The organism is Actinospineispora spinosispora DSM 44797, from assembly GCF_000429025.1.
GTDB classification, from domain to species: Bacteria; Actinomycetota; Actinomycetes; order Mycobacteriales; family Pseudonocardiaceae; genus Pseudonocardia; species Pseudonocardia spinosispora.
On the sequence record NZ_KE386833.1, the window covers coordinates 762,147 to 988,142 of the forward strand.

Genomic DNA, 225,996 nt, shown 5'->3' on the forward strand with positions numbered 1-225,996 from the left:
CCGTCGCGGTATCCGCGTCTCGTGGTGCTCGCCGCGCATCCCGATGACGAGACGCTGGGCGCGGGCGGGGCCGTGCGCGTCGCTCACCGGGCCGGCGCGCGGATCACCGTCGTCGTGGCAACCGACGGTGAAGCCGCCTACCCGGGGCTCGGCTCGGCTGACCGGCGTGATCTCGCACGAACCCGGAGACGAGAGCTGCACGACGCGATGGCCACCGGGGGTCTGGGGGAAGTGAGCGTGCGGTGGCTCGGGCTACCGGATTCGGGTCTGGCGGACCGTGACGAGGAGCTGGTCGGCGAGCTCACCCCGCTGCTCGCCGATGCCGATGCCTACCTCGCACCGTGGACGGGTGATCCGCATCCCGACCACCGGGCAGTGGGTCACGCCGCTGCCGCCGCCGCGCCGGCCACCACCTACGGTTGGGGCTACCCGGTGTGGATGTGGCCGTGGATGCAGCCGGAGGATTCGGCGATCCACTGGGACCGTGCCTATCTGCTCCGGCTGAGCGACGCGGACCTGGCCGCCAAGCGGCGGGCCCGCGACTGCTTCGTCTCACAGATCGTGGACGCGCCCTCCGGTGCCGCCCCGGTACTGAGCGCGGACATGTTGGCGCACAGCGATCGTGCGGCCGAGCTGATGTTCCGTGAGCCCCGGACCACGAGCGCGCCGCTGGGCCGGTTCGCGTCGCTGTACGCGGAGCGGGGTGATCCCTGGCGAACGGACTCCTGGTACGAGCGGCGCAAACGGGCGGTCGTACTCGCCTGCCTGCCGCGTGAGCGGTATCGAAGGGCGGTGGAACCCGGCTGTGGCAACGGCGAGCTGACCGTCGAACTGGCCCCGAGGTGTGACCGGTTGACCGCCACCGAGCCGGTGCATCTGGCGGCTGAGCGTGCGCGGCGGACCACCTCGAACCTCACCGGGGTGCAGGTCACCGAGGAGGCGCTGCCCTCGGGTATCCCCGAGGAGGTCGATCTTGCGGTGTTCAGTGAGGTGCTCTACTACCTCGACGACACGACGGTGAACCGCACACTCGACGAGACGCTGCGGGCGCTCCTGCCCGGCGGTGACCTCGTGCTGGTGAGCTGGCGCGGCTGGCCCTCGGAGGCACCCCGTGACGAGGCCGCGACGGCCGCGCTCGTGACGGCGCGGCCGGAGCTCGAGCAGATCGTGGAGCACACCGACCGTGAGTTCGTGGTCCGCGTACTGAGGCGCCGATGATCGACACGATCGGCGTGGTGATCCCCGCGCACAACGAGGAGGACCGGATCGGCGCATGCCTGACCAGCGTCCGCCGGTCGCTGGTAGGTCTCCCGAGCCGGATCGACACCGTGGTCGCGGTGGTGCTGGACCGGTGCACCGACCGCACACCGGAGGTCGTGCGGGAACTCATCCGAGGGTGGCCGGGCGCCCGCACATATCCGATGTCCCACCGTGCCGAGGACCACGGCGTCGGATTCGTCAGGAACGCCGGCGTGCGGTCGCTGCTGTGCGGGCTGCCGGGCACCGACCCGAGGCGGGTCTGGCTGCTCAACACCGACGCCGACACCACGGTCCCGGCGGCCTGGGCACGAGATCACCTGCGCTACGCCGAGGCGGGAATGCACGGCGTGGCGGGGCTGGCGGACCTCGCCGACGATGCCGAGATCGACGCGGGCGCGCTCGCCAGATACCGCGGTCTCGTCTCGGACGGCATGCGCGGACGGACGCACACGCACGTCTATGCGGCCAACCTCGGCGTGCGTGCGGACGCCTATCTGGGCAGCGGCGGATTCCCGGTGAGCGGGCACGGTGAGGATCACCGGCTCTGGCGCGCGATGACCGATGCCGGTCTGCGGCTCTGCCAACCGATCGAGCCGTGCGTGGTGACCAGCGCCAGGAGCTCCGGTCGCGCGCCGGACGGCCTGGCCGATCTGTTGCGCTCGCTGGGGCAGGACAGCGTCCAGAGGCAGGACTCCGAGTTCGCCGTGTGAGCCGGGTCGGGATGCGGATTCACCGCACTCTGCACACACTGATGACCGACCGGCTCGCACCACGAGCACGCCCTCGGACAAGGACGTACCGCGCATGACCGACGTTGACGTCGACAGGATCACCGAGCTGGAGAACGCCCGTTTCGACGCGATGGTCGCGGGCGACTTCGACGCGTTCGCGGCGGTGTGTCATCCCGACCTGATGTACACCCACTCGACGGCCGTCACCGACACCCTGGAGTCCTATCTGCGGGCGTGCCGCGAGGGTTTCTACGTGTACCACCGGGTCGAGCACCCGATCACGCGGATCTCGATCGTGGGCGACACCGCTCTGGTGCTCGGCGAGATGCACGGCGAGCTCACCGTCGGTGGAGCCGCCAAGGAGCTGCACAACGTGACGTTGGCGGTCTGGGCGCGCCAGGACGCGGACTGGAAGCTGGTCGGATTCCAGCCGACGATCAAGCCCTGACGCCGCCCGGCCCTCAGTGGCTGTCGAGGTAGGTCCGCAGCGCTGACCTGATGTGTTCCTCGGCGGCCCGGCGGGCGGCGGTCTCGTCGCCCTCGACGATGGCGCGGCAGATGTCGCGGTGCTGTTCGATGACCGTCTTGGCCCACGCGTCGTCGGTCAGGTTGGACACGGTCGCCACCGCGATCCGGTCCCACACGCGGTGCAGCGCGTCCTCGAGGAACGGGTTGGCGGACGCCCGGCCGAAGGCTCGGTGGAGCTCCAGGTTCGCGCGCGCGGACCGCTTGGAACCCCCGTCGGCGATGGCGTGCTCGACGTCCACCGCCGCGCTCTCGATGCAGCGGATCTCCACGGGTGCGATCAGGCCGGCCCGCTGGCGGCGGGCCGCCTGCGCGGCTGCCTGCCCTTCGAGAACTGCTCTCAGCTCGTAGATGTTCTCGATCTCGTCGCTGCGCAGAGTCGCCACCGCGACGCCTCGTGCCGCGGGCACGACCAGCCCGTCGGCGAGTAACCGGCCGAGAGCTTCGCGCACCGGGGTGCGGCTGACCCCGAGTTCCTGCGCCAGCGCCGTTTCGGTCAGTCGCTCCGCCGGGGCGAGATCGCCGTCGGCAAAGCGCCTGCGCAGCGCGATGTACACCGCCTGAGCGCCACTGGACGCCGCTCCCGATTGCTCCACGACACTCAGCATACGGTGCATGCACAGCGCACGAACGTCCCCTTGACGCACTTTGCATGCAGTGCATACAGTCGTTCTCGTTCCATTCCGGAGGAGGTTCTGGTGAAGGGCGACACACAGCGCGAACGGCGGACGCCGGTGCACACCGCGACGTGGTGGCACCGGTGAGCGGAGGGTGGGCGCTCGTCGTGCTCGCCGTGGTCGGTCTGCTGGCCGGGGCGGTCAACGCCGTCGCGGGCGGCGGCTCGATGATCTCCTTCCCCGCTCTTCTGGCGATGGGGATCACCCCGGTCACGGCGAACGTCACGAACTCGGTCGCCGCACTGCCCGGCTACGCCGGAGGGTCGTTCGGGTACCGGTCCGAGCTCTCCGACCAGGGCCGGCGGATCGGCAGGCTCGCGGCGGTGAGTGTGCTCGGCGCGGTCGGTGGCGCGGTGACGTTGCTGACCGTGAGCCCGGAGGTCTTCCGGGCGATCGTGTCCTGGCTGGTGCTGGCCTCGGCGCTCATGCTCGCCGTCCAACCGCGGCTGGCGGGCTGGCTGTCTCGCCGGCGCGGCGAGGGCGGCGGCCGGTACGCGCTGCTGTCGACACAGTTCGCGGTGTCCTTCTACGGCGGATTCTTCGTCGCCGGACTCGGCATCATCATGCTCGCCACCCTCGGGCTGTTCCTCGACGACACGACCCAACGGCTCAATGCGCTCAAGGGCGTCCTGTCACTGATCGTCGGAGTCGTGTCCTCGATCGCGTTCATCGCACTGACCCCCGTGGCCTGGGGACCCGCCGCGCTACTGGCCGCGACCGGCCTTGTCGGTGGCCGTCTCGGGGTACTGGCCGCCCGGCGCATCTCGGCCGTCGCGCTGCGCCGGTCCGTCGCCGTGTGGGGAATCGCCGTCGCCGTCGCCCTGGAGGTGAGCAGGCATGTTCGCTGACCCCGACCTGCCGGTACGTGAAGACCTGACCATCACCGACGTCACGGTCGTGACGATGGACCCGGAGCTGGGAGACCTGACCGGGGCCACGGTGGTCGTGGAATCCGGGGTGATCACCGAGGTCACGTCGGAGCCGCGGCGGCGCTCCGGTGCGCGGGTGATCGACGGACGTCACCTCGTCGTCGTGCCCGGCTTCGTCGACACCCACTGGCACCTGTGGAACAGCCTGCTCCGGGGCACGGTGAGCGATGCGGCGGGCCGTGACTACTTCGCGGTCAAACGCGGGCTCGGCCCGTACCACGAGCTGGACGACTTCTACTGGGCGGCGCGGTTCGCGCTGGCCGAGGCCGTGAGCGCGGGCATCACGACCGTGCACAACTGGGACCACAACGTGCGGTCCGCCCAGGACGCCGACGTCAACGTGACCGCCCAGCTCGACGCCGGCATACGGGGCCGGTTCTCCTACGGCCCGAGGGACTCGACCGCCGAGGCCGAGGCGATGGACCTCGTGGACCTCCGCGCATTCGTCGAGCGCTGGCCGGCTGAACGTCTCGACGGGTTGCTCGCCTTCGGTGTCGCGCTGCGCGGCCCGCACCGCACACCCCGCGAGGTCTACCGGCGGGAATGGGCGACCGCGCGGGAGCTGAGGCTCCCGATCACCATGCACTGCGATCGGTGCCTGCGCGAGGAGGGTTGCCGGTCGTGTGGCCTCACCCGGTTGGCCGACGAGGGACTGTTGGGGCCGGATGTGCAGATCGTCCACGCGGTGCACGCCTCCACCGAGGACGTCGCGGCGCTCGCAAGCAGCCGTACGCATGTGTCGCTCAGCCCGATCACCGAGCTGCGCACCATGGGTTTCCCCCAGGTCACCGAACTGATCGAGGCGGGTGTGCTGGTGTCGCTGTCGACCGACACACTGGCGATGCCGACCGCACCGGACGTGCTCGGCGCACTGCGCACGGTCGAGGCCGTCGAAGCCGCCCGGCGCGGCTCGCCGGCGATCACGCCGCGTGCCCTGCTGCGGATGGCGACGATCGATGGAGCCCGTGACCTCGGCCTCGATCACGTCACCGGGTCGATCACCCCGGGCAAGCGCGCCGACCTGGTGCTGATCGACGCGCGGAACTCCGCCCTGCTGCCCAGCGGGGACCCGGTGGAGGCACTGATCCGTCAGGGCGGTCCCTCGGCGATCGACACCGTCATGGCGGACGGCCGAATCCTCGTTGAGGGCGGCCGGCTCACCCAGCCTTCGGCGCGCACGGCCGTCGCCAGTGCCGACGCGCGGCGGGACGCACTGGTCGGCCGGGCACGGGCGGCAGGTGACTGGCGATGACTGCATCCACATCGACGACGATCTGGACGGTACGACGATGACCACCAAAGCTGTGTCCACGAGCTCGGCATCCACGCGGACCGCGTCCCGCGCGGCTCTGGCGATGTTCGGTCTGCTGCTACTGGCCTACTCGGTGAACGCCATGGATCGCATGGTGTTCCCGGTCCTGCTGCCCGACGTGACGGCCGAGTACGGGTTCACCCTGGGGCAGTCCGGGCTCCAGGCGACGATGTTCGCCCTCGGCATGGGCATCACCGGGATACCCGCCGGGATCGCGCTGGCCAAGCTCGGTCGCAAGCCGCTCATCGTCACCGGCACCGTCGCGTTCTCGGTGGCCACGATCATGACCGTGGCCAGCGCGGGCTTCACCGACATGCTGGCCTGGCGGGTCCTGTCCGGCGTCGGCGAGGCACTGCAGCTGGCCGCGATCATGACCGTCGCCGCGGGTGCGTTCCCCCGTCACCGGGGGCTCGCCATCGGCGCGGTGAACATGGCCTTCGCCACCGGTTCGGTCATCGGGCCACTCACGGCGGCGGCGTTCCTCGGCCACTACGGCACGTGGCGGGCACCGATGATCGCCTTCGGAGTGCTCGGGCTGGTCGTGGTCCTCGCGGTGATCATCGCGGTTCCCCGGCGGTTCACCGAGGCGGCGACGTCCGCGCTGCCGGACACCCACCACCATGGTGGCGCACGGTCGGTGCTGAGCTGGAACCCGCTCCTGCTCGGCGTGATCACCGTGTTGTTCGGGCTCGTCGACTTCGCCTACATCGGGCTCTACGCGACGTATCTGCGTGATCAGCTGGGCTTCACGCCGGGGCAGGCGGGCCTTGCGGTGAGCCTGTCGGGGCTGGCGGCGTTCGCCTCTCCGCTCGGCGGTTGGCTGACCGACAGGCTCGACCCCCGAGTCTGTCTCGTACTGCTCGACCTGCTCACAGCGGTGGCCGCGGCCGCACTGTTCCTCGGCCCGTCGACCGTGGCGTGGCAGGCGGTGTGCTCGTTCCTCTTCGGGCTCTTCGCCAGCAGCGGCGTCTTCGTCGGGCTCGCCGGACTGCTCGTGAAGTCCGTCCACATCGACGCGGCCGGGCCGGCGTCAGGAATCTTCATCACCTGCATCTACGTGCCAGCCGGCATCTCCGGCTACGTGTTCAGCCGCATGGTCGAGGGCCTCGGCTGGGTCGGCGCCGGGATCGCGCAGCTCGTCGGGTTCTCGGTTCTGGGAGCACTGCTCGCTGTGTTCCTGCGGCCGTCCCGGTTCAGCACGACCACCCGCCCGCATCGATCGGAGACGTCATGACCCTGCTGTTCGCCCCACCGACCGTGTCCGTCCCGATCATGGGTACCGACGAGCGGTTCCCGGTTCGCCGCATCTACTGCGTCGGGCGCAACTACGTGGACCACATCCAGGAGATGAAGGAGGGCGACGAACGCGACGACCCGTTCTTCTTCCAGAAACCGACCGACGCCGTCGTCACCGGCGACGTCCCGTACCCGCCCGGCACCGAGGACCTGCAGTTCGAGGGCGAGCTGGTCGTCGCCATCGGCGCGCCCGGCGTCGACGTTCCGGTCGCTCGCGCGACCGAGCTGGTCCTCGGTTACGCCGCGGGTATCGATCTCACCCGGCGCGACCGGCAACGGCACTGCCGCGCGAGGCAGGTGTCCTGGGAGGCGGGCAAGTCGTTCGACGCATCCGCGCCCTGTGGACCGATCACGCTCCGAGCCGGGGCGGGCGACATCGATGGCGCGACCCTGACGCTGACGACCAACGGGCAGGTCCGCCAACGGACCAGCCTCACACTGATGATCTGGAACGTCGCGGAGATCATCGCCCATCTGTCGCGCGACTACCGGCTGATGCCGGGCGACCTGATCTACACCGGAACCCCGGCGGGGGTCGGTGCCGTCGGTCCCGGCGATCAGGTCCGGGTCGACATCGACGGTCTCGAACCGCTGTGCATCACCATCACCGAAGGGGACACGCATGCTGCCCAGTGAACGGATCGACTACGAACCCATCCACAACCGGGAACCGCTGCACCTGCCCGGCGGCGCGAAGGTCGCGGTCTGGCTGATCGTCAACGTCGAGGAATGGTCGGACACCGAGCCGATGCCGCGCACGGTCCTGACCCCGCCGGCCGGCGGAGTCCCGACACCCGATGTGCCCAACTGGGCCTGGCACGAGTACGGCAACCGGGTGGGCTTCTGGCGCATGCTGCGGGTCATCGACCGTCACCGCATCCCGGCTGCGCTCGCGGTCAACGGATCCGCGATCAGCGCGTACTCGGCGATCACGAAGGCGGCGGTCGAGCGCGAATGGGAGTTCATCGGCCACGGCTTCACACAGAAGAACATGCAGAAGGTGGCTGACGAACGACTCGACATCCAGCGGACGCGCGACGCGATCACCGAGGCCACCGGCCGCAGGCCGCGCGGCTGGCTCGGTCCGGGTCTCACCGAGACCATGGAGACCCCGGACCTGCTGGTCGAGGAGGGTTACGACTACGTGTGCGACTGGGTGCTGGATGACCAGCCGACCCGGCTGCGCACCCGGGGCGAGAAGATCGTCAACGTTCCGTACACCCAGGAGTGCAACGACGTGGCGATGATGCTCATCCAGCACCACACCGCCGACGAGTACCGCGGGCGGGCCGTCGACCAGTTCGACCAGCTGCTCGCGGACGCCCGCGCCGACGACTCGGCCCGCGTCATGGCGCTGGTCGTGCACCCGTACATCATGGGCGCCCCGCACCGCCTGAAGTACCTGGACCTGGCGCTGGAGCACATCCGCCGCCACGACGAGGCGGTCTTCTACACGGGCGAGCAGATCCTCGACTGGTACACCGACTCCCGACCCGCCTGACCACAACGCACCCGTGAGTGGCGAGTGGTCTCAGCGGACCACTCGCCACTCACGGGTGCTGACCTGGGCTTGCACCTGTGTCGTGCTCGGGGATGTCGGCGATCAGGACGAAGGTGAGCCGGTCAGGCGCCGACATAGGTCGCCAGGTGTTCGGCGGTGACGGTCGAGCGGGCCGCGACCAGGTCGGCGGGGGTGCCCTCGAAGACGATGCGGCCTCCGTCATGGCCGGCGCCGGGACCGAGGTCGATGATCCAGTCCGCGTGCGCCATCACCGCCTGGTGGTGCTCGATGACGATGACGGACTTGCCCGAGTCGACGAGCCGGTCCAGCAGCGCGAGCAGCTGCTCGACGTCGGCCAGGTGCAGGCCGGTGGTCGGTTCGTCCAGGAGGTAGACCCCGCCCGCCGCGCCCATGTGGGTGGCCAGCTTGAGCCGCTGCCGCTCCCCGCCGGACAGCGTCGTGAGCGGCTGCCCGATCGTGAGATAGCCGAGCCCGACGGAGGCGAGCCGCTCGAGGATCGTGTGCGCGGCCGGAGTACGCGAGTCTCCGGAGCCGAAGAACACCTCGGCCTCGGCGACCGACATCGCCAGCACTTCGCTGATGTCGCGGCCGCCCAGGTGGTAGTCGAGCACGGAGGCCTCGAACCGCTTGCCCTCGCACTCTTCGCACGTCGTGGCGACGCCCGCCATCATCGCCAGGTCCGTGTAGATGACACCCGCTCCGTTGCAGGTCGGGCACGCGCCCTCGGAGTTCGCGCTGAACAGGGCGGGTTTCACCCCGTTGGCCTTGGCGAACGCCTTGCGGATGGGGTCGAGCAGGCCGGTGTAGGTCGCCGGGTTGCTGCGGCGCGAACCCTTGATGGCACCCTGGTCGACCGACACCACTCCGTCCCGGCCGGCGAGCGAGCCGTGGATCAGGGTGCTCTTGCCGGAGCCGGCGACGCCGGTGACCACGCACAGGACACCGAGCGGCACGTCGACGTCGACGCCCTGGAGGTTGTGCCGTGTGGCGCCGCGAATCTCCAGCGCGCCGTCGGACGTCCGCACGGTGTCCTTGAGCGTCGCCCGGTCGTCGAGATGGCGTCCGGTGATGGTGTCGCTGGCCCGTAGTCCCTCGACGGTGCCCTCGAAACACACGGTGCCGCCCGCCGCACCGGCTCCCGGTCCCAGGTCCACGACATGATCGGCGATCCTGATCGTCTCCGGCTTGTGCTCCACGACGAGCACCGTGTTGCCCTTGTCGCGCAGCCGAAGCAGCAGGTTGTTCATGCGCTGGATGTCGTGCGGGTGCAGACCGATCGTGGGCTCGTCGAACACGTAGGTGACATCGGTCAGCGAGGACCCGAGGTGGCGGATCATCTTGGTGCGCTGTGCCTCGCCGCCGGACAGCGTGCCCGACGGTCGTTCCAACGACAGGTAGCCGAGCCCGATCTCCACGAACGAGTCGAGGGTGTCCCGCAGCGCACCGAGCAGTGGAGCGACGGACGGCTCGTCCAACCGCCGTACCCAGGCGGCCAGGTCGTTGATCTGCATCGCGCATGCGTCCGCGATGCTGATGCCGTCGATCTTCGACGACCGGGCCGCCTCGGACAGCCTGCTCCCGGCGCACTCGGGACAGGTGGTGAAGGTGACCGCACGCTCGACGAAGGCACGGACGTGCGGCTGCATACCCTCGACGTCCTTGGACAGGAACGACTTCTGGATCGAGGGGATCAGGCCCGCGTAGGTCAGGTTGATGCCCTCGACCTTGATCCTGGTCGCTTCCCGGTACAGCAGGTCGTTGAGCTCGCGCTTGGTGAACTTCGCGATCGGCTTGTCCGGGTCGAAGTAACCGCAGCCTCGGAAGATCCGGCCGTGCCAGCCCTCCATGCTGTAGCCGGGGATCGTGATCGCACCCTCGTTGATCGACTTCTCGTCGTCGTAGAGCTGGGTGAGATCGATGTCGTTGACCGCGCCCCGACCCTCACAGCGAGGGCACATCCCACCGGTGATGCTGAACTCGCGGCGCTCCTTCACCGTTCGGCCGCTGCGTTCCATCGTGACCGCGCCGGCCCCGCTGATCGACGCGACGTTGAAGGAGAACGCCTGGGGAGAGCCGATGTGCGGCGTGCCGAGCCTGCTGAACAGGATGCGCAGCATCGCGTTGGCGTCGGTGACCGTCCCGACGGTTGACCGGGGGTTTGCGCCCATTCGCTCCTGGTCGACGATGATCGCCGTGGTGAGGCCGTCGAGCACGTCGACGTCGGGTCGGCCGACGGTCGGCATGAAGCCCTGCAGGAACGCGCTGTAGGTCTCGTTGATCAACCGCTGTGACTCGGCCGCGATCGTGGCGAACACCAACGAGCTCTTGCCCGAGCCGGAGACCCCGGTGAACACGGTCAGCCGCCGCTTGGGCAGCTCGACGCTGATGTCGCACAGGTTGTTCTCGCGTGCTCCGTGCACGCGGATCAGGCCGTGACTGTCGGCGACGTGTGTCTCGGGGCTCCTGGTCGCGGTCGTGCTCATACTCAGCGCAGCTCCTGGATACGGATCAGATTGCCGGCGGGATCACGGACGGCGCAGTCCCGGATGCCGTACGGCTGGTCGGTCGGTTCCTGCACGATCTCGGCGTCGCGGGACTGTAGCCGCTCGAACGTGCCGTCCAGGTCCTTGGTGGCCAGGACGATGCCGGCGTAGGTGCCCTTGGCCATCATCTCGGAGATGGTGCGGCGCTCGTCGTCGGTGATCCCGGGGTTCGCCGCCGGCGGGTCGAGGACGATGTTCGTACCGGGCTGGTCGACGGGCCCGACGGTGATCCAGCGCATGCCGTTGTAGCCGACATCCTTGCGGACCTCGAAGCCGAGGATGTCGCGGTAGAAGGCCAGTGCGGCCTCCGGGTCGTCGTGCGGCAGGAAGCTTGCGTGAATGGTGATGTCCATGGCGATCACGCTAGGACCGGGCCGGTCGCGGGTGCTTCTCGATTCCTGACCGGTCTGGTGACCTGTGTGGCGACGCACGACGGAATCCCGTTCGTCGCCTCTCCCGCCTCGCGTCGGTAGACACTCGGCGGGACCCCGACCAGCTCGGTGAAGCGGGTGCTGAACGTGCCCAGTGACGAGCACCCGACCGCGAAGCAGACCTCGGTGACGCTGAGGTCGCCCCTGCGCAGTAGTGCCATCGCGCGCTCGATGCGCCGCGTCATCAGATAGGAGTACGGCGACTCGCCGTAGGCCGCGCGGAACGCACGACTGAGGTGCCCGGCCGACATGTGCACCCCACGAGCGAGCGCTTCGACGTCCAGGGGTTTCGCGTACTCGCGGTCCATCCGGTCGCGGACCCGGCGCAGCCGGGCGAGAGCGCGGAGGTGCTCGGTCTCGTCGGGTCTGGCGGTCACCTCCGAGATCGTGCCACGCCGAAGCCCTGGTTAAGAAGGGCCCAGGCGGCGCCTCAGACGTCGTGCACCCGGGCGTGACGTTCCACGGTGTCCACCGCCAGGTCCCTGATTGCGTGCAGCTCCGTGTCCGACGCGCCGGCTCTACTCATCACCGCCAGCGACTGGTTCACGGCGACGACGAACGAGGTGAGGTCGTCGAGCGCTCGACCGGTGAGAGGTCGACCCCGGTCGAGTGCCTCCCGGATCCGGCCGCGCTGGTCGTCGATCAACGCTCGGACGTGTTCGGCGCTGTCCCGGCTGAGGACGTCCAGCGCGGCCGCGGACTGCGTGATGAGGCAGCCCGTCGGCACGCCCGGGTCGAGGATGCGTCGAATCGTGACGTCGAGGAACGCCTCGACCGCCCGTGACGGATCCTCGGGATGAGAGGCGAGCGCGGCTTCCTGGAGTGCGCCGTACCGGTCGCTGTAGGACCGCAGTGCACGCCGGAACAGCGGGTCCTTGCCGCCGAAGGTGCCGTATATCGAGCTACGGCCCAGGCCGGTCGCCTCACACAGATCGTCGAGCGAGGAGTCGGCGTAGCCGCGCCGCCAGAACACCAGCGCGGCGCGGGTGACCGCCAGGTCGACGTTGAACTGCTTGCGCCCCGCCATCTCGGCTCCTTATCGACTTCGATCATCTTGGAATGATTGGTACCACATCATCTTGTATCGAATAGTCCAAGATGTCAGCCTCCAGCTCATGTCACAGACATCGCACCCTGGCCCGATCGAGTCACTGGGACCGCCGTCGGAGCCGGGACTGTCATCCGAGTTCCGCGCCGCGTTCGAGAGCGTGCTGGTCACGACGCCACGGATTCGCCTGCATGCTGTCGTCGGCGGCCATGGTCCGGCTCTGCTGCTGATCAACGGCTGGCCCCAGACGTGGTACGCATGGCGGCACGTCATGCTCGCTCTCGCGGCACACTTCACCGTGGTGGCGGCCGAACCGAGGGGAATGGGGCGATCGGACAAGCCTCGGGACGGCTACGACACCGGATCGATGGCCGAGGACCTCGTCACCGCGATGCGGGCGCTGGGGTACGAGGAGTTCGCGGTGCTCGGGCACGACGTCGGCATGTGGATCGGGTATGCGCTCGCCTCGGACCACTCGGAACGCGTGACGCGACTGGCGGTGGCTGAGGCCACGATTCCCGGTGTGTCGGCCGAGCCGCCCTTCTTCGGTCCCTCTCGGGCGAACGAACGACTGTTCCACTTCGCGTTCAACCGCCTCGACGGGATCAACGAGGAGCTCGTCCAGGGGCGGGAGTCGCTGTACTTCGGGCATCAGTTCGCCACGAAGGCGGCGGTCGAGCTGGAACCGCACGCCGTGGCGGTCTACGTCGCGGCGCTCGCGTCGAGCCGGGCGGCGCTGAGCGGGAGCTTCGGGCCCTATCGGGCGATCGACGAGACCGTCCGGCAGAACCAGGAGCGACGTCGGCGCGCGCTGTCTCACCCGGTTCTTGCCGTCGCGGGTTCGGAGTCGCTGGGGGAGCTCGTCGGCCTGACCATGTCCGCCGCGGCGCGGGGCGTCGAGAGCTCGGTGCTCGCCGGCTGCGGGCACTATCCGGCCGAGGAGTGTCCGGCGGCTTTCCTCGATGCCGTGCTGCCGTTCCTGAGAGGGGTGGCGTGAGGAGCGGTCTCCTCGACGCGAGTCTTGACAAGGCGGACCTAGTCCGGCGACCATTATCGCCTGACGGAATCATTATTCCGTAATGTGGAAGATGAAGATTGGGGATGCTGACGTGACCGCGCTGTCCTGGACCGTGAACTGCTCGATCCTGCTGACCGACATTCCGTTGCTGGAGCGGCCGCGGGCCGCGCGGGACGCGGGTTTCGACGCCGTCGAGTTCTGGTGGCCGTTCGCCGAGGCGGTTCCCGGTGACCGTGAGGTGGATGGTTTCGTCCGTGCGGTGCGCGACGCGGGAGTGACGCTGACCGGGCTCAACTTCGCCGCCGGTGACATGCCGTCGGGGGATCGGGGACTGTTGTCCGATCCTGCCCGTTCGGCCGAGTTCGTCGACAACATCGACGTGACCGTCGGGATCGGTGCTCAGCTCGGCACCAGGGGGTTCAACGCGCTGTACGGAAACCGAGTCGAGGGGACCGACCCGGTTGCTCAGGACGAGATCGCCTCGGCGAACCTGGCCAGGGCGGGCCGCGCCGCTGCCGAGATCGGGGCGGTGGTGCTGGTCGAGCCGGTCAGCGGCGCCCCGGCCTATCCGTTGCTGACCGCGTCGGACGCGGTCGCGGTGCTGGACCGGGTGCGTGACGAGCACGGCGTCGACTCGCTCAGACTGCTCGCGGACCTGTATCACCTGGCGGTGAACGGCGACGACGTCGACGGCGTGATCGACCGGTTCGCCGACCGGGTCGGCCACGTCCAGATCGCGGACGCTCCCGGTCGCGGCGCCCCCGGCACGGGGGAGCTGCCGCTCACAGCGCAACTCGAACGACTCGCCCGCGCCGGCTACACCGGCCGGATCGGGCTGGAGTACAAGGCGGCCGAGGCCGACCCGTTCGCGTGGCTCCCGCTTGACCAGCGCGCCGCGACCACCGTCTGACCTGCCCGGAAGGAAGCTCTCATGACCACCATCGCGTTCGTCGGACTCGGCATCATGGGCAGCCCGATGGCCTGCCACCTGGCTCGTGGCGGCCACGACGTCGTCGGGTTCAACCGCACACCCGGCAAGGCGGCGGCTCTGATCGACGCGGGCGGGCGGGAAGCCGAATCGCTCGCGGGCGCGGTCAAGGGCGCCGACGTCGTCGCGCTGATGCTGCCAGACTCGCCCGACGTGCGCGCGGTGCTCACCGATTCGGACGGCGTGTTCGCGCAGCTCAACCCGGGTGCCCTGATCATCGACTTCTCCTCGATCCGGCCGGACGTGGCGCGCGAGCTCGCCTCGGAGGCCGCCGAACGCGGGCTGCGGATGATCGACGCCCCGGTGTCCGGGGGTGAGGCCGGCGCGGTGAACGCCGCTCTGTCGATCATGGTCGGGGGCGCCGAGGAGGACGTCACCGCCGCCCGGCCGCTGCTCGACCTGGTCGGCAAGACCGTCGTGCACGTCGGTCCCGCCGGTGCCGGGCAGACCGTGAAGGCCGCGAACCAGCTGATCGTGGCCGGCAACATCGCGTTGCTGGCCGAGGCGCTGGTGTTCCTGGAGGCCCACCACGCCGACCTCCCGGCCGCGGTCGAGGTGCTCGGCGGCGGGCTCGCCGGGTCCGCGGTACTGAACCAGAAGGCGCCGAAGATGCTGGCCGGGGAGTTCGCGCCCGGATTCCGGATCGACCTGCACCACAAGGACATGGGCATCGTGACCTCGGCCGCGCGGGAGGCAGGAGTGACGACGCCGATGGGGGCGCTGGTCGCCCAGCTCGTGGCCGCCACCCGTGCCGCCGGAGACGGCGGGCTGGACCACTCGGCCCTCTACCGCACGATCGCCAGGCTGTCCGGCCGCGCGACCGACACCGAGAGTTAGAGGGAGATCGACATGCCCAGGATGCGGGCCGCCGACGCGGCAGTGAAGATCCTCGAGCTGGAGGGGGCGACCCAGGCGTTCGGCGTCCCCGGAGCCGCGATCAACCCGTTCTACTCCGCGATGCGGGCGCACGGCGGGATCAGGCACGTCCTCGCCCGGCACGTCGAGGGCGCCGCGCACATGGCGGAGGGCTACACCCGCACCACGGCCGGCAACATCGGCGTGTGCGTCGGGACGTCCGGTCCGGCCGGCACCGACATGATCACCGGGCTTTACTCGGCGGCGGCGGACTCCATCCCGATCCTGGCCATCACCGGGCAGGCGCCCGTTGCACGGTTGCACAAGGAGGACTTCCAGGCGGTCGACATCGCCTCCATCGCCAAGCCCGTCACGAAGATGGCGATGACGGTGCTGGAGGCCGCGCAGGTGCCCGGCGCCTTCGCGCAGGCGTTCCACCTGATGCGCTCCGGGCGGCCCGGACCGGTGCTGCTCGACCTGCCGATCGACGTGCAGCTCACCGAGATCGACTTCGATCCGGACACCTACCAGCCGCTGCCGGTGCACCGTCCCACCGCGAGTGCCGCGCAGGCCGCGAAGGCGATCGACATGCTGTGCGCGGCCGAGCGGCCGTTGATCGTCGCGGGTGGCGGGATCATCAACGCCGACGCCTCCGACAGGCTGGTCGAGCTGGCCGAGCTACTGGACGTCCCGGTCGTGCCCACCCTGATGGGCTGGGGCACCATCCCGGACGACCACCGCCTCGCGGCGGGCATGGTCGGGCTGCAGACCTCGCACCGCTACGGCAACGCCACCTTCCTGGAGTCCGACTTCGTGCTCGGGATCGGCAACCGGTGGGCCAACCGGCACACCGGTGGCCTGGACACCTATCGCCGGGGCCGGACGTTCGTGCATGTCGACATCGAACCCACCCAGATCGGCAGGGTGTTCCCGCCCGAGTACGGCATCGTCTCCGACGCGGGCGCCGCGCTCGACGTGTTCATCTCCGAGGCCCGGCGACGCAGGGAAGCAGGCACCCTCCCGGACCGCACCGCCTGGGTGGCGTCGTGCGTCGCGCGCAAGTCCACGCTGCACCGCCGCACCCACTTCACCGAGATCCCGATCAAGCCGCAACGGGTGTACGAGGAGATGAACCGGGTGTTCGGCCCGGACACCCGATACGTCACGACGATCGGGCTGTCCCAGATCGCGGCCGGCCAGTTCCTGCACGTCTACCGGCCTCGGCACTGGATCAACTGCGGCCAGGCCGGGCCGCTGGGCTGGACGATACCGGCGGCTCTCGGCGCGGTCACCGCCGCGCCGGACGCGCCGGTGGTCGCCCTGTCCGGCGACTACGACTTCCAGTTCATGCTCGAAGAGCTGGCGGTCGGTGCTCAGTTCAACCTGCCGTACGTGCACGTCGTGGTGAACAACTCCTACCTGGGCCTGATCCGCCAGGCGCAGCGGAACTTCGACATGGACTACTGCGTCCAGCTCGGGTTCGACAACATCAACACCCACGACGTCGTCGGCGACGACGGGCTCGAGCCCGCGCCCAAGGGATACGGAGTGGACCACGTGGTCGTCGCCGAGGGACTGGGCTGCGTCGGTCTCCGGGTCACCGACCCGGAGAAGATCGCGGCGACACTGCGCGAGGCACGCACCCTGGCCGCGGAACACAAGGTCCCGGTCGTGGTCGAGGTCGTGCTGGAACGGGTCACGAACATCGCCATGGGCGGTGCGGAGATCGACAACGTCGTGGAGTTCGAGGAGCTGGCCACTACGCGGGAGCACGCCCCGACCGCCGTGTGCCTGCTCGACTGATGCGGCCGGTCACGGTCGTACTGGCCCCGGACAAGTTCAAGGGCTCGTTGGACGCACCCGGTGTCGCCGACGCGCTGGCCGAGGGCATCGCCGATCTGGCTCCCGGCTGGCAGGTGCGGCGAGCCCCGGTCGCGGACGGTGGTGAAGGCACCGTGGACGCCGTGCTCGCCGCGGGCTGGAAGCCGGTACGCGTCCATGCCGGGGGCCCGGTCGGTGATCCGCTGACCGCGACCTACGCCCGCCGCGGTCCGGTGGCGGTGGTGGAGCTGGCCGCGGTCGCCGGGCTCGCGGTGCTACCCGGTGGGGTCCGCCGACCCCTGGATGCGGGGACGACCGGTCTCGGCACCGTGGTCGCTCATGCGCTCGACGCGGGCGCCGAGGAGATCGTCATCGGCCTCGGCGGCAGCGCGTCCACGGACGGCGGCGCCGGCCTGCTGACCGGCCTCGGCGCGCGGGTCCTCGACGCGTCCGGCCACGACCTGCCACCCGGTGGCGCGGCGTTGACCCGATGTGAGCGGCTGGACCTGACCGGGCTGCATCCGCGCGCCCGGCGGGTCCGGTTCGTCTTCGCCTGCGATGTGGACAACCCGCTGCTCGGGCCACACGGTGCCGCCGCCGTCTACGGCCCGCAGAAGGGGGCCGACCCGGACCAGGTGAGGCTGCTCGAGACCGCGATGGGGCGGTGGGCACACGTCCTGCGCGAGTCGACGGGGCGCGACGTGGCCGGCGTTCCCGGTGCGGGTGCGGCCGGTGGAACGATGTGCGCGGCGGCCGCTGTCCTGGACACGACTCGGCGCAGCGGAGTGTCCACGGTGCTGGCGCTCACCGCGTTCCACCAGGTGGTGGCCGGAGCGGACCTGGTGGTCACCGGGGAGGGCAACCTCGATCACCAGTCGCTGCGCGGCAAGGCCCCGGTGGGCGTCGCCGAGGCCGCCCGCGCCGCCGGAGCAGTGGTGTTCGCGGTCGCGGGCCACACGACGCTGGACGAGAGCGAGTTGCGTGCTGCCGGCTTCGCCGAGACGTTCACCCTCACCAGCTTGGCCAAGGACCATGCGACGGCGATGACCGAGGCCCCTGCCCTGCTACGACAGGTGGGACGCACCATAGCGGCGTCACCACCGCCCGGCCGCGCGCAGTAGCGCCCTGGCTGACTTCGCGCATCCGACGAGCGCTTCGTATACCGCGCAACCTTTGCGAGGCGCACCTCAGGTATGCGAAGTCAGTCCATGGCCGCCGCGCGGCGGGTCAACGCAGCGCGAGCACCGTCTTGGCCGGAGCGGTCCGATCCTCCAGGGCCTGATGGACCTCCGCGACTCGTTCCAGTGGGAGCACCGAGGGGGCGGGTTCGACCAGCACGCCCCGGTGGATGAGGTCGACCACGGCGGACAGCGCCGCCCCGACCTGCTGAGGGACGAGATGCGCGACCGCGCCCAGACTGAGGCCCTGCAGCAGCCGGGTGCCGTGCCAGGCGGCATCGCCGGACAGCGCCGGGTCATGGCCACTGGCGTTGCCGAGCACGATGTGGCGACCGAACGGAGCGAGCTTCGCGAACGCGATGGTGCGCTGATCGCCGCCGACCGGATCGATCACGACGTCGACGCCACGTCCACCGGTGAGCTCGTCGACGGCTGTGTCGAGCTCGGCGGCGAGAACGACGTCCGTCCAGGTGGCGGCCTCGGACACGTGTGCCGTCGGCCGCCCGATCACTCCGATGACCCGGTGCGCGGGGCGGATCGCCGCGAGGCGGCCGGTGATTCCGCCCAGGCCACCACTGGCCCCGAGGACCAGCACGTCGTCGTGAACGCCGAGCCGCGCGAGGTCGTGCAGGGCGATCCAGGCGGTGACCCCGTTGATCGCGGCGCCGGCGATGCGCGCCAGGTCGGCGCCCTCGGGCAGAACGGCCGCCATCGTGGAGTGGGCGGTCGCCACCTCGGCGTACCCGCCGGCGCGCATGCCACGGCCGAAGTCGTTGAGCAGCGCCGCCACCAGCTGCCTCGGCTCGAAGCCGGTGACGTCCGGGCCGACCTCACGCACCCGGCCGGTGACCTCGATGCCGGGGGTGAACGGGGTGGGCAGCGCCAGGGCGCCGGAGCGGAACAGGGTGTCGACGAAACCGACGCCCGCGTACTCGACATCGATGGTGAGCTCGCCGGGCCCCGGCGCGGGGATCGCCAGCTCGACCAGCTCCAACGAGTCCGTCGACCCGGGTGTCGTGACCACTACCGCGCGCATCGTGCCTCTCTCACCGATCGGGGGTGCCCTGGTGCGCCAACAGCGCGATCCGGGCGGCTATTCCGGAGAGCGGAGCGTCGGCGGCCGGTGAAGGGGCTACGTGGTGCAGGGGCGGTAGATGAGCAGGACGAGACCGTCGCCGACGCCCCTGGTCTCGACGAGACGCAGATCTGTCGCGGTGCTCACCCCGTCGAACAGGCCCTCGCCCGTCCCGAGCACGATGGGGAATACGACCAGCCGGAGTTCGTCGACGAGGTCGTGCTCTAGGAGCGTGCGCACGAGTCGGATGCTGGCGTAGACGACGATCGTCCCGGCCAGTTCGCGTCGGAGGCGCGAGACCTCGTCCACGACGTCGTTGCCGAGCACCCTGCCGTGTGGGGGTGTCGAGCTGCTCCAGGCGGGTTCCGTGCGGGTGCTGGACACGACGTACTTGGGCAGGCCGTTCAGCCTGTCGGCCCACTCGCCCTGTCTCGTGAGCCATCGCTCGGCGAACCACGAGTCGCTGTGCCGGCCCAGGAGCAGCGCGTCTGCCTCCACGGCCTCCTCGTACTCCAGTTCCGCCCACGCCTCCCGGTCGGGTGCGCTGATCTGGTCGAACCAGCCGCCGCCCGCGACACCCTCCTCGCCGGTCGGGTCCGCGGCCACGCCGTCGAGCGTGATGTTCTCGCTGATGATGATCCTGCCCATTCTCGATCTCCTCCGTCGGCGACACCGAGGCAGACACCGCGAGAATCATCGAAGGGGCGCCCGGCGCAGCCCCTTCGCCGCGTCGGCCGGTGTCCATACTCATGAGGCACGAGCGGAGGAAGGTGACGGGTGCGCGGCGAGGCGATGGCACGGGCGAGGGCCGGCGACGGCGAGGCGTTCCGCGAGCTGACCGAGCCGTTCCGCCGTGAGCTGCAGGTGCACTGCTACCGGATGCTCGGTTCGCTACAGGATGCCGAGGACGCGGTGCAGGACTCGTTGCTCTCGGCGTGGCAGGGTTTCGCGCGGTTCGAGGAGCGAGCCTCGCTGCGCACCTGGCTGTACCGGATCGCGACGAACCGGTGCCTGAACATGCGTCGGTCGGCTGCCCGACGCCGGGCCGCGGCGTGGGACGTGCCGGGTGTCGAACCGCCCGAACCCACGAGGTTGGGCGACATGCCCTGGTTGGAGCCGTGCCCCGACGTCCTCGTGGATGCCGCTGTGGCCGCGCCGCTCGGTCCCGAAGCGCGCTACGAGCAGCGTGAATCGATCTCGCTGGCCTTCGTGACCGCACTGCAACACCTGCCGCCGCGCCAGCTCGGCGTACTCGTACTGCGCGACGTTCTCGGGTTCCCCGCCGCGGAGGTCGCCGAGATGCTGGGCGTGAGCGTCGAGGCCGTCAAGGGTGCTCTCAAGCGCGCGCGTTCCGCTCTGCGGGACCGGCCGACAGCAGAGCCCGGGCCGGGAGCGGGGGCCGAGAATGTGATCGCGGCGGCGTTCGTCCGGGCATGGGAGTCCGCCGACGTCCCGGCACTCGTGGCGCTGCTGACCGACGACGTGTTCCTGTCGATGCCGCCGATGCCCTTCGAGTACCAGGGCCGGGACGTCGTGGCCTGCTTCTGCGCGGGCATCTTCGATGCCGGACGTCGGTTCGACCTCGCGCCGACCCGGGCCAACGGCCAACCCGCGTTCGGCGCCTATCTCCGCTCGCCGACCGGCGTCAGCGAGGGCGCCGGCCTCTACGTCCTCACCCTCGGGGCCGGTCGGATCCGTGCCATGAGCCGGTTCGAGAAGTCCGTGCTCCCATGGTTCGGGCTGCCCGGTCAGCTTCCGGGACGCAGCGAGGCGACCACGGGCGCGACGTAGAGCTCGATCAACCGGCGTCTGCCCTCGGGTGAGTCCACGGGCAGGACCGTCTCCGGGCTGATCACCAGCGAGATCACCGTGCGGACGAGCAGCTCGGCGAGCATCTCGACGTCTTGGTCCGGCAGGGCGATCCGACCGGCCGTGACCTCGTTACGGATGAGCCGGGCGATCCAGCTCCTGGCGGCGGCGATGATCGGGCCGCCCTTGGTCGTCAGGTGCGGCAGGATCAGTTCGGGCTCGGTGCGCAGCAGCCGGGACAACAGCCGGTGCCCACGCAGGAACTCCAGGCAGAACAGCACACCTTCGCCCAGCTTCGCCTCGCTCGTAGGCTGAGCGTCGATCACCGTGTCCAGCTTGGTCAGGAACCGTCGCATCTCCCGCATGAGCAGGGCGTCGAGCAGCGCGTCCTTCTTGGGGAAGTGCCGGTACAGCGTGACCCGGGAGATCCCGACACGGCGAGCCACCTCGTCGATCGTGAAGCGGCGCAGGCCGAAGTCCTCCGCCTGCTCGTAAGCGGCGGACAGAATCCGGTGCGCCGTGTGGTCCCCGGACGGTTCGACATCCAACGCCCGCCGCAGGAGGTCCGCGCCGCCGGCGCCGTCCTCGGTCTGGTTCGCACCGGTCAGCATGGCGGCAATGCTAGTCGGCGTGACAGGTTTACATCTTGACAGTGTTTGTTACATGCGTTTAAGTGACCTACATCATCGTCCCGGGAGGCCCACCATGACCGGCAAGTCCATCCCCGCACGCACGGTGCGCACGCGGCGGATCGCGTTCAGCTATCCGACCGGCTCGCTCGACCGGCACTACGTGCAGGGCGACCTCGTGATGAGCCACATCGTCGCGGTGCTGTCCGGGCTGTTCCCGGAAGGTGAGGACTTCTTCATCCGGTCGGTCCGCCGATATGCCGACCAGGTCACGGACCCGGAGCTGAAGAAGCAGGTCTCCGGCTTCATCGGCCAAGAGGTGACCCACGGCCGTGAGCACCGCGCCCTCAACGACCGGCTGCACGACATGGGCTATCCGACACGGATGGTCGACCGGTTCACGCACTACCTGATGATCAGGTCGGACCGGCTGTTCCGGCAGAAGTTCCAGCTCGCCGTGACCGCGGCGCTGGAGCACTACACCGCGACCATCGCGGAGTGCCTGCTGCGCAAGCCGGAGGCTCAGGCGTTGCTCGGGGAGAACGAGGTCCGCTCGGTCCTGCTGTGGCACGCGCTGGAGGAGTCCGAGCACAAGACGGTCGCATTCGACGTGTACCGGACGGTCGGCGGCAGCGAGCGCCTGCGGATCAACACGATGCGACTGACCAATGCGCTGTTCGTGCCGATCGTCGTCGTACTCACGGCGATCTCCCTCGCGGGTGACCGTGCCGCGTACAACCCGGTGCGGTTGCTGCGCAGCCTGGCCCGGCTGCGGCACTCGCCGTTCCTGACCCGCGACATGCTGGAGCACGTGCGGGCGTACAACCGGGTCGGCTTCCACCCGGACGACATCGATGCCACCGAGCTGCTGGAGCGGTGGAAGGTCGAGCTGTTCGGCGCGGAGGGAAGCCTGGTCGACCACCTGAAGTAGGCCGCACCGTAGCAAGCCTGCGTACCCGCATGGACCGCACCCGTGAGTGCCGCGGCCGCCTCTAGGCGGCTGCGGCACTCACGGGTCTTCACCAGCGCTGATCGTCTCCTGTGACCGCCCGGTCACCTCTCGGGGGTGAACGTCACCGGGAGCCGCTTCACGCCTCGCATGAAGTTCGTGCCCAGAAGGTCCGGTTCTCCGGCACTCAGGTCCGGGAGCCGGGTGAGCAGCTGCCGGAACAGCTCGCGCAGAGTGGTGCGCGCGAGCTGGTTGCCGAGGCAGTAGTGAATGCCCCCACCGCCGAAGCCGACGTGCGGATTGGGGTTGCGCGACAGATCGAGCCGGGCCGGCTCGTGGAACGCCGCGGTGTCGCGGTTCCCCGAGGAGTAGAACATCACCACCTTCTCGCCCGGCTGGATGGTCTGTCCGCCGAGCGTGGTCTCCCGGGTGGCGGTCCGCCGGAATGTCATGACCGGCGAGGCGAACCGGATGAACTCCTCGACCGCCGTGTGGATCCGGGCGTCGTAGTCGGTGAGCAACCAGTCCCGCTGGTCGGGGGCGTCGCCCAGCGCCTTGACCGTGAGCGATGCGGTGTGTGTGGTGGTGTCGGTGCCGGCCACCGCCATCAGGACGAAGAACGCGCCGATCTCGGCATCGGTGAGCTGTTGACCGTCGATCCGTGCGTGGACGAGCCCTGAGAACAGGTCGTCGGTCGGCGTCTTCCGGCGCCACGCGACGAGTTCCGAGGCGATGCCGTGCAACGTGGTACAGCCGGTCATCTGCAACTCGGCCGGGGAGCGACCGGCGAGCGACTCGGGATCGGCCCACGCCATGATCGCGGCCGCGCCCTCGCGGACGGAGCCACGCAGGGAGTAGGGCACCCCGAACATGTCGGCGAACACCCGCACCGGCAGCTGTGCCGCACACCGCTCGACGAAGTCGATCTCGCCGGTCTCCCGGGCGAACCCGTCCACGACCTCGCGCGCCGCCGTCCGGACATGATCGTCGAGAACGCTGATCCGTTTCGGCGTGAACGCGGCCGAGACCAGTCGGCGAAGCCGGTCGTGACGGGGCGGGTCCATGGCGAGGAAGGACTGCGACATCTCCAGCACCTCGGTGGGCAGCAGGTCGAACTGCACGCCATGGCCGGAGACGAAGGTCCGGTGGTCCCTGCTGACGGTCACGATGTCGGTGTGCCGGACCACCGCCCAGTAACCGGGGTCGTCGGGGTCCGGGGATACCGCGTCCTCGACCGGGCGCTGCCAGGAGACAGGCTCTCGCTCGCGCAGCCGCGCGAACGTCTCGTCCCGCTGCTCCGAGGTCAGTCGCCAGAACCGGGTCGAGGACACGTCCTGCGAGCAGTGAGCACGCAGGTTCGCCATCGAGGTCGTCACAGCCGTGTCGTTCGCCATCGGTGGTCTCTTTTCTCGACGTGGCCCGAGCGCTGATCGTCGTCGACCTCGGTCGAGCTCTGCATCCGCGTAAACCCGTAGAGCGCCCCTGATGTCGGCGGCCGGTCCACCGGACATGGCCTACTGTCCGGTCATGGCTGGGCGTCGGGGTCGCGGACGGACGGTGGGAAACCTGCCGGCCGAAGTGGCCGGGTTCGTCGGTCGTGCGCACGCGATCAGGCAGGGGCGCAAGCTCCTGGCGCAGGCGCGGCTGGTCACCCTGGTCGGTGTCGGCGGCGTGGGCAAGACACGGTTGGCGTTGCGACTGGCGCGTGAGGTCCGGCACGCCTACGCGGACGGGGTGTGGCTGGCGGAGCTGGCCGACCTGCCGCCGAGCGCGGGCGCGGCGCTGGTGGAACAGACCGTGGCCGGGGCCTTCGGGGTCACCGACTTCTCCGCGCAACGGCCCAGGGAGAGACTGGTCGAGCACCTGAGGGGTCGCCACTGCCTGCTGGTCGTCGACAACTGCGAGCACCTCGTCGAGGAGGCCGGGGTCCTGATCGCCCATCTGTTGCGGACGGTGCCCGACCTGCACGTACTGGCGACCAGCCGCGAGGTGCTCGGCTGCCCCGGTGAGCAGGTGAGCCATGTGCCGCCGCTGACCGTCCCGGACGACGACGATCCCTCAGGAGCAGGTGGCGGTGAGGCGGTCGAGCTACTGCGTCAGCGGGCCGCCGAGCTGGGCGCCCCGTTGACGGCAGAGGATCAGCACCGGGCGGGCGAGCTGTGTCGCCTGCTCGACGGCATCCCGCTGGCCATCGAACTCGCCGCCGGGCGGCTCACGGCGCTGTCCGTCGAGCAGGTCATCGCCCGTCTTGACGACCGTTTCGAGCTGCTCACCGGAGGGCCGAGACACGGGCCGACCACCCATCGGACCTTGCGCAAGGTCCTCGACTGGAGCTACGAGCTGTGTGACGAACGGGAGAGGCTGCTGTGGGAGCGCATCTCCGTGTTCGTGGGCGGGTTCACCCTCGAGGCGGCCGAAGCGGTGTGCGGCGGTCACGGGATCGACCACGCGGACGTGCTGGACAGCATCGCTGGGCTGGTGCGCCGTTCGCTGCTCGTCGTGGACAGTGCCGGCGCGCGCACCAGATACCGCCAGCTGGACACCGTGCGCCACTACGGAGTCCGGGCGCTCGTCCTGCGCGGTCAGCATCGGGCGTTCCAGCGCCGTCATCGTGACTTCTACGAACAGCGGGCAGCCGAGGCCGCCCGGTGCTGGTTCAGCGTCCGCGAAGTCGAGCTGCTCGACTGGGCCAGGTCCGAGCTGCCCAACCTGCGCGCCGCGATGGAGTACGGCCTCGCCGAGGACGACGAGACCGGTGACGACGGGACAGGCCGCGACGGCCCGGAGCGGAGCCTGCGGATCGCGCTGAGCCTCGCGGGCTTGCGCATCTGGTACTTCGCCGGCTGGCCGGGCGAGGGCCGCGCGTGGCTGGAGCGCACCGTCGAGCGGGCCCCGGCGGGCGGGCCCAGGGTCACCGCGATGGCGACCGCGGGATGGATCAGCCTGTGCCAGGGCGATTCCGACGAGGCGTCACGCCTTCTCACGCGGTGTCGGGACGCCACGGCGGGCGATACGGATGTGGAACCGGCCATCGAGTTCCTCGACGGTGCGTACGCGCTGCTCGTGGGCAACGATCCGGGATCGATAGCGACGTTTCGGTCGGTCCTGGACGCGCTGCGCGGCGCCGGCGCACCGGATGCCGACCTTGCGATGATCGAGCTGCTCCTGTCGATCGCGGGCGGGTTCGTCGGCGAGGCGGAGGACACGCTGGTCACCGCCCAGCGGTGTCTCGACCACGCGCTGCGTCGTGAGTCCGCCTGGCAGATCTCCTGGGCCAGATGGGCGATGGGACTGGCCCAGCTACGTCGCCGGGACCCGAAGCGTGCACTGAGCTTCCTGCGCGAGTCGCTGCGTGACCAACGTGAGATCGGGGACCACTGGGGCCCGGTGTGGGGAACGTACGCGGTGGCCTGGGCACTGGCCGCGCAGCTCACCCCGGGGACGACCACGGCGGACACGGACACCTCCATCGCCGAGGACGTCGCGCGAGTGCTCGGCGGAGGCAGCAGGCTGTGCGAACGAGCCGGAGTGCGCCTGGGCGGGCTCGGCCCGTTCCACACCAGCACCACGGACGCGATATCGACCGTGCAGCGGGTGCTGGGACAGGAGCGTTACCTGCGGGCATTCGAAGAGGGGCGGTTCGCACGAGCGACCGAACCGGAGGCCTACCACGCCGTCCTGGCTCTTGCCCTGGGCGAGCGGACCCCTCAGCCGGCCACCCCGGTCGGCAAGCCGGAGGATCTTCGCACCGAGCAGCTGACCACCAGGCAGCGCGAGATAGCCGCTCTGGTCGCGGCGGGACGCGGCAACACCGAGATCGCGCGGGCGTTGGTGATCTCGGAACGAACGGTCGAGACACACGTCAGGAACATCTTCCTGAAACGTGGCCTCCGAAGCCGCCAGGAACTCGCTGTCTGGTACGCCCAGAGGTACCCCGGGGCAAGCGGGGCAGAATGATCCGCGACCGCATTCGGCGGAACGGTCGACAACCTGTCCTGGTGGCCGGTCGTTGTCCGAAGTGAGTGGCTCGGGCGACACGCGGCCACCGGGAGGGTGGACGGCGATGACGAGCAAGGCCGGGGTGTCGGCGACGCAGGACGCGGTGGAGCCGAGCAGCGACGGTGGGCCGGCCGAGCTCGAGCTGCTCGGCACGCGGGAGCAGCTGCGGTGGTTCGGCATGCTCTGGGTCTTCGCCGCCGCCGCGCACTACAGCGACAGCCAGCCGCTCGGGGTGCTCGGCGTGCTGGCCTTCGGCCTTCCGGTACTGGCGTACCCGACTTCCGCGTTGGCGTTCGGGGTGTTCGTCGCCGGAGCGGGGGTGACCGGAGCGCTGAGCCTGCCCGATGCGGCGAACCACACGGTGGTGAGCCTGTTCGTCGCGCTCGGGTTCGGTGCGGCGGCGCTGCACGTCTGGGCGACCAGGCGCGCGAGGCAGGGTGACGAGGACTTCCTGGTCCGCTGGTTTCGTGCGGCCAGGACCCCGGTCGGGCTGGTCCTGCTGGTCGTCTACCTGTTCACCGTGTTCGATAAGATCAACACTGCGTTCTTCGACCCGGCCACGTCGTGCGCGGGCACGCTGCTGGGTGATCTGTTCACGAAGAACGGCCTCGGGTTCGCCATACCTCCGGTGATGGTGCAGGGCGCGGCCATCGGCACGGTGCTGGTCGAGGCGACGATCCTGGCGCTCTTGGCGGTACCGAGGTGCAGGCGCTGGGGCCTCCTGCTCGGGATCGGTTTCCACCTGGTGCTGGCCCCGGCGACGTTCTGGGACTTCTCGACCACGGTGTTCGCGCTCTACCTGCTGTTCGTCCCGACCCGGGTCTTCGCCGGGCTGGTCGGCCGGTCCGACCGAACGCGCCGGATCGCGCTCGTCGCGTTCGGGATTCACCTGTTGATGGCGATCGTGGCGGGCCTGACCGGTGCCCGGAGCGGTCCGCACGCCGCCGTCTGGCATGTCCTGATCGTCGTGGCCTGGTACGTCTCGGTCCTCCCGTTGCTGGTCCAGCTGCTGCGCGCGTGCTTCGCGGACAGGGGACCGGCCACCGGCTACCGGCCGCGGCCCGTCGTGCTACTGCTCGTGCCGTTGCTCGTGTTCGTGAACGGGCTGGCGCCGTACCTGGGACTCAAGACCGTCGCCAGCTTCTCGATGTTCAGCAATCTCCACACCGAGCAGGGAAGGACCAACCACCTGGTGCCGGGCCTGGCGAGCCTGCAGGTGATCCCGTACCTGCGTGACACGGTCACGCTCACGACAGTCGACCTGCACACGGACAGCGACGATGATGTGGTGGTCGAGCCGCAGTGGGCCACGGAGACACCGCCGACCACGATTCCCTGGCTGGAGCTGCGGCGTACCGTGGCCGACTGGCGTGACGGTGGGGTGTCGAACGTCCACCTGGAGTTCCAGCGGGGCGGGGTGCCTCACGTGGTGGACAACGCCCTGACCGACCCGGAGCTGGGCGCGCCCCTACCGTGGTGGCAGCATCGGCTGCTCGCGTTCCGGGCGCTCACCTCGGCGGACGGCCCCGACATCTGCCGCTGGTGAGCGGGTCACGCGGGGACGACGATGCTCCGCTGAATCGCGGTGGTGGCGAACTCGATGAGTTCCTCCGACCGCACTCCGCCCTGCGCGGCGCCACCGTGCAGCAGGTCGTCGGACAGGCCGATCAACGAGTCCCAGACCCAGAACGGCACGGCCGGGGCGTCGAGGAGAACCTGGTCGCTGGCCGCGGCGGCCTCGGCGAGCGTGCGGCCGAGCGCGTCGATCGTCTTGCGGTACACGGCAGCCGAGCTCATCAGTCCCTTGCTGCGCCGTCCTTCGGCGAGGACCTTCGCCTCCCACTGGGGCGCCGACCGACCCAGGCGCTCCCACATCTCGGTGATCTGCGGTAACACCGTGCTCAGCACACCCGCGACGCCGCGTCGTCGGTCGACGTTCTCCAGGGTCTCCCGGATGCTGTCCAGCCGTCGTGCCATGAGCGCCGCGAAGACGTCTTCCTTGCCGGTGAAGTACTGGTAGACGGTGCCTGAGCTGACGCCGGCGCCGGCGGCGATCGCGCGCATGGTCAGTGCGGAGTAACCGGATTCGGCGAGGAGGTCCTCCGCCGAGGCGAGGATGTCCCGATGCCGGCCCTCGGCATCGCCCCATGCGGTCTGTCGGGAGTTCGTGCCGCTGTTCACCATCGGATGCTACCGCGTGCCGAAAGTCGTTGAACAACGTTCAAAGTAGTATTGAACGTTGTTCAGAATGCGTGTTACCGTCCTGGCATGTCCACAGCGATGTACTGGTCGGACGCCGAGCTGGCCACGCGGCTGAGTGTCGCGCTCGCTGGGTGCGGACTGTGACGACGACGATGGCGAACCGGGCCGACCAGCTGGATCAGCTCGAGGCGGAGAGCATCGACATCTTCCGCGAGGCTGTGGCGGAGAGCGAACGTCCTGTCCTGATGTACTCGATCGGGAAGGACAGCTCGGTACTGCTCCACCTGGCGCGCAAGGCGTTCCACCCGAGTCCGTTGCCGTTCCCGCTGCTGCACGTGGACACCACCTGGAAGTTCCACGAGATGATCGCGTTCCGGGACGAGACGGCCGAGCGGCTCGGGCTGCGCCTGATCGTGCACCAGAACCCGGAGTGTGTGGAGCTGAGCATCAGCCCGCACGAGCACGGTTCCGCGATGCACACCGACATGTGGAAGACCCAAGGGTTGCGCCAGGCGCTCGACGAGCACCGCTTCGACGTCGCCTTCGGGGGAGCGCGACGAGACGAGGAGGCGTCCCGGGCCAAGGAACGGGTGTTCTCGTTCCGCACGGCGCAGCATCGCTGGGACCCCAAGAACCAGCGACCAGAGCTCTGGCGGCTCTACAACGCACGCACCCACCCGGGCGAGAACATCCGGGTGTTCCCGCTGTCCAACTGGACCGAGCTGGACGTCTGGCGCTACATCCAGCGTGAGTCGATCCCGATCGTGCCGTTGTACTTCGCGCGGCCGCGGCCGGTGGTGGAGCGGGACGGCGTGCTGATCATGGTCGACGACGACCGCCTGCCGCTCGCCGAGGGTGAGCAGGTGCGCGAGCGGACTGTCCGGTTCCGGACCCTCGGTTGTTATCCGCTCACCGGCGCGATGGAGAGCACCGCGACCACCGTGGACGAGATCGTCGAGGAGATGCGTGCCGTCACGACGTCGGAACGCCATGGCCGAGTGATCGACAGGGACCGGAGCGGCTCGATGGAGCGCAAGAAGCAGGAGGGGTACTTCTGATGCCCGCTCTTCTCCGGTTCATCACGTGCGGCAGCGTCGACGACGGCAAGAGCACGTTGATCGGCAGGCTCCTGTTCGAGTCGAAGCTGCTGCACGCCGACCAGCTCGACACCCTGGTGGCCGACTCGAAGCGGGTCGGCACCCGCGGTGCCGACCTCGACTTCGCCCTCCTGGTCGACGGGTTGTCCGCCGAGCGGGAGCAGGGCATCACGATCGACGTCGCCTACCGCTTCTTCGAGACCGACCGTCGCCGCTTCGTCGTCGCCGACACCCCCGGGCACGAGCAGTACACGCGCAACATGGTGACCGGGGCCTCCACGGCCGACGCGGCGGTGATCCTGGTCGATGCCCGCGCGGGTCTGCTCGCCCAGACTCGCAGGCACCTGCACCTGGTGGCACTGCTGGGGGTCCGGCAGGTCCTGCTCGCGGTCAACAAACTGGACCTGGTCGGTTACTCCTCGGAGGTCTTCACCGAGGTCGCGGAGGAGTTCCGCACGTTGGCGAAGGAGCTCGCCATCACCGGGGTCGAGTGCGTTCCGGTGTGCGCGGTAGACGGCGCGAACGTCGTGGCCAGATCCGAGCGCACGCCCTGGTACGACGGCCCGACCGTCCTTGAGTGGCTGGAGAACGCCGATTCCGAGGTGGTCGACTCCGATGGTCCCGCGCGCATGCTCGTGCAGTGGGTCAACCGGCCGTCCTCGGACTTCCGCGGCTACTCGGGCCGCGTCCTCCACGGTGTGTTGCGCGCCGGCGAGCGGGTCCAGGTGCTGCCCGGTGGCGCCGTCTCCACGGTCGACCGGATCGTGACCATGGACGGTGACCTGGCGTCGGCCTCGGCGGGCAGGTCGGTGACGGTGGTGCTCGCGGACGAGGTGGACGCGAGCCGAGGCGATGTGCTGGTGGCCGCGGAGCATCCGACCGAGGTGTCGGACGCGTTCCAGGCGCACCTCGTGTGGCTCGGCGCCGACGAGCTGCTGCCGGGGCGTCGTTACCTGGCCAAGGTCGGCGCCCGGACCGTGGGGTTCACCGCCGAAGCGCCCAAGCACCGGATCGAGATCGACTCGCTGCGCCGAGCGCCGGCGAGAACGCTCCGACTCAACGAGATCGGGGTCGCCAACGTCCACTTCGACACCGCGGTGGCGTTCGAGCCGTATCGGACCAACCGCGACCTCGGCTCTTTCATCGTCCTTGACCGGTTGACGAATGCCACCGTCGGCGCCGGGATGATCGACTTCGCCCTCCGCCGTTCGGCGAACGTGCGCTGGCAGCGGCTCGAGGTGGACAAGGCAGCCCGCGTGGAGCAGGCCGGTCACCGGCCGTGTGTCGTGTGGTTCACCGGCCTGTCCGGTGCCGGCAAGTCCACGGTCGCGGACCTGGTGGAGAGGGCGCTGCACGCGGACGGCAGGCGCACGTTCCTGCTCGACGGCGACAACGTGCGGCACGGTCTGAACTCGGACCTCGGCTTCACCGATGCGGACCGGGTGGAGAACATCCGGCGGATCGCCGAGGTGTCCGCGCTCATGGTGGATGCCGGCCTGATCGTGCTGGTCTCGTTCATCTCCCCGTTCCGCGCGGAGCGGGGGCTCGCGCGCGGCCTCGTCGAGGAGGCGGAGTTCTGCGAGGTGTACGTGGACACTCCGCTCGAGGTGGCCGAACAACGTGATCCGAAGGGGCTGTACGCGAAGGCGCGCCGGGGGGAGCTGCCCAACTTCACCGGCATCGACTCCCCGTACGAACCCCCGGAGAACCCCGATGTTCGGCTCGACACCACGGCGGTGGCCCCGGAAGACGCCGCGCGCATCGTCGTGGATCACCTGCGCGAGCGGGGAGTCCTTCAGTGACCCAGCGGAGTGGGCCACTGGTATTGAACGTTGTCCAGTTCGCGGTAGGGTCTCTGGCTAGAACCTGTTTCAATTCGGGGAGGCCGGCGTGACGCAACCTAGTGAGGCATGGTCGCGGTTCTGCCGGGCGCTGGAGCAGGCCGGACAGGTCGTGCTGGGCGACGGCACGCCCACGACGGCACTGGACCAGGCCGAAGGCATTCGCTACCTGAGCAGGCTGACCAGGGAGATGCTGTACTCCTGCGTCGACAACGCCGACCCCGACTTCCCCCGCTTCCACGAGCTCGACCTGGTGAAGATGGGGGCCGACAACCCCGACAACGTCTACCTGTCGGCGACCATCCGGGGCGACCGCGAGTACCGGATCACCGGAACGCGGGGCACCATCAGCTACTTCAGCATCGGTTCCAAGGCCAACCGGTACGCCAAGGACGGCACCATGGCCTCGACCGGCGAACTCACCGACGCCGAGCTGGTCGACGAGCCGGACGGCACCGTCGAGATCATCGCGAGCGCCCGGCGCCAGGGGCGCAACTGGCTGCCGCTCGCCCCTGACTCGACAGGGCTCGTGGTTCGCCAGTCCTACCTCGATCGAGACAGCGAGACGCCGGGGGACTGGCGGATCGAGCGGATCGGCCAGGCGATCGAACCGGCGCAGCTGACGCCCGAGGCGCTGGCCAAGGCGCTGCGGCGAGCGGCGCTGGGGGTGCACGGGACCGCCGCCACCTTCGCGCACTGGACGACGTTGTTCATGACCCGCCCGAACGAGCTGCCCGACTTCGGCCAGGAGATGTTCCAGCGCGCCGGCGGCGACCCGGAGATCTTCTACCTGCACGGCTACTGGGCGTTGGGTCCCGGCGAAGCCTGGGTGATCGAGACCGACGTGCCGGACTGTCCGTACTGGAACTTCCAGCTGGACAACTGGTGGATGGAGTCGATGGACCATCGGCGACGGATCACCGTCAACAAGCACACCGCGACGCTCGACGCCGACGGACGACTCACCCTGGTGGTCGCGGAGCGCGACGCGGGCGTCGGTAACTGGATCGACACCTGCGGGCACGAGACCGGGACCGCGTTGCTGCGCTGGCTCGGCGCGGACACCCACCCGCTGCCCACCTGCCGGGTGGTCCCGCTCGACTCGCTGATCGGAAAGGCACAGGGATGACCCCGGTATCCACCGGTCTGTCCGCCGACGTACTCGTGGACGCCGCTCAGGTGAAGAGCGGGCTGAGCGACTTCGGCGACGAGTGGTTCCGCGAACCGCTCGACGTGCTGGTCGGCAGCATCAACACCGAGGCCCGGCTGTCCCCGCTGGGCCTGGAACTGAGCAGACGGCGGCTCACCGCGCTGCTGGTCGACCGGCTGAGGTTGCGGGCCCTGCAGCGTGAGCACCCGGAGATCCTGGATACCGAGGTGCCGGTCGCCGCGGTGATCCTCGGGCTGCCGCGCACCGGGTCGACGCTCATGCACCGGCTGCTCGCCGCGTCGCCGAAGCTCACCGCGACACTGTCCTGGGAGGTCACCTACCCGATCCCGTTCCCCGGCGAGGGGCCCGACGCGGCCGAGCGCAAGCACCGTGCCCAGGAGCGGGAGAAGCTGTTCCTGCAGATGTCACCGGACTTCGGTGCCGTGCACACGGTGGAGTGGGACGGTCCGGAGGAAGAGGTCATCCTCGTCGACCGGTCGTTCACCTCGATGAGCTACGACTCGTTCTACTGGGTTCCGGGCTACGGCGACTGGCTGCGCGGTGCCGACCAGACGAAGGCCTACGCCGAGCTGCGCGAATGGCTGCAGGTACTCCGCTGGCAGGACCCGGCTCGCGCCGGACGACGCTGGGTGCTCAAGTCGCCGCACCACCTCACAGCCATCAACCCGGTACTCGACACCTTCCCCGACGCCAAGATCGTGATGACGCACCGGTCGCCGACCAGCGCGGTGCCGTCCTACGCGTCGATGGTGCGCACGATCTCGGGCCAGTACAGCGACGAGATCGACCCGGTGCGGATCGGCCGCTACTGGCACCGGCGGTTCGAAGCGAGCCTGCGCGAGTTCGCCTCGGTGCGGGCCACCCGGCCCGACCGGTTCGTCGATGTTCGCTTCGCCGACATCACGACCGATCCGGTCGCACAGGCTCGTCGGGTGCTCGACGAGGTCGGGCTGACCGGCGACGCGCAGGACGGGGCTGCCTTCGAGGCCTATCTGGAGCGCAACCGCACGGAATCACACGGCGCACACACGTACACGGCCGAGGACTTCGGTCTGTCGACGCGCGAGCTGGAGCGTGACTTCGCTTTCTACACGGAGGAGTACCTGTGATCCTGTCCGACGAGGTCGTGGTGATCACCGGCGTCGGTGCCGGGCTCGGGGTCCACCTGGCGACCCGCGCGGCCGCCGAGGGGGCCAAGGTCGTGATGGCCGCCCGCTCCACCGACGTCATGGACCAGGCGGTGAAGGAGATCGCCGCCGCCGGTGGTGACGCGGTCGCGGTGTCCTGCGACGTACGCAGACCGGAGGACGTGCAGCGGCTCGTGTCGACCGCCGTGGACCGCTTCGGACGCATCACCGGGCTGGTGAACTCCGCGTATGCGCACCCCGGTTTCCACGACCTGCTCGACACCCCGGACAAGCAGCTTCGCCGGACCATGGACGTCATCCTGTACGGCACGCTCGAGGTCAGCCGGGCCTGCGTGCCGCACATGAAGGCCGCCGGTCACGGGTCGATCGTGAACATCGGCACGATGACCACCCGCAAGCCCATGCGGGGTGAGGGCGGCTACGCGCTGGCCAAGGCGGCACTGACCTCGGCGACACACTTCCTCGCCTTGGAGCTGGGCGAGCACAACATCCGCGCGAACCAGGCGATCATGGGCTGGCTCGACGGCCCCGGCGTCCGCTACTACCTGAAGATGACGGCCGAGCAGCGGGGCATCACCGAGGACGAGGTATACCGGGAGATCGCGTCACGCAACCCGCTCGATCGCATTCCCACCTCCGCAGCCTGCGCCGGATCGGTGCTGTTCCTGCTGTCGAGCCTGTCCTCGGAGGTCACCGGCGCGACGCTGGACGTCAACGGCGGGGAGTACATGCCGTGAGGTACACGGTCGAGTCCGTCACGGTGGAGATCGGGGCGCCCTCGGAGTTCGTCTGGGACGTGCTGATCGACTACCGGCGCTATCCCGAATGGAACCCGTACACCGTGGAGGTCGCGACCACCCTGGTCGTCGGTGAGCCGATCGACCTGACCCTGCCGAACCCGGACGGCTCACCGGGGACGTTCGTCAACCGCGAGTACATCAGGGTGGTCGATCGTCCCCGGCTGCTGCGCTACGACACCGGAGAGGAGATGCCCGGCATGTTCGCGGTGCGCGATCAGTGGATCGAGCAGCTGGCGCCGGCACGGTGCAGCTACGTCACCACCGACACGTTCAGCGGTGAGCACGCAGCCTGGGTCATGGAGAAATCGGGCCCGTGGGTGAAGGCGGGGTTCGACTCGGTCGCCGAGGCGTTGCGCGTCCGGGCCGAGCAACTGTGGGCCGCGAGGTAGTACGTGGACCGTGACGACCACGCGTGGCCGCTGGCGGAGCAGTTGTGGAGCCTGTGTCAGGTCGATCGTGACCGGCGCGCGGTGTGTGTCGCCGAGCAATGGTGGACCTGGGGGCAGGTCACCGACGTGGCCCGTGCGGTGGACGAGCGGTGCGACGGCGGCGCCGGCCAACGGGTCGGGGTGGTGCTGGAGAACCGGCCAGAGTTCGTCGGCGCGGTGATCGCGGTCCTGGGGCGTGAGCGCTGCCTGACCACGGTCAGCCCCCTGCAGCCGACTCCCCGGCTGGTCGCCGACCTGCGAGCCTCCGGTCTACGGCTGTTGGTCGCCTCGCCCTCGGTGTGGGACCGTCTCGACGGCGAGGACCTGCCGCTGCGCGGCTACCGGCTCCACCGGGACGGATCGGTCGACGTCGTGAGGGATGCGCCGAGGGGCGAGGACGCGCTGCCCGGTGTCGCGGTCGAGATGTTGACCTCGGGCACGACCGGCCCACCGAAGCGGGTCGGCCTGGGGTACCGGCAGCTGACGAGGTCGCTGCGATCGGGGGGACAGCCCTCGGTGGAGCCGCGACTGTCCGACGACGTGAGCATCACGGCGACCCCGCTCGTGCACATCGGCGGTCTGTGGAGTCTGTTGATGGCGCTGGACAACGGGCGCGCGACCGTCCTGCTCGAACGGTTCGAGGTCCAGCCGTGGGCGGCCGCCGTCGAGCGGTACCGGCCGAAGGGCACCGGCGTCGTCCCTGCCGGTATCCACATGCTGCTGGAATCGGACGTGGCGAAGGAACGGCTGGCCAGCCTGCTGATGATCAAGTCGGGAACGGCGGCGCTGGACCCCGCGCTCGCTGAGGGGTTCACCGCTCGATTCGGCATCCCGGTGCTGCCGGTCTACGGCGCCACCGAGTTCTGCGGTGCCGTCGCGGGCTGGTCCCTGGCCGACCACCAGGAGTACCGGACGACGAAGCGGGGGAGCGTCGGCAGGGCGGAGCCGGGGGTCGAGCTGCGGGTGGTCGACGAAACCGGCACGCCGGTGGCCGAGGACGTTCCCGGCCGGCTCGAGGTGCGTACGGAACAGGCGCCTGGCAGACCGGACGAATGGACCGCGACGACCGACCTGGCGAGGCTCGATGCGGACGGCTTCCTGTACATCCTGGGCCGGGCCGACGCCACGATCGTCCGGGGTGGCTTCAAGATCGACCCGGCCGCAGTTGTCCACGTGCTGGAGAGCCATCCCTCGGTCCGGGAGGCGGCGGTGGTCGCCCTTCCGGACGAGCGGCGCGGGCAGGTTCCGGTCGCGGCGGTCGAGGTCCGCGCCGGTGTGTCCGTCCCGGCTCCGGACGAGCTGATGCGGCTGTGCCGGGACCGTCTGCTGCCCTACGAGGTGCCCGCGCAGGTCCGGGTCGTCGACCGGCTGCCGAGGACGCCCTCGCTGAAGGTGAGCAACGTCGATCTGGTCAAGATGTTCGGCGCCGCCGCCGAATAGCCTTCTCCATCTGGGCTATTGCGTCTATTTTATGTCGATTAAGGGGCTGGAATGGTGCGCTTGCGGCATAGCGCTGTGTGATGCCCCACTGTGCCGCCGGTTCACTCCTGGACGTCGGGCGTCTTGTGCTCTAATCGGAACATCGGAGCTGGGAGGGGCAGAGCGGCTCGTTTTCCCTCATCGACAGGTCTCTGGCGAGGCCGTCGACGCCAGATTCTTTGATGCGGAGGGTTCAAGATGGGCGCTTTCAAGCGGATCGTCGTCGGTTCCGACGGTTCGGACACCTCATTGGTCGCGGTCGACCGGGCAGCCGCCATCGCGGCCGACGGCGACGCCGAGCTGCTGGTGGTCGCGGCGTACGAGCCCGCTCGCCGGGCGCAGGTAGAAGTGGCCGCCGATGTGCTCGGCGCAGAGTCGTTCCAGGTGGTCGGCTCGGCGCCGGCGGAAGAGGCGCTGCGTGTCGCGGCGGCGCGGGCGAAGGACGCCGGAGTGCAGCGGCTCGAGACCAGGGCTGTGCAGGGCGCGCCGGTCGACGTTCTCGACACGGTCGTACGGGAGGCCGATGCGGATCTCGTGGTGGTCGGCAATGTCGGTCTCAATACTCTTGCCGGCCGGGTCCTGGGTTCCGTGCCACGTGGCGTCGTCCGTCGCGCGGACATCGACGTACTGATCGTGCACACTTCCTGAATCCGCTAACCGCGTCATGAATAGTGTCGCGACCCCGAGGCGAAACAAGCCGGTGTATTCCCTGGTCGCCTTCTCGGGTGACCCGGGACCTTTCTGGGGGCTAGCTTTTCTCCGGTCTGGAATGCGGGCTCATGAGAAGGCGCACGGTGAGTTCCAGCCTGCGGGTGACGTCGTCCGCGGAGGCCCTGCGGGTGATCCAGGCGATGAGGTTCGCCATCCAGACGTCGGTGATGACCCTGGCGATCGCCTTGTCCTCCTCCGTCGGGTCGGTGATGCCGACGGCGACGGTCAGCATGCGTTCGCTCAGCCGGTCGACCTGGGTGACCTCCGCGGTCACCGACGTATCGGCGAACATGAACGCCCTGGTGATCGCCTCGGTGAGCATGGGCTCGCGCTGCAGCGACCGGGTGTTGTGGGCCAGAACGTAGAGCACCCGCTCGGCCACCGTGTCGCCAGGGACCGGTGATCGTTCGAGCTTGTCCAGGGTGCGGCTGAACTCCCTGATCAGACCGGACACCAGCAGGTGAATCTTGGAGGGGAAGTAGCGGTACAGCGTGCCGAGCGCGACATCGGCGCGTTCCGCAACAGCTCTCATCTGCACCGCGTCGAAACCGCCCTTGGTCGCCAGCATCATGGTGGCGTCGAGGATGCGAGTGCGGCGGTTTCGCTGGGCCGGCGAGCTGAGATCGCTCTCGGCGAGCGCGCCCGTGGCGGGCTGTGGCTCTGCGGTCATGTGCGGCGATCCTTGTCGGCTCGTGCGTGGTCCAGGGCGCACAGCTGGGCCAACGGTGTGGCGTGCGTGCCGTCCAGCATAGGAACTTGTTGCAGTCCCGGGGTCCAGGACACCTGTGAGCTGAGTCAAATACTCACACACTCGCGGGCGTGAGGAAGGCGTCGCTCAGCACGGGCGCCTCGTCGCGTTCGACGACCGTGGTGAGCAGCGCGAACCCGTCATCGGTCCGCCAGACCTTCGTGCGCAGGGTCTCGCCGGGCAGCACGATGCCCGCGAAGCGGGCGCGGTACCCGCGCACCTGTGCGACGTCGCCGTCGAGCAGACCGTCGACGACGGTCTTGCACACGATTCCCCAGGTGCACAGACCGTGCAGGATCGGCCGATCGAACCCGGCACGGGCGGCGAACCCTGGGTCCGCGTGCAGCGGGTTCCGGTCCCCGCACAACCGGTACCAGAGCGCCTGTCGTGCGAGCGTCGGGGTGAGCAGCTCGACGTCCGGCGCACGGTCGGGCAGCGGGGTCCTGTCGGTGGAGCCCCGCGAGCCGCCGAAGCCACCCTCGCCCTTGGCGAAGATGCTGGAGCGCGCGGTCCACAGCGCGGTGCCCAGCTCATCGGTCACGGTCGTCTCCTGCACGATCACCGCCGCCCGGCCCTTGTCCTGCAGGTCGGAGATGCGGCCTCGGGCGACGCCGGAGCCCGACGTCGGGAGCTGGCCGGAGACGGTGATCTCCTGGCTGCCGTGCACCACCGACGCGAGGTCGATCTCGATGCCCGGCATCGAGACCTTCGGCGGCTCGGTCTCGCGCAGTGTCGGCGCCACGACGCCGAACGTGGGCAGCACCTGGAGGTCGTCCTCGAGTGCGTAGCGCAGCTCGCGGGGGTCCATCGGATCGGCGCCCGCGCCCAGACCGAGGTGGTAGAGCAGCACATCGGACGGTGTCCAATCGAAGGTCCGCTCGGGCAGCTCGGCGCCCAGGGCGCGCTCGGGGTCGATCGGCATGGCAGCTCCAGTGTGGTGCGGAATGGGCTCGGGGGGACGCCTATTCGTCGTAGGTGATCGAGACGGAGTCGGTGACGGCGTCCGACTGGCAGGCCAGCACGTACCCCTCGTCGAGGTCGGTCCGGTCGAGTACCTCGTTGCGGCGCATGCGCACCTCGCCGGAGGTGACCCGGCAGGCGCACGCGCTGCACGCTCCCTCGCGACAGGAGAACGGCGCATCCAGGCCCCTGTCGCGCAGGAGGTCGAGCAGCAGCGTGCCGGAGGGCCAGCTGAACGTGTGCTTCTCGCCGTCCAGCTGTACCTCGACGGTCGTTTCGCTCGTGTGCGTCTCCGGCGTGGAGTCCGACGCCTCGATGCCGGCAGTGACCTCCGCCGCGACCTCTGCTGTGTCGAACGGGTCCTCGGTCAGCGACACGAACCGTTCGATGTGCAGCTTCTTGCGGGGCACGTCGAGGTCGCGCAGTGCGTGGCTGGCGGCGTCCATGAACGGCGTCGGCCCGCACAGGAACGCCTCCCGGTCGCGGAACGGCTGGGCCAGCTCGGCCAGCAGCGCCCTGCTCGGCAGGCCCTGCAGGCTCTCCAGCCAGTGCACCACCTGCAGTCGTCCGGGGTGGGCGTCGGCGAGCTCACGCAGCTCCTCGGCGAAGATGACCGACTGCTCGTCGCGGTTGGCGTAGAGCAGCACCAGCTTGCCCTTACCGGTGGCCAGTACGGTGCGCAGGATCGACATGACCGGGGTGATACCGCTGCCGGCGGCGATCAGCAGCAGGTCGGAGTCCACGGAGCGGGGCGTGAAGGTCCCGGCTGGTGGCAGTGTGTCCAGCTCGCTGCCGGCGACCACGTTGTCGCACAGCCAGCCGGAACCGCGCCCGCCCTCGACCCGTTTGACGGTGACCGTGAGGTCGCTGCCGTCGTGCGGCGAGCTGGACAGGGAGTAACAGCGGGCCAGCGACGAGCCGCCCGACTCCGGGATCCGCAGGGTGAGGAACTGGCCCGGTCGGTAGGCGTAGGTGTCGGCCAGCTCGGCCGGCACCTCGAACCGCAGTGACACGGCATCGGCCGTCTCCTCGCGGACCTCGGCGACCCTGAGCCGGTGGAACGTGGTCGCGGCGTCAGCCACCGGGTATCACCAACTGTCCTCTCGTGAGCGCCGCGCTGACCTCCCGCTGCAGGTGAGGGCAACCGTCCCGGCCGGTGTAGGCCGGGCAACGGCTGACCGCATCCGTCGTCCACTGGATGCTGGTGTGGGCGAGGCTGTTCTTCTTGACCCGCACCACTCCGTCGCACCGGCGGCAGCTCAGGTCGGACAGGCCGTCCTCCAGATACGCCTGCCGGTCGGCCGCCGTGCGTTCGGCGAGCTCGTCCGGCGCACGCATCGGGCCGGTCACGTCGGCTGTCCGCTCGGCTGGGCGGTGTCCTGCTCCTTCTGCCTCTCCTCGGCCTGGCGTGCCAGGTTCTCCTCGACCTCTTTCTCCCAGGTCTTCACGGCGTGGGAGGTGTCGACCTCGAACTCGAAACGCTGGGTCATCTGCTCGGTGACGTCCTCGACGTCGACGTAGAACTGCTCGTACCAGCGCCGTAACTGGTAGAGCGGGCCGTCCTCCTCGCACAGCAGGGGGTTGTCGATCCGGGTCTTGTTCTTCCAGATCTCCACGTCCTGCAGGAAACCGGCTTCGGTGCCCTTGGAGAACTTCGCCGCGAGCTTGTTGGCCTGTTCCCTGCTCAGCCCCGCCGGCTTCTGCACGATGACGCCCCAGTGCAGCATGAACGAGTTCTGGCTGGTCGGGTAGTGGCTGTTGATCAACACGACGTCGAGCGGGAAGCCCTTGAAGTCGTGGGTCAGGTAGTCGATCATGTACGACGGTCCGTAGTAGGACGCCTCGGACCGCAGGGCGTCGTCCTTCTCCGAGTAGGCGGAGTTGGATGCGACGTCCGGCCGCGCCCTGGTGTTCAGGTACTGCGTGGCGACGTGACCCTCGAACACGTTCTTGAAGTACGTCGGGAAGCCGAAGTGCACGTAGAAGAAGTGCGCCATGTCCACCACGTTGTCGATGATCTCCCGGCAGTGGGAGCCCTCGATGTGGATCGAGTTCCAGGTCCAGTCGCTCCAGTCCTCGGAGAACGCGCCCTCGATCCGGGGGATGGCGAGCTCCGGACCCGGCTCGCGGCCCTGCGGGTCGTGCCAGATGAACAGCTGCTTGTTCTCCTCACAGGTCAGCCACTTGCGCGTGCGTGCCCTCGGCGGGACCCGCTTCGCGTAGGGGATGCTGACGCAGCGGCCCTCGCCACCCCACTGCCAGCCGTGGAACGGGCACGCGACGGCGTCGCCCTTGATGGTGCCCTGGGTGAGGTCGCCGCCCAGGTGGCGGCAGTAACCGTCCAGCACCTTGAGGTCGCCGGAGCTGTCCGCGAACACCACGAGCTTCGTGCCGAACGCGTGCACGGCATGCGGCTTGCCGTCGCGGAACGGCTCGGCGAGACCGAGGCAGTGCCAGCCGCGCGCGTACCGGGTCGGTGACGTGCCGACGTCGATGGTCCGGACTTCGTCCTCGCGCTGAGTCATGCCACGCCTCCTGTGTTCGCTCGGTCCTCGGTGGCTGGTTCGACCGATTCGGTGGTGGTGGTGGTGTTCTCGGTGGCCACGATGTCCATCGCGGCCAGGTAGCCGAAGGTCATCGCGGGGCCGATGGTGCCACCGGCGCCCGCGTAGGTGTTGCCCATGACCGAGGCGCTGACGTTGCCGGCCGCGTACAGGCCGGCGATGACCGAGCCGTCCGGGCGCAGTACGCGGGCTCGTTCGTCGACGCACACGCCGCCCTTGGTGCCCAGGTCGCCCGGCACGATCTTCACCGCGTGGAAAGGTGCGACCTCGAGCGGCGCGAGGGACGGGTTCGGGCGGTGCGTCGGGTCGCCGTAGTAGTGGTCGTAGGCGCTCTCGCCCCGGCTGAACTGGTCGTCCCGACCAGCCTTGGCGGCGACGTTGAACTTCTCCACGGTGTTCCGCAATGCGCCCGGCGGCAGGTCGATCAGGGCGGCGAGCTCCTCGAGGGTCGCGGCCGAGTACACGACGCCCGCCTTGCGCCAGCGGCCGGGGAACGGCTGGCGGGGGCTCAGCCCGGCGAAGGTGTACCGGTTGCGGTAGCGCTGGTCGGCGATCAGCCAGGACGGAATGTGCGGGACCCCGGTGGCCTCACCGTCGTACATGGCGTGGACCGCGTCGACGTAGGGCGCCGACTCGTTGACGTACCGCTCGCCGGCCCCGTTGACCAGGATGCACCCGGGAAGGCTGCGCTCGGAGAGGCAGAAGTACGGGCCGCCGGTGAGTGGGATGGAGGGGCCCCACCAGGCGTCGTCCATCAGTCCCAGCGCGGCGCCGATGCGCTCGCCGGCCAGGATTCCGTCGCCGGTGTTGCTCGCCGCCCCGGTGGTCCAGTCCGCGCCGATCGGCGAGCGCTGGTACTTGACCCGCATCTCGGCGTTGCGCTCGAAGCCCCCGCTGGCCAGGATGACGCCCCGAGCGGCACGAATCTCCAGCTCGGCTCCGTCGCGTCGCACCAGCACCCCGGTCACCCGGTCGCCGTCGCGGCGGAGCTCGACCAACGGAGTGTCGAGCCAGACCGGCACGTCGAGCTTCATCAGCCCCGCGCGCAGGCCGGCGACCAGTGCTTGCCCGAAGGTGACGGTGTGGTGGCGGCGCAGCGCCGTCAGCACACGGCGTCCGGCGACCCGCAGGGCACGCAGTACGCCACGTGGGTGGCGGGCGATCAGGTTGAGCCATTTGTAGTCGGCCGCGGTGACGGCGATGCCACCCGGGGTGCCGATGTAGGGCGGGTTCAGATGGGCGAGCTCGTCGCCGAGAATCTGACCGTTCATGGGCTTGGGCTCGATGCTGCGCCCGCCCGGCATCCCGCCCGGGAGCTCGGGGTAGTAGTCCGAGTAGCCCGGGATCCAGGCGAACTTGAGCGGAGTGAGTGCGCGGACCAGCTCCAGCATCGCCGGTCCGTTGTCCAGCAGCGCCGTGACTCTCGGTTCCGGTACCGAGTCGCCCAGCAGGTTCTTCAGGTAGGCGGTGGCGCGATCAGGGGTGTCCTCGACTCCCGCGTCGAGCAGCACCGAGTTGTTCGGTACCCAGACAGCGCCGCCGGAGCGTGCGGTCGAGCCGCCGAACTTGTCGGCCTTCTCGACCACGACGACGCGCAATCCCTGGTGTGCCGCGGTGAGCGCCGCGGTCAGCCCGGCGGCGCCGCTGCCCACGACAACCACATCACACTCGTGCATGTCACCTGCCTATCAGCCGACCTGAATGGAACATGTTATAGAAACATCGCACAATGATGACAAGCTGTGGGAGCCTGTCGCAGCACAGTCTACTAGAACGTGTTCCATTTTTGGAGGTGCCGGGTGGACTTCGAGGCAGAACTGGCCGCGGACGTCGTTGTCGTGGGGTTGGGTGCGGCGGGCGCCTGCGCGGCGATCGAGGCGGCAAGGGCGGGCGCTGAGGTCGTCGTGCTCGACCGGTTCAACGGCGGCGGTGCGAGCGCGATGTCCGGTGGCATCGTCTACGCGGGTGGCGGAACCACCATCCAGCGACAGGCGGGCGTGGAGGACACGCAGGAGGCGATGTTCGAGTACCTGCGGCGCGAGGTGGGCGACGTGGTGTCCGCCGAGACGCTGCGCCGCTTCTGTGACGGCAGCGTCGAGATGATCGACTGGCTGTCCGATCTCGGGGTGCCGTTCGAGGCCAGCCTGTGTCCGTACAAGACGTCGTATCCCAGCAACCGGCACTACCTCTACTACTCGGGCAGTGAGGCGGCTGGAGGGTTCCGGGACGCGGCGAAACCTGCGCCACGAGGGCATCGGGCGCACGGCCGGGGGATCTCGGGGAAGGTGCTGTACGACCGAATGGCCGACGCGCTGCGTGCGCTCGGCGTCCGGGTGCTGACTCAGACCGCGGTGAAAGACCTGGTCACCGACGATTCGGGGCGGGTGGTCGGGGTGGAGTGTCGCCGGCTGACCGGCAAGCCTGCCGCGAAGCACCGGCGGCTGTCGAAGTACGCGGCGAAGCCGGGCGTCTACGCCCCGCCGCTGCGCAAGAGGCTGAACGCCCGGGCGGAGGCGGTGGAACGTCAGCACGCGAGGCCGCTGCGTGTCCACGCGCGCCGAGGTGTCGTGCTCGCCGCGGGTGGGTTCATCGAGAACCGGGAGATGATGCGGCGGCACGCGCCGGCCTTCCGGGGGGGTCTGCCGCTCGGGACCTCCGGTGACGACGGCAGCGGGATCCGGCTCGGCGAGTCGGCGGGCGGGGCGACCGCGGAGCTCGACTCGGTCTCGGTGTGGCGTTTCATCAGCCCGCCGAGCGCGTTCCTCGGGTCTCTGCTGGTGGATGCCAAGGGGCGGCGCATCTGTGACGAGTCGCGCTACGGCGCGGCGCTCGGGCACGCGATGGTCACCGAGCACGAGGGGCGTGGGTGGCTCATGGTCGACGCGGACCTGGTCAGGGAGGTCCGGCGGCAGATCGGCTCCCAGACGGTGTGGTTCCAGCGTATGCAGACCGAGTACCTGCTGCGGTCGAGGCGAGTGAGCGGCGTGACGGTGGAGGAGGTGGCCGCGAAGGCCGGAGTCGACGCCGAGGGTCTGCGTGCGACGGTCGAGGCGCACAACGCGGCGGCAGCCGCCGGTCTTCCCGACCCGGCGGGCAAGCCGGCCGAGTTCGTCCGACCGATGATCAAGGCACCGTTCGCGCTGCTGGACATCGCCGTCGGACCGAGCATGCTCTATCCGTGCCCGATGTTGACGCTCGGCGGCCTGAGGGTGAACGAGGAGACCGGCGCCGTGCTGCGGTCGGACGGCGAGCCCGTCGCGGGACTGTTCGCGGCCGGTCGCACCGCCGTGGGGATCTGCTCGCGGTCCTATGTGAGCGGCTTGTCCCTGGCGGACTGCATCTTCTCCGGACGCCGGGCCGGGCGACACGTGCAGGCGGCCAGCGGGCTCGACACAAACAAGAACGTGTTCTAGTCTTGGGATGCGGGTAGAACGTGTTCCATCGATGTGTGAAGACGAAACGAGGCAGCGCGTGAGCGAGAAGGTCATCGAGGCCGTGCAGGAGCTGCTGCCGGCACTCCGGGAACGGGCCCAGGACGCGGAGGACGCGCGGCGGATCTCCGACGAGTCGGTCAAGGCACTGCAGGAGGCCGGTGTGTTCCGGCTGCTGCAGCCCGCCCGGTTCGGTGGCTACGAGGCCGACCCGCTCACCTTCTACACCGCCGTGCGGACGATCGCCGGCGCATGTGGCTCCACCGGCTGGGTGTCCTCGGTCCTCGGCGTCCACCCGTGGCAGCTGTCGCTGTTCCCGGGGCAGGCGCAGGACGACGTGTGGGGGGACGACCCGCACACGCGTATGTCCTCGTCGTACGCCCCGACCGGCAAGGCGACGCTGGTGGACGGCGGGTACAGGCTGACCGGCCGGTGGGCCTTCTCCTCCGGCTGCGACCACGCCACCTGGGTGTTGCTCGGCGGGATCGTGCTCGACGACAAGGGCAACCGGGTCGACTTCAAGACCTTCCTGCTGCCGATCAGCGACTACACGATCGACGACGTCTGGCACACCGTCGGCCTGCGCGGCACCGGCAGCAACGACATCATCGTGAACGACGTCTTCGTGCCGGCACACCGCACGCTGAGCTTCATGGACACCACCCGGTGCGTGTGTCCCGGGCAGGAGGTCAACCCCGGTGCGCTGTACCGGCTGCCGTTCGGCTCGGTGTTCTCCTACACGATCACCACACCGATCATCGGCATGGCGACCGGCGCCTACCAGGCGCACCTGGACTACATGAAGAAGCGCGTCCGGGTCTCCTACGGTTCGAAGGCGGCCGAGGACCCGTTCGCCCAGGTCCGGATCGCGGACGCGGCCAGCGAGATCGACGCCGCGTGGCTGCAGCTGGAGAACCACATGGGCGCGCTGACACGCCATGCAGAGGCCGGTGAGCAGATCCCGATGCCGCTGCGGTTCGCGGTCCGCCGTGACCAGGTCAAGGGAACCGCCCGGTGCATCGCCGCGGTGGACAAGCTGTTCGAGAACTCGGGTGGCAAGTCGCTCAAGGTCGGTACGCCGATCCAGCGGTTCTGGCGCGACGCCCACGCCGGGCGCGGCCATGCGATCAACGATCCGGAGCGGGCGTTGTCGATGTTCGGCGCGATGGAGCTCGGGCTCCCGGTCCAGGACGCGATGGTGTGACGATGACTTCCAGTACAGCGGCGAACCTGCGGGAAGGTCAGTTCGCGGACGTCGAGCCGGGTGTCCGGCTGCACTACCACCAGGCAGGGGAGCAACACGACGAGGCGGTCGTGATGCTGCACGGTGGTGGCCCGGGCGCGACCGGATGGAGCAACTTCGGCCGCAACCTCGAGGTGCTGGCCGGCTCGCTGCGCACGGTCGCGGTGGATCAACCGGGCTTCGGTGGCTCGGGGTCGCCGATCGAGGGCAGCCACTACTTCACCCACAGCGCGGACACCCTGCTCGGGCTGCTCGACCATCTGGGGATCGAACGGGCCCATCTGGTCGGCAACTCGCTCGGTGGCGGAACCGCGGTCCGGTTCGCCCTGCGCCACCCGGACCGTGCGGGGCGTCTGGTGCTGATGGCTCCCGGTGGCCTGACCCTGAACGTGTTCGCACCCGAGCCGACCGAAGGGATCAAGAAGCTGTTCGGCTTCGCCGCGCCGCCCGGGCCGTCCCGCAAGAAGCTGGAGGGCTTCCTCCGGACCATGGTGCACAACCAGGAGCTGGTCACCGAGGAGCTCATCGACGAGCGGTTCGCCGCCGCGAGCAACCCGGACACGTTGGCCGCGATGGCCGTCATGGGTCGCATGATCATGTCGGCTCCGGAGGAGGGCATGCTGTGGCGAGAGGCCCACAAGCTGCGTCAACGGGTGCTGTTGGTGTGGGGGCGCGAGGACCGGGTCATCCCGATGGACGGGGCACTGGTCGCGCTCAAGCAGATTCAGCGGGCGCAGCTGCATGTCTTCGGCGGCTGTGGACACTGGGCGCAGGTCGAGCGGTTCGACGAGTTCAACCGGCTCGTGCTGGACTTCCTGGGTAAGCGGGGTGGGTCGTGATCCGGTCGCTGGGTTACATGCGCATCGAGGCCACCGATGTGGCGGCGTGGCGCGAGTACGGGCTCAAGGTCCTCGGCATGGTCGAGGGCAAGGGCGCTCAGCAGGACGCTCTCTACCTGCGGATGGACGACTTCCCGGCTCGGCTGGTGATCGTTCCCGGTGAGCACGACCGTCTCGCGGTGTCCGGTTGGGAGACGGCGAACGCCGCCGGTCTCGCGGCGGTGCGGGACAGCCTCGACCACGCCGGTGTGGCCTACAAGGAGGGCACCGCCGCCGAGCTCGCCGACCGCCGGGTCGACGAGCTCATCCGCTTCGAGGATCCGTCCGGCAACGTGCTCGAGGTCTTCCACGGCGCGGCACTGGAACACCGCAGGGTGGTGAGCCCGTACGGGCACCGGTTCGTCACGGGGGAACAGGGCCTGGGCCACGTCGTGCTGTCCACGAAGGACGACGAGGCGTCGCTGCGCTTCTACCGCGACGTGCTCGGGTTCCGGCTGCGCGACTCGATGCGGCTGCCACCGCAGCTGGTCGGCCGACCTGCGGACGGGCCGCCGGCCTGGTTGCGCTTCTTCGGCTGCAACCCCCGGCATCACAGCCTGGCGTTCCTCCCGATGCCCACGCCCAGCGGGATCGTGCACCTCATGGTGGAGGTCGAGGACGTCGACGACGTGGGCCTCGCGCTGGACCGCGCGAACCGCCGCAAGGTGAAGATGTCCGCGACGCTGGGCAGGCACGTCAACGACAAGATGCTCTCCTTCTACATGAAGACACCCGGCGGATTCGACGTCGAGTTCGGGACGGAGGGCCTCGAGGTCGACGACACGGACTGGATCGCGCGGGAGAGCACCGCGGTCAGTCTCTGGGGCCATGACTTCAGCATCGGCGCCCGCGAACAGTGAACGGGGTGTTCGGACCGGCCCGTCTCGGGCCGGTCCGGCTACGCAACCGGATCATCAAGGCGGCCACCTTCGAGGGGCGTACACCGCGCGGCGTGGTCACCGACGAGCTGATCGAGTTCCACCGGGCCGTCGCGGCAGGTGGTGCGGCGATGACGACCGTGGCCTACTGCGCGGTGGCACCCGAGGGCCGGACCGAACGCCGGCAGATCGTCATGGGACCGGATGTCGTGCCTGGCCTGCGTCGGCTCACCGATGCGGTGCACCGGGAGGGTGCCGCCGCATCCGCCCAGCTGGGGCATGCGGGCCCGGTCTCGGACTCGAGCTCGACGGGGAACGCTGCCCTGGCGCCGTCCTGGCGGCTCAACCCGATGAGCATGCGGATCACCCGCGCCGCGACCGAGGACGACCTGCGGCGGATCGTGCGGGTCCACGCCGACGCGGCATGGACCGCCGTGGAGTCCGGTTTCGACGCCGTTGAACTGCACTTCGGGCACAACTACCTGATCAGCTCGTTCCTGAGCCCTCGGTTCAACCGTCGGCGCGACGAGTGGAACGGCTCGACGGAGAAGCGGGCGCGGCTGGCCCGCGACGTGGCCCGCGCGGTACGCGAGCGGGTCGGCGACCGGATCGCGGTGCTGGCGAAGTTCGGCATGGACGACGGTGTGCGCGGTGGTCTGCGACCCGAGGAAAGCCTCACGGTCGCCCGCCTGCTGCAGGCCGACGGCGCGCTCGACGCCCTGGAACTGACCTGCGGCAGCTCACTCGGCAACCCCATGTACCTGTTCCGGGGCGACGTGCCGGTGCGCGAGTTCGCCGGCGCGTTCCGGCAACCGCTGCGCGCCGGCATCCGTCTGTTCGGACGTGCCGTGCTGCACGAGTACCTGTACGAGGATGCGTACCTGCTGCCCGAGGCCCGGAAGTTCCGGGCCGCGCTGACCATGCCGCTGGTACTCCTCGGCGGTGTGACCAGCCGCCGGGTCATGGATCACGCGATGGTCGAAGGGTTCGACTTCGTAGCGATGGGTCGAGCGCTGCTGATGGAGCCGGACCTGCCGAACCGGCTGCGGACCGAACCCATGGCGCGGTCGGCGTGTACGCACTGCAACAAATGCATGCCGACCATCTACACCGGCACCCGCTGCGTCCTCGCCGCCCATACCTCGTGAGTGGTACGGGCGCCTATGGGTGCCCGTACCACTCACGAGGTCAGAGGACCCGCGCGGCCAGGCGGGTCACGTGCTCGTGGGGCTGGCCCAGCAGCTGGGCCGAGCCGTGGGCCCGTTTGAAGTAGCGATGTGCCTCGTGCTCCCACGTGATGGCGATGCCACCATGGATCTGGACCATCTCGGCTGCCGCGCGGCATGCGGTCTCGCTGGCGTGGGTCTTGGCGACCGCGGCCAGGAGCGGCAGCGTGGCGCCACCCGCCCGAGCCGCCGCCCACACCGCCGACCGCGCGGTCTCGACCTGCACGTATAGATCGGCCATGCGGTGCTGCAACGCCTGGAACAGTGCGATCGGGTGCCCGTACTGCACGCGCTGCTGGGTGTAGGCGACCGTCGCGTCGAGGCAGTGCGCGGACGCCCCGACCTGTTCGGCCGCCAGCGCGACACAGCCGACGTCCCGGACGTTCGCCAGTGCGGCCGCATGGTCGACGTCGGCGCCCAACGGGCGGGCCGCGCAGCCGTCGAACGTCACGGTGGCCAGCGGTCGCGAGCCGTCCAACGCCACGGCGGCCGCGCGGACCGTGTCGCCAGGGTCGACCTCGAACAACCGCACCCAGCCCCGCTCGTCGCGCGCGGCGACCACGAACACGTCGGCGGCCGCGCCGTCCAGCACGTAGTGTGCCGTGCCGTGCAGCCGGCCGTCCCAGTGGCAGACCGGCGCGAGCGGGTCCCAGGTACCCCGCTCGCCCGCCCAGACCAGCGAGGCGACGGTGTCGCCTCGGGCGACCCGGGGGAGCAGGCGGGCGCAGGCCTCGTCGTCACCGGTGCCCAGCAGGGCGGTCGTCGCGATAACGGCGGAACCGAGCATGGGAGCGGGGGTGAGGGTGCGGCCCAGCTCCTCGAGCACGACGCACACCTCGGGCAGTCCCGCACCGGCACCGCCGAAGCGTTCCGGGACGGCCAGCGAGGCGACCTCGATCTCGCCGCACAACTTCGCCCAGGCGCCCTCGCCGGGGGTGCGGTGGAGCAGTGTCCGAACGGCGGCGCGCAGGGCGTCCAGCGCTTCGGTGTGCTCGGCGTCGTCGGTCTCGGGGATCGGGTCGGCTCCGGTCACGTCGATGCCGCTCATCGCAGTGCCTCCCGAACCTTGGCCCGGTGCACGGCCGGCGTTCCCCAGGTTCCGATCAGCGCGCGCACCTTGGTGAGCGACAACGACAGGTCGTGTTCGAGGGTGTACCCGATCGCCCCGTGCACCTGCAGCGCCGTACGCGCGGCCCGATGCGCGGCCGTGCCGGCGGCGACCTTGGCAGCGGAGACGTCCCGGCCTGCCGTCGCGGACCGGCTGTCGAGCGCGACCGCCGCTCCGTACAGCAGCGGACGGGCAAGCTCCAGCCCGACATGGACGTCGGCGAGCTGGTGTGCGACCGACTGGAACGACCCGATCGGCCTGCCGAACTGTTCACGCTGGCCCGCGTAGGCGACGGCCTGTTCCAACAGGCCGGTGCCCGCGCCGACGAGCTGCGCGGCGCAGGCCAGCACGCCGAAGTCGAACGCCCGGTTCACCGCGTCCGGGACATCGGTGGCCATCGGCCGGATCGGGCCGAGGCGGAACAGCCGCCGCGCCGGATCGAGTGACCGCAGCGGTCCCTCGACGGTGCCCTCGGCGACGCCGACCGATCCGTCCCCGGGGTTCACGGCCACGAGGATCCCTGTGACGTCGGCGTCGAGGGCCAGCGGAACGTGGGGCGGCGCGACCATGCCGGCCAGCAACTCACCCTCGGCCAGCGCCGCGAGCCGCTCCAGGTCGCCCAGCTGAGCGAGCAGTGTGGGCACCGCCGCGATCGACTCGACGACCGGGCCGGGCACAGCGTGCCGCCCGAGCTGCTCGAAGGCGACGACCAGGTCGACCGGGTGTGCACCGAGGCCAGCCGCCCGCTCCGGTACGGCGAGCGCTGTGACCCCCAGCTCGGCGAGCTGCTTCCACAGCCCCAGCCCCGGCGAGGTGTCCTCGGCGGCCCAGGCGCGAGCGACCGTGGGTACGTCGGAGTCGCTCAGCAGCTGATGCAGGCTGTCGGCGAACTGCCGTTGTTCGGTGTCCAGGGTGAATCTCATCGGCGTCCCCTCGGTAGCCCGAGCAGCCGCTCCGCGACCACCCCGCGCTGGATCTCGTTCGTGCCCGCGTAGATCGGGCCGGAGAGGGCGAACAGCCAACCATCGGTCCAGCGCCCGGTGAGCTCGGCTTCCGGCCCGAGCAGGTCCAGCGCCGTCTCGTGCAACGCCAGGTCGAGCTCGGACCAGGTGAGCTTGTCGATGCTGGACTCGGGCCCCAGCGCGCCACCCTCGGCGAGCGTGGTGACCGTGCCCAGGGTGCGCAGGCGGTAGGCCTGAGCGGTGATCCAGGCGTCGGTGACCCGATCGGCCATGGCGGTGTCGGCCGGATCACCGACCTCGCGCCACAGGTCGACCAGCCGGGCGGCCGTGGCGAGGAACCGGCCGGGACTGCGCAGCGACAGTCCCCGTTCGCTGCTGGTCGTGCTCATCGCGACCCGCCAGCCCGCGCCGACCTCACCGAGGACGTCCTCGTCGGGCACGAACACGTCGTCTAGGAACAGCTCGGCGAACCCGGCCCGGCCGTCCAGGTGCAGGATCGGGCGTACCGTGACGCCCTCGGCGCGCAGGTCGAACAGGAAGTACGTCATGCCCGCGTGCCGGGAGGCGTCCGGGTCGGTGCGGAACAGCCCGAAGGCGCGGTCACCGATCGGGGCCCGGGAGCTCCAGGTCTTCTGGCCGTTGAGCAGCCAGCCGCCCTCGGTCCGGACGGCCGTGGCGCGGATGGCGGCCAGGTCGCTACCGGCGCCGGGTTCGGACCAGGCCTGCGCCCAGACGTCCTCGGCCCGGGCCATCCGGGGCAGGTACCGGTCGCGTTGCTGCTGGGTCCCGTGCTCGAACAGTGTCGGAGCGAGCAGGAACAACCCGTTCTGGCCGATCCGGGCGGGAGCACCCGCGGCGTGGTACTCGTCCTCGAAGACGAGCCATTCCAGCAACGGGACACCCCGGCCGCCGTACTCCTCGGGCCAGCTCACGACGGACAGCCGTGCGTCGGCCAGCTGCCGTTCCCATGCCCGGTGCGCCTGAGCGCCCTCCTCGGTGTCCATCGGGGGCAACGGCTCGGCCGGAACATGCTCTGCCAGCCAGGTACGCACCTCGTCGCGGAACCGTTCCGCGTCGGTGCCGAGCTCGAGATCCACCCGCGGTCAGCTCTCGTCTCGCATGGAACGCGCGTCCTGGCCCGCCAGCGAGTCCTTGGAGACCTCGGCGTTGTGCGCGTGGGCCAGGTGGTGCAGGCCGAACACCGAGTCCATGCCCGACCGCATACCCATGAGGTCCTCGGCCTGGTTGACCGCCTTCTTGGTCAGCGCGAGCCCGAACTGGGGCATCGTGGCGATCCGGTCGGCGAGCGTGAAGGTCTCCGCCTCCAGCTCGTCGCGCGGCACCACCCGGTTGACCATGCCCCACTCCTTCGCGCGGGCGGCGGGGATGCGCTCACCGGTGAACAGGAACTCCTTGGCGAACCGGGGCCCCATGACCCACGGGTGGGCGAAGTACTCGACGCCCGGGATCCCCATCCGCACCACCGGGTCGGCGAAGAACGCGTCCTCGCAGGCCACCACCAGGTCGGCGCACCAGGCCAGCATCAGTCCGCCGGCGATGCAGGCGCCCTGGACCATGGCGATCATCGGCTTCGGGAGCTCACGCCATCGCCTGCACATGCCCAGGTAGACCTCGCTCTCCCTGGCGAAGCGCTGGTCGCCGCCCGAGCGGGTCGTGTGGTCCCACCAGACGACGGCCCTGCGGTCGAACGACTGGTCCACATCGCGTTCCGGCGTGCCGATGTCGTGCCCGGCGGAGAAATGGTCACCGGAGCCGGCGAGCACGATGACGCCGACCTCGTCGTCCTCCACCGCGCGGCGGAACGCATCGTCGAGTGCGTAGGTCATCGCCGAGTTCTGTGCATTGCGGTACTTCGGGCGGTTCATGGTGACGACGGCGGTCGCCCCCCGACGTTCGTAGGAAACGGTCACGTCAACTCCTCATCGATGGGAAGCGGCACGCAGCTCGGTCTTGAGGACCTTGCCGGAGGCATTACGGGGTAGTTCGGTGCGGAACTCGACCTGGCGCGGGACCTTGTAGCCGGCGAGTCGGCTTTTGCAGAACGCCAGCACGTCCTGGACGCGCAGCGTGACACCGGGCCGGGGTACGATGAAGGCCTTCCCGACCTCACCGAGCCGCTCGTCGGGCACTCCGATGACGGCGGACTCGCCGACCCCCTCCAGGTGGGCCAGAGCCTGCTCCACCTCGGCGGGATAGACGTTGAAACCGCCGCAGATGTACATGTCCTTGAGTCGGTCGGTGATCGTCAGATAGCCGTTCCGGTCCAGCGTGCCGATGTCGCCGGTGTGCAGCCAGCCGTCGGCGTCGATCGTCTCGCGGGTCGCGACGGGATCGTCCAGGTAGCCGCGCATGACGTTCGGTCCGCGCAGCAGCACCTCGCCGCTCGCCGAGTCGATCCTGATCTCGAACCCCGCCGTCGCCCGTCCGCAGGTGCGGGCGACGACGGTGGGGTCGTCGCCGGGACGGCACATCGTGGCCATCACGGCCTCGGTGAGCCCGTAGGCGGTCAGCACGCTGTCGAAGCTCAGCTCGCGCCGCATCTCCTCCACCAGCGCGACCGGCACACTCGCAGCTCCGGTCACCGCGACCCGCAGGCTCGACAGGTCGTGGTCGGCGCGCGAGGGGTGGTCGAGGATCGAGCGGTACAGGGTCGGAGCGCCCGGCAGCACGGTGATCCGCTCGCGCTCGATCAGGCGCAGCGCCTGCTCGACGTCGAACACCGACAGCGGCAGGATCGTCGCACCGCTGACAACACACGCGAGGATGCCGGCCTTGTAACCGAAGCTGTGGAAGAACGGGTTGATCACCAGGTAACGGTCGTGCTCGGTGAGCCCGGCATGTCCGGCCCAGGCGGCGGCGATGTCGAGCGCCTGTTCGTGCGCACTCATCACGCCCTTGCTCCGACCGGTCGTACCCGACGTGAAGAGCACGTCGCTGATCTGGTCCGGTCGCACCGCCTCGGTGTGGACCTCGGCCTTCTCGACCGGCACCCCCTCGGCGCGCCTGGCGATCTCCGACCACGCGATGCCGTCCCGGGTCTCCCGTCCTGGCATCGGGACACGAAGGATCGTGGACGGACCAGAGCCGCTGCCTTCGGCGAGCAGACCGGCCTCACGCAGCTCGGCGAGGCGGTCGACGCCGAGGAACTCGTCGGCGACGACCAGCGCGCTCGCGCGTGACCGGGTGAGGACGTCCAGTGCTTCATGTCCGGTGAACCGCGTACTGACCGGGATGAGAGTCGCTCCGAGGGACAGTGCGCCGAGCGCCGAGACGACCCAGTGCCAGGTGTTAGGTGCCTGGACCGCGACCCGGTCACCCGGCCGCACCCCCTCCGTGAGGAAGAACCGTGCCAGTGTCTGCACCTGATCGTGCAACTGCGACCAGGTCAGCCGCACGTCACCGTCGACGAGTGCCTCTCGGTCCGGCCGGCGCAGCGCCGTCGCGGCGAGCGCGGCGGGAACGGTGCTCGGGACCGCCGACGAACTGCTCGGCTCGCCGGGTAACGAGGCTCGCACCGGGAACTGCCCTCCCCAAATAGAACGTGTTCTAGTAATGTAGCAGCCATGAGTCCGCCGAGTACAGCGTTGGCACAGCCGTTGGACGGGGACCTGTTCCACAGTGATCCGGAGCGTTTTCGTCTCCTGGTTCGGGACTGGTTCGCGACCGCGTTGAGCGGTGAGTTCAGTGCTCTGCGGGGTGTCGGTGGACCGGGCCGGGAACACGAGGCCTTCGACGAACGGCTGGTCTGGGACCGTCATCTGGCCGCCGCCGGCCTGACCTGTATCGGCTGGCCGGTCGAGCACGGCGGACGCGGCGCAACGATGGCCCATCAGGTCGTCTTCCACGAGGAGTACGCGCGAGCCGATGCGCCCGCGCGGGTCAACCACCTCGGGGAGGAGCTGCTCGGGCCGACCCTGATCGCGTTCGGCACGCCGGCCCAGCGGACACGATTCCTGCCGGGCATCGTCGGGGTGCGCGAGCTGTGGTGCCAGGGCTACTCCGAGCCGAACGCGGGCTCCGACCTCGCCGCCGTGCGAACGCGTGCGGTACTCGACGGTGACCGGTGGGTGATCGACGGCCAGAAGGTGTGGACGTCGCTCGCGCACGTGTCCGACTGGTGCTTCCTGCTCGCCCGCACCGACCAGGAGCAGCAGCGCCACCGAGGGCTGTCCTACCTGCTCGTGCCGATGCGCCAGCCCGGCGTCGAGGTGCGCCCGATCCAGCAGCTGACCGGGACCTCCGAGTTCAACGAGGTCTTCTTCACCGGCGCCGACACCGAGGCCGATCTCGTGGTGGGTGAGGTCGGGGACGGCTGGCGGGTCGCGCTCGGGACGCTGGCGATGGAACGTGGCATCTCCACGCTCGGCCAGCAGGTGGGGTTCCGCCGTGAACTGGACGCGTTGGTCGAGTTGGCCCGCGCCACCGGCGCACTGGAGGACCCCGCGCTGCGGGACAAGCTGGTCAGGGCGCGCATCGGGCTCGAAGTGATGCACGCCCACGCCCGGCGAACCCTGGGCAGCGACGCACCCGGCGCGGCATCGGTGTCGAAGCTCGTGTGGGCGGCGTGGCACCGGGGCCTCGGTGAGCTGGCCATGGAGGTACTCGGCGCGGCGTCGCTCGTCGCCCGGGGTGAGCCCTACGACCTGGACCGATGGCAGCGGCTGTTCCTGTTCAGCCGCGCCGACACGATCTACGGAGGTTCTGACGAAGTGCAGCGGACCATTCTCGCCGAGCGTGTGCTCGGACTGCCCAGGGCCGTGCGCCGGTGAGGCCCGGGCACGAACTGCTCGCGGGCAAGGTGGTCGTGGTGACCGCCGCGGCGGGCACCGGTATCGGGTGCGCGGTCGCTGAGCGTGCGCTCGAGGAGGGTGCGCAGGTCGTGGTGAGTGATCACCACGAGCGCAGACTCGGTGAGACGGCGGAGCGGTTGCGCGCGACCCACGGCGACCGGGTGCACTCGCTGGTCTGCGACGTCACCGTCGAAGAACAGGTGCAGGCGCTGATCGACGGCTCGGCGCGGACGTTCGGCCGGATCGACGTGATGATCAACAACGCCGGCCTCGGCGGCACCCGTTCGGTGCTGGACATGCCGGACGAGGAATGGCTGCGCGTGCTGGACGTGACGTTGAACGGCACGTTCCGGTGCACGAGGGCGGCCATGCGTCAGATGGTCGGGCAGGGCGGCGGGGGAGTGATCGTCAACAACGCGTCGGTCATCGGTTGGCGCGCCCAGCAGGGGCAGGCGCACTACGCGGCCGCGAAGGCCGGCGTGATGGCGCTGACCCGCTGCTCCGCAATGGACGCGGCGGAACACGGGATCCGGGTCAACGCGGTGGCCCCGAGCCTCGCGATGCACGCGTTCCTGGCGAAGGTCACCACCGACGAGCTGCTCGACGAGCTGACTGCCAAGGAGGCGTTCGGCCGTGCCGCCGAACCCTGGGAGGTAGCGAACGTCATGGTCTTCCTGGCGAGCGACTACTCCAGTTACCTCACCGGCGAAGTCATCTCGGTCAGCAGCCAACGAGCTTAGAAGGAGTACAGCATGGACGCGTATCTGATCGATGCGGTGCGCAGCCCGGTCTGCCGGCGCGGTGGCTCGCTGGCCTCGGTGCACCCCGCCGACCTCGCGGGGCAGGTGATCGTCGCCCTGCTGGAACGTGTGGGCGTCGATCCGGCGACGATCGACGACGTGGTGCTCGGCTGTGTGGACACACTCGGGCCGCAGTCCGGTGACATCGCGCGGACCGCGTGGCTGGCAGCGGGTCTCCCCGAGGAGGTCCCCGGCGTGACGGTCGACCGGCAGTGCGGTTCCAGCCAGCAGGCGCTGCACTTCGCCGCGCAGGCGGTGGCCAGCGGAACCGCTGACCTGGTGGTGGCCGGCGGAGTGCAGAACATGAGCGCCGTCCCGATCGGCTCGGCGATGACCGTCGGCGAGCAGTTCGGCTTCCCCACCCCGTACACCGGTTCGGTCGGCTGGGAGAAGCGCTACGGAGGCGAAGAGATATCCCAGTTCAGGGCGGCTGAGATGATCGCCGAGAAATGGGACATCTCCCGCGACGACATGGAGGCCTACGCGCTGCGCAGCCACCAGCGGGCACTGGAGGCGATCGACGGCGGAGCCTTCGAGCGCGAGATCGTGCCGATCGAGTCCGGTACCGCGACCGTGACCGTCGACGAGTGTCCCCGCCGCGACACCAGCGCGGAGCGGATGGCGAGACTGGCGCCGCTGACCGAGGGCGGCCGGGTCACCGCGGCCGCCGCCAGCCAGATCTGCGACGGCGCGAGCGCGGTGCTGGTCGCGTCCGCGCAGGCGGTGCGGCAGTACGGCTTGAAGCCCAGAGCCCGGGTGCACCACCTGTCCGCGCGGGGCGACGACCCGGTGATGATGCTGACCGCCCCGATCCCGGCGACCCGCCACGCACTGGCGAAGGCGGGCCTGACGATCGAGGACATCGACCTGGTCGAGATCAACGAGGCGTTCGCGAGCGTCGTGCAGGCCTGGCTCAAGGAGACCGGCGCGGACGCCGACCGCGTCAACGTCCACGGCGGTGCGATCGCACTTGGCCACCCGCTCGGCGCGACCGGCACGAAGCTGTGCGCGACGCTGCTCAACGCGTTGGAGCGGCGCGGCGGTCGCTACGGCCTTCAGGTCATGTGCGAGGGCGGCGGGCAGGCCAACGTGACGATCATCGAACGCCTCTGATGGGGGAGCAGGACGTGGTTTCGGACTCGACGACGGACATCGACAGCATTCGGTTCCGTGAGGTGCTGGGTAGCTACCCGACCGGCGTCACGGTGATCACCGCGGTCGGGGAGGACGGCAGGCCGGCGGGCATGGCGGTGGGATCGTTCACCTCGGTGTCGCTCGACCCGCCGTTGGTCGCGTTCCTGCCGGACCGCTCGTCCAGCAGCTTCCCGAGGATCCGCACGGCGAGCAGCTTCTGTGTCAACGTGCTGGCGGCGGACCAGGAAGCGGTGTGCCGGGCCTTCGCGACGCGCGGCGGTGACAAGTTCGCCGGAGTCGGCTGGCAGCCGGCCGGCTCCGGCGCGCCTCGCCTGGACGGGGTCGCGGCGTGGATCGACTGTGACTTCGAGTCGGTCCAGGAGGCGGGAGACCACTACATCGTGCTCGGCAGGGTCCGCGAGCTGGACTCCACGGACGAACGCCCGCCCCTGGTCTTCTTCCAGGGCGGCTACGGCCGCTTCTCCAGCACCGCCTAGCCCGGACGCCTTCCCACCGGCACCGCCCAGTGGCACGAATGTGGCTTTAGGGACGTTCAACGTCCCTAAAGCCACATCCGTGACATCGGTGGGTGGGTGGTCTAGGGGGTGCCGGTGACCGCGGGGGACTGTGGTGCCAGCTTCGTGAGGATGCCGGTTGCCTGTTCGACGACGCCGGTGATCAGGTCCGCGCAGGTGGGCAGGTCCGTCACCATGCCGACGACCTGGCCCGAGGCGAGCACCCCCGCGTCGGTGCGGCCCTGCACCAGCCCGGCGCGCAGCAGCATCGGAGTGTTGGCGGCCATCAGCACCTGCGCCCAGGTCAGGTCCCTGCCGTGGCGCATCGCGCGACCCTCACGGATCATCGTCGGCCATGACATCCCGGTGATCGCGCGGAAGCGTGCCGCGTTCGCCACCGCGCGAGTGAGACCGCGCAGTGTGCCCGCCTTCTCGAGACCGTCGACCAGGTCAGTGCGCAGGACCCGGTGCGGCATCCCGTCCACCCGGGTCGTCACCACGGTGCCGTCCAGCCCGAAGCCGAGGTAGTTGCGCTTGACCTCGTCGGGCACGGTGCTCTCCTGGGTGAGCAGGAAGCGGGTACCCATCGCCACCCCGGCGGCACCGTAGGCGAGCGCCGCGGCCAGGCCGCGTCCGTCGAAGAACCCGCCGGCCGCGATGACCGGGATGTCCACCGCGTCCAGCACCGAGGGCAGCAGCAGCGTCGTCGCCACACCACCGGTGTGCCCGCCGCCCTCGCCACCCTGGACGATGACCGCGTCGGCACCCCAGGACGCGACCTTCTCGGCATGCCTGGCCGCGCCGATCGACGGCACGACCACGACACCGGCGTCCTTCAGCTTGGCGATCATCTCCTTGCGCGGCGCGAGCGCGAACGACGCGACGGCGACCTTCTCCTTGATCAGCAGATCGACCCGCTCGGGTGCGTCGGTCGCGTCCGCGCGCAGGTTCACCCCGAACGGTTTGTCGGTGCGCTGCCTGGTCTCGGCGATCGCCTTCTCCAGCTCGGCGAACGTCATGGTCGCCGAGGCGAGGATGCCGAGCCCCCCGGCATCGGCGACCGCCCCCACCAGGCGTGGCCCGGCGACCCAGCCCATGCCCGTCTGCACGACCGGGTGCCGTACGCCGACCAGTCTGGTCAATGCCGTGTCGAGCGTGCTCATGACGGAACCTCCTTCTCGCGCCTGCCCGCCGGGTCGAGCGTGTCGCGCAGAATCTCGAGCTCAGCCGAGGAAGGCGACCTGGTGGTCTCCACGCCGTCCGTCTCGACCGCGAAGCCGGTCTGTGCGACAACCTCGCTCGTGTCGACCCAGGGGTGGACCGAGCGCAGTCGGATCGAGCCGTCCGAGGTCTGGAAGTCGAACACCGCCAGGTTGGTCACCACCCGGTGGACGTCGTGGTACCTCAGACCACCGGCACGCGCCCGGTCGTGGCCGACCCCGGAGACGACGTCGACGGCCTCGACGAGCACCCGCGCGGAATGGCGGGGCACCCAGTAGCTGGTGCGATGGTTGATCGTGTTGCCCGGTGCGCCGCGCACACCGAGCAGCTGGCGCACCGGACGCTCGTGGGGCCCGATGCAGCTGATGTTCTGGTTACCGAACCGGTCGACCTGGTTGGCGCCCATCACGACGTGCCTGCGGCCGCCGGGCACCACCACGTCGAGCACCACCCGGAACGGCAGCCACCCCTCCGGGGCACCGTCCGGCGCGAGCAGGGTCGCCTCGCCGTCGGACAGCAGCAGGTCCGGGGCGCTGGTCAGCCTGGCGAGCCGCGCGCCGAGCGACGGGATCAGGCCCATCGGCGAGGCGACGACCTCGCCGTCGGAGGCGAACAGGTCGGCGCAGGCCGCGACGCACACCTCGGCCCTGGTGATCGTGCTGTCGGTCATGCCGTCCACTCCCGTACCGCCGCGTGGTAGGCGGCGTCATCGCCTGCCAGGAACGTGCGCTCGAACTCGGGCCAGGTCTCCGGATCACGGGCGGAGTCTGCGTAGTGCCGCTGAAACGCCTCGTCCCGGTCGTAGTCGGGCACACAGCTGGTCGGATGGGCACCGCCGGGCGCCTCGATCACCCCGTCGACCATCGTGCGGTTCAGCAACAGGGTCTGCGGTGCCGCCTTGGTGAGCTCCGAGGTGGGCACGATCCGCTCGACCGACACGTAGCGCTTCGTCGCCGCCAGGCAGTAGAGGTCGTCGAAGTACGGGTCCGGTCCGAGGTACTGCGCGTTGCCGTACCGGTCGGCACGGTTGAGGTGCACCAGCGTGGCGTCCAGCGACAGGGCCGGCATCGCCACGAACTCCTCGGCCTCCTCCGGCGAGGCGTACGGGTCCCGGACGGTGCGCAGCTCGGGGTTGAGCGCCATGACATCGGAGCCGAGCCCGGCCCTGATGGGCAGGAACGGCAGGCGCTGGGACCGCGCGCGCAACCCGGTCTGCAGCATGCCCTCGTCCAGCTCCCGCACGGAGATGCTGCCTTCCTGGCGCGCGCGGGAGAAGTGCGGGTCGTAGGGGATCGTGTCGAGCGTGACGAAGCCGTACACCGCCCGACGGACCTTGCCGGCCGCACACAGCAGGCCCATCTCCGGCCCGCCGTAGGACACGATGGTCAGATCCCGCAACGGGGACGTCAGGATCGCCCTGACCAGCGCCATCGGTTTGCGCCGCGAACCCCAGCCGCCGATGCCGATGGTCATGCCGTCGCGCAGTTCGGCGACCACCTCGGCGGGCGACATCCGTTTGTCCCGCATCCCCTTGCCCTCCATCAGCTGCTCTCTCCCGCGCCGAACCGGTCGCGGATCTCGTCGCCGGCACCGGTGAGGGTCAGCTCGTAGGTGAAGCCCTGCTCGTAGCGGTAGCTGCGACGCACCGGCTGCGGGTCGATCCCGTTGAGCGCCTCTTTCGCGGCCCGGATCACCCGGGTGTCCTTCGCCGCGATCTCGCCGGCGACCTTGAGCGCGGCGGCGTCCAGCTCGCCCCTCGGAACGACGTCGAGCACCGAACCGTGCTGGTGCAGCTCCCGTGCGGTGATCGTGCGCGCGGTGAAGTACAGCGCGCGCAGCAGGTGCTGGGGGACCATCCGTGCCAGGTGGGTGGCGGCGCCGAGCGCGCCGCGGTCGACCTCCGGCAGCCCGAACGTCGCGTCCTCCGAAGCCAGCAGGACGTCGGCGTTCCCGACCAGTCCGATGCCACCGCCGAGGCAGAACCCGTGCACGGCGGCGACGACCGGAACCGCGCAGTCGTAGACGGCGCCGAACGCGGCGGCGCAGCCGCGGTTGACCCCGACCAGGGCCTGGTGGTCCGAGGCTCGCTGAAGTTCCTTGATGTCGACGCCCGCGCAGAACCCTCGTCCCTCGGCGCGCAGGACGACCACGTGGGTGCCCGGGTCGTCGCCCGCGTCACGCAGCGCCGCGGCCAGGTCGAACCAGCCGGCGACGGGTAGCGCGTTGACCGGCGGCGCGGCGATCGTGATGACCGCGATCGCGCCGTCGCGGTGTGTGGTGATGCTCATGATCAGCTCCCGTAGATCGGTTCGGGCTCGACGGCCTCGGCGAGCAGTTTCGGCACCACGGTGCCCAGCTCGGCCGGTGTCCAGCGCCGCTGCTGGGAGGCCGACGGCCCGTGCCGCCAGCCCTGCGCGACGCTGACCCGGCCCCCCTCGACCTCGAAGACCCGCCCGGTGACGTCCCGCGACTCGGTGCTGCCCAGCCAGACGAGCAGCGGCGACACGTTCTCCGGTGCCATGGCGTCGAAGGCCTCGGCGCCGTCTTGCGGCGCCGCCATCGTCGCGGCGAAGACCTGCTCGGTCATCCGGGTGCGCGCCGCCGGGGCGATCGCGTTGACCGTCACGCCGTACCGGGCCAGCTCAGCCGAGGCCACCAGGGTCAGCCCGAGGATGCCGGCCTTGGCGGTCGAGTACGTGCCCTGGCCGACGCTGCCCAGCAACCCGGCGCCGGAGCTGGTGTTGATGACCCGTGCGTCCACCGGACGTCCGGCCTTGCGCTCCGCCCGCCAGTACGCGGCGGCATGGTGCAGCGGTGCGGCGTGCCCCTTGAGGTGTACTCGCAGCACCGCGTCCCACTCGTCCTCCTCCAGGCTGACCAGCATGCGGTCCCGCAGGATGCCGGCGTTGTTGACCAGGACGTCCAGACGGCCGTACTCGCCGACCGCGTGCGCGATCAGCTGCTCGGCGCCCGCCCAGTCGGCGATGTCCGAACCGTCGGGGACCGCGTCACCGCCCGCCGCGCGGATCTCCTCGACGACCTCGGCCGCCGGACCGCCGGAACCGCCCGCGCCGTCCAGCTCGGCGCCGATGTCGTTCACGACGACCTTGGCGCCGGCGGCCGCGAAGGCCAGCGCGTGCGCCCTGCCCAGCCCGCGACCGGCTCCGGTCACCACCACTACGCGCCCCGCGCAGAGCCCACTCATGACTTCACTCCCCGTGCGTTGGATGCCGTCAGAAATGCCGGCCGTTCGCCTCCGCCGTGCACCGCGAGCGTCGCGCCGGTGACGTAAGAAGCCATCGGTGAGGCGAGGAACAGCGCGCAGGCGCCGATCTCCTCGGGCTCGGCGAGCCTGCCCAGCGGAACGGTCGCGCCGACCGAGGCGATGCCGTCGGCGTCGCCGTAGTGCAGGTGCGCCTGTTCGGTGCGCACCATGCCGACCGCCAACGCGTTGACCCGAACCCGAGGCGCCCACTCGACCGCGAGACTCCCGGTGAGGCTTTCCAGGCCGGCTTTGGCGGCGCCGTACGCCGCGGTTCCGGGGGAGGGGCGGTGCGCACTGACGCTGCTGATCATCACGATCGAGCCGCCGCCGTCCTGAGTCTGCATCACCGCGTTGGCGGCCTGCGCGACCAGCAGCGGCGCGAGCAGGTTCAGCCCGACGATCCCGGAGTGGAAGCGGGGCGAGGCGTCGGCTGCCGCCGCCGACGGCGAGCCGCCGGCGTTGTTGACCAGCACGTCCAGCCTGCCGTGCCGCGTGACGATCTCCTCGACCAGCGCGGTGACCTGTTCCGGCTCCCGTACGTCGCACCGGATGAACCCGGGGTCGCCGGACTCCGGAGGGGTCCTCCCACAGGTCAGAACCGTGGCGCCGGCTCGATGAAAGGTGCTGACGATGCCGACGCCCACGCCGCGGCTGCCACCGGTGACCAGCACGACCGCGCCGTCCAGCCGAGGCGTGTCGCCGGACGGCAGCCGCGTGGCCATCAGATGCGCTCCAGGATGGTCGCGGTGGACAGCGCGCCGCCCGCGCACATCGTGACCAGCGCGGTGTTGCCATCGCTGCGCTCCAGCTCGTGCAGCGCGGTGGTGATCAGCCGGGCACCGGTGCTGCCGACCGGATGGCCGAGCGCGATGGCCCCGCCGTTGACGTTGACCCGGTCCATGTCCGGCTCGTGCACCGAGGCCCAGGACAGGACGACCGACGCGAACGCCTCGTTGACCTCGAAGAGGTCGAGGTCGCCGATCTTCATGCCGGAGCGCTCCAGTACCCGCTCGGTGGCGCGCACCGGGCCGTCCAGGTGGTAGTAGGGCTCGGCGCCGACCAGGCACTGCGCCACGATCCGGGCGCGCGGACGAAGACCGAGGGCCTCGGCCCTGTCGGAGTCCATGATCAGCACCGCGGCGGCGCCGTCCGAGATCTGGGACGACGAACCGGCCGTGTGCACGCCGCCCTCGAGTACCGGCTTGAGCGCCGAGAGCCCTTCGAGGGTGGTCTCACGCAAGCCTCCGTCGCGCGTCACGGTCTCGTCGCCGACCGCGACCGGGACGATCTCGCGGTCGAACCGGCCCTCCGCCCACGCCTGTGCGGCGCGGGCCTGTGAGCGCAGCCCGAGCGCGTCGGTGTCCTCGCGGGTCAGGCCCCGACGGGTCGCGATCCGCTCGGCGGCCTGGAACTGGTTGGGCAGGTCGATGTCCCAGGTCGACGGCCTGCGGTTCGCCACGTTCTCGCCGACGTTCGCGCCGAGCGGGACCCTGCTCATCGCCTCGACGCCACAGGCGATCCCGGCGTCGATGGCCCCCGCGCTGATCAGGCCGGCGACCAGGTGGCTCGCCTGCTGGGCGGACCCGCACTGGCAGTCGATCGTGGTCGCGCCGGTCTGTTCGGCGAGCCCCGCGTGCAGCCATGCGGTGCGGGTGATGTTGTTCGACTGCTCGCCGAACTGGGTCACACAGCCACCGAACACCTGCTCGACGACACTGGAGTCGATGCCAGCCCGATCCACCACACCACGCTGCGCCGCCGCCAGGATCTCGGCGGCGTGCAGCCCGGCCAACGCCTTCCCGCGCCGTCCGATCGGCGTACGAACCGCCTCCACCACCACCGGGTTGCCCATGGGTTTCCTCTCTGAGAGCAGATGCTCCCCCTAAACTAGAACGTGTTCTCATTCATGACAAGTTCGAGAGCGGGTGAGGGCTTCACCTTGTCGACAGGGTGTGCTCTACTGCTAGTAGAACGTGTTCCAAAATACTTGAGCACTGGAGGTCGCAGTGAGCGCTGGGCTAATCCCCGAGGGCTTTGACTTCACCGATCCCGACGTCTACGCCCAACGGGTGCCGCTGGCGGAGTTCGCCGAACTGAGGCGGACCGCGCCGGTCTGGTGGAACGCGCAGCGCAGAGGTAGTGCGGGGTACGACGACGAAGGCTTCTGGGTGGTGAGCAGGCACGCCGACGTCAAGGCGGTCTCGCTCAACCACGAGGTGTACTCCACCTGGGAGAACACGGCGATCATCCGGCACAGCGAAGGCATCACGCGCGACCAGATCGACATCCAGCGAATCATCATGATCAACACTGATCCGCCGCAGCACAGCGGTCTTCGGCGGATCGTGTCGCGCGGATTCACCCCTCGTGCGCTGAGCAGCCTGAAGGACGCACTGGCCGAGCGTGCCGAGCGCATCGTGCACGCCGCGCTCGAGGACGGCACCGGCGACTTCGTCGCCGACGTCGCCTGCGAGCTACCGCTGCAGGCGATCGCCGAGCTGATCGGCGTCCCGCAGGAGGACCGGAAGAAGATCTTCGACTGGTCCAACCAGATGATCGCGGCCGACGATCCGGAGATCGAGATCGACCAGATGACGGCCTCGGCGGAGCTCCTGGGCTACGCGATGGCGCTGTCCGAGGAACGCAAGGGCTGCCCGAAGGACGACATCGTCACGAAGCTCGTGCAGGCCGACCTCGACGGCCGGGGGCTGAACTCCGACGAGTTCGGCTTCTTCGTGCTCCTGCTCGCCGTGGCGGGCAACGAGACGACCCGCAACGCGATCACCCACGGGATGATGGCGATGCTGGACAACCCCGAGCAGTGGGAGCTGTACAAGGCCGAGCGTCCCGCCACGGCGGCCGACGAGATCGTCCGGTGGGCGACGCCGGTGGTGTCCTTCCAGCGCACCGCGAAGGTGGACACGGAGCTCAACGGCCAGGCCATCAAGGCGGGCGACCGGGTCGGCATCTTCTACAGCTCGGCGAACTACGACGAGTCGGTGTTCGAGGCGCCGGAGCGGTTCGACATCACCCGCGACCCGAACCCGCACCTGGGCTTCGGCGGCGGCGGCGCGCACTTCTGCCTCGGCGCGAACCTGGCGCGCATGGAGATCGACCTGATGTTCAACGCGATCGCCGAGCACATGCCGGACATCACCCGGGCGGGCGCGGAACGACGACTGCGCATCGGGTGGATCAACGGCATCAAGGAATTCCCGGTCAACTACGGAGGTACCCGCTGATGCGGACCCGGGCGGCCGCTCTGCTGGAGCAGCCAGGCAAATGGCAGATCATCGACGTCGACCTCGACGAGCCTTCGGCGAACGAGGTGCGTGTCCGGTTCAAGGCGGCCGGGCTGTGCCACTCCGATGATCACTCGGCGACCGGTGACATGCCGGTGGGCAAGTTCCCGCTGATCGGGGGGCACGAAGGCGCCGGAATCGTCGAGGCGGTGGGCCCCGGGGTCCGGTCGCTGGCGGTGGGCGACCACGTGGTGGCGCAGTTCGTGCCGTCCTGCGGCCGCTGCGTCCCGTGTACCTCCGGTGCGGGCAACCTGTGTGACCTCGGCATCCACGCGCTCGCCGGATCGATGGCCGACGGGACGTTCCGTGCGCACCACAACGGTGCCGACGTAGGACAGATGACCATGGTCGGCACATTCGCAGAGCAGGCCATCGTCTCCGAGTACTCGCTGACCAAGATCGATGACGACATCCCGTTCCACGTGGCGGCGCTGCTGTCCTGCGGCGTGCCGACCGGTTGGGGATCCGCCGAGTACGGGGCGCAGGTCAAGGCCGGCCAGACGGTCATCGTCATGGGTGTCGGCGGCGTCGGGATGAATGCGGTGCAGTCCGCCGCCGCCCATGGCGCGTCGCACGTGATCGCGGTCGACCCGGTCGAGTTCAAGCGCGAGACGGCGAAGAAGTTCGGCGCCACCCACACGTTCGCCGGCATCGACGAGGCCGCCGACTTCGCCCGGTCCGTCACCAACTGGCAGGGCGCCGACTCGGCGATCGTCACGGTCGGTGTCACCACCGGCGAGCACGTCGCGCAGGCGGTCAATTCGATCGCCAAGCTGGGCACCGTCGTGGTGACCGGCATCGGCGACGTGAAGGCCGAAGGCCTGCCGATCAACCTGTGGCTGCTGTCGATGATGCAGAAGCGCATCCAGGGTGTGCTGTTCGGCATGGGCACCCCGCCCTACGAGATCAGGCGGCTCGCCGCGATGTACAAGGCGGGCAGGCTCAAGCTCGACGAACTGATCACCACCACCTACAAGCTCGATGACGTCAACCAGGCGTATGCGGACATGCACGCGGGCCGCAACGTCCGAGGCGTCATCCTGCACGAGAACTGAAAAGGCAGAGGGCGATGAAGCTAGGTCTGGTTGTCTTCCTGACCGACGAGGTGATCGACCCCGTCCGGTTGGCCAAGGAAGCCGAAGCACGCGGCTTCCACTCCGTGTACTTCCCGGAGCACACGCACATCCCGGTCGCGCGCAACACGCCGCACCCGTTGGAAGGCCGGGACTTCAACCCCGCCTACCGGCGCACGCTGGACCCGTACATCGCGCTGGCGGCGGCGTCCTCGGTCACCGAACGGCTGCAGCTGGGCACCGGGATCGGCGTGGTCGCCCTGCACGACCCGATCATCCTGGCGAAAGAGCTGGCCACCCTGGACTACCTGTCCGGCGGCAGGCTGGTACTCGGCATCGGTTACGGCTGGAACCACGACGAGATGCACCACCACGGCATCGACCCCGCCACCCGGCGCGGTCGCACGCGTGAGGTGATGCTGGCGATGACCGAGCTGTGGAGCAAGGAGGTCGCCGAGTTCCACGGAAAGCACGTCGAGTTCGGACCGTCCTGGGCCTGGCCGAAGCCGGTGCAGCAGCCGAGGCCCCGAGTGCTGATCGGCGGCCCGGCCGCACCCAAGACCTTCGCCCACATCGCTGAGTTCGGCGACGGATGGCTGCCACTGGGTGCCTCCGGGCTGCGCAGGTCGATCCCCGAGCTGCACCAGGCGTTCACCGACGCCGGCCGGGACCCGTCGGAGGCACAGATCGTGGTGATGGACGGTCCACCCACCGAGGACAAGCTGGCCTACTTCGACTCCCTCGGCGTCGAGGAGGTGGCGATCTGGGTACCACCGGGCGACACCGACGACACCCTGCGAGTCCTCGACGACTACGCGAAGCGCTACCCCGCCCTCCTCCCCTCGTGAGTGCGTAGAGCGGCTATAGAGGCTGTTCCAAATCGATGCACCCGGCGCTGGGATTGGCCTGGCGGCCAGTCGTTCGGCCCGTGCGCGGCCGCAGGCAGACGGTTCTGTGCCGCGGAACTTGTGCGCTTCCCCGGCAGAACCGGCATAGCGTCCCACTGCGGGTCCGAGCGATTCATGTTGGTCCCGGCGGAGACTACCTGCCTTGGGGTGACGTGAATGAATGCCGGCGCACAGGTTCGGTCCTGCCCCGTGGCTGCGGGGTTCGACCCGCTCAGCGAAGGGTTCCTTACTGATCCGTACGCGGCGTTGGAGCAGGTTCGCCCTCTGGGTCCGGTGTTCTTCTCGCCGGTACTGAACCGCTGGGTCGTCACCGGCTATGCGGAGATCGAGCAGGTACTGCTGGATCCGGCGACGTACTCCGCCGCGGAGGCGCAGCGTGCGCTCTACCCCGTGTGCCCCGAGGCGGATGCGATCCTGGCCGGTCTGAGCTTGGTGCCCACCATGTCGAACGCCGATCCGCCCGGTCACGCCCGGTTCCGGTCGGTCATCGTGCGTGCCCTGTCCCCGCGCCGGATGGCGAAGCTTGAGCCGATCATCCGCGAGCGGACGTCAGCGCTGATCGACTCGCTGCTGGCGGCGGGCTCCGGCGGTGACATAGTGGCGGGGCTGTGCCACCCGTTGCCGGCGGCGACGTTGTTCGCGCTGATCGGCTTCCCCGCCGAGGACGGGGCGCGGATCAAGGCGTGGTGCGAGGACAAGATCGAGGTGAACTGGGGCCGCCCGTCGGCTGAGCAGCAGGTGCGCTCGGCGAACAGCATGGTCGCGTTCCTCGGTCATTGTCGTGCCCTGGTCGGGCAGCGCAGGGCCCGGCCCGCCGACGATCTGACCAGTGATCTCGTCGCCGACGAACGATCGCTGACCGATGAGGAGATCGCGAGCCTCCTGTTCGCCCTCAGCTTCGCCGGCCACGAGACCACGACCAGCATGCTCGGCAACGCCCTGCTGCAGCTGCTGTCGCGGCCGGGGTTGTGGGCGCGGGTTGGTGCCGAGCGGGCGTTGATCCCCGGTGCGATCGAGGAGACGCTGCGGTACGACACCTCGGTGCCGATGTGGCGTCGGGTCAGCACGCGGGAGAGTGTGCTCGGCGGTGTTGTCCTCCCCGAGGGCGCCCGGCTCGTGCTCTGCTTCGGCGCGGCCGGGCGAGAGCCGGGCCGGTTCCCGGACCCCGACCGGTTCGACGTCGAGCGAGCAGAGGCGCGTCGGCAGCTGTCCTTCGGCAAGGGCATCCACCTGTGCGCGGGTGCCTCGCTGGCCCGGCTGGAGGGCCGGACCGTGCTCAACGAGCTGGCCGACCGGATGCCTGACCTGCGTCTGTCCCCGGACCGGGTACCGAGGTACCCGGCGAACATTTCCTTCCGGGGGCCGCGCGAGCTGTGGGTGGACTGGGGCGTCGGTCGTGGGTCTCACCCGTGATCGGCGTGGCGTGGTGAACGCCAGGTACGCCGGTAGGCGCTGGGGGTCGTTCCGAGCTCGCGGGCGAGGTGGGTCCGGAGTGTGACCGCGCTGCCGAGCCCACAGCGGTGGGCGATGTCGTCGACGGTGAGGTCGGTGGCTTCGAGCAGGCGACGGGCCTCGAGCACTCGTTGGCTGGTCAGCCACTGCATCGGGGTCATGTTGATCTCTGCATGGAACAGGCGGGTGAAGGTGCGGACGGCGGTACCGGTGTGCCGCGCGAGGTGGGCGACGGTGAGCGGCCGGTGCATCTCGGCGATCGCCCAGTCGCAGGTGCGTACGAGCCGGTCGTCGATGTCCGCCAGCGGGCGGCGGGAGAACTGGGCCTGCCCGCCGGGGCGGTGCGTGGCCACCACCATCCGCCGTGCCACGGCCGCTGCCGCCGCGGCGCCATGATCTCGCTGGTACAGGTGCAGGCACAGGTCGATGCCGGCGGTGATCCCGGCGCTGGTCAGGATCGAACCGGTGTCGAGGTAGAGGACGTCGGGGTTCAGCCGCACAGTGGGGAACCGCGCGCGGAACTCCTCGGCGTGCTGCCAGTGGGTGGTGGCGGCACGACCGTCGAGCAGCCCGGCGGCGGCCAACGCGAAAGCGCCCACGCATACCGAGGCGATCCGGGTGCCCCGGGCCGCCGCGGCGCGCAGCGCGGCCAGGACCGGCTCCGGTGGTGCGGTCCGTGGGGCGTATCCGGGCACGATGACCGTGTCGGCGTGCTCCAGCGCGGCCAGGTCGGCGGTCGCCTCGATGGCGAACCCGGTGGTCGAGGGCACCGAACCGGGGCGTGGGGCGCACACGGTGAAGCGGTAGGTGTCCCGTTCCTGCTCGTGGCCGAAGATCTGGGCCGCCATCGACAGGTCGAAGGCCACGACCTCCGGCAGGGCCAGCGCCATCACCTGGTGCATCGAGCCCTCACTCACCGGGTGGTCGTGTCGGCATGCGCCCAGAGTATGCACAGGCCCCGGCCCGGGGGCGCGAGAGTCATACGACTTCGGTGAGAAGGCCGGTCGCCACGTCGTAGACGTATCCGGTCACGGCAGACGCCGGGTCGAGCAGTGGAGCGGCCCGCAGCGTCTCGACGTCGGCGGCGACGGTCTTGGCCGGGTCGACGACGGCCAGCTCGGCCAGCTCGACGGAGTCGTGATGGCCCAGGCGCGCGAACTGCTCCCGCAGGGTCTCGTCGGCGAACAAGGCAGACCCGCAGTCGGTGTGGTGCACGACCGCGATGTCGAACCAGTCCGCCTCAGGGGTCTTCTCGCGGTGCAGGTGGCTGATCCACTCCAGGTCCCGCAGGACCGAAGCGGTCACCCGTCCGCCGACGTTACGGACCACGATCGCGTCGCCCAGCTCCAGACCGAGCACCTGCGCGGGATCCACTCGGGGGTCGATGCAGGTCAGGACGACCAGCTGACGGTTGGGGATGAACGGGACGGCAGGCACCCTGTCCTTCGCGTCGGTCCGCGCGAAGGCCCGGTTGCGCTCCAGGAGCGTGTCCATGTGTTTCATGGGGACCAGCGTGCCCACCGCACGGGAACGCCACGAGCGCCCGGACGGCCACGAATGGCAAGAAATCGGCCACGGCTCCGCCCGCCACGATCAGTCCAATGCAGAGACCTCTGCGAAGTCGAGCTCACGGCCGACGGAGGGGTGACATGACGGCGCAGATCAACGGGCGTATCGGTGAGGTCGTGCGGTCGACAGGAAGGCGCCGAGCGCGGCCACGACCCGCTCCCGGTCCGGAGTGGGTGGCCCGTCGGGTTCGGCGAGGTAGCAGTCCCGTCGAATCTCGATCATGATCGAGGCGACCCTGGGGTCCGACCCGAGATGGGCGAGTGGCACGTAGGTGCCCGCGAAGGGCGAGTTGTGGCCGACCTCGAAGCCGGCGAACGCCGACGAGGCGGCATCGAGCAGCCAGTCCGGCGTGTGAACCGGGTCCGTACCGAGGCAGATGTGCGGGCGGGGACCCTCACCGTGCAGTTCGTAGGGCAGTGCCACCCTCGGGTAGGAGTGGACATCGACGATGACCGCGGCGCCGGTCGCGGCGAGCCGGCCGTCGACCGCGTCGCGCACCGCCGCCGCCCATGGCAGGTAGTAGGCGGCGAGCAGCGCGTCACGGTGCTCGGTGTCGGCGGATCGAAGGGGCTGCCCTCGGCTTGTCCGGGTGTACACGGCGGCCATTCCGACGGCGCTCATCTCCTCCCGCTCGTCCGGGAAGCGCTCGACGTCCACCACCAGCCGTGAGATGTCGTTCACGAGGGCGAACGGTCGACGGTCGGGGACATCGGCCGCGGCGATCGCCAGATCGTCCGTGTCGTGGTCGGTGAGCGCCGCCTGTTCGGCGGCCAGTGCGCCGTCGTCGAGCAGGATGTGGTCTCGCACCCACTCCGGCACCGTCCGGCCGGCATGCGGAACGTGCAGCAACACGCTGCTTGCCGGGTCGCCGGGCACGCACGATGGGACATGCCGCTGAGGCGCGTCGACCATGGACAGAATCCTCGAGCATCCGCCAACGATCTTGCTGCGGGCAAAAGTGAGAGTATCACGGGCGCTCGTGTCATGTGCCATGATTCCAGAGTGACAAGGGGTGCCTCAGGCTCCGAGGATCGTGACGAGCAGGCCGGCGTCGTGATAGCCGAAGGGGAGGTGTCGTTCGCCGTTCTGGGCGACCAGGAGGTGATTGCTCGATTCCGCACCATCCATACTCAGCAGCCGCCGCACAGTATGAGCGACCCCGAGTCGACCGACTGGGAACTGACCCTGAATGGCCGAGGGTTCAAGGTCCTCGGCGCTACCGATCAGGGCAGGTCGCCCACGGTGCCGATCAGCTCCCGGTGGACTCGCGGAGAGGAGGCACCGCTCCTGGCGACCATGGTCGAGCCGGGGCGATACCTAGTGCACTACAAATATTTCTATGGTCACCACCTCGGCTGGCTCTACGGGCCGGTGACTTTGACGTTCGACACCGACAACATGACAGTCGACGTCGTCGACGACCTTGAGTTCGAGGCGGACTGAGCACTTCCCGGTCACGCCACCCGTGATCAGTGGGTAGATTTCGAGATCAACGCGGTCGGGCCGGTCGATGAGGGTGCGCGTTGGCCGGCGGTGGCGCGTCGGCCAGGTCACGGTGGCGGGGAGTGGGGGGCGTACTGGCGGGTGATCCACCGGCAGATCACCTCCACGACGTAGCCGCGCTCGGCCTCGTCGAGCGCACGCCCGGCGGGGATGTCGTGCCAGCGAGCAAGGCAGGTGCGGCAGCACGTCGCGGTGGCATGCTGCGCGACGAAGACGGGATGCCCCCGGTAGGGCGTTTGACGGCCGTCGTTGCGTGGGTCGGCAGGTGCCAGCCTGCGGCCGATCAGCTCTTCGGCGTGCTGACGGACGGTCGTGATGCCGCGCAGGTCGACCACGGCGCGGTCCCGGCCCCGCAGCCGGAACTTCGCGCGGAAGGCGTGTTGCCCGATCCGGTTCAACCTGGCGTCCAGCTCGTCGGGCATCGCGGTCACCCCGTCGTCGATCAGCCGCGGAGCCAGAGCGACACGGCCTGCGTCCTGCTGTCGGCGCCGAGGGTGCACGCGGCGTCGACCACGTCGGTCTCGACTCGGACAGCTTCCATGATCACCACCGTCTAGTGGCTGTTTTCGAGCGCGAAATCAGCCATGAGGCGGTGGTGACGCTTCTATGTGTGTCAAGGGTTGTGTGGGGTGATTCCTTCTGTTGTGGGGGTCATGAGGTCTGACCGTCGAGGAGAACCGGGTCAGGTCTCGGCGCGGAGAACCGCGAGCGACCGGTCTGGGACGGTGCGTCGTTCGCCTGGCTCAGCCGTTGTGCTGTCGGCCTGATCCGGGTCCGCGGTGTCGAGGACGCTGATCCAGCGTCGTCCGTAGTCGGCGTCCGGCAGCGTGAAGTCGACGGGTTCGTGGTGGGCGTTGATCAGCAGCAGGAACGACTGGTCGGTCACCCGGTCGCCGAGCTCGTCGCGGTCGGGGATGCCGTTGCCGTTGAGGAACACCGCGATGCTGCGCGAGTAGCCGGTGTCCCAGTCCTGGTCGGTCATCTGTTCGCCGTCCGGGCGCAGCCAGGCGATGTCCTCGACGTTCGAACCGCGGATGGTCCGTCCCTGGAAGAAGCGCTGCCGGCGGAAGATCGGATGCTCGGCGCGCAGCGCGGCCAGTCTCGAGGTGAACCTGCTGAGCGCGGCGCGCCGCGCGGACTCGTCGGGATCCTCGGACTTGCTCAGGTGGCTCCAGTCCACCCAGGACAGCTCGTTGTCCTGGCAGTACACGTTGTTGTTGCCGTTCTGCGTGCGGCTCAGCTCGTCACCGTGCGCGATCATCGGTACGCCCTGGGACAGCAACAGGGTGGCCAGGAAGTTGCGCTTCTGTCGCTCACGCAGCTCGATGATCCCCTGGTCGTCGGTCGGTCCCTCGGCCCCGCAGTTCCAGGAGCTGTTGTTGTCGTCCCCGTCGTTGCCGTCCTCGCCGTTGGCCTCGTTGTGCTTCTCGTTGTAGGAGACCAGGTCGTTGAGGGTGAAGCCGTCGTGCGCCGTGATGAAGTTGATCGAGGCGATGGGGCGCCGGTTGTCCGACTCGTAGAGGTCGGACGAGCCGGTGAACCGGGAGGCGAACTCGCTGAGGCTCGCGGGCTCGCCACGCCAGAAGTCCCGCACCGTGTCCCGGTAGCGGCCGTTCCACTCGGTCCACAGCGGCGGGAAGTTGCCCACCTGGTAGCCGCCTTCGCCTACGTCCCACGGCTCGGCGATGAGCTTGACCTGGCTGACGACCGGATCCTGGTTGACCAGCTCGAAGAACGCCGAGAGCCGGTCCACGTCGTGGAACTGTCGGGCGAGGGTGGAGGCCAGGTCGAAGCGGAAACCATCGACGTGCATCTCGGTGACCCAGTACCGCAGCGAGTCCATGATCAGCCGGAGGGACTCGTGGTGGCGCACGTTGAGGCTGTTGCCGGTCCCCGTGGTGTCGAAGTAGTGCGCCTCGTCGCCCTCGACGAGCCGGTAGTAGGCCTGGTTGTCGATGCCCCTGAAGGACAGCGTCGGGCCGAGGTGGTTGCCCTCGGCGGTGTGGTTGTAGACGACGTCGAGGATGACCTCGATGCCAGCCCGGTGCAGCGTGCGGACCATCGTCTTGAACTCCAGGACCTGCTCGCCCCGAGTTCCGAAGCAGGTGTAGCGGTTGTGCGGGGCGAAGAAACCGATGGTGTTGTAGCCCCAGTAGTTGGCCAATCCCTTGTCGACCAATGTGGAGTCGTTGACGAACTGGTGCACCGGCAGCAGCTCGATCGCGGTGACGCCGAGCCGCCGCAGGTGGCGGATCATCGCCGGGTGCGCCAGTCCCGCGTAGGTACCTCGGACGTTGTCCGGGATGTCGGGGTGGCCCATCGTCATGCCCTTGACGTGCGCCTCGTAGATGACGGACTGGTTGTAGGGGGTGCGCAGCGGCCGGTCGCCGTCCCAGTCGAAGAAGGGGTTGATCACGACGGACTTCATGGTCGCGGCCGCGGAGTCGGTGTCGTTGAAGGCGTCCGGGTCGTCGAATCGGTAGGAGAACAGCGCCTCGCCCCACTCGATCTGCCCGTCGATGGCCTTGGCATAGGGGTCGAGCAGCAGTTTCGCCGGGTTGCAGCGCTGGCCGGCGGACGGCTCGTACGGCCCGTGCACCCGGTAGCCGTAGCGCTGGCCGGGGACGATCTGGGGTAGGTACCCGTGCCAGATCAGTCCGTTGCGTTCGGGCAGATCGACCCGTGTCTCGGTGCCGGTGTCGTCGAACAGACACAGCTCGATCCGCTCGGCGACCTCCGAGAAGATCGCGAAGTTGGTCCCGCCGCCGTCGAACGCGGCGCCCAACGGATAGGGCGAACCCGGCCACATACGCACTCCAAGCCTCCATGCTGGGGTCTCGCCTCGCGGAGGGCGCGAGCGCGATCAACCGACGGCTTACCCGTCAGCGCCGTGCTTACTCCTCCCACCGGCCTCAGGTGCGAATCGGCGGGGATCGGGTAGACGGGCCGTGACGGGCACCGAGAGATGGGGGAAACAGATGAGTTCGACCGATGCCGGGCCTGCCGGGGACGGGGCGGATCCCGGGCGCCGGCGGCGAGCCATGCTGGTTGCCGCGTTCGGCACCGTCGTGGAGTGGTACGACTTCACGCTGTACCTCTATCTCGCGCCCACCCTGGCCATCGTGTTCTTCGGTGGCGACACGAACTCGCTGATCTGGACCTTCGGGGTGTTCGCCGCCGCCTACCTGATGCGTCCGGTGGGTGCGCTCGTGTTCGGTCAGATCGGCGATCGGGTCGGGCGTCGTCAGTCGCTCATCGCCTCGGCGGTGCTGATGTCCATCGCCATGCTGCTCACCGCCGCGTTGCCCGGCGCGTCCAGCATCGGGTGGGTCGCGGGTGCGCTGATGCTGCTGTTGCGCTGTCTCATGGGGTTCTCGGTCGGTGGTGAGTTCTCCGGAATCCTGGTGTACCTGCTGGAGCGCTCGCGGGATCACAACCGCGGGTACGTGACCAGCTGGGCCTGCGCCAACAGCGAGATCGGAGCACTACTCGCGGTCGGCGCATCCAGTGTGCTGAGCGTGACGCTCTCGCCTGCCGACCTGCAGTCCTGGGGCTGGCGGGTGGCGTTCGTCCTCGGCGGCGTTCTCGCCGCGATCATGCTCGTGCTACGCCACGGCCTGGACGAGAGCCCGGTGTTCGAGCGGCTGCGGCGGGACGGGAAGTTGCCCCACACCCCGGTCCTGGACGTGCTGCGCACCCAGCGCACGGCGGTGCTGATCGCATTCGCCATCACGAGCCTCTCGGCGGTCACCTATTACCTCAACATCACGTTCGTCTCGACCTACCTGACCGATTTCGTCCACACGCCGACCGCGACGGCCCTCGGGTTGTCGACCCTGGCGGCCGTCGTGGTGCTGGTCGTGACGCCTTTCGCCGGTGCGCTCTCGGATCGCATGGGTCGTCGGTCACTCACGATTGCGCTGGCGGTCCTCGCGGCCATCAGCACGCCGCTGCTGTTCGCCCTGCTGGGCACCGGGGCGAACGGGCTCGTCGTGACCGGCGCGCTTCTACTGGCCGCGCCGGCCGCGGCGGTGACCTCGATCGCCGCGTCGGCGATTCCCGAGCAGTTCGTCGCCGCGGGCAGGTTCAGTGCGATGGCCATCGGCTACAACACCGCGACAGCGGTGTTCGGCGGCCTCTCGCCGCTCGTGGCGACGATCCTGATCGAGGTGTCCGGGTGGAAGCTCGCGGCGGCGTTCTACGTCACCGTCATCGCGCTTCTCGTCCTGCCGGTCCTGTGGGTCATGCCCGAGACCGCGGGTGTCCGGCTGCACGACACCGCTGAGGACCGCGACGCCGCGACACGGACGTGAGCACCCACGTTTCGGGTGGCGCGAGCGTAGGTAGACCCGCTGGGTGAGCGATGAGCGGGACGACACGCTGCGGGACTACCGCGGCAAGCGGGACTTCTCGGTCACGCCGGAACCCTCGGGTGACGGGCCCGCCCCGAGCGCGGGCGGCGCCAGGGGTGACGGGCGGTTCGTGGTGCAGCGGCATCGGGCCCGACGCCGGCACTACGACCTGAGGTTGGAGGTGGGTGGTGTGCTGGCGAGCTGGGCGGTGCCCAAGGGGCCGACCCTCGACGCCGGGAGGCGCCGGCTCGCCGTGCGGGTGGAGGACCACCCACTGGACTACGTCGACTTCGAAGGTGTCATCGCGCACGGTGAGTACGGCGGCGGAGATGTCATCGTGTGGGACCGGGGGACCTGGGCGGCCGCGGCGGGAACCGGCGACCCCGAGTCGGCCATCGCGGCCGGCGAGCTGCATTTCGACGTGGTGGGGGAGAAGCTGGCCGGCCGCTTCGTGCTGGTGCGCCGAGGGAAGGACCCTTCCGACAACCGGTCCTGGTTCCTGGTCCACGAACACGACGAGTACGCCCGCGAGGGCTGGGACCCGGAAGACTCGCCGCGCTCGGTCAAGACCGGCCGCACGAATGACGAGGTGGCCGCATCGCCGGAGGCGCGGTGGACCGACGGCGGCGAGAGGCACTTGAAAGTCTCCCCGGCGGAACCCGCCACCGCCGCGAGCTGGACGGCTCCGAGTCACGAGGAGCTCGCGGCCCTGGACGGGCTGGGGGACAAGGGGGACTGGGAGATCGACGGCCGTGAGGTACGGCTGACGAACCTGGACAAGGTGCTGTTCCCCGCTGTCGACGAGCAGCCGCCGGTGACCAAGCGCGACCTGATCCGCTACTACGCCCAGGTCGGACCGGTGCTCCTGCCGTACCTCGCCGACCGGCCGAGCAACCTGCACCGGTTTCCCGACGGGATCGAGCGACCCGGCTTCTGGCAGAAGGAGCTTCCCGCCCATGCGCCGCGCTGGCTGACCCGGTGGCACGACACGGAGGCCGAGCCGGACAGGACCCAGAACTACGCCGTCCTGGACAGCGTCGCCTCGCTGGTGTGGATGGCCAACTACGGCGCGATCGAGCTGCATCCCTGGACCTCGGCTCGGCGGGACGTGCACGAGCCCACCTGGGCATTGATCGACATCGATCCCGGGACGTCGACCACCTTCGACGAGATCGTCGTGCTCGCCAAGCTGTATCGCACGGCGCTGGAACACCTCGACCTGGTGGCGATGCCCAAGGTGACCGGGCAGCGCGGCATTCAGGTGTGGGTTCCGATCAGCTCCGGCTACACGTTCGGCGACACGCGCCACTGGGTGGAGCGGGTGTCCCGAGCCGTCGGTCGGATCGTGCCCGACCTGATCAGCTGGGAATGGCACCGGGAACGACGCAATGGCCGGGCTCGGCTGGACTACACACAGAACGCCGTCAACCGGACCCTCGTCGCACCGTTCAGCGTCCGGCCCGCGCCCGGCGCACCGGTCTCCATGCCGATCGAATGGGACGAGCTGGACGACCCCGGCCTCCGCCCGGACCGGTGGAGCATCAGGACCGCGCCCGACTGCGCCACCGGCGCGGGAGCGGCGGCGTACTCGTTGATCGGGCGGCCCCAGCGGCTTCCGGATCTGTGACCCCGTTCGCGTCGGGCGAAGCACCGACGCCGAGAGGAGTGGACATGTCGGAGTTTCCCCAGGGGACGAAGGTGCGGTGGCGAAGCCACGGCGGGTGGGCCGAGGGTGAGGTGCTGAAAATGATCACCTCGGATACCGAAGCGGCGGGACGGACGGTCCGGGCCTCGGCGGAGGAGCCTCAGTATCTGGTCCGCAGCGACAAGAGCGGCGGTGAGGCGGTGCACAAGCCCGAGGTGCTCGAGAAGCGATGACCCGCACAGGCTCACCGATGTTGCATCGGTTGTGCATCGTTTAGCCGGTTCGAGGTGGGGTAGCGCTGGAGTGTCCGAATCAGCGCTCGTGACCGGGGGACGGCGTCCGTCGGTCACGGGTGAGCCAAGCAGTGGGAGGTGCACATGTCGTCAGTGATCGAGACGATCGATGTCAACGTACCGGTCTCGAGGGTGTACAACCAGTGGACCCAGTTCGAGTCGTTCTCGCAGTTCATGGACGGGGTCGAGCGCATCGACCAGACAGATGACACGCATAGTCACTGGGTCACCAACCTCGGTGGGGTGCATCGGGAGTTCGACACCCGTATCACTGAGCAGACGCCGGACGAGCGGGTGGCGTGGACGAGCACCGACGGCACCAGCCACGCCGGGGTGGTCACCTTCCACCGGATCGATGAGGCGACCACGCGGGTCACCGCGCAGATCGACTGGCAGCCCGAGGGTGTGGCCGAGAAGGTCGGTGCGCTGGTCGGAGCGGACGACCGGCAGGTCAAGAAGGACCTCTCCCGGTTCAAGGAGTTCATCGAGGCACGCGGCACGGAGAGCGGTGCCTGGCGAGGCGACGTGGAGGCCGGGTCCTGACCGGTTCCTGAACCACGTTCCGCCCCGACCGAGGGCGGAGCGGCGTGCCCGGGGCGCGGCGACGACGTCGCGCCCCGGGGTCCCGCTGGGGAAGCAGGTCTGTACGGCGACGGGGTCGGCGTCGACGCCGGTCGACACACACGATGAGGGATGGCCCGATGGAATCGGTAGACACGCAACATTCCCGCCCCGACGGGGCCGGCGACGAGCTCGTCAAGGCCAACGGCAAGTTCGCCGAGGCTCTGACGGCCGTCGAGCGGGCCCGAGGGGCCCTCTACGACGTTCACCGGTTGATCGGTGACGCCGACGAGATGCTCGACGACGTCGTTCACGGGCTGCGGGAGAGCGGTCACCCCGACCTCGCCGACACGGTACGCGACGAGCTGCTCGGCCGGAACGTGCTCGCCGGCCGCTGGACGTTCCAGCTCGTCGAGGAGTTCGACTCCGGCTACTACGCCGCCTTCCGAGGGCTGGAGGAAACCGTCCGGAACCAGACGATGGACGGACGACGCCACGTGTTCGAGGCCGAGATGAAACAGAGCCGCCGTACGGCCGGCCGGCCGGGCCATGAGGCGGCCCCGCAACGCTGAACCCTCGGGATGCGGTGGCTCGGACGGCGCCGGAGGTTGAGCGCCCGATATCGGGGTAAGCGGACAGAGCGAGTCACCACCCCGTGCCGCATACGAGTGGCGCGGGTGAAGGCGGGGGCGTCGTTCTCGACTGAACCAGAGGGGGCGTACGGGGGCGATGAGGGAGTTGTCATGGGTCTGATCGTCGGTCTGCTTGTGTTGTGGCTTGTTCTCGCGGTGGTGGGTTTCGTAGTGAAGTCGCTGTTGTGGCTGGCGGTGGTGGCGTTGATCCTCTTCGTGGTCACCGGCGTCTTCGGCGGTGTCCGTCACCGAGGTCGGGTGCGCTGATCCGTCGCGGGATCTGCCGTCCCTGAACTCGACGTCGCAGAGCTTCATGTCGCGTCGCAGATGCTGCAACATCTGCGACGCGACACGACGCTCTGCGAGGAGACACGGAACTGGGCCCCGGCCCCTGTGCGAGCTACGACGTGGGCAGGTTGAAGACGTGTTCGGCGTTGCGGTGGCTGATCGCCGCGCGCTGTCCGGCGTCGAGTTCCGCCCCGGCGAGGAACTCGGCCGCGGCGACACCGTCCTCGTAGGGGTAGTCGACCGCGAACAGGATCCGTTCGGCACCGACCTTGGCGAGGCAGTAGGCGAGGGTGTCCCGGTCGAACATCCCGCTGGTGGTGATCCAGATGTTGCTGGCGAAGTACTCGCTGGGTGCACGGTCGAGCTGGACCATGCCCAGCACGTCACGCGCCCAGGCGTAGCTCTTGGCGTACAGGTTGTCGATGCGCCACAGCCAGTACGGGATGCCCTCGCCGAGATGACCAAGGACCAGACGCAGGTCCGGGTGCCTGTCGAACACCCCGCCGAGGATCAGCCGCATCGCGTGCGTCGACGCTTCGGCCTGGAACCCCCAGATGGCCTGCTGAAGCCCGTAGGGGTCGTAGGGCGCGAGCATCCGAGGGCTCGGCATGCGGGGGTGCAGGTACAGCGTGCTCCCGGTCTCCTCCAGCGCGGCCAGGATCGGTTCGTACTCGGGCTCGTCCAGGTAGCGGCCGCCGGTGTGGGAGCTGATCAGGACTCCATTGAACCCGAGGGTCCGTGCGGTGCGGCGAACCTCCTCGGCCGCCGCCTCGGGATCCTGGGGCGCGACGGCGGCGAGTGCCGCGAACAGGGTCGGGTCGGCGGCCACGATGTCGGCGAGTGCGTCGTTCATGTCCCGCGCGAGCGATGTCGCGGCCGCGCTGTCGGACCACAGCTGGACTCCTGGCGGGTTCAGGCTGAGAACCGAGACGTCGATGCCCGCTCTGTCCATCTCGTCGAGCCTGGTCGGCACATCGGTCAGCCGACGACTGATGTAGTCGTTGGTGATGAAATTGCGCGTGTAGATCCGTTCGGCATTCTCACCGGAGAACGCCGACAGTTCCGCCGTCCGCTCCCAGAACCGGGCGGTGGCGAAGTGTTCCTCGACCGCGATGATGCGGTCGCTCGCGGTATCCGGCATTGCACGCCCCTTCGACGGTGGACCGACTCTCCGTCGGACGCTATGACCGCACCGGATGCGCGTGCTGCCCCTTGCTCTTCCTAGGAACGCCAGGGGCACCCTCCAATAGGCTCGTGGACATGGGCCGGAAGAACCTGCTGGGGGAGTACCTGCGTGCGTGCCGCGCACGGGTCTCGCCCGCCGATATCGGGTTCGAGGGGGTCGGTCCGCGCCGGGTGTCCGGGCTTCGCCGCGAGGAGGTCGCGCAGCTGGCCGGGATCAGCGCGAACTACTACCTGCGGCTGGAACAGGGGCGCGATCGCCACCCGTCGGAACAGGTGCTGTCGGCCCTGGCGCGGGCACTGCGGCTGGACGCTACCGAGACGGCGCACCTGTCGGCTCTGGGCGGGTCGACGGCGGGACCGGTCGAGAGTGGCCGGCTCGTGACCGTGCCGGCCAGCGTCGACCTGCTTCTGCGGGCGCTGGAGCTGCCGGCCTTCGTACAGGACAGCCACTTCGACGTCGTGTCGTCCAATGCCATGGCCAGGGCGCTGTCACCGACGCTGCGTCCCGGCCGGAACCGGATGTTGTCGGTGTTCCTCGACCCGGACGAGCGCGCGCTGTTCCTTGACTGGAGGCCGAGTGCCGCCTACCTCGTGGCGTCCTTTCGTGCCTCGGTCGCCGGTCAGGCCGATGACGGGCGCACGACCGAGCTGGTGAGTGAGCTCTCGGCGGGTGACGCCTACTTCCGTGAGCTGTGGGACGGCCACACGGTCGTGAGCCGGGTGGACCGGCCACCGGTCCGGTTCGACCATCCTCGGGTCGGTGTCATCACCTTGACCAGGGACAACCTCGCGGTCGACGGACCCGACGGGCTGCGGTTGATGATCTATCACGCCGGACTGCGGCGGGACGACGTCGACAAGCTGGCCCAGCTCAGGGACACGGTCACGTTCGAACCGAGCGACGGCACCTGACCGGGGTCAGGTGCCCGTGCGGCGCGCGAACAGGATCGCGCCCGGCCGGTCGGTGGCCATGTTGAACTCCCACTGCGACTCGACCGTGAACCCGGCGTCCCGCAGCCAGTCCGCCATGCGCTCGGGCCTGCGCCGGTGGCCGTGGACCGTCGGATCGTCGCTGTCCATCGCCGGTGACGGGTCGCCGACGTGGAAGCCGACCTGCAACAGCCCGCCAGGGCGCAACACGCGGTGGAACTGGCCCAGCACGGTTGCCATCGCGCCGTCCGGGATGTGGATCAGTGACCACCAGGCGATCAGCCCGGCCACCGAGGCGGCGGGGACGTCCAGGTCGGTCATGGAGCCGACCTCGAACCGAGGGCCGGGGTGGTCGGATCGGGCCACCGCGATCATCTCCGGTGACAGATCGATGCCGAAGGCGTCGACACCGAGGCCGTGCAGGTGGGCGGTGACGTGCCCGGGACCGCAGCCGATGTCCGCCACCGCGCCGCCCCCCTCGGCCAGGACCTGGTCGGCGAACAGACCCAGGGCCGCGTTGAGGTGGGGGTGGCGCCCGCCCAGGATGTCTCGCACCACATCGGCGTAGCCGGCCGCGTCGGCGTCGTAGGTGTGTCGGGTGTCGGCCAGCCAGTCGTCCGCGCTCATGGCGGCACGCTAATCCACCGTCCCGGCATCCTGTTCGGCCCGACCGTCAGCGTGGCAGCCACTCGGCGGCGGAGCTGCCCAACCGGGGAGTCGTGTGCGCCCACCTCGGCGGTGTCCGCGACATCCGGATTACCGGGCCCAGGCTCTTCAGGTCGCCGTAGGCGGTGTCGTCGTCGGTGACCGCGTAGCGCTCGAACTCCGCGGCGGACAGCCGGTCGGGGGCGTCGGCGAAGCCGTCGACGAGCCCCTGGCGCTGGATCAGCATCGCCGACTGGCACAGCGACACCTCGACGTGGTAGCTGCCACCCTCTTGTGCTCGCCGGGCGAGCGCGACCATCGCCCCGAACCCACCGAGGAACCCGGTGAGGAAGTCGAGCAGGTACACCGGCGTGAGCGCCGGCCGACCGGCGCCGGTCTCGCGGCCCTGGATGTCGCAGATGCCGCTGACCGCCTGGGCGACCTGATCCCATCCGGCGCGGTCGGCGAACGGCCCGCCGGAGCCGAAGCAGTTGACGCTCACGTAGACCAGGCCGGGGCGGGCCGAGGCGAGCTGGTCGGGCCCGAACCCGTGCGCCGCCAGGCGGTTCGGACGGTAGCCCTGGATGAACACGTCCGCGCCCGCCGCGAGCTCGCGCAGCCGCGCGGCCTGGTCGGGCCGGGTGTAGTCGAGGTAGGTGCTGCATTTGCCGTGACCGGTGTCCCGCACGAACGGGGCCACCTGGGGGAGCTGGGGCGCGGTGACGGCCAGTACGTCGGCGCCGTGCTCGGCCACGCTGAGGGCGGCCGTTGGCCCGGCGAGGATACGGGTGAGGTCGAGGACGCGGACCCCGGACAGCGGGTCGGTCGCGTCACCGTGCAGCGTCTCGGGGGCGCTCTGCCCGATCTTGGTGATCTCCACGACCGGGCGGGCCGCGAGGTGGGCGCCGTGCGGGTGCTCCAGCCATTCGTCCGCACCGCGGACCACGCCCCCGCACGCGTTCACCTCGGCGATCGCGTCCTCCAGGTCCTGTGCCTTCCAAGTCCGTACGGCGGCGGCGACCGAATCCGGGGTGGCCTCACAGCGCAGGACGTCCAGTACGCGACGCTCGAGGTGCGGCAGGTTGAAATGCGGCAGGAACCACCGGTCGTCGGCGGTCGGCCACGGCTGGGTCAGCGCGACCATGTGCTCGACGTCGGGGGAGATCGGCGCGGGATGGTACTCGCCGTCCGGGCCGCGTACGAGCGTCATGTCCTCACCGCCGAGGGCGGTGGCGGCCGCGGCGCGGACGTCGATCCGGATGCGCTGTCGCTGCCCGGTCCGCAGCTCCCACAGGTCGTTCGCCGCGACGGCGCGAGCGGCCAGCGCGTCGGCCAGGGCCCCGCCGATGCGCAGCGGAGACGTGAACAGCGGGTCCGCCCCGCTGATCGTGACCTCTCCGTCGACCGGTAGCGGCCCGCCACGCACCGCCATCAGTTCGTCGAATGCGGATGGTGCGTTGTCAGTTCCCATGTCCTTTTCTCCTCGAATAAAGCGGGACAGGTGAGAGCGTGCAATTTATGTCGCTGCTTTGCTTCTCGCCGAAAGTATTGGCCTCTTGTTCCACGTTAAGGAAGGCGAATCAATTCGTGAAATACTTTCGCCGATGCATTGATGCGCCTCACGTATAGATGCTGGGAGTCCCGCTGCCTCGGATCAGCCGGCGTCGGCCGGGAACGCGACGGTCGGGCGAGCCGCGGTCGACAGCAGCCGGGTGAGCGCATGCTCGGATTCCGAACCGGGCTCGGCCTGATAGAGCCACAGCTGTAGCTCGGGGTCGTCCGGGAGGGTCAGCACGTGCTGGTGGAGTGTGAGGGGGCCGACCATCGGGTGGATGAACCGCTTGACCGCACTGCCCTTGCGGTGGGCATCGTGCCGGGCCCACAGCCGGCGGAACGACTCGCTGCGCAGCGACAGCTCACCGATCAGCTCGACCATCCGTGGGGCGTGCGGTTCCGGACCGGCCGAGGCACGCAGGGTGGCCACGGTGCACCGCGCCAGATGCTCGGTGTCGGGGACGAACTCGGCCACCCTCTCGTCGAGAAAGGCCATCCGAGCCAGGTTGTCACGTAGCACCAGCCCGTCGTAGAGCGCGTCGGCGGCGCTGTTCCGCGCAACGACGTCCATCCACGGCCTCACCAGCATCGCTGGGACGGCCACCCAGCGTTCGATCAGATCGGTCAGGGCGTGACCGGCCGGCGTCGGGATCGTGTCGGCGTTGCGAAGCACGGCATCGTGGGTGGCGAGAGAGCGCAGATGTGCATGGGTGTCGAAGTCGAGCCGCAGCACCCGGGCGAGCGCATCGAGGACCTGCGTCGACGGCCGGTTCTCCCGGCCTTGTTCGAGCTGCACGTAGTAGTCGGTACTGACCCCGGCGAGCATGGCGACCTCTTCGCGGCGGAGCCCGGGCACCTGCCGCGCCGGCCCCGGCTCGAGGCCGACCTGTCCGGGCCGGACGAGCGAGCGACGGGCCCGCAGGAACTCCCCGAGTGCACCCACCGTCCTGGCCATGAACCCGACGGTAGCCGAGGTTTCGCCGGGCGGGGGTGGGTGAGCCAGCACCACCCCGGGCCGCTCGGTCCCGCTTAGCGTCGGGTGCTGCCGCCGGCGTGACGGACGTCGGCTCTCCCGAGATCAGAGACAGGTGACCGAGACATGTTCGTGGTGACAGGAGCAACAGGCCGTACGGGCCGCGCGGTGGTGGGCGAGCTCCTGCGGTCCGGTCGGGCGGTGCGTGCGCTCGGGCGCGGTGCCCGTGGCCTCGCGCCGTTGCGGACCGCCGGCGCGCGGACGACCGTGGTGGAGCCGACGGATCGCGCGGCGCTCACCGAGGCGTTCCGGGACGCCGAGGGGGCGTACGTCATGGTGCAGCCCAACTACATTCCGGACAGCCCCGACTTCTCCGCCCACCAGCGACGGATCGTCGACGCCATGGCCGGAGCCCTCGCGGACGCCGGGGTCGGCCGGGTGGTGACCCTGAGCAGCTGGGGAGCGGACAAGGAATCCGGCACCGGCCCGGTCGCCGGGCTGCACTACCTGGAGGAACGCACCAACGGGCTCGACGCCGCCGTGACCAATCTGCGGGCGGGCTACTTCATGGAGAACCTGCTCGGCCAGGCCGCCTCGATCCGCGCCGCCGGAGTGGTCACCGCACCGTTCGATCCCGACCTGGCCATGCCCTTCATCGCCGCCGAGGACATCGGCCGCGCCGCCGCGCACCACCTGGCCGGTTCCACCCTGGCGCGCCCCGGGAGGCCGGAGGTCCTCGAGCTGCACGGCGAACGGGACCTGAGCATGGCCGAGGCCACCGAGATCATCGCCGAGGTCACCGGCCGACCCGAGCTGCGCTACGTCCGGCAGTCGATCGACCAGTTCGCCGCCGGGCAACGAGCGGCCGGGGTGTCCCGCAACGTCACCGATCTGATGGTCGAGGTCGCCGAGGCCATCAACTCCGGGCACACCGCCACCCGGCAGCCCCGATCGGCGGTCACCACGACTCCCACCACCATGCGGGCCTTCCTGACCGAGGCGCTGCTCCCGATGCTGCGATCCACCCAGGAGACCGGGGGTGTCGTGTGGCGGTGAGGCCCGGTTCCGGGCGAAGCTAGGGGAGTGTTCGTGCTCAGTACAGCTCTCGCCCGTGCCGCGGCATCGGTCGCCGGCATCCTCCTGACCGCCACCGCGTGTGGAACCGGGTCGCCGGCCGCGGCGCCGTCGACGCCACCGGTCTCGGCCACCACCGACCACAGCCCGCTGGAGCCGCTGGTCGAGCTAAGTGTCTCCCGCATCAAGACCGCCGACGAGGTGTCGGCGGCCAAGTTCGGCACACCGTCACCGATCGACGACCCGGCGCGCGAGCAGCAGGTGATCGCCGCGGCCAGCGCCAAGGCCCAGACCATGCAGATCAGCCCCGAGGAGGTGACCCGCTTCTTCCGGGACCAGATCGAGGCCAACAAGGTGGTGCAGCGCGGGCTCTACCAGCAGTGGACGTCCCATCCCGACCAGCGTCCGGGCACGAAGCCCGACCTGGCCACGGTGGTTCGTCCCGAGCTGGACCGGTTGACCGACCAGATCATGGACTCGCTCAAGGCCACCGTCCCAGCACGGCACGCCGGTGCCGGCTGCACCTCGGCGCTGCGGCGGGCGACCGAGGAGGCCGGCCGGCACCTCGACCAGCTGCACCAGCAGGCGCTGACCGTCGCCACCGGCTCGGTCTGCACCGGTTGATTCCGCCGGAGCCTCAGACCGTGGCGCCCGGCCCTTCGGCGGCCGGGACGCCGTCGAACAGGAAGCCCTGATAGCCGCGCTCCGCCACGTCGGCACAGATCCGCCGGTAGGCGGGCGCGCCACCGAGGTAGATCAGCAGCGCTCGCGGTTTGCCGGGCACGTTGCTGCCCATGAACCAGGAGTCGGTGCGGGGCAGCAACGCCCCGCTCGCCACCTCGTCCGTATGCTCACCCCACCGGTGCTCGGCCTCGGCGGACGGTTCGATCCGGTCGACGCCGCGCTCACGCAGGTGGCTGATGCAGTCGGCCAGCCAGTCGACGTGGTCCTCGGCGGCGAGCGGGTGGTTGTAGAACTGTGACGGGCTCTGCGGGCCGGTGATGGTGAACAGGTTGGGGAAGCCGTGGGTCATCAGCCCCAGGTAGGTGTGTGGGCCGTCGGACCAGTGCTCGCGCAGTGACCGTCCGTCGCGCCCCCGGATACCCATCCGGAGCAGCGGACCGGTGAATCCGTCGAAACCGGTGGCCAGCACGATCGCATCCAGCGCATGGTCCGTGCCTGCCGCGCCCTCGGTCCGGATTCCGCGTGGGATGATCCGCTGGATCGGGCTGGAGCGCAGGTCGACCAGCTCGACCGTGTCGCGGTTGTAGGTCTCGTAGTAGCCGGACTCCAGCGGCGGGCGCTTCGTGGCGTAGGGGTGGTCGGTGGGACAGAGCAGCTCAGCGGTGGCCGGGTCGGTGACCCGTTCACGGATCCGGTCCCGGATGAACTCGGCGGCGGTGTCGTTGGCCTTCTCGTCGAAGAACAGGTCGGCATAGGAGTCCAGGAACAGCCGGAACCCGCCCTGGTCCCAGCGCTCCTGGTAGACCCGGCTGCGTTCGTGGTCGGACACCGCCAGCGCCGACGGGGACTGCAGGTCGAAGGGCAGTCCGGCGAAGTTGTCGCGGGACCGCCGGCGCAGGTTCGGGTAGTCGGCCTTGACCAGGCGCGCGAACTCGGGATCCAGGGTCCCGTTGCCGATCGGGGTGGCGTAGTTCGCGGTGCGCTGGAACACCGTCAGGTGCGCGGCCTGCGCGGCGATGTGCGGGATGACCTGGATGCCGCTGGAGCCGGTGCCGATCACCGCCACCCGCTTGCCGGTGAAGTCCACGCCCCCGCGCGGCCAGCGCGCGGTGGAGTACACCGGCCCGTCGAAGGTGTCCAGCCCGTCGAGCTCCGGCGTTGCCGCCTCGGACAGGTTGCCCGCCCCGGAGATCAGGTAGCGGGCGCTCAGCCGGTCCCCGATGTCGGTGGTCAGCACCCATCGGGCGCGGTCGTCGTCCCAGGTCGCCGAGGTGATCCGGGTGTCGAGGACGATGTCACGGCGGAGGTCGAACCGGTCGGCGACGTGCTCAAGGTAGCGCAGGATCTCCGGCTGTCCGGCGAACCGCTCGCTCCACCGCCACTCCTGCTGCAGGTCCGGGGAGAACGAGTACGAGTAGCTGTAGCTCTCGATGTCGCAGCGGGCGCCCGGATACCGGTTCCAGTACCAGACGCCACCCACACCACCCGCCCGGTCGATCGCCCGCACCGACAGTCCCAGCCGGTCCCGCAGCACGTGCAGCGCGTAGAGGCCGGAGAACCCGGCCCCGACGACGACCGCATCCAGTTCCAGATCATCGGTCATGGCGTGCCTTCCGAGCGGGACCTGGGTGTTGCGGCCCGCGCGGGAGCGGCGTCGCGGTGAACACGCCGTCGGGGTCGAGGCGTGCCTTGACCGCGAGCAGCCGGGCGGAGTTCGGGCCGTAGGCAGCGTCGGCCTGGTCGACGTCGTCGGGGCCGAGGAGATTGGGATAGCCGCCGGGCAGCGCATGCGGGGCGAGCGCCGCACCGGCTCTCCGGGGCCAGCCGCTGGGCAGGGGCGACTCCTCCGGCGCGCCGGTCTCGATGAGCTCGACCATGAAGTGGTCTCGGCGCAGTCCGAAAGCGCCGCTGGCGACGGCCGTCCTGGTGGCCGCACCGTGGAAGTGGTGGATGTTGATGAACGAGCCGGGTGCGGTGCGCGCGGCGAAGGCACCGAGTAGCGCGGACACCGTGGCGTCGGTCAACGCGGCGACGTTGCGGGTGCGGATCTCGTACCGTGCCCCGTCCGGGAACGCACCGTCGAACTCACGCAGCTTCGCCAGTGGGGACATCGGCTTCACGATCGTGGTCAGGGGTGTGCCCAGCCGGGCGAACCCGTCGAGGACCGCCGTTCCGTCGCGGAGCGCCCCGGACCAGGTCGGCGACACCGCGATGATCGGGTCGCCGTCGGGGCCGGGGGTGAGCGTGATCATGGCGCCGAGCGCGTCGGGTGCACGGTCGAGGAGGTTGCCGTACCCGCGCAGCACCTGGCCCGCCTGATCCCACGGGAAGGTGAAGGAACCGGCGAGTACCTGCGCCACGGGATGCAGGGCCACCTCGGCGGACGTGACGACGCCGAAGTTGCCGCCCCCACCGCGCAGCGCCCACAGCAGCTCCGGGTCGGCACCGTCCTGAGCTGCCCGCACGATGCGGCCGTCGGCCAGTACCACCTCGGCGGCCAGCAGGTTGTCGGCGGCGAGGCCGCGAGACCCGAGCAACGGACCGTAGCCCCCGCCGAGGGTCAGCCCGATCATCCCCACGGCTCCGACCGTGCCGGTGACCGCGGTGAGCCCGTGGCGGTCCGCGGCCTCCGCCACGTCCGAGGAGGTGGCGCCACCGGCGACGGTAGCGACGCCGTCGTGCACCGAGACGTGCCGCATCCGGGTGAGGTCGATGACCAGGCCACCCGGCCGGACCGCCCGCCCCGCCCAGTCGTGGCCGCCGCCCCGTACCGACAGCGGTAGCCCGCTTGCTCGTGCCGCGCGGATCGCGTGCCGCACGTCCGCCGCTGTCGCGCACCGCACGACGAGCGCCGGGCGGTGGGTCACCGCTCCGTTCCACACGGCCGAGACGGCGTCGAGCTCGGGCCCTTCGACCGCGATGCGGGTTCGGTCGATCCGGCGGGTGAGGACGTCGAGCGCTGTGGCCGTGCGGTCGGCGTCGGTGTGGACAGTCATGATCATCCTTAGGTGCTCGCGAGTGATCCCCGGACGAGGAGGACAGGGGAACGGCCGAGGAGTGGCGGACCGACCGTCAGAGGGGCCGGTGGGGGCGTGTCGATCGAGAGGAACGCCGGATCAGCGCCGGTCAGGCTCCAGCGCGGAGAGGTCCTGTAGGCCGAGAACGTTGACCAGGGCGAGTCGCTCGGCGTCGGTGCTTCCGGGTTCGGCGGTGAACAGGGCGACGCGCAGATCGCCGTCGTGGATGGTCAGGATGTCGAGGTCCAGCATCAGCGGCCCGACCTGGGGGTGCACGACCCTCGCGCGGTGCACCCCGTGGGCGGTGACCGGGGCGCTGTTCCATGCCCGGTCGAACGCGCTGCTCGTCGAGCGCAGCGCGGCGATCAACGCGGTCAGCTCGCGTTCGGCCGGGTAGCGGGCCACCGCGGCGCGCAGGTCCGCCACGAGGCTGGCCCGGAACCGTTCGGTGTCGGCGGGGTCGTCGAGGCAGTCGTTGATCCCGGCGAACTCGCACCAGACCAGGTTGCGCTCCCAGCCGCGCGCCGCGCTCGGGTCACCGTGCAACGCGGCCCAGGACGAGTTCGCGGCCAGCTGGGTCCACGCGGCGGTGAAGACACCGACGGCGCCGGAGTCGAACCGGTCCAACAGCCGGCGCGCGCCCGGCCCGAGGTAGGTCGGCACGCACCCTTCGCCTGCCGGTGCGTGACCGGCCAGCGCGCAGAAGTGTTCGTACTCCTCCCGCGACAGCCGCAGTGCCCGGCTCAGCGCGTCGAGGACCGGCATCGAGGGACGGGCCCGGCCCTGTTCAAGGCGCTTGATGTAGTCGGCGGAGACCCCCGCCAACGCCCCGAGCTCCTCGCGTCGCAGTCCCGGGGTCCGCCGCCGGACGGTGGACCCGGCAATCCCCACCAGGGCCGGCGACACCGTCTCCCGCCAACCCCGGAGCGCCCGTCCGAGATCGCTCTGTGCTCCGCTCACCTGATCGACGATAAGCGCTGCGCGGCTGAGAAGCCTGGGCCAATCGTTCCCAGGCTCCACACCCGCCGGGTCGCACTTCGCAGAGCCTCACGTCGCGTCGCAGGCACTGCAGTGTCTGCGACGCCACGTGAAGGTCTGCGAGGTCGCCGGGTCAGGCTCGGTCGTCCGGGTGGGACGCGCGTTCGAGGAGCGCGGCGCCCATCGCGATGACCGCGTCGGCCACGTGTTGCTCCGGCGGTGACGGGTCGCGGGACAGCGCCTCGGCGAGCATGGCCCGCAACGCGCCCATCAGCGCGGCGCCGACCAGTCCGGCGTCGATGTCCGGGTGCAGCTCGCCGGCCCGTTGGCCGTGCCGGATGTTGCGGGCGGCGGCGCCGGACTGTGCACGCAGCCGTTCGGCGTCCGCCTTGGTCGCGGCCGCCTCGTGCACGAGCCCGGCGGCCACCGCGCGTCCGAGCGGATGGGTGTAGAGGAAGTGCACCTCGCGGCGCAGCCGCACCGCCTCCCGCTCCAACCAGTCGCCGCCGGTCTCGATCGGTGCGTCGAACACCTCGGCACCGTACTGGTCGTAGAAGTCGTGTACGACGGCCTCGACCAGCCCGTCCTTGCCCGCGAAGTAGCGGTACAGCGCGCTCTGCACCACCCCGGCGCGGTCGGCGACCGTGGCCAGCTCCAGCGTCCCTCGCTCGGCGAGCTCGTTGCTGGCGGCGGCGAGCAGGCGGGCTCGGGTGGCGTTGCCCTTGCCGGTCAGCTCGTGGGGCGCCCCGGTCGGGCCCTCTGGCCCGGACCGGGTGCCGCGTCCGGTCTGAGATGTCACACGGTGATGATGTGGGTCGGGTCCGGCCGCCGCTCCGGCGGGGCCTGGCTGTAGTCGCCGAACGCGCCGTCCCGCTCGGCGACGACCGCGCGGGCTCCCTCCTTGCCGGCCCGTTCGACGAAGGCCAGCGCGTCCGGCGTGTTGCGCATCAACCCGTCCACGATCGGGCCGAGCCGCTGGGTGGCGGCGAGCCCCATGGCCTCGTAGGCGTTGTTCATCACCAGCTTCATGGCGGCCAGCTGGGACAGCGGGATGCGGGCCAGGTCCGCCGCCAGGTCGGCCACCGTGGACTCCAGCTGCGCGAACGGCACCGCTTCGTTGATCAGCTCCACGTCGGCGGCCTCCCGGCCGGTCAACGGGCGGCCGGTGAGCCCGTGGTACTTGGCCTTGGCCAAGCCGAGGCGCAGCGTCCACATACCGGTCTGGTAGGTGCCCCACATTCTGCTGTACGGGGTCCCGATCACCGCGTCCTCGCTGGCCACGATGAGGTCGGCGGCCAGTGCGAAGTCGCTGCCACCGCCCACACACCAGCCGTGGACCTGGGCGATGACCGGCTTCGGGGAACGCCACACACTGAGGAAGTGTTGTGTCGGGGCGATCTCGGATGCGGTGGCGAAGACGAAGTCCTTACCCGGGTCCCAGGCGCCGTCGGTGTCGAGTTCGTCGCCCCAGTGGGTGAAGCCGTCGCCGAAGTCGTAGCCGGCGCAGAACGCCCGACCGGCGCCACGCAGCACGATGACCTTGACGTCCTTGTCCCGCACCGCGCGTCCGACCGCTCGGCTGACCTCGTAGGGCATCGGCGGCACGATGGTGTTCAGCTCGTCGGGCCGGTTCAGGGTGATCGTCGCGATCGGCCCGTTCACGGTGTAGAGGATCGTCTCGAAGTCGCTCATGGCGACAGCTTCGCCCCAGTACGTCCTCCCGTCAAGAAGTGAATTCACTTCTTTCTTGGTGTCGGTCGAGTCGGCGATCATCCACTAGCGAACGATCGCCAGGATCATGGTGGCTGCTCCGACCGCGAGGACGCCGTCGATCAGGAGCTCGTAGGTGTGCGAACCGATGCGCTCGACGAGGTGCCGGGCGACGATCGAGCCGCACATGAGGGCGCCACCGATGGCGAGGCCGCGTACGAGGACACCCTCGGTCAGTGCGCCCGCGGTGCCGAACGTGGCGAGCTTCCCGGCGTAGAGCAGCAGCGAGCTGGCCGCCTCCGTGCCGAGGAACGCGCCTCCGCTCAGCCCGTAGGCGGTGAAGACCGGCACGCTGAGCGGGCCGGTGGAGAACACCATGCCGGTGAGAAAGCCGACGACCGCACCCGCCGCCACCATGTGGCCCGTGGTGAACCGCCACCGGCTGACCCGACGGCTCCTGCGGAAGGCGATCATCGCGACGAAGAACGCCGCCAGTGCCCCGTCGACCAGAGCCGGCCGGATCGTCAGCAGGGCGTGGGCACCGAGGACGGCGGCAGGCACTCCGGGAAGCGCGTAGGCGAGGACCGGTCGCCACACGATTCGCCGCCACCAGGCGATCACCCTGCCCACGTTGCCCATCACCGAGGCGATACCCATCACCGGCACGGCGACCCTCGGTCCGTAGAGCCAGACGAGCGCCGGGAGCAGCAGCAACGACGACCCGGTTCCCACGACACCGCTGAGGACACCGGCGGCGATCGCGACGAGGACCAGGAAAGCGACTGTCACCATTCGGGGCCCCTCGTGGTCGTGCGCCGCCGATGTTCGAGAAGCTGCGTAGGATAGATATCTAGATGTCTACCACTGGAGACGATGCGATGCCGGGGCGCGTACCCAAGCAGCCGGGGACCGCGCGGTACCGACAGGTCGCCGAGGACCTGATCGCCCGGGTCGGTAGGTCGGAGCTGGTGCCCGGCCAGCGCCTCGAGCCGGAGGCGCAGCTCGCGCGGCAGTACGGCGTCAACCGGCTGACGATGAGACGGGCGCTGGAGGAGCTCTCTCGCGCCGGGCTGGTGCGTACCGAGCACGGGGTCGGCAGTTTCATCGCCGTACCCGCGACACGTCACCGCATCGACGACGGAGAGGCGAGCCTGTCGGAGTCGATGGCGCGGCGCGGGATCGTGGTTCGCCATCGAGTTCTCGCGATCACCGAGGCCGACCTCGGGGTGGACACCCCGTTTGCCGACTTCCCCGGCGCCGCGGTTCGGTTCCGCTTCGTGCGCTACCTGGAGGAGGAGCCGTGGTCGATCGGAGAGGTTCTGGTTCCGGCGTCGCTCGCCCCGCTGGACTGGGTGGGCGGGGCGAGCGTCTTCGCGGTGATCACCGCCCGGCACGGGCTGAGCGTCCGGCGGGCGGAGCGTGCCTTCAGCGCCGGACCGGCCGGCCCGGACGAGGCCGGCTGGCTCGACGTTCCGGTGGGCAGTGCGTTGCTCGAGCTGCGTGGCATCAACACCGACCAGCACGGACGCGTGGTGGCGAGGGTCGCCCACCACATCCGGGGTGACCGCGCGGAGTACGTCGTGCGGCTGCCCGGGTAGCGGTGAGGCTAGTCGAGACGGGTGTCTCGGGTCTCCGGCAGCTGCACCGAGAGCAGCGCGGAGACCAGCAGGAACGCGTCGATGAACACGACCGTCGTGCCGAAGGCGGTGGCGCGGGCCAGCATCAGGCCGATCACGGTCGGCGCGATGGTGTTGGCCACTCGTTGGGCGAAGATGCCCCACGAGTAACCGACCCCGCGCACAGCGGTCGGATAGAACTCGCCGAGCCAGGTGTTCCACACGCCGAACGCGCCGAGGCTGAAGAACGCGAGAAGGAAGTTGCCCACGTAGAGCATCGGCATGGTGCCGGCGAAGGCGAACAGCACACCGCTGGCAGCGGCCGAGGTGATGTAGGTGATGAACACGCGGCGGCGGCCGTAGCGGTGGGTCAGCCAGGACGCGCTGAGATACCCGGGGATCATCATGAGCGCGCTGAGCGCTGTGAAACCCAGCGTCGCGGAGACGGTGAGGCCTTTTCCGCGCAGCAGCTCGGGCAGCCCGGTCTGCAGCCCCCAATAACCCCAGGACAGGGCGAAGTTGAGCACGATCTGGGTCACGGTGATCCGGCGCAGCGGCCTGGCGAAGATCGCCCTGACCGACCCCACGCGGTGTTCGGGAACGGTCAGCGTCACGTCGTCGGGGACCTCGGCGCCCAGTGTGCGCAGCACGGTGCGTGCCTGCGCCTGCCGGCCGCTGGCCACCAGCCAATACGGCGACTCCGGGACGAACATCCTGATGGCCAACGCCCACAGCCCGACCAGCGCGTTGAGGAACACCACCGCTCGCCAGCCGTAACCCCCCACCGCCGATGTGGTGCCGACCGCGAGCAGCAGACCGAACGCCCATCCCGAGGACAGGTACACGGTGGCCTTGCCTCGGACCCGGACCGGCAGCAGCTCCTCGAAGTAGGGGAAGACCGTCACGTGCACCCCGGACAACATCAAGCCTGCCAGGAGCCGGGCCGCCAGCAGCCACGGATAGTTCGACGCGAAGGCGGCAACGGCGGTGCACACGCCGTAGAGCGCCAGGCTCCACGTGCAGGTCCGCCGACGTCCGATCCGGTCGGCAAGGACCCCGCTGATCAGCGAACCGGGGATCATCCCGAGGAACAGTGCGGACACCAGCAGCCCGAGGCTCGCCTCGTCGATGCCGAGCGATCGCCGGACGTCGGCACCGATGTAGACCAGCGCGAGCATCTCCCACGCCTCGAGCACGAAGGCGATACACAGCACCGCTCCGGCGCGGATGTGCGGCAGACGTAGTCGCATGTCCTCGAACACCGCGCCGACCGGTTGTTCAGTGGTAGCCCTCATCGAACCCTCCTGGTGTGAGCGCGAGCACAGTGGCCCGAAAGATAGGTTCAGCGCAAAAACGATCTGCTGGGCGCCGAGCCCAGCTGAGAGCTGTTCCTGTGCGGTGAGCACAGCTCGGTGTGCGAGGGCTCGATCTAGCTTTCCGGCATGCGGCAGATCACCACGGAAGACATCGCCCACGTGACGTTGGGCGCCACCCTGCTGGGCACCGGCGGAGGCGGTGACCCCTACATCGGCGCACTGATGGCCAGGCAGGCCATCGAGCGGTTCGGACCGGTCGACGTCGTCGACGCCGCCGACCTGGACCCGGACGGTCTCGTCGTCGCGGTCGCCATCGTCGGTGCCCCCACGGTGATCATCGAGCGGGTCCCGGCCGGCGCCGAGTTCGTCGAGTCGTTGCGCGCCATGGGGCGCTACCTGGGCAGGGACCCGGTGGCGATCATGCCCATCGAGGTGGGCGGGATGAACACGCTGATCCCGATGGCCACGGCGGCGGAGGTCGGCCTGCCCCTGATCGATGCGGACGGCATGGGGCGGGCGTTCCCGGAGATCGGCATGACCGTCTTCACCCTTGCCGGGCTGCCGGCCACACCGATCACGGTCTCCGACGAGAAAGGGAACCTCGGCATCTTCGAGACCGTCGACAACCGGACGGCGGAGATACTCGGCCGCACCGCGGTCGTGCAGCTCGGCATGGCCAACGCCGTGTCGCAGTACCCGATGACCGCGCGCCAGTGCGTGGACTCCGCGATCCACGGCTCGCTGAGCTACTGCACCGAGCTGGGCCGGATGCTGGCCAGCGCGCGAGACGGCAGCCCATCGGCTCTGGACGAGCTGCTGGACTTCGCCGGCGGGCGGCGCATCTTCAACGGGAAGATCACCGACATCGACCGTCGCGCCACCGACGGGTTCACCCGGGGCACGTGCGACATCGAGCACTTCGACGACCCGTTGCGCAGCATGCGGCTGCTGATTCAGAACGAGCTGCTCGTCGCGATCGACAACGGCACACCGGTGCTCACCCCACCCGACCTCATCTGCGTGCTCGACCACGAGAACGCGCAGCCGATCACCACCGAGACCCTCGCCTACGGCCAGCGCGTCGACGTCATCGCCCTGCCAGCCGCGAGGCAGTGGCACCGCGACGGCTTCCTCGACGTCGTCGGCCCGCGCGCATTCGGCTACGACCTCGACTACGTCCCGTTCGGAAGGAACTGATCATGAGCCAGCTGCGAATCGGGATCGACGTCGGCGGCACGAACACCGACGGGGTACTCGTCGACGAGCACAATGCGGTAGTGGTGGCGCACAAGACGCCGACCACCCCGGAGCCGCTCGACGGTATCCGCGCGGTGCTGACGAGCCTGCTGGACGGCGTCGACGCCGGCGCGGTGACCCAGGCCATGCTGGGCACCACCCACCCGGCCAACGCGATCATCCAGCGCCGCGACCTCGGCAGGGTCGGGGTGCTGCGGCTCGGGGCGCCCGCCACGTTCGCGGTACGGCCCGGCGCGTCCTGGCCGGCCGAGCTGCTGGCGGCGGTACTCGGTCCGGTGGCGATCGTGCGCGGTGGTTTCGAGTACAACGGCGCCGAGATCGCGCCGTTGGACACCGACGCGATCCGTCGGTTCGCCGACGAGTGCACGGCGGGGGAGGTGGACGCGATCGCGGTGTCCAGCGTGTTCGCCCCGGCCACCGACGAACACGAGCGACGTGCCGGGGCGCTGCTCACGGAGCTGGTCGGCGACCGGACACCGGTATCGCTGAGCCACCACATCGGCTCGCTCGGGCTACTCGAACGAGAGAACGCCACGATCCTCAACGCGGCGTTGCACGGAGTGGCCGGCGGTGTCGTCGACGGCTTCCGCTCGGCACTGCAGGCCCATTCGCTGGACGTCGAGGCATACCTGACACAGAACGACGGCACCCTGATGACGGCGGAGCAGGCAGTGCGGATGCCGGTGCTGACGCTGGGCTCCGGTCCGACCAACTCGATGCGCGGCGCGTGTGTGCTGGCCGGGGTGCGCGACGCCGTGGTGATCGACGTCGGTGGCACGTCCGCCGACGCGGGCATCCTGGTCGACGGATTCCCGCGCGAGTCGGCGGCCGCGGTCGAGGTCGGAGGCGTACGGACCAACTTCCGGATGCCGGACCTGATCTCGATCGGGCTGGGTGGCGGAACGGTGGTCCGTCAGGACGGAGCGGGGATCTCGGTCGGTCCCGACTCGGTCGGCTACCGGCTGGCCACCGAGGCGCTGACGTTCGGCGGTGCCACACTCACCCTGTCCGACATCAGCGCGGCGGCCGGTCGGCTGACCGGCTTCGGCGACCCGGCCCGGTCGGGCACGCTCGACGACCGGACCGTCAAGCTTGCGCTGAGCTGGGTGGACGAACGAATCAACCGGATGACCGAGCGGCTGAAGGCGAGCCGTGACGAGCTGCCGCTGATCGCGGTCGGCGGCGGGAGCCATCTGATCCCCGACTCGGTGACCGGCGCCAGCGAGGTTCTACGCCCGGCCAACCACGCGGTCGCCAACGCCTACGGCGCGGTCATCGCGGAGGCGTCCGGCGCGGTGGACCGCATCTACCGGTTCGATGCGCGTGGCCGCGAGGAGTGTCTGGACGAGGCACGGCAGCTCGCGGTGGACGCGGCGGCGCGCGCGGGAGCGGACCCGGCGAAGGTGCGCGTGACGTCGCTGCTGGAGGTGCCGCTGACCTACGTGCCGGGCAAGGCGTCCCGGGTGGTGGTCAAGGCGGCGGGCCCGCTGCGCGAACAGGTGGCGCGGTGATCGCGGACTGCCACAACGACCTGCTGCTGCACGTCCTGTACCAGCGCGAGCGTGGCCACCCGGACCCGTTCGGTGAGTTCTGGCTCCCTCAGCTGAGGGCGGGCGGGGTGGTCTGCCAGGTGCTGCCGATCTGCACCCAGGAGCAGTTCGTCGGCGAGGCGGCGCTGCGCCGCTGCCTGCTGATGATCGCCGAGGCCTACCGCTTCGCCGAGCAACACCGCGACGAGGTCGTGGTGGTCCACTCGGCGGCGGAGCTGTCCGATGCGTTGGCGGGCGGTCGGATCGCGCTATTGCTGGCGCTGGAGGGCGCCGAGCCCATCGGACACACCCTCGGGATCGTCGAGGTCCTGTACCGGGCCGGCATACGGATGGCCTCGCTGACCTGGAACCGGCGGACCCAGCTCGCCGACGGCGCCGCCGAACACCGGACCGGCGGCGGGCTGACCACACTCGGGATCGACGCCGTCGCCCGGATGCAGGACCTCGGGATGATCGTCGACGTCAGCCATCTGTCCGAGACCGGTTTCTGGCACGTTCACGAGGTGGCGATCATGCCCTATCTGGCGTCGCACTCGTCCTGCCACGCGCTGCGGGCACATCCACGCAACCTGACCGACGACCAGATCCTCGCGGTCGCCGACCGCGGCGGGGTGGTGGCGATCAACGCGTTCGGGCCGTTCCTCGCCGACTCGCCGACCATCGGGCATTTCGTCGACCACGTCGAACACGCGGTGGGCCTCGTCGGCGCGGGGCACGTCGCGCTGGGTCCGGACTTCTTCCAGGACATCGCGGAGCGGACCGATCCGATCACCACCGGCCTGTTGACGGGGCACTCACCAGGGGTTCCCGGGCTGAGCCGGCCAGCCGATCTCGCCGGGATCGAGCACCTGCTGGGGGAGCGGCTCGGCACGGAACAGGCGAGCCTGGTGGCTTCGGGGACCCTGCTGCGGTTCCTGCTGGACAACCTCTAGCCGGTCTCGTCCCGGTCCGGGGCGCCCTGCTCGTGTCCAGCGTGGGTCCGTTGGCTGGTGAGCGTGTGGTGCCAGTGTCGGGCGGAGCGGGCGAGGTCCTGTCCGACGTGGTGGAAGTACCGGCTCATCTCGGCCAATCGGTTGCCGGCGGGTGTGTCTCCGAGTAGTTCGGCACCGTGGTTCGCCGAACTGGCCCAGGCGGCGCAGACCTGTACCTCGCGGGTCGATGCCTGGTACCAGATGTCGTCGTCGATCAGGTAACGCTCGCGGCGCCGATGGACGTCCCGCTCACGCTTGATCAACCGTAGCTGTTCCAGGTAGAGCACGGCCTTGGAGATCGACGCCGGGCTGACCCGGAGGTCGGCCGCCAGCTCGGCGGCGGGTAGGCCGTCGCTCTCACTGGTGAGCAGGCAGACGAGTACTCGCGCGGGCGTCCGGGGGAGTCCCGTCGCCACCATCATCGCGGTGAACTGTTCTCGGAAGTCCCGGAACGGGGCAGGCTCCGGTGGGTGAGCGCCGGACGGGGCGCGGTGGATTCGGTGTGCACGCTGGGTGGTGGCCAGGTGTGCGTGGTCGGCCCGGTAGGCACCACGGCCTCCGTTGCGCGCGACCTCACGGCTGATCGTCGAGGTCGGGCGCCCGAGCCGCGCGGCGATCTCGGCGTAGCTGAGGCCGGCCGCGAGCCCGGCGGAGACGTGCTGTCGATCCTGTTGGCTGAGACGGTTGCCGGGCATGGGCCCAGTGTGCGTCTCCGAGATTTCAAGTGCAACGTTCGCGACGCGTTGCACTCTCCTCAGTCATTGCAATAACTGCTTATAGCTGCAGTTCAGAGCCGTTTAGTGATGTTGACTATGTGTGCAATGCAACGTAGCTTTCCTCTATCCGAACGCACTTTCATGATCACGGAAAGGATCATTCATGGGCACGGCCCTTCCGGCCTTCACGCCGGTGCAGGACAGTCTGTTCCTGACGTTGTGCGGCAGGGCGCTCGACAGCCGCGCGGAGCGTCCCATCCTCGCGGACGTGATGGCCGACCAGATCCTCCACAAGATCGGATTCGATCCCGCGACGCTGCCGTTCGCGGCGAAGGGTATGCGCGACATCGCGTTGCGGGCGAAGAAGCTGGACGAGGTCGTGGAGCGGTTCGTCGCGCGCCACCCGAACGCGGTCGTCCTGGACCTCGGGGCGGGCCTGGACAGCAGATTCTTCCGCGTCGACCCACCGTCCACGGTCGACTGGTACGACATCGACTTCCCCGAGGTCGTCGCGGTGCGGCACCAGGTCGTGCCCGCACGGGACAACGTCCACACCATCGGTGCCTCGTTGACCGACCCGCATTGGCTGGACGGCGTCCCGACGGACAGGCCGGCGGTGATCGTCGCCGACGGCCTGGTCGCATTCCTGGCCCAGGACGCCTTCGTGTCCCTGCTCAACCGGCTGACCGGTCATTTCCCCGGCGGGGAACTGGCTTTCAACGCCTACACCCGATTCCACGTCTGGGTGTTGAAGCGCTACAGCGGCACCGCGTCTCTCGCCGACGTGGTCGCCAACCCCGGCTTCGACGATCCTCACGAGCCGCAGCGCTGGGACCCGCGCCTGACCCTGGTCGAGGAAATCCTGCTCACCCGAGCGCCGGAGGTCGCCGACTACCCGACGGCGCTGCGCGTGTGGACCAGGTTGGCGGCCCACAGCACCGCGTTGTCCCGCAGGGGCACCGCCGTCCTGCGCTACAGCTTCTGAGCCCGCCGCCGGCCACCGTTCCCGATGTTCCCCGAGCTTCAGCGTCGAAGCAGCGGCAGTACCTGGTCGCTGAAATCTGCCAGGAGCCGGTGGGGCAGGTCGTAGGAGCCGACGTGCTGCAACAGCACCGAGCCGACGCCGGCCGCCTCCACCCGAGCCACCCGTTCCGCGATCTGCTCGGCGGTGCCGAACAGACAGAACCGGCGGGCGAAGGCGGTGACGGCGGCATCGTCCACGTGGGGTTCGCAGGCGTCGATCGCCGCCGTCCATGACTCGGCGTGCACGAGATCGGGATAAACCTCGGGCAGCCGGGAGGGAACCCGGACGTGGATCCCCGCGGCCTCGAGGAACGCGCTACCGCCGTTGCCGGCGATGGCCAGGCAGATCGGCTTCAGCTCTCGTGCATCACGCTCGACGTCGTCGGTCACGCGGCAGTACGCGGTCACCGTCAGGGGTATCGGAGCGCGGCACTCGGCCTCCGCGCCCTCGCGGACGAGCGCGGTCGCGGCGGCGAGTGGTTCCGGTGAGACGCCGGACAGCAGGATGGCGCCGTCGGCGATCCGCCCGGCGAGCCGCAGGTTCCGGGGACCGCTGGCGGCCAGGTGGATGGGTACCCGCACCGGATCGCGCAGCCGTCCGGTCACGGTGCCGAAATCGACCTCGCGGCCCGCCAGCAGGCCCCGGAGCACACCGAGCCGTGCGCGCAGCTCGGTCTGGGAAGACGGCGCCAGGCCCACGGGCCTGACCGAGCTGTCCCCGACTCCGACACCGAGCACGAACCGGCCCGGAGCGACCTCGGCGACGGTACGTGCCGCCGACGCGACGACGGTGGGGTGCCGGGTGACCATGTTGGTGACGGCGGTGCCGAGCGTGATCCGCGAGGTGGCCCCACCCGCGGCCGCGGCCACCGCGAACACATCCCGCCACAGCAGCTGCGAGTCGGGGAACCACACCTCGTCGAATCCCGCCCGCTCCGCGTCCCGGACGTGTGCGACCAGCTCCGGCAACGGCACGCAGGGCGGTATCCGCAGCCCGACCCTCATCGGATGGCCGTCGAGGTTCCCCTCGCGGCGAGCCGTTCGGCCGGCCGCGCGTCCGCCGGGCGCAGGAAGCAACCGGCGACCAGGGAGATCAACGCGGCCGCAGCCATGTAGACCGCGATCGCCTGCCATCCACCCGTCGACTCGAGCAGCGAAGCGCCGATGGCCGGCGCGAACGCGTTACCCGCGATGGTGCCGAGCGTGAACCCGATCGACATCCCGCTGAACCGCACCGAGATCGGGAACGCCTGTGAGAAGAACAGCGGGTACACCGCATAGTTGGCCGAATATCCCGCGTACAACACCACGAAGCCCAGCAGCATCAGCCCGTAGCTCTTCGTGTCCAGCAGGACGAACCACACGAAGGGCAGCGGGATCATCGCCGCCGCACCGATCAGGAACACCGGACGTACCCCGATGCGATCCGCCAGTACACCCCACAGCGGCACACACACCACGATCGCCAGTGCCCCGGGCAGCAGCACACCCAGCATCGCCGGCGTGCTCATGCCCAACGCGACCTGACCGTAGGTCAGCACGAACACCGTCGTCACGGTGAACGCGATCCCGGCACCGACGGTCCCCAGCGTCACCAGGACCACCTGCAGCCAGCAGCGGCGCAGCACGTCGACCAGCGGGAGCCTGCGGACGGACCCCTCGACCTTGACGTGCACGAAGTCGGGGCTCTCCCGCAGCTTCAGGCGGACCACCAGCCCGACGATCACCAGCAGGGCGCTGAGCAGGAACGGAATCCTCCAGCCCCACGACAACAGCTGGTCCTGCGGCAGCCGTGTCACCAGGAGGAAGACCGCGTTCGCGAGAATCAGGCCGACCGCGGTGCCGGTGTTCAGCAGGCCGCCGGACAGCCCGCGCCTGCGCGGTTCCGCGTGCTCGATCGTCATCAGTACGGCACCGCTGTACTCACCACCCAGCGAGATGCCCTGGACGATCCGGAGGATCACGAGCAGGACGGGCGCGGCGACGCCGATCTGCCCGTACGTCGGCAGCAGCCCGATCGCGGTGGTCGCGATGCCCATCATGGTCAACGTCATCACGAGAATCGACCTGCGTCCGACCCGGTCGCCGAAATGACCGAACAGGAGCCCGCCCAGCGGGCGAGCCACGTACCCGACGCCGAACGTCGACAGCGAGACCAGTGTGCCGACCACGGGATCGGCCGAGGGGAAGAAGATCTTGGCGAACAGCACCGACGCGGCGGACCCGTAGATCGCGAAGTCGTAGTACTCCAGGGCGGTGCCCAGCCAGCCTGCGAACACCGCGCGCCTCGGCTGGTGGATCGGTGGTGGGAGAGCCGACATGGTTGGACCCCTGTCATTGAACACAAACGGCAGTTGACCTGCACATCTATCTGGCCGGTCCGAGCGGGAGGCGGCGATACTACGATCGGCGCTCCGCGTTGTGACAGCCCGTCGGTTCGGTCAGCGGACCCGTCCTGGCCTCTCGTGGCTGCCGCGGTACGGACGGGACCGGTGGGGCTCGATGACGCACTCCGCACCCGTTCGTGCTGCCTCGCACACGTCCGGACGTGTGCGACGGGACATGACGGTGTGCGAGGCCGCGGGAAGTGGTCCGAAGGCTGGGAGTCGCCTTGAATAACTGAGGGAATTCTCAGTAAAGGCTCGGTTAATGCGCGCCTGTCCGGCGTCGTGATTACAGCGTTGTCGAGCCGTCCGGGAATGGGTGGGCAGCGAAGGCGATCAGGCTGACTTGACCAGGCTGAATGCGGCGCCGAGAGTCCACGTTCGATGCAGTCAAGTGGCCTGAATGGGTGAGGATCGAACCTAACGAGAAACTCTCAGAATAGGACCCGACAGCGTTGGGTGGAAACACCTCGGGTTAGCGTGTCGTGCGGCGATAAAACAGTGGCCCCCGCGGTCACTGTGGCAACAGAACGTGACTGTGGCGCGCCTGGAGAGCCGCCACTGTCACACGCGCTGGCGTCCACGGGGGACATCAGGGGTGGGTTCGGAGGGGCATGTGACGCAGGTGAACGAGGGGCACGGCAGGCACAGCGTGGGTGGTGCCGTGGTCACCGAGGAAACACTTTTCGGCAGGTCCGGGCAGCAGGAACACGGGGGGCTCGATTTCGTCCGGATCGGCCAAGAGCCGGCTTTCCTGTCGTTGCGTCGCAAGCAACGCCGGTTCATCTTTCCGCTCAGCATTCTGTTCATGGCCTGGTACATGACGTTCGTGCTGCTCGCGGCCTATGCGCACGACTTCATGAGCCGCCCGGTACTCGGATTGATCAACATGGGGATGTTGCTCGGCCTGGCGCAATTCGTCACGACGGTATTGATCATGTTCGCCTACTGCCGCTATGCCAGGAACACTCTCGATCCGGCGAGCGAGCAGGTTCGGGAGCTCGAGGAGGGGATCGCGTGAGCACGTCGACCGAATTATTACTGGCGGCGGGCGCGAGTCCCGTGGCGAGCAAACCGATCTTCAACCTGTCGCTTTTCGTCGGGTTCGTCCTGATCACGCTGTACGTGGTGCACCGGGTGAGCACCGGCAATTCGAGTGTGAGCAATTACTACACAGCCGGCGGCCAGTTCACCGGCGGGCAGAACGGCATCGCGCTGTCGGGCGACTTCCTGTCCGCGGCGTCATTCCTCGGTATCGCGGGCGCCATCGCGGTGCACGGCTACGACGGTTTCGTGTACTCGGTCGGCTGGGTGGTCGCCTGGCTGGTCGGCCTGCTGCTGATCGCCGAGATGCTGCGCAACACAGGCCGCTTCACGATGGGTGACGTGGTCGCCTACCGGCTGCGCCAGCGTCCGGTCCGGGTCGCCGCCGCGGCCTCCACGTTGATCATCTCCTACGTCTACCTGCTCGCTCAGGTCGCCGGCGCGGGTGGCCTCGTCGCCCTGCTGCTGAACGTCACCAGTAAGTCCGGACAGGCGATCGCCATCGCCGTGGTGGGCGCGCTGATGATCGTCTACGTGCTGCTCGGCGGCATGAAGGGCACGACCTGGGTGCAGATCATCAAGGCCGCGCTGCTGCTGCTGTGCATGATGCTGATCACCGTGTACCTGCTGGGCCGGTTCGGCTTCAACCTGTCGACGATCCTGGGTCAGGCCACCACCCACAACTCGCTGGGTACCGCGATCCTGGGCCCGGGCACGCTGTACGGCAGCGACCCGCTCGACTTCGTGTCGCTGGCGCTGGCCCTGGTGCTGGGTATCTGCAGCCTGCCGCACGTGTTGATGCGGTTCTACACGGTGCCCAACGCCCGCCAGGTCCGTCGTTCGCTGGTGTGGGCGATCTGGAGCATGGTCATCTTCTACTCGTGCACGCTGATCGTGGGCTACAGCGCCACCGCGCTGGTCGGCTCGACCGCGATCGTCGCGGCGCCCGGTGGCGAGAACTCGGCGGCTCCGCTGCTGGCTTACGCGATCGGCGGGCCGGTGCTGCTCGGTCTGGTGTCCGCGGTCGCCTTCGCCACGATCCTCGCGGTGGTGGCCGGGTTGACGCTGACCGCGTCGGTGTCCTTCGCCCACGACGTGTACTCCAGCATCATCAAGCGCGGCAACGCCGATCCGCGCAGGGAGGTGCGGGTAGCACGGCTGACCGCGCTGGTGATGGGCGCGCTGGCCATCCTGGGCGGCATCCTGGTCAACGGCCGCAACGTGGCGTTCCTGGTCGCGCTCGCGTTGGCGCTGGCCGCGTCGGCGAACCTGTCGACCCTGCTCTACTCCTTGTTCTGGAAGCGGTTCACCACGGCGGGCGCGCTGGCCAGCATCTACGGCGGGCTCGGCTCCTGCCTGCTGCTGATCCTGGGCTCCCCGGTGATGTCCGGGGCGAAGGACTCGATCATCAAGGGCGTGGACTTCCACGTCTTCCCGCTGAGCAACCCCGGCATCGTCTCGATCCCGTTCTCGTTCCTGTGCGGTTTCGTCGCCACCATGCTCAGCAAGCGCGAACCGTCCGACGGCAAGCAGGCGGAGATGGAGGTTCGGGCGCTCACCGGGATCGGCTCGGGCCTCGAACCCTGATCCTTACCTGAGCGTTCCTCAGCCGATTTCTCTGTGTGATCGGCTGTTGACGTGCAGTGATGACCGTCGGCGTGACGACTGGTGACTCCTGGGACAGGAGTTCGGGTTGCACGCCTCGGACGGTCCTCCTAACTTTCGGGACAAATGCATCGGCGCTGGGCGCCGGAAGGGGGCGGCCTGGATGGCCGAAACAGGTTTCCTCGACCGAGCACGGATCGTCGCTCCACCAGGACGCAGCCGCTGGCTGATTCCACCGGCGGCACTGGCGATCCATCTGTCCATCGGTCAGGCCTACGCGTGGAGCGTGTTCAAGGACCCGCTGGGCGCCACGTTGCTGCAGGGCAGCAAGTACGCGGGCACGCTGAGCGGACTGCCGTTCAACCTCGCCATCGTGATGCTCGGCGTCTCGGCGGCGCTGTTCGGCACCAAGGTCGACCACAAGGGCCCGCGCTGGGCGATGGTCATCGCCACTGTCTGCTTCTCGGCCGGATTCCTGATCGCCGCCGCCGGTGTGGCGCTGGGTCAGTTCTGGCTGGTGGTGCTCGGCTACGGCTTCGTCGGCGGCATCGGGCTGGGCATCGGCTACATCTCGCCGGTGTCCACCCTGATCAAATGGTTCCCGGACAAGCCGGGCATGGCCACCGGGCTGGCGATCATGGGCTTCGGTGGCGGCGCGCTGATCGCCTCGCCGTGGTCCAGCGCGATGCTCACCGCCTTCGGTGGCAGCAAGAGCCCCGGCGGGCTGGCCCAGACGTTCCTGCTGCACGGCATCGGCTATGCGGTGTTCATGTCGCTGGGCTGGCTGCTGATCCGGGTGCCCGCCGACGACTGGCGTCCCGCCGGCTGGGATCCCGCGTCGGTCAGGGCGAAGCCGCTGGTCACCACGGCGAACGTGTCGGCGGCCAACGCGGTGAAGACGCCGCAGTTCTGGCTGCTGTGGGTGGTGCTGTGCTTCAACGTGACCGCCGGGATCGGCATCCTGGAGCGGGCCGCCCCGATCTACCAGGACTTCTTCCGGGGTGACACACCCGCGAAGACACTCACCGCGATCGCGGCGGGCTTCGTGTCGATCCTGTCGCTGGCGAACATGCTGGGTCGGTTCGTCTGGTCCTCGGTGTCCGACGTGATCGGTCGCAAGAACATCTACCGCTTCTACCTGGGTGTCGGCGCGATCCTGTACCTCGTGCTGGAGCTGGCCGGGAACTCCAGCAAGGCGGTGTTCCTGATCTGCGCCATGCTGATCCTGTCGTTCTACGGGGCAGGCTTCGCCACCGTGCCGGCGTACCTGCGGGACCTGTTCGGCACGTACGAGGTCGGCGCCATCCACGGTCGGCTGCTCACCGCATGGTCGGTCGCGGGCGTCGCCGGGCCGTTCATCGTGGACTTCATCGCGGACGAGCAGAAGGCCGCCGGGCTGTCCGGGACCGCGCTGTACCACCTGTCCTTCCGCATCATGATCGGGCTACTGGTGGTCGGCTTCGTGTGCAACGAGTTGATCAAGCCGGTGGCGGCGAAGTTCCAGGAGCCGTCCACCGTCGCGGTGGCGGATCGAGAGGCGGCGTGATGAGCGACGGCACCGCACAACCGGCCGGCGGTCAGGCTTCGGACACCGTGGTCGGGGTGATCGCCTGGCTGTGGGTCCTCATCCCGTTCCTGTGGGGCGTCTGGCAGTTGCTGATCAAGGTGGTCCCGCTCTTCTCCCACTGACCCGCACCGCGTCCACACCGCGAAGTCGTGCTCAGTGCGAGCTGGGGAAGACTGTGAAGGCGAGCGAGGGGAGTGGCGCGTGCGAGGTTATGGGTTCGTCCGGGCCGGCGGGCCGGAGCAGGAAGGCTTTCTGGACGTCCCGGTCCCGGTGCCGGGGACGGGAGAGCTCCTGGTGCGGGTACGTGCGGCCGGGGTCAACCCGGGTGACTGGCGCGTGCGCGACGGCGAGTACGGAACGGACGGGCCCGCCGTACTGGGACGTGAGGTCGCCGGCACGGTGCTGACGCTCGGCGACGGCGTGACAGGGTTCGCGCCCGGCGACGAGGTGTTCGGCGGCTGCCCCGGCATGATCGGTGGCTGGGCCGAGCAGGCGATCGTGACCGCGTCGTTCGCGGCACACCGTCCCGAGGCGGTGAGCCCGGAGGCGGCAGCGGTTCTTCCGGTCGCCGCGGGCACCGCGTACGACGCACTGGACCAGCTCGCACTCGACGCCGGCTCGACACTGCTGGTCAACGGAGCGGGAGGCGGTGTCGGCATCCCGATGCTGCAGCTGGCGCGACTGCGGGGGCTTCGGGTGATCGGCACGGCCAGCCAGGGAAAGCACGATCTCGTCGCCGGCTTCGGCGCGGTACCGGTCGCCTATGGCGAAGGTGTCGTCGAGCGGATCCGGTCGGTTGCACCGGACGGGGTCGATGGGGCGCTCGACCTGGTCGGCGGGGATGCGCTGCGGGCGGTCGCCGAACTCGTACCGGCGGACCGGCTGTTCTCGGTCGCCGACAAGCCATTGGCGAAGGAACTCGGCGGCCGCGAGGTCGTTCGGGAACGCACCACCGCGGTCCTGACGGCGCTGGCGAAGCTGGTTGCCGAGAACCAGCTCGACCCCTTCGTCACGGATGTCCGTCCACTCACCGAGGCCGGTGAGGCACTGGCCCTCGTCGAGAGCGGCCACGCGCGAGGTAAGCAGGTGCTGCTGCCCACCTGAAGCTCCCGGGCGACGTCGCATACCCCACGTGCACTGCGAACAGGTTGCGCGGTGAAGGCCGGGTGTGCGAAGTCAGCCAGGGGGTGGGCCGGACTCGATGAGCTGGCCGGTGATCTCGGCGGCGGCGGGGGAGGCCAGGAACGTCACCAGGGCTGCCAAACGGTCCCGGTGTCGCCGTTCCTCGGCCGGGTCGGGGTCGTTGATCCGGCCGGGCGACACCGCGTTGGCGGTGATGCCGTCCGGGGCGCACGCGGCGGCCAGTGCCTTGGTCATGCCGACCAACCCGTGCTTGGCGGCGGACACGTGTACCCGGCCAGGGTCGCCGCGCAGCGCGTTCGCGCCGAGGATCGAGAGGATCCGACCGTGCCCGGCTGCGCGTAACGCGGGCAGAGCGGCCTGCACACAGTGGAACGCGCCGTCCAGGATCACCGCGTGGACCGCACGCCAGTCGGCGATCGTCAGCTCGCCCACCGGCACCCGGGTGCGCAGCGCCGCGTTGTTCACCACCACCCGCAGCGGACCCAGCTCGGCCGCGACCGTCATCATGGCCGCGACCTCGGCGGGGTCGGTGACGTCCGCCCGCACCGCCCTGGCCGGTACGCCCAGCTCACGGGCGGCCGAGGCGACCTGCTCGGCGGCGGCCAGGTCGGCGCGGGTGTTGACCACGACGCCGAACCCGGCCCCGGCCAGCGCGAGCGCGATCGCCCTGCCCAGGTTGCGCGCCCCGCCGGTGACCACCGCGATCCCCGCATCGCCGGAGACGAGGGCGCCGGTCCGGGACCGGTCCTCGCCGTTCACGCCGGGACCTGGGCGCACGCCCGGACCAGGGAGCCGAAGTCGTCGAGCCGGTCGGCCTCCCAACACCGCGTCACCAGCGCCGACGCGGCCTCGGTGCCCAGGCACGGCCCGGCCACGTCGGCGAACTTCGCGGTCAGCTCGTCGTCGGACAGCGGGTTGTCCGGGGTGCCCCGGTTGTTGGCGACCTCGGCGCGCAGCGTGCGACCGTCGTGCAGGGTGACGGTGACCCGCGCGCCACGCTTGCTCATCGCCTCGTCCACCACCACGGCGATCCGGTCGCGCATCCGCGCGGTGGCCGGGTCGGTGGCGCCCGCGTCGGTGAAGTGCGTCAGGCCGGGGCGTGCCGCGAGCAGCGCCACCGCGGCGCCGTGGGTGAGGCTGAACTTGGCGTCCAGCCCGGTCCGGGGATCGACCTTGCCGGTCACCGTCGCCGCGTACGGGTGCACGGTGGCCCGTACCGACTCCACGTCCGATGGCCTGAACGGATGGCGCTCCCGCAGCTCGCGCAGCGCGTCGATGGTGGGATGGGTCAGCGAGCCGCTGGGGTAGGCCTTGTACCCGTTCGCCGGCAGGTTCCATCGTGTTCCGAGCTCTGTGACGAGCAAGCGGGGGTCCGGGTCCGGGGCGAGCACCCGCAGGAAACCGCGCTCACCCTCCAGGATCGTGGTGGCCGAGGTGAAGCCCTCGTCGGCGAGCAGCCCGGACAGCAGTCCGTCCATCGCCGCCTTGCCCGGGTGCAGCGCCTTGCCGTTCGTGCCGTACACCTCCTTCAGACCGGCGGCCTGGGTGCCCGAGGTCCCCAGGGCGTAGGCGCAGCGCAGCTCGTCCAGACCCAGCAGCCGGGCTGCGGCGGCAGCGGCACCGAGGTGGCCGGTGGTCCCGGTGACGTGCCAGCCCACCTCGTAGTGGCCCGCTCCCGCTGCCTGCCCGACCCTGGTCTCCACCTCGAAACCGGCGACGAACGCCAGAAGGGCCTGGGTACCGGTGACTGGCCCCAGTTCGGCGAGCGCGAACACGACCGGCCACACCGGACCGCTGCCGTGCACCGTCGTGTCGCCGGGGTTGAAGGTGTCGTCGTAGTCCTGCAGGTGTGAGGCGAAGCCGTTGATCAGTGCGGCGAACGGCGCCGTGGTGCGTTCGCGTCGGCCCACCACGGTGGCCTGCGTGCCGGGCGCGAGCCGGGCGGCCGTCCGGCACACCGCGTCGGTGTCCGCTTCGCCCGCGCCCGCGAGAGTGGCCGCGAGCCAGTCCACCAGCGCTCGCTTGGCCTCGTGCCACACCGGCTCCGGGACGGCGTCCCTGCTCAGCTCGGTGACGAACCGGGCCAGGCGCCGGGTGGCACCCGGTTGGGTCGTGCCGTTCATGGTGCCGCCGTTCATTGGGGGCCCAGCTTCAGCTGCCGGACCAACGTGGTGAGCGAGCCGCGCTGGGCGTCGAGGAACGCGCCGAACCGTGCCGCATCCTGGTACTCGGTGACGTCGCCGTTCTCCTCGGCGTAGGCGGTCCACTCAGGGGTGGTCACGAGTTTCTTGAAGAGATCCTGGTAGTGGGCCAGCGCGGCGGGCGGGATGCCGGGCGGACCGACGAAGCCGCGGAACTCCTCCGGGAGCCCGGTGATGGGCAGTCCCTGTTCCCGCAACGTGGCGATCTGAGGAAACGTCGGCACCCGGCGGTCTCCGGCGGCCGCGATGACCCGAATCTTCCCGGCCCTGACCTGCTCGACGAAGTCGTTCGAGGCGCCGATCATCATCTGTGCGTCACCGCGCAGCAGAGAGGCGATTCGCTGGCCGCTGTCGGAGAAGGACAGGTAGCTCCAGTTCGCGCCGGTCTGTGCCTGCATCGCCTTGCCGGACAGCGAGTCGGTCGCGGTGATCGAACCGCCGACCTGCACCAGCCGGTCGGGCTGGTCGCGCGCGGCGTCGATGAAGTCCGCCGCGGTCCGGTAGGGCGAGTCCGCCCGCACCGCCATCAGCTGCGGTTCGACGAGCAGCCCGGCGACCGGCTGCACATCGCTGATGGACACGGCGCTGTTCTTCAACGTCAACGGCGTGACCAGCCAGGTCGGCGTGATCGCGGCGATCGAGTCGTCTCGACCCCTGCGGCCGCGCAGGTAGGACATGGCGCCGATGCCCGAGCCCTCGGTCTGGTTGCGCACCGACCAGTTCGTGTTCATCAGCTTGGTCTGCTGGAGCAGCTTCACCACCTGGCGCGCGAACACGTCGCTGCCACCGCCCGGCCCGGTGTGCACCACCACGTCGGTGCGGCTGGGTATGCCGTTGGCACTGCGGTGCGGCGCTATTCCGCAGCTGGTCAGGGCGAGCGCGGTCACGGCGAACGCCATGGCCAGCCGCGCGGTGGTCACCATCGGGCTCCTCCTGATCAGGTCCATCTAGCGGCCACGGTCTTGGCCGGCGGGTTCGGGCACGGGTGGGGCGGCCCGGAAGCGGCGTCGCCCACCGCTGACGGCCACCGCGAGTGCGACGAGGACCGCGACGGCCAGGATGACCGCCGAGATCGGTCGTTGGACGAAGATCAGCGGGTTGTCCCGGGACAGCACGAGCGACTGACGTACCGCGTTCTCCGCCAGCGGGCCGAGCACGAACGCCATCAGCATCGGCGCCGAGGGCACGCCGAGCTTGCGCATCGCGTAACCGAGCAGGCCGAAGAACGCGAGCAGGCCGATGTCGAAGGCGGAGCTGCGCACGCTGTACACGCCGACCACCGCGAGCACCAGGATCGCGGGATAGAGGGCCCAGTAGGGGATCTTGAGCACCTTCACCCAGACCGGGATCATCGGCAGGTTCAGGATCAGCAGCGCGACGTTTCCGATGTACAGGCTGGCGATCACCGGCCAGCCGATCTCCGGATGATCGGTGAACAGCAGCGGCCCGGGCTGCAGGCCGTACAGCAGCAGCGCGGCCAGCATCACCGCGGTGCTCGCGGTGCCCGGCAGACCGAGGCTGAGCAACGGGATCATCGCGCCGCCGGACTCCGAGTTGTTCGCGGCCTCCGGCGCGGCGACTCCTTCGATGGCGCCCTTGCCGAACCGTTCCGGCGTCCGCGACGTGCGCTTGACCAGCGTGTAGGACAGGAACGAGGCGACCGTCGAGCCGCCGCCGGGCAGCGCGCCGACGAGGAAGCCGAGGATCGAGCCCTGCGCGATGGCGCCTCGGCAGCGTTTCAGGTCGGCCATGCTCGGCAGGAGCGCGCGCACCGTGGTCGGTACCTCGAACAGCGGCCTGCCCATCGCCTTCTCGGTGTTCAACAGCACCTCGGCGACCGCGAACAGCCCGACGCTGAGCGTGATGAACTCGATTCCGTCCGACAGCGCCGTGCTGCCGAAGGTCAGGCGCTGCTGGCCGGAGAAGATGTCCACCCCGATCGTCGACATCAGCAGGCCGAGCGTCATCGAGATGAAGCCCTTCAGCGGCGACTCGCTGGCCATCATGATCACCAGGAGCAGCGCGAAGACCATCAGTGCGGCGTACTCGGGCGGGCCGAAGTCCACCGCGAGGTTCGCCACGAACGGCGCGGCGAAGGTCAGCGCGACGACCCCGACGGTGCTGGCGATGAACCCGGAGATCGCGGACATGCCCATCGCGGGCCCGGCGCGCCCCTGCTTGGCCAGCTGGTGCCCGTCGATGCACAGCACCACCGAGGACGGCTCGGTCGGGATGTTGAGCAGGATCGCGGTGGTGGAACCGGCGAACTTCGCACCGTGGTAGATACCCGCCATCATGATCAACCCGGTGGCCGGCGGGAGGCTGGTGGTCAGCGGCAGCAGGATGGCCAGGGTGGCGGGCGGCCCGAGACCGGGCAGAATGCCGATCAGGGTGCCGATCACGACGCCGACCGCCACCCAGAACAGGTTGAGCGGACTGAGCGCGGCACCGAAGCCGTCGATCAGGTTGTGCAACGCTCCCATGGCTCTCCCTTGAGACCAGAAGCCGGAGTGGTGGGCGGGCTCAGGACGAGCCGGGCAACGCCGGACCGGGCAGGTCGACCCCGAGCAGGTAGACGAACAGCAGGTACACCCCGAGCGGGATGAGGACCGAGGCGAGCAGCGGGCGCAGGCCCCGGATCCGTTCGACGCCGAACGCCAGGTAGGCCACCAGAGCAACCATGGCGGGCACGAAGCCGATCACCAGCAGCAGCGGGATGGAGACCACGAACCCCAGCCAGACCCGCCCCGCGCGAACCGCTCCGGCGACTTCGAACCGGTCCTCGGTCGCGGGCTCGATGGCCGGACCGGTCGTCCTGGCCCGCAAGCTCACCAGCGCGAGCAGCAGCCCGAGCACGATGAGCAGCACGGCGAGCAGGTCGGGGAAGAACCCGGGTCCCGGCACGCCGTGCGCGCCGAACCGGTCCAGGCCCACCGCGGCCGTCAGCGCACCGACGCCGAGGGCGGCGACCACGACTCCCAGCACGATCTCGGTGATGCGCATCGTGGTTCAGCGCTGTTCGACGGGCTGCGCGAGACCGATCGCGGCGAGCAGCGCCGTCTCGTCGGGAGCGGGGGACATCAGTGCGAACATGCCGCGCCTGCCCTCCAGCGGCTGCGCCGACGAGGTGAACCCGTCGCGGGCGAGCAGCGCGGCCTCCACGGCGTTGGCCGCGGCCTTGCCGAGCTGGACGGACCCAGCGGGTGTGCCGGCCGCCGAGGTGATGCCGGCGGCCTGGGTCGCGCAGATGCCGAACGCGGCGCGCAGGCTCGGTGCTTCGAGGCCGAGCAGCCGGCCGGCGGCGGCGACCGCGCCGATGGCCCCGGCGGTGCTGTGCACGCACCAGCCGGCGGTGCTGTGGCCGGCGCCGAGCGCGGCCGCCGTGCCTGCCGCCACCTGGTATCCGAGCGCGACCGCTGTGTCCGGCTGGCCGTCCGGGTCCAGTGAGGTGGCGGCGGCACACACCGCGAGCCACTCGGCCGGGCAGCCGGCGTCGGCGGCCGAGGTACCGGCGATCCAGGCCCGCCACGGCGGCGTCGATCCGGAGCCGAGCACTCCGCGCAGGGCCGGCGCCAGGGTCCGTTCGGCGCCACGTTCCGCGTCCGCCCGGAAGCGGGCCAGCTCGTCCCGCGCCCGGTCGAGGGCGGCGGTGGACGGCGTGGCGGTCCGGACGTGGTCCACCAGCTGGTCGGTCGTGCTCACAGTGCGCTCCCGTCGTGCGGAGTGATGCTGCTCAGTAGCTCGTTCAGGTCGGCAGAGGTGGGCAGCGCGCGCACGGCGGCCTCGATGGTGGCGCAGGCGCCGGCGCCGAGTACCGGGGCGACCAGACGGTCGACCTTGTCCCACAGCTCCTCGTCGGTCAGCGGGCGCGCCAGGCTGCCCCTGGCGTGCTCGACGACGGTGACGACCGGCTCGCGGCCGGCCCGGGTCACCCGCAGCGTCGCGGCGTCCCTCGGACAGTCCGGGGTGGCCACCAGGGTGATCAGGTCGCGCAGCCGCACGATCTCCGGTGCGACGGCGCGCTCGTCCCCGAACTGGGGCAGCCCCACCTGACCGTCCACCAGACCGACGGCGGCGGCGTGGTAGGCGCTGAACCGCGCCTGCAGCCCGTCCTCCGGCTGGCGCCGCCCCATCAGCTCCGGCACCAGTGGGTGGCAGGTGATCTCCACCGAGGTGACGTCCGCCGCGTCGCCTACCTCGGCGGCGGCGGCGACGGCGGCATCGATCGCCGGGTGCGCCACGATCCCGCACGGATAGGGCTTGAACGCGTTGCGTTCCAGCTCCCAGTCCTGGCTCCAGCCGTGGTTGAGCTGCCCGTCGTCGATGGCGTCGGCGAACACGGTGAGCACGCCGCCGGAACCGAGCGGGTCGTCCTCACCGGTCACCCCGGCCGCGGCGAGCCGGGCGGCGAGCAGGCCGTTCGCGGCCGCCTTGCCGGGATGTAGCGGCTTGGTCATCGAGCCGAAGCCCTCGCGGTGCCCGACGGTCATGGTGGCGGCCAGCGAGAGCGCGGCGGCCAGCGCCGGTGCGTCCAGGCCGAGCAGCAACCCGGAGCTGACCGCGGCGCCGAAGACACCGCAGGTGCCGGTGATGTGCCAACCCCGGTCGTAGTGGTTCGGCGAGATCGCGTTGCCGATTCGCAGCTGTACCTCGCAGCCCAGCGCGAACGCGGTGAGGTAGTCGGTACCTGGGCGGCCCTGTGGCGCCAGCGCGAGCAGGGTGGCGAGCACCGAGGCACCCGGGTGGATCACCGTGGCGAGGTGGGTGTCGTCGAAGTCGTCGAGGTGCGCCGCCGTGCCGGCGATGATCGCGCCCCAGTACTCGTCCACGGTCTCCACCCGGCCCGGGACCCGGATCGGCCCGGTGATCCGCTGACCGGCCGCGGTCTTCAGCAAGGCCTCGACCGCGGGCGTCCGGGCAGCGCCGATCGAGGTGCCCACCACGTTCAGCAGGCTGCGAACGGCGGCGGCCGACACCGGTTCGGGCAGCCCGGCGGACGCTGCCGCCAGCACCCCTGAACACATCTCTGTTGTCGCGGTGGCCGCGATCGCTGACGAAGGCATGCTCGGACGCTAAGCAACGGCCCGAGCCCGAACAACGCCAGTCACCGCCGAAATCGTTGCGCTCAGTGCAACGGTTGCTCTCGGGCGCGGCCGTGCTCGCGGGCGATGGCGGCCAGCTCGCGCACGGTGGGGTGGGCCGCGCCGGTGGGTGAGTAGGCGAGGAACACCGTCCGGGAGGAGGCCGGATCGTCGATGGGCAGTCTGGTCACGCGGGGGTTCGGGTGATCGGCCATGCCCTGGGGTACCACCGAGACACCGAGACCGGCCCCGACCATGGACTCGACCACGAAGAGGTCGCTGCAATCGACGGTGATCCGGGGGACGAACCCGGCTCGGGCACACGCGTTCACCAGGTGGGTGCGGCTGCTGGACCCCAGCTCCATCGCGACGAACCGTCGGGCCCGCAGCTCGCGCAGCGAGACGGCCTCGCGGGTGCCGATCGGATCACCGGCGGGCACGGTGAGCAGCAGCGACTCGGTGAACAGCGGTTCCAGCACCACGTTGCTGTCGCCGGGGGACAGGGAGGTGAACGCCACGTCGGCCTCCCCGCGCAGCAGGACCGACACCGCGTCGGTCGCCGAGCTCTGCTGGCAGCGGAACCGAAGCTCGGGCTGACGGTGCACCAGCTCGGCCAGCACGGAGGGCACGAAGTGGTTGCCCAACGAGTAGGTGTGCGCGATGCGCAGCAGCCGATGCGGCCGGCCCGATTCCGCCCTGGTGGTGTCCACCGCATCCAGCCTGGCTCGCAGCACCTGATGCGCCTCGCGGGCCAGCACGTGCCCGGCGTGCCGCAGCCGGACGCGCCGCCCGGCCTGCTCGACCAGTTCCACCCCGAGCTTGCGCTCCAGCCCGCGCACCCCGCGCTGGACCGTTGCGACGCTCACCTCGAGCTCGGCCGCCGCCCGCCCGAAATGCTCGAACCGGGCGAAGCTGAGGAACATCTCCAGGTCGGCGAAGCTGATGTCCCCGACCCGCGACTCGTCCATCCGGCCATTATCGGCTCGACCGGAGCCACCGCGGCGAAGGTCGCTCAGCGCGTTGGTGCGAGCGTCCGGGTTACGCCGTGGACCGGCCGGTGGGCCGCGAAGCGGTGATCGAGTTCCCGGGCGGCTACATCGCCGAGGTGCACGACCGCGAGTTCCGCTGACCGAGCCGCTGCCCGGTGACCACCGGGCAGCGGGTCGATCTCGTGCGAGGGCGGCTCGGCCCGGTCACGTCGAGGCGTGTCCGTTGTCCTTGCTGTCGTACAGCTTCATGGCGAGGAGACCGTGAGCGACCGCGCCCCCGCCTCGCACGGCTCCCGCGATCAATGCGGTCTCGGCGAGCTCGTCCGAACCCACTCCCTGCTCGCGGGCGGCCGCTGTGTGTACGTCGATGCAGTAGGCGCACTGTGTCGTGAGGGCGACAGCGATCGCGATCATCTCGCGATAACGACGCGGGATGGCGCCGTCGTCGCGCGAGACCACCTCCTGGTACTCCATGAACTTCGCGAACTCGACCGGAGCCAACTTCTTGAGAGTCGCCATGTATTTCATGTCGGAGGGTTCGTGGTATCCCATTTCGATATGAAACCGTGTGGCTTCACCGAGGGCAAATATCAAATTGCTGGGGTGAGGAACAATTCTGATATGATGCCTGGTCGTGGACCTGAGACAGCTGCGTTACTTCGTCGCCGTCGGTGAAGAACTCAGCTTCGGGCGGGCGGCGACCCGGCTGCGGATGTCACAACCCCCGCTGAGCCAACGCATCCAGGAGCTCGAGCGGGAGCTGGGATGTGCGTTGCTGGACCGCTCGGTACGGCCGATCCGGCTCACCGAGTCCGGGCGCATCCTGCTGGAGGAAGCCCGTGACATCCTGGACAGGGTCGAACGGGCGCACTCCCGGACACGGTCGGCGGAGAGCCGCCGGATCCTCACGGTAGGGGTCGTGTCGGAAGCGGTCGCGAGCTTTGTTGTAGGTCTCAGCGGGCATTTCCGGGACCGGTTACAGGCGATTTATCCGGAAATCACGCTACGAGTCCGAATGCTCGGAATAGCCAACCCGGCCGCTGGTATACAGGCGGGGCAGTGTGATATTGCCGTCACGCGGCTACCGTTCGACACGCGAGGTATCGCGACGCGTTCCATCGGTGACGAGCCGTTGGTCGCGGCGCTCCGATCGGACGACCGTCTCGTCGAGCGAGACGAGATCGAGGTCGGCGAGCTGCGAGACCACCTCTGGTGCCAGCTTCCGCACGATTCGGATCCGTTGTGGCGCGAGTACTGGCTCGGCAGACCGGGGACTGTGTCGGACCATGGCCGTCCACAGCGGACCGGGCCGGTTGTCAGCTCGCTCGCCGAATACGTGCAGTGCGTGGCTTGGGAAGGCGCTGTCGGTGTCCTTCCCCGCAGCGTGGCGCGGCTCTACCCGGCGGCGGGTGTGAGCTACGTGCCGTTGGCCGAGTATCCCAGGAACCAGTTGGTCGTGGCGTGGATGACCGGTCGCGCGGACAAGATGGTTCGTGACGTCGTCGATGTGGTGACCGCGGCGGCGACGAGTCACGGTGTGCAGTTCTTCGAGCCGCCGCGCGGCCGCGAGGTATTCGGCTGACCGCTTCGCACCGAAGTACGAGGTGGTGCCGTGCGACGAGCGGAGCTGTTCGGGGAGGTCTTCACTCAACGGTGGGAACCGGCGACGCGGAGCCGATCCCAGACGAGATCGCCCACCAGGAACAGGACCAGCGAGGCACCCAGGACGGGGAAGAAGACGCCGAGTGCGATCGCGGCGGCTCCGACGATGGCGATCGAGGCCATCCCGGGGCGTTGCGTCCCGCCGGGAGCGCCGCGGCCGCCCGCCGTCGGCCTGCGCAGCCACCACATCCGGTAGCCCCAGAGCACGACACCGATGATGCCGAGCGCGAGCACGACCAGCAGGACCTGGTTCGCCACACCGAACAGGATGCCCATGTGGGCGGAGATGCCCACCTCGGCCGCCTTGGCCATGAACGGCCAGTCCCGCCAGCGAACCGTGTCGACCACGGCGCCGGTCGCCGGGTCGACGGCCACCGCGTCCTGCCGCAGCGGCCACGATCGCTTGACCTGCGCCACGTGCCACGCACGGCCAGTCGCGGTCGCCGGGGTGATCGCCACCGGATCGATCAGGCCGGCAGCGCGTGCACCGGCGAGCACGGTGTCGGCGACGGCTCCGACCGAGGCCGGTTCGAGGTTCGCCGGGACCGCTGCGGCCGTCGGCGGCAGCCGGGTGGCGGCCGACGGTGTGGTCCAGTGCAGCGCCGCGCGGAGTGCACCCACGTTGGTGCCGGCGAAGTTCGACCAGGTCAGTCCGGTGACCGACAGCCCGAGCATGCCGATGGCGATCCAGACGCCGACCGCGCCGTGCCAGGACCGGATGCGGACGCGGCCTCGCGCCGAGCCCTCGGGCAGCAGCAGGCCGCGTATCCGGTTTCGGGCCCGGCGTCGCACGATCCACAGCGCGAGCCCGCTCACCGCCAACACCCACAGCCAACTCGCGGCCAGCTCGGAGTACCCCCGGCCCACGTCGCCCAGGTGCAGAGTGCGGTGCAGCGCGTCGATCCATGCCCGCGCCGGCAGCCACTCGCCGAAGGTGTCCAGGACCGCCTTGACCTGGCCGGTGTACGGGTCGACGAACGCCGTCCGGGCGAAGTCCGGTGCCACTCCGGGGGCGTCGAAGGTGACCCGGGTGGTCCCGTCCGGGGAGATGGGCGGCCGGATCTCGGTCACGGTGGCGCCCGGGACGGCCTTCGCCGCGGCGGCCACCTGGTCCCGCAGGTCGAGGCGGGTCGCGCCCACCGAGGTGTGTAGCGCATCGTCGTAGAGGAACCGGTCCAGCTGCGGGGTGATCGTGTAGAGCAGCCCGGTGACCGCCGCCACCAGAATGAACGGGCCGACGAACAACCCCACGTAGAAGTGCAGCCGTACCACGAGCGGCCGCAGGTTCGACCACAACCGGCGAGCACGATGTCCCCGTGCTGAGGACACAGTCGGCGGTTCGGGACGGGCGGGAGCTTCGATGGGGGCGGGTTCGAGTGTCTCGGACATGGGACTCGCCTCCGTGCCGGGTGCCGTCGCGCGTTCTCGGTGCAAGTCGGCCGAGGGCGGTCCCTGGTTCCCCGCCACCGGGGACCATCGGCGCGGCGAGGCACGGGTCCCGAGAGCTAAACTTGAGCAAATCAGTCAAGTTTAACCCGAAGGTGGAACGCCGCGACGGCCACCGCCCGCGACCGGTCCCATGGCTACGCTGGGTTGCTGGCCAGGTCAGGCCGGCCTGGTCGAGCTAACGTCGAGTGCCCCGCCGGTGCGGCTTCTGACACAGCGGGTAGCTCGATCGTCGAGGGCATTCGCTTACTGACTTTCCCGTGCACGGCGACGGAGGTTAGTGTCGGTCATGGTGTTCCTGGCTCGTTGTCTGTGCATCGACCTCATGCGGTCCTGCGCATCGGCATGTTCGGGCTGTCGCTGAATTCGTGGGTTTCCCGGAACCGCGCTGAAATCCGGCAGCGGACCCTCGGCGTCTGAAAGTTCCTCGGGTCTTTCGAGGAATGGCGGCATGGATTCCATCCGTGAGCGAGGGCTCTGCCTGTTCGGTGCCGCGGTCGGCCGATTGCGGATCGTGTGGAGCATGGCGATGACGACGCAGGAACATGCCCGGCCAGTGGGCCAGGGCAAGCAGCGAAACAGGGACATCCGTGACTGGGCCCAGCTCAACGGTGTGTACGTCGGTGCACAGGGACGGATTCCCGACCAGATCAAGCGTGCGTACGCGGACAGCAGGCGCAGATCGGGACGACTCCCGACCGATGTGTACGGAGCGACGATGCGGCTGACCGACGTATCGCCGGTCAGAGTGTGCGCGAGGTGCACCCCTGTCGAGGAACAAGGCGAGGAATGGACATGAGCGAGGCGACGTTCACCGCTGTCGGAACCGTGGTCGGCATGACGTGCCAGCACTGTGTGGCCTCGGTCGTGGAGGGAGTCCGGTCGTTGTCCGACGTGCGCCAGGTGAGCATCGACCTGCCGTCCGGACAGCTGAGCCTGACCACCGAGCAGCCGATCGACCGGGCGGCGCTGTGCCGCGCGGTCGCCGACGTCGGCTACGAGCTCGTCTTGAGCGGCACCGCCTGACCCGGACAGGTTCGCTCCCTCAGGTCAGTGTGTGGAAGAACGCGCTGATGTCCTCGGCCAGCAGGGCCGGTTCCTCGTGGGCGGCGAAATGGCCGCCTCGGGGCATGGTGGTGTAGCGGGCGAGATTGTGCGTCCGTTCGATCCAGCCGCGAGGCAGCCTGCCGCCGAGGTCGGCGGGGAAGACCGCGACCGCGGTCGGTACCTCGACGCGCGTCACCCGGGGGCTGAAGCCGTGATGGCGCTCGTAGTAGGGACGCAGCGACGTCGAGATCGTGTCGGTGAACCAGTACAAGGACGCCTGGGTCAGTAGGAAGTCGTCATCGAACCGGACGGAGACGTCGCCGTCGCAGTCGCTCCACCCCCGGTACTTCTCCAGAATCCAGGCGAGCAGTCCCGAGGGTGAGTCGGACAGTCCCTGCGCGAGGGTGAGTGGACGCGTCTCCTGCTGGTGGGAGTAGCCGCGCTCGGCGTCGAACCAGGCCTTCTCCGCGTCGAGGTAGACACGTTCCGGCTCGGTCAACCCGGCCGGGTCGACGCTGGGTGGGTCGGCGACGTCAAGGAGATGGACGCCCGCCACCGACTCCGGGTAGGCCTGTGCGAGCCGGCTGCACTCGCCGGCGCCGATGTCGGACCCGTGGGCACCGTATCGCTCGAAGCCGAGCACGTCGTGCATGAGCCGGTGCCAGATGTCGTGGGTCAGCAGCGGCCCGCCCAGGGTGGGCCGCTGCGGGGACAGCCCGAAGCCCGGCAGGGACGCGACGATGACGGTGAACCCATCCTGCGCGCTGCCGCCGTATCGGGACGGCGTGGACAGCCGTTCGGCCAGACCGGTCAGCTCGAGGAACGAGCTGGGCCAGCCGTTGGCGAGCAGGAGCGGGAATGCGCCGTCCCGTTCGGCGTCGAAGCGCAGGTAGTGGACGGATGTGCCGCCGACATCGGCGAACCGGGAGGGCAACGCGTTGATCGCCGCTTCGTGCTCACGCCAGTCATAGGTCGACGCCCAGGTGTCGACCAGTCGGCGCAGCTCGCCGCCGTCGGTGCCGGCCTCCCAGGCGTCGACCGGCCACGGCTTCGCCCACCGTGTCGCGCGCAGCCGGGCGCGGAGGTCGTCGAGGTCGGCGTCGGACACCGCGAGTACCTGTCGAGGGTCGGTCATCAGCTTCTCCTCCTGCCGGTCGACACCGGAGAAATCTAACAGTGGTGTCGCGTGACGTGCAACACCGGTGAAACGGTATGGTGGTGTCGTGGCAGCGCTCACCCTGATCGAGGAGTTCCTCAACACCGTCGACGAGCGATCGTTCAGCCGGCATGGCCACATCCATGCCGGCGGTGAGCAGCTGACGTCGCCGGGTGCGCTCGCCGACTGGCTGGCCACCCGCGACCTGGCTGATGCCGGCGTGGAATGGGCACAGTCGGATCTGGCGGACGCACTCACTTTCCGGACGACCTTGCGGCGGTCGTTGGCGGGTGACGTCGATGTCGCGACCGTTTTCGCGGCCTACCCGCTGCACCTCATGCCCGACGGGCCCGACGGACTGCGGGTCGCCTCCCGGTCCGGGAGACGGTGGCTCGACGTCATCGTCGAGACCGTCGCCGTGGCTGTCTGCCGGGGCGACTGGCGACGCATCAAGCTCTGCGCGGCACCGGACTGCCGGTGGGCCTTCTACGACACGTCACGCAGCGGTCGGGGGCGCTGGTGCGACATGAACGTCTGCGGCAACCGCCACAAGACCAGGACCTACCGCGAGCGCCATCAGCACGCCACCTGAAGGCTGCACGGGGTCGCCACGCGAGTCACACTCAGCCGGCCTGCCTGGTTACCGCCGTGAAACATGCCCTGCGGAAGGCCGTCGAGCGTGGAGGCGCGAGCGGTGCCGCGTCCGTGCGAGGAGTGACCACATGTCATTCGGGACGAGCGTCGGTCCTCAGGACGGACATGACCAGGGCGTCGTGGCGTTTCCCCTCCCACAGCAAGGCATCGCGAAGTCGTCCCTCCACGGTGAAGCCGCACTTCTCGTACGCCCGCCGGGCTCGGGGGTTGTGGTCGAATACCTCCAGGCTGAGCCGGTGCAACCCGACGTGGTCCAGTGCGTAGTCCACGACGAGCCGGGTGGCCTCGCTCCCGTAGCCGCGGCCGAAGACCTCCGGCCCGGCGAGCCAGATGCGGTAGTTGGCGCTGTGGTTGTCCGTGTCCAGATCGTTGATCACCGCTTCGCCGAGGAACGCTCCGTCCCGGCACCGGATGATCGCCCAGTCGGCGCGGTCGTGGTGGTCGCGGCGCGTGCGCAGCCAGTGCTCGATGACGTCGGGCCCGACCGAGGCGTGGCTTCCGGTCAGCCGGATGACCTCCGGATCGTCCAGGCCGCGCAGGTAGGCGTCCAGCACCGCCGGTGTCAGCGGCTCGAGCCGGACGGTGGCCCCGGCCAGGGCCGGCTGGTCGCGGAACACGTCGGCCGAGATCATCCCGCCATCCAACCAGCCCACCCCGACCAGTCCGACGAACCTCGCCCGTGTCTCCGCGCAGAGTCTCATCCCGACACCGCGCACCGTGTGTCCACACCGCGCTATGTGCACATGGCGCGGTGTGGACTCACAGTGCGCGGTGTCGCGCGCATACCGTGGGGGCACAGCCGAGGCCGGGGCGGGTCAGGCGTTGTTGCGTCTGAGGCGGTCGAGGAGTGCGCTGAACAAGAGCCGGATCGGGTTGGGCGCGGCCGCCGGTTGCGGTGCCTCACCGGTGTTGGCCGCATGCTCCACCGACGCGGCGAACCGCTCGAACATGCGCTTGCTGACGTCGCCGGCGAGCGCGCGCCCGAACTGGGCGATCCGGCCGGACAGGAACAGTGCGGCGTCGGCGCTCAGCAGCGTGCCCTCCCCGTCGGGCGAGGCCGCCAGCCGGATGTCGGCCTGGGTGGCGCTGCCCCCGGAGTCGGCGCCGTGCGCGAGCACCCTCAGCCGGTGCTCGTCGGCGTCGCGGTCCACGACCTGGGCGATGCCGTCGAAGGACAGCTTCACCGGTCCCAGCGCGACGACCGCGCGTCCCCGGTAGCGGTCGTCGGGCAGGACCTCGACCAGGGACGCGCCCGGCAGGCAGCGGGCCAGCTGGTCGAAGTCGTCCAGAACCCGCCACACGGCCTCGACCGGCGCGGACAGCCTGCTGCGCACCTCGACCGCGGCGGTCGGCGCACCGGCGGGCAGCCGGACCTCGGCCGGTGCGGCGACCGGTTCCTCATCGGTGGGTCCGGCCCCGGAGCCCGTCCGCCCGGCCCTGCCGAGCAGCGTGCGAGGCGTGCGGTTCCTCGGCTCGGGCAGGCCCTCCGGGTACGCGTCGGCGACGTCCGCGACCGCGGCGAGGATGCCTCGGTACCCGGTGCACCGGCAGATCACCCCGGACATCTCGGTGGGTAGGTCCGCCGGCGCGACCGACGTGCCCGCCGGCCCGTTGGCCAGCAGGTCGTAGCTGCTCATCAGCATGCCCGGCGTGCAGAACCCGCACTGCAGAGCGTGGTGCGCGGCGAACGCACGCTGCAGCGGATGCTGCTCGTCGGCCGAGCCCAGGCCCTCGACGGTGACGATGTCGGCACCGTCGCACTGCACCGTGAACACCAGGCACGCACGCGCCGCGACGCCGTCGACCAGCACGGTGCACATTCCGCACACGCCGTGCTCGCACCCGAGGTGAGTGCCGGTCAGCCCGATCCGGTCGCGCAGCGCGTCGGCGAGGTGCATCCGCGGCGGCACCGCGACGGTGACCGTCGAGCCGTTCACGGTCAGCTCGACCTCGACCTGCTCGTGCGCCTCGACGCGGGCGTGCGGTGGTGGGACGCTGCTCATGACGAAGCCTTCCCCGCTGCCGCCCTCCGGCGCGCCGAGGACAGCTCGCGGGCGGCGAGCACGGCCAGCAACCGCCGCCGGTAACCGGTGGAGCCGTGCGCATCACCTTCGGTGTCGACGATCTCCTCGGCGAGAACCTCCAACGCGGGCCGTAGGTCCCGCCAGTCGCCACCCTCGGTGGTCAGCAGCGCGGTCACGTCCCTGCTGACCGGACGGTCCGACACCCCGAAGGCCGTCAGCCGGGCATCGCGCGGTGTTCCGTCCGGTTCGACCGTCACACTCGCCGCCACCCCGGCGAGCGCGAAGTCGCCGTGCCGCCGGGCGAGCTCGGCGAAACCGAAGCCGGTTCCTGCTTCCGCCACCGGGAACTCAGCGGCCACGAGGACCTCGTCGGGCCCGACCGCCGTGGTCATCGCACCGGCGAAGAACTCCGCGGCCGCGACCTCGCGGTGCCCACCCGGCCCCGCTATCCGCAGCCGCGCACCGAGACAACAGGCCACGGCAGGCAGCTCGGCGGCCGGGTCGGCGTGCGCGAGGCTGCCGCACACGGTGCCCCGGCTGCGCAGCTCACGGTGGCCGACGAACGGCAGCGCCATGGCGAGCATCGGCACCGACGTGATCTCGGCACTGTGCTCCAGGGTGCGCTGCCGGACCGTGGCGCCGACCCGCAGCATGCCGTCGGCCAGCCGCAGCTCGCTCAGTGCGCTCACCGAGTTGATGTCGACCAGGGTGGCCGGTCTGCCCAGGCGCATGGCCAGCACCGGGACCAGCGACTGGCCACCCGCGATGACCTTGCCCTCACCATCTGCGAGGCAGCCAAGCACCTCGTCGAGCGAGCCCGGCCGGACATAGGCGAACGGCGCCGGTTTCATCAGCGACCGGTGAACGTGGGCTTGCGCTTCTCGGTGAACGCCGAGACACCTTCGGCGAAGTCATCGGTGGCACGGAGCATGGCGTAGGCCTTGCGTTCCAGGTCGATGCCGGTGTACAGCGGGCCGTCGATGCCTTTGTCGAGCACCTCCTTGGCGGTGCGCTGCGCGGCGGGGGAGAAGTCGGCCATCGTGGCGGCCAGCTCGTCGACCGCCGCGTTCAGCTCGTCCCGGCTGTCGTGCAACGCCGCCACGATGCCCCAGTCCAGCGCCTGGTGCGCCTGGATGCGGGTCGCGGTCATGATGTGGAACTTCGCGCGGGACAACCCGATCAGTCGGGACAGTCGTTGGGTACCGCCGGAGCCGGGAATCATGCCGAGGTTCATCTCCGGCAAGGCGAACTGCGTGCGACCGGTGCCCAGCCGGATGTCGCAGGACAGCGCCAGCTCGCAACCGACGCCGAAGCAGTACCCGTCGATCGCCGCGATCACCGGCTTCGGGCTCCTGGCGGGCGCCGTCACGTTGTGCCCGAGGTCGGTGAAGTCGATCGGATCGACCTCCATGAAGCCCGCGATGTCACCACCGGAGGTGAAGTGCTCGCCGTCGCTGCGTATCACGACGACCCGCACCTGCGGGTCCCGGTCGATCTCGGCGAAGCGCTGCGCGACCAGCCCGCGCATCTCCCAGGTCACCACGGTGTACTTGCCGTGGGACAGCGTCAGGTACGCGATCCGCCCGTCCGGGCTGCGGTCCAGCAGGACGTCGCCACCGGTCAGTGCCATGTGTGTTCAGCTCCTCTTCGACAACAACTGATGAATGACCTCGCCGTGCAGCGGCAGCGACGTGATCCGTGCTCCGGTCGGGGCGAGCGCATCGGCCACCGCGTTCGCCAGCGCCACCGGGAAGCTCATCGACGAGCCCTCCCCGCAGCCCTTCGCGCCGAGCGGGGTGAGTGGGGACGGGCTGACCACGTGGTCGGTGCGTAGCTCGTAGTCGGCCTCGGCGCTGGTCGGGCACAGGTAGTCGAGGAACGTCCCGGACGTCGGCTGGCCGGACTCGGCGTAGCGGAATTCCTCGAACATCGCTCCGCCGAGCGCGTGGGTGAGCGCGCCGTGCACCTGGCCGTCCAGCAGCTGCTGGTTGAGCACCGTGCCGGCGTCGTGCACCGAGGACACCCGGTCGATGCTGATCTGGAGGGTGTCCGGGTCGACGGACACCGCGACGATCTCCGCGACGAACCCGTAACACAGCGACGAGTTGATGCGGTCGTCCCTGGTCGCCGCTCTGGTCTCGCGGGGGGTGAACGCGGCCTCCTCGTAGAGCCGTGCCGTCGTGCCGTCGGGCAGCGAACCGGGATCCCAGTGCACGACACCCGCGGCATGCCGGAACAGCACCGCACGGGCTGGGTCGGTGCGCACCCGCACCGTGCCCTCGGCGAGCTCCAGGTCCTCCGGCGCGACGTCGAGCATGGTCGAGGCCGCCGCCCGGATCGTGGTCGCGATCCGGTCGGCCGCCTGCACGACCGCGCTGGTCACCAGCGGGGCGAACCGGGAGGAGTAGCTGCCGGAGGTCACGGTCCACGGCGTCGTCGCGGTGTCCATGTCGATGACCACCCGCACCTGTTCCTCGGGCAGTCCGAGCCGGCGTGCCGCGACCGCGCGCGCCACGGTCGCGTGCCCCTGGCCCTGCGGAACGCTGCCCAGCAGCACGGTGACGACCCCGGACAGGTCCACCGACACCCGGACGTGCTCGGTCGAGCCGGACTTGTCGCGCCCGGGTTTGCGCTGCTCGGCGGGAGTGGCGAGCCCTACGTAACCGATGTTGGTGCCGGACGGGTCGACCACGAGCGCCACGCCGATGCCGTAGTAGGCGCCCTGTGTGCGCGCCGCGTCCCGCCGTTCCCTCAGCTCGTGCAGATCGGCGTTCTTGACCGCGAGGTCGACCGCCGCCGCGTAGTCGCCGGAGTCGTACACCCCGCCGGTCGGGGTCTCGTAGGGGAACCCGCGCACCAGGTTGCGGGTGCGCGCCTCGATCACGTCCAGCCCGGTGGCCGCGGCCACCTCGTCCATCAGCCGTTCGAGGCCGAAGTACAGCTGCTGGCCGCCGAACCCTCGGTTGAGCCCGGTCGGCATCTGGTTGGTCACCGCCGCGCGGGCCCGGATGCGCACCGAGGGGATGCGGTACGGGCCGGTGATGTTGCCGTAGCAGCGGTACAGGGTGGACGGCTCGGGTGGGCGCAGATAGGCGCCGACGTTGTCCACCAGGTCGGCGTCCAGCGCGGTGACCACACCCGTGGCGTCCACGGCGGCGCGGAACCGCATCATCCGGTCCGCGCCCGACGAGCTGGCCAACAGGTGCTCGATGCGGTCCTCGGACCAGCGCACCGGCGCGTGCGCGTGCCTGCTGGCCAGCGCCATCAGCACGACGTACGGGTAGATGCCGGCCTTGATGCCGAAGCTCCCACCGATGTCGGCCGGCACGTGCAGCCGCACCCGGGACGTCGGCAGGCCCAGCGCGCCCGCCATCACCGGCACCATGGTGAACGGGCCGTGGAAGTTGGCCCACGCCTCGACCGAGCCGCCGTCCACCCCGTCCCGCCACTCGGCGATCACGCTGTAGCACTCCATCGGGACCGAGGAGTAGCGCGGGAAGTCGTAGTCGCCCTCGACCACGTGAGCCGCGGCGCGGAACGCCTCGTCGACGTCGCCGAAGGTGAAGGTCCGGTCGGTGGCCACGTTCGACCCGGCGTCGTCGTGGATCAGCGGGGCGTCCGGTTCCAGCGCCGCTCGCACTCCCACCACCGGGGGCAGCGCATCGTAGTCCACCGTGACCAGCTCCGCGGCGTCCTCAGCGGTGAACCGGTCGGTCGCCACCACCACCGCGACGGGCTCGCCGACGAACCTGACCTTGTCGGTGCCGGTGGGCAGGTACGGCATCGCGGTGGTGGTGGACAGCGGGAACGGCTTCAGCGCGGCCAGCACCTCGTCCGGTCCGATGACCGCGGCCACCCCCGGGTGGGCCCGGGCCCTGGTGAGGTTCACACCTCGGATCCGCGCGTGCGGGTGTGGTGAGCGCACGACCGCGGCGACCAGAGTGCCCGGCAGCGGGTCGAGATCGTCTAGGAATCGGCCCTGGCCGGTGACCAGTGGCCCGTCCTCGACCCGGGCGGGTGTCCAGTCCGGCAGTTCAGCCACCTGCCTCACCCCGCACTTCGTAGTCACCCGCGACGAGGGTGCGGCGCAGCGTCTTGCCCACGCCGGAGCGGGGGATGGCGTCGACCGCGATGACGCGCTTCGGGCGTTTCAACGAGGGGAGCGCGGTGCCGGCGAACTCGAATGCGCGTTCCGCGGCCTCGGCGGGCGCCACCCGCTGGGCGGGCACCACGAACGCGGTGACCGCGTGGCCCCAGCGCTCGTCGGGCAGACCGACCACACACACGTCGTCGATGCCGGGGCAACGGCTGAGCGTGGCCTCGATCTCGTCGGGGTAGATGTTCTCCCCGCCGGAGTTGATCATGTCGTCCATGCGGCCGGACACCCACAGGTCGCCGTCGTCGTCCTCGGTGGCGAGATCGCCGGTGTAGTACCAGCCGTCCCGGATCGAACGCTGGTCCGCGTCGGGCCGGTCCCAGTAGCCGGTGAACGCCTCGGGACTGGCCATCGAGACGATGACCTGTCCCTGTGCTCCGCGCTCGACCACCGCGTCCGGCGGCGCGCCGACCTCCGGCTCGACGACCCTGACCCGGGAGAAGAGCCCCGCCCGGCCGGCCGACCCCGGCTTCGCGGCGACGTCGGAGCCGATGGTGAAGGTGTAGATCTCGGTGCTGCCGAAGTGGTTGACGAACGCGCTCGGCGCGACCTGGGCCGCGATCCGCTCCGCCAGCGCCGGTGTCATGGCGGCTCCGGCATAGGCGAGGCGGTCCAGCGAGTGGGCCTCGCCCAGCCGTCCGGTGCGCAGCAGCGACCAGAAGATCGTCGGGACCAGGTACAGCGAGCTCACCCCCTCCTCGATGATCAACTCGATCGCCTCCTCGGCCTCGAAGGCGGTCTGGGCGACCCAGGTTCCGCCGACGACGATGCTGGTCAGGAGCGTGCGCAGGCCCATCGTGTGGAACATAGGCATGACCCCGAGCGACACCTCGCCGATCCGTTGCTGGGTCTGTACCGCGTGCGCCACGGCCGCGGTGTGCTCCGCTCGATGGGTCCTCGGCACGCCCTTGGGGGTGCCGGTGGTGCCTGAGGTGTAGAGCAGGACGCTGAGCGCGTCCTCGGCCGGGGGCGCCGCGATCGGCGTGTCCGGTTCGCGGTCGGCGCGGGTGTCGACCTCGGCGGCGGTCAGCCGTGTTCGCCCGGGGTCGTCGTCGGCCGCGCACGCGCGGTCGGCATTGGCCTCGTCCATCACGACTAGCCGGACGCCCGCGTCCCGGAGGCAGTAGCCGAGCTCCTCCGGCCCGAAGCGGGTCGACAACGGCACCGACGTGGCACCGAGCTTCTGTGCCGCCAGGTGAAGGCTGGCCAGCGGTTCGCCGCCGGTCATCACCATGGCGACCCGATCCCCGGGCCGCACTCCCTCGGCGGCGAGCGCGCGGGCGAGCCGGTTCGTCCGCGTGTCCCACTCGCGGTAGCCGAGGTGGCGACCGGTGCCGCGCACGGCCGGGCGGCACGGGTAGCGCTCGGCTGCCCAGCGCAGTGCGGTCGCCAGATCCATGGCCGTACCCTTCAGATCGTCTGTTTCAGACGGTATGCCTGGACAACAGTGCACTCAAGGGCGGACCGTACGATTCAGATGAATGGCGCAATGCAGATCCGCAGAAGCGTGACTCATGAGCGTGAGGAGCCGCGGATGAGTGAGGTGCGATTGTCGTCGACGTCGTACGTGGTGCTGGGAATGATCGCGCTACGCGGCCCGTCCACGCCCTACGACCTCAAGCGCGCGGTACGGCACTCGGTCGGCTACTTCTGGTACTTCCCCCACGCGCAGCTGTACTCCGAGCCGGATCGCCTCGCCGGGCTGGGTCTGCTCGCACTCAGCGTCGAAGAGGGGGGCCGTCGGCGGAAGACGTACTCGCTGACCGAACCCGGCCGCACCGCGCTGCGGGACTGGCTGGGCTCGCCGACGAATGAACACTTCCAGATGCGGGACATCGCCGAGCTGAAGCTCTTCTTCAACGAGGTCGGCGAACCGGGCAACGTGCTCAACCTCGCGCACGAGCAGATCAAGCAGCACCAGGCGCGGATCGACGAGTACCAGACCATGATCGCTCGCTTCGGCGACGTCCCCAGCGCGCGGCCGAGAATGATCACGCTCGAGTTGGGGCTGGAGATGGAGCACGCGGCGCTGCGGTTCTGGTCCGCGCTCGCCGACGGCGATCTCGACCGCCTGCGGGCCGCGCGAGCGCCCCACAAGCCATGATCGCCGGCGCGGGTGCTCGGGTGTGGCGCTGGTAGCGTCGCCTTCCGTGTCCGAAGCTCGCCGGGTGCCGCCCGAGGTCGACTTCGCCGCGACGAGGCTGGGCCGGCTGGGTCATGGAACGCGGTTCGCCCCGCACCGCCACCGGCAGGGGCAGCTGCTGTATCCGTCCGCGGGTGTGCTGGCCACCACCACGGAGCTCGGCACCTGGGTGGCGCCTGCCGACCGTCTGACCTGGACGCCACCTGGCTTCGCGCACAGCCACCGCGCCTACGGCGAGACCGAGATTCGGGTGCTCAAGGTGCCGCGCGAGCTGTGCGGCAGCCTGCCGACGCAGCCGACCGTATTCACCGTGACACCGCTGGTGCGGGAGGCGTTGATCGTCCTCACGGCGGATCGTTCGTTCCGGCCCGGCGCCCGGGACCGGCTGCTCCTGGTCGTCCTCGATGAGCTGACCGAGAACCCTGAGCAGCTCGTCTACCTTCCAGAGCCACGCGACGACCGGTTGCGTGCCGCCACCGCCATCCTGCATGCCGACCCTGCCAGCACGGCCACCCTGGCGGAGCTGGGGCGCGCGGTCGGCGCGAGCGAGCGCACCCTGAGCAGGCAGTTCCACGCGGAGCTCGGTATGAGCTTCCACCAGTGGCGGACACTCCTGCGTGTTCAGCACGCCCTGGTGCACCTGCTCGACGGTCACCCGGTGACCGGCACCGCCGTGCTGTGCGGCTGGTCCAACCCGACCAGCTTCATCGAAGCCTTCACCGCCATCGTCGGCCAGACCCCCGGCAGGTACCAGAGCGACCTGCGCCGCGCCGCGCCATGGAGCCGAGCCACCTTCGTGGCGGGTTTCCGGCATCAGCTGTCCGGATAGCGGTGGTATGCAGTCTCGCCGGTGAATACCGTTCTGGTGTAGCCGGATGAGTCAGAAACTCATCACGAGCACGAATATGTGAGGAGCCAACCGTGGTCAGCGCGGAACCAGGAACAAACGCGGGAATCGAACCTCGACTCCTGGTCATCAATACCGAGGGCAACTCGGTAGAATTGCTCGACGCATCCTCTCTGAAGCAGCTCGCGCAGCTGAATGTTCGGGCAATGCCACACGAAGCGGCCGTGGACCCGAGGCGACAGCTCGCCTATGTGTGCATCACCTACGAGGACGGCTTCTACAACCACTACGAGAACGCGTCGCATTTTCTGGAAGTGCTTTCCCTCGACGAATTTCGACACCTGCGCTCCATCGACCTGTCCCCGCACTGGGGGCCGCACGGCATCGCGTTGTCACCCGATCTGGGCACCGCACTGATCACCTGTGAATCGGGTGGTGGCGAGCTGATCGCGGTCGATCTCGGGACGGAGACCGTGGTCGGGTCCGTGTCGGTCGGTGCCCACGGCCCGCACTGGATGGCGCTGACACCGGACGGGGTGAAGGCCTACACCGCCAACAAGGAGGACCCGTTCGTCACCGTGGTCGACGTCGCGTCGATGACGGTCACCGGGCGGATCGACACCCCGTACGGCACCGAGGGGATCGCGGCGTCCCCGGACGGCTCGCGGGTGTTCGTGGCGAGTCAGCAGTCCCCGCACCTCTACGTCGTGGACGTGGTCTCCGACCGCGTCGAAGCGACGATCGACGTGGCGGAGGGCCCGGGAGCGGTCACGGTCACCCCCGACGGGCGCCAGGTCCTGTTCACCACCTTCAACTTCCCCGTCTGGGAGGACGACCCGGAACTGGGCCAGGGTTTCTTTCAGACGTTGGATGCGAAGAGCCTCGAGCTCGGGCCTCGGATCGCGGTGGGCCGCTTCCCGCTCAACGTCGCCGCGAGCGCGGACAGCACGACCGCGTACGTCAGCAACTACAAGGACAACACCGTGTCGATCATCGATCTCCACGCTTTGGAGGTCAGCACGACGATGCCGGTCCGCGAGGGTCCGCACGGAATCGTTCATGTCGAGACTCCGGTGGCGCACTCGCCCTCGGCGCGCATTGTCGCGTCGGATGCATCGAACTGATCGCGAATTGCCGGGAGAACAGGAAGAAACGTGACTACGAAGGTTCAGCGGGTGTTGGTATCCGGCGGGGGAATCAGTGGACTCGCGGTGGCTGCCGGGCTGGCTCGGTGCGGAATTGCCGTCGATATCATCGAAGCGCGGTCCGACCTGGCGATCGCGGGTATCGGGATCAGCGTGCCGAACAATGCGCTGCGAATGCTCAAGAACCTCGGTGTGCTGGACGACTGTCTCGCCGCCGGGTACGTCTTCGACGAGTACGTCAGGTGCGACGCGGCCGGTGAGCGGATCGTCGCGCTGCCGTGCCCCGAGTCGTCGGACGGTGTGCCCGGTTACCTGGGCCTGACCCGCGCGCGGTTCGCCGACATCCTGCGCGCCGCCGCGACGACGGCGGGCGCGAAGCTCGGACTGGGCGTCACGATCGAGGACTTCACCGAGGACGCCGGCGCCGCGCGGGTCTCGCTGAGCGACGGCAGACAAGCCGAGTACGACCTGGTGGTCGGGTGCGAGGGTCTGCGCTCGTCGCTGCGGACCCGCCTGTTCGGCGCCGCCGCCGACCCGGTGTTCACCGGCTACGCCTGCTGGCGCGCGAAGCCGCTGATCGAACGCAGGGTGAGCGCGATGACCAAGTTCGCCGGCGCCACCACCGACGCCGGCCTGGTGCCCATCACCGACGACGAGATGTACCTGTTCCACGTCACAGCGGAGCCGGGCAACCCGTACCACGAGCCGAGCAGCTGGCGTGACCTGCTCGGACAGCGGCTGGAGGAGTACACCGGCGTGATAGCGGACGTGCGCGACAACCTGCCGGCGGCCTCGGAGATCGTCTACAGCCCGCTGTTCGAGGTGCACCTGCCGCGGCCGTGGCACACGGACCGGGCCGTCGTGATCGGTGACGCCGCGCATGCCGTCGTGCCGCATCTGTCCCAGGGCGGGGCGCAGTCCCTGGAGGATGCGGTGGTGCTCGCCGAGGAGCTGACCCGGCGCCCGCTCGCGGAGGCGCTGCCCGCGTTCATGAAGCGTCGCTTCGATCGGGCGCGACACGTTCAGCAGCTGTCGTCGACGGCGTTGATCCGGGAGATGGCGGGACAGCATGCCGGTGATCTTTCCCGCGAGATGGCGTCGACCAGGGAGTACCTCGATCTCCCGGTGTGATCACGGGTGTCTTCGTGGCTGGTCTTGCTGGGTGCATCCCCGCTGGCTTGTCGGTGCATCCCCGCTGGCTTTCAGTGTGCTTGGCGTGGCCGCCCGCTATCAACCCCCGGCTGGCGCCGGCCTCGCGCGGGTTCCTGGTTGCGCGTAGTTCGGGGGCGAGGTTTCAGGGTTGACAGCGGGCGGCCACGCCAAGTGCTTAGCCAGGATCGCGGGGAAGGGGGTGGTGTGCGTGCATGCCGTAGGTGGTGGCGTGCCGATGGCGCTTTCTTTGCGCATTGGACTGCGCCCTCGCGCGATCGCGTAGCCCCAGGAGTCTCTGTGGTCACTTCTGTCACGCCTCGCAGAGCTTCGTGTTGCGTCGCAGATGTTGGAACATGTGCGACGCGACATGAGCCTCTGCGAAGTCGCTCCGGGCGTTACGCGTGTGACTGGTGGGGTGATCTTGGGCGCGCCGGGCACGTGCACACAACGAGCGTGGTGCATCCAGAGACCGTGAGGGGCGCGGCGCAGCCGTGACCTGCAACAGCGCCGCAGAGCTTCCCCATCCCCGCGATACTGGCCGGCACTTGGCGTGGCCGTCCGCTGTCAACCCTGAAACCTCGCCCCCGAGGCAGCGCAACCAGGAGCCCGCGCGAGGCCGGCGAAGCCGGGGGTTGATAGCGGGCGGCCACGCCAAGCACACTCGATGGCCAGCGGGGATGGAAACCCACCCGGGACGATGCGCCAGGTTGTGGTCAGACCAGTCGAGGTCAATGATCCCCTCGTGCTTGTACTGGTAATCACGTTCGCGGTCGTCGCCCTCGCGGAGCTGGCGGACACCAGCGGGCTCGCGACACTGGTCCTCGGTGCCCGGTTCCCCGCGCGGTGGGTGCTCCTCGGGGTCTGCGCGGGCATGGCAGTGCACGTCGGTGTCGCCATCGCGGCGGGCAGTCTCGTTGCGCTGTTGCCGGAACGGCCACTCGAAGCCGTTCTCGCGGTGATCTTCCTGATCGGTGCCGTGCTGCTGCTGCGCGGGGACGACGATGACGACGAGCCGAACCTGGAGGAGACGCGCCCCACGAAGTGGCGCGTCGTGGCGACGAGTTTCGGGATCACCGTGCTGTCCGAGTTCGCCGACCCCTCGCAGATCGTGATCGCCACCCTGGCCGCGCGGTACGAAGCCCCGCTCGCGGTCGGCACGGGCGCGCTGCTCGCGTTGTGGGCGGTGTCCGCGCTCGCGGTCTTCGGGGGGAGCCGGATCCAGCGGCTGGTGCCGGTGCGTTGGGTGATCCGGGTGGCCGCCGCCATCCTGGTGGTCCTCGCCGTGCTCAGCGCGGTGGATGCGATCCGAGGATGACCGCTCCGCGCCGTTTCGCTGACGAACGGTAGCTCAGAGGGATCGGCTGCCGACCCATTGCGGGTTCGGGTGGTGTCGGTCACCATTAAATCGTTTGTCTGACAGCGTCGTCGGCTAGCGGGGGTTGACCTGTGATCTCGATCATCGAATTCGTCCTGGGTATCGCGGTTCTGGTGTACAGCGCCGAGAAGCTGATCGCCTATCTGGTCGGCGTCGCCAGTAGATGGGCGGTCTCGCTGTTCCTCATCGCGGTCGTCTTCACCGGGATCGAGTTCGACGACCTCGCCTACGGGATCGTGCTGAACGTCGACGACGTGAAACAGGCAGCTCTGGGCACGGTGATCGGGACGACGATCGCGATGCCGGGGATCGTGCTGGCGCTGGCCGCGATCATCGCTCCGTTCCGCGTCGACGTCCCGAAGGACTACCTCGCGTTGTTCGTGGCCGGGCCGGTGGTGATGCTCGCCCTGGCCCTCACCGGTGCCCTGACGCTGGCGACGGGCGTCGTGCTCGTGGTCCTGTTCGTGGCCTTCGTCGGCTGGATCGGGTACCGCGAGTACACCTCGCGCCGTCCGGTGTTCCGCAACGCCGAGGTCTACGAACAGCTGGAGAAGGTCGGCGGGGGCGCTGGAGGCGCCGCGACGATGACGGAGTCCGGAGCCCGCGGCCCTCAGCCGGGCCCGCCGGGTGGTGGTTCGGGCGGATTCACCCTCCCCACCGACCTGCGCATCGACCAGGGTTTCCTGAAGGCTCGCCAGCGGTCTCCGTGGGGCAGCCTTGCGCTCGCTGTGCTGGCGTTGGTCGGGCTCGTGGTGGGTGCCATCGTCGCGGGGCAGGGGACGGACGGAATCCTCAATACCTTCGACATCGACGGCACCGTCTTCGGCGTGACCATCGCGACGCTGGCGCTGTCCCTCGAGGACATTTTCCTCACGGTCGAGCCGGTACGTCGCGGCGTACCGGAGATCGGCGTCGCCAACGTCATCGGCAGCGTGATGTTCTCCGTCACCGGCAAGCTCGGGATCGTCCTGCTCGTCGGCGGAGCGATCACCGTCGACGACGACGTGCTGTCCTGGCATCTCCCGGTCCTGCTGGTGATGACGGTGCTGTCCGCGCTGTTCCTCGCCACCGGACGGATGCGACGCTGGCACGGGGTCGTCCTGCTCGCCCTGTACATCGCCTACTTCGTCATCAGCCTGGTGGCGTTCGGCGGGGTGCCCATCGACACCGACTGATCACGGCGACTCCGGGCTGCCCGCCGGGATCGCGCAGACGGCTACCTCCACCATCCGCTGCAGGTCCTCGCGCGGCACACCGCTGGCGGCCTGCACCGCTATCCCACTGGCCACCGTGGCGACGAACCGGGCGAGCGTCGCCACGGCCGCGCCGTCCGGCAGCTCACCGTCGGCGGCGGCGCGTTCGAACCGCGGCACGAGCAGTTCGTAGACCGCCAGGCGGCGGGGCGACAGCAGGTCCACAACGTCGCGGTCGGAGTCCCCGCAGGTCATCGCGGCCTGGATGTTGAAGCAGCCGGCGGGCCAGGTGTCCGAGGTGTTGGCGGTCGCCAGACTGGTGAGCAACTGCCGAACCGACTCCCGAAGCGAGGGGCAGTCCAACGCATGGTCGGTCTCACGCCGTAGGAGCTCGGTGTAGCGGTCGGCCGCTCGCTCGAACAGCTTTCGTTTGTTGCCGAAGGCCGCGTACAGGCTCGGCGCGCTGATGCCCATCGCCTGGGTGAGGTCCACGATCGAGGTGCCCTCGTAGCCGTGCCGCCAGAACACGTCGAGGGCACGGTCCAGCGCCAGCTCGACGTCGAACTCCCGGACCCGGCCGCGAGGCATCGGCACCTCCTCTTGAACGATCACTAGCCTAGTCGACCCTCTCCTCTGTAGCGATCGCTAGGGTATTGCTGCTAGTTTCACCATAGTGACCGATACATTGAACATTCAATAGAAGAGGACATGATGAGCTCACTCGAAGGCAAGGTCGCGGTGATCACCGGCGGCAGCAGCGGTATCGGGCTGGCCACGGCCGAGCGGTTCGTGGCCGAGGGCGCGTACGTCTTCATCACCGGCCGCCGCGCTCCCGAGCTGGCGACGGCGGCCGCGCGGATCGGTCGGAACGTGACGACCGTCCAGAGCGACATCAGCGACCTGGCCGACCTGGATCGGCTCTACGACACGGTGCGTACGGAGAAGGGCGGGTTCGACATCCTGGTGGCGAACGCCGGGGTCCAGGAGCTGCGCCCGCTGGCCGAGGCGACCCCCGAGCACGTGGACAAGCTCGTGGGGGTCAACCTGCGCGGCACGCTGTTCACCGTCCAGAAGGCACTGCCACTGCTGCGCGACGGCGGTTCGATCGTGCTGATCAGTTCGACGGCGGATCGCGTCGGGATCCCGGAGTACACCGTGTACTCGGCGGCCAAGGCCGCGCAACGGTCGTTCACCCGCAGCTGGGCGGCAGACCTCGCCGGTCGCAACATTCGGGTCAACGCGGTCAGCCCGGGACCGATCGACACCCCGATGATCGACGACATGATGGGGTCGAAGGAGAAGGGCGACGCGATGCGCGCGACGTTCTCCGAGGTGCTGCCGATGCGACGCATCGGCAGGCCCGAGGAGGTCGCGGCGGCGGCACTGTTCCTGGCCTCGGACGAGGCCAGCTTCACCACCGGCGCCGACATCACGGTCGACGGGGGCCAGAGCCAGCTCTGACCACGATCAGGACCGGGCAGCGCCCAGAGGCCGATCCCGCCCGTGTCGCCTCGCAGAGCGTCGAGTCGCGTCGCGGATGCCGCAGTGTCTGCGATGTGACATGACGCTCCGCGAAGTCGTGTTCGATGTCGGTCAGGGTCTGGCGGCTCGAACGAGGTCGCGGACTCGGCTGCTGTCGTATTCGGCGGCGGCGCGCTCGGACTCGGTCACCGGCTCCAGGCGGACCGGCATGTCCTTGTGGTGCGGGGTGCCGGCGATCGGGTCGCGGTCCGCGGCGTCGGTGATCAGGTTGATGCGCGGCCCGTTGACGACGCGCCCGCCCCGGCCGTCCGGGTAGGACATGCCGAACCCGTGCGGCAGAGCGAGCTGCATGGAGCGCAGGCTCTCGTCCGCCTCGGTCCGCACCACGATCCGGCCGACCCGGGTGGCCACGGCCACCCAGTCGCCCGGGTCCACGCCCACCGAGGCCAGGTCTGCGGCGCGAGCGCGCAGCGCGCCCTCCGGGTCGGTGCGTCGCCACGCGGGCGCACGCAGGATCTGGTTCGCGTTGTGGGACCGTCGTTGCCCGTTGATCAGGGAGAACGGGTAGGTGGCGTCCGTCTGCTCGGTCGAGGGGTCGAGCGCGCCCAGCCAGTCCAGCAGCTCCGGCACCGCGAGCTGGATCCTGGGTCGGCGGACCAGGTCCCACACCTCGCTGTACTCGTGGGTGCTGAACGGCGTGCCGCTCGGGCTGTCCAGGATGCGGGCGAACAGCTCCTCTCCGAGATCGGCACCGACCGCCGAGGAACCCAGGGCTCGCTGGATCGGCACGGTCATGGTGGCGGCGGCCCGGTGGCAGCCCGCCCACAGCGGCGCCATGGGCGCAGCGCCGTCGGGCAGGACCGCGCCCAGCGTTCGGTACAGGAGCACCGGGGCGATGGCCGCCAGCTCCGGCCGGGCCTTCATCAGGCGGGCGACGGCGGGGAGCAGTCGTGTCCGATCGGAGCGGGCCGTCTCCGTGAGCTCCGCCAGTTGCTCGGTGGAGGGCAGCGCACCGAGGGCCTCGAACAGTCGGCTGTAGATCTCGGCCTCGACCAGGGTCCCCGGCAGCGGCTCGAACAGCGGGCGACGGATCTGGAAGTAGTTCGTCGGCCACTCGAAGTTGAAGAGGGTGAACTCCCACTTCTCGTGCTGCGACGACGCCGGCAGCACGTAGTCGGCCAGTGCGGCGGTCTCGGTGTATGCCACGTCGACCACGACCGACAGCTCGGCCTCGAGGACGGCGCGCTCCACCGAGGCGGTGTCCGCGTAGGTGTTCGCCGGGTTGGACGACTCCACCCAGAGCACCCGGGCGCGGTGCGGATGGTCGGCGAGGACCTCCTCGGCCATGGTGTTCGACGGCAGCAGGCCGCCGATGTACTCGAAACCGCTGACCTCCGACCGCTCACCCCGCGAGTTGCCCCACAGCGGCACCAGCCAGGAGTGCAGGTTGTTCGTGCCTTCCCGGCCGAAGTTGCCGGTGACCAGGTAGAGCAGTTTCTCCAGGTAGCTGTTCAGCGTGGAGTGCCTGCCCTGTTGGACACCCAGCTCGACCCGCACGGTCATCGCGCGAGCGGCCAGGATCATGTCCACCGCGCGCTCCACGTCGGCACGGTCCAGCTCGGTGTGCGCGATCCACTCGGTTACGGGCACTTGGCCCAGCGCGGCCGCGACCTCGTCGAACCCTTCAGTGTGTGCCGCGAGGAACTCCTCGTCCTGCCCGCGCCGTTCGAGGATCAGCGCGATGATCGCGGCGAGCAGGTACGCGTCGGTGCCCGGGCGCAGCGGGAGGTGCAGCTCGGCGATGTCGGCGGTCTCGGTGCGCCGAGGGTCGACCACGATGATCGTGCGGTCCGGGTCGTTCTTGATCGTGTTCAGTGCGTGCCGGGCGTTGCTGAACCCGTGTGCCAGCCAGGGGTTGCAGCCGATCACGAACAGCAGGTCGCATTCCTCGACACCTTCCGAGGTGTGGCAGGTCTGCGAGCCGAACATCTTGCCGTTGACCCAGAAGTCACCGGTCTTCTCCTGGGACAGTGCGTTGTAGTAGCGGGTGGAGTTCATCCACTTCATCAGTGCCGTGCCGTAGCCACCGCCGGAGTGGTTGCCCTGCCCTCCACCGCCCACGTAGCTGAACGAGCCCGGTCGACCTGCCTCGGTGTCCGCGTCCCGGATCGCCGTGAGCCTGGCTGCGATCTCCCGCAGCGCGGTGTCCCAGCCGATCGGCTCGTGGCCGCCCTCCGGCAGTCGGCGCAAGGGTGTGGTGAGTCGGTCGGCGTGGTCGCCGTACCAGGTCAGGCGTTGCGCTTTCTGGCACAGATAGCCCGCTGAACGTGGGTGGTCCTTGTCGCCGCGGATCCGGGTGATGGTGCGACCGTCCAGCTGCATCTCCAGGCCACAGTTGAGGTAACAGAGGCTGCACGCCGTCTTGTGCCAGTCGCTCACCGGGATTCCTCCAGCAGAGTTGCATGGTTGAACTCACCCACAGGGTTGCGTAGTCGAACCCAGCTGTCAATCGAAGACCCGTGAGTGGCGAGTGGTCCTCTGGGACCACTCGCCACTCACGGGTCCTGAGCAGGGGTGATCGGCTCAGCTGAGACCGTCCGCCCACTGGCGGACCTTGTGCAGCACCTCGCCCGCCTCGGGCAGGAACGGGAAGATTGTGAATACGTGGACCGAGTCGTCGACCAGTTCCAGGGTGACCTCGACGCCCGCGTCCGCCGCCTTGTCCGCGAAGCGGGTCGTGTCGCTCTCGAGCACCTCACCCTCGGCCGCCGCGAGGAACAACGGTGGCAGACAGCCGAGATCGCCGAAGTAGGGCGAGACCATCGGGTCGGTCGGCTCGTGCCCCTGGAAGTAGGACGCCCCGAGCTGGGCCAGCGAGTCCCGGTGGGCGGCCGGATCGTTCCCTGAGTTGGCCTCGATGCTGGGGCCACCCAGCGTGAGATCGGTGAACGGCGAGACGGCGAGAATGCCGGCGGGTGAGGGCAGTCCGGCGCGCTGGACGGCCAGTCCGAGTGCGAGTGCGAGCCCGCCACCGGCCGACTCACCGCTGAACAGGATGCGCGATGGGGCGTGGCCCCGGTCGAGCAGCCCTCGGAAGGCCGCGAACGCGTCATCGATCGCGGCCGGGTACGGATGCTCCGGGGCGAGGCGGTAGCCGACGGTGAAGCACTCCGCCCCCAGGCTCTCGGCGAGCCGTCCGGCGTACTCGGTCGAGCCGAGGGCCGAGCCGAACACGTAGGCCCCGCCGTGGAAGTGCAGCACGGCCCGCCCGGCGTCGGGAGTGCGCAAGCGGATCGCCGGTACGCCGCCCAGCTCGACGGATGCGCTGTCGAACGAGCCGGGCGCGGGGAAGTTGGTGGTGAGGAACCGCTCGTAGGCAGCGCGCTGGCCCAGATGTCCCAGCGCGATGTCCTCGGCGGTGATCGCGCCCTTCCAGAGATCGAAGGCGCGCTGGCTCTCCGGTCGGCCCATTCGTCTGCCCTCCCGCGACGAGGAGAGCCCGAGCACCTCACCGGCCGGCTGCTGGGCCGCGGCCAGCTCGTCGTGACCCCATGCGAACTCCCACGAGGTCAGCGCCAGCGGGTCGATGCGCTGCAGACCCTTCCACCGGCCGTTGCGCCAGGTGACCGACTGCTCGTCCGGCTCGTGCGACATCTTCACCGCGAACCGCGCGCCGGCCTGAATCCGGGTCGTCCTCGGTCGCCGCCGCTGCTCGTACTCGGCCAGGGCGACGCCGACACCGCCCGTGCCGTGCCGCGCGAGGCACGTCGCCAGCGTCCACGCGTCCTCCATCGACTGGCAGGCACCCTGCGCGAGATACGGCACCATCGCGTGCGCGGCGTCACCGAGCAGGCTGACGCGGCCTTCGGTCCACCGGTCCAGGGGGTCGCGGAAGTACATGCCCGTGATGAAGCTGGAATCGATCGCACCCAGCAATGCCGCCACCGTGTCGGTGGAGCCCGCGAACGATGCCAGTAGCTCGTCGATGTCGCCGCTGTCGGTCCACGACTCGCGGTGGACCTCGGTCGCCGGCACCGCCGCCAGGATGCTGTAGAGGTCCTTGCGCACCCAGTACGAGATGACGTTGCGCCCCACCCCGAACCAGTTGTTGCCCGCGATCGGCAGATCCAGTCCGGCCAGCCGGTCGGCGGGCACGAGCGCGCGCCACATCAGGATGTCGGCGAACCGCTTCGCGCCCGCGCCGAAGGTCAGGTCGCGGACCGCGGAGTGGATGCCGTCGGCCCCGATGACGGCGTCGCCGTGCCACCGCGCACCGGAGCGCAGCGTGACCGTCGCGCCGCTCTCGTCCTGCCGGACGGCGACACACTCGGCACCGAGTGAGAGAGAGCCCTCGGGGAGTGCCTCGGCGAGGAGCCGGACAAGGTCCGCACGGTGCACGTTGTACATGGGGGCGCCGTACCGCTCGGCGGCCGCGCGCCCGAGCGGGGCGGTGTACAGCAGCTCGTTCGTCACGATGTCGCGGTACGCGTAACGCTCGGGAACGGTGGCGACCTCGGCGAGGCGGGCTTCGAGTCCCAGCGCGCGCAGCACCAGTGTTCCGTTCGCGGCGATCTGGATACCGGCGCCGACCCCGCTCAGTGAGGGCGCCTTCTCCAGGACCACCGCGTCGATGCCGTGGTGCCGCAGGGTCAGAGCGGCGGTCAGGCCGCCGATACCGCCGCCGACGATGATGACGCGCATGGTCCGACGCTAACATTAACTAAGACAGACCGCTTAGTTATGAGCTGCTGGTCGGCCGACACGGGAGGAGGGTGAGCGTGCCGGGAACCACCAGGCCACACCGCTCGGACGGCGCCGAGACCCGTGCGCGGCTGAAGTCGGCCGCGCAGCGGTTGTTCGCGACCAGAGGGATCGACGGGGTGACCGTGCGCGACCTCATCGCGGCCGCGCGGCAGCGCAACAACGCGTCGCTGAGCTACTACTTCGGCTCGAAGGAAGAGCTGGCGCGAGAGCTGATCATCGACGGCGCGAGGATCCTCGACGCCCGCCGCCGTGAGATGCTCGGTGCGCTGGAGGACGCCGATCGGGAGCCGACGGTGCGCGAGATCCTCGAGGTGCTCAGCGTGCCGGTGGTGGAGCTGTCCGCCGATCCGGCCCAGGCGAGCTATCTGCAGATGATCGCCAACCTGGAGCTCAACGATCGCGCCTTCGTCCGTGAGACGCTCGGCGACACCTGGAACCACGGGTACCGCCGCTGCGTCGAGTACCTGCTGCTACTCATCGCGGACGTGCCGAGGCCGATCCTCGAGCAGCGGATCTCGCTCGTTGTGATCTACCTGAACGCGGCGGGCGCGGCCCGGGAACGATCGCTCGCCTCACCCGGGGGGAGCCGGCTCTGGTCGGCCCCGTACGCCATGTCCAACGTCCTGGACACCATCCAGGGGATGCTCGAGGCGCCACCGAGCGAGCAGACCCGCGCCGCCGCGGGTGAGTCAGCCCGGGATGGTGGAGGCCGGCCCGCCGACGCGATATGAGGCGCCCCGGTGCTCGTCCGGGAGCCGGTCGCCCCGGCCGAGCAGCTTGTGACGCAGCGTGCCCTCGACGTACTCGGTGGGATAGGCGCCGCGCCGCTGCAGCTCCGGGACCAGGTGCTCGACGAGGTCGACGAACGTGCCCGGGGTGATCGCGTAGGCCAGGTTGAACCCGTCCACATCTGTCTCCTCCACCCAGGACTGCAGCTCGTCGGCGACGGTCGCCGCCGAGCCGACCACCCGGGGACCCATCCCGCCGATACCGCCCCAGGCCGCGATGTCGCGTACCCGCCAGTCCCGGCCGTCCGGATCGGCCTGGGAGAACGCCGCCACCGCGGACTTGATCGCGTTGCTCTCCACGTTGCCGATCGACTCGTCCAGGTCGTAGCGGGACAGGTCGATGCCCATCCAACCGGACATGAACACCAGTGACCCCTCATCGCTGGCGTAGGACTGCAGCTGGTCGTGCTTGGCGTGCGCGGCCGCGTCCGTCGCGTCGGTGATCACCGTCTGGAGGTTGAAGATCCGGGCGGAGTACGGGTCGCGTCCGGCCTTATGCAGCAGGTCACGGATGTCCGCCACGGTCTCCTTGAGCAGCGCCTTCGTGGGCGCCGCCGTGAAGATCGCCTCGGCGTTCTCGACCGCGAACCGCCGCCCTCGCGGTGATGCGCCTGCCTGGTAGATCACCGGCGTGCGCTGCGGCGAGGGCTCGGCCAGGTGGATGCCCGGCACGGTGAAGTGCTTGCCCCGGTGTCCGATCGGGTGGACCCGCGCCGGGTCGGTGAACACCCCGCGCTCGCGGTCGCGGATCACCGCGCCGTCCTCCCAGGAGCCCTCCCACAGCTTGTACAGCACCTCGAGGTACTCGTCGGCGTGGTCGTAGCGGTCGTCGTGCTGCGCCTGGTCGTCGTGGCCCATGTTGCGCGCACCGGAGGGTAGGTAGCCGGTCACCACGTTCCAGCCGATCCGTCCGCCGGTGATGTGGTCCAGCGTGCTCATCCTGCGGGCGAACGGGTACGGGTGCTCGAAGCCGGTCGCGGTGGTGATGCCGAAACCGAGGTGCTCGGTGACATGGGCCATGGCCGAAGTGAGCAGCAGCGGATCGTTCACCGGAACCTGCGCGGCCTGCCGGATCGCGGCTTCGTGCGAGCCTGCGTAGACGTCGTAGGTGCCGAGCACGTCGGCGATGAACAACCCGTCGAACAGGCCGCGTTCGAGCAGCTGGGCCAGGTCGGTCCAGTAGGACAGGTCCTTGTAGCGGGCGGACTGGTCGTCCGGGTGGCGCCACAGGCCGGGGGACTGGTGCGCGACGCAGTTCATGTCGAACGCATTGAGCCGGATCTGACGGGTCACGGGGTACTCCGAGGTGAGTGCGAACGGGACGGCGGTCGATCGTCAGGGACGACAGGCCGTGCTGGACACCCGGCAGGTGTCCACATGCAGGCGATGACAGCAGCCGCACACCCGGTAGAAGGAGCCGAACCCGTGCACCGGTCCACGATAGGCAGCCGGAACGTTACCGTGTCAACAACGGACCCCGGGATGTGACGCGGGCCGCAACCGAGGTCACCACCCGCCGATCGGGGCAACCGGCGACGGTGCCGGCTGGGAGGCGAGTCGTGGCGCACCACCGTGAGTCGTCTCGGTGACATGGGTTGCCGGGCCGCGGTCGATGAGCAGGCGCCGACCACCTGTCCTTCACCGGAGTGATCCCGAAGGGGCGCAGCTCGTTGTCGTAGACGCTGGTCGGTACCCGGGAGCGCTGACGGGTGCGGGTGACGAGACAGTCCCGGGCGACCTCTCGGGACACCTGTTCGATGCTCAGGACGCTCTCGAAGTCGGGCAAACCCTCTACGTGAGCCGGGCGTGTCAGCGCGGGGGTGAGGTCACTTGCGGATGTGTGCGACGACGTTCATGCCGGGGGAGAGGACGTGGCCGGCGGTGTCCAGGAGCGCGATCTTGACCGGCACATACTGGATCACGGCCTGGGGAGTGGACGGGTCGGCGGCGCCGGGAACCGACGCGGTCCTCAGCGGGCTGGCCGTGGAGCTCTGCACGACCTGCACGATGCCGGTCATCGGCGTGTCGGGGAACGCGTCGACCGTGAGGTCCACGATCGCCCCGGGCGCCACCGCTTCCACGTTGTCCTCGTTGATCCGGGCGGTCACGTAGATGCGCGACGGGTCGTACGCGGTGGCCAGGTTGGTGCCCGCCTCGACGTAGGCGCCGTCCACCACGTTGTCGACCGCGACCGCCCCGGCGCCGGGTGCGCGAACCGTGCGCATCGGCCGGGCTCCGCCGCCGACCGGCCTGATGCGACCGACGATCTCGTTGCCGCTGACCTGCGAACCCTCGGTGAGCGCCCAGTTCGTGACCACGCCGGACACCGGCGCGTTGATCTCGATCCGGTCGCCGTCGACCGTGGCGTTCTCGGTGGACACGTAGTGGCTGCTGTAGAGCAGGTAGTTGCCGTTGAAGCCGCCCAGTTCCACAAGGCTCACCACCGCGACCACCGCGAAGATCACCCGCGTGGGCTTCGGGATTTGGCCGACCCGGTCGACGCGCTCGGCTCGCGGCCTGGCCGGTGCGCGGTCGATGGTCGGCCGGACCACTCGTAGCGCCAGGACCGCGAACACCGTCCAGACGCCCCCGGCGACACCGGCGTTGATCAGCGTGGACAGCAGTGGCCTTCCCGGCACGACGAACAGGTCGGTGGTGCCGAGTGAGAGCAGGCTCGCGGCCCGGTCCAGTAGCTCCGGTGTTCTCGTGAGTGACGGGAGAGCGGCGAGGGCTGCTCGCATGACGATGACGCCGATCGTGAGCGTCGCGACGGCGAGAACCGCCACCGTTGCGACGCGTCGTGCGAGGTGCCGCCCGCGCGGTTCGGTGTCTTCCTCCCAGTGCTCGGTCCACTCGACGGACAGTCGGGGAAGGAGATCCTGTTCGCCTGGCACTGTCGTCCACCGCCCCTCGTCGCCGCCCACCGGGAGTGTCGGCCCGCAGACGAAGCTACTCCTGAAATGTAAGTAGTAGCAAAACAGATGCGACTTGAGTCACTTGGTGTTCCGCTCCGGCACCTACTTCAACTATGCATGTACTTGCTATTTCGTAGTTAGCCGTGTTGGGGGGCATCGTGAGCGTTTCGACCGAGCAGGCACCCGCGACGGAGTCGCTGACGGCCACCGGCACTCCGGCCGCCGAACACTGGCTGCTCTGTGCGGTGCTGGTGGGGGTCGGCATGTTCCTGTCGATCTTCAACTCGCTGGGGCTCAACGTCGTCTTCGCCGCGATCCAGAAGGAGTTCCTGGCTCTCACCCAGGACATGCAGTGGGTGGCCACCGGCTATCTGCTCACGATGGGTATCGCGATCCCGTTGAGCGTCTGGCTGGCCGACCGGCTCGGGCTGCGCCGGCTGTACATGCTCATGCTGGGCATGTTCGCGGCGACGTCACTGCTGTGCGCATTCGCGGACAGCCTGCAGACCCTGGTCCTGCTTCGTGTGCTGCAGGCGATACCGGGAGCGCTCGTGCCGGTCACCGCGATCACCCTGCTCGTCCGCCTCACCCCGGTGGCGCGGATGCGGACCGCGATGTGTCTGTACGTCGGGGGAGCTGTGGCGGGTATGGGTTTCGGCCCGCTGCTGTCCGCCTCGCTCACCGACAGTCTGAGCTGGCGGTGGGTCTTCGCGGTGGAGGTGCCGATCTCGCTGGTTGCGCTGGTGATCGCGGCGGCCGTGCTGCCCACGCTCGCCGGCAGGCCGGACCGTCATTTCGACGTCCCCGGATTCGTCACGATCGCGCTGGGCCTGTGCGCCATCATGCTGGCGATCTCCCAGGGGCAGCTGTGGGGTTGGACCAGCTACAAGGTGCTCCTGCTGCTGGCGGTCGGGACCAATGCGCTGGCGCTGTTCGTCGGAATCGAGCTCTGGGTGGAGCAGCCGCTGCTGAACGTCCGGGTCTTCGCGCTGCGGTCGTACGTGATCGCGCTGGTCATGGTCGAGCTGGTGTTCACCGGAATGACGCTGTCGCTGTCCGACCTGTCCGCCTTCCTGCTCAAGATCCAGGGCCTGACCTCGACGAACACCGGCCTGGACACGGTGCCGGCCGGGTTGACCTTCATGGTGATGTCCCTGTGCGCGGTACTGTTCGGTCACCGGCTCGGAGCACGGTGGCCGGTCATCATCGGCATGGCGACCATGGCATGCGGCATGCTCATGCTTTCCCGCGTCACGGTCGACATCCCGCGATCACAGATGATCGTCAGCGCCTGCGTGGTACTCGCGGGTGCCGGGCTGTGCCTGGTGCCGGTGATGGGTTCCATCGTGACGTCCTTGCCGCCGGACCAGGTCGGCGACGGCACCGTCCTGCGAGTCGTGGTGCAGCGGATCCTCGCGCCGCTCGGTCTGACCGCGTTCACCGCGTTCGCGACGGTCCAGCAGGCCGGGCTGTTCTCCAACCAGACCGGTTTGATCCAGTCGGGCAACGGCGGCGCCACACCGGAGGTGACGCAGTTGCGGGAACACGGACCGCAAGCCCTCTCGGCGCTGGCCCAACGCCTGCAGCTGATGGCGCAGGCGCATGCGCTCAGTGAGGTTCTGCTGGTCGTCGGCTCGGCACTGGCGGTGGCCGCCGCGACGGTTCTGGTGTCCGGCTGGGGTCGCGCGCCGCGACTCGAGGCCGGAAACTAAGTACTTCACTGTCACAAGTACTTCCATGTCGTTAGATTGGGGTCATGGCGACCACGAAGAGCACCGGGGCAACACGCCGGTCCGGCGAGCCGATCGCCGACGCGGGTCAGCGGCTGTTCAAGCTGGTGAGCGAGCGGTGGAACATCCTCATCCTGCGGGAGGTGGCGTTCGGCACGAACCGATTCGGTGAGTTGCAGCGTGCGCTGTGCATCGCCCCCAACGTTCTGACCAGCAAGCTCAACGCCCTGACCGAGGCTGGTCTGTTGGAGCAGCGGCCCTACCGCGACGACAAACCGTGGTACGAGTACCACCTGACCAAGGCCGCGATCGAGCTGACCCCCGCTCTGGTGATCATCGCTCGGCTCGGCGACGCGAGCCTCGGCGCGCCGGAGGGTCAACGCCGCGAGGTTCGGCACACCCGCTGTGGCCAGGTCGCCCACTCGGTGCTGACCTGTTCGGCCTGCCACGAGGAGCTGACCCCGACCGAGCTGAGCTACGTGGAGAAGAGCGAGGCCACCGACGGGTGAGCGCCGGCCCCCCTCGTGAGTGTTGAGTCTGGCTATAGCCACACTCAACACTCACGAGCCCTGGCCACGGCTGTTGCTTCGGTTCGGTCGTCCGCGACGTGGTGCGCGGGATGTCTCAGACGGTCACCAGGTTCTTCACCACCGAGTCGTAGGTGTTGGTCTCCTCGATCAGGCCCCAGGAACGCATCCAGTCGTAGGTGCGCTGGAACTGGTCCTGCGGGTACGGGGCCGGCTCGACGTAGCGCAGCCGCCCGAGCGGGATGTCTTCGGGCGTGAGCGAACCGAGCTCGGCGGGGATCTCCGCCAGCAGGTGGTGCAGGTAGGGCCTCGGGTTCTCGTTGATCTTCTGCACCGCCTTGACGACCGCCCGGTTGAGCGCGGCGTAGGTGACCGCGTCGACCTCAGGGCTGGCGATCTCCGCGCCGACGTAGTACGCCTCGGCCAGCACCTTGAAGCCCTGCTTCTCGGCCAGGGAGATCCAGGGTTCCATCAGCGCGGCCGCCGCGATCGTGCCGTCCCGCAGCTGCTCGAAGCGGATCCGGGGACCTCCGACGTGCACGACCTTGATCTCGTCGCGGGGCAGGAAACCTTCCAGGGTCTGCAGCGCGACGTAGTGGGAGCCGTGGTGGAAGTTGACCGCCACCTCCTTGCCTGCCAGGTCCTGCGGGTGGTTCTCCGGGGCGTCCGGGCGGACCATGATCGCCTGGCTGTTCACCGCGGCGCGCTTGCTGACGACACGACCACCGACGGTGGTGTCCTGGGTGCGACGGATCTGGCCCCACTCGCACGCGCGGTACAGGGACGCCTCGCCGCTCTCGAAGTGGGACTTGGTGGACCCGAACGAGCTGAGCAGCTCGTGGTCCTCGAGCGGCGAGATGCCGGGTGTGGCGTAGTCCTTGGTCACGAACTCGACGTCGACACCCTCCTCATCGAAGAACCCCTCGTCCTTGGCGACCAGCTGGGGCAGGGAGAACACCAGGGACAACAGCTCCATGGTTACTTTCGGTCGTGCGCTCATCGGTCCCTCTTTCCTGGGTGAACGGATCTAGCCGAGTGCGGAGACGATCTGGGTGTGCAGGTCGAACAGGTACGGGTCCTCCGGGGACCGAGGGCGATCGCGGTCGACCCGGTACTCCGCCGCGATGCGGGCGGGACGTCCGGCCAGCACGATCACCCGGTCCGCGAGCAGCGCGGCCTCGAGCGGGTTGTGGGTGACGAGCAGGCCCGTGCGGGGCCGCAGCATCCACAGGTCCTGCAGGATCAGCCGCAGCTTCCGGGCGGTGAGCTCGTCCAGTGCGCTGAACGGCTCGTCGAGCAGCACCAGGTCCGGCTGCACGGCGAAGGCACGGGCGACCGCGACCCGCTGGCGCTGGCCACCGGAGAGCACCGTCGGGAACGAGCCGCCGTACTCGGTCAGTCCCACCGACTCCAGCGCGGCGTCAGCGCCCGCCGGGTCCAGCCCGGCGGCGTCCAGCGCGAGGGTGACGTTCTCCCGGACGGAGAGCCAGTCCAGCAGCCGGGGCTGCTGGAAGACCACACCCAGCCGGGGATCGGAGCTGTCCGAAGGCCGGTCGGTCCGGACCGTGCCGGCGTCGGGGGTGACGAGGCCGGCGACCAGGTGCAGCAGGGTTGTCTTCCCGGTTCCGGATGCACCGACGACGGCGACGAGCTCGCCCTCGGCGACCGTCAGCGAGAAGTCGGCGAGCACGCGCTGCGGGGTGCCGTTGCGGGCGTCGACGAAGGTCTTGTCGATACCGTCGAGCCGGACCCGAGCGGCACCGCGAGCCGGGGCGCTCATACCGACACCGCCTTGCGCCACCGGCTCGCCCTACGTTCGAGGCCCTGCAGGATCCCGTACTCGAGGACGGCCATGACGAGGGCGAACAGCAGGGTCCAGGCGAGTACCCCGGCGACGTTCTGTGAGGCGAACTCGTTGTTGAGCTGGTAGCCGACGCCGCTGGACATCCCGAAGACCTCGACGAGCACGATGACCTTCCAGCCCAGTGACAGACCCAGCCGTGCGCCGCCGAACAGCGACGGAGCGAGCGCGGGCAGCCACAGCCTGCGCAACCGGGTGCGCAGCGAGAAGCGGTAGATGTGTGCCATCTCCAGCAGGTCCGGATCCACCGAGCGCGTGCCCTGGTAGATCGTGAGGATCAGCGCGGGCGCCGCGGACAGTGCGACGGCGGCGACCGGGTTGACCAGCGCGATGCCGAACCAGATGACGCACAGCAGTGCCCAGACCAGGCCCGGGATGGTCAGCCCGAGCAGTACCGCCGGTTCGAAGAACCGGCGGGCGAACTCGTTGCGGCCCATCGTGATGCCGACGACGACGGCGACGACGAACGCGCAGACGAACCCGAGTGCCACCCGCAGCACGGTGATCCCGAGCTGCTCGGCGAACGAGCCGTCGGCCACGATCTCGACGAGCTGTCCGAGGATCGCCGGGACGTCCGGCACCAGCAGGCTGTGCAGCGCGATGGCCATCACCTGCCAGGCGGCCGCCAACAGCGCGAGGAACAGGACCGAGGGCAGCGCGCGGCCCAGCCGCCGAGCCCGGTTCGGTCGAGCTCCGGACGGCGGGCTCGATGCGGGCGTGGTGCCCGGCGCGGTATCTGGGCGCTGATCGATGTGCACTGAGGTCATGCGGGCGCTCCGAGGTTGATCCAGGGGTCCTTGGCCGGCTGGGCCTTGACGAGGCCGACGCTCTGCGCGACCTGCAGCTGGCGGCGGAGGTTCGCGAACGTGGTCGGTCCCCACTCGACGGGGTAGATGTCCGGGAGCCGGGTGGGCAGCAGCTCGATGGCGGCACGTTCGGTGGCGGGGATGCCGTAGGCCTCGTGCAGGTCCGCGAGCACGCTCGGCCGGTCGTGCACGATCCGGTGCGCGCGCAGCCGCAGCTCCGCAAGCGCGGCCGCCACCGGCCGGTTCTGCTCGACCCACGCGCGGGTGCTTCCCTGCGCGTTGAGGAACAGGGTGTTGGGGTCCTCGCCGGTGCCCTGGGACCACAGCTGCCCGACCGTCGCGATCTGGCGGGCCCCTCGCGCGACGAGCCGTGTCGCGTTGGGCTCGATCGTCACGATCGCATCGACGTCACCCCGGTCGAACAGCGCCAGCCCGGCCAGGACCGCGCCGGGGAACAGCTGGTAGTCCTTGGTCAGCTCGCTGCCGTTGACCGCCGCCGCCAGCTGGGTGGACCGGAACGCGTCGCTGTTGTTCGGCGGTGTCGCGACACGTTTACCGCGCAGGTCCGAGGGCGTGCGGTAGGGGCTGTTCTCCGGTACGAGCCAGCGGACGTGGTTGTTCAGGCTGGTGCTGAACAGCACGAGATCGGCTCCGGCCTCACCGGCGACCGCCGCGCCGAGCGGGCCCATGCTGGACACGTCGAGTGCGCCGGAGAGCAGCTTGTTCTGGACGTCGCCCGGCCCGGTCCCGGCGACATAGGTCAGGTCGAGGGCACCTAGGAGCCCGTTCTGCTCGGTGATCGGCCGGATGATCGCGCCGGCCGTTCCGGCCTGGGTGTCCTCGACGCGGGCCGCCAAGGTGCCGTGACCGCCGGACGGGGAACCGCACGCGGCCAGGAAGGAGGTCGCGGCGGCGCCGGCAAGGCCGAACAGCCCGGCGCGCAGCACCGTCCTGCGATCGTGCAGGTGGGCACCAGGGGACATGAGGGCTCTCCTCGGAGAAAGGCGTACGGGCGCGCGGGCGCGCGCCGCCACGCGCCGGGAGCGGGCACGGCGCGGCGGGTCTGAAAGGTCGATCGACGGCGCGGTCCAGCGACCGCGGTGTGCAGAGGGCTCAGTGGGCCGGACAGGTCCCGCCGTTGATCAGGAACAGGTCGACGTGACGGCGCCGGGTCAGCAGCGGCGAGAGGGGGGAGCCCGTGCTCATCGCATGGCCCGCAGGGTCTCGTACCCGGTGCGGCCGTCGGTGAGCCGCCAGGAGCGCATCCACGCGTAGGTCTCGGTGAACCGGCGCTCGGTGAAGGGCGCGATGTGGGTGTAGCGGTAGAAGTCCGGACGCAGGTCGGCCGGATCGAGCCGGCCGGCTAGCTCGCCCGCGATCATCGGCGCGTACCGCTGACGGTCGGAGTTGATCAGGTCGACGGCCTTGTCGACGGCGGAGGTGTAGGCGTCCTGCTGTTCGTAGGACAGGTGCGGTGCGATGACCTGTGAACCCCGGTAGGTGTAGGTGCCCAGGATGTGGGCGCCGTGCTTCAGCGCGAGGCTCAGGAACGGCTCCATCAGCATCGTGGCGCGCAGCTCACCGGCGAGCAGCCGGTCGAGGCGGACGATCGGGGAACCGATGTGTTCCAGGACGATCCGTTCGCGGGGCACCGTGCCCTCGAGCAGGTGCAGCGCGGTGTAGTGCGAGCCGGTGAAGGTGTTGACCGCGACCGGGACGCCGCCCAGGTCGTGCGGCTCGTTCAGGTCGTCGTCGAGGCTGACCAGCGCCTGCGCGACGACCGCTGCTCGCAGGTAGCCGATGCGTCCGCCCCGGGTGTCTCGTTCCAGCCGGTCGATGCCGCCCCATTCGCAGACGTTGTAGATGTCCGCCCTCGCGGCCGCGAACAGCGACTCCTTGTGCCGGGCCGCCGGATCCTGCTCGGTGGGGTTGGCGGTGTCCTCGGTCGTGGCGAAACGGACGTCGAGGCCCACGGCCTCGAACAGGCCTTCTCGTACCGCGATGAGATCGGGGAGATCGAACACGACGTGGTTCGGCGACACCACGATGGTGTCCGGGGCGTCCGTTCTTGCCATCTGGTGCCGCCTCCCCACCGGGTCCGGGCGACCGGTCAGGCCGCCGACTCGATGGTAAGCATGTTGACCGATCCGGTCAACAATAGCTTTGCAGGATGCGGGAACTGCTCTCGCATCCTGCAAAGCGGCGCGTTCGCGCAGGTCAGACGACGAGCGGTGGTGAGATCACAGCTCACCGAAGGCTATCGAAACTGGCAAACCCTCAAGTGCGTCGGCGGCGGACCGGACGATGGAGCCGAGCGTGTCGAGCTGTGCCTCCGGCATCCGGGAGGCCGGGCCCTGGATCTCGACCCCCATGCGGACGAACTCACTGGCACCCAGCACCGGAGCCGCGACCGCCCGCAGCGCGGGGTCGTGCGGGTCATCGAGGACCGCGTAACCGCGGAACTGGATGGCCAGCAGGTCGATCTCCCTCGCCCAGGTCGAGGCGACGGGCCCGCCGGGGGCACCCGCGTCTCCGGCGCGGGTCAGGACCGTGGCCGCCTCGGCGATCGCGTCGGGTCCGAACGCGACGATCGCGGCGCCGATCGCCGAGTCCAGCAGGGGGATGCGCGTTCCGGGGCGTCCGGTGTAGCGCAGTGACCGGGTCGAGGGAACCGACAACAGGATGAGGACCTCGTCGCCTCTGCGCATGCCGATGCTGGCCGTCTCCCCGGTACGGTCCGCCAGCTCCTTGAGGACGTCCGCCGCCTCAGGGACGCCGGAGGTGTCCAGGGCCTTGCGGGCGAGCCGCAACAGCACCGGGCCGGGCAGGAACCGGTCGTTGTCCGGGTCCCGGCACAGCAGGTTGCCGGAGGTCAGAGTGTGTGCGAGCCGGTGGACGGTGCTGACGGTGAGGTTGGTCCGTTTGGCGATCTCGGTGGTGGTGAGGCCGTGAGGGCTGTCGACCACCGCGCCCAGGACCGCGGAGGCGCGAGCCACCGACTGAATCTCGGGGCTGCGCGGCGGTTCGCCGGATCGCCCGGCTCTCGGAACGGTCACCGTGGCCGCCGCGGCCGAAAGGACCTGCTCATTCCGGAAAGAGTAGACGCCGGGTGCGTCGGTCCGCACCATGCCGGACCGCGGCTCACCGGCCCGGCGCGCGTCCGGAATACCCGGACCGCAATCCCGCGGTGATCGAAAGGACGTGTTGTATCGTGCGGCGGTGACGCGACTGGCGATTTCCAGAAGAGGGAATGGGCTGCCGGGCAGGAGCGCGCCGGCGTGCACTGTGAGGCTTGATCAGTGTTAACAGTCACGTCCCGTGGTGTTCTGCCGGCCGAGGTCACCAGCTTTGTGGGGCGCAGCCGGGAACTGAAATCCACGCGGTCGTTGATTGCGGCGTCGCGGTTGGTCACGTTAACCGGGGTCGGTGGCGTCGGTAAGACCCGACTTGCGGTGCGCATGGCCATGGAGGTCGAGCGCGCGTTTTCCGGCGGCGTGCGGTTCACCGATCTGACGAATGTGCCCACCGGCGCGAACTCCACCGCATTGTTGCAGGTGATTGCGGGAGCGTTGGAGCTCGACAACTTCTCGGCCCGCCCGATGCGGGAGACAGTGATCGACCATCTGCGGACCCGACACTGCCTTTTGGTGATCGACAATTGTGAACATGTCGTCGACACGGTCGGTTCGGTCGTCGCGAATTTGCTCGCCGAAGCGGAGAATCTTCATGTTCTGGCGACCAGCCGGGAAGTGCTGGGGTGCGCCGGTGAATATGTGGTCGCGGTCCGTCCGCTCACCGTTCCGGACGCTGCTGACTCGGCACCGGGATCACCGGACGGCGAAGCGATGGAGTTGCTGAGGCATCGGGCGGACGCGGTCGGCGCGCCCATTCAGGAGTCGGACTTCGTGGCCGCCTCGGAACTGTGTCGGCAACTGGACGGTCTGCCACTCGCGATCGAGCTTGCGGCGAGCCGGCTCAACATCTTGTCGGTGAGCGAAATACTGGACCGCCTCGACAACCGCTTCGGCCTGCTCTCCGGGATTCGTCACGGGCCGGTGGCCCATCAGACGCTTCGGCGGGTGATGGATTGGAGCTACCAGCTGTGCAGCATCCAGGGCAGGTTGTTGTGGGAGCGGGTCTCGGTGTTCGTCGGCGGATTCGACCTGGCTTCGGTCGAAGCGATCTGTACCGGCGACGGAATTTCCCGCGAGGACGTACTGGAGACCCTCGCCGGGCTGGCGCGTCAATCGATACTCACGGTGGACCGGGGTGATGGGCGCAGCCGGTACCACTTATTGGAGACATTACGTCAGTACGGCCTTGAAATGCTGTCTCATCGCGGAGCCGAGGAGATGTTCAGGCGCCGCCATCTCGACTACTTCCACGAACTGGCGATGAGGGCCAGTCGCGATTGGTTCAGCCCCCGGGAACTCGACTGGTTGCGCTGGGGCCGGGTCGAGATGCCGAATTTGCGCGCGGCCATGGATATCAGCCTGATGGGCGGGCAGGGAACCCAGGGACTCGAGATCGCGATCGGTCTGACGCAACTCCGTCTCTGGTACATCATCGGTTGGCCGGGTGAAGGTGTGTCGCGCCTGAAGCTGTTGGCGCAGCAGGATCCTGAACCGACGGGCGTGCTCCGCGTGACGGCGTTGGGGCACGCCGGTTGGATCAGCCTGGCCCAAGGCGATCCGGAAGCGGCCCGGGAATTCTTGGCCGACTGCCAGCCGATGGGCGAGGAACGGCCGCAGGAGTCCCCGACGGTGGATTTCCTCGAAGCGGCTTTCCTGCTCTTCGTGGACAATGACGCTCGCTCTATCACGATGCTCGAGGAACTGTTGCGGAAGCTGCAGAAGGCGGGCGCACCGGATGCGGTCACCGCGCGGATCGAATCCCTGTGGGGAATCGCGGCCTGTTTCCTCGGGGACCGCACCGTTGCGATCGAGGCGTCGGAGCAACATCTGCGGAACACGAAGGAACACGAGGCGGAATGTGCGATCTCGTGGGCGCTCATGAATGTGGCGATAGCCCAGATGCGGCATGGAGATCCCAACCGGGCTCTGACCATCATGCGCGAGGTCGTCTACCGGCAGAGCGATATCGGCGATCGCTGGGGGACGTTGTGGGCGGTGCACGGCGTCGCGTGGGCGCTGGCCGCCGGAATTCGGACGACCGAGGGCGGGAAAGAGGCCGAATCGCGGATCGCCGAGCAGGTCGCTCGTATGCTGGGCGGTGCGCAGAGGCTTCGGGCATGGACCGGTGTCGTGGCGGGCGGCATGTTCAAGGACGCCACCGCCACGGCCGAGGGTGTTGCGCGGCGCCTGCTCGGTGAGCGGCGGTATGCGCAGGCCTTCGAGGAGGGCAACTTCCCCGACGCTGGCCGCGCGTACGCGGAACAGCAGATCTTATTGCTAGCGCAAGGGAATGGTGCCTCCGCGCCGGCTGAGACGACCCAGCCCACTGTTCCCGAGCAGCCGCGGGAGTTGCCGGGTGAGCGACTCACCGCGCGGGAGCTCGAGATCAGTGGTCTGGTCGCCCGCGGTTGGGGGAACGACGAGATCGCGCGGAACCTGGTCATTTCGAGTCGGACCGTGCATTCCCATGTCGGAAATATTCTGAAGAAGCGCGGTCTGCGCAACCGAAACGAAATAGCTGTCTGGTACATCAAGCAGTACGGCTAGGGTCTGTCTCGCGCACGGTGAGACGCGGGCGGTGTGCACTCACGGTCGACGGGCACGCTCCGGGCATGCGACGAGCCACGTAGGCATGGATCTCGGTAATTTTGCCGATGCCCGTCGGGCGCCGATGCTCGATCATGATGCGCATGGTGAGTGGGCCCGCGTGTGCGGCGTTGCGGTCGGCGGTGGCGTGATGGCCATGACAGGCCCGATGGTGACGTTCCGTGTTGTCGTCTATGCCGACGTCGGTGCGACGAGGTGTGCCGAGTGGATCGCTACGGCGCAGTTCACCGAGGAGGAGTCGGCTCGATGGTTCGCCACCATGCAGCTGCTCGACGTCTACCGGCGGCCGGATCGCGTGAAGGACAACTCGCACAACTACTGGTGTGAGGTCGCGCGGGGCCGTTACGCCGACGCCGGTGAGCTGAACCAGCAGGGCGGGTTCAACTTCGACGCGCAGTGGGTCGCCGATCATGGCGGCGCCTACGTGGATGCGGCGTACCTGGACAACGAGTCCGGTGAGGTCTCCTGGGATGCCGGAGTGCGGCGTGCGTCCTGGCCGTTCCCTCGCCCGGCACTCGTGGCGCCGCCGCTGTGATGCTGGGTGTTCGCCTGGCCGATCCCGCCGGCTGGGTGCAGAGCCTCGGTGTGGTGCCGACCGGCGACCCGGATGCCGCGAGCCTGGCGAACGTCGGCCGGGTGATAGGTCTGGTGCGCCGGAACGCGTCGCTGACCGGCGTCGGCCAGCGCCTGCTCGTCGACCTCGACGGGCGTGACTGTCAGGAATGGTCGTTGTCGCCTCGGGACGTCCCAGCGATCCCGAGGTAGTCCAGCAGGTCAGCCGGGTGCGGCGCACACCCGGAGAGCTGCGTGTGCCGCGCCCCGCGTCGCTGCCATCCGACGCGGGTGCGCGGCGTTCTCCGTCGCACGCGACACCAGCTCGCGCTGACCTCCCGCACGCTGCACGAAGCTCACTGGCGCTGCCCGAGTCACGTCGCAGAGCATCGTGTTGTGTCGCAGATGCCGCAGTGTCTGCGACACGACCTGGCCCTCTGCGAAGTCTCGCTCGCTGCGGCCCGTTGCCTGGCGACCTGCGGGAGTCCGTGCGTGCTGGCTGATGGCGCCAGTAGCAGCCCGTGAGTGGCGGGGCCGCCCATGACCGGCCGCAACACTCACGGGGTCAGCCGGGGCGGATCACGAGACTCTCGCCGGCATGGGGTCGGCCGAGTCATGGCAGCCGGCCGAGGGCTCCGCTAGGCGGGGTGACGCGCGAGCGAGGCGAGGATGATCTCCCGCGCCGCGCGGACCGTGTCCTCGAAGGCGGCCGGGTCCCGGCCGACGCGCTCGGCGCCCGCGCGCATGGCACCGGACAGCAGCTCCACCGTGAGACGCACGTCGCCGACGTCGCGGAACTCACCGCTCGACATGCCGTCCCGGACGACGTTCTCCACCTGGACCACGATCGCGTGGAACGGGCTGTCCGGCCCCTTCGGTACCTCGGCGACCAACGGGCCGGAGCCCGGCCGGAACATCAGCTGTGCGGCCTGGTCGGTGGACGTCTCCAGGACCGCTTCGATGATCGCAAGCATGCGTTCGGTCGCCGGCACCCCGGACCGTGCGGCGATCGAGGTGACCTGGTCGAGCATGGGCCGGCTTGCTCGCCGGGCCAGCGCCAGGACCAGCGCACGCTTGTCGCGGGCGTAGTTGTAGAGCGTGTTCCGCGCAAGCCCCGTCTCGGCCGCGATGTGACCCATGGTGATCGAGTCGTAGTCGCGTTCGAGCAACAGCCGCCGCATCGCCTCGGCGAGGTCGGCCCACACCATCTCGTGGTGCTCTTCGATGCTGGCTCCCCGGATCCGCGGCATCCGTCATCCTCCCTGCGCCGTGGCCAGGGCACTGCTCGACAGATGCGGGTTCTCCTGGTGGGTGAGGGTGAGCGCGACGCGGTCGAGGCGCCAGCCCTCGGCCGTGCGGACCGCGGTGTTGTCGTAGAAGCCGACCACCAGCCAGCAGCGGGGGCCGTCACCCGCGAGCTCGTCCGGGACCCAGTGTTCGGCACGGACGTGTGCGTGGATCGTCGCGCGGTCACCGTCGAGCTCGATGACATGGCCGGTGATGGCGTGGTGGGTCGCGGTGTAGGGCGCGAAGCTGCCGCGCAGGACCTCGACGTAGTCGCTGAGCGGCACGGTCATGGGCGGCATCCCGATGACGGACTCGAAGTCCAGCGTCAGCGGGTCGGTGAAGACCAGGCCGGGCAGCTCGCTGAACTCCTTCAGGTCCGCGATGTCGGCGTACCGGCCGAGCAGCTCGATGAGTTCAGCGCGATCAGCGAGCGTGTCCACGGCGAAATCCTCTCTTTTGACGACGGTCTGTCGTAAAAAGATTACGACAGACCGTCGCAAAGCGCCACGTCGGCCGCTACGCCGAGTCGGTGGCCGCCGGGATGAGCAGCGCGTTGATCGCGGCGGTCCGGATCGTCGATCCGACGACGGCGGGATCGAGGCCGCTGTTGAACTGCGGGACCGAGTTGATCATCGAGAACACCGCATGGGTCAACACGCGGGTCTGCGCATCCGACAGATCGGGCCGCAGTCGGGTGACCAGTCCGCTCCACTCCTCGGCGTACAGACGCATCATGCGTCGCATGCGGTGACGCTCGTTCTCGGGGACGTTGTGCTCGTTCTTCAGGAACACGAGGGTGGACGGGACGCTCTCGAGCGTGCGCCGCACGTGGTAGTCGATCATCGCCTCGAGCGCGGTCCGCGGATCCGTCACCTCGGCCGCCGTGTCCCGCGCGTTCGCGAGCAGCTCGTTGAGCGGGTCCTCGAGTACGGCGATGAGCAGGGCCTGCTTGCTCGGGAAGTGACGGTAGAGGGCGGGGCCGGTCACGCCCGCTCGCGCGCCGATCATCTCGGTGGTCACCGCGTCGAAGGCGAGCTCGTGGAACAGCTGCCCGGCGACCTTGATCAGCTCCTGCCGGCGGGTGCTGCGGGGCGATACGGCGCGGGGCACGGACGGGCTCGGCATGCGTGCAGCCTAGGTGAATGGCCGCTCACGTGGGGCGGCGTGTTCCGCGAGTAGGTCGGCCACCGCGCTCAGGCAGGCAAGGCCCAGCTCAGGGGACATGCCCCTCGGGTCGCCGAGCACGCCGTCGGGAGCGACGGCCTTGATGCCGTCGGTGAATACCCGGGAGAGCAACGCGTCGTCCATGGCGCCGGTGAAACCCGCTCGCGCGAGGTCGTGCCGTACAGCGTCCGGGCGCATCGCGAGCATGATCGAACTCTCGGCGATGTCGGCATGGCCGCCGACACGGTCCGCGAGCCCGGCGATGCGGTGGGCGGCGGAGCGCCACGCGTCCAGGATCGCGGTCGAGTCCGAGAACGTCACGACCCGCAGGTCGGCGGGAAGGCGTGCGGCGAGCCTCGGCCCGATCTCGCTGAGCAGCGGGTAGTTGCCGATGTGCGCCGAGAAGATCAACACCCGGCGGAAGCCGTGCGCGGCGAGACTCACGCAACAGTCGGTGCAGATCGCCTCGAGCGTCTCCGCTCGCAGTGACAGCGTTCCGGCGAAGCCGAGGTGGTGTGCCGAGCACCCGATCCGCACGGTCGGGAGCACGAGTGCGTCGCCCAGTCGCTCGGCGACGAGAACGCCCAGCCGGTCGGCGTGATCACTGTCCACCGAGAGCGGCAGGTGCGCGCCGTGCTGTTCGGTTGCGCCCAGCGGCAGGACCGCGGTGCGCATGCCGCCGGCGATGGCCTCGGCGATGTCTGGCGACGTCAGGTGCTCGATGCGTAGCTCGCTCATGCGTCGGCTCGATACTCGAAGTTATTCGGCGATAACACTGAGACCTCCAGGTTGACTATTGACCTGCTTTGAATCCCGCCCTACGTTAGCCGCCAGTAACATTCGACGAAAGGGTCTCGCATGGACTTCATCTTGATGACCGAGGGCGACACCCCGGTCGGGCTCACCCACGAGCACCGCTACCGGGAGCTGATCGAGGAGGTGTTGCTCGCGGAGCGGGTCGGTTTCGACGCGTTCGGCAGTTCCGAACAGCACGTGGCCGTCGGAACGGCCACGGTCTCCTGCCCGGAGGTGCTCTACCCGTACCTGATGGCGCTCACCAGCCGGATTCGCTTCACCCACCTGGTGACGCTGCTGCCGACGCGCATCAACCACGCGTTGCGCGTCGCGGAGCGCGTCGCTACCGAGGACATCCTGTCCAACGGACGCATCGAGCTGGGTACCGGCCGTGGCAACACCACGCTCGCGTTGCGGGCGTTCGAGGTCGACCCGGCCGAGAACAAGTCCCAGTGGCGAGAGGGCATCGAGCTGATCCGCAGGGCGTTCCTCGACGACCCGTTCTCGTTCGTCGGCGAGCACTACAAGATCCCGCCGCGCAGCCTGGTTCCCAAGCCGCTGCAATGGCCCTACCCGCCGATCTCGGCCGCCGCCGGTAGCCCGAGCTCGGTCGAGACGGCCGCGGAGCTGGGCATCGGCGCTGTCGTCGGCGGGCTGTACCTGGGGTACGACCTGGTCGAGAGCATGCTCAAGCTCTACGACGAGGCACTGGCCGCCACGGCCCACCCGTACCCGATCACGCCTCGCAAGATGGTGGCGATCAGCGGTGGCATGCACTGCGCGGAGACCACGGCACTCGCCCGCAAGCAGGCGAAACCACTGTTCGACATGGTCAAGCTGTCCACCGGCGCCTATGAGCGGCTGGCCACGCTGTCGAAGGACTACGCCTACATGGGGGCGGTGAAGAACGTCGACTTCGACGACCAGGAGTTCATGTTCGAACGTTCCCAGGGATTTGTCGTCGGCGACCCGGACCACTGCATCCAGCACATCCAGCGCTACGCCGACATGGGCGCCGAGGCGCTCGTGCTGCGGGTCGACAGTCTGCCCCACGAGCAGCTCATGCGGTCGATCGAACTGTTCGGCAAGTACGTCATCCCGCACTTCAAACACCCGCGCAACGTGGTGCGCTCGTCCGACGACGTGCTGGCCGACATCCGGGCCGCACGTCCCGCACACGAGGAAGCACTGCGCCAGTTCCAGTCCGCGCACAACCTGGAGAACCAGCCGGAGGCAGTCCGATGAGCGACCTCTACAACCACGGCACCGGCGACGTGCTGGTCGAGCGGCCGGCCGACGGCGTTCTGTTGATCACCATCAACCGGCCGGAGCGGTACAACTCGCTGACCATGCCGATGTTCGACGAGCTCAGCGAGATCTGGGCCGACGTCGAGCGCGACGACGAGACCCGGGTCGTGGTGGTGACCGGCGCCGGCAAGGCCTTCTGCACCGGTATGGACGTCGCCGCGCCCGATCCCACTCCCGCGCAGGCGCTCGCGATGCTGGAGAGCGAACGCAGGCGGATATCGACCGTCCTACGCATCGAGAAGCCGATCATCTCGGCGATCAACGGCCCGGCGGTCGGCTACGGGCTCTCCACCGCGCTGCTCGCGGACATCAGCATCGCCGCCGAGGATGCCGTGTTGATCGAAGGGCACACCAAGGTCGGTGTGGCGGCTGGCGACCATGCCGCACTCATCTGGCCACTGCTGGTCGGCATGGCGAAGACCAAGTACTACGTGCTGACCTCGGAGAAGCTGACCGGCGCCGAGGCCGAGCGGATCGGGCTGGTGAGCCTTGCCGTCCCTCGCGAACAGGTGCTGCCGCGTGCGCTGGAAGTCGCCACCCAGCTCGCGCGGGGTTCGCAGCAGGCGATCCACTTCACCAAGCGTGCGCTCAACGCCTGGCTCACCAACGCGATGCCTCAGCACGAGATGTCCGCGGCGCTGGAGATCCTCGACTTCGCGGGCGCCGACTACGCCGAGGCACGCCAGGCGTTCCGGGAGAAGCGGCCGGTGAACTTCCCGTCCGCCCGTAACGCCGGTGTCCCGGCGAACTGACCGGAGCCGAGCATGCCAACAGTCCCACAGGACACGGCGTCCGGCGCCGTCCGTCTGTCCGACGCGGTGGACGGCGTGGTCGTGCTGACCCTCGACCGGCCGCCGGCCAACGCACTCGGCAACAGGCTCGTCCATGACCTGGCGACGACACTCGACACGCTGGGCCGAGGCCGCGATGCGCCGGCTCTGGTCCTGACCGGAGCCGGCAGGCGGTTCTTCACCGCGGGAGGTGACATCACCGAGGCGATCGGCTACGACGCCGACGCGATGGCCGCACGCATGACGTCGTTCCACGCGCTGCTGACGGCGCTGGAGCACTATCCCCGACCGCTCGTGTGCGCGGTCAACGGATGGTGCGTCGGCGGCGGCATCGAGATGACGCTGTTCGCCGACGCGGTCTACGCCGCGACGGACGCCCGGTTCGTTTTTCCCGAGATCAACCACGGGATGTTGCCGGCGGTGAAGGGCATCGGGCGGGCGCGGCGGGTACTGGGCGACCGCACGGCTCGTCGGCTGCTGCTGGGCGGAGACCCGGTAGACGCCCACGAAGCCGAGGCACTCGGCATCGTGGACCGGGTGGTCGAACCCGAGGGGTTGCTCGACGCCGCGATCGCGCACGCGCGGACGGCGGCGGCGAAACCGGCCACCGTGTTCGCGGCGCTCAAACGCGCACTCAACGACACCGACGGCTGGTCGGACGAGCAGCAGCTGCGCACCACGGTCGCCGACGCGCGAACGGTCTTCGACGACGAGGCCGCACGTGCCGCCCGTAAGGCCTGGAATGGCTGATCCGGTGGATGCCGAGACCTACCGTTCGGCGTTGTCGTGTTTTCCGTCCGGTGTCACGATCGTCACGACCCGTAGCGCTGTCGGCACCGTCCACGGGTTCACCGCGAGCTCCTTCGCCGCGTTGTCGCTGGACCCGCCGTTCGTCCTGGTCTGCGTGGACCGAAGGGCGGACTGCTGCCCGGCCTTCCTGGCGGCGGAGCGGTTCGTGGTGAACATCCTGACGCCGGCCCACGCGGAACTGGCGGTGCGATTCGCCACCAAGGGAGCGGACAAGTTCGCCCTCGGGGGCTTCGATTACGACGAGGACGGTCATCCGATACTGCTCGATGCGGCCGCCGTGATCCGCTGCGAGCTGGAGCGGGCGGTGCCCGGGGGAGACCACGTGATCCTGATCGGCCGTGTGCACGATGCGAGGACGGGGAACGGCGAGCCCGTCACCTGGTACCGAGGTGGTTTCCTCCATCTCGGGGAGAGTGCGGCATGAGCGACGTCGTCGGCTCCGGCGGAAAGGGTGCTGTGGTGGACCTGACGGACTTCGAACCGGCCCGGACGCTTCCCGGGCTGTTGCTGGACCGTGCGCGCACCGAGCCCGATGCCGTCGCGCTACGGCACTGGAACGACGGTGTCCTGGACGCGATCACGTGGCGGACCTACCGCGATCGTGTCGGTGAGGTCGCGCTGGGCCTCGTCGCTCACGGTGTGCGGCACGGCGACCGGGTGGCGGTGATGGGCAGCGCGCGTCCCGAGTGGGTCGTCGCCGCGCTGGCGGTACAGAGCGTCGGCGGCGTCGTGATCGGCGTCTACCCGACGAACTCGCCCGCGGAGATCGAGCAGCTGCTCGCACACAGCGGGGCCGTCGCGTTCGTCGGTGAGACGACGGCGGAGCTCGACAAGGTGGCGCGGGTCGCCGCGCGTACGCCCGCGCTGCGGCTCGTCGTCGGCATCGACGACCCGCCACCGGAGCTGCCCGGGGCGGTGACCGGCATGACGTGGGAGCAGCTGCGCTCAGCCGGAGCGTCGGCCGACGGCCTGGCCGAGCTGGTCGACGGTGTTGCGCTCGACGACCCAGCCGTCCTGTTCTACACGTCGGGCTCGACCGGTGTGCCGAAGGGTGTGATGCACACGCATCGCACCCTCCAGCACTCGATCCAGACCGTCGCCGGGCTCTATCCCGAGATGGGCAGCAGGGAACACGACGTCGTCGGGTTCCTGCCGCTGGCGCACGTCGCGCCGGCGGTGCTGCTGATCTTCACGCCGGTGCTCACTCGGCTCGTGGTGACGTACTGCCGCATCGAGGAGTACGAGGAGGTGTTGCGCGCGGTGCGCCCGACGGCGCTGCTGTGGCCGCCGCGCTTCTACGAGAAGGTGGCCGGGGAGCTGATCGCCCGGACGGAGGCGTGGCCGGGACTCCGCCGCCAGGCCTACCGGGCCGCGATGTGGGTCGGCCGCCGGATGGCGGAGCGACGCTGGTCCGGGCGTCCGGGTCCGGTGCTGCGGGCCGCCTACGCGGTCGCCCTTCGCGGCGTCTTCCTGCCACTGCGGGCACAGGTCGGGATGGACCGCCTCCGGGTCGCGTTCACGGCGTCCGCCGCGATGCCGGCGAATGTCGTGGCGCTGTGGCAGATCTGGGGGCTCGACCTGCGTGAGAGCTACGGCCTCACGGAGACCGCCGGCTGCCCCGTCGCGCAGTTCGACCAGCCGTTTCCCCGCCCGGGATGCATCGGGCGCGAGTTCGCCGATCCTCGCTTCCAGGTCGAGGTGGCGCGAGACGGCGAGATGCTGATCCGCGCGCCACTGTTGTTCCGCGAGTACTGGCACTCCCCGGAGGAGACCCACGCCGTGCTCCGCGACGGCTGGTTCCACACCGGCGACCTGATCGAGCGCACCGCGCACGGCGAGATCCGGCTGATCGGGCGGAAGAAGGACGTGATCATCACCAGCGGCGGCAAGACGGTCAATCCGCAGCCGATCGAGACCCGCCTGCGGGAGAGCCCGCTGATCGGCGAGGCGATCGTCGTGGGTGATGGGCGCAAGTACCTGACCGTGCTGGTCGAACCGAGCACGGTGGCGGCGGCGCTGGCCACCGACGTCGCGGCGCACCGGCTGCGGGGTGAGCTGGAGCGGGTGAACGCCGACCTGGCCCGTGCCCAGCAGCTGAAGGACTATCGCGTGCTGCCCCGGCTGCTGGAGGCCGGACGCGGCGAGCGGACCGCGAATGGAAAGGTCGCCCGGAACGTGGTGGTGAGGTCGTTCGCCGGGCTGATCGATGAGATGTACAGCGGGAACGACGACTCGGCGATCGCGAGCCACGTGCGATCCCGCCCGCAACCGAGGTGAGTGAGGTCGGCATGAGCCGTTCGAGGAACGATCAGGGCACCGGGCACAGCCCGGTCAGGATCGGGAACGTGCTGCACCCGGTGGCCGACGTCGAGGCCGCCGTGCGCTTCTACGCGGATACCTTCGGCCTGGCGGCGAAGTTCGTCGACGGCGACCGCTACGCGGCCCTCGACGCCGGCGGAGTCACGCTGGCCGTCGCCGGGCCGGCGGAGGACGTCACCGGGGGTGTTCCGGCGGCGTCGTTCAAGGTCCCCGACGTGGCCGAGGCGCTCGCGGGCCTCGTGCGCGGCGGAGGCGCGGTGATCCGCGAACCCGAACGGGGCCCGCACGAGGTGCGGGCCGTGGCACGCGACCCATGGGGCAACACCCTGGTGCTGTACGAGCCCATCAAGTGATCGACATCGTGACACCGCGCACCTCCCGTCCACACCGCGCCCTGTGCACACCGCGCGGTGTGGCCGTCGGGTGCGCGGTGTGACGACTGTGCACTCAGGTGCGGCCGACGCCGACGATGTTGAGGGCGAACTCGGTGTACTCGCGGGCGACCTGGTCGTGGCTGAGCGGGCCGTCCTCGCGGAACCAGCGGGCGATGCTGACGCACATCTCGCGGATCGCGAAGGAGCCCAGCGCGGGGGAGTCGAGGGTGAAGTGCCCGCTCCGCACGCCCTCGGCGATGATCGACCGCAGGGCGTGTTCGTGTTCGCGCCGAAGGGACTGCATGCGGCTCCGGTGCGGTTCGCCGAGGCTGGAGGTGTCCCGGTTGACCACGATCGCCTCACGACGATGACTGGCGTGACGTCGGGCGTAGATCAGTGTGGCCTGGTAGAGCTTGTCGACCGGGTCCGTCCGGTTCTCGGTGGCGGCGCGGAAGTCGGCCAGGACGCCGGTGACCGTGGTGTCGACGATGGTCAGCAGCAGCTCATGTTTCGAACGCATGTGGTTGTACAGGCTCGGGGTGCGGACGCCGAGCCGCTCGGCGATCTGACTCAGCGCGGTGCCGTGGTATCCCCGCTCGGCGAACAGGGACAGGGCGGTGTCGAGGACCGCCGCGCTGGTGAGCACCTCCCGGGTGCCGGTGTCGTTCATGCGCGGTGCCGCACGAGCCGCAGCGCGAACCGGGCGTACTCGTCCGCGACCTGCTCGGCGGTGCGGCCTCCGTCCTCGCGGAACCAGCGGGCGATGCTGACGCTCATCTCCAGGATGGCGAACGATGCCAGGCCGGCGTTGCCGACGGCGAACACCCCGCTCTCGATGCCGCGAGTGATGATCAGGCGAATCTCGCGTTCGTGATCGCGGCGGCGCTCGCGCATCGCGGTCAGCGCGGGGTCGGGCAGGTTCACCGTGTCGCGGTTGACGACCAGCGCTTCACGGCGGTTCGTGGCATGCCGCAGCGCATAGACCCTGGTCGCCTCCCGTAGCTGCGCGGCGGGGTCCTCGGTTCCGGCTATCGCCTCGGCGAACTCGGCGAGGACGACGTCCAGGGTCTGGGAGACGATCATCTCCAGAAGTTCCTGCTTGGACCGCATGTGGTTGTACAGGCTGGGCGTCCGGATGCCGAGATGCTGCGCGATCTGGCTCAGCGCCGTGCCGTGGTAGCCACGTTCGGCGAACAGTGTGAGAGCCGCATCGAGCACCGTCTCGCTCGTCACCGCCGCGCGCGCCGAATGCACTGTGGTGCGAGTGTCCGCTGCGGGCATGGGTCAACAGTAAACCGCTCGGCCCGCGACGCACTAACGATCGCTAGGAATCTGGACTTCCGTGTCGCGGCTCTTGCCACGTCGCGGGGCGCTCGCTAGCGTCTGTCGTCTTCAACTTATGAGCGTTAGCTAGTTGATCGAGTCACCGGACTCCGCCCACCACTCGAGGAGGAATGGTGCTGCGCACGGAGTACATCGCGACCATGCCCGAACTGTTGGCCGGTCACGCCGAGTCGAGACCCGAGCACATCGCCTACGTCGACGACGAGCGCACCCTGACCTACGGCGCGCTGGCGCGGACCACCGCCCGGATCGCCGGGCACCTACAGGAGCTGGGTGTCGGGATCGGCGACCGTGTGCTGCTCTACCTGGACAACCGCGTCGAGGTCGCCGAGGCGTACCTCGCCGTCCCCCGGGCCGGCGCGGTGGCGGTCTGCGCCAACCCCTCGGCGGCGGCCGGCGAGACGGCACACATCCTCGCCGACAGCGGTTCCCGTGTCGTCATCACGGACGCGGCGCACCTGGCCCACGTGCGAGAGCTCGCGCGAGACGTCGAGCTGCTCGCCGTGGTCGTGGTCGGCGACACCGGAGCGACTGGCCCGGTACCGGAGGTGGCCTACGCCGACCTGCTCGCGGCGCCGTCGGAGCAGTCACCCCGGGACTGTCTGGGGCTCGACGACACCGCGTGGATGCTGTACACCTCCGGCACGACCGGGCGGCCGAAGGGTGTGTACCTCACCCAACGCGGATGTCTCTGGGTCGTGGCGGCCTGCTGGGCCCCGATCGTCGGACTCGGGCCCGACGACGTGCTGCTCAGCCCCTTGCCGCTGTTCCACTCCTACGCGCTCGTGCTGTGCGTGCTCGCGGTGGCGGCTGTCGGGGCGACCGCGCGCATCCTGCCGCGCTTCTCGGTGAGCGACATCGCGTCCCGCTTCGCCGGCGGACCGGAAGGCGACGTGACCGTGTTCCCCAGGGTCCCGACGATGTTCCACTACCTGCTCGACCGGGTCGCCGACCGGGACTTCGCCGCGCCCGGACTGCGCGTCTGCGTCTCCGCCGGCGCGATCCTGCCCGCCTCAATCAACGAGAGGTTCGAGCAGGCCTTCGGCGTACGCCTGCTCGACGGCTACGGCATCACCGAGACCTCGACCATGGTGACGATGAACTGGCTCACCGGCACCCGGGTGATGGGGTCCTGCGGGTTGCCGCTGCCCGGACTGACGGTCCGGCTGATCGATCCCGCGTCCGGGACCGATGTGCCCGCCGGCTGTGAGGGTGAGCTCTGGGTCCAGGGTCCGAACGTCACACCCGGCTACCACCGGCTCCCCGACGCCACGGCGGCGGCTCTGGTCGACGGGTGGTACCGCACCGGCGATCTCGCCCGGCGCGACCCCGACGGGTTCCTGTCGATCAGTGGACGCACCAAGGAGCTGATCATCAGGGGTGGGGAGAACATCTATCCGGCCGAGGTCGAGGCCGCGCTGCTGGCCATCGAGCAGATCGCGGACGCGGCGGTCGTCGGGGTGCCGCACTCCCATCTCGGCGAGGTCCCGGTGGCCTTCGTCGTGCCCGCGCGCGCGGGCGGACTCGACCACGACATGGTCCTGAGCGAGGCGCGCGCCCTGCTGTCCTCCTTCAAGGTGCCCACCCGGCTCATCGAGACCGACGTCATCCCGCGCACCGGGTCCGGGAAGATCTTGCGCTTCCAGCTGCGGCAACGCTACGCCGAGGCCTATGGTAACTAAAGAACGTTAGTTAGTCGCGTTTATGGAGAGTAGGTGAGCGATGGAGCTGACGAACACCTTCCGCGTGGCCGGTCCGGTGGAGCGGGTCTGGGCCGTCGTCACCGACGCCGAACGCGTCGCTCCATGCGTGCCCGGCGCCGCCCTGTCGGGGACCGACGGTGAGGACCACCGGGGTTCGGTCACGGTCACGGCAGGTGCGGTGACCGCCCGGTTCGAGGGTGTCGCGCGGTTCACCGAGCGGGACGACGCCGAGCATCACGCCGTGCTGCGCGCCGACGGTCGCGACGTTCGGGGGCAGGGCGAGGCGGCGGCGACCATCGACGTGCGGCTGGCGCGCCGCGGTGACGGCACCGAGGTCATCGTGCTGACCGACCTGGAGCTGACCGGCCAGATCGCGCGGCTCGGGCACGGCGTCGTCGCCGCCGCTGTCGGCAAGCACATCGGGCGGTTCGCGCGCCGTCTCGATGACGAGCTGCGACAGGAGCCCGTGGATGAGGTCGCGGTCGGTACCGGCGCCTCCCGGCCCACGACCTGGGCAGGGCCGACCGAACATGTCGGACCCGTCCTCCCCAGGTTGGCGCTCTGGGCGCTGGCACTCGGGCTGCTGGGCTGGTGGGCCGCACGCGTGGGACGTCATCCGGTCGGCGGCATGAGAACTGTTCACCCTGCGAAAGGACACCGATGGACACCGGGACCGTGGAGATGAGCCACGAGCCGAGGCGCGGCACGCCGCTCGACCAGGCACAGGGCGGTGCGGCGTGAAGATCGGCTCGATCGAGATCCTGCCCGTGCTCGACGGGGTCGGCAGGGAGAACGCGCACGAGGTGCTCAGCCGCCCCGGTGTGGACGACGCCTGGAGTTGCCATTCCGACCAGCTCGACGAACACGGTGTACTGCACCTGGACCTCGGCGGGTTCCTCGTACGCACCGGGGATCGGGTGGTCCTCGTCGACGCGGGCGTGGGCACCATCGACAACGGCCAGTACTCGGGCGGGAAGTTCCTGCGGTCACTGGCCGCCCGGGGAGTCACGCCCGAGGACGTGACCGACGTGGTGTTCACCCACCTGCACTTCGACCACGTCGGCTGGGCGACCAGCAAAGGACAGGTCGTCTTCCCCCACGCCACCTACCGGGTGCACGCCGCCGACTGGGCGCACTTCGTCGAGGCTCCCGACGCCCAACCCGGGGCCGTGCGCAAGCTCGGCCCGTTGCGGAGCCGGCTGGAGACCTTCGACACCGACGTCAGTATCGCGCCGGGCCTCACCGCCCGGCACACCCCCGGCCACACCCCGGGTTCGACCGTCTACATCGTCGCCGACGGTGACCAGCGGGCGCTGCTGCTCGGTGACGTCGTGCACAGCGTCGTCGAGCTGCACGAACGTGACTGGGAGGCGGTGTTCGACCTCGACCCGGTCGCGGCGCGCGCGATGCGCAACGTGATCGCCGACGAGGTCGCCGACTCCGCCGACCTGGTCGTCGGTGCCCACTTCCCCGGACTGCGGTTCGGCAGGGTCGTCACCGCGTCCGGCACCCGCCGCTTCCAGCACCTCGTCTAGGAGAACCCCATGGATCTTCAGCTGTCCGGCACGAACGTCCTGGTCACCGGCGCCGGCCAGGGCCTCGGTCAGGCCCTCGGTCTCGGCTTCGCCGGCGAGGGCGCCAACGTCGCCTTCCACTACAACTCCTCGGCCGAGGGCGCGCGCAAGGCGGCCGCCGCCGCGTCGGAGCTCGGGGTGAAGGCGATAGCGGTGGGTGGCGACCTGCGCGACGCCGACGCGGTCGCCGCGCTCGTCGAGGAGACCGAGACCGAGCTCGGCCCGCTCGGCGTGCTGATCAACAACTCGGCGGTGACCAAGAAGCAGCGCTTCCTGGAATCCACCCCGGCGGACTGGGCACCGCAGATCGACGTGACCGTCACCGGGACACTCCAGATCACCCATGCGGTCGCGTCGCGCATGGCCGAGCGGAAGGCCGGGGCGATCATCAACCTGATGGGCGACTCCGGCCGGGTCGGCGAGTCCGGACTGCTGGTCACCGCCACCGCCCGCTCCACCACCGTCGGGCTCACCCGGTCGCTGGCCAAGGAGCTGGCCCGCTTCGGCATCCGGGCCAACGCCGTGTCCCTGGCACTGGTGCGCACCGACAACTTCGACGCCCACGCGGGCACCGGTGGCCAACCGGAGGTCGCCGACGACACGATGAAGAAGATCCTCGCGCAGTACCCGCTGCGCAGGGTCGGGCGGCCCGACGACATCGTGCCGATTGTCCTGCTGCTGGCCTCGCCGCTGTCGTCCTGGACGACGGGCCAGGTGGTCTCGGTCAACGGCGGGTACGCAATGCCATGAGCGGGCCCGGGAACGACACGTCCGGCGTGCTGGGGACCAGCGTCCGGCGTAAGGAGGACCATCGCCTGGTCACCGGGCGGGGCCGCTACGTCAGCGACCTCGAACTGCCGCGCATGCGCCAGGTGGCGTTCCTGCGCAGCCCGTTCGGCCACGCGCGGATCACCGCCGTCGACGCCTCGGCCGCGCGCGAGGCCGGCCATCGGGTGTTCGTCGGAACCGACTTCGCCGAGGTGGTCCTCCGCGCACAGTCCGCCCTGCCGTCGTACGTCGAGACGGGCCAGCCGATCCTCGCGCACGAGAAGGTGCGGTTCGCCGGCGAACCGGTGGCGGCCGTCGTGGCGGCCGACCGCTACCAGGCCGAGGACGGGCTGGAGCTGGTCGAGGTCGACTACGACCCGTTGCCGACGACCGTGTGCGCCTGGGCCGAGCCGGTCGAACCGGTGCACCCCGAAGCCCCGGACAACGTGCTGCTGCAGCGGACCTTCGACGCGGGCGCCGTAAGCGAGGCGCTGGCCGAGGCGGACCTGCTCGTCGAGCGTGAGCTGATCACCAACCGGCACTCGGGGCAGCCGATGGAATGCCGGGCCGGGGTGGCGCTGTGGGATGCCGGCGACGAGAAGCTGACCTTCTGGAACGGCACCCAGTGCCCGCACCTGGTCCGGAACATGATCGCCGAGCTCATGCGGGTACCCGAGGGCAAGGTGCGGGTCATCGCCCCCGACGTCGGCGGCGGGTTCGGGGTCAAGGCGGTGCTGTACCCGGAGGACGTGGCGCTGTGCCTCATGGCCAGGGCGATGCCGGGGGTCCCGCTGAAATGGGTCGAGGACCGGGCCGAGCATCTGATGGCCGCCACCCATGCCCGCGACCACCGCTACCTGATCAAGGCGGGGTTCTCGGCCGACGGCAGGTTGCTGGCCGTCGATGCCGACGTGACCTGCAACGTCGGCGCGTACTCGGTGTACCCGTGGACCGCCGGCATCGAGCCGCTGATGGCGGGCGGCCTGCTCACCGGGCCGTACAAGCTGGAGCACTACCGGTGCACGGTCCGTGGTGTCGCCACCAACACCTCGCCGTCGGGCCCGTACCGGGGTGTCGCGCGCCCGGCGACCGTGTACGCGATGGAGGCACTGTTCGACGAGGCCGCCACCCGCCTGGACATCGATCCGGTGGAGATCCGCCGCCGCAACCTGATCCAGCCGGAGGACATCCCGTACAAGATGCCCTCCCGCCTGGTCGACGACTCCGGCCACTACGCCGAGTGTCTCGACAAGGCACTGGCCGCGCTCGGCTACGAGGAACTGCGCGCGGAGCAGAAGCGTCGGCGCGACAGCGGAGAGGCACCGATCGGGATCGGCATCGCGATCTACAACGAGCTCACCGGGCTCGGCCGGGCCGCGAGCGCCGGACCGAGGATGCCGTTCCGTACCGGTCACGAGGCCTGCACCGTGCGGATGAATCCCGACGGCAGGGTCACCGTGGTCTCCGGTGTCACGTCGCAGGGGCAGGGGCTTGAGACGACCGTGGCGCAGATCGTGGCCGACGCGCTCGGGGTCCGCTACGACGACGTCGACGTCCGGCTCGGGGACACCGACGACGCACTGTGGGGATTCGGCGCGTTCTCGTCCAGGCAGGCGGTGATCGGTGGGGGAGCGGCCCACAACAGCGCCCTCTCGGTGCGCAGGCAGCTCGTCGCGCTCGCCTCCGAGCTGATCGAGGCGGCGCCCGACGATCTGCGGGTCGCCGAGGGCGAGGTCTACGTGGTGGGTGAGGCGACCCCGAGGATCTCGGTCGCCGAGGTCGCGCGCGTCGCCTACCTGGAGTCCAACCGGCTGCCGAAGGGATTCGAGCCGGGGCTGCACGCCACCGAGTTCTACGACCCGATCCGCGGCGCGTTCGCCGCCGGGGCCCAGGTCGCGGCCGTCGAGGTGGACCGGAGCACAGGGGAGCTAACCATCCTGAAGTACGTCTGTGTCGAGGACGCCGGACGGGCGATGAACCCGAAGATCGTGGACGGCCAGATCCTCGGCTCCATCGCCCAGGGGCTGGGCGGGGCGCTGTACGAGCACCTGGTCTACGACGAGGACGGGAACCTGTCGACCGGCACGCTGATGGACTACCTGATGCCCACCAGCGCCGAGGTGCCGGACGTGGTCGTCGGTCATGTCGCGCGCCCGGCCGCCAACCCGCTGGGTGTCCGCGGTGTCGGAGAGGGCGGCACTCTCGGCCCCTACGCGGTGCTGGCCGGTGCGGTGCACGACGCGCTCGGCGTGTACATCGACACGCTCCCGGTAGGCCCGGCGACCGTATGGCACGCGCAGGCAGCGGTGACCGGCCGATGAAGTGCGCTCCGTTCGACTACCTCCGGGCCGAGAGCGTCGACGAGGTCGTGAAGGCCCTGTCCGACGCCGACGGCGAGGGGAAGATCCTGGCGGGCGGGCAGAGCCTGGTCCCGGTACTGGCGCTGCGCATGGCTCGGCCCAGCGTGCTCATCGACATCAACCGGATCCCCGGTCTGGCCGCAATCCGGGCCGACCACGACGCCGTCGAGGTGGGCGCACTCGTCCGGCACACCCGGCTGATCGAGCAGACCGAACATCCGATGCTCGCCGAGGCGGCCCGCTGGATCGGGCACACGGCCATCCGCGGCCGGGGCACGACGGGCGGCAGCATCGCGCACGCCGACCCCGCCGCCGAACTTCCCGCTGTCGCACTCGCCACCGGGGCCACCGCGTCCGTCGCCGGGTCGTCCGGAACCCGCACGATCACCGCCGAGGACCTGTTCACCGGGGCCCTGACGACCTCGCTGGCGGACGACGAGGTGATCACCTCGATGCGTTTCCCGCGACCGGAACGGTGGGGGTTCGCCGAGTTCGCGCGCCGGCACGGCGACTTCGCGCTGGTGACCGCGATCGTGGCGGAGCTCGACGGCGCGGTGCGCATCGCGCTCGGCGGTGTGGCGCCGGTGCCGGTACGGGTCGCGGACGCCGAACGGGTGCTCGCCGACGGCGGGTCGGTCCGGGACGTCGCGCATGCGGCGGCAGAGCAGATCAAGCCGACCGGTGACCTGCACGGATCGGAGCCGTTCCGGCGGGCGATCGCGGCCGAGATGGTCCGCAGGGCACTGGCCATGGCCGGCATCGACTAGGAGCGCGCATGCAGATCACCCTCAGTGTCAACGGCGAGCGGACCCGGCTCGACGTCGAGCCCCGCCGCACCCTCGCTGACGCGCTGCGCGAGGACCTCGGCCTCACCGGCACGCACCTCGGGTGCGAGCACGGTGTGTGTGGTGCGTGCACGGTCCTCGTCGACGGTGAACCGGTCCGGGCGTGCCTGATGTTCGCCGTCCAGGCCGACGGCAGCACGGTCACCACCGTGGAAGGCCTGCAGGGGACCGACGGGACATTGCACCCGCTGCAGGAGGCCTTCGTGACCCACCACGGTCTGCAGTGCGGGTTCTGTACCTCCGGCATGCTGATCAGCGCGCTGCACCTGCTGGACACCCGGCCGGACGCCGATCGCGCGACGATCCGCGAGGAGATGTCGGGCAACATCTGCCGGTGCACCGGCTACCAGGGCATCGTCGACGCCATCGAAGCCGCGGGTCAGGAGCTGCGCGACGGGTGAGGTCAGGTGGTGTGCACCAGGGTCACGACGCGGGCCACGGACGGGCGTTTCGGGGTGGACCCGAACCCGAACCGGACCGGGGGATCGACGTCGGCGAGCACACCCTGGTCCTCGCCGTTCCACCGGACGTCGGCTCCAGTGATGCGATGCAGGTCGAGTGCCGCGTAGTACTCCCGACGACCGTTGCCCGCCGTACCGACGGTGCGGACACCCGGCAGCACCCGGCGAGCGACGTGATCGATCGCGCTGATCCACGCGGGTGCGGTGGCCAGCGGGCGGGGCACCGCGCGCAACAGGTATCCGAGTGGTCCGCGGGACCCGACCTCGGCGGTCAGCGCGAGCGGGCCGGCGCGCAGCGTCCACCGCTCGGGCGTCCGGGTCATGGCGATGTCCACGAGCCGGACGTCGTCGAACCGGTAGGTCGCGGCGACGAAGTCCGCGACGGCCGACGAAGGCGCGAGCAGCACCCTCAGACCGTCGGACTGTTCCACCATGACATCGGTGAACGGCCCGAGCGGCGAGTCCGCCCAGTGCCCCACCACGCACCGCAGACCGGTCGAGGTCCCGACACCGGCGATCCACCCGTCGAATCGTGAGCGCTCCATCAGTCCCATCACATGTCGAGTCGCGGTCCAGTCTCATAGCCGGTGTCAATCCCGGCTCGCAGAGCTTCGTGTCGCGTGGCAGACGCCGCAGTGTGCCCTTCTCATCCCACACCGCGCACCGTGCGTCCACACCGCGCTATGTGCACATCGCGCGGTGTGGACGCACGGTGCGCGGTGTCGCTCAGATAGCGGGGAAGCCGGTCACTCCGGGGTGGGTGGGGCTTCGGGGGTCAGGCGATGGAGTGCTCTCAGTGACAGGACCGCGGTCGCCACGTCCGAGGGGCGGGACAGGTCAAGGCCGGTGAGCTCCTCGAAACGGCGCAGGTGGTTCAGGACGGTGTTGCGGTGCCGGTAGAGCCGTTGCGCGGTGCTGGTCGGTGAGCCGTCACCGGCCAGGTGCGCGTGGACCGTCTCCAGTAGCCGGTTGCGCTCGGCGGGGCGCGCGGCGCGCAGCGCGGTGGCCAGCGTGTCGGCCAGGTGGCGGGTGACCTCGGGGGCCCCGCCGACGAAGACCGAGGGGACGTCATCGGCGGCCATCACCACGGCGTGGCGGTCCGGTGGCGTGGCGTCCCTGGCCGCGTCGGCCAGCCAGACGAGATGCCGGGTGTCCTCCAACGCGTGGTAGATCGGGCTGGCGCCGACCCGCGTGCGCAGCGTGTCGGTGAGGCAGTCGCGCAGCTGGCGGTAGCCGCCCGGCCCGAGCACCACGATGCCGGTGAGCAGGTTCGCGTCGTGCAGCCACACCGAGCGCAGCCCGAGCCGGGCCAGCGCCGACTGCACGGTCTGGTTGGGGACATCCTGGTCGGCGCGCACCACGACGTACTGGCCGCGCTCGCCGAGGCCGAGGCGGGACGCCGCGCGGCGCACCACCGCGCTGGCCGGACCGCTGCCGTGCAGCAGCTCGTGGAACAGCGCACGCGCGTCGCGTTCCAGCTCACCCGCCATCTCGGCCTCGGCGTTGCGGTAGGCCTCGCTGACGACCACCGAGATCTTGTCGATCGCCCGCCACAGCGGCAGCACGAAATCCGTCCACTGCGTGGCGATGTCCGGCGGGCGGGTCGCCAGCCAGTCGAACAATGCCTCGCCCGCGATCTGGAAGTCGATGCGGAACGAGTGCAGCATCGCGTCCATGCCGACGCCCTGGCGGGCCCGCCGGTGCCCGATGTAGGTCAGCGTCTCGGCGAGGTCGGCGCTCTGCACCAGCGCCAGCTCGTTGAGTACCAGCACCATGGTCCGGCGACAGGCCTGCAGGTGCTCGGCCGGGTCGACCAGCTCCCGGTAGGCGGCCTCCTTGCGCTGGCTCTCCAGGTGCGCACGCTCGGCCAGCTCGTCGACCATGCCCAGGAGCGAGTGGGCGGCTTCGGTCAGCGGCGTGGACGGTTCAGATTTGTGCACAAGCACAATCTGACACGTCGGACGGTGGCAGTCCATCTCTTGTTCCTCTCTGGCGGAGGCTGGTTTGCTGTGTGTCGGCACCAATTCGGGAGGTTTCGATGACGGCCACGTCCGATCCGCGAAAGTCGGCCGATCCACCCACGAAATGGGTCAAGGCATCGCTCATTCCGAAAGGAGCCGAGGCGCGCCGTGAGGCAGCCGAGGACTATGCGCTGAGAAAGGTCCCGGCGCACTGGAAACGGCCTGCCTTCAGTTTTGCCATCTCGCTCAGCGGGTTGACGTCCTCGGTGTTCTTCCTGGCGCTCGGCGGCCAGCTCACCCTCACCTTCGGGTTCCCCGCCGCCATGGCCTCGTTCGTCGCCGGCACGATCCTGGGCTGGGCCGGCTCGGCGGTGATCGCCAGGGTGACCGCGATGACCGGCCTCGACCTGGACCTCATCACGCGGGGCAGCGGGTTCGGCTTCCTCGGCTCCGCGGTCACCTCACTGATCTATGCGGTCAACTGGATGATGTACGCGGCGATCGAGGCCGCGTATCTGGGAACCGCCTTGCATTCGACGATGCCCGGATTACCCACTCCGGTGTGGTTCCTCATCACGGCATTCGTGTCGGTACCGATCTGCTGGTACGGATTCACCCAGAACGATTTCGTGCAGCGGTGGCTGGGCCCCATTTTTCTGGCGGGGCTGGTGTGGCTCGTGGTGGCCGGTGTGCAGGATTCACACCTCGATCCCTCCTTCTCCACTCCGGCTTTCACCGTCGTCGGATTCCTCGGCTCGCTCGGTGCACTCCTGCCCAACGTGGTGATCCAGATCTTGGGCACCGGCGACTTCTCCCGGTTCATCCGCAAGGCCGAGGTCAAGAAAGCCATGCTGGCCGGGCCCGCCGTGGTGATCGCGGCGGTGTACCTCGTCTCGTTCCCGGCGGGTGCGGTTCTCGCGCTGTACACCGGCAGCGACAACCCGGGCACCTACATCACCGGCGTCCTCGGTGTGTTCGGGCTGGTCTGGATCACCGCGACCCAGCTGCGGATCAACAACATGAACTTCTACAGCGGCTCGCTCGCGCTGGCCAACTTCGCCTCGCGGATTCTGCACTGGGTGCCCGGCAGGCGGTTCTGGGTGGTGTTCGTCGGGTTCGCCGCGTTCGCCGGCGCCATGGCGCACGTCGAGGAGCACCTGCTCGGCGTGGTGTCCTTCATGGGCATCTTCTGCCTGGCCTGGCTCGGCGTGCTGATCGCGGACATCTGTGTGATCAAGCCGAGGCTCGGAGTACCGCCGGGACACGTCGAGCACAGGCGTGGATACCTGGCCAACTGGGGTGTACCCGCACTGGGCAGCCTTCTGGTGGGCGCTGTGGGCGGCGCGGTGCTGTCGCTGGGCGCCATCCCGAACGCCGCGATGGGTTCCATCCTGGGCGACGCGCTGGCGTTCGGGATCGGCTTCGGTGGGCCGATCGTCGTCGAGCTGCTGATGAGGGGCCGCTTCGCCAGGCTGGCCCGTACACCCGATCCGGACTGGGTGGACGACTTCTCGAACACCGACGAGGAGCTGGAGTCCGCCGACAACATGCTGCCCTGTGGTAACTGCGCCGAGAAGGTCATGCGTGAGGACATGGTGACCTGCCCGGTCACCGACAGCCATGTGCTGTGCTCGGTGTGCTGCGCGATGCACCGCACGTGCGGCGAGGCCTGCAAGACGATGGACTTCAGCCCCTCGGACGCCGACGTGCGGCGCCGGATCGAGATCGTCGCGGTGCGCCGCGCCGAGGAACCCAGGTGAGCCCGGCAGCGACCTTCCGTTCGCTCGGCGACCTGGCGCTGTGCGTGGAGTTCGGCGACCGCATCGACCTCGCGGTGAACTTCACCGTCCTGGCCCTGGATCGCGCGCTCACCTCGGCGGGCGCGCCGGGAGTGCGGGAGACGGTGCCGACGCACCGCTCGCTCGGGGTGGTCTACGACCCGGTGCTGATCCACCGGCGCGAGCTGGAGAGCCTGATCGAGGGACTCCTGGACGAGCTGGTGGAGCTGACCGAGTTCCCGTCCCGGCTGGTCACCATCCCGATCTGGTACGACGACCCGTGGTCCCAGGAGTGCGCCAGGGCGCACGGTGTGGGCAACAACATCGACTACCTGGCCCGCTCCAACGGCGTCGACCGGGACGAGGTCATCGACCGGCACAGCCGCGTGGTGCACTGGGTGTCCGCCGTGGGTTTCCAACCGGGCACCTACCAGGCGGTTCCGCTCGGCGAGATGGGGCTGACCGGGCCGAAGTACGAGCGGCCCCGCAAGTGGACCGACCCGGGGATCGTGTGCCTCGCGGGCTCGATCACCTCCTACTACCCGGTGCGCAGCCCGGGGGGCTACCAGCTGCTCGGCCGCACCCCGGTGGACCTGTTCGACCCCGCCCGGCGCAACCCGGTGTTCGCCGACGGGCCCGTGCTGCCCAAGGTGGGGGACCGGCACCGGTACCAGCCGATCGACGCGGACGAGTACCACGCGATCCGCGAGCTCGTGACGGCGGGCGAGTACGAGTACCTCATCGAGGACGGCGTGCAGCGTCTGGAGCCAGCATGACCGCACCCGAGAAGGCCGTGTTCGACGTGCTGCACGCCGGGCTGCAGACGACCGTTCAGGACCTCGGCAGGCCCGGCTATCTCGCCGATGGCATCCCACCGTCTGGCGCCTTCGACTCGGCCGCGCTGAAGCTGGCGAACCTGCTGGTCGGCAACCCGGTGGGGGACCACGTGCTGGTCGGCACCGACCCGGGCGCGGCCGGTCTGGAGATGCTGCTGGTCGGGCCGCGACTACGGGCCCGGACGTGCACGGTCGTCGCGGTGACCGGCGCGGACCTGCAGCCCACGCTCGACGGTCGGCCGATCCCGCTGTGGACCTCGGTGGTAGTGCGGCCCGGGCAGGAGATCACCTTCGGTGGTGCCAGGTCCGGCGCACGCGGTTACCTCGCGGTCGCGGGCGGCCTCGCGGTCACCCCCGTGCTGGGCAGCCGGGCCACCAACGTGCGGGCCGGGCTCGGCGGCGTGGACGGCCGGGCGCTGCGGGCCGGTGACGTGCTGTCGGCCTACCCGAAGCACGGCCCGGTGGTGGCGCTCGCCGGACGGCGGCTGCGCCCGGAACTGCGACCCCCGATGTCCGGCGGACCCGACGACCCCGCGGTGCTGCGGGTCGTGCTCGGCCCGCAGGACGACCTGTTCACCCCGGACAGCGTGCGGACGTTCCTGACCGCGCGGTGGCGGCTGTCGGCCACATCGGACCGGATGGGCTGCCGGTTCATCGGACCGGCGCTGCACTTCCTGCCCAGGCCCGCCCACCTGGTCGAACAGGCGGGCGCGGACCCCTCAAACATCGTCGACGACGCGATCTGCATCGGCTCGATCCAGGTGCCCAGCGGCCTGGAGCCCATCGTGATGGGCGTCGACGGCCCGAGCCTCGGCGGCTACGCCAAGATCGCCACGGTGATCAGCGCCGACCTGCCGGTGCTGGCCCAGCTGACCCCCGGTGGCCTCGCCACGTTCCTGGCGATCACCCCCGATGACGCACACACCGTGCACCTCGCGGCCCGGGCCGCCGGTGCCGCCGATTCAGTGGAGAGACTGTGAGCTACCGGATCAACCTCAACTCGGACGTCGGTGAAGGCTTCGGCCGCTGGCGGCTCGGCCCGGACGACGAGCTGATCCCGCTGGTGCCGACGGTCAACATCGCCTGTGGTTTCCACGCCGGTGACCCCTCGATCATGCACCGCACGACCACGACCGCGATCAGCTCCGGAGCGGACATCGGCGCCCACGTCGCCCTGCCCGACCTGCGGGGATTCGGTCGGCGTCCGGTCGAGATCAGCCCGGACGACCTGCGCGACGACCTGCTGTACCAGATCGGCGCCCTCAGCGCGTTCGTCCGTGTCGCCGGTGGGCAGCTGCGGCACGTCAAGCCGCACGGGTCGCTCTACGCGATGTGCGGACGCAGCGAGGAGTACGCGCGGGCGCTGCTGGAGTCCGTCGCCGGCTACGACCCGGACCTGATCGTCATCGTCGGCCAGGGCTGGCCGGGGCGGCTCGCGGCCGACTACGGGCTCACCGTCGTCCACGAGGGCTACATCGACCTCGACTACCAGCCCGACGGCTTCCCGAGGGTCGAACCGATGAAGCAGCCGTGCGACCCGGAGGAGGTGGTGCGCCGGGCACTGCGCATCGTCCGGGACTCCGCCGCGACGGCAATCGACGGATCGGCGATCGAGGTCCGGACGCCGACGCTGTGCCTGCACGGCGACATGCCCAACGTGCTGGACGTGACCCGCCACCTGCGGAAACGGCTGGACGCCGAAGGTATCGAGGTGGTTGACCTCGCGACCGCGGTGTCGGCTGGGGCCGGGCGTTGAGCACCGCCGCGAACGCGACCGACCTCGGTCCGGTGCTCGCCGCCGCACGGGCCACCGGCCTCGGCGGGTCCTACGAACCCATGCCCGACGCACTGGTCACCGAACAGCTGGAGCACTTCCACGGCCTCACCGGCACGGTGCGCCGAATCGCCACCGAGAAGGACGAGACCTTCGTCCTGAGCTGCGCCCAGGGCCGGTACCTGGTCAAGATCTCCTCGCCGCACGAGGCCCTGCCGGACATCGAGCTGCAGACCGCGGCCATGCTGCACGTGCGGGACGCCGCGCCGGGTCTCCCGGTCCAGCTGCCGGTCGCCGGGCTGGACGGCCGGTACGGGCACCCGCTGGCAGCGTCCGGGCACACCGGACGGCTGCTGCGTGTGCTGACCTACCTCCCCGGGGGGCTGCTCGCGGACGCCGATCCCGCCCCTGGCGAGGTACGCGACATCGGCCGGGTGGCCGCTCGGCTGGCGCGCGTCCTCGACGGTTTCAGCCATCCACGCCAGGACCGCACGGTGATCTGGGACCTCACGTGGTTCGACCGCATGCGTCCGCTCCTGTCGCACATCTCGGACCCGGCCGACCGCGCGCTGGCCGACAGCGTGTTCACCCAGTTCGAGGCACTGGTCGTGCCTCGGCTGCCCGAGCTGCCCCGCCAGGTCGTGCACGGCGACTTCAGCCCGTACAACCTGCTGGTGCGGCGCGGCGCACCCGGCTACGTCACCGGAGTGATCGACTTCGGTGACGTCGTCCGCACCGCCAGGGCGTTCGACGTCGCGGTCGGCATGGCGAACCTGCTGTGCGACGACCCCGGCGACCCCTGGGCCAAGGCCGTCCACTTCGTCGAGGGATATCTCGACGAACGTGCGCTGACCGAGGGTGAGCTCGCGCTGCTGGGGGTTTGCGCCAAGGCCAGGGTCGTGCTGCGGGTGCTGATGGCGCTGTGGCGGGCGGTCGAGGACCCGGCTCGGCGGGACTACCTGCACTCACACTCGGTGAAGGACTGGACGCACCTGCATCTGGCACATGCCGTCCCGCTGTCCGAGACGACGCGGCGGCTGCACGCGGCCGGCACCCGCAACCCACAGGAAGGTCGGTAGATGCACAGCACGGCACAGCCCTCCGGCGGTCGTCCCACGATGGTCAACGCGTTCGACCCGTCCCACCTGTCCCGGCTCCCGGAGCGAACCCGTGCCCAGGTGACGCGCCGGGACACCGTCCTGGGCGCCAGCTACCGCCTGTTCTACCGGACCCCGGTGGAGGTCGTCCGGGGAGAGGGTGTGCTGCTCTACGACGCCGACGGCAACGACTATCTGGACGCCTACAACAACGTGCCGTCGGTCGGGCACGCCCACCCGAGGGTCGCGGCCGCAGTCAGCGCGCAGCTGAGCACCCTCAACACGAACACCCGCTACCTGCAGGAATCCATCCTGGACTACTCCGAGCAGCTGCTGGACACGTTCCCGGCCGAGCTGGGCAACGTGATCTACACGTGCACCGGGTCGGAGGCCAACGACCTGGCGATGCGGGTGGCGCGGTACGTCACCGGGCGGGACGGGGTGATCGTCACCGCGAACGCCTACCACGGTCTGACCGCGCAGGTCGCCGAGTTCTCTCCGTCGCTCGGACCGAACTCGCCGCTCGGGCCGCACGTGCGGGTCGTCGACGCGCCCGACGAGCTGCGGCTGCCGGCGGGGGTGAGCGTGGCGGCCCACATGCGGGCCCAGGTGCGCGCGGCGGTCGCGGACCTCGAACGGCACGGCGCCCGGTTGTGCGCGTTCATCGCGGACAGCATCTTCTCCTCGGACGGCGTCTTCGCCGATCCGTGTGGCTTTCTCGCCGACATCGCGGACGAGGTGCATCGGGCCGGTGGGCTGTACATCGCCGACGAGGTGCAGCCGGGGTTCGGCCGCAACGGCGACGGCTGGTGGGGCTTCCAACGCCACGGCGTGGTCCCGGACATCGTCACGGTGGGCAAGCCGATGGGCAACGGCATCCCCACCGCCGCCGCGATCTTCCGGCCTGAGCTGCTCGAGGAGTTCGGCGCCAACATCCGGTACTTCAACACCTTCGGCGGCAACTCGGTGTCCATCGCGGCCGCGCAGGCCGTTCTCGACGTCATCCGCGAGGAACAGCTCATTGCGCACGCGAAGAAGATCGGGGCTCACCTGATGGACGGCCTGCGCACGCTCACCGCGGCCGACGACCGGGTCGCTCAGGTACGCGGGGCCGGGTTGTTCATCGGGGTGGACCTGGTCTCCGACCGGTCCTCGGCCACACCCGACGGCGAGCTGGCCGGCCGGATCGTCAACGAGCTGCGTGACCGTCGCGTGCTGATCTCGGCGTCCGGGCCCGCCGGCAACGTGCTGAAGATCCGGCCGCCGCTTCCCTTCGGCGTCCAGCACGCCGACCGCCTGCTGGAGGAGCTCGACAAGGTGCTGTCCGGCTCGTGAGCCACCTAGGAGCGTGCTGAACAAGTCGGGCCTACCGCGCGGCGCCCAGGCGGCGCCCTCGCCGCGTTGGGTGGACAGGCCGATACAACAGCGGTATCGACCTGTCCACCCGCCTTGCGATGACGTCACCTGGCCGCCGCACACTACGGCCGGAGTTGTTCAGCACACTCCTAGCGGGTGCTGGCGCGCACGACCAGCGACGGGGTGAGCGCGATGTGCGCCGCCGCGCGGGTCGTGGTGGAGCCGGTCTGGCTGGCCGCCGCCAGCAGGCGGACGGCTTCGGCGGCGATCTGATCGGTCGGCTGGGCGACGGTGGTCAGGGCGGGCTCGCTCAGTCCGGCGAAGTCGATGTCGTCGAAGCCGGTGACCTGCAGCCGGCCCGGTACGTCGATGTGGTGGGCACGGCAGGCGCGGGTGACGCCGAGCGCGATCAGGTCGTCGGAGCAGACCAGGGCGTCGGGCAGCGCATCGGCCCGCACCAGCTGGGTGAGCGCCGACTCCCCCCACTCGATGCTGAACTCCCCGAGCAGGACGCCATGCCGCCCGAGTGTCATGCCCAGCTCGCCGACGCGCTGGCGGAACCCGGAGAGCCGCTGCTCGGAGGAGGAGTTGGTCTCCTGGGAACCGACGAAGGCGACGGTGTGCGCGCCCGAGGCGTGCAGGTGGTCGAGCACCAGCCGCATGGCGGCGATGTCGTCCACCCCGACCCAGTCGGTGCTGGTGCCGTCGACGAACCGGTCCAGCTGGACGAGAGGCAGCGCGGCCGCCGTGGCCGCGACCGCGGCGGCGCTCTCGGCGCCGTGCGTCGGGCTGACGATGATGCCGTCCACGTTGCGGGCGACCAGGGACCGAAGCCGCCTGGCCTCGAGAGCGGGTGTCGACCGGGCATCGCACAGGAACAGGTCCCTGCCCTCACGTTCCAGGGCGTGCTCCACGCTCTGGACGAGTGAGGTGAAGAACGGGTTGCCGATGTTGGGCACCACCATGCCGACCGTGTCCGTGCGGCTGTTGCGCAGCGCCCTGGCGATCGAGTTGACCTGGTAGCCGAGCTCGCTCGCCGCGGTCCTGACCCGATCGTTGACCTCGGGCGACACCGGTCCGCGGCCGGACAGCGCGCGGGACACGGTCGCGGTCGAGACCCCGGCACGTGCCGCCACCTCGGCGATGGTTACGCGCTGCAAACGATTACCTCTCGAAGTGGCCAGCGGGGGACGACATGGTGCCGCTTGTTACCTGAGTTTACCGGACATGTCTTGACTGCCTGCGAATACGGTCTTACGGTTCTGTCCACGTTCGAGTGGAATCGATTACACAAGGAGCGGCTCATGACCGAGACGACCGTCGAGGGACGCGCACTGGGGGTGTTCCCGCCGAAGGCCAACGCGATCGAGCAGCTCTTCGGCACCGCGAAGGTCGTCATCGGAGTGGTCCACCTGCCGCCACTGCCGGGCAGTCCGCATTACACCGGAACACCGCTGAGCGAGCTGGAGACGTTCGCCGTGGAGGAAGCCCGGGCGTACCTGGAGGGCGGCTGCCACGGGTTGATCGTGGAGAACCACTGGGACATCCCGTTCCCCAAGCCCGGCGAACACGGGTACGAGACCGCCGCGGCGATGGCCGTGCTCACCCGGGCCGTGCGAGAGCGCACCGATGCCGGGCTCGGGGTCAGCGTGCTGTCCAACGCCGCCGAGTGCTCGATCGCCTCGGCATGGAGCGGTGGCGCGGGCTTCGTGCGGGTCAACCAGTGGGCGAACGCCTACGTCGCCAACGAGGGCATCATCGAGGGCCAGGCGGCGCACGCCACCCGCTACCGGCATCGCATCGGTGCCGCACCGGTGAAGGTGTTCGCCGACGTGCACGTCAAGCACGGCGCGCACGCCATCGTCGCGGACCGGACGCTCGCGGAGCAGACCGAGGACGCCGAGTTCTTCGACGCCGACGTGCTCATCGCCACCGGTTCCCGCACCGGGGACGCGGCCGCGCTCGACGAGGTGGAAGGCATCGCGGCGCACACCACGCTGCCGGTGGTGATCGGCTCGGGGATCACCGCCGCCAACATCGGCGGGTTGTTGCCTGCCTGCTCCGGCGTGATCGTGGCGTCCTCGGTCAAGGACAACGGGCGCTGGTGGGGCCGTGTCGACACGGCCAAGGTCCGCGAGCTGACCAGGGCGGCCTCGGCGGCGGGCGCGGAGCTCCGGTGATCGTGTTCTGCGGGTATGCCAACCGGGACCAGACGGTGAGCGTCCCGGCGTTGCCCGGTGAAGGCGCCCGGGTGCAGGCGACCTCGATCCACGAGCAGGACGGCGGGATGGCCGCGAACGCCGCGGTGGCCGCGGCCCGGGTCGGGGCCGATGTGCGGTTCGCCGGTGTGCTCGGGCCCGATCCGCGCAGCACGCGGTTCCTGGACGCGTTGACCCGGGACGGGATCGACGTGCGGTGGACCCCACGCACCGGCACGCTGACCACCGCGATCGTGCTGCTCACCCCGGACGGCGAGCGGGTCGTGATCAGCCAGGACGACGACCTCGACACCGAGCGGGTCGCGGCGGTGTTCGACCTGGCAGCCGCCGAAGGCGCCGGGTGGCTCTACCTCGACGGCTACCGCTTCCCGTCGGCGGAGGCGGTGTTGCACGGCAGACCGGGACCGACGGTGGTCGTCGACCTGGACGGCTGCGAGGGTGTGCCCGCCGTCGAGGCCGCCCTGTCGCTGGCCGGCCACGCGGTCATCGGCAGGTCACTGGCACTCGACATCGTCGGCGGGGACGAGGCGCTGGCCGGACTCGCTCGTGCGCACCAGGTGCAGCTGATCGTCACCGACGGACCGAAGGGCTGGACCCTGTTCGGCCCTGACGGCGGGCGGCACTCCGGCGCGGCACTGGCGGTCTCGGCGGTGGACTCGACCGGAGCGGGCGACTGCTTCGTCGGGGTGTACTGCGCCGAGCTCGACCGCGGCGCCGACCCGGTGTCCGCCGCCGCGTTCGCCTCGGTCGCGGCAGGGTTGTCCTGCACCCGGTACGGCGCCCGGGACGGGCTGCCCGACCGGCAGGCCGTACTCGCCGAGCTCGACCCACCTCGGTACCGCTGAACAGGAGATCCCATGCGACGAAGCGTGACGGTGCTGGCCGCACTGGTCCTGACCCTGACCGCCGGGTGCGATGTCGCGGCACGGCGCGAGATCGCGGCCGAGGCCGCGGCGGCGCAGGCGGGTCCACCGCCACCGGCCGTGGTGGCGCAGTCCTGCCAGGTGAAGGGCCGTCAGCCCAGGATCGGCATCATCCCGATCAACCTGCAGGCACTGTTCTTCAACCAGATCGACACCGGAGCGCAGCGCGTGGCGCAGCTGAGCGGCGCGCAGACGCAGATCGTGAACGGCAACGACGACTCGACGACGCAGGCCAACGCGATCGACAACCTGGTGGCCAACCAGTACGACGCGATCATCGTCGACGCGGTCGACACCGACGGCATCAAGCCGGCCGTCCGGCGCGCCCAGGCCGCCGGCGTGCGGGTGGTCGCCGTCGACGCGACGGTGGACGACCCGGCGGTGTCCGCGCAGATCGGCGTCACCAACGCCTCGGGCGGACAGCAGATCGCCGGCCAGCTGCTCGGGATCAGCGGCGGCAAGGGCGAGATCGGTGTGGTCGGGGCGCTGAACAGCACCATCCAGCTGGAACGTCAGAAGGGCTTCACCGACGAGGTCACCGCGCACGGCATGGCCATCCGCGGCGTCGTGGACGGGCGCAACATCCAGGAGACCGCGCAGTCCGTCGCGGAGAACCTGTTGACCGGGAACCCGGACCTCCCGTACGTCTACGCGACCGGCGAGCCCGCGCTGATCGGTCTCGCGGCGGCGGTCACCAGCCAGCAGCGGTCGAAGACGATCAAGGTGGTCGGCTGGGACCTGTCCGAGCAGGCCGTGGACGGGCTGCGGGCGGGCTGGATCGTCGGCGTCGTGCAGCAGAACACCTTCCAGTTCGGCTACGACGCGATGAACGCGGCGATCAACCTCGTGTGCGGCCGCCCGGTGCCGAGGGACAACCCGGTACCCATCCAGATCGTCACTCCCGCCAACGTGGCGCACTACCTCTACTACCTGGAGAAGTGATGAGTGGACATCCACTGGTGAGCCTCAGCGGCATCACCAAGTCCTTCGGCGCCGTCCGCTCACTGCGTGGTGTGGACCTGCGACTCGACGTCGGCGAAGTTCTCGGGCTGGTCGGCGACAACGGCGCGGGCAAGTCGACCCTGATGAAGGTGCTCTCCGGCGCGCTGGAGCACGACGGGGGCGAGATCCGGATCGACGGTGAGCCTCGGCGGTTCACCAGCCCGGCGGACGCGCGCCGGGACCGCATCGGCATCGTCTATCAGGACCTGTCGCTGTGCGACACCCTCGACGTGGCGAGCAACCTGTTCCTCGGCCGCGAGCCGAGGCGGGGGCCGTTCATCGACAGGGCCGAGATGCACCGCAAGGCGGCCGAGACGCTCGCCGAGCTGCACGTGCGGGTCCGGTCGACCTACCAGGAGATCGGTGAGCTGTCCGGCGGGCAGCGGCAGGCCGTGGCGATCGCCAGGGCGGTGTCCTTCCAGCCCCGGGTGCTCATCCTGGACGAACCGACCGCGGCACTCGCCGTCGCGGAGGTACGCCAGACCCTGCGGATGATCCGCGAGGTCGCGGCGAAGGGGGTCGGGGTCATCCTGATCACCCACCGGCTGCAGGACCTGTTCGAGGTGTGCGACCGCATCACCGTCATGTACGAGGGACGCAGCGTCGAGGACCGGTCGTCGGCGTCGCTGGACATCGAGACGCTGGTCTCGCTGATCACCCGGTCGAACCTCGAACCGGACCCGGCCCCCGACGCGGACCAGGAGGACCGAGCATGAGCACCCAGCCGACCGCACCACCCCGGAGCGCGCTGAACGCGGTCCCGTCCCGGTGGGAGCGGACGAACAAAGCGACGGTCGCTATGCTGGGCGTCACCGTCGTGCTGCTGCTGGTCTTCGGGCTGGCCTCACCCAACTTCCTGACCTTCGCCAACATCTCCAACCTCGCGACCCAGGTGGCGATCACCCTGATCGTGGCGGTCGCCATGACGTTCGTGATCACCACCGGGCAGATCGACCTGTCGGTGGGGTCGATCCTCGCGTTCGTGGCGGCCGGCACGGCGGAGCTGCTGCAAGCAGGCTGGGACTCCTCGGTCGTGATCATCGCGGGCCTGGTCGTCGGAATGCTGTGGGGACTGATCAACGGCTGGCTGTCCGCCTACCAGAAGATTCCGTCGTTCATCGTCACGCTCGCGTCCCTGTCGGTGATCCGAGGGCTCGCCCAGCTGTGGACCCAGGGGTTCTCGGTGCCGATCGACAAGCGGCTGTTCGTGGCGAAGATCGGCGAGGCCACGTTCCTCGGGTTCTCCGTACTGGCCTGGATCGCGCTGCTCACCGTGGTCGTCGGCGCCGTCCTGCTGTCCAGGATGAGGTTCGGCAACTATGTCAACGGCATCGGGGCACAGGAGGAGTCGGTGCGCAGGGCCGGGGTGAACACCCAGCGCATCAAGATGATCACCCTGATGCTGACCGGCCTGGCGGCCGGCGCCGCCGGAATCCTCACCGCGGCCCGGCTCGGTTCCGGCTCGTCGAACTCCGGCCAGGGTTTCGAGCTGACCGTGATCGCCGCCGTCGTGCTGGGCGGCACCAACCTGTTCGGTGGCCGGGGCACCGTCGTCGGCACGATCATCGGCGCGGTCATCACCGGGGTGATCGCCAACGGGCTGACCCTGCTCGGGGTGAGCCCGTTCCTCGCCCCGATCGTGACCGGCCTGGTGCTCATCGCGGCGATCTGGATCAACCTGCGCGGTCGTTCGCTGGGTGACCTGATCGGCCACCTGACGGGTCGACCATGACCGTGACGACGGTGACCGGACCGGTCGCATTCGACGCGCTCGGGCTCACCCTCACCCACGAGCACCTGCGCAACGACGCCCGTCGGGCGCTGACCGGGCCCGCCGACCCGGGACTGGGTTTCCTCCGGGACGCCACCGTGACCCCGGAGCTCGCCTGGTTGCTGCGCGAGCACCCGTACTCGTGTCTGGACCACTGTGTCCTGGACGATGCCGACGCCGTCCTGCACGACCTGGTCGCCTTCGGCGAGGCGGGCGGCGCGACGGTCGTGGACGTGACGCCGCCCGGTCTCGGGCGCGACCCTCGTGCGCTGCGTGACCTGGCGCGGCGCAGCGGCGTGCAGGTGGTGATGGGTTCCGGGTGGTACCTGGAGAGCTACCACCCACCACATCTGGCCGGCGCCGACGAGCGGGCGCTCGCCGCGGAGATCGTCGCGGAGTTCGCTCACGGTGTCGCGGACACCGGTGTGGCTCCGGGGGTGATCGGGGAGATCGGGGTGTCTCCGGACTTCACCGAGAACGAGCGGACGGCGCTGCGTGCGGCGGCCCGCGCGCAGCGGGACACCGGGGTGCCGCTTTACATCCACCTGCCCGGCTGGCAGCGACGCGCCCACGAGGTGCTCGACGTGGTGTTGGGGCAGTACCGGGTCCCACCCGGCGCGGTGGTCCTCTGCCACATGGACCCCTCGGGAGTCGACCCCGGCTACCAGCGCGCGGTGGCCGACCGCGGTGTGTGGCTGGAGTTCGACATGATCGGCATGCCGTTCCGGTTCGCGGGCGAGGGCCAGTCGCCGGCGCCCGGGGACACCGCGGCCGCCGTCGCCGGACTGATCTCCCACGGCCACGGCGACCAGCTGTTGCTGAGCCACGACGTGTTCCTCAAGTCGATGCTCACCCGGTACGGGGGCAACGGCTTCCGGTATGTGCCCGAGCTGTTCCTGAGCCGCCTCGTCGAGCACGGCGTGCCCCGAGAGACGGCGGCATCACTGGTTCGCACCAACCCGAGGCGGCTCTTCGAGCGCGCCGCGACCGCCTGAGTCACCTGTTCCGAACAGAAGGAGAACCCTGATGAGTCGTGTCCTGGTCGCCGGTGAGAGCTGGGTGACCCAGTCCACCCACATCAAGGGCGTCGACACCTTCACCACCAGCAGCTATGTGGTGGGCGTCGAGCCACTGCGGCGTGCCCTGGAGAGCCGGGGGCACCAGGTGGAGCACCTGCCCGCGCACCTGGTGCCGGCGCGGTTCCCGTCGTCGGAGGGTGAGCTGTCCGCCTACGACGTCGTGGTGCTGTCCGACATCGGGGCCAACTCCGTCCAGCTCGCGCCCTCGGTGTTCGAGAAGGCGATCCCGGGAGCCGACCGGCTCGGCGCGCTGCGCGACTGGGTCGACGCCGGTGGCGGGCTGCTGATGATCGGCGGCTACCTGTCGTTCACCGGCTTCGAGGGCAAGGCCGCGTACCGCAACACCGTGCTGCACGACGTGCTACCTGTGGAGTTGCTGGCGGAGGACGATCGGGTGGAGCTACCGGCCGGCACCCGCGCCGAGGTCCTCGACGCGGATCATCCGGCACTGGGTGGAGTGGCCGGGGACTGGCCGGCGCTGCTCGGCTACAACCGGGTGAGGCCTCGCCCGGAGTCCTCGGTCCTGGCTCGCATCGGCGCGGACCCGTTGGTCGCGGTGGCCCAGCGCGGGGCCGGACGGACGGCTGTCTTCACTTCGGACTGCTCACCGCACTGGGCGCCGGAGGCGTTCTGCGAGCACTGGGACGGCTACCCCCGGGTCTTCGGTGGGCTGGTCGAGTGGCTGGCCGGATGAGCGTTGAGGTGAGCCGATCCGTCCGGTTGCTCGAGACGCACGCGGCGGACCTGGACCGGGCGCTGGACATGCGGTTCGTCAGGGAGGTCACCGAGGGAACGATCGGCGACCAGGCCTTCGCCGACTACCTGCGGATCGAGGAGGCGTTCGTCGTCACCGCCGCGCGGGTGCACGGCTACGCGGTGTGGGCCGCGCCCTCGTGGGATGCCGTGCACCGCAACGGCCTCGCGGTGCACGCCCTGGTCACCGAACAGATCGACTACTTCCGCGACGCCAGGGCGCGCTGGCCGGTTCCGGCTCGGCCGGGGGCGGGTGCGGACCGGCTGTCCGACTTCATCCTCGGGGCGGTCGAGACCGGCGGTTACCCCGCCGCCATGACCGCGTTGTTCGCGGCGGAAACCCTGTACCTGACCTGGTGCACGCGCGCGCACGCGACCGGGACGGTACCGCCCGGCCCGATCGGCGACTGGGTCGCCCTGCACACAGCCCCACCCTTCCGCGCGGGCGTGGCCCGCTTGGCCGATCAGGTCGACCAGATCCCACCCACGGTCCCCGACGACCACCTCGACGCCTGGTTCACCGGCATGCTGGACGCCGAGATCACCTTTCACGACGCGGTCTTCACCTGACCCGCGCTTCGGCGACTTCGCATACCTTCGATGCACTGCGCACCTGTTGTGCGGTGTGCGAGGTCATCTTGGTGCGGTGAAGGAGGTCGCTGTGGCGTATGAAGGCGCGGGGGTCGGGGCGTTCGAGCACGTGCTGCACGGTGGGAGCCCGGTGCGGATGCAGTGGTACTTCCGGGAGGAGTCCCGGCTGCCTGTCGCGTTCCAGACCTGGGAGTTTCCTCCGGGTGGCTGGGAGGGTGAGCACACCCACCGCTCGGACCAGCCGCTGGACGAGCTGTACCTGCTCCTGCAGGGGAGTGCCGAGATGACCGTGTCCGGCGTCCGTCACAGCCTCGGACCGGGCGACGCGGTGCTGGCGCCGGCCGGCGTTCCGCATGACTTCCGCAACACGGGCAGCGGCCCGGCGAAGGTCCTGGTCGTCTGGGGCCCGCCCGGAGCGCCGGTCGACTGGACGGCCTTCGGCAGCGGCCGGGCCGCTGCGGCAGAGGCCGGCTGACGGCTCTCGAACCCCACCTCGCAGACCCCGATGTCGTGTCGCAGACGCTGCAGCGTCTGCGACACGACACGAAGCTGTGCGAGGACGGTCGACGCGCGTTAGCGGCGCCTCTCGGCGGTCCCCGTGGTTGGCAGGGCGTGCTCCGGCGCGTAGGAGTGCAGCTCGTGGCCGTGCTCGCGCAGCCAGGCCGCCGTGTCGCGCCAGTCGGGACGGATCGACTCGACCAGCTGCCAGAAGGCCCGTGAGTGGTTGAACTCCCGCAGATGGCACAGCTCGTGCAGCACGACGTAGCTCAGGACCGGAGGCGGAGCCAGCACGAGCCGCCAGGAGAACGACAACCGACCGTTGCGCGAGCACGAACCCCACCGGGTCCGTTGATCGCGCACGCTGATCGCGGCCACCTGCACGCCCAGACGCGGAGCGATCAGGTCGGCCGCGTCGGTGATCCGGCGACGAGCCTCCCGTCGGTACCACCGGTCCATCGAGGCGCCGGCATCCGCGACGCCACCACTGACCACCAGTCGCCCGTCGCGCATCGCGGTCGTGCCCCGGCCCGCCGGGTCGTGCACGAGAGGTACCGGATCACCGGCCAGCCAGACCATCCCCGGCCGCGGCGGCAGGACGCCCGGCCGCTGCGCCCGCGCCCTGAGCGCGGCCAGCTTGCCGGACAGCCAGCGCTGCTTGGAGCGCAGGAACTCGTCGACCACCCGCTGCCGGGTACGCGCCGGCACCACGACCTCTGGTGGGCGCCCCGGCGCGACGACGAGCCGCACCGTCCGCGCTCGGGACGACTGCCGCACGTGCACCACCACCAGGTGCCCGTCCACGACCAACTCCCGCCTGTCCATCCGTCCACTATTCACGATCGGGGTCGCTCAGGTCTCCGACGCCCTGCGGTTGCGTACGGCAACCATTACGGTGCCCGCGTAGGACAGAGATCAGCTGGATGAGGGGACCGAGGCGTGAGGATGTCAGCATCGCGGTGGATGATCGCGGGTTCGGTGTGCGTGGCGGTTGCCCTGGTGGGCGGCTACGGCAGCGCGAGCGCCGCGGTGAAATCCCAGGGCGTCGGGAAGGCGGTCGACTGCGGCAAGATCGACGCACCGAACGGCAAGGTCGGCCTGGTCGCCGAGGCGACGAAGGCCGGCACGGTGGGATGCACCGAAGCCATCAACGTCATCAGTGAGTACTTCGCGCAGGCACCGACCAGGAGCGAGGGCACAGCGCACGTGCTGACGGTCGCCGGGTGGCGGTGCATGGCGGACACCGGAGCACAGGGCAGCGGCATGATCGGCTGTGACAAGGCCGGGCTGGCCTTCCACACCCAGCCGTAGCCATTCCAAGATCACCACCGCCTGAGGGCTGAATTCGAGCCGACAGACAGCCCTCAGGCGGTGGTGATCTTGGTGTGCGCCGGGGCCAGGTCGCGGGCCACCCGGCGGAAGGTGTCGACCAGCTCGCGGTCGTCACCTGCCCGGGTCGCGATGGCGACGTCGCAGGTCGGGCCGTCGATGGGCCGGAACCGGACGCCCGGGTGGGGGTAGAACCACTGAGCCGGCGCCGCGTGCAGGCTGGGGAGCCCGGTGGCGGCGACGGCGGCGGGGATCGCCGAGGGCGAATGCACCGCGGGGGTCAGCGCGGTGTTCTCGGCGTGGTCGCGGCCGGCCCATGCCGTGAACCGTGCGTCGGCCACCGGTAGCCAGGAGGCTCCCTGGAAGTCGGCATCGGTGAGGTGGGTGGCCTCGGCCCAGGGGGAGTCGGACCGAACGACGGCCACGCTCGGTGTGCGGAAGACGGTGACCAGGTCCAGGCCCTGGACGGGACCGAAGCGCTGGACGACGGCGACGTCGACGCGGCCGGTGAGTACAGCGCGGTACTGGTCGCGCATGTCCAGCTCGACGAACTGGATCCGCAGGTCGGGATGGGCGGTGCTCACCCCGAGGTGGTACTGGTCCCAGAGGTCGGCGAGGCCGAAGCCCAGGACACCCATCCGTATCGTTCCGGCCGGCTCGTGGTCCGGACGCCGCCGGGTGGACAGATGGTCGAACGCCTCGATGACCGTGACGGCCTCGTCGATCAGCGCCGAACCGGCCGGGGTGAGCCGGACACGGCGACTGGTCCGCTCGAACAGCGTCTGACCGATCTCGGACTCGAGTTTCCGGATCTCGCGGCCGAAGTGGGACTCGGCCAGGAAATGGCGGCGGGCGGCGCGGCCGAAGTGCAGTTCCTGGGACAGAGTTACGGCGAAGCGCCATCTGCGGATCTCCATGGGCCCCTTCCCTCCTTCCCCGCGACGGTAGCTATCGGTCGCCCGTCGCCCACCATCATGTCCGATCTGGTCGATGATCCCACCGGCCCTCGCTGCTGGACTGTGTCGTGCTCCCGACTTCGAGACAGACAGGTGCGGCGATGAAGCGACGAACTCTCCTGACCGGCGGACACGTACTGACGATGGACCCGGCGCTCGGCACGCTGCCGACCGGTGACGTGCTGCTGGAGGGTGAGCGCATCGCCGCCGTCGGTACGTCCCTGCCGGTCGTCGACGCCGAGGTGGTGGACGTGCGCGGGCGGATCGTCGCGCCGGGCATGATCGACACACATCGGCACACCTGGCAGTCGCTGGTGCGGGGGCTGTGCACGGACTGGACGCTGGCCGACTACTTCTACGGCGTCCGCCTGGCCGTGTCTCCGGCCTACACCGCCGAGGACGTCCATCTGGGCAATCGGCTCGGCGCAGTCGAGGCCCTCGACGCCGGGGTCACCACGATCCTGGACTTCTCACACTGCAACAACACCCCCGACCACGCCGATGCCGCCGTCACCGGCCTGCGTGATGCCGGGATCCGCGCCGCGTTCTGTTACGGGTTCTTCGAGAGCAACCCCCTTGCCCCGCCTCACTTCGCCGCTCACGAGCAGCGGGTCGCGGACTTCGAGCGCATCGCCGACGCGTACTTCGCGGCCGACGGGGGCCTTCTGACGCTCGGCGTCGCCCTCACCGAGCTGGGAGTGGTGCCCTTCTCCCACACGCGCGCGGAGATCGAGGTCGCCCGGCGACGAGAAGCGTTGATCGCCACGCACATGGCCTGTGTCTGGGGCATGCCGTCCGGTTTCGACGAGCTTGCCACCGCCGGCCTTCTCGGACCGGACCAGGTGCACATCCACTGCAACACGCTGACCGACGCCCAGTGGACGGTGCTGGCGGCGTCCGGTGCCAAGGTGTCGATCTCGGTCGAGACCGAGCTCAACATGGGCATGGGCCGGCCGGTGTTCGGTGCCTGCGCCGCCCACGGGGTGCTGCCGACACTGTCCTGCGACGTGGTGTCGCTCAACTCCGGCGACCTGGTCAGCCAGATTCGTCAAGGCCTCGGGTTCACCCGGTGGGCGGAGACCGAGGCACTGAACCTGCGGGGCCGTGATCCCCGCGTGGTCACCACGACCGCCGCGCAGGCCCTGGAATGGTCGACGGTCAACGCCGCGGACGCCCTGGGCATGAGCGAGCGCATCGGAAGCATCTCCCCGGGCAAGCAGGCCGACCTGATCGTGGTCGGTGGCCCGGGGATCGGACAGCACCCCGCCCTGGATGCGGCTGGGACGATGGTGTTCCAGACGACGCCCGCCGACGTGCGCGACGTGCTGGTGGCAGGTCGGTTCGTCAAGCGCGACGGACGTCTGATCGACCACGACCTGCCGGACCTGCTCGGCCGGGCCGACGCCGCGGCCGCGCGCATCCTGCGGCGGGTGCAGGACGCCGTGCCGTCATTTCCCGGCACGCCTGAGGACGGTTTCGAGCTCAACGCGGCGCTGGCCACCGCGAACCTCCGGGCGTGAGGCGGCCGTCATGACGCTGTCCGGTCCGGACGCGTGATCGTTTCCAGCGCCCGTCCGGTGGTGCGGACGCCGAACACGGCGAGCAGCAGGCCGACCAGCACCATGCAGACCGCGACGTAGACGAACACGGACGTGTAGCCCCACCCCTGGTAGACGGCTGCGACCAGGATCCCGCCGCCCGCACCGGCCAGGCGTCCGATCCCGTTGGTGAAGCCGGTGCCGATCCCGCGAAGCCGGGTCGGGAACACCTCAGGCGTGTAGGTGTACAGGAAGGCGGTCTGCATCTGCAGCAGGAGCGTGACGAGGAAACCGCTCAGCAGGATGACCGGGACGTTGCCGACGAACCCGTAGACGAGCACCAGCGCCGCGACGGCGATCTCGATCACCAGGATCGTGTACTTGCGTTCCCACCGGTCGATGAACGGCCACGCCAGCAGCGCACCGGGTACGGCTCCGATGGACAACACGGCGGTGTAGGTCAGGCTCTCGACGACGTCGTAGCCCTTGGCCGCGAGCAGCGTCGGTACCCAGGCGTTGAAGCCGTAGAAGCCGAGGATCCCGAAGATCCAGACCGCGGCGAGGAGCAGGGTGCGGGAACGCAGGCTGCCGACGAACAGCTCGCGCAGCCGCGCGGGCTCGGATGTCGACGGCGGCGCCTGCGGAGGCGGCAGCAACGCGCCAGTCGTGGCTCGCGCCTCGTTCTCCAGCCCGGCCACCACGCGTTCGGCCTCGGTGTGGCGGCCGTGCGCGTCGAGCCAGCGGACGGACTCCGGCAGCAGCCGGACCATGGCGAGTGCCGCCACCAGCCCGACCGCGCCGAGCACGAACACCCACCGCCATCCGTCGACGCCCGTCGGCACCACGAACCGGGCGAACCAGGACATCATCGGGATGCCGAGCAACCCGACGCCGAGGATGAGCGACTGGTAGCGGCCTCGCCGGGCCGCCGGGAACATCTCGGCGACGTAGATGAGGCCGACGACCGTCATCGCCTCCAGCCCGACGCCGGTCAGGATGCGCAGCACCCCGAGTGTGGTGAGGTTCGGGGAGAACGCGCTGGCCAGCGAGCACAGCGAGTAGGCGGCGGCCGACCCGATGAGCGTCCATTTGCGGCCGAAGCGGTCGGCGATCCGGCCGCCGGTCAGTGCCCCGATGAACATTCCGCCGAACGCCGCCGAGGTGATCAGCCCGATCCCGCTGACGCTCACCCCCCAATGGGCGTGGAGGGCGGGCGCGACGTAGGCGAAGGTGTTGAGGTCGGCGAGCTCGAACAGGAAGACCGCGCAGAGCAGCCCGGCCCAGACCCGGTGGGTGCGGGTGGTGAGCGGGAGCCGGTCGAGGCGGGCGGATGCGGAACCGGCGGCACGGCCGGCGCCTGTAACGGGATACGTCATTGTATGTCCCTTTCGCTGGCGCATCGCTGCGTCGCTACATGCCGATCAGGTCCGCTTTCGCGATCGTGTTGCGCAGGATTCGGATGGACGCGACGTCGACCATGTCGCCGTCGACCGCGACCGCGCCGAGGCCCTGGCGCTCGGCTTCCGCGTAGGCCTTCTCCAGCCGTCGCGCGCGCTCGACGTCCTCGGGCGAGGGGGAGTAGGCGTCGTTGGCCAGCTCGATCTGGGAGGGGTGGATGGCCCACTTCCCGACGAATCCGAGTACGCCGGACAGCTCGCACTGGCGCCGGTAGCCGGCCGGGTTGCCGAAGGCGGCGAACGGGCCGTCGACGGCGTCGATCTTCGCCGCGCGCGCCGCGACGACGATCTTGTTCCGGGCGTAGTGCCAGATGTCGCCTGGGTAGCCGTCGGTGCCGCCGACCGCGCTCGAACGGACACCCTGTGATGCCGAGAAGTCGCCGGGACCGAAGATCAGCGCCTCGAGGCGGGGGCTGGCGGTGGCGATGGCCTCGACGTCGATCAGGGCCTCGACCTCCTCGATCAGCACCTCGATGCCGATCCGTTTGGTCATGCCCAGCTCCTCCTCGAGCTGGGTGAGCAGCCGGTCGACCCACCAGACGTCCCTGGCCGCGAGCACCTTGGGCACGATGATCACGTCGAGTGCTTCGCGGGCGCCCTCGACGATCTCCAGGATGTCGCGGTGCGCCCAGGCCGTGTCGAGGCTGTTGATCCGCACCGCACGGGTGGCCGGTGTCCAGTCGTGCTGGGTCAGTGCGTGCACGACCTTGCCCCTGGCGTCCGCCTTGGCGGACGGGGCGACGGAGTCCTCCAGGTCGCAGAACACCAGGTCCGCGGCACTGCTCGCGGCCTTCGCCAGCATCTTCTCGCTGCTACCTGGCGTGGACAGCTCACTTCGGCGAAGCCGCACGGCTTCTCCTCTCCTCTGGGGTCACTGAACGGGTACGGGGGGTCAGGCGACGACCCGCTGGGCGCGCAGCGCCGCGACCTCGGCGTCGGCGTAACCGAGCTCGGCGAGCACGGCGTCGGTGTGCTCGCCGAACAATGGGGCCCGCCGGGCCGGCACGCCCTTGCCCGAGGCGAACTTGATCGGCATGCCCGCGACGGCGAGCGGTTCGGCGACACCGGGATGGTCGAGTTCGAGCAGCATGTCGCGGGCCAGCACGTGCGGGTCCGTGACGATCCGGTCGATCGTGTTGACCGGCGCGACCGGGACGTTGTGTGCCAGCAGCCGCTCGACCTCGCTCATGGTCCGGGTCGAGGACCAGTCCTCGAACAGCTCGCGCACCAGCTCTCGGTGCCGCACCCGCGCCACGTTGGTGTGCAGCCGCTCGTCGGTGACGAGGTCGGGCCGGTCCATCGCCTTGCACAGCAGCTCCCAGTGCCGGTCGCCGGGAGCGGCGACGGCGACCCAGCCGTCCGCCACCCGGTACAGGCCGAACGGGCACAGCAGCGGGTGCTCGTTGCCTTCCCGCCCGGGGACGGCACCGAGGTAGGAGTGCTGATAGACGACGCGTTCGCACAGCGCCAGCACGGCGTCGTACATGGCGACGTCGACGAAGTCCCCGCGCCCGGTCGCCTCGGCCTGGCGCAGTGCCGCCAGAATCCCGACCGTGGTGAACGCGGCGGGCAGGATGTCGCCGACGCCGGGACCGACCTTGGTGGGTGGCCCCTCGGGCTGTCCGGTGATCGCCATCAACCCGCCCATCGCCTGCGCCACGACGTCGTAGGCGGGGCGCGCGGCGTACGGGCTGGCGCCGGTGCGCGGGTCACCGAACCCGCGCAGCGCGGCGTACACGAGGCGCGGGTTGACCTGGGACAGCTCCTCGTAGCTCAGCCCGAGCCGGTCCAGCACCCCCGACCGGAAGTTCTCGACGAGCACGTCCGACCTGGACGCGAGGTCGCGCACCACCTTGCGCCCGGCCTCGGTACGTAGATCGAGCACGACACCACGCTTGTTGCGGTTGATGCTGGCGAAGTAGCCGCCGTAGGCGTGCAGCTCGTCGCTGGGGTGGAACGGACCCTGGGCCCTGGTGATGTCACCCTCCGGCGGCTCGACCTTGATCACGTCGGCGCCGAGGTCGGCGAGCAGCATCGTGACGAACGGACCGGCCAGCGCCCTGGTCAGGTCGAGGACCCGGACGCCGGCCAGCGGGGCGCCACCGGTCCTCGCCGGTCCGGGCGTCACCGCGACGCCCAGTGGGAGGCGCGCTTGAGCAGCACCCGGCGTCTGCCGGTGAACACCACGGTGCCGTCCTGGTTGTGGCCGGTGTGGTCGAACGTCACCACACCGGCGTCCGGCCGGTCCGAGTCCTCGACCGCGACGACCTCGGTCGTCGCGTAGAGCGTGTCGCCGTGGAAGACCGGGCTCCGGAAACGCACGGCGGTCATCCCCAGCTCGGCCAGTGCGTTCTCCGCGGTGTCCTGCGAGGCGAGGCCGACCACCATCGAGGCGGTGATCCCGCCGAAGACGATCCGCCTGCCGAACTCCCTGTCGGCCATCAGGTCCTCGTTGAAGTGGCCCTGCGCGGTGTTCATGACCAGGTTGGTGATCAGGACGTTGTCCATCTCTGTGACGGTCTTGCCCCTGGCATGCCGGAACCGGTCACCGGGCACGAAGTTCTCGAAGTAGTTGTCCGTCGCGGTCAGCGCCGAGAGATCGCCCATCACGACCGCCCCATGAGCGCATCGGAGATGATCCGCAGCTGGATCTCGGAGGTGCCCTCGAAGATTTTCGTGAGCCGCGCGTCGCGCCAGTAGCGCTCGACCGCGTGGTCGGTCGTGTACCCGGCGCCGCCATGGATCTGCAGCCCCTCGCTGGTGACTCGTTCGGCCATCTCGCTGGCCACGAACTTCGCCATCGAGGCTTCGGTCCCGCACTTCTCGCCCGCGTCGAAGCGCGAGCAGACCTCGTACATCAGTGACCGGGCCGACTCGATCTGGCTCGCCATCCAGGCGATCTTGAACCGGACGGCCTGGAACTCGCCGATCGGGTGCCCGAACTGGGCGCGTTCGGCGGCGTAGGCGATCGAGTCCTCCAGCGCGCCCCGCGCGAGCCCGATGGCGCGCGCCGCGGTATGCAGGCGGGCGACTTCCAGATTCTGCAGCGCCATGTAGAAGCCGCGGCCCTCCTCACCGACGAGCGCGTCGGCGGGCAGCCGCAGGCCGTCGAAGGACAGCTCCCAGGTATTCCAACCCCGGTAGCCGATCTTTCGGATCTTGGTTCCGTGGACTCCGTCGGGAAGCGTCCCCCGCTCCTTGTCGATCATGAACGCGCTGATGCCCCGGTGGCGCCGCGCCGGGTCCACCTGCTCGCCGGTGCGGGCGAACAGCAGGATGTAGTCGGCACCGTCGGCGAACGTGCACCACATCTTCTGGCCGGTGACGACCCACTCGTCGCCATCACGGCGGGCGCGGCAGGAGATGTTGGCGACGTCGGAGCCCGCCTCGGGTTCGGACAGTGCCATCGACCCCAGGTATCGCCCGGCCGCCACCTCGGGCAGCAGCCGGCGACGCCGCTCCTCGTCCCAGCCGGCCATGATCTTGTTGCCTCTTGCCATGATGCTGGCGACGCTCATCCAGCCCCTGGCCAGCTCCTCGGCCGCGACGCAGTACTCGAAGGAACCGAGCCCGAGCCCGCCGTACTCCTCGGGGATCATGATCCCGAAGAAGCCGAGGTCACTCATCTTGTCCCGCAGCGCCATCGGGATCTCGCCGGCCACCGGGTCGAGCTCGTTGGCGACGGGCAGCACCTCCCGCATGGTGAACTCCCTGGCCAGCGCCTGGAACTGGCGGCGGTCCTCGGTGAGATAGGGACCCGGAGCGGTTGTGGTCCGGCGGTCTTCGGTCGTGGTCACGGGGCCTCCACAGGTGTGCGGCGGGCGATGAGGTTCGTACGGACGAAGGTGATGACCGGGTCGCCGTCCTCGGCGAACCCCTCGGTGCGCCAGGTGACGATGCCCTGGTGCGGGCGGCTCGCGGAGTCCTTCACCGCGACGACCGTGCTGCGCGCGGTGACGGTCTCGCCGACCAGGACCGGACGGTGGTGGACGAGGTCGTCGACGCCGAGGAACGCGCCCCCGGCCTCGCTCAGGTCCTCGACACTCATCCCGAAGACGGTCAGGAAGACCAGCATCGGGTTGACCACGAGGTCGTCGTGGCCCATCGCCTTCGCGTAGGGCCGGTTCAGGTAGGTGGGGTGGTAGCTCAGGGTCAGCGACGAGAACGTGCTGTTGTCCGACTCGAGCAGCGTGCGCCCCCAGTGGTGGGTGTACACCCCGCCCACGGTGAAGTCCTCGAAACAGTGCCCTTTCGGCCAGAGTCGGGGCACCGCCCGGTCCGCTGCCCGGGGGGAGGCATCGAGGCTCATCTGGTGGTCCTTTCCTCGTCGGGAACGGTGGCTCGGGCCAGCTCACGGACCGAGCGGAGGCCGGGGAGGTCGGTGAGCAGCCGGCGCAGCCGTCCGGTGGCGTCGGTGCCGAGGACCGGCTCGACGAGCCCGACGAACTTCCGGTGCAACGCGGGCGCCTGCTCGTCGGGGGAGCGCGGTGTGCTCACATCCCCCTCGGCCCGCAGCGTGCGTCCGTCGCGGGTCCGGACGTCGACCCGGCCCGCGTACTGGGCGATCTCTTCGGAGGTGTGGACACTGACCGTGTCGCGCAGCGCGACGAGCTGGGGATCCCGCGCGGCGGCGTCGGTGAAGCGCGACTCGTCGGTGGCGCCGGTGTGGAGCGCGAGCGCGGTGGTGAACCGCAGGCTGAACTTGCCCTCCAGACCGGTACGGGGGCTCGGGATCGCGCACACCGCGAGGTGGCCGGGCGGCACGAGCAGGTCGACGGCCTCGATGGCCCGGGGGTCCAACCCCGCCGTCCGCAGCTGTAGCGCGGCGTCGATCGTCGCGTGCGTGAGGTAGCAGGCGGCATGGAACTTGAACAGCACCGACTCGACGTGCCACGGCCGGCCGAACGGCACCGCGAGCGCCTCGGGATCGGGTGCGTCGGACAGCACCGGCAGCATTCCGCGCCGTTCGGTGAGCCCGGCGTCCGACGCCGTGAGACCCGCCTCGGCCAGCCGTGCGGCGAGCAGACCCGCTGCGGCCGCCTGCCCGGCGTGCAGCGGCTTGGTCATCGTGCCGAAGTTGGCCTTGAGCCCGGACGCGCTGGTCGCGGCGATCGCGAGCGCCGTCCGGACCTGCGCGTCGGTCAGGTTCAGCAGCGACGCCGCGGCAGCGGCCGCGCCGAGGGTGCCCGCCGTGGCCGTGTTGTGGAACCCACGGGTGTAGTGCGCCCTCCCGAGCGCGGCACCGACCCTGGCCTCGGTCTCGATACCGGCGACCATCGCCACCAGCAGCTCGAGGCCGCTCGCGTCCAGCTCCTCGGCCAGTGCCAGCGCGACGGGGAGAACGGGCACGGTCGGATGGCCGCCCATGACCGCGAGCACGTCGTCGTAGTCCAGTGCGTGCGCGGCGGTGCCGTTGACCAGCGCCGCGCCACGAGCGCCGGTTCGTGCACCGTGACCGAGGAGGGTCGCTGCTCCGGTCGCGTCCTCGGCCAGCGTCACGGCGCGCACGATGCGCACCGCCGGTTCGTCCACCGCGGCGATCGCCACGCCCAGACCGTCGAGCACACACTGCGCGGCCACCGCGAGCGCGGCCGGTCCGATGCGATCGGCGGTGAGCCCGGCGATCTCCGAAGCCAGGCGGAGCTCTGCCTCGCCGTCGGAAGGGGAGTGGGCAAGGAGCCCGGGAATCGTGTCTGAGCCAGTCATCTGTCCACCAATTTCGTGCCGCATAGCGGCATGCATGCTGTTGGATGGCATAGCCACTGTGCGCCGCGCACGCCGTCGATGTCAATGGCCCGTGACCGGCCGCCTCGGTCCCGGCGGTGATCGGCGGGCTGGAAGGATGCGGTGGTGAGCGTGCAGAGCGTGTTGCGCAGCCTGCAGGTGCTGGAGGCGGTGGCGACCCGGCAGCCGGTGGGTGTCGCCGATCTCGCGCGCGCTCTCGACCTGCCGAAGAGCACCGTGCAGCGCAGCCTGATGACACTGGCCGAAGCCGGTTGGCTGGAGCACGTGCCCGGTGAGCTCACCCGGTGGACGCTCGGTCCGGCCGCGCGCCGGATCGCCAGGGCGGGCGCGCACGAGACGACCCTGCGCGAGGCCGCGCTGGGCCCCATGCAGGAGCTGCGGGACGAGACGAACGAGACGATCCATCTCGCAGTGCCCGACGGGACGGCCTGGATGGTGCTCGTCGAGCGGATGGACTCGACCCAGCCGGTCCGCACGTTCAACGAGCTCGGGACGCGCACCCCGAGCCACGCGACGTCGACGGGGCTGTCGGTCCTGGCTCACCTGCCAGGGGCGGAGGTCGACGCGCTGCTCGCGAGCGACCTCGAGGTGTACTCGCCGACGACGGTCGTCGACCCCGAGGAGCTGCGCGCCGAACTCACCGCGATCCGGACCCGGGGGTACGCGGTGAACCTGCAGCGCTACCGTCCGCAGGTCGCTGCTATCGGTGCCGCCGTCCTCGATCGGAGCGGACTGCCGGTTGCCGGGATCTGCATCTCGATGCCGGACTCCCGCTACCGGCCTCGGCTGCTCCCGCACTGGGGCTCACTCGTGGCCGAGGCGGCACGGAGGATCTCGCTCAAGCTCGGCTAGCGGCCGTCCACACCGCGCACGTTCCGGCGACGCCGCGCGGTGTGCACAGGGTGCGGTGTGGACGCGGGGTGCGCGGTGTTGGGCGTGCGGGTGGGCTCGGCGATACGCTGGCTCGCCAAAGGGGGCGGCACATGGACGTGCGGACGCTCGAGTACTTCGTGCTGGTGGCCGAGGAAGGCAGCATCAGTGCGGGCGCCCGGCGGGCGATGGTGGCCCAGCCGGCGGTGTCGGTCGCGCTCAGGAAGCTGGAGCGCGACGTCGGCGCGCCGCTGCTGGAGCGCTCCCACGGGGGCATCGAGCTGACGGTCGCGGGACACACGCTGTTCGTCCAGGCTCAGCGGGTGCTGCGGTGCATGGCGGAGGCTCGTGACGAGACACGGCGCAGCGGGGCTCGTGGTCGCGCGGTGTTCACCGTGGGCCTCACCTCCGGTCAGGCGTCGGCCGGGGAGTTGACCGGTCCGATACTGCAGGCCTTCCGGACGGCCCACCCGGAGCTGGACCTTCGGGTACGGGAGCTGGACTTCGCCGGGCAGTTCGACGAGGTGCTCCATCGCGGGGTGGACCTCGCACTGGTCCGGGCGCCCTACGAGCACGACGACCTGGTCATGGAACCCCTGTTCACCGAGCCGACGGTGCTGGTGGTCAGCCCGGAACACCTACTCGCCGAGCTGCCCGAGGTGTCGCTGGACGCGCTCGGCGGCGAGCGGCTGCTGGAAGTGGTCCGGGCGCCGGAGGCCTGGCGTGCGTTCTGGAGCTTCGCGGGACTGCGGACCGAGCAGGCGGGCATTCCGACCGAGGAGCTCGGTCTCATCGGGTACTGCATGGACGTGCTGAAACACGGCACGGTGAGTCCGATGGCGTTGAGCGGATGGCGGCTCGGTGGCCTTGGCGCTCCGACCATCCGGGCGGTCCGGCTCACGGATGCACCCCGCAGCGTGGTGGGTGTCGGTTACCGGGCATCGGCTCGGCAGCCGGAGATCCGGTCGTTCGTCGACATCGCGCGAGCGGTGACGGCCGAGATGGTCGCGCTCGTGCCCGAGGCCGCCCCGGCGATGGCGCACTCGCGGCCGGTCCGCGGGTATACCCGATCGGTATGACCTGGCGACGGCCCACCGACCGCAGACTAGGGGCTATGACGCGGGACACAGATGTCGATGTGGTGATCGTCGGTGCCGGGTACGTGGGGATCTACGCGGTGCACCGGCTGCGCGACCAGCTGGGGTTGAGTGTGCTGGCGTTCGACAGCGCCGGCGACGTGGGCGGTACCTGGTACTGGAACCAGTATCCGGGCGCCCGCTGCGACATCGAGAGCGTCCACTACTCGTACTCGTTCTCCGAGGAGCTGCAGCGGGAATGGCGCTGGAGCGAGCGCTACGCCGCGCAGCCGGAGATCCTGGCGTACCTCAACCACGTGGCGGACAGGTTCGACGTGCGCCGCAGCATGCGCTTCCGGACCCGGATCACCTCGATCGTCTGGGACGACGATGCCGTGCACTGGCGTGTGGGCACCGACGACGGCGCGGTCACGACGGCCAGGTTCGTCATGTCGGGGGCCGGGAACGTGTCGCTGCCGAAGAAGCCGGAGTTCCCCGGCATGGAGGACTTCCGGGGCGAGGTGTACGCGACCCACCGATGGCCGCACGAGGGAGCCGACCTGCGGGGCAAGCGGGTCGGTGTGATCGGCACCGGCGCATCGGGCATTCAGCTCATCCCGGTCATCGCGGGCGAGGTCGAGCACCTCACGGTCTTCCAGCGCACACCGAACTACGCGAGCCCGCTACGCAACCGGCCGCTCACCGACGACGAGTACGACGAGGTGGTGGCGAACTACCGGGATATCCGTACCGCCGCGCGGCAGAACTTCATGGGCATCACCGCGGATCCCGCCCGGCCGTCCGCGAAGGGGGCATCCGAGGAGGAGCGCCGCGAGGTCTACGACCACTACTACCAGCGCGGTGGCTTCCACCTGCTGATCTCCAGCTACCAGGATCTCCTGTTCGATCCCGAGTCGAACGAGACGCTCGCGCAGTACGTCCGTGACCGCATCGCCGAGCGGGTGGAGGATCCCGCGGTGGCGGAGCTGCTCAGCCCGACGGATCATCCGTACGGCACCAAGCGGGTGCCGATGGAGACGAACTACTACGAGACCTTCAACCGGGACAACGTGACCCTGGTCGATGTGCGCTCGGCCCCGATCGAGCGGGTCACCGAGACCGGCATCCGGGTCGGGGGCACGGACCACGAGCTCGACGTGATCGTCTCCGCGATGGGCTTCGACGCGTTCACCGGCGCGCTGCTGGACATGGGGGTGGTGGGTCGGGGCGGACTGTCCCTGCGGGAGAAGTGGGCGGATGGGCCCCGGACCTATCTGGGCATCGCGGCCCAGGGCTTCCCCAACTTCTTCATGATCACCGGGCCGCAGAGCGCGGTCGCCCTGTACAACAACCCGTCGGCCATCGAGGACCACGTCGAGTTCGCCTCCGACGCGATCAAACACACCCTCGACCATGGCCTGGACACCATCGAGGCGACCAGCGATGCCGAGAGCGGATGGGTGCGCACGGTAGAGGAGATGGCGCAGACCTCGCTGTTCCCCCGGGCCCGCTCGTGGTACATGGGCGCGAACATCCCGGGTAAACCGATCTCCCCGATGCTCTACCTCGGTGGGGCTCCCGCCTACCGGCAGATCTGCGCCGACGTGGTCGAGGGCGGTTATCACGGCTTCGACCTGTCGAGCACCTCCGCGCTGGTCGGATGAGGGGCCCGAGATGACGACATCGATCCTGACCCCGACCGAGCTCGAAGCGGACTGGTTCACCGAGCTCCTGCGAGGCCGAGGTATCGACGCGACCGTCGCCGGTGTCGACCGCGAACCGGTCGGGACCGGACAGCTGGCGGAGACCCGGCGGTTCACCCTCCGCTACGCGGGCGGTCCCCCTCCCGGCGCGCCCGCCGCGCTGATCGGCAAGTTCACCTCGGACAACGACGTGGCCGCCGAGACGGGGCACACGCTCGGCATCTACCGCTCCGAGGTGATGTTCTACCGGGAGCTGGCCGAGGGAGCGGGTATCCGGACGCCGAAGGTGTACGCCGCCGAGATCAACGACCAGGGGCGGTTCCTGCTGCTGCTGGAGGACCTCGCGCCGGCCCGGGCTGGCAACCAGCTCGACGGCTGCACCCTCGACGAGGTGCGTCGAGGCCTGTCCGAGGCCGCGCTGCTGCACGCGGCGTACTGGGACGACGCCGGCCTGGCCGAGCGTGACTGGGTCTACGTCCCGGAGGGCGCCCAGGGCTTCTACACCACCGAGCTGGTGGAGCGCTCATGGAAGCACGTGTGCGACACCTACGACGGCCGGCTGCCTGCCGAGGTCGTCGAGGTGTGTGCCCGCTACGTCGCCGGGCACGAGCGTTGGAACCGTCGCCGGGGCCGGCCGCGCTGCCTGACGCACAACGACTTCCGCCCGGACAACATGCTCCTGCCCGACGGTGGCGGACGGGTCGCGCTGGTCGACTGGCAGACGGTCAGCTTCCTGGAGGCGGGCATGGACGCCGCCTACTTCCTCGGCGGGGCACTGGACCGAGAGACCCGGCGGGCCCGGGAGCCCGAGCTGCTGCGCCACTACCACGACGACCTGCAGTCACTCGGCGTGACCGGATATCCGTACGCGGAGTTCCACGACGACTACCGTCACTACACCTTCGCCGCGCTCACCGTGGGCATGGGTGCCACGCTGCTGGTCAAACGCACCGAACGCGGGGACCAGATGTTGATGCGGATGATCTGCGACGCCGCCTACCACGTGCTCGACACGGGCGCGCTCGAGCTGCTGGGGTGAGACGTGCGACTGGCTAAACCCCGGCTGGACATCGGCCTGTTCACCGACGACATCGAGGCGCAACGGGAGTTCTGGGGTGGGCGGGCCGGGCTGCGGCTGGATCACGAGCTGACCCTCGAACGCGGCTGGGTGCAGCACCGGTTCGACGCGCATGGATCGGTGGTGAAGGTCAACCACCTCGCCGAGGGCGTCCCGTTCCGGCCGCCGTCCGGCATCACCGGGCTCGCGGTGGCGGTCCAGGGACGGACCGAACCGTGGACCGGCTCGCATCCCGGAGGTGACCGGGTCGCACTGGTACCGCCGGGCACCGACGGCGTGACCGGCATCGGCGTCACCTTGGCCAGCTCGGATCCCGACCGGCTGCTGGGCTTCTACACCGACGCGCTGGAGTTCGAGCCGGTAGCGCGGGACACGGTCCGCTGCGGGGAGTCGCTGCTGACCGTGGTCGAGGGCGCGAGTGGGTCCGAAGCCGACGACGTGATCGGCCCCGGGTTTCGGTACCTGACGGTGCAGGTCTTCGACGCCGACACCGAGATGGCGGCGATCGTGCGGCGTGGCGGCCGGATCGCCAGGGCGGCGATCAGTTTCGCCGGTGTCGCCCGCTTCGGGTTCGTCGCCGACCCGGACGGGAACTGGATCGAGATCTCCGCCCGCACGTCGCTCACCGGCATCGAGGTCGGCTCCGAACGCTGATCAGAGTCGAGCGTCGTCCTCGATCACGTGCCGCACCGTCTCCAGCGTGTCCCGCAGCTCCGTGAGATTCACCGACCCGAGCGCGAGTCGCAGCGCCTGTGGCGGGTGCGCCGAGGTGGCGAAGGGTTCGGCGGTCGAGACGGAGATGTGTCGCCGGGCCAGCGCGGCGACGGTGCGATCCGCGCGTGCGTCCGGCGCCAGGGGCAGCCAGAGGAAGTAGGACGATGGGTGACCGACGTACCCGAGCCCGTCGAGGACCTCGCGCGCCACTGACTGCCGTCGCCGGGCATCGGCACGTTTGTCACGCTCGAGCCGCTCCACGGTGCCGTCGTCGAGCCACCGGCACGCGATCGACGTGGTGATCGCCGGGGTGTTCCAGGTCGTGGCCCGGATGGCGCGCTCGATGGAGGGGACCTGGGCCGGGGGAGCCGCGACGAAGCCGACCCGAAGGCCGGTGGCGAGGTTCTTGGACAGACCGGAGACGTAGGTGGTGATCTCCGGGGCCAGCGCCGCCAGCGGAGAGGGGGCGTCCTCGGCGAGGTAGGCGTACGAGGCGTCCTCGATGATGCGCAGGTCGTGCCGGCGGGCGATCGTGATCAGGTCGTCGCGTGCGGCGCCGTCCATCACCCAGCCCAGCGGGTTGTGCAGCGTGGGCATCGCGTAGAGCGCGCGGACCGGCCGACGGGCGCACAGCTCGTCCAGCGCATCGAGGTCCGGCCCCGACGGCGTCACCGATAGCGGAGCGAGTTCGAGACCGAGTGTGTGCGCGAGGATCTTGAAGCCCGGGTAGCTCAGTGCGTCGACCGCGACGAGGTCCCCGTGCGCGAGCGTCGCCATGATCGTGACCGCGAGACCCTGCTGCGCACCGTTGACCATCAGAATCTGGTCCGCGCTCGGCGTGAGCCCCCGGGACCGGAGGTGCCTGGCGACCGCCGCCCGGTCCTGCGGCCGACCCCGGTGTGGCTGGTAGTGCAGCAGCGCTTCGAGATCGCCCTCGGCCGCGAGCTCCCGCAAGGCACGCCGCAGCAGGCCCGTCTGGCCGGGGACCGAGGGATAGTTGAAGTTGAGGTCGACGGTGTCCGCTGCCACGGACTGTTGGTCGATCCCGTGGCCCGGCGGCAGCGCCGCGTCGCGTACGAAGGTGCCACGTCCCTGCTCGCCGCTCACCAACCCCATGGCCTCGAGCTCGGCGTAGACCCGCGACGCGGTCACCAGCGCGATGCCCTCCGAGGCCGCGAGCTGGCGGTGGGTCGGCAGCCGTGAGCCCGGGAGCCTCCGTCCCGAGCGAATCTCCCGCGCGAGTGCGTCGACGAGACTCTTGTACCGGGGAAAACCCACAGCGCGATTGTATCCATGACAATTATTCGATTGTCCTGAAGGAGCGTCCTAATCTGATGGCGCGAACCGCTGACTCGAAGGAGCTCGACAATGCACATCGCCATCCTGACGTTCGAGGGCTACAACGAACTCGACTCGCTGATCGCTCTCGGGGTGCTCAACCGTGTGCAGCGGCCCGGCTGGCGGGTGTCGATCGCGAGCCCGACCCCGACCGTTCGGTCGATGAACGGGGTGGTGATCCATTCGATGGCGGGACTCGAGGACGCGTGCGCCGCGGACGCGGTCATCGTGGGCAGCGGTTCCCGGACCCGTGAGGTCGTCGAGGACAGCGCGATAATGGGCGTCCTGCGCACTCTCGATCCCGAGCGTCAGCTCCTGGCCGCCCAGTGTTCCGGAACCCTGGTCCTCGCCAAGCTCGGGCTGCTCGGCGACGTGCCCGCGTGCACCGACCTGACGACCAAACCGTGGGTCGTGGCGGCGGGCGTCGAGGTGTTGAACCAGCCGTTCTACGCCAGGGAGAACGTCGCGACGGCCGGTGGCTGCCTCGCGTCGCATTACCTCGCGGCATGGCTGATCAGCAGGCTCGTCGGCAGGAGCGAAGCTGAGGACGCGCTGCACTACGTCGCACCGGTGGGTGAGAAAGAGGAGTACGTGGCGCGTGCCATGCGCAATGTGGCTCCGCATCTCCCGGTGGATCTCGCCGTGCTCTAGCGCCAGTTCCGTGATCACCACCGTCTGAAGGCTGTACCGCAGCGGGAGAACAGCGCTCGTGCGGTGGTGATCATGGAAGTCGGTTCAGGACAGGGCGGTGATGATGGCCTCGGGCTCGGGGTGCTCCTCGGTGCCCTGGAGGATGACGGTGTCGGCCCCGGCCGCAGCGAACTCCTCGACGCTGTCACGGACCTGGTCCGCGCTGCGCGGGTCGACCTCGACGAACACCACGACGGTCGAGCGACCGGGACGTCCGGCCGCACGTCGGGCCTCGTCGACCGTCGCCCGTGCCGCGCGGACGCCGGCCACGTCCACCACCGCATCGAGCAGCACACCGTCGGCGAGCTCGCCCGCGCACCGGATGGTCCGGGGTCCTCGGCCCCCGATCAGCAGTGGTGGGACCTCGCGCGGCGGCCAGTCGAGCGCGACGTCCTCCAGCTGGATGTAGGTGCCGGCCGTCCGCACGGTCTCACCGTGCAGCAGATCCCGGACCGCGCCCGCGTACTCGGCGAGGAGCGTCATCGGCGACCGGACGCGGCCGCCGACCTGTCCCATCCAGTCGCTGACACCGTGACCGAGAGTGGGCATGAACCGGCCCGGGAACAGCCGCGCCAGCGTGGCGATCTCCATCGCGGTGAGCGCGGGGTTCCGCAACGGAACCGGTAGCAGCCCGACCCCGACGCGCAGTCGATCGGACCAGGCGAGGGCGGCCGTCGCGGACGTGAGACCGCCTTCCAGGAAGCAGTCCTCCCACAGCCACAGCTCGGCGATCCCGGCGGACTCGGCCGCCGCTACCACGGCGCGCAGCCGCTCGGGAGGCTCCTGCGGCCGGAACACCACGCCTGTCGTCGGGTTTCCCATCGATCGGACCTCCGGGTGTCGTGCGGACCGCGCTCCGGAGCAGTGTCACCGATGACGCTCCCGGAACGCACGTCGATAGGTGGACGGGGTGACCGCGGTGTGACGGCGGACGTGCTTGCGGAGCGCCTCGGCGTTGGGGAAGCCGGTGAGCCGTGCGATCCGGTCGAGGGAGGCGTCGCCGGTCTCCAGCAGCTCTCGGGCGCGGGCCACGCGTTGCGAGAGGATCCACTGCGTGGCGCTGACGCCGAGCTGAGCCCGGAACTGTCGAGCCAGGGTCCGCTCGCTGACCCGCGCATGGCGTGCGAGCCGGGTGACGGGCAAGGGTTCGTGCAGGTGGCCCAGCGCCCACTCGAGCAGCGGTGCGAGTGTGCCGTCAGGGACCGACGGCACCGTCTGCGGGATGAACTGGGCCTGACCGCCGTCGCGGTGCGGGGCCACGACGTTCCACGAGGCGATCCTGGCGGCGGCCGCCGCGCCCAGCTCGCGGCGCACTAGGTGCAGGCACATGTCCAGGCCCGCGGCGAGCCCGGCCGAGGTGACGATGTCGCCGTCGTCGATGTACAGCTCCCGCTCCCGTACGCGTACCCGGGGGAACAGGCCGGCGAGCTGCCCACTGTAGGCCCAGTGGGTCGTGGCCGGCCGGTCGTCGAGCAGCCCCGCGTAGGCCAGGACGAACGCGCCGAGGCAGATGCTCGCCACCGTCGCACCCGATGACCGAGCGGCGCGCAGCGCGTCCACCACGGCGTCGCCTGGCGGCCGGTCATGGGGATAGCGGGCGGGCACCACGATCAGGTCCGCGTCGGCGAGTGCCGCCAGCCCGTGGTCGACCACCAGCCCGAGCCCGTCCGCCGTGCGGACCACGCCGGGCCGTTCGCCACACACGAGTAGCTCGAAACCCGCCGGTTGGGCGTCGAGGCCCGGGGCGAAGGTCTGGACGGTGCAGCCGACCTCGAACGTGACCACCCCGTCGAGGGCGAGTGTGCGGATCCGGAACGCGGCTATGGGCTGAGTATGGCTGAAAAGTCGGTAAACCTGTCTTTCCGGCCACTCACCAGGTCAGCGGCCGAGATGGTTGGGTTCGATCATGGGTGCACCTGAAGGAATGGACTGGTCCTGGGCGGTAGCGACCGGTGGCGCGCTGAGCCGCCGCCAGCGCCGTCAACTGCTCACTCCGCTGCTGCGGACCGCGGTCGCCTATTCCGCCACCCGGGCTCGCCTGGCGGTGGGACGGCGGGGCAGCGGCGGGGTCGATCTGGACGCGCTGCGGTGGCCGGACTCGAAGCTTGCCCGCGCGGCGGAGGAAGAGGCAAGGGAGACCTGCTCGGCGGACGTACTCGCGCACTGTTACCGCACCTACCTGTTCGGTCTCTCGCTGGCCGCGATCGACGGCGCCGCCGTCGACGAGGAGCTGTGCTACGTCGCCTGCCTGCTGCACGACCTCAATCTGGGCGACCCCACCCCGGCCCGATGCTTCGCGGTGGTCGGCGGCGAGCGGGCCGAGCGGTTCGCGCTCGACCACGGCGAGCCGGTGGACCGCGCGGCGACGATCGGCGCCGCGATCGGCGGGCACCTCACCGGAGGCCAGAACGAGGACCTGTCCCACCCGGGCGGCGTCGTCTCCGGGGGCGCGTTCGTCGATGTCACGGGGACCCGCATCGACGAGCTGAGCGCCGGCTGGGTCGACTCGCTGCTCACCCGCTACCCGCGCCACGACTTCAAGCGACGCCTGCGGACGTACTGGGCGAGCGAGTCGGCTGCCGTCCCCGAGGGTCGCGCGCGCCATCTCACCCGCACCGTCGGATTTCCGCTGCTCGTGCGGCTGGCACCGTTCCCCGAGTGAGCGTGGGCCTACGGAACGGCGCTAGATGCGGTGGTCGGTGAGGGCGTCGGCGGCGAGCTGCTGGGCGGCCTTGGCCCGGTCGAGGTCGGCGAGATAGACCGCGACGTACAGGGCGTCGAGGACGGCGATGTGGGCGATACGGCTGGTGATGGCCTCCATGCGGTAGTCGGTTTCGCGGGAGCCCGCGACGAGGGCGACGTCGACCAGCTCGGTGAGGGGTGAGTTGAAGAAGCTGGTGATCGCGATGGTGGTCGCGCCCGCCTCGCGGGCGGCGCCGACGGAGCCGAGGGTCTCGCGGGTCTGGCCGGTGTGGCTGAAGCACAGGCAGACGGCTCCGGGGCGTAGGAGCCTGGCGGTGACGTGTTGGACGTGGGCGTCGGCGGGTGCCTCGGCGGGTAGGCCGGCGCTCCTGAAGCGGTAGCCGGCGTCCTGGGCCAGTGGCGCGGAGGTGCCGACGCCGAGGCACAGGAGCTGGCCTGCGTCTCGTACCAGGGTGACCGCCCGGCTGAACGCGACGGGGTCGACCGTGGCCGCCGCGGCGGTCACCGCGGTCGCGGTGCTGGTGAGGACCTTGCCGAGGATCGTGGGCGGCGGATCGTCGGCGGTGACGTCCTCGTGGAGCCCACGCTCGGGTGGGATGGTCTCGGCGGCGAGCCGAATCTTCAGGTCGGCGAAGCCGCGCAGGCCGATGTCCTGGCAGAACCGCACGACGGTGGCGACCGAGGTGTCGGTGGCGGTGGCGAGGTCGGTCACCGTGAGGTGGATGACGTCCAGCGGGTTGTCCAGGATCGCCTGGGCGATACGCCGTCCCCTGGCGGTGAGCGCGGGCATGCCGGCCCGGATGTGGGCCACGACCGAGCCGGGGGTCGGTTCCGGGGAGACCGTGCTCATGGGGCGAATGATGGCACGGCCGTCCGTCGAGGGCTCATGGCCACAGCCGGTCGGTGGCCAGGCGGGCGCCGGCGGCGAGGGTGTTCAGCTTGGCCCAGGCCAGCGCCGGATCGACGGCCAGGAAGGTGGCGAACGAGGCGAACCCGCAGTCCGTGGCGGCCAGGACGCGTTCACGGCCGAGTAGGGAGGCGAACTGGACGATCCGGTCGGCCACCAGCTCGGGGTGTTCGATGTAGACGCTCGAGGTGTCGATCACGCCGGGCATCAGCACCTTCTCCTCGGGCACGGTGAGGTCCTCGAAGACGCGCCACTCGTGCGCGTGCCGGTGGTTGGCCGCTTCGAAGACCAGACCGTTCGGGCGTAGCCGCAGGATCGTGTCGATGATGTCGCGCAGCTCGACGTCGCGGTGATGAGGACCCTGGTAGTTGCCGTAGCACAGGTGGACCCGGACCAGGTCGGGGTCGATGTCGCGGACCGCGTGGTTGATCGCCTCCACGTGGATCTCGGCGCGACGCCGGAACCCGTCGAGGTCGAGGTGCGTGTAGAGGATGTGGCGGCCCATGGCCAGGTCCGGAGCGTCGATCTGCAGGATGAGGCCGGCGTCGGCGATCGCCCGGTACTCCTCGCGCATCGCGTCGGCCAGGGCGAACAGGTAGTCGTCCGGGGTGGGGTAGTGCTCGTTGGGCAGGTAGAGCGCGATGACTCCGGGTGAGGCCGCGTTCAGGAACGGTTCGACGGCCGGCTCGGCGCCCAGCGCGGCGCGGAAGTTGTCCAGATCGGTCCGCAGGTCCGCATGGCCGGTGTAGGTGACCTCGTCGACGCACGTGGGGGTCGCGGTCGCCAGCCCGGAGAGGGAGGCCTCGGCCATACCCGGGTAGTCGTCGAGGTCGGCGATGCTCAGGCCGCCACCCTCGGGTACCGGCGCCTCCTCGAAACCGGACAGCCGCTCCTTGGCGTAGGTCGCGTAACCGATCTTGCTCATCTCGCCGTCGCTGACGACGTCGACGCCGTTCTCGATCTGGGTGCGCACGGTCAGGGCCACCGCGTCGGTGATCGCCGCGGGCAGCGCGTGTTGCGCCGCCGGCTCCAGCGTGCGGTTCTCCCTGGCCAGGATCATCCCGGCCAGCTCGCCGGGGCGCGGCAGGCTGCCGACATGGGTGGTCAGGGTGCGTTCGGTGCTGCGTCTCATCGATGTGTCTCCAGGCTCGCCGGCGGTGGTACGGGTGACGAAGCTAGGGCCGCGGTGAAGCGCGTCACCGAACCTGGAGTGAACAACGGAATGAAACTTCATTACATCTATCTCGGTCAGTGTTGAAGATGTATTCCGTCCGATCTAGCGTGACATCCGCGATGTGGTGGACGGTCACCGATCGCTCTCTCGACCGATCGGGGATGCACACGATGACCACAGGACCAGGGCAGCCGCCGACCGTGGACGGGCTCGACGTCGCCGCCTTCCGGCGCGACGGCCATGTGTCGGTGCCGGACTTCCTCACCGACGCCCGGTTGCACAGCCTGCGTGGCTGGGTGAGCGAGATCGAGGCGTGGCCCGAGGACGGGGGTGGGTGGTTCCAGCACGACGAGCTGGGCGAGCGAGGTGTCGTGCGGACCCGCACGGAGAACTTCTCGCCGTTCCACGACCGGCTGTGCGCGCTCGTGACCACCGGCGCACTTCCGGCGATGGCCGGACTGCTGCTGGGCGAGCCGGCGGTCCTGTACAAGGAGAAGGTCAACTACAAGCACCCGGGTGGTGCGGGTTTCGCCGCGCACCAGGATGCACCTGCCTACCCCCACCTGCCGGTGAGCGTGAGCTGCCTGCTCGCGGTGGACGACGCGGGCGTCGAGAACGGTTGCCTGGAGCTCGCCTCGGGGATGCACCAGCGGCTGCTGCCCACCGACGACGACGGGTGCGTCCACCCGGACGTCGCCGAAGACCTGACCTGGGACCCGGTGCCCGTCACCGCGGGGTCGCTGTTGTGGTTCCACAGCCACACCCCGCACCGCAGCGCCGCCAACTCGTCCGACCGGTCCCGCCGTGCCCTGTACCTGACCTACAACGCGCTGTCGGTGGGCGACCTCCGGGAGGCCTACTACACGGACAAACGTGCCGCCTTCGCCGCGCTCGGCGGCAGCGGCGTCGCCGGGGCCCAGCGGGTCAGCCTCATCGGCCACTTCCAGGGCATCGCGCCGCCCAGGAGCCCACGATGAACGCGCCCCTGCCGTGGCCGCCGCCCACCTCCGCGTCCGACGTGGTGGATGCCCTGTTCACCCTCTACGCCGACCGGGGAGCCACGTACTACGACGAGGCGGTGACCCAGACCGAACACGCGCTGCAGACCGCGGCGCTCGCCGAGGCCGACGAGGCACCCACGGAGCTGGTCGTGGCTGCCCTGCTCCACGACGTCGGTCATCTGCTGGTCGGCGAACACACCGGCCACGCCGGATTCCTCGCCGACGACCAGCGGCACGAGCGGATCGCCTCGTCCGTTCTCGGCCGTTGGTTCCCGTCGTCGGTGATCGGGCCGATCGCCCTTCACGTGCCGGCCAAGCGTTACCTCGTGGCCACCGACCCGGGGTACGCCGCCTCGCTGTCGACCGCCTCGACACGCAGCCTCGCAGTACAGGGCGGCCCGATGAGCAGCGCCGAATCCGCCGCGTTCAGCAGGCGGCGCTACGCCAACGAGGCCTGCCGGTTGCGCCGCTGGGACGACCGGGCCAAGACCGAGGGACTGCGGACCGCGCCGGTCGAGCATTACCGGGACGCCGTGCGCGGCCTCGTACGCCTGGAGGAGCGATGAACCCGGCCGCGAACGGATCAGGTCCGATGACGGTTCTGGCGGTGGGCGACGTCGTCGGTGCCGAAGCCGCGACCTGGCTGGCCGGGCGTCTCCCCGAGCTGCGCGAGCGGCACGAGGTCGACTGGGTGGTCGTCAACGCGGAGAACTGTGCCGTCACCGGTCCCTCGCCGATGGACGGATTCGGCATGACCGTCGAGGTGATCGACACCCTGCTCGCCGGCGGGGTGGACGCCGTCACCGGGGGCAACCACTCGTGGGACGGCCCCGATGTGGACGAGGTGCTGGCCTACCCCCAGGTCGTGCGCCCGATCAACCTGGACGAGACCCGAGGCCGGGGGCTGCTGACCCTGCGGCGGGCCGACCGGACGCTGACGGTGCTCAACCTGCTCAGCCCGACCGCCGCCCTCCCGGGGATGAAGGCGCCACAGCCGGCACCCCTGTGGCCCGCGTGGACGAACCTGCGCGCGACCGAGCCGCTTCCCGGGGCGATCCTCATCGACCTGCACGGCGAGTCGCCCTGGGAGAAGGCCTCGTTCGCCGCCGCGCTGGACGGGGAGATCAGCGCCCTGCTCGGTACGCACACCCACGACCCGACCCTGCGTGGCCACATCCTGCCCGCCGGAACCGGTTACCTGACCGAGCTCGGCATGACCGGGCGCCTGGGGTTCACCGGTGGTGGCTTCGACCCCGCGCACTTCGCCGCCCGGCTACGCGGCGAGGACCACACCGCACTTCCTCCTTACCGGCTGGCCACGGGCGAGCTCTCGCTCGGTGCCGTCGTGGTGCGCGTGGACGCGACCGGTGCAACCACGTCGATCACCCGGGTCCACTAGTTCGGCGACGCGACACGGTCCACGGCGTGCCGGAAGATGGACCTGATGGACGACCCTGGTGAGGAGAACGGATGACCGAGCCGTCGGTGTTGGTACTGCAGCACATCGCCTGTGAGCCTCCCGCGCTGTTCGAGGACGTTCTCCGCGCGCGAGGGGTGGAGCTGACCCGTGTCGAGGTCGACGAGGGCGAGCCGATCCCGGAGCTGCGCGACTTCGCGGCGGTGATCGCGATGGGCGGCCCGATGGGGGCGTACGAGGACGAGCGCCTTCCCTGGTTGGTGGCGGAGAAGGCGGCCATCCGGCGCGCGGTGGAGGCCGGCGTGCCGTTCTGGGGCGTGTGCCTCGGGGCGCAGCTGCTCGCCGCCGCCCTCGGCGCCCGGGTGTACCGGGGCGCCGAGCCTGAGGTGGGGGTCAGCCCGGTGCGGATCACGGCGGCGGGAGCCTCGGATCCGGTGTTCGGTGGGCTGCCCCCGGAGTTCCCCTCCCTGCAGTGGCACGGTGACACGTTCGACCTGCCGGCCGGCGCGGTACTGCTGGCCGAGTCGGATGCCTATCCGCACCAGGCGTTCGTCGTCGGACGTGCCTACGGACTGCAGTTCCACCTGGAGGTCACCCCGGGGCTGGCGGCGCAATGGGCCGCGGTGCCCGAGTACGCCGCCTCCCTGGAAGCGGTGAAGGGTCCCGGCGCCGCCGAAGACCTGCTCGAGGCCATCACGCGTTCGGCCGGGGAGACGGCCGCGCTGGCGATGCCGCTGTTCGAGCGGTGGCTCGACGAGGTCGTGGCGCCCGCCGCGTCAGTCGGCCCGGCGTAGTGCGGCGACGGCGAGGCGATCGATGCTGGTCTCCAGCGCCTGGTCGTCGTCGAGCGACCGCATCGCACGCAGCATGTCCTTGATCTCGGCATGGATTCGGGGTGGGCCCGCCAGCAGGGTCTGAATTCGGCGGTCCACCTCCGAGTCCAGGTCGGCCGGGGGCACGACGTCGTTGAGCAGGTCGAGCGCGCGGGCCCGGTCGGCGTCGATCGGGGCGCCGGTCGCGGTCATCCAGAACGCCTCGCGTTCACCGACCAGCCGAGGTAGCCAGGCCAGCCCCAGCGCCGGGGCGAGGTTGATGTCCACCTCGGGGAAGGAGAACCGGGCCTGCGAGGCGGCCACCGCGACGTCGCACATCGCCACCAGACCGACGCCGAACCCGGCCGCGTCGCCGTGCACGGAGGCGACCGTGACCAGCGGGCTGTCCCGTACCGCCCGGTGCAGCTCGACCAGGGTCGCGGTCTCCGCGCGCAGCTCGGCGGGTGTGGTCGCGGCCCGCTCCCGGCCGAGACAGAACGCCCCGCCCGCCCCGCGCAGCCGCAGGACGTGCGCGCCGGAGGGCGGATGACGCAACAGGGCGGCGAGCTCGACACAGGCCGCCACGGTCAGGAGGTTCCCCGGCGGCGCGTTCAGCTCCACCTCGATCAGGCGGCCGTCTCCGGGTGTGGTGATCGTGATCATCAGTTCAGCCGCTCCGTCGCCACTCCGCCGTACCAGTCGACGTCGTCCGGTGCGGTGCGCACGGTCACCGCCCGCTGGTAGGTGAAGTCGTTGAACGACTCCCAGCCACCTTCCTTGCCGATGCCGCTGTCCTTCACCCCGCCCCACGGTGAGCACGGATCGAGCCGGTGGTGGTCGTTGATCCACACCATGCCCACCTCCAGCTGGCCCGCGACCCGATGGGCCCGAGCGACGTCGCGGGTCCACACCGAGGAACCGAGACCGAAGCTCGAGTCGTTGGCCAGCCGGACCGCATCGGCTTCGTCGTCGAACGGGATGGCGACCACGACCGGTCCGAAGATCTCCTCCTGGGCCACCCGCATGTCGTTGTGCACGTCGGCCAGGACGGTCGGTTGCACGAAGAACCCGTCCGGGAACCCGGGGACGGACGCCGCCGCGCCACCGCTGGCCACCCGGGCACCCTCCTCACGGGCACCGGCGACGTAGCCGAGGATGCGGTCGCGGGCGCGCCCCGAGATGACCGGGCCGAGCTGCGTCTCGGCGAGAGCCGGGTCGCCGATCCGGATGGTCTCGGCGACCCGGACCAGCGCCGACACGACGTCGTCGTACACCGAACGCTGGATGAGCAGCCTGCTGCCGGCGATGCAGGTCTGCCCGGCGCCGATGAACCCGCCGAACGCGAGCCCGCGCGCGGTCGCCTCGATGGGCGAGTCCTCGAACACCAGCACCGGCGACTTGCCGCCGAGCTCCAGCGTCGCCTTGGCGAACCGGCCCGCCGCGGCCAGCGCGATCGCGCGGCCCGGCTCGGTGCCTCCGGTGAACACCGCCTTGCGGACCAGCGGGTGCTCGGCCAGCGCGGCGCCCGCTGTTGGCCCGAGGCCGGGAACCACGTTGAGCACCCCGTCGGGCAGTCCGGCCTCGCGGGCGATCTGGCCGAGCAGCAGCGCGGTCAGCGGGGTCTGCTCGGACGGCTTGAGCACCACGCTGTTGCCGGTGGCCAGTGCGGGCGCGACGCTCTTCGACGCGATCATCATCGGGTGGTTGAACGAGGCGAGTGTCCCGATGACGCCCATCGGATAGCGGGTCAGATAGGAGTGGTACGGCCCGCGCAGGGGAGCGACCGCGCCCCGGTCGGCCAGCAACAGTGCCGCGTTGTACCGGTACCACTCGGGCAGTCGGGTGATCTGGGCCTTGGTCTCGGTGATCGGCCGGCCGTTGTTCATCGTCTCGAGCCGGTACAGGTCCTCCATCCGGGCCTCGATGCCGTCGGCGAACCGGTTGATCGCCCTGGCCCGGTCGTGGATCGCCAGGTCCCGCCAGACCCCGGAGCGGAAGGTCTGCTCGCCGTTGCGCACGGCGGCATCCACGTCCTCCGGGCTCGCACCCGCCACGTCGACGAACACCTCACCGGTGGCCGGGTTGGTCACCGGGATGCGTTCGGCGTGCCCGTCGACCTCGCGGCCGCCGATGAGCAGTCCGGTCGGGAGGTCGGCGGGCAGGCCACTGGTCCGCGCGCCCGATTCGGTCACCGTCATGCGCTCGCCTCTCGTATACCAAGTGAGAAATCCGTATACAGGTGACGGTAAACGGATACGATTGAACACACAACCGATGTGGCCGAGATACTGTGCGGCGTCATCAGCGAGCAGCGACGTCCAGGAGGGAGCCTGCCGGTGGCACACGGATCCGAAGCGAGCCGGGTCGCCGACGCGCTGCGTCAGCGGCTCTTGACCGGCGACCTGCCGTCGGGTACCCGGCTGTCGCAGGGCAAACTCGCCGCCGAGTACGGGGTCAGCAGGATTCCGGTGCGCGACGCGCTACAGCTGCTGGCGGCCGAGGGCTTCCTGGACATCGGTCCGAGCGTGGCGCTCGTGCGCGAGCTGTCCATCGCCGAGCTCCAGGAGCTGTACGACCTGCGGCTGGCCGTCGAGCCCATGCTCACCCGGTTCGCGGTGCCGAACGTGGGACTGGCCGAGATCACCCGGATGGAGAGCCTCGAAGCCGAGATGGAGTCCGGTCCGGAGCCCCGGCGCTGGCTGGCGGCAAACGCCGAGTTCCACGCACAGGTCTACACGCGCGGCAACCGGCCGAGGATGATCGAGCTGACCACCCAGCTGCGCCGGCTGATCGACCGTTACCTGCACCTGCACGTCGGCATGTTCGGTGACATGGCCCCGCTGCACGCGGAGCACCGGGCCATCCTGGACGCGGTCCGCGCCGGGAACGCCGATCAGGCCGCCGAGCTCACCCGCGAACACCTGGCCAACTCACACCGCCTGGTCCTCGGCTACCTCCTGGAACACGAGCTGCTCGGCGCGACCGCCCCGCGCTAGCCCCACCGGCGACTTCGCAGAGCCAGCTGTCGTGTCGCAGACACTGCAGTGCCTGCGACGCGACACGAACGTCTGCGAGGTGCGACTAGAGGTCCGGGCGGGGAGTGACCTGCGCGTCCAGGGTCGCCCAGCCGGGGGCGATCGCGGACCAGTCGCCGGGGCCGGACAGCACCGCGATCGACGAGGTCTTCAGCACGCAACTCACGCGGGAGACGCGGGTGACCAGGTCTTCGAGTCCGGGGTTGTGCCCGATCAGCAGCACCGTCGCGGCCTCGGCGGGGGACCGGCGTGCCGCGGCCGTCAGGTCCGTCGGCGACCCGGGGTAGAGCCGATCCTCGATGCGCATCTCCGGCACGGTGTCGAGCTCCTCGGCGACCGCCGCCCAGGTCTGCGCGGCCCGTCGCGCCGGCGAGCACAGCACCAGGTCGATCGCCCCGACGTGCTCGTTCAGCCAGCGGCCGGCCAGTGGAGCCTCCCGCAGCCCGCGAGCGGCCAGAGGGCGATCACGGTCGGCGACCCCGTCCGGCCATGAGGACTTGGCGTGGCGGAGGACGACGAGGCGGCGGCGCATGAGGGCATTGTCCTCCTCGTCGATCACGGTGCCGGTGCCTCGCCCTCGACCGCCGTGACCGCCGTGATGTCGGGCCCGTGGTTCGGCTCGATCTCCCCGATCCGCAGCCGGTACGTGTGACCGGCCTCGACGTCGTGCTCGAGGCCGAACCGGTACTTCGCGACGATCAGCCGTCCGCACTGTGTGGTGTCGAGATGACCGTCCTGATCGTCGTCGGTGCGGACGACCTTCGTGATCGTGCAGACGGCGTCGCGCTCGTTCAGGTACTCGTATCGGTTCATGTCCCACCAGATGTACAGGGGACCGCCCACCAGCACGAGCGCGTACGCTCCACAGACCAGCATCTTCTCTCCGAGCCCCACGGCCCGATGATCCCCTGGCCGGCACGCGTCGGCCAGCTCGGCGAACCGCCGCTCGTAGTGATCGACGTCGAATCCGGGCGGGGGACCATGGGAGAAGAGAGTCCGGACGCGCTGCTCGCGATGGAGCGGGAGTCGACGGGTCGACGCGCGGCGTCGCTGCAACGGCAGGTCGAGGAGCTGGCCGAACAGCAGTCCCTCACCACACACGACGACGAGCACGACCCCGAGGGCGTGACCATCGCCTCGCAGCGGGCCCAGCTGCAGGGCCTCCTCGCGGGTGCTCGCGCCGAGCTGGAGGCGATCGACCACGCCCTGGAACGGCTGAGCGCAGGGACGTACGGGACCTGCACCGGATGCGGCGGCGACATCGCGCGCCAGCGGCTGATGGCACTGCCGGCGACGACGACCTGCATCGACTGCGCACGGCGCGCCGCGACCCGGCGTCGTCCCTGAGCGGTCCTCACCTCGACTTCGCAGAGCTTCGCGTCGTGTCGCAGACACTGCAGCGTCTGCGACACGACACGAACGTCTGCGAGGTCGTGGGCATCGCGGCCGTTCTCGACCTTGGCTTCGATGTCATGGCCCGGCAGTAGGAACGTCGCCCTGTTCAGCACCTTCTTGACCGCCGCTGTCTCCTGACGCAGCGAACCGGTGAAGGTCGGGTTGCGCGGGAGACGGTGGCTGCGGTGCTCGGGGCGAAACTGACCAGGCAGTATTAGCTGATGGCACGAGAACGGGCGACGGACACCACCGCGCTGGTCGCGGCGGCGGCCGAGGCATTTCGCCGCAAGGGGTACCGCAACGCCACGATCGACGACATCGCCGAGGCGGCCGGAATCTCCCGA

General features: G+C 69.9%; 221 protein-coding genes and 1 pseudogene (2 of these 222 running past the window's edge). 119 read left to right on the forward strand and 103 right to left on the reverse strand.

What is annotated here, in order from left to right:
- From G406_RS0127215 to G406_RS0127225, 3 genes are all read left to right on the forward strand, one after another.
- On the forward strand, positions 1–1,218 hold the 3' portion of the coding sequence (locus tag G406_RS0127215) for a bifunctional PIG-L family deacetylase/class I SAM-dependent methyltransferase (protein WP_028936205.1). Its footprint begins 66 nt before the window's first position; 1,218 of the gene's 1,284 nt are visible here — the last part of the coding sequence; its start codon lies off the left edge, out of view; its stop codon occupies positions 1,216–1,218.
- On the forward strand, positions 1,215–1,970 hold the full coding sequence (locus G406_RS50270) for a glycosyltransferase family 2 protein (protein WP_037078503.1): 756 nt from the start codon (positions 1,215–1,217) through the stop codon (positions 1,968–1,970). Before G406_RS0127215 ends, G406_RS50270 begins: the two co-directional genes overlap by 4 nt.
- 94 nt (positions 1,971–2,064) lie before the next feature.
- On the forward strand, positions 2,065–2,439 hold the full coding sequence (locus G406_RS0127225) for a nuclear transport factor 2 family protein (protein WP_028936206.1): 375 nt from the start codon (positions 2,065–2,067) through the stop codon (positions 2,437–2,439).
- 13 nt (positions 2,440–2,452) lie between these two features.
- Here G406_RS0127225 and G406_RS0127230 read toward each other — a convergent pair whose 3' ends face one another.
- A complete protein-coding gene (locus G406_RS0127230) occupies positions 2,453–3,112 on the reverse strand; it encodes a GntR family transcriptional regulator (protein ID WP_169736794.1) in 660 nt (219 codons plus the stop codon).
- A gap of 164 nt (positions 3,113–3,276) precedes the next feature.
- Between G406_RS0127230 and G406_RS50275 the strand changes: the two genes are divergently transcribed.
- The 5 genes from G406_RS50275 to G406_RS0127255 are packed head-to-tail and all read left to right on the forward strand — an operon-like array spanning position 3,277 to position 8,231.
- Positions 3,277–4,041 carry a sulfite exporter TauE/SafE family protein gene (locus tag G406_RS50275; protein WP_037079041.1) on the forward strand — a complete coding sequence of 255 codons (765 nt, stop codon included), beginning with the start codon at positions 3,277–3,279 and terminating at the stop codon, positions 4,039–4,041.
- Positions 4,031–5,374 (forward strand): amidohydrolase family protein, encoded by a 1,344-nt coding sequence (locus G406_RS50280; RefSeq protein ID WP_051342744.1) that lies wholly within the window; start codon positions 4,031–4,033, stop codon positions 5,372–5,374. The genes G406_RS50275 and G406_RS50280 overlap by 11 nt, the downstream gene beginning before the upstream one ends.
- A complete protein-coding gene (locus tag G406_RS50285; RefSeq protein WP_156935192.1) occupies positions 5,361–6,668 on the forward strand; it encodes an MFS transporter in 1,308 nt (435 codons plus the stop codon). Before G406_RS50280 ends, G406_RS50285 begins: the two co-directional genes overlap by 14 nt.
- Positions 6,665–7,366 (forward strand): fumarylacetoacetate hydrolase family protein, encoded by a 702-nt coding sequence (locus G406_RS0127250; protein ID WP_028936208.1) that lies wholly within the window; start codon positions 6,665–6,667, stop codon positions 7,364–7,366. The genes G406_RS50285 and G406_RS0127250 overlap by 4 nt, the downstream gene beginning before the upstream one ends.
- Positions 7,353–8,231: a polysaccharide deacetylase family protein gene (locus G406_RS0127255; protein ID WP_028936209.1), complete on the forward strand. Its 879-nt coding sequence runs from the start codon at positions 7,353–7,355 to the stop codon at positions 8,229–8,231. Before G406_RS0127250 ends, G406_RS0127255 begins: the two co-directional genes overlap by 14 nt.
- Before the next feature lie 122 nt (positions 8,232–8,353).
- Here G406_RS0127255 and G406_RS0127260 read toward each other — a convergent pair whose 3' ends face one another.
- The 4 genes from G406_RS0127260 to G406_RS0127275 are packed head-to-tail and all read right to left on the reverse strand — an operon-like array spanning position 8,354 to position 12,253.
- Positions 8,354–10,735 carry an ATP-binding cassette domain-containing protein gene (locus G406_RS0127260; protein ID WP_028936210.1) on the reverse strand — a complete coding sequence of 794 codons (2,382 nt, stop codon included), beginning with the start codon at positions 10,733–10,735 and terminating at the stop codon, positions 8,354–8,356.
- 2 nt (positions 10,736–10,737) lie between these two features.
- Positions 10,738–11,148, reverse strand: coding sequence for a VOC family protein (locus G406_RS0127265; protein WP_028936211.1), 411 nt, complete (start codon positions 11,146–11,148; stop codon positions 10,738–10,740).
- A 5-nt stretch (positions 11,149–11,153) separates the two neighbouring features.
- On the reverse strand, positions 11,154–11,603 hold the full coding sequence (locus G406_RS0127270) for a helix-turn-helix transcriptional regulator (RefSeq protein ID WP_028936212.1): 450 nt from the start codon (positions 11,601–11,603) through the stop codon (positions 11,154–11,156).
- Between the two features lie 53 nt (positions 11,604–11,656).
- Entirely contained in the window at positions 11,657–12,253 is a 597-nt protein-coding gene (locus G406_RS0127275) for a TetR/AcrR family transcriptional regulator (RefSeq protein WP_028936213.1), read from the reverse strand.
- Between the two features lie 88 nt (positions 12,254–12,341).
- On the opposite strand from G406_RS0127275, the gene G406_RS0127280 reads away from it, so the two are divergent.
- From G406_RS0127280 to G406_RS0127300, 5 genes are all read left to right on the forward strand, one after another.
- Positions 12,342–13,271, forward strand: a complete 930-nt coding sequence (locus G406_RS0127280) for an alpha/beta fold hydrolase (RefSeq protein ID WP_051342746.1) — start codon at positions 12,342–12,344, stop codon at positions 13,269–13,271.
- Positions 13,272–13,362: 91 nt separating this feature from the next.
- Positions 13,363–14,202: a hydroxypyruvate isomerase family protein gene (locus G406_RS0127285; protein WP_037079054.1), complete on the forward strand. Its 840-nt coding sequence runs from the start codon at positions 13,363–13,365 to the stop codon at positions 14,200–14,202.
- 21 nt (positions 14,203–14,223) lie between these two features.
- A complete protein-coding gene (locus tag G406_RS0127290; RefSeq protein WP_028936216.1) occupies positions 14,224–15,117 on the forward strand; it encodes an NAD(P)-dependent oxidoreductase in 894 nt (297 codons plus the stop codon).
- A gap of 12 nt (positions 15,118–15,129) precedes the next feature.
- A complete protein-coding gene (gene gcl, locus G406_RS0127295) occupies positions 15,130–16,938 on the forward strand; it encodes a glyoxylate carboligase (RefSeq protein WP_028936217.1) in 1,809 nt (602 codons plus the stop codon).
- The gene (locus G406_RS0127300) at positions 16,938–18,077 is read left to right on the forward strand and encodes a glycerate kinase (protein WP_028936218.1); all 1,140 of its coding nucleotides are present in this window, start codon (positions 16,938–16,940) and stop codon (positions 18,075–18,077) included. Before gcl ends, G406_RS0127300 begins: the two co-directional genes overlap by 1 nt.
- 106 nt (positions 18,078–18,183) lie before the next feature.
- Here G406_RS0127300 and G406_RS54610 read toward each other — a convergent pair whose 3' ends face one another.
- Together G406_RS54610 and G406_RS0127310 are read right to left on the reverse strand one after the other, a co-directional pair.
- A complete protein-coding gene (locus tag G406_RS54610) occupies positions 18,184–19,170 on the reverse strand; it encodes a quinone oxidoreductase family protein (RefSeq protein ID WP_084216409.1) in 987 nt (328 codons plus the stop codon).
- A 96-nt stretch (positions 19,171–19,266) separates the two neighbouring features.
- Positions 19,267–19,857, reverse strand: coding sequence for a dihydrofolate reductase family protein (locus G406_RS0127310; RefSeq protein ID WP_028936219.1), 591 nt, complete (start codon positions 19,855–19,857; stop codon positions 19,267–19,269).
- Positions 19,858–19,986: 129 nt separating this feature from the next.
- Here G406_RS0127310 and G406_RS0127315 point away from each other — a divergent pair, with 129 nt between their 5' ends.
- A complete protein-coding gene (locus G406_RS0127315) occupies positions 19,987–21,000 on the forward strand; it encodes an RNA polymerase subunit sigma-70 (protein ID WP_245607230.1) in 1,014 nt (337 codons plus the stop codon).
- On the opposite strand, the gene G406_RS0127320 is transcribed toward G406_RS0127315, so the two are convergent.
- On the reverse strand, positions 20,958–21,629 hold the full coding sequence (locus G406_RS0127320) for a TetR/AcrR family transcriptional regulator (protein WP_051342748.1): 672 nt from the start codon (positions 21,627–21,629) through the stop codon (positions 20,958–20,960). The two genes, G406_RS0127315 and G406_RS0127320, sit on opposite strands and share 43 nt — an antisense overlap.
- Positions 21,630–21,723: 94 nt before the next feature.
- Between G406_RS0127320 and G406_RS0127325 the strand changes: the two genes are divergently transcribed.
- On the forward strand, positions 21,724–22,578 hold the full coding sequence (locus G406_RS0127325; protein ID WP_028936222.1) for a metal-dependent hydrolase: 855 nt from the start codon (positions 21,724–21,726) through the stop codon (positions 22,576–22,578).
- A 122-nt stretch (positions 22,579–22,700) separates the two neighbouring features.
- Here the strand turns inward: G406_RS0127325 and G406_RS0127330 are convergent, their stop codons facing one another.
- A complete protein-coding gene (locus tag G406_RS0127330) occupies positions 22,701–23,990 on the reverse strand; it encodes a cytochrome P450 (RefSeq protein WP_037078506.1) in 1,290 nt (429 codons plus the stop codon).
- 133 nt (positions 23,991–24,123) lie between these two features.
- Between G406_RS0127330 and G406_RS0127335 the strand changes: the two genes are divergently transcribed.
- Positions 24,124–26,553, forward strand: coding sequence for an ATP-binding protein (locus G406_RS0127335; protein WP_169736795.1), 2,430 nt, complete (start codon positions 24,124–24,126; stop codon positions 26,551–26,553).
- 106 nt (positions 26,554–26,659) lie between these two features.
- Positions 26,660–28,141, forward strand: a complete 1,482-nt coding sequence (locus G406_RS0127340) for a hypothetical protein (protein WP_028936225.1) — start codon at positions 26,660–26,662, stop codon at positions 28,139–28,141.
- Positions 28,142–28,146: 5 nt separating this feature from the next.
- Here the strand turns inward: G406_RS0127340 and G406_RS54615 are convergent, their stop codons facing one another.
- Complete coding sequence (locus G406_RS54615; RefSeq protein WP_169736796.1) at positions 28,147–28,776, reverse strand: TetR/AcrR family transcriptional regulator; 630 nt, start codon at positions 28,774–28,776, stop codon at positions 28,147–28,149.
- 161 nt (positions 28,777–28,937) lie between these two features.
- Here G406_RS54615 and cysD point away from each other — a divergent pair, with 161 nt between their 5' ends.
- The 8 genes from cysD (at position 28,938) to G406_RS0127385 (ending at position 37,409) form a co-directional block, all read left to right on the forward strand.
- The gene (gene cysD, locus G406_RS0127350) at positions 28,938–29,855 is read left to right on the forward strand and encodes a sulfate adenylyltransferase subunit CysD (RefSeq protein ID WP_028936226.1); all 918 of its coding nucleotides are present in this window, start codon (positions 28,938–28,940) and stop codon (positions 29,853–29,855) included.
- Complete coding sequence (gene cysC / locus G406_RS50300) at positions 29,855–31,696, forward strand: adenylyl-sulfate kinase (protein WP_051342750.1); 1,842 nt, start codon at positions 29,855–29,857, stop codon at positions 31,694–31,696. The genes cysD and cysC overlap by 1 nt, the downstream gene beginning before the upstream one ends.
- An 88-nt stretch (positions 31,697–31,784) precedes the next feature.
- Positions 31,785–32,864, forward strand: coding sequence for a DUF1214 domain-containing protein (locus G406_RS0127360; protein ID WP_028936227.1), 1,080 nt, complete (start codon positions 31,785–31,787; stop codon positions 32,862–32,864).
- Entirely contained in the window at positions 32,861–34,015 is a 1,155-nt protein-coding gene (locus tag G406_RS0127365) for a sulfotransferase family protein (protein WP_037078509.1), read from the forward strand. Before G406_RS0127360 ends, G406_RS0127365 begins: the two co-directional genes overlap by 4 nt.
- Entirely contained in the window at positions 34,012–34,791 is a 780-nt protein-coding gene (locus tag G406_RS0127370; RefSeq protein ID WP_028936229.1) for an SDR family oxidoreductase, read from the forward strand. Before G406_RS0127365 ends, G406_RS0127370 begins: the two co-directional genes overlap by 4 nt.
- A complete protein-coding gene (locus G406_RS0127375; RefSeq protein ID WP_028936230.1) occupies positions 34,788–35,243 on the forward strand; it encodes an SRPBCC domain-containing protein in 456 nt (151 codons plus the stop codon). The genes G406_RS0127370 and G406_RS0127375 overlap by 4 nt, the downstream gene beginning before the upstream one ends.
- A gap of 3 nt (positions 35,244–35,246) precedes the next feature.
- Positions 35,247–36,722, forward strand: coding sequence for a class I adenylate-forming enzyme family protein (locus tag G406_RS50305; RefSeq protein ID WP_051342751.1), 1,476 nt, complete (start codon positions 35,247–35,249; stop codon positions 36,720–36,722).
- 237 nt (positions 36,723–36,959) lie between these two features.
- Positions 36,960–37,409, forward strand: a complete 450-nt coding sequence (locus G406_RS0127385) for a universal stress protein (RefSeq protein WP_028936231.1) — start codon at positions 36,960–36,962, stop codon at positions 37,407–37,409.
- 100 nt (positions 37,410–37,509) lie between these two features.
- On the opposite strand, the gene kstR is transcribed toward G406_RS0127385, so the two are convergent.
- The 6 genes from kstR to kstD all read right to left on the reverse strand — a co-directional run bounded on the left by kstR (position 37,510) and on the right by kstD (position 43,420).
- The gene (kstR, locus tag G406_RS0127390) at positions 37,510–38,142 is read right to left on the reverse strand and encodes a cholesterol catabolism transcriptional regulator KstR (RefSeq protein ID WP_028936232.1); all 633 of its coding nucleotides are present in this window, start codon (positions 38,140–38,142) and stop codon (positions 37,510–37,512) included.
- A gap of 133 nt (positions 38,143–38,275) precedes the next feature.
- Positions 38,276–39,142 (reverse strand): MaoC/PaaZ C-terminal domain-containing protein, encoded by an 867-nt coding sequence (locus G406_RS0127395; RefSeq protein WP_028936233.1) that lies wholly within the window; start codon positions 39,140–39,142, stop codon positions 38,276–38,278.
- A 40-nt stretch (positions 39,143–39,182) separates the two neighbouring features.
- Entirely contained in the window at positions 39,183–40,262 is a 1,080-nt protein-coding gene (locus G406_RS0127400; RefSeq protein ID WP_028936234.1) for a ferredoxin--NADP reductase, read from the reverse strand.
- Positions 40,255–40,530 (reverse strand): hypothetical protein, encoded by a 276-nt coding sequence (locus G406_RS50310; RefSeq protein WP_037078512.1) that lies wholly within the window; start codon positions 40,528–40,530, stop codon positions 40,255–40,257. Before G406_RS50310 ends, G406_RS0127400 begins: the two co-directional genes overlap by 8 nt.
- Complete coding sequence (locus G406_RS0127410) at positions 40,527–41,705, reverse strand: 3-ketosteroid-9-alpha-monooxygenase, oxygenase component (protein WP_028936235.1); 1,179 nt, start codon at positions 41,703–41,705, stop codon at positions 40,527–40,529. Before G406_RS0127410 ends, G406_RS50310 begins: the two co-directional genes overlap by 4 nt.
- A complete protein-coding gene (kstD, locus tag G406_RS0127415) occupies positions 41,702–43,420 on the reverse strand; it encodes a 3-oxosteroid 1-dehydrogenase (protein WP_028936236.1) in 1,719 nt (572 codons plus the stop codon). Before kstD ends, G406_RS0127410 begins: the two co-directional genes overlap by 4 nt.
- Before the next feature lie 123 nt (positions 43,421–43,543).
- Between kstD and G406_RS0127420 the strand changes: the two genes are divergently transcribed.
- Genes G406_RS0127420 through G406_RS0127440 form a run of 5 tightly spaced genes read left to right on the forward strand, consistent with a single transcriptional unit; the run spans position 43,544 to position 49,322 of the window.
- The gene (locus G406_RS0127420; protein WP_028936237.1) at positions 43,544–45,157 is read left to right on the forward strand and encodes an FAD-binding protein; all 1,614 of its coding nucleotides are present in this window, start codon (positions 43,544–43,546) and stop codon (positions 45,155–45,157) included.
- 31 nt (positions 45,158–45,188) lie between these two features.
- A complete protein-coding gene (gene hsaA, locus G406_RS0127425; protein WP_037078514.1) occupies positions 45,189–46,379 on the forward strand; it encodes a 3-hydroxy-9,10-secoandrosta-1,3,5(10)-triene-9,17-dione monooxygenase oxygenase subunit in 1,191 nt (396 codons plus the stop codon).
- Positions 46,380–46,381: 2 nt separating this feature from the next.
- The gene (gene hsaD, locus G406_RS0127430) at positions 46,382–47,257 is read left to right on the forward strand and encodes a 4,5:9,10-diseco-3-hydroxy-5,9,17-trioxoandrosta-1(10),2-diene-4-oate hydrolase (RefSeq protein WP_037078517.1); all 876 of its coding nucleotides are present in this window, start codon (positions 46,382–46,384) and stop codon (positions 47,255–47,257) included.
- The gene (gene hsaC / locus G406_RS0127435; protein ID WP_028936240.1) at positions 47,254–48,156 is read left to right on the forward strand and encodes an iron-dependent extradiol dioxygenase HsaC; all 903 of its coding nucleotides are present in this window, start codon (positions 47,254–47,256) and stop codon (positions 48,154–48,156) included. The genes hsaD and hsaC overlap by 4 nt, the downstream gene beginning before the upstream one ends.
- A 5-nt stretch (positions 48,157–48,161) precedes the next feature.
- Positions 48,162–49,322: an NADH:flavin oxidoreductase gene (locus G406_RS0127440; RefSeq protein ID WP_425414628.1), complete on the forward strand. Its 1,161-nt coding sequence runs from the start codon at positions 48,162–48,164 to the stop codon at positions 49,320–49,322.
- Positions 49,323–49,362: 40 nt separating this feature from the next.
- Here G406_RS0127440 and G406_RS0127445 read toward each other — a convergent pair whose 3' ends face one another.
- Genes G406_RS0127445 through G406_RS50315 form a run of 5 tightly spaced genes read right to left on the reverse strand, consistent with a single transcriptional unit; the run spans position 49,363 to position 55,006 of the window.
- Entirely contained in the window at positions 49,363–50,448 is a 1,086-nt protein-coding gene (locus G406_RS0127445; RefSeq protein WP_051342752.1) for an acyl-CoA dehydrogenase family protein, read from the reverse strand.
- On the reverse strand, positions 50,445–51,431 hold the full coding sequence (locus G406_RS0127450; RefSeq protein ID WP_028936243.1) for an acyl-CoA dehydrogenase family protein: 987 nt from the start codon (positions 51,429–51,431) through the stop codon (positions 50,445–50,447). Before G406_RS0127450 ends, G406_RS0127445 begins: the two co-directional genes overlap by 4 nt.
- On the reverse strand, positions 51,428–52,567 hold the full coding sequence (locus tag G406_RS0127455) for an acyl-CoA dehydrogenase family protein (RefSeq protein ID WP_028936244.1): 1,140 nt from the start codon (positions 52,565–52,567) through the stop codon (positions 51,428–51,430). The genes G406_RS0127450 and G406_RS0127455 overlap by 4 nt, the downstream gene beginning before the upstream one ends.
- A gap of 6 nt (positions 52,568–52,573) precedes the next feature.
- Positions 52,574–53,401, reverse strand: a complete 828-nt coding sequence (locus G406_RS0127460) for an enoyl-CoA hydratase (RefSeq protein WP_028936245.1) — start codon at positions 53,399–53,401, stop codon at positions 52,574–52,576.
- Positions 53,402–53,410: 9 nt separating this feature from the next.
- Positions 53,411–55,006 carry a FadD3 family acyl-CoA ligase gene (locus G406_RS50315; RefSeq protein ID WP_051342753.1) on the reverse strand — a complete coding sequence of 532 codons (1,596 nt, stop codon included), beginning with the start codon at positions 55,004–55,006 and terminating at the stop codon, positions 53,411–53,413.
- Positions 55,007–55,054: 48 nt separating this feature from the next.
- Here G406_RS50315 and G406_RS0127470 point away from each other — a divergent pair, with 48 nt between their 5' ends.
- The 4 genes from G406_RS0127470 to G406_RS0127485 are packed head-to-tail and all read left to right on the forward strand — an operon-like array spanning position 55,055 to position 58,712.
- Positions 55,055–56,260, forward strand: coding sequence for an acyl-CoA dehydrogenase family protein (locus G406_RS0127470; protein ID WP_084216410.1), 1,206 nt, complete (start codon positions 55,055–55,057; stop codon positions 56,258–56,260).
- Positions 56,257–57,021, forward strand: a complete 765-nt coding sequence (locus tag G406_RS0127475) for an SDR family oxidoreductase (RefSeq protein ID WP_028936247.1) — start codon at positions 56,257–56,259, stop codon at positions 57,019–57,021. The genes G406_RS0127470 and G406_RS0127475 overlap by 4 nt, the downstream gene beginning before the upstream one ends.
- Before the next feature lie 12 nt (positions 57,022–57,033).
- Positions 57,034–58,194, forward strand: coding sequence for an acetyl-CoA C-acetyltransferase (locus G406_RS0127480; RefSeq protein ID WP_028936248.1), 1,161 nt, complete (start codon positions 57,034–57,036; stop codon positions 58,192–58,194).
- A 14-nt stretch (positions 58,195–58,208) separates the two neighbouring features.
- Positions 58,209–58,712, forward strand: a complete 504-nt coding sequence (locus G406_RS0127485; protein ID WP_245607231.1) for a flavin reductase family protein — start codon at positions 58,209–58,211, stop codon at positions 58,710–58,712.
- Positions 58,713–58,813: 101 nt separating this feature from the next.
- Here G406_RS0127485 and G406_RS0127490 read toward each other — a convergent pair whose 3' ends face one another.
- The 7 genes from G406_RS0127490 to G406_RS0127520 are packed head-to-tail and all read right to left on the reverse strand — an operon-like array spanning position 58,814 to position 65,068.
- Positions 58,814–59,893, reverse strand: coding sequence for an NAD(P)H-dependent flavin oxidoreductase (locus tag G406_RS0127490; RefSeq protein WP_028936249.1), 1,080 nt, complete (start codon positions 59,891–59,893; stop codon positions 58,814–58,816).
- Positions 59,890–60,621 (reverse strand): CoA-transferase subunit beta, encoded by a 732-nt coding sequence (locus G406_RS0127495; RefSeq protein WP_028936250.1) that lies wholly within the window; start codon positions 60,619–60,621, stop codon positions 59,890–59,892. The genes G406_RS0127490 and G406_RS0127495 overlap by 4 nt, the downstream gene beginning before the upstream one ends.
- Positions 60,618–61,478 carry a CoA transferase subunit A gene (locus G406_RS0127500; protein ID WP_028936251.1) on the reverse strand — a complete coding sequence of 287 codons (861 nt, stop codon included), beginning with the start codon at positions 61,476–61,478 and terminating at the stop codon, positions 60,618–60,620. Before G406_RS0127500 ends, G406_RS0127495 begins: the two co-directional genes overlap by 4 nt.
- Positions 61,479–61,492: 14 nt before the next feature.
- A complete protein-coding gene (locus G406_RS0127505; protein WP_028936252.1) occupies positions 61,493–62,239 on the reverse strand; it encodes an enoyl-CoA hydratase family protein in 747 nt (248 codons plus the stop codon).
- Between the two features lie 2 nt (positions 62,240–62,241).
- Positions 62,242–63,156: an SDR family oxidoreductase gene (locus tag G406_RS0127510; protein ID WP_028936253.1), complete on the reverse strand. Its 915-nt coding sequence runs from the start codon at positions 63,154–63,156 to the stop codon at positions 62,242–62,244.
- The gene (locus G406_RS0127515) at positions 63,153–63,938 is read right to left on the reverse strand and encodes an SDR family oxidoreductase (protein WP_037078523.1); all 786 of its coding nucleotides are present in this window, start codon (positions 63,936–63,938) and stop codon (positions 63,153–63,155) included. The genes G406_RS0127510 and G406_RS0127515 overlap by 4 nt, the downstream gene beginning before the upstream one ends.
- Positions 63,938–65,068, reverse strand: a complete 1,131-nt coding sequence (locus G406_RS0127520) for a steroid 3-ketoacyl-CoA thiolase (RefSeq protein ID WP_028936255.1) — start codon at positions 65,066–65,068, stop codon at positions 63,938–63,940. Before G406_RS0127520 ends, G406_RS0127515 begins: the two co-directional genes overlap by 1 nt.
- A 154-nt stretch (positions 65,069–65,222) precedes the next feature.
- Between G406_RS0127520 and G406_RS0127525 the strand changes: the two genes are divergently transcribed.
- The 4 genes from G406_RS0127525 to G406_RS0127540 all read left to right on the forward strand — a co-directional run bounded on the left by G406_RS0127525 (position 65,223) and on the right by G406_RS0127540 (position 69,912).
- Entirely contained in the window at positions 65,223–66,458 is a 1,236-nt protein-coding gene (locus G406_RS0127525) for a cytochrome P450 (RefSeq protein ID WP_028936256.1), read from the forward strand.
- Positions 66,458–67,573 carry an NDMA-dependent alcohol dehydrogenase gene (locus tag G406_RS0127530; RefSeq protein WP_028936257.1) on the forward strand — a complete coding sequence of 372 codons (1,116 nt, stop codon included), beginning with the start codon at positions 66,458–66,460 and terminating at the stop codon, positions 67,571–67,573. The genes G406_RS0127525 and G406_RS0127530 overlap by 1 nt, the downstream gene beginning before the upstream one ends.
- Positions 67,574–67,587: 14 nt before the next feature.
- Positions 67,588–68,439 carry an LLM class F420-dependent oxidoreductase gene (locus tag G406_RS0127535; protein WP_028936258.1) on the forward strand — a complete coding sequence of 284 codons (852 nt, stop codon included), beginning with the start codon at positions 67,588–67,590 and terminating at the stop codon, positions 68,437–68,439.
- Between the two features lie 249 nt (positions 68,440–68,688).
- Positions 68,689–69,912, forward strand: coding sequence for a cytochrome P450 (locus tag G406_RS0127540; protein ID WP_037078526.1), 1,224 nt, complete (start codon positions 68,689–68,691; stop codon positions 69,910–69,912).
- On the opposite strand, the gene G406_RS0127545 is transcribed toward G406_RS0127540, so the two are convergent.
- The 3 genes from G406_RS0127545 to G406_RS0127555 all read right to left on the reverse strand — a co-directional run bounded on the left by G406_RS0127545 (position 69,903) and on the right by G406_RS0127555 (position 72,432).
- The gene (locus tag G406_RS0127545; protein ID WP_028936260.1) at positions 69,903–70,853 is read right to left on the reverse strand and encodes a GlxA family transcriptional regulator; all 951 of its coding nucleotides are present in this window, start codon (positions 70,851–70,853) and stop codon (positions 69,903–69,905) included. The genes G406_RS0127540 and G406_RS0127545 overlap by 10 nt on opposite strands.
- 76 nt (positions 70,854–70,929) lie before the next feature.
- Positions 70,930–71,454: a beta-class carbonic anhydrase gene (locus tag G406_RS0127550; protein WP_028936261.1), complete on the reverse strand. Its 525-nt coding sequence runs from the start codon at positions 71,452–71,454 to the stop codon at positions 70,930–70,932.
- A 159-nt stretch (positions 71,455–71,613) separates the two neighbouring features.
- Positions 71,614–72,432, reverse strand: a complete 819-nt coding sequence (locus G406_RS0127555) for an N-formylglutamate amidohydrolase (protein WP_028936262.1) — start codon at positions 72,430–72,432, stop codon at positions 71,614–71,616.
- A gap of 159 nt (positions 72,433–72,591) precedes the next feature.
- Here G406_RS0127555 and G406_RS0127560 point away from each other — a divergent pair, with 159 nt between their 5' ends.
- Positions 72,592–72,963 carry a hypothetical protein gene (locus G406_RS0127560; protein WP_156935193.1) on the forward strand — a complete coding sequence of 124 codons (372 nt, stop codon included), beginning with the start codon at positions 72,592–72,594 and terminating at the stop codon, positions 72,961–72,963.
- A 107-nt stretch (positions 72,964–73,070) separates the two neighbouring features.
- Here the strand turns inward: G406_RS0127560 and G406_RS0127565 are convergent, their stop codons facing one another.
- On the reverse strand, positions 73,071–73,445 hold the full coding sequence (locus G406_RS0127565; RefSeq protein WP_028936264.1) for a DUF4186 domain-containing protein: 375 nt from the start codon (positions 73,443–73,445) through the stop codon (positions 73,071–73,073).
- A 260-nt stretch (positions 73,446–73,705) separates the two neighbouring features.
- The gene (gene glgX, locus G406_RS0127575; RefSeq protein ID WP_028936265.1) at positions 73,706–75,838 is read right to left on the reverse strand and encodes a glycogen debranching protein GlgX; all 2,133 of its coding nucleotides are present in this window, start codon (positions 75,836–75,838) and stop codon (positions 73,706–73,708) included.
- A 163-nt stretch (positions 75,839–76,001) separates the two neighbouring features.
- Here glgX and G406_RS50320 point away from each other — a divergent pair, with 163 nt between their 5' ends.
- The 6 genes from G406_RS50320 (at position 76,002) to G406_RS57920 (ending at position 80,773) form a co-directional block, all read left to right on the forward strand.
- Complete coding sequence (locus G406_RS50320) at positions 76,002–77,336, forward strand: MFS transporter (protein WP_051342755.1); 1,335 nt, start codon at positions 76,002–76,004, stop codon at positions 77,334–77,336.
- A 43-nt stretch (positions 77,337–77,379) separates the two neighbouring features.
- A complete protein-coding gene (ligD, locus tag G406_RS0127585; protein WP_028936266.1) occupies positions 77,380–79,002 on the forward strand; it encodes a non-homologous end-joining DNA ligase in 1,623 nt (540 codons plus the stop codon).
- 44 nt (positions 79,003–79,046) lie between these two features.
- Positions 79,047–79,253, forward strand: a complete 207-nt coding sequence (locus tag G406_RS0127590) for a hypervirulence associated TUDOR domain-containing protein (RefSeq protein WP_028936267.1) — start codon at positions 79,047–79,049, stop codon at positions 79,251–79,253.
- Positions 79,254–79,397: 144 nt separating this feature from the next.
- Positions 79,398–79,856 carry an SRPBCC family protein gene (locus tag G406_RS0127595; protein ID WP_028936268.1) on the forward strand — a complete coding sequence of 153 codons (459 nt, stop codon included), beginning with the start codon at positions 79,398–79,400 and terminating at the stop codon, positions 79,854–79,856.
- Positions 79,857–80,014: 158 nt separating this feature from the next.
- Positions 80,015–80,446: a hypothetical protein gene (locus G406_RS0127600; protein WP_028936269.1), complete on the forward strand. Its 432-nt coding sequence runs from the start codon at positions 80,015–80,017 to the stop codon at positions 80,444–80,446.
- 171 nt (positions 80,447–80,617) lie between these two features.
- A complete protein-coding gene (locus G406_RS57920) occupies positions 80,618–80,773 on the forward strand; it encodes a hypothetical protein (protein WP_028936270.1) in 156 nt (51 codons plus the stop codon).
- A gap of 133 nt (positions 80,774–80,906) precedes the next feature.
- On the opposite strand, the gene G406_RS50325 is transcribed toward G406_RS57920, so the two are convergent.
- Positions 80,907–81,935 (reverse strand): amidohydrolase family protein, encoded by a 1,029-nt coding sequence (locus G406_RS50325; RefSeq protein ID WP_037078533.1) that lies wholly within the window; start codon positions 81,933–81,935, stop codon positions 80,907–80,909.
- A 119-nt stretch (positions 81,936–82,054) separates the two neighbouring features.
- Here G406_RS50325 and G406_RS0127615 point away from each other — a divergent pair, with 119 nt between their 5' ends.
- Positions 82,055–82,891, forward strand: a complete 837-nt coding sequence (locus tag G406_RS0127615) for a helix-turn-helix transcriptional regulator (protein WP_028936271.1) — start codon at positions 82,055–82,057, stop codon at positions 82,889–82,891.
- Between the two features lie 6 nt (positions 82,892–82,897).
- On the opposite strand, the gene G406_RS0127620 is transcribed toward G406_RS0127615, so the two are convergent.
- The 3 genes from G406_RS0127620 to G406_RS0127630 form a co-directional block, all read right to left on the reverse strand.
- Positions 82,898–83,536, reverse strand: coding sequence for a class I SAM-dependent DNA methyltransferase (locus G406_RS0127620; protein ID WP_028936272.1), 639 nt, complete (start codon positions 83,534–83,536; stop codon positions 82,898–82,900).
- 46 nt (positions 83,537–83,582) lie between these two features.
- Complete coding sequence (locus tag G406_RS0127625; protein ID WP_028936273.1) at positions 83,583–85,025, reverse strand: CoA transferase; 1,443 nt, start codon at positions 85,023–85,025, stop codon at positions 83,583–83,585.
- Positions 85,026–85,208: 183 nt separating this feature from the next.
- A complete protein-coding gene (locus G406_RS0127630; protein ID WP_028936274.1) occupies positions 85,209–86,063 on the reverse strand; it encodes a helix-turn-helix domain-containing protein in 855 nt (284 codons plus the stop codon).
- 144 nt (positions 86,064–86,207) lie between these two features.
- Here G406_RS0127630 and G406_RS0127635 point away from each other — a divergent pair, with 144 nt between their 5' ends.
- Together G406_RS0127635 and G406_RS0127640 are read left to right on the forward strand one after the other, a co-directional pair.
- Entirely contained in the window at positions 86,208–87,137 is a 930-nt protein-coding gene (locus G406_RS0127635) for an NmrA family NAD(P)-binding protein (protein WP_028936275.1), read from the forward strand.
- A gap of 33 nt (positions 87,138–87,170) precedes the next feature.
- Complete coding sequence (locus tag G406_RS0127640; RefSeq protein WP_028936276.1) at positions 87,171–87,779, forward strand: chorismate mutase; 609 nt, start codon at positions 87,171–87,173, stop codon at positions 87,777–87,779.
- Positions 87,780–87,792: 13 nt separating this feature from the next.
- Here the strand turns inward: G406_RS0127640 and G406_RS50330 are convergent, their stop codons facing one another.
- The 6 genes from G406_RS50330 to G406_RS0127670 all read right to left on the reverse strand — a co-directional run bounded on the left by G406_RS50330 (position 87,793) and on the right by G406_RS0127670 (position 94,336).
- On the reverse strand, positions 87,793–89,442 hold the full coding sequence (locus G406_RS50330; RefSeq protein ID WP_051342758.1) for a flavin-containing monooxygenase: 1,650 nt from the start codon (positions 89,440–89,442) through the stop codon (positions 87,793–87,795).
- Positions 89,432–90,835, reverse strand: a complete 1,404-nt coding sequence (locus G406_RS0127650; RefSeq protein ID WP_156935195.1) for an FAD-binding oxidoreductase — start codon at positions 90,833–90,835, stop codon at positions 89,432–89,434. The genes G406_RS50330 and G406_RS0127650 overlap by 11 nt, the downstream gene beginning before the upstream one ends.
- A 120-nt stretch (positions 90,836–90,955) precedes the next feature.
- Positions 90,956–91,816: a helix-turn-helix domain-containing protein gene (locus G406_RS0127655; protein WP_028936278.1), complete on the reverse strand. Its 861-nt coding sequence runs from the start codon at positions 91,814–91,816 to the stop codon at positions 90,956–90,958.
- A gap of 151 nt (positions 91,817–91,967) precedes the next feature.
- A complete protein-coding gene (locus tag G406_RS0127660) occupies positions 91,968–92,633 on the reverse strand; it encodes a TetR/AcrR family transcriptional regulator (protein ID WP_084216411.1) in 666 nt (221 codons plus the stop codon).
- The gene (locus G406_RS0127665) at positions 92,630–93,526 is read right to left on the reverse strand and encodes a crotonase/enoyl-CoA hydratase family protein (RefSeq protein WP_028936280.1); all 897 of its coding nucleotides are present in this window, start codon (positions 93,524–93,526) and stop codon (positions 92,630–92,632) included. The genes G406_RS0127660 and G406_RS0127665 overlap by 4 nt, the downstream gene beginning before the upstream one ends.
- A gap of 84 nt (positions 93,527–93,610) precedes the next feature.
- Complete coding sequence (locus G406_RS0127670) at positions 93,611–94,336, reverse strand: sulfite exporter TauE/SafE family protein (protein WP_028936281.1); 726 nt, start codon at positions 94,334–94,336, stop codon at positions 93,611–93,613.
- Positions 94,337–94,398: 62 nt separating this feature from the next.
- On the opposite strand from G406_RS0127670, the gene G406_RS0127675 reads away from it, so the two are divergent.
- On the forward strand, positions 94,399–95,142 hold the full coding sequence (locus tag G406_RS0127675; RefSeq protein ID WP_084216412.1) for a GntR family transcriptional regulator: 744 nt from the start codon (positions 94,399–94,401) through the stop codon (positions 95,140–95,142).
- Positions 95,143–95,150: 8 nt separating this feature from the next.
- Here G406_RS0127675 and G406_RS0127680 read toward each other — a convergent pair whose 3' ends face one another.
- A complete protein-coding gene (locus tag G406_RS0127680) occupies positions 95,151–96,455 on the reverse strand; it encodes an MFS transporter (RefSeq protein WP_037078537.1) in 1,305 nt (434 codons plus the stop codon).
- Between the two features lie 147 nt (positions 96,456–96,602).
- On the opposite strand from G406_RS0127680, the gene G406_RS0127685 reads away from it, so the two are divergent.
- Genes G406_RS0127685 through G406_RS50335 form a run of 3 tightly spaced genes read left to right on the forward strand, consistent with a single transcriptional unit; the run spans position 96,603 to position 100,215 of the window.
- Positions 96,603–97,673 carry an S-methyl thiohydantoin desulfurase family protein gene (locus G406_RS0127685; RefSeq protein WP_028936284.1) on the forward strand — a complete coding sequence of 357 codons (1,071 nt, stop codon included), beginning with the start codon at positions 96,603–96,605 and terminating at the stop codon, positions 97,671–97,673.
- A 2-nt stretch (positions 97,674–97,675) separates the two neighbouring features.
- Positions 97,676–99,244 carry a hydantoinase/oxoprolinase N-terminal domain-containing protein gene (locus G406_RS0127690; protein ID WP_028936285.1) on the forward strand — a complete coding sequence of 523 codons (1,569 nt, stop codon included), beginning with the start codon at positions 97,676–97,678 and terminating at the stop codon, positions 99,242–99,244.
- The gene (locus G406_RS50335; protein WP_037078539.1) at positions 99,241–100,215 is read left to right on the forward strand and encodes a dipeptidase; all 975 of its coding nucleotides are present in this window, start codon (positions 99,241–99,243) and stop codon (positions 100,213–100,215) included. The genes G406_RS0127690 and G406_RS50335 overlap by 4 nt, the downstream gene beginning before the upstream one ends.
- Here G406_RS50335 and G406_RS59855 read toward each other — a convergent pair.
- Together G406_RS59855 and G406_RS59860 are read right to left on the reverse strand one after the other, a co-directional pair.
- Positions 100,212–100,676 carry a GbsR/MarR family transcriptional regulator gene (locus G406_RS59855; protein ID WP_425414634.1) on the reverse strand — a complete coding sequence of 155 codons (465 nt, stop codon included), beginning with the start codon at positions 100,674–100,676 and terminating at the stop codon, positions 100,212–100,214. The genes G406_RS50335 and G406_RS59855 overlap by 4 nt on opposite strands.
- Before the next feature lie 75 nt (positions 100,677–100,751).
- Positions 100,752–100,949: pseudogene (locus tag G406_RS59860) on the reverse strand (helix-turn-helix domain-containing protein); the annotation flags it as partial.
- 184 nt (positions 100,950–101,133) lie between these two features.
- On the opposite strand from G406_RS59860, the gene G406_RS0127705 reads away from it, so the two are divergent.
- Entirely contained in the window at positions 101,134–101,955 is an 822-nt protein-coding gene (locus G406_RS0127705) for a class I SAM-dependent methyltransferase (protein WP_028936286.1), read from the forward strand.
- A 38-nt stretch (positions 101,956–101,993) separates the two neighbouring features.
- Here the strand turns inward: G406_RS0127705 and G406_RS0127710 are convergent, their stop codons facing one another.
- Positions 101,994–102,998: an LLM class flavin-dependent oxidoreductase gene (locus tag G406_RS0127710; RefSeq protein WP_028936287.1), complete on the reverse strand. Its 1,005-nt coding sequence runs from the start codon at positions 102,996–102,998 to the stop codon at positions 101,994–101,996.
- Complete coding sequence (locus tag G406_RS50345; protein WP_051342760.1) at positions 102,995–104,314, reverse strand: MFS transporter; 1,320 nt, start codon at positions 104,312–104,314, stop codon at positions 102,995–102,997. Before G406_RS50345 ends, G406_RS0127710 begins: the two co-directional genes overlap by 4 nt.
- 679 nt (positions 104,315–104,993) lie before the next feature.
- Between G406_RS50345 and G406_RS50350 the strand changes: the two genes are divergently transcribed.
- The 5 genes from G406_RS50350 (at position 104,994) to G406_RS0127740 (ending at position 109,697) form a co-directional block, all read left to right on the forward strand.
- Positions 104,994–105,398 (forward strand): DUF485 domain-containing protein, encoded by a 405-nt coding sequence (locus G406_RS50350; protein WP_156935196.1) that lies wholly within the window; start codon positions 104,994–104,996, stop codon positions 105,396–105,398.
- Between the two features lie 41 nt (positions 105,399–105,439).
- Positions 105,440–107,008, forward strand: coding sequence for a solute symporter family protein (locus G406_RS0127725; protein WP_425414635.1), 1,569 nt, complete (start codon positions 105,440–105,442; stop codon positions 107,006–107,008).
- Between the two features lie 181 nt (positions 107,009–107,189).
- A complete protein-coding gene (locus G406_RS0127730; protein WP_028936289.1) occupies positions 107,190–108,572 on the forward strand; it encodes an OFA family MFS transporter in 1,383 nt (460 codons plus the stop codon).
- Positions 108,572–108,715, forward strand: a complete 144-nt coding sequence (locus G406_RS57925; RefSeq protein WP_169736797.1) for an MFS transporter small subunit — start codon at positions 108,572–108,574, stop codon at positions 108,713–108,715. Before G406_RS0127730 ends, G406_RS57925 begins: the two co-directional genes overlap by 1 nt.
- A gap of 79 nt (positions 108,716–108,794) precedes the next feature.
- Positions 108,795–109,697: an NADP-dependent oxidoreductase gene (locus G406_RS0127740; protein WP_028936290.1), complete on the forward strand. Its 903-nt coding sequence runs from the start codon at positions 108,795–108,797 to the stop codon at positions 109,695–109,697.
- Between the two features lie 72 nt (positions 109,698–109,769).
- On the opposite strand, the gene G406_RS0127745 is transcribed toward G406_RS0127740, so the two are convergent.
- The 9 genes from G406_RS0127745 to G406_RS0127790 all read right to left on the reverse strand — a co-directional run bounded on the left by G406_RS0127745 (position 109,770) and on the right by G406_RS0127790 (position 118,526).
- A complete protein-coding gene (locus G406_RS0127745) occupies positions 109,770–110,495 on the reverse strand; it encodes an SDR family NAD(P)-dependent oxidoreductase (RefSeq protein ID WP_084216459.1) in 726 nt (241 codons plus the stop codon).
- On the reverse strand, positions 110,492–111,874 hold the full coding sequence (locus G406_RS0127750; protein WP_028936292.1) for an MmgE/PrpD family protein: 1,383 nt from the start codon (positions 111,872–111,874) through the stop codon (positions 110,492–110,494). The genes G406_RS0127745 and G406_RS0127750 overlap by 4 nt, the downstream gene beginning before the upstream one ends.
- Positions 111,871–112,860 (reverse strand): Bug family tripartite tricarboxylate transporter substrate binding protein, encoded by a 990-nt coding sequence (locus tag G406_RS0127755; RefSeq protein ID WP_169736798.1) that lies wholly within the window; start codon positions 112,858–112,860, stop codon positions 111,871–111,873. Before G406_RS0127755 ends, G406_RS0127750 begins: the two co-directional genes overlap by 4 nt.
- A gap of 24 nt (positions 112,861–112,884) precedes the next feature.
- Positions 112,885–114,420, reverse strand: a complete 1,536-nt coding sequence (locus G406_RS50355) for a tripartite tricarboxylate transporter permease (protein ID WP_051342762.1) — start codon at positions 114,418–114,420, stop codon at positions 112,885–112,887.
- 40 nt (positions 114,421–114,460) lie between these two features.
- The gene (locus G406_RS0127765) at positions 114,461–114,940 is read right to left on the reverse strand and encodes a tripartite tricarboxylate transporter TctB family protein (protein WP_028936294.1); all 480 of its coding nucleotides are present in this window, start codon (positions 114,938–114,940) and stop codon (positions 114,461–114,463) included.
- A gap of 6 nt (positions 114,941–114,946) precedes the next feature.
- Positions 114,947–115,639 carry an MmgE/PrpD family protein gene (locus G406_RS54620; protein WP_051342763.1) on the reverse strand — a complete coding sequence of 231 codons (693 nt, stop codon included), beginning with the start codon at positions 115,637–115,639 and terminating at the stop codon, positions 114,947–114,949.
- The gene (locus G406_RS0127775) at positions 115,636–117,000 is read right to left on the reverse strand and encodes an MmgE/PrpD family protein (RefSeq protein ID WP_211241264.1); all 1,365 of its coding nucleotides are present in this window, start codon (positions 116,998–117,000) and stop codon (positions 115,636–115,638) included. Before G406_RS0127775 ends, G406_RS54620 begins: the two co-directional genes overlap by 4 nt.
- 62 nt (positions 117,001–117,062) lie before the next feature.
- Positions 117,063–117,986 carry a LysR substrate-binding domain-containing protein gene (locus tag G406_RS0127780; RefSeq protein WP_028936296.1) on the reverse strand — a complete coding sequence of 308 codons (924 nt, stop codon included), beginning with the start codon at positions 117,984–117,986 and terminating at the stop codon, positions 117,063–117,065.
- Between the two features lie 225 nt (positions 117,987–118,211).
- A complete protein-coding gene (locus G406_RS0127790; protein WP_211241265.1) occupies positions 118,212–118,526 on the reverse strand; it encodes a carboxymuconolactone decarboxylase family protein in 315 nt (104 codons plus the stop codon).
- A gap of 115 nt (positions 118,527–118,641) precedes the next feature.
- Between G406_RS0127790 and G406_RS58530 the strand changes: the two genes are divergently transcribed.
- Positions 118,642–119,589, forward strand: a complete 948-nt coding sequence (locus G406_RS58530; RefSeq protein ID WP_051342764.1) for a LysR family transcriptional regulator — start codon at positions 118,642–118,644, stop codon at positions 119,587–119,589.
- A 65-nt stretch (positions 119,590–119,654) separates the two neighbouring features.
- Here the strand turns inward: G406_RS58530 and G406_RS50370 are convergent, their stop codons facing one another.
- Complete coding sequence (locus G406_RS50370; protein ID WP_064743042.1) at positions 119,655–121,058, reverse strand: PepSY-associated TM helix domain-containing protein; 1,404 nt, start codon at positions 121,056–121,058, stop codon at positions 119,655–119,657.
- A gap of 508 nt (positions 121,059–121,566) precedes the next feature.
- On the opposite strand from G406_RS50370, the gene G406_RS0127805 reads away from it, so the two are divergent.
- The gene (locus G406_RS0127805; RefSeq protein WP_028936298.1) at positions 121,567–121,914 is read left to right on the forward strand and encodes an Lsr2 family DNA-binding protein; all 348 of its coding nucleotides are present in this window, start codon (positions 121,567–121,569) and stop codon (positions 121,912–121,914) included.
- Entirely contained in the window at positions 121,911–122,141 is a 231-nt protein-coding gene (locus tag G406_RS0127810; protein ID WP_028936299.1) for a heavy-metal-associated domain-containing protein, read from the forward strand. The genes G406_RS0127805 and G406_RS0127810 overlap by 4 nt, the downstream gene beginning before the upstream one ends.
- Before the next feature lie 19 nt (positions 122,142–122,160).
- Here the strand turns inward: G406_RS0127810 and G406_RS0127815 are convergent, their stop codons facing one another.
- Complete coding sequence (locus G406_RS0127815) at positions 122,161–123,297, reverse strand: epoxide hydrolase family protein (RefSeq protein WP_028936300.1); 1,137 nt, start codon at positions 123,295–123,297, stop codon at positions 122,161–122,163.
- A gap of 88 nt (positions 123,298–123,385) precedes the next feature.
- Here G406_RS0127815 and G406_RS0127820 point away from each other — a divergent pair, with 88 nt between their 5' ends.
- Positions 123,386–123,910: a CGNR zinc finger domain-containing protein gene (locus G406_RS0127820; RefSeq protein ID WP_028936301.1), complete on the forward strand. Its 525-nt coding sequence runs from the start codon at positions 123,386–123,388 to the stop codon at positions 123,908–123,910.
- Positions 123,911–124,043: 133 nt separating this feature from the next.
- Here the strand turns inward: G406_RS0127820 and G406_RS0127825 are convergent, their stop codons facing one another.
- The 6 genes from G406_RS0127825 to G406_RS0127850 all read right to left on the reverse strand — a co-directional run bounded on the left by G406_RS0127825 (position 124,044) and on the right by G406_RS0127850 (position 131,551).
- Entirely contained in the window at positions 124,044–124,673 is a 630-nt protein-coding gene (locus G406_RS0127825) for a GNAT family N-acetyltransferase (protein ID WP_245607233.1), read from the reverse strand.
- A gap of 114 nt (positions 124,674–124,787) precedes the next feature.
- Positions 124,788–125,975 carry a xanthine dehydrogenase family Fe-S subunit gene (locus G406_RS50375; protein ID WP_051342765.1) on the reverse strand — a complete coding sequence of 396 codons (1,188 nt, stop codon included), beginning with the start codon at positions 125,973–125,975 and terminating at the stop codon, positions 124,788–124,790.
- Complete coding sequence (locus G406_RS0127835) at positions 125,972–126,847, reverse strand: FAD binding domain-containing protein (protein ID WP_028936303.1); 876 nt, start codon at positions 126,845–126,847, stop codon at positions 125,972–125,974. Before G406_RS0127835 ends, G406_RS50375 begins: the two co-directional genes overlap by 4 nt.
- On the reverse strand, positions 126,847–127,626 hold the full coding sequence (locus tag G406_RS0127840) for an enoyl-CoA hydratase/isomerase family protein (protein WP_028936304.1): 780 nt from the start codon (positions 127,624–127,626) through the stop codon (positions 126,847–126,849). The genes G406_RS0127835 and G406_RS0127840 overlap by 1 nt, the downstream gene beginning before the upstream one ends.
- A gap of 6 nt (positions 127,627–127,632) precedes the next feature.
- On the reverse strand, positions 127,633–130,038 hold the full coding sequence (locus tag G406_RS0127845) for a xanthine dehydrogenase family protein molybdopterin-binding subunit (RefSeq protein WP_028936305.1): 2,406 nt from the start codon (positions 130,036–130,038) through the stop codon (positions 127,633–127,635).
- Positions 130,031–131,551, reverse strand: coding sequence for a class I adenylate-forming enzyme family protein (locus G406_RS0127850; protein ID WP_028936306.1), 1,521 nt, complete (start codon positions 131,549–131,551; stop codon positions 130,031–130,033). The genes G406_RS0127845 and G406_RS0127850 overlap by 8 nt, the downstream gene beginning before the upstream one ends.
- Before the next feature lie 135 nt (positions 131,552–131,686).
- On the opposite strand from G406_RS0127850, the gene G406_RS0127855 reads away from it, so the two are divergent.
- From G406_RS0127855 to G406_RS0127880, 6 genes are all read left to right on the forward strand, one after another.
- The gene (locus G406_RS0127855) at positions 131,687–132,256 is read left to right on the forward strand and encodes a PadR family transcriptional regulator (protein ID WP_051342766.1); all 570 of its coding nucleotides are present in this window, start codon (positions 131,687–131,689) and stop codon (positions 132,254–132,256) included.
- A 46-nt stretch (positions 132,257–132,302) separates the two neighbouring features.
- Positions 132,303–133,124 (forward strand): AraC family transcriptional regulator, encoded by an 822-nt coding sequence (locus tag G406_RS50380; RefSeq protein WP_051342851.1) that lies wholly within the window; start codon positions 132,303–132,305, stop codon positions 133,122–133,124.
- 224 nt (positions 133,125–133,348) lie between these two features.
- Positions 133,349–134,266: a YncE family protein gene (locus G406_RS0127865; protein WP_028936308.1), complete on the forward strand. Its 918-nt coding sequence runs from the start codon at positions 133,349–133,351 to the stop codon at positions 134,264–134,266.
- Positions 134,267–134,296: 30 nt separating this feature from the next.
- Positions 134,297–135,418 carry an FAD-dependent monooxygenase gene (locus G406_RS50385; protein ID WP_169736799.1) on the forward strand — a complete coding sequence of 374 codons (1,122 nt, stop codon included), beginning with the start codon at positions 134,297–134,299 and terminating at the stop codon, positions 135,416–135,418.
- Positions 135,419–136,181: 763 nt separating this feature from the next.
- A complete protein-coding gene (locus G406_RS0127875; protein WP_028936309.1) occupies positions 136,182–136,754 on the forward strand; it encodes a TMEM165/GDT1 family protein in 573 nt (190 codons plus the stop codon).
- 131 nt (positions 136,755–136,885) lie between these two features.
- Entirely contained in the window at positions 136,886–137,989 is a 1,104-nt protein-coding gene (locus G406_RS0127880) for a sodium:calcium antiporter (RefSeq protein WP_028936310.1), read from the forward strand.
- Here G406_RS0127880 and G406_RS0127885 read toward each other — a convergent pair whose 3' ends face one another.
- Complete coding sequence (locus G406_RS0127885; RefSeq protein WP_028936311.1) at positions 137,990–138,595, reverse strand: TetR/AcrR family transcriptional regulator; 606 nt, start codon at positions 138,593–138,595, stop codon at positions 137,990–137,992.
- A 123-nt stretch (positions 138,596–138,718) separates the two neighbouring features.
- On the opposite strand from G406_RS0127885, the gene G406_RS0127890 reads away from it, so the two are divergent.
- The gene (locus G406_RS0127890; RefSeq protein ID WP_028936312.1) at positions 138,719–139,468 is read left to right on the forward strand and encodes an SDR family NAD(P)-dependent oxidoreductase; all 750 of its coding nucleotides are present in this window, start codon (positions 138,719–138,721) and stop codon (positions 139,466–139,468) included.
- Between the two features lie 132 nt (positions 139,469–139,600).
- Here the strand turns inward: G406_RS0127890 and G406_RS0127895 are convergent, their stop codons facing one another.
- Complete coding sequence (locus tag G406_RS0127895) at positions 139,601–141,928, reverse strand: molybdopterin-dependent oxidoreductase (protein ID WP_028936313.1); 2,328 nt, start codon at positions 141,926–141,928, stop codon at positions 139,601–139,603.
- A gap of 144 nt (positions 141,929–142,072) precedes the next feature.
- On the reverse strand, positions 142,073–144,190 hold the full coding sequence (locus G406_RS0127900) for an alpha/beta hydrolase fold domain-containing protein (protein WP_028936314.1): 2,118 nt from the start codon (positions 144,188–144,190) through the stop codon (positions 142,073–142,075).
- Positions 144,191–144,267: 77 nt separating this feature from the next.
- Here G406_RS0127900 and G406_RS50390 point away from each other — a divergent pair, with 77 nt between their 5' ends.
- Positions 144,268–144,984 carry a TetR/AcrR family transcriptional regulator gene (locus G406_RS50390; protein ID WP_064743090.1) on the forward strand — a complete coding sequence of 239 codons (717 nt, stop codon included), beginning with the start codon at positions 144,268–144,270 and terminating at the stop codon, positions 144,982–144,984.
- Here the strand turns inward: G406_RS50390 and G406_RS0127910 are convergent.
- The gene (locus G406_RS0127910; protein WP_028936315.1) at positions 144,943–146,334 is read right to left on the reverse strand and encodes an LLM class flavin-dependent oxidoreductase; all 1,392 of its coding nucleotides are present in this window, start codon (positions 146,332–146,334) and stop codon (positions 144,943–144,945) included. The genes G406_RS50390 and G406_RS0127910 overlap by 42 nt on opposite strands.
- A gap of 533 nt (positions 146,335–146,867) precedes the next feature.
- Complete coding sequence (locus G406_RS56160) at positions 146,868–147,935, reverse strand: HlyD family secretion protein (protein WP_051342770.1); 1,068 nt, start codon at positions 147,933–147,935, stop codon at positions 146,868–146,870.
- A gap of 179 nt (positions 147,936–148,114) precedes the next feature.
- Between G406_RS56160 and G406_RS0127920 the strand changes: the two genes are divergently transcribed.
- A complete protein-coding gene (locus G406_RS0127920) occupies positions 148,115–149,668 on the forward strand; it encodes an MFS transporter (protein ID WP_156935197.1) in 1,554 nt (517 codons plus the stop codon).
- Between the two features lie 44 nt (positions 149,669–149,712).
- Positions 149,713–150,195: a winged helix-turn-helix transcriptional regulator gene (locus G406_RS0127925; protein ID WP_084216416.1), complete on the forward strand. Its 483-nt coding sequence runs from the start codon at positions 149,713–149,715 to the stop codon at positions 150,193–150,195.
- A 115-nt stretch (positions 150,196–150,310) separates the two neighbouring features.
- Here G406_RS0127925 and G406_RS0127930 read toward each other — a convergent pair whose 3' ends face one another.
- The 6 genes from G406_RS0127930 to G406_RS0127960 form a co-directional block, all read right to left on the reverse strand.
- On the reverse strand, positions 150,311–151,213 hold the full coding sequence (locus tag G406_RS0127930) for an ABC transporter substrate-binding protein (RefSeq protein ID WP_028936319.1): 903 nt from the start codon (positions 151,211–151,213) through the stop codon (positions 150,311–150,313).
- A 27-nt stretch (positions 151,214–151,240) separates the two neighbouring features.
- On the reverse strand, positions 151,241–151,993 hold the full coding sequence (locus tag G406_RS0127935; RefSeq protein WP_028936320.1) for an ABC transporter ATP-binding protein: 753 nt from the start codon (positions 151,991–151,993) through the stop codon (positions 151,241–151,243).
- Positions 151,990–152,841, reverse strand: a complete 852-nt coding sequence (locus G406_RS0127940) for an ABC transporter permease (RefSeq protein ID WP_211241266.1) — start codon at positions 152,839–152,841, stop codon at positions 151,990–151,992. The genes G406_RS0127935 and G406_RS0127940 overlap by 4 nt, the downstream gene beginning before the upstream one ends.
- Positions 152,838–153,863, reverse strand: coding sequence for an ABC transporter substrate-binding protein (locus G406_RS0127945; protein ID WP_028936322.1), 1,026 nt, complete (start codon positions 153,861–153,863; stop codon positions 152,838–152,840). Before G406_RS0127945 ends, G406_RS0127940 begins: the two co-directional genes overlap by 4 nt.
- A 219-nt stretch (positions 153,864–154,082) precedes the next feature.
- A complete protein-coding gene (locus tag G406_RS0127955) occupies positions 154,083–154,955 on the reverse strand; it encodes a substrate-binding domain-containing protein (protein ID WP_028936323.1) in 873 nt (290 codons plus the stop codon).
- Between the two features lie 165 nt (positions 154,956–155,120).
- Entirely contained in the window at positions 155,121–155,936 is an 816-nt protein-coding gene (locus tag G406_RS0127960) for an IclR family transcriptional regulator (RefSeq protein ID WP_169736800.1), read from the reverse strand.
- A 243-nt stretch (positions 155,937–156,179) separates the two neighbouring features.
- On the opposite strand from G406_RS0127960, the gene G406_RS50395 reads away from it, so the two are divergent.
- The 3 genes from G406_RS50395 to G406_RS0127975 all read left to right on the forward strand — a co-directional run bounded on the left by G406_RS50395 (position 156,180) and on the right by G406_RS0127975 (position 159,386).
- Positions 156,180–158,561 (forward strand): LuxR C-terminal-related transcriptional regulator, encoded by a 2,382-nt coding sequence (locus G406_RS50395; RefSeq protein ID WP_051342771.1) that lies wholly within the window; start codon positions 156,180–156,182, stop codon positions 158,559–158,561.
- A gap of 190 nt (positions 158,562–158,751) precedes the next feature.
- A complete protein-coding gene (locus tag G406_RS0127970; RefSeq protein ID WP_156935198.1) occupies positions 158,752–159,156 on the forward strand; it encodes a hypothetical protein in 405 nt (134 codons plus the stop codon).
- Complete coding sequence (locus G406_RS0127975; RefSeq protein ID WP_028936326.1) at positions 159,156–159,386, forward strand: hypothetical protein; 231 nt, start codon at positions 159,156–159,158, stop codon at positions 159,384–159,386. The genes G406_RS0127970 and G406_RS0127975 overlap by 1 nt, the downstream gene beginning before the upstream one ends.
- A gap of 425 nt (positions 159,387–159,811) precedes the next feature.
- On the opposite strand, the gene G406_RS0127980 is transcribed toward G406_RS0127975, so the two are convergent.
- The 4 genes from G406_RS0127980 to G406_RS0127995 all read right to left on the reverse strand — a co-directional run bounded on the left by G406_RS0127980 (position 159,812) and on the right by G406_RS0127995 (position 162,362).
- On the reverse strand, positions 159,812–160,423 hold the full coding sequence (locus G406_RS0127980; RefSeq protein WP_028936327.1) for a TetR/AcrR family transcriptional regulator: 612 nt from the start codon (positions 160,421–160,423) through the stop codon (positions 159,812–159,814).
- A 3-nt stretch (positions 160,424–160,426) separates the two neighbouring features.
- A complete protein-coding gene (locus G406_RS0127985; protein ID WP_028936328.1) occupies positions 160,427–160,900 on the reverse strand; it encodes a nuclear transport factor 2 family protein in 474 nt (157 codons plus the stop codon).
- 76 nt (positions 160,901–160,976) lie between these two features.
- Positions 160,977–161,585 (reverse strand): TetR/AcrR family transcriptional regulator, encoded by a 609-nt coding sequence (locus G406_RS0127990; protein ID WP_037078550.1) that lies wholly within the window; start codon positions 161,583–161,585, stop codon positions 160,977–160,979.
- Between the two features lie 9 nt (positions 161,586–161,594).
- Positions 161,595–162,362 carry a creatininase family protein gene (locus G406_RS0127995; RefSeq protein ID WP_028936330.1) on the reverse strand — a complete coding sequence of 256 codons (768 nt, stop codon included), beginning with the start codon at positions 162,360–162,362 and terminating at the stop codon, positions 161,595–161,597.
- A 120-nt stretch (positions 162,363–162,482) separates the two neighbouring features.
- Between G406_RS0127995 and G406_RS0128000 the strand changes: the two genes are divergently transcribed.
- The 6 genes from G406_RS0128000 to G406_RS0128025 are packed head-to-tail and all read left to right on the forward strand — an operon-like array spanning position 162,483 to position 168,000.
- On the forward strand, positions 162,483–163,664 hold the full coding sequence (locus G406_RS0128000; protein WP_028936331.1) for an LLM class flavin-dependent oxidoreductase: 1,182 nt from the start codon (positions 162,483–162,485) through the stop codon (positions 163,662–163,664).
- Complete coding sequence (locus tag G406_RS0128005) at positions 163,661–164,479, forward strand: enoyl-CoA hydratase/isomerase family protein (protein ID WP_028936332.1); 819 nt, start codon at positions 163,661–163,663, stop codon at positions 164,477–164,479. The genes G406_RS0128000 and G406_RS0128005 overlap by 4 nt, the downstream gene beginning before the upstream one ends.
- A 12-nt stretch (positions 164,480–164,491) precedes the next feature.
- A complete protein-coding gene (locus G406_RS50400; RefSeq protein WP_051342772.1) occupies positions 164,492–165,268 on the forward strand; it encodes an enoyl-CoA hydratase/isomerase family protein in 777 nt (258 codons plus the stop codon).
- On the forward strand, positions 165,261–165,752 hold the full coding sequence (locus G406_RS50405) for a flavin reductase family protein (RefSeq protein WP_037078553.1): 492 nt from the start codon (positions 165,261–165,263) through the stop codon (positions 165,750–165,752). The genes G406_RS50400 and G406_RS50405 overlap by 8 nt, the downstream gene beginning before the upstream one ends.
- Entirely contained in the window at positions 165,749–167,605 is a 1,857-nt protein-coding gene (locus G406_RS0128020) for an AMP-dependent synthetase/ligase (RefSeq protein ID WP_028936333.1), read from the forward strand. The genes G406_RS50405 and G406_RS0128020 overlap by 4 nt, the downstream gene beginning before the upstream one ends.
- 11 nt (positions 167,606–167,616) lie before the next feature.
- Positions 167,617–168,000: a VOC family protein gene (locus G406_RS0128025; RefSeq protein WP_051342852.1), complete on the forward strand. Its 384-nt coding sequence runs from the start codon at positions 167,617–167,619 to the stop codon at positions 167,998–168,000.
- A gap of 94 nt (positions 168,001–168,094) precedes the next feature.
- Here G406_RS0128025 and G406_RS0128030 read toward each other — a convergent pair whose 3' ends face one another.
- Both G406_RS0128030 and G406_RS0128035 read right to left on the reverse strand, forming a co-directional pair.
- Positions 168,095–168,691 (reverse strand): TetR/AcrR family transcriptional regulator, encoded by a 597-nt coding sequence (locus G406_RS0128030; RefSeq protein WP_028936335.1) that lies wholly within the window; start codon positions 168,689–168,691, stop codon positions 168,095–168,097.
- Positions 168,688–169,302 (reverse strand): TetR/AcrR family transcriptional regulator, encoded by a 615-nt coding sequence (locus G406_RS0128035; protein ID WP_051342773.1) that lies wholly within the window; start codon positions 169,300–169,302, stop codon positions 168,688–168,690. Before G406_RS0128035 ends, G406_RS0128030 begins: the two co-directional genes overlap by 4 nt.
- 176 nt (positions 169,303–169,478) lie before the next feature.
- On the opposite strand from G406_RS0128035, the gene G406_RS0128040 reads away from it, so the two are divergent.
- From G406_RS0128040 to G406_RS0128070, 7 genes are read left to right on the forward strand one after another with little or no spacing between them, the layout of a single operon-like run.
- On the forward strand, positions 169,479–171,047 hold the full coding sequence (locus G406_RS0128040) for a class I adenylate-forming enzyme family protein (RefSeq protein WP_028936337.1): 1,569 nt from the start codon (positions 169,479–169,481) through the stop codon (positions 171,045–171,047).
- Between the two features lie 40 nt (positions 171,048–171,087).
- A complete protein-coding gene (locus G406_RS54630) occupies positions 171,088–171,753 on the forward strand; it encodes an SRPBCC family protein (protein ID WP_051342774.1) in 666 nt (221 codons plus the stop codon).
- Between the two features lie 52 nt (positions 171,754–171,805).
- The gene (locus G406_RS0128050; protein WP_028936338.1) at positions 171,806–172,603 is read left to right on the forward strand and encodes an MBL fold metallo-hydrolase; all 798 of its coding nucleotides are present in this window, start codon (positions 171,806–171,808) and stop codon (positions 172,601–172,603) included.
- 9 nt (positions 172,604–172,612) lie between these two features.
- Positions 172,613–173,392, forward strand: a complete 780-nt coding sequence (locus tag G406_RS0128055) for an SDR family NAD(P)-dependent oxidoreductase (RefSeq protein ID WP_028936339.1) — start codon at positions 172,613–172,615, stop codon at positions 173,390–173,392.
- Positions 173,389–175,731: a xanthine dehydrogenase family protein molybdopterin-binding subunit gene (locus G406_RS0128060; protein ID WP_028936340.1), complete on the forward strand. Its 2,343-nt coding sequence runs from the start codon at positions 173,389–173,391 to the stop codon at positions 175,729–175,731. Before G406_RS0128055 ends, G406_RS0128060 begins: the two co-directional genes overlap by 4 nt.
- Positions 175,728–176,537 carry an FAD binding domain-containing protein gene (locus G406_RS0128065; protein ID WP_028936341.1) on the forward strand — a complete coding sequence of 270 codons (810 nt, stop codon included), beginning with the start codon at positions 175,728–175,730 and terminating at the stop codon, positions 176,535–176,537. Before G406_RS0128060 ends, G406_RS0128065 begins: the two co-directional genes overlap by 4 nt.
- 8 nt (positions 176,538–176,545) lie before the next feature.
- Entirely contained in the window at positions 176,546–177,016 is a 471-nt protein-coding gene (locus G406_RS0128070) for a (2Fe-2S)-binding protein (RefSeq protein WP_028936342.1), read from the forward strand.
- 2 nt (positions 177,017–177,018) lie between these two features.
- On the opposite strand, the gene G406_RS0128075 is transcribed toward G406_RS0128070, so the two are convergent.
- Both G406_RS0128075 and G406_RS0128080 read right to left on the reverse strand, forming a co-directional pair.
- Complete coding sequence (locus G406_RS0128075; RefSeq protein ID WP_245607234.1) at positions 177,019–177,621, reverse strand: hypothetical protein; 603 nt, start codon at positions 177,619–177,621, stop codon at positions 177,019–177,021.
- A 201-nt stretch (positions 177,622–177,822) separates the two neighbouring features.
- Positions 177,823–179,016, reverse strand: a complete 1,194-nt coding sequence (locus G406_RS0128080; protein WP_028936344.1) for a PucR family transcriptional regulator — start codon at positions 179,014–179,016, stop codon at positions 177,823–177,825.
- A 98-nt stretch (positions 179,017–179,114) separates the two neighbouring features.
- Between G406_RS0128080 and G406_RS57935 the strand changes: the two genes are divergently transcribed.
- From G406_RS57935 to G406_RS0128110, 6 genes are read left to right on the forward strand one after another with little or no spacing between them, the layout of a single operon-like run.
- Entirely contained in the window at positions 179,115–180,797 is a 1,683-nt protein-coding gene (locus G406_RS57935) for a purine-cytosine permease family protein (protein WP_169736801.1), read from the forward strand.
- Positions 180,794–181,591: a 5-oxoprolinase subunit B family protein gene (locus G406_RS54635; RefSeq protein ID WP_051342775.1), complete on the forward strand. Its 798-nt coding sequence runs from the start codon at positions 180,794–180,796 to the stop codon at positions 181,589–181,591. The genes G406_RS57935 and G406_RS54635 overlap by 4 nt, the downstream gene beginning before the upstream one ends.
- Entirely contained in the window at positions 181,588–182,631 is a 1,044-nt protein-coding gene (locus G406_RS50420) for a 5-oxoprolinase subunit C family protein (protein WP_037078557.1), read from the forward strand. Before G406_RS54635 ends, G406_RS50420 begins: the two co-directional genes overlap by 4 nt.
- A complete protein-coding gene (locus G406_RS0128100; RefSeq protein WP_028936346.1) occupies positions 182,628–183,407 on the forward strand; it encodes a LamB/YcsF family protein in 780 nt (259 codons plus the stop codon). Before G406_RS50420 ends, G406_RS0128100 begins: the two co-directional genes overlap by 4 nt.
- Positions 183,404–184,504: a phosphotransferase gene (locus tag G406_RS50425; RefSeq protein WP_051342776.1), complete on the forward strand. Its 1,101-nt coding sequence runs from the start codon at positions 183,404–183,406 to the stop codon at positions 184,502–184,504. The genes G406_RS0128100 and G406_RS50425 overlap by 4 nt, the downstream gene beginning before the upstream one ends.
- The gene (locus G406_RS0128110; protein WP_028936347.1) at positions 184,505–185,857 is read left to right on the forward strand and encodes an aspartate aminotransferase family protein; all 1,353 of its coding nucleotides are present in this window, start codon (positions 184,505–184,507) and stop codon (positions 185,855–185,857) included. It begins immediately after the preceding gene.
- 170 nt (positions 185,858–186,027) lie between these two features.
- Here the strand turns inward: G406_RS0128110 and G406_RS0128115 are convergent, their stop codons facing one another.
- A complete protein-coding gene (locus G406_RS0128115) occupies positions 186,028–187,038 on the reverse strand; it encodes a LacI family DNA-binding transcriptional regulator (RefSeq protein WP_028936348.1) in 1,011 nt (336 codons plus the stop codon).
- 144 nt (positions 187,039–187,182) lie between these two features.
- On the opposite strand from G406_RS0128115, the gene G406_RS0128120 reads away from it, so the two are divergent.
- The 9 genes from G406_RS0128120 to G406_RS0128160 all read left to right on the forward strand — a co-directional run bounded on the left by G406_RS0128120 (position 187,183) and on the right by G406_RS0128160 (position 194,691).
- Positions 187,183–188,058 carry a BtpA/SgcQ family protein gene (locus G406_RS0128120; RefSeq protein ID WP_051342777.1) on the forward strand — a complete coding sequence of 292 codons (876 nt, stop codon included), beginning with the start codon at positions 187,183–187,185 and terminating at the stop codon, positions 188,056–188,058.
- The gene (locus G406_RS50430; protein WP_051342778.1) at positions 188,055–188,942 is read left to right on the forward strand and encodes a carbohydrate kinase family protein; all 888 of its coding nucleotides are present in this window, start codon (positions 188,055–188,057) and stop codon (positions 188,940–188,942) included. The genes G406_RS0128120 and G406_RS50430 overlap by 4 nt, the downstream gene beginning before the upstream one ends.
- 12 nt (positions 188,943–188,954) lie before the next feature.
- A complete protein-coding gene (locus tag G406_RS0128130) occupies positions 188,955–189,962 on the forward strand; it encodes a substrate-binding domain-containing protein (protein ID WP_028936350.1) in 1,008 nt (335 codons plus the stop codon).
- Entirely contained in the window at positions 189,962–190,738 is a 777-nt protein-coding gene (locus tag G406_RS50435; protein WP_037078560.1) for an ATP-binding cassette domain-containing protein, read from the forward strand. Before G406_RS0128130 ends, G406_RS50435 begins: the two co-directional genes overlap by 1 nt.
- Positions 190,735–191,754 (forward strand): ABC transporter permease, encoded by a 1,020-nt coding sequence (locus G406_RS0128140; RefSeq protein ID WP_028936351.1) that lies wholly within the window; start codon positions 190,735–190,737, stop codon positions 191,752–191,754. The genes G406_RS50435 and G406_RS0128140 overlap by 4 nt, the downstream gene beginning before the upstream one ends.
- Before the next feature lie 11 nt (positions 191,755–191,765).
- Positions 191,766–192,788, forward strand: coding sequence for a phosphotriesterase family protein (locus G406_RS0128145; protein ID WP_245607235.1), 1,023 nt, complete (start codon positions 191,766–191,768; stop codon positions 192,786–192,788).
- A 31-nt stretch (positions 192,789–192,819) separates the two neighbouring features.
- Complete coding sequence (locus G406_RS0128150) at positions 192,820–193,566, forward strand: glutamine amidotransferase (RefSeq protein ID WP_028936353.1); 747 nt, start codon at positions 192,820–192,822, stop codon at positions 193,564–193,566.
- Positions 193,567–193,574: 8 nt separating this feature from the next.
- Positions 193,575–194,195, forward strand: a complete 621-nt coding sequence (locus G406_RS0128155; protein WP_028936354.1) for a TenA family protein — start codon at positions 193,575–193,577, stop codon at positions 194,193–194,195.
- A gap of 91 nt (positions 194,196–194,286) precedes the next feature.
- The gene (locus G406_RS0128160; protein ID WP_028936355.1) at positions 194,287–194,691 is read left to right on the forward strand and encodes a cupin domain-containing protein; all 405 of its coding nucleotides are present in this window, start codon (positions 194,287–194,289) and stop codon (positions 194,689–194,691) included.
- 98 nt (positions 194,692–194,789) lie between these two features.
- Here G406_RS0128160 and G406_RS50440 read toward each other — a convergent pair whose 3' ends face one another.
- Positions 194,790–195,539: a M48 family metallopeptidase gene (locus G406_RS50440; protein WP_051342779.1), complete on the reverse strand. Its 750-nt coding sequence runs from the start codon at positions 195,537–195,539 to the stop codon at positions 194,790–194,792.
- Between the two features lie 120 nt (positions 195,540–195,659).
- On the opposite strand from G406_RS50440, the gene G406_RS50445 reads away from it, so the two are divergent.
- Positions 195,660–196,025: a hypothetical protein gene (locus G406_RS50445; protein ID WP_156935201.1), complete on the forward strand. Its 366-nt coding sequence runs from the start codon at positions 195,660–195,662 to the stop codon at positions 196,023–196,025.
- Positions 196,026–196,078: 53 nt separating this feature from the next.
- Here the strand turns inward: G406_RS50445 and G406_RS0128175 are convergent, their stop codons facing one another.
- Positions 196,079–196,960, reverse strand: coding sequence for a LysR family transcriptional regulator (locus G406_RS0128175; RefSeq protein WP_028936356.1), 882 nt, complete (start codon positions 196,958–196,960; stop codon positions 196,079–196,081).
- A 140-nt stretch (positions 196,961–197,100) separates the two neighbouring features.
- Between G406_RS0128175 and G406_RS50450 the strand changes: the two genes are divergently transcribed.
- Positions 197,101–198,519 carry an amidohydrolase family protein gene (locus G406_RS50450; protein WP_051342781.1) on the forward strand — a complete coding sequence of 473 codons (1,419 nt, stop codon included), beginning with the start codon at positions 197,101–197,103 and terminating at the stop codon, positions 198,517–198,519.
- Positions 198,520–198,527: 8 nt separating this feature from the next.
- Here G406_RS50450 and G406_RS50455 read toward each other — a convergent pair whose 3' ends face one another.
- The 7 genes from G406_RS50455 to G406_RS50460 are packed head-to-tail and all read right to left on the reverse strand — an operon-like array spanning position 198,528 to position 205,700.
- The gene (locus G406_RS50455) at positions 198,528–199,913 is read right to left on the reverse strand and encodes an MFS transporter (protein WP_064743046.1); all 1,386 of its coding nucleotides are present in this window, start codon (positions 199,911–199,913) and stop codon (positions 198,528–198,530) included.
- 34 nt (positions 199,914–199,947) lie between these two features.
- Complete coding sequence (locus G406_RS0128190; protein ID WP_028936357.1) at positions 199,948–200,844, reverse strand: HpcH/HpaI aldolase/citrate lyase family protein; 897 nt, start codon at positions 200,842–200,844, stop codon at positions 199,948–199,950.
- A 42-nt stretch (positions 200,845–200,886) separates the two neighbouring features.
- Positions 200,887–202,122 (reverse strand): CaiB/BaiF CoA transferase family protein, encoded by a 1,236-nt coding sequence (locus G406_RS0128195; protein WP_028936358.1) that lies wholly within the window; start codon positions 202,120–202,122, stop codon positions 200,887–200,889.
- Positions 202,119–202,601 carry a MaoC family dehydratase gene (locus G406_RS0128200; protein ID WP_028936359.1) on the reverse strand — a complete coding sequence of 161 codons (483 nt, stop codon included), beginning with the start codon at positions 202,599–202,601 and terminating at the stop codon, positions 202,119–202,121. The genes G406_RS0128195 and G406_RS0128200 overlap by 4 nt, the downstream gene beginning before the upstream one ends.
- Positions 202,601–203,791: an acyl-CoA dehydrogenase family protein gene (locus G406_RS0128205; protein ID WP_028936360.1), complete on the reverse strand. Its 1,191-nt coding sequence runs from the start codon at positions 203,789–203,791 to the stop codon at positions 202,601–202,603. The genes G406_RS0128200 and G406_RS0128205 overlap by 1 nt, the downstream gene beginning before the upstream one ends.
- A complete protein-coding gene (locus G406_RS0128210) occupies positions 203,788–204,303 on the reverse strand; it encodes a MaoC family dehydratase (RefSeq protein WP_037078563.1) in 516 nt (171 codons plus the stop codon). The genes G406_RS0128205 and G406_RS0128210 overlap by 4 nt, the downstream gene beginning before the upstream one ends.
- Positions 204,300–205,700: an MmgE/PrpD family protein gene (locus tag G406_RS50460; protein WP_051342782.1), complete on the reverse strand. Its 1,401-nt coding sequence runs from the start codon at positions 205,698–205,700 to the stop codon at positions 204,300–204,302. Before G406_RS50460 ends, G406_RS0128210 begins: the two co-directional genes overlap by 4 nt.
- 144 nt (positions 205,701–205,844) lie before the next feature.
- Between G406_RS50460 and G406_RS0128220 the strand changes: the two genes are divergently transcribed.
- The 5 genes from G406_RS0128220 (at position 205,845) to G406_RS0128240 (ending at position 211,120) form a co-directional block, all read left to right on the forward strand.
- Entirely contained in the window at positions 205,845–206,591 is a 747-nt protein-coding gene (locus tag G406_RS0128220) for an IclR family transcriptional regulator (RefSeq protein ID WP_211241268.1), read from the forward strand.
- Between the two features lie 131 nt (positions 206,592–206,722).
- Positions 206,723–207,688 (forward strand): LysR family transcriptional regulator, encoded by a 966-nt coding sequence (locus G406_RS54640; RefSeq protein ID WP_051342783.1) that lies wholly within the window; start codon positions 206,723–206,725, stop codon positions 207,686–207,688.
- 35 nt (positions 207,689–207,723) lie between these two features.
- Positions 207,724–209,349: a flavin-containing monooxygenase gene (locus G406_RS0128230; protein WP_028936363.1), complete on the forward strand. Its 1,626-nt coding sequence runs from the start codon at positions 207,724–207,726 to the stop codon at positions 209,347–209,349.
- 10 nt (positions 209,350–209,359) lie between these two features.
- Entirely contained in the window at positions 209,360–210,427 is a 1,068-nt protein-coding gene (locus G406_RS0128235; protein ID WP_028936364.1) for a phosphotransferase, read from the forward strand.
- Between the two features lie 3 nt (positions 210,428–210,430).
- Positions 210,431–211,120 (forward strand): VOC family protein, encoded by a 690-nt coding sequence (locus G406_RS0128240; protein WP_028936365.1) that lies wholly within the window; start codon positions 210,431–210,433, stop codon positions 211,118–211,120.
- Here G406_RS0128240 and G406_RS0128245 read toward each other — a convergent pair whose 3' ends face one another.
- A complete protein-coding gene (locus G406_RS0128245; protein WP_028936366.1) occupies positions 211,121–212,458 on the reverse strand; it encodes an aminotransferase-like domain-containing protein in 1,338 nt (445 codons plus the stop codon). It abuts the gene before it with no gap.
- Between the two features lie 90 nt (positions 212,459–212,548).
- On the opposite strand from G406_RS0128245, the gene G406_RS0128250 reads away from it, so the two are divergent.
- Complete coding sequence (locus G406_RS0128250; protein ID WP_028936367.1) at positions 212,549–213,169, forward strand: DJ-1/PfpI family protein; 621 nt, start codon at positions 212,549–212,551, stop codon at positions 213,167–213,169.
- Between the two features lie 84 nt (positions 213,170–213,253).
- On the opposite strand, the gene G406_RS0128255 is transcribed toward G406_RS0128250, so the two are convergent.
- Both G406_RS0128255 and G406_RS0128260 read right to left on the reverse strand, forming a co-directional pair.
- A complete protein-coding gene (locus G406_RS0128255; protein WP_028936368.1) occupies positions 213,254–214,030 on the reverse strand; it encodes an LLM class flavin-dependent oxidoreductase in 777 nt (258 codons plus the stop codon).
- A gap of 45 nt (positions 214,031–214,075) precedes the next feature.
- Positions 214,076–215,032, reverse strand: a complete 957-nt coding sequence (locus tag G406_RS0128260) for a helix-turn-helix domain-containing protein (protein WP_051342784.1) — start codon at positions 215,030–215,032, stop codon at positions 214,076–214,078.
- An 82-nt stretch (positions 215,033–215,114) separates the two neighbouring features.
- Here G406_RS0128260 and G406_RS0128265 point away from each other — a divergent pair, with 82 nt between their 5' ends.
- Positions 215,115–215,870, forward strand: a complete 756-nt coding sequence (locus G406_RS0128265; RefSeq protein WP_028936370.1) for an HD domain-containing protein — start codon at positions 215,115–215,117, stop codon at positions 215,868–215,870.
- 21 nt (positions 215,871–215,891) lie between these two features.
- On the opposite strand, the gene G406_RS0128270 is transcribed toward G406_RS0128265, so the two are convergent.
- Together G406_RS0128270 and G406_RS0128275 are read right to left on the reverse strand one after the other, a co-directional pair.
- Positions 215,892–216,761 (reverse strand): MurR/RpiR family transcriptional regulator, encoded by an 870-nt coding sequence (locus tag G406_RS0128270; RefSeq protein ID WP_028936371.1) that lies wholly within the window; start codon positions 216,759–216,761, stop codon positions 215,892–215,894.
- Positions 216,762–216,795: 34 nt separating this feature from the next.
- Positions 216,796–217,950 carry a cobalamin-independent methionine synthase II family protein gene (locus tag G406_RS0128275; protein ID WP_028936372.1) on the reverse strand — a complete coding sequence of 385 codons (1,155 nt, stop codon included), beginning with the start codon at positions 217,948–217,950 and terminating at the stop codon, positions 216,796–216,798.
- 212 nt (positions 217,951–218,162) lie between these two features.
- Here G406_RS0128275 and G406_RS0128280 point away from each other — a divergent pair, with 212 nt between their 5' ends.
- From G406_RS0128280 to G406_RS0128295, 4 genes are all read left to right on the forward strand, one after another.
- Positions 218,163–218,969 carry a phytanoyl-CoA dioxygenase family protein gene (locus G406_RS0128280; RefSeq protein WP_064743093.1) on the forward strand — a complete coding sequence of 269 codons (807 nt, stop codon included), beginning with the start codon at positions 218,163–218,165 and terminating at the stop codon, positions 218,967–218,969.
- The gene (locus G406_RS0128285) at positions 218,966–219,559 is read left to right on the forward strand and encodes a phosphonate degradation HD-domain oxygenase (protein ID WP_051342785.1); all 594 of its coding nucleotides are present in this window, start codon (positions 218,966–218,968) and stop codon (positions 219,557–219,559) included. The genes G406_RS0128280 and G406_RS0128285 overlap by 4 nt, the downstream gene beginning before the upstream one ends.
- A gap of 26 nt (positions 219,560–219,585) precedes the next feature.
- Positions 219,586–220,392 carry a YmdB family metallophosphoesterase gene (locus G406_RS50470; protein WP_169736802.1) on the forward strand — a complete coding sequence of 269 codons (807 nt, stop codon included), beginning with the start codon at positions 219,586–219,588 and terminating at the stop codon, positions 220,390–220,392.
- Between the two features lie 71 nt (positions 220,393–220,463).
- Positions 220,464–221,204: a type 1 glutamine amidotransferase gene (locus tag G406_RS0128295; RefSeq protein WP_028936375.1), complete on the forward strand. Its 741-nt coding sequence runs from the start codon at positions 220,464–220,466 to the stop codon at positions 221,202–221,204.
- On the opposite strand, the gene G406_RS0128300 is transcribed toward G406_RS0128295, so the two are convergent.
- Both G406_RS0128300 and G406_RS0128305 read right to left on the reverse strand, forming a co-directional pair.
- On the reverse strand, positions 221,187–221,885 hold the full coding sequence (locus G406_RS0128300; RefSeq protein ID WP_211241269.1) for an enoyl-CoA hydratase/isomerase family protein: 699 nt from the start codon (positions 221,883–221,885) through the stop codon (positions 221,187–221,189). The two genes, G406_RS0128295 and G406_RS0128300, sit on opposite strands and share 18 nt — an antisense overlap.
- Complete coding sequence (locus G406_RS0128305) at positions 221,885–223,420, reverse strand: aldehyde dehydrogenase (RefSeq protein WP_051342787.1); 1,536 nt, start codon at positions 223,418–223,420, stop codon at positions 221,885–221,887. The genes G406_RS0128300 and G406_RS0128305 overlap by 1 nt, the downstream gene beginning before the upstream one ends.
- A 138-nt stretch (positions 223,421–223,558) precedes the next feature.
- Between G406_RS0128305 and G406_RS0128310 the strand changes: the two genes are divergently transcribed.
- Positions 223,559–224,218 (forward strand): GntR family transcriptional regulator, encoded by a 660-nt coding sequence (locus G406_RS0128310; protein WP_028936378.1) that lies wholly within the window; start codon positions 223,559–223,561, stop codon positions 224,216–224,218.
- Between the two features lie 85 nt (positions 224,219–224,303).
- Here G406_RS0128310 and G406_RS0128315 read toward each other — a convergent pair whose 3' ends face one another.
- Together G406_RS0128315 and G406_RS0128320 are read right to left on the reverse strand one after the other, a co-directional pair.
- Entirely contained in the window at positions 224,304–224,816 is a 513-nt protein-coding gene (locus G406_RS0128315) for a SixA phosphatase family protein (protein WP_245607237.1), read from the reverse strand.
- Positions 224,813–225,133 (reverse strand): hypothetical protein, encoded by a 321-nt coding sequence (locus tag G406_RS0128320; RefSeq protein ID WP_156935202.1) that lies wholly within the window; start codon positions 225,131–225,133, stop codon positions 224,813–224,815. The genes G406_RS0128315 and G406_RS0128320 overlap by 4 nt, the downstream gene beginning before the upstream one ends.
- Before the next feature lie 24 nt (positions 225,134–225,157).
- Between G406_RS0128320 and G406_RS0128325 the strand changes: the two genes are divergently transcribed.
- Positions 225,158–225,604 (forward strand): TraR/DksA family transcriptional regulator, encoded by a 447-nt coding sequence (locus G406_RS0128325; protein WP_245607238.1) that lies wholly within the window; start codon positions 225,158–225,160, stop codon positions 225,602–225,604.
- A gap of 269 nt (positions 225,605–225,873) precedes the next feature.
- On the forward strand, positions 225,874–225,996 hold the start of the coding sequence (locus G406_RS0128335) for a TetR/AcrR family transcriptional regulator (RefSeq protein WP_028936382.1). The gene runs 453 nt beyond the window's last position; only the first 123 of its 576 coding nucleotides appear in the window; it begins with the start codon at positions 225,874–225,876; its stop codon lies off the right edge, out of view.

Coding starts and splice junctions, on each gene's coding strand:
- G406_RS50405 (WP_037078553.1), top strand. CDS start 165,261: ATGGCTGATCCGGTGGATGCCGAGACCTACCGTTCGGCGTTGTCGTGT.
- G406_RS50435 (WP_037078560.1), top strand. CDS start 189,962: ATGAGTGGACATCCACTGGTGAGCCTCAGCGGCATCACCAAGTCCTTC.
- G406_RS0127780 (WP_028936296.1), bottom strand. CDS start 117,986: ATGGACGAGTCGCGGGTCGGGGACATCAGCTTCGCCGACCTGGAGATG.
- G406_RS0127625 (WP_028936273.1), bottom strand. CDS start 85,025: ATGGGAACTGACAACGCACCATCCGCATTCGACGAACTGATGGCGGTG.
- G406_RS0127325 (WP_028936222.1), top strand. CDS start 21,724: ATGACCGGCAAGTCCATCCCCGCACGCACGGTGCGCACGCGGCGGATC.
- G406_RS0127500 (WP_028936251.1), bottom strand. CDS start 61,478: ATGCGGGACAAACGGATGTCGCCCGCCGAGGTGGTCGCCGAACTGCGC.
- G406_RS57920 (WP_028936270.1), top strand. CDS start 80,618: ATGGGTCTGATCGTCGGTCTGCTTGTGTTGTGGCTTGTTCTCGCGGTG.
- G406_RS0128275 (WP_028936372.1), bottom strand. CDS start 217,950: ATGAGACGCAGCACCGAACGCACCCTGACCACCCATGTCGGCAGCCTG.
- G406_RS50460 (WP_051342782.1), bottom strand. CDS start 205,700: ATGACTGGCTCAGACACGATTCCCGGGCTCCTTGCCCACTCCCCTTCC.
- G406_RS0127805 (WP_028936298.1), top strand. CDS start 121,567: ATGGATTCCATCCGTGAGCGAGGGCTCTGCCTGTTCGGTGCCGCGGTC.
- G406_RS0127450 (WP_028936243.1), bottom strand. CDS start 51,431: ATGAGATTCACCCTGGACACCGAACAACGGCAGTTCGCCGACAGCCTG.
- G406_RS0127265 (WP_028936211.1), bottom strand. CDS start 11,148: ATGGACATCACCATTCACGCAAGCTTCCTGCCGCACGACGACCCGGAG.
- G406_RS0128000 (WP_028936331.1), top strand. CDS start 162,483: ATGGACTTCATCTTGATGACCGAGGGCGACACCCCGGTCGGGCTCACC.
- G406_RS0127550 (WP_028936261.1), bottom strand. CDS start 71,454: ATGAAACACATGGACACGCTCCTGGAGCGCAACCGGGCCTTCGCGCGG.
- G406_RS59855 (WP_425414634.1), bottom strand. CDS start 100,676: ATGATGGTGGCGACGGGACTCCCCCGGACGCCCGCGCGAGTACTCGTC.
- G406_RS0128110 (WP_028936347.1), top strand. CDS start 184,505: ATGCACAGCACGGCACAGCCCTCCGGCGGTCGTCCCACGATGGTCAAC.
- G406_RS0128295 (WP_028936375.1), top strand. CDS start 220,464: ATGACCGAGCCGTCGGTGTTGGTACTGCAGCACATCGCCTGTGAGCCT.
- G406_RS0127635 (WP_028936275.1), top strand. CDS start 86,208: ATGTTCGTGGTGACAGGAGCAACAGGCCGTACGGGCCGCGCGGTGGTG.
- G406_RS50280 (WP_051342744.1), top strand. CDS start 4,031: ATGTTCGCTGACCCCGACCTGCCGGTACGTGAAGACCTGACCATCACC.
- G406_RS50470 (WP_169736802.1), top strand. CDS start 219,586: ATGACGGTTCTGGCGGTGGGCGACGTCGTCGGTGCCGAAGCCGCGACC.
- G406_RS50450 (WP_051342781.1), top strand. CDS start 197,101: ATGAAGCGACGAACTCTCCTGACCGGCGGACACGTACTGACGATGGAC.
- kstD (WP_028936236.1), bottom strand. CDS start 43,420: ATGCACGAGTGTGATGTGGTTGTCGTGGGCAGCGGCGCCGCCGGGCTG.
- G406_RS0128200 (WP_028936359.1), bottom strand. CDS start 202,601: ATGGGCGATCTCTCGGCGCTGACCGCGACGGACAACTACTTCGAGAAC.
- G406_RS0127980 (WP_028936327.1), bottom strand. CDS start 160,423: ATGCCGCGGATCCGGGGAGCCAGCATCGAAGAGCACCACGAGATGGTG.
- G406_RS50270 (WP_037078503.1), top strand. CDS start 1,215: ATGATCGACACGATCGGCGTGGTGATCCCCGCGCACAACGAGGAGGAC.
- G406_RS0128120 (WP_051342777.1), top strand. CDS start 187,183: ATGACCGAGACGACCGTCGAGGGACGCGCACTGGGGGTGTTCCCGCCG.
- G406_RS57935 (WP_169736801.1), top strand. CDS start 179,115: ATGACGGCCACGTCCGATCCGCGAAAGTCGGCCGATCCACCCACGAAA.
- G406_RS0128305 (WP_051342787.1), bottom strand. CDS start 223,420: ATGACGGTGACCGAATCGGGCGCGCGGACCAGTGGCCTGCCCGCCGAC.
- G406_RS50355 (WP_051342762.1), bottom strand. CDS start 114,420: ATGGGAGCGTTGCACAACCTGATCGACGGCTTCGGTGCCGCGCTCAGT.
- G406_RS0127850 (WP_028936306.1), bottom strand. CDS start 131,551: ATGGATCTGGCGACCGCACTGCGCTGGGCAGCCGAGCGCTACCCGTGC.
- G406_RS57925 (WP_169736797.1), top strand. CDS start 108,572: ATGAGCGACGGCACCGCACAACCGGCCGGCGGTCAGGCTTCGGACACC.
- G406_RS0127630 (WP_028936274.1), bottom strand. CDS start 86,063: ATGGCCAGGACGGTGGGTGCACTCGGGGAGTTCCTGCGGGCCCGTCGC.
- G406_RS0127945 (WP_028936322.1), bottom strand. CDS start 153,863: ATGTCCCCTGGTGCCCACCTGCACGATCGCAGGACGGTGCTGCGCGCC.
- G406_RS0127765 (WP_028936294.1), bottom strand. CDS start 114,940: ATGCGCATCACCGAGATCGTGCTGGGAGTCGTGGTCGCCGCCCTCGGC.
- G406_RS0128060 (WP_028936340.1), top strand. CDS start 173,389: ATGAGCGGGCCCGGGAACGACACGTCCGGCGTGCTGGGGACCAGCGTC.
- hsaA (WP_037078514.1), top strand. CDS start 45,189: ATGTGTGAAGACGAAACGAGGCAGCGCGTGAGCGAGAAGGTCATCGAG.
- G406_RS0128055 (WP_028936339.1), top strand. CDS start 172,613: ATGGATCTTCAGCTGTCCGGCACGAACGTCCTGGTCACCGGCGCCGGC.
- G406_RS0127925 (WP_084216416.1), top strand. CDS start 149,713: ATGGCGACCACGAAGAGCACCGGGGCAACACGCCGGTCCGGCGAGCCG.
- G406_RS50330 (WP_051342758.1), bottom strand. CDS start 89,442: ATGACCGATGATCTGGAACTGGATGCGGTCGTCGTCGGGGCCGGGTTC.
- G406_RS0127395 (WP_028936233.1), bottom strand. CDS start 39,142: ATGCCGATCGACCCCGAGCGCGCCCTGGGCGCCGAGCTGCCCGAGCGG.
- G406_RS50400 (WP_051342772.1), top strand. CDS start 164,492: ATGCCAACAGTCCCACAGGACACGGCGTCCGGCGCCGTCCGTCTGTCC.
- G406_RS0127650 (WP_156935195.1), bottom strand. CDS start 90,835: ATGACTGTCCACACCGACGCCGACCGCACGGCCACAGCGCTCGACGTC.
- G406_RS0127515 (WP_037078523.1), bottom strand. CDS start 63,938: ATGGCCACGCGGCTGCCGTCCGGCGACACGCCTCGGCTGGACGGCGCG.
- G406_RS0127410 (WP_028936235.1), bottom strand. CDS start 41,705: ATGACTCAGCGCGAGGACGAAGTCCGGACCATCGACGTCGGCACGTCA.
- G406_RS0127600 (WP_028936269.1), top strand. CDS start 80,015: ATGGAATCGGTAGACACGCAACATTCCCGCCCCGACGGGGCCGGCGAC.
- G406_RS0127975 (WP_028936326.1), top strand. CDS start 159,156: ATGCTGGGTGTTCGCCTGGCCGATCCCGCCGGCTGGGTGCAGAGCCTC.
- G406_RS0127280 (WP_051342746.1), top strand. CDS start 12,342: ATGTCACAGACATCGCACCCTGGCCCGATCGAGTCACTGGGACCGCCG.
- G406_RS0127670 (WP_028936281.1), bottom strand. CDS start 94,336: ATGGTGACAGTCGCTTTCCTGGTCCTCGTCGCGATCGCCGCCGGTGTC.
- G406_RS0127310 (WP_028936219.1), bottom strand. CDS start 19,857: ATGGGCAGGATCATCATCAGCGAGAACATCACGCTCGACGGCGTGGCC.
- G406_RS0128325 (WP_245607238.1), top strand. CDS start 225,158: ATGATCCCCTGGCCGGCACGCGTCGGCCAGCTCGGCGAACCGCCGCTC.
- G406_RS0127595 (WP_028936268.1), top strand. CDS start 79,398: ATGTCGTCAGTGATCGAGACGATCGATGTCAACGTACCGGTCTCGAGG.
- gcl (WP_028936217.1), top strand. CDS start 15,130: ATGCCCAGGATGCGGGCCGCCGACGCGGCAGTGAAGATCCTCGAGCTG.
- G406_RS0127365 (WP_037078509.1), top strand. CDS start 32,861: ATGACCCCGGTATCCACCGGTCTGTCCGCCGACGTACTCGTGGACGCC.
- G406_RS0128140 (WP_028936351.1), top strand. CDS start 190,735: ATGAGCACCCAGCCGACCGCACCACCCCGGAGCGCGCTGAACGCGGTC.
- G406_RS0127705 (WP_028936286.1), top strand. CDS start 101,134: ATGGGCACGGCCCTTCCGGCCTTCACGCCGGTGCAGGACAGTCTGTTC.
- G406_RS0127675 (WP_084216412.1), top strand. CDS start 94,399: ATGTCTACCACTGGAGACGATGCGATGCCGGGGCGCGTACCCAAGCAG.
- G406_RS0127835 (WP_028936303.1), bottom strand. CDS start 126,847: ATGAAACCGGCGCCGTTCGCCTATGTCCGGCCGGGCTCGCTCGACGAG.
- G406_RS0127520 (WP_028936255.1), bottom strand. CDS start 65,068: ATGGGCAACCCGGTGGTGGTGGAGGCGGTTCGTACGCCGATCGGACGG.
- G406_RS0127530 (WP_028936257.1), top strand. CDS start 66,458: ATGCGGACCCGGGCGGCCGCTCTGCTGGAGCAGCCAGGCAAATGGCAG.
- G406_RS0128255 (WP_028936368.1), bottom strand. CDS start 214,030: ATGGGAAACCCGACGACAGGCGTGGTGTTCCGGCCGCAGGAGCCTCCC.
- kstR (WP_028936232.1), bottom strand. CDS start 38,142: ATGACCGCAGAGCCACAGCCCGCCACGGGCGCGCTCGCCGAGAGCGAT.
- G406_RS0127505 (WP_028936252.1), bottom strand. CDS start 62,239: ATGAGCATCACCACACACCGCGACGGCGCGATCGCGGTCATCACGATC.
- G406_RS0127290 (WP_028936216.1), top strand. CDS start 14,224: ATGACCACCATCGCGTTCGTCGGACTCGGCATCATGGGCAGCCCGATG.
- G406_RS0127250 (WP_028936208.1), top strand. CDS start 6,665: ATGACCCTGCTGTTCGCCCCACCGACCGTGTCCGTCCCGATCATGGGT.
- G406_RS0127730 (WP_028936289.1), top strand. CDS start 107,190: ATGGCCGAAACAGGTTTCCTCGACCGAGCACGGATCGTCGCTCCACCA.
- G406_RS0128210 (WP_037078563.1), bottom strand. CDS start 204,303: ATGAGCCTCGATGCCTCCCCCCGGGCAGCGGACCGGGCGGTGCCCCGA.
- G406_RS0128020 (WP_028936333.1), top strand. CDS start 165,749: ATGAGCGACGTCGTCGGCTCCGGCGGAAAGGGTGCTGTGGTGGACCTG.
- G406_RS0127320 (WP_051342748.1), bottom strand. CDS start 21,629: ATGCTGACCGGTGCGAACCAGACCGAGGACGGCGCCGGCGGCGCGGAC.
- G406_RS0127330 (WP_037078506.1), bottom strand. CDS start 23,990: ATGGCGAACGACACGGCTGTGACGACCTCGATGGCGAACCTGCGTGCT.
- G406_RS0127930 (WP_028936319.1), bottom strand. CDS start 151,213: ATGAGCGCACGACCGAAAGTAACCATGGAGCTGTTGTCCCTGGTGTTC.
- G406_RS0128065 (WP_028936341.1), top strand. CDS start 175,728: ATGAAGTGCGCTCCGTTCGACTACCTCCGGGCCGAGAGCGTCGACGAG.
- G406_RS0127260 (WP_028936210.1), bottom strand. CDS start 10,735: ATGAGCACGACCGCGACCAGGAGCCCCGAGACACACGTCGCCGACAGT.
- G406_RS54610 (WP_084216409.1), bottom strand. CDS start 19,170: ATGCGCGCGGTAGTGGTCACGACACCCGGGTCGACGGACTCGTTGGAG.
- G406_RS0128235 (WP_028936364.1), top strand. CDS start 209,360: ATGACGACATCGATCCTGACCCCGACCGAGCTCGAAGCGGACTGGTTC.
- G406_RS0127900 (WP_028936314.1), bottom strand. CDS start 144,190: ATGCGCGTCATCATCGTCGGCGGCGGTATCGGCGGCCTGACCGCCGCT.
- G406_RS0127890 (WP_028936312.1), top strand. CDS start 138,719: ATGAGCTCACTCGAAGGCAAGGTCGCGGTGATCACCGGCGGCAGCAGC.
- G406_RS0127690 (WP_028936285.1), top strand. CDS start 97,676: ATGAGCCAGCTGCGAATCGGGATCGACGTCGGCGGCACGAACACCGAC.
- G406_RS0128175 (WP_028936356.1), bottom strand. CDS start 196,960: ATGGAGATCCGCAGATGGCGCTTCGCCGTAACTCTGTCCCAGGAACTG.
- G406_RS0128265 (WP_028936370.1), top strand. CDS start 215,115: ATGGGTGCACCTGAAGGAATGGACTGGTCCTGGGCGGTAGCGACCGGT.
- G406_RS0127790 (WP_211241265.1), bottom strand. CDS start 118,526: ATGGCGACTCTCAAGAAGTTGGCTCCGGTCGAGTTCGCGAAGTTCATG.
- G406_RS0127710 (WP_028936287.1), bottom strand. CDS start 102,998: ATGAGGGTCGGGCTGCGGATACCGCCCTGCGTGCCGTTGCCGGAGCTG.
- G406_RS50320 (WP_051342755.1), top strand. CDS start 76,002: ATGAGTTCGACCGATGCCGGGCCTGCCGGGGACGGGGCGGATCCCGGG.
- G406_RS0127545 (WP_028936260.1), bottom strand. CDS start 70,853: ATGCACCAGGTGATGGCGCTGGCCCTGCCGGAGGTCGTGGCCTTCGAC.
- G406_RS0127495 (WP_028936250.1), bottom strand. CDS start 60,621: ATGACCGACAGCACGATCACCAGGGCCGAGGTGTGCGTCGCGGCCTGC.
- G406_RS0128035 (WP_051342773.1), bottom strand. CDS start 169,302: ATGCCCGCAGCGGACACTCGCACCACAGTGCATTCGGCGCGCGCGGCG.
- G406_RS0127620 (WP_028936272.1), bottom strand. CDS start 83,536: ATGAGCGCGGACGACTGGCTGGCCGACACCCGACACACCTACGACGCC.
- G406_RS0128075 (WP_245607234.1), bottom strand. CDS start 177,621: ATGGAGCGCTCACGATTCGACGGGTGGATCGCCGGTGTCGGGACCTCG.
- G406_RS0127775 (WP_211241264.1), bottom strand. CDS start 117,000: ATGCCTTCGTCAGCGATCGCGGCCACCGCGACAACAGAGATGTGTTCA.
- G406_RS50370 (WP_064743042.1), bottom strand. CDS start 121,058: ATGTCCGAGACACTCGAACCCGCCCCCATCGAAGCTCCCGCCCGTCCC.
- G406_RS0128250 (WP_028936367.1), top strand. CDS start 212,549: ATGCACATCGCCATCCTGACGTTCGAGGGCTACAACGAACTCGACTCG.
- G406_RS0127865 (WP_028936308.1), top strand. CDS start 133,349: ATGCCACACGAAGCGGCCGTGGACCCGAGGCGACAGCTCGCCTATGTG.
- G406_RS0127955 (WP_028936323.1), bottom strand. CDS start 154,955: ATGGCAAGAACGGACGCCCCGGACACCATCGTGGTGTCGCCGAACCAC.
- hsaD (WP_037078517.1), top strand. CDS start 46,382: ATGACTTCCAGTACAGCGGCGAACCTGCGGGAAGGTCAGTTCGCGGAC.
- G406_RS0127995 (WP_028936330.1), bottom strand. CDS start 162,362: ATGAGCGAGCTACGCATCGAGCACCTGACGTCGCCAGACATCGCCGAG.
- G406_RS0127275 (WP_028936213.1), bottom strand. CDS start 12,253: ATGGCGGGGCGCAAGCAGTTCAACGTCGACCTGGCGGTCACCCGCGCC.
- G406_RS0127285 (WP_037079054.1), top strand. CDS start 13,363: ATGAAGATTGGGGATGCTGACGTGACCGCGCTGTCCTGGACCGTGAAC.
- G406_RS0127615 (WP_028936271.1), top strand. CDS start 82,055: ATGGGCCGGAAGAACCTGCTGGGGGAGTACCTGCGTGCGTGCCGCGCA.
- G406_RS0127855 (WP_051342766.1), top strand. CDS start 131,687: ATGAGTGAGGTGCGATTGTCGTCGACGTCGTACGTGGTGCTGGGAATG.
- G406_RS0127825 (WP_245607233.1), bottom strand. CDS start 124,673: ATGAGACTCTGCGCGGAGACACGGGCGAGGTTCGTCGGACTGGTCGGG.
- G406_RS0128130 (WP_028936350.1), top strand. CDS start 188,955: ATGCGACGAAGCGTGACGGTGCTGGCCGCACTGGTCCTGACCCTGACC.
- G406_RS0127815 (WP_028936300.1), bottom strand. CDS start 123,297: ATGACCGACCCTCGACAGGTACTCGCGGTGTCCGACGCCGACCTCGAC.
- G406_RS0127885 (WP_028936311.1), bottom strand. CDS start 138,595: ATGCCTCGCGGCCGGGTCCGGGAGTTCGACGTCGAGCTGGCGCTGGAC.
- cysC (WP_051342750.1), top strand. CDS start 29,855: ATGCCCGCTCTTCTCCGGTTCATCACGTGCGGCAGCGTCGACGACGGC.
- G406_RS0127935 (WP_028936320.1), bottom strand. CDS start 151,993: ATGAGCGCCCCGGCTCGCGGTGCCGCTCGGGTCCGGCTCGACGGTATC.
- G406_RS0128300 (WP_211241269.1), bottom strand. CDS start 221,885: ATGATCACGATCACCACACCCGGAGACGGCCGCCTGATCGAGGTGGAG.
- G406_RS0127535 (WP_028936258.1), top strand. CDS start 67,588: ATGAAGCTAGGTCTGGTTGTCTTCCTGACCGACGAGGTGATCGACCCC.
- G406_RS0128005 (WP_028936332.1), top strand. CDS start 163,661: ATGAGCGACCTCTACAACCACGGCACCGGCGACGTGCTGGTCGAGCGG.
- G406_RS0127385 (WP_028936231.1), top strand. CDS start 36,960: ATGGGCGCTTTCAAGCGGATCGTCGTCGGTTCCGACGGTTCGGACACC.
- G406_RS0127555 (WP_028936262.1), bottom strand. CDS start 72,432: ATGGTCGACGCGCCTCAGCGGCATGTCCCATCGTGCGTGCCCGGCGAC.
- G406_RS0127685 (WP_028936284.1), top strand. CDS start 96,603: ATGCGGCAGATCACCACGGAAGACATCGCCCACGTGACGTTGGGCGCC.
- G406_RS0127755 (WP_169736798.1), bottom strand. CDS start 112,860: ATGGTGACCACCGCGCGGCTGGCCATGGCGTTCGCCGTGACCGCGCTC.
- G406_RS50345 (WP_051342760.1), bottom strand. CDS start 104,314: ATGTCGGCTCTCCCACCACCGATCCACCAGCCGAGGCGCGCGGTGTTC.
- G406_RS0127300 (WP_028936218.1), top strand. CDS start 16,938: ATGCGGCCGGTCACGGTCGTACTGGCCCCGGACAAGTTCAAGGGCTCG.
- G406_RS0128030 (WP_028936335.1), bottom strand. CDS start 168,691: ATGAACGACACCGGCACCCGGGAGGTGCTCACCAGCGCGGCGGTCCTC.
- G406_RS50420 (WP_037078557.1), top strand. CDS start 181,588: ATGACCGCACCCGAGAAGGCCGTGTTCGACGTGCTGCACGCCGGGCTG.
- G406_RS0127750 (WP_028936292.1), bottom strand. CDS start 111,874: ATGAACGGCGGCACCATGAACGGCACGACCCAACCGGGTGCCACCCGG.
- G406_RS0127470 (WP_084216410.1), top strand. CDS start 55,055: ATGAGTCCGCCGAGTACAGCGTTGGCACAGCCGTTGGACGGGGACCTG.
- G406_RS0127810 (WP_028936299.1), top strand. CDS start 121,911: ATGAGCGAGGCGACGTTCACCGCTGTCGGAACCGTGGTCGGCATGACG.
- G406_RS0128070 (WP_028936342.1), top strand. CDS start 176,546: ATGCAGATCACCCTCAGTGTCAACGGCGAGCGGACCCGGCTCGACGTC.
- G406_RS54640 (WP_051342783.1), top strand. CDS start 206,723: ATGGACGTGCGGACGCTCGAGTACTTCGTGCTGGTGGCCGAGGAAGGC.
- G406_RS50325 (WP_037078533.1), bottom strand. CDS start 81,935: ATGCCGGATACCGCGAGCGACCGCATCATCGCGGTCGAGGAACACTTC.
- G406_RS0127665 (WP_028936280.1), bottom strand. CDS start 93,526: ATGAGCGACTTCGAGACGATCCTCTACACCGTGAACGGGCCGATCGCG.
- G406_RS0127680 (WP_037078537.1), bottom strand. CDS start 96,455: ATGAGGGCTACCACTGAACAACCGGTCGGCGCGGTGTTCGAGGACATG.
- G406_RS0128320 (WP_156935202.1), bottom strand. CDS start 225,133: ATGCTGGTCTGTGGAGCGTACGCGCTCGTGCTGGTGGGCGGTCCCCTG.
- G406_RS50455 (WP_064743046.1), bottom strand. CDS start 199,913: ATGACGTATCCCGTTACAGGCGCCGGCCGTGCCGCCGGTTCCGCATCC.
- G406_RS0127445 (WP_051342752.1), bottom strand. CDS start 50,448: ATGAGCGGCATCGACGTGACCGGAGCCGACCCGATCCCCGAGACCGAC.
- G406_RS0128230 (WP_028936363.1), top strand. CDS start 207,724: ATGACGCGGGACACAGATGTCGATGTGGTGATCGTCGGTGCCGGGTAC.
- G406_RS54630 (WP_051342774.1), top strand. CDS start 171,088: ATGGAGCTGACGAACACCTTCCGCGTGGCCGGTCCGGTGGAGCGGGTC.
- G406_RS50375 (WP_051342765.1), bottom strand. CDS start 125,975: ATGAGCAGCGTCCCACCACCGCACGCCCGCGTCGAGGCGCACGAGCAG.
- G406_RS50445 (WP_156935201.1), top strand. CDS start 195,660: ATGTCAGCATCGCGGTGGATGATCGCGGGTTCGGTGTGCGTGGCGGTT.
- G406_RS0127490 (WP_028936249.1), bottom strand. CDS start 59,893: ATGAGCACGCTCGACACGGCATTGACCAGACTGGTCGGCGTACGGCAC.
- G406_RS0128150 (WP_028936353.1), top strand. CDS start 192,820: ATGAGTCGTGTCCTGGTCGCCGGTGAGAGCTGGGTGACCCAGTCCACC.
- G406_RS0127970 (WP_156935198.1), top strand. CDS start 158,752: ATGGCCATGACAGGCCCGATGGTGACGTTCCGTGTTGTCGTCTATGCC.
- G406_RS0127565 (WP_028936264.1), bottom strand. CDS start 73,445: ATGCCCGACGAGCTGGACGCCAGGTTGAACCGGATCGGGCAACACGCC.
- G406_RS0127990 (WP_037078550.1), bottom strand. CDS start 161,585: ATGCCGAGCCCGTCCGTGCCCCGCGCCGTATCGCCCCGCAGCACCCGC.
- G406_RS0128270 (WP_028936371.1), bottom strand. CDS start 216,761: ATGAGCACGGTCTCCCCGGAACCGACCCCCGGCTCGGTCGTGGCCCAC.
- G406_RS0127510 (WP_028936253.1), bottom strand. CDS start 63,156: ATGAGTGGGCTCTGCGCGGGGCGCGTAGTGGTGGTGACCGGAGCCGGT.
- G406_RS0127840 (WP_028936304.1), bottom strand. CDS start 127,626: ATGGCACTGACCGGTGGCGACGTCCTGCTGGACCGCAGCCCGGACGGG.
- G406_RS50440 (WP_051342779.1), bottom strand. CDS start 195,539: ATGGACAGGCGGGAGTTGGTCGTGGACGGGCACCTGGTGGTGGTGCAC.
- G406_RS0128285 (WP_051342785.1), top strand. CDS start 218,966: ATGAACGCGCCCCTGCCGTGGCCGCCGCCCACCTCCGCGTCCGACGTG.
- G406_RS0127480 (WP_028936248.1), top strand. CDS start 57,034: ATGGACGCGTATCTGATCGATGCGGTGCGCAGCCCGGTCTGCCGGCGC.
- G406_RS0127335 (WP_169736795.1), top strand. CDS start 24,124: ATGGCTGGGCGTCGGGGTCGCGGACGGACGGTGGGAAACCTGCCGGCC.
- G406_RS0127340 (WP_028936225.1), top strand. CDS start 26,660: ATGACGAGCAAGGCCGGGGTGTCGGCGACGCAGGACGCGGTGGAGCCG.
- G406_RS0127225 (WP_028936206.1), top strand. CDS start 2,065: ATGACCGACGTTGACGTCGACAGGATCACCGAGCTGGAGAACGCCCGT.
- G406_RS0127590 (WP_028936267.1), top strand. CDS start 79,047: ATGTCGGAGTTTCCCCAGGGGACGAAGGTGCGGTGGCGAAGCCACGGC.
- G406_RS0128025 (WP_051342852.1), top strand. CDS start 167,617: ATGAGCCGTTCGAGGAACGATCAGGGCACCGGGCACAGCCCGGTCAGG.
- G406_RS0127255 (WP_028936209.1), top strand. CDS start 7,353: ATGCTGCCCAGTGAACGGATCGACTACGAACCCATCCACAACCGGGAA.
- G406_RS0128280 (WP_064743093.1), top strand. CDS start 218,163: ATGACCACAGGACCAGGGCAGCCGCCGACCGTGGACGGGCTCGACGTC.
- G406_RS0127940 (WP_211241266.1), bottom strand. CDS start 152,841: ATGACCTCAGTGCACATCGATCAGCGCCCAGATACCGCGCCGGGCACC.